The following is a 230,686-nucleotide window of genomic DNA, read 5'->3' on the forward strand; positions in this document are numbered from 1 at the left end:
TTGCTCGCTGATTCTATAAACCAAGGATGCTGGTCAGAAGAGTGGTTCATGACAAAGTCAATAATCACTTTGATGCCCCTGGCATGTGCCGCCGCCAGAAAAGCCTCAAAATCAGCCATGGAACCGTAGTCGGGCTCAGTGGCGTAATAGTTCGTGACATCATAGCCATGGTAGCTCGGTGATTCTTTCATGGGCATCAGCCAGATACCAGTTATACCCAAATCGGTGGTAGTAGCGGGGTCACCATCGTTCAGGTAATCCAGCTTTTGCATCATTCCCTTAAAATCTCCCTGGCCGTCTCCGTTACTGTCATAAAAACTGCGCACAAAGATCTGGTAAAACACAGCATCGTTCCACCAGTGGGTGGCATAGTCAGTAGTGGGAGGTTCTGGGGTACCACCCTCACAAGACCCAAAACCATTGGCCGGAGTGGTAGTGGTAGAGGAAATTGCGTTTACAGTCCGGTTAATATTACCGCTGCCGTCGTTCACCCCGCATTCCGCAGGTACTAATTCAGCGCCTGCCCAGCTGTTCCCATTAACGAATTTATATTGGAAAAGCCCGCCAGTGGGCAAGGAAACCGTCACCTCATAAATTTTGTCGCCGTCTGGATCCGTTAACTGAGTTGTTCCTGGATTCCAGTTGGACCCGTAACCAGCTAGGTTTTGGAAATTTCCAGCCACGTGCACTCCGTTGGATGACACCGTCTGCCCCCGCATGTCTACCTTAAACGTGAGCTGAACCTGTTGGGCAAACAGATGGCTATTGAAAATCAGTAATAAGAGAATAGGTAAGAAAAAACGAATCATGTACTCTGATAAATACTTAAATGGAAGGGCATTTTATATTGTCCGTTGTTTGTCCTCCTTTTTATTTTACAAACAATATTTTTTGAGGTCATTGAATTACACCTAAAGCTTCTTTCAATTTAAACCTCCCCTCAGCTTACATCAATATCTAGCTGAAGAGAGGAAGCAAAGCCAAGTGCTGCTGATATGCCGTTTAATGGTCTCTGGTAAATACCCTATTAAGAAAATGAGAAAGGGGAACCATTGCCGTTGCTGGGTTCTTTTGGCCTAACTTAAATAACCTAAAAGAGCTGATAAAATTGGTGTATTCGATATTTGCAAACAAACCCGGCTGTTTTGGCCGGGTTTGTTTGCAATAGTTAAGCAACTAAAACAAGTTACTGTTTTATAAACACATAGTTGCCGGTAAGATCATTAAACTGCACATTGTAAGTACCAGCCGTCATTTGAATGTTGGCTGAACCAAAGTTTCCTTTACCATACCTTTTGGCAGGATCTACCCCAGCTCCCCAGTTGGTATTCCAGTCTTGGTTTACTCTGAATTTTACCTCTGAGTCATTTGCCAAGGTCAGGGTGCCATACCAAATGTGTGGGTTAAAGGTAGAGTTGGTCATCATAACATCTGGGTTATTTCCCCAGTCACTGAAGGCTCCTACTATACCAATGGAGTTGTAGGTGGGCGCTGTTGCTCCCTGCGGATAAGGCTCTACCGTAATTGTGTTAGTTCTTAAACTAACTCTAATGGTATAATACCCTTCTGAAGGAACAAGTCCAGAGAAGTTTGGTACATCAGGAGCACTTTCTTCAGGACGGAATGCCAGGTTCACGCTACCGTCGCTGTTAGCAGCCCCCATACCCCAAGCTGTATTCCAGTTTCCACGAAAAGCAAGCAACTTGAAGTCACCCGGTCTTAAGCGCGTGGTCAGGGTATACACAAATGGGTCTTCTTCATCGCGGAAGAACGGAACTGCTCTTGAAGCATCCCAATCATTCTCAGATGCGGCACCAACCAAGAAGATTACAGGCCACTCCGGTTCTGCCAGGTAAGGTGTTACGGTTACCTCTAAAGGAGCTGAAACAACTGGTTCATAAAAGTCACTTACGCTGGCTTTCAACCTTACTTCCATTACACCTGGTTGAAAACCAGGCAATCCTAAATTGTCGGCTATGTTATTTAGTTCAGATACCTTAAAGGTTCTCACCAGAGCATTTTCAACGTTTACCACTACTGGCTCGGCAAACTCACTACCCGCTACACCAAATTCAAGGGAATAATTTGGGGCCGCATTGAATCCGAAATTAGGCCTTGTCCAGGTGAAGGTGATGGCATCTTTGTCTTTATCTTCCACCGTAAGCACCAAATTAGACTGTGAGGCAGAAAGAATGCCTGGCTCACCTTCCTTGATGATGATTCTGTCTTCATCTTTCTCACAAGAACTCAAAGCCAGTGCAACGACAAAGAGGGATAATATCCTGTTTAAATATGTTTTCATATACATGATTTTTTTGCCGATGATTAATAACCTGTGTTCTGCTTTAGGTTCGGATTGGCAGCCAAGTCAGAAGCCGGGATTGGATACAACCTACGGTAATCTGCTACACCTCTACCAGCTGGTACGCCCCCTTTCCAAGCCCATAAGTAGTTACTGCTGGTAAACAGTCCATACCGGATTAAGTCAGTACGGCGGTGTCCTTCCCAGTGCAGTTCTCTGGCTCTCTCGTTCAAGATAAAATTAAGGGTTAACTGCGCATCAGAAATGCTCCCGGCACCGTTGAAGGCTCTGTTTCTTAGCATGTTTACATAACCCAAAGCAGTAGCTCTATCTCCACCGGTTCCACCTCTCAACACTGCTTCGGCATACATTAAATAGGCGTCAGCCAAACGGAAAAGTGGAAAGTCTGTGTCTGGGAAGTTCAAGCCTGGGTCTGAACCTGGTGCACCGGTAGAAGTAATGTTGGTGTATTTGTTTAGAGGGTAACCGTTAGCAAAATTACTGATGGCTTCAATCTCTTTCGTATGACCTTCAGTATGGTAAATGGCGCGTTCGTCAGATGTGTTGAACAAATCAATCACCTCTGGTGTAGCCCTTAAACCGCCCCATCCTCCGTTCATACCAAAAGCAGCCGCATTATGCTCAGGCCCCAGTGAGGCATGAATCAGGAAAGTAGTTCCTCCCCATGAGGTGGTTCTTCTGCCGTCAAAGGCTACCGGTAAGATTATTTCCTGAGGTACGCCACCAGTTGTACGCGCATATCTGTCGTTATCAGCCATGAACAATTCTGGATATTCTGGCGCGAGTGTATACCCTGCGTCAATTACTTTTTTGGAATAGGTAATGGCATCTGTGTAGCGAGCCTGCCCCGTGTAAACCTCTGCATTCAGGTACAGTTTGGCCAATACCATCCAGGCAGCGGCTTTGTCAGCTCGTGGGTATTCGTTCTGGCGCGCCGGAACCAACTCAGCTTCCACTGCCAACAGCTCAGACTCCACCCATGCGAATAATTCGGCGCGGGAAATCTGGGGAGGATTAAAAAAACCTATTGGGTCTGTCTCTGTCACAAAAGGTACGTTTCCATACAGATCAAGCGCATGCCAATAGGTCATGGCTCTTAAGAAACGGGCTTCGGCACGGTAATTTCTTGCCTCTTCCAGGTTAGCACCGGTAATACCGTTCTCAGCTAGTCTAGCGTCTGTAGTATTCCGGATAAACTCATTGGTCAGAGCAACCTGGTAGAATATACGATCATACATCATACGCACAGCCTCTGTGCCAGAATTCCAATTCATGTTATGAATAGGAAACACATCACTCCAGGCAATGACGGCTTCATCGGTAGATAGCTCCTGTAACGTCCAGTAGGCTCTGATGTAATTTGATTTTCCCTCGTCAAAACCAGAAAGGTCTGGGGCTCCGTCTGTTTTAAGACCAGTCAAAGCATATCCGCCGTATATCTTCGCCAATACAGATTTGTAGTTCGCAAAGTCTTTGTAGAGACTGGCAGATGTCACCTCGTATTGAGGTGCTAGATTAAGGTCATCGGTACAAGCGGTCATCGATAAAGCGATTCCCCCTGCCACTACCATTTTCTTTATAATATTACTTGTCATTTCTCTCTCTTTAAATTTTAGAAATCAAGGTTAGCGCCTAAGGAAAACACTCTGGCTCTAGGGTAAAGATTGTTATCTATACCACCGCCCACTTCTGGATCAAGACCCTCATACTTTGTGATGACAAAGGCGTTTTGCACAGTACCTGACAAACGAAGATTTACTCTGTCTCTGGCTATTTTTCCAAAATTGTAAGACAGGGTGATATTATCCATCCGCAGGAAAGAAGCGTTTTGGATATAGTAGTCAGACAAGAGGCGTGGCTGCTCTGCGCTTAAACCGGTAAAGTTTGTCTCCAGCACATTTCTAGACATGTTCGTCAGGAAATCGGTGCGGTTAATGTTCTGGTAAGTGCCGTTATTGGAGAACACGTTGTTATAAACGTAGTTTCCTAGGTTAGCCCGTAGCACAAAGTTCAGATTCCAGTTTTTAACGGTAAGGTCATTGCTGAAACCTAAGTATACGGGTGACATAGGTGCCTTATAACGGTAGAGGTCATTCTGGTTAATGATACCATCGTTGTTCAAATCAGCATACACACCTTCTACAGGCTTGCCTTCTTCGTTATACACCTGTTTGTATACATAGAAAGCAAATGGGGTATATCCCACCGTATGCACCTGAACAGTATTACCTGTACCGCCAGAGATACCACCTTGAGGGCTTCCTACGCTGTTTGTTTCGTCCACATTAGTCAGGCGGGTAATGGTGACATCTGTATAAGTACCATTTACGCTAAAGTTCCAGTTGACATTTTCAAGGTTAATTGGGTTGAAGTTCAACGTTACCTCAACCCCTTCAGACTCCAAGCTTCCAACGTTAGTGAAGAGTCTGTTAGATAGGTTAGAACCAGCCGCTGGAATGATAGTACCCAACAGGTCTTTGGTTTCTTTACGGTAATAATCAATGGTACCAGTAAACTTATCGTTGAACAAGCCGAAGTCTAATCCTACGTTGTACTGCTTGGTTTCTTCCCACTTAATATTTCTGTCATATTCGGCAGGACGTAGTGTGTTGTAGTATTGGTTCCCGAAAGGATACATGGCTGTGTTCTCACTGAAAGTATAGCGAGCCAGGTAAGGATAGCTTTGACCAAAGTCCTGCTGACCAGTTAAGCCATAACCCAATCTCAGTTTCAAGTCAGTGATGGCAGTGGCATTTCTCAAGAAACTTTCCTGATTAATTCTCCAGGCAAAGGCCAACGCTGGGAAAGTACCCCAACGGGTGTCTGGCGAGAATCTTGAAGAACCGTCTCTGCGGATATTGGCAGTTAATACGTAGCGGTCGTTAAAGGTATAGTTCACACGCCCAAAGAAGCCGATCAGTGCATTTTCAACTTCAAAAGGAAAAGGAGCAGCTTGGGTTAACTCTACCGTACCCGCTTCATTGAAGGTGGCAAAAGAAGGGCTGTAGGTTTTAAAATACTGGTAAGAATAGCCTACAGTAGCATCAACACGGCTTTTAAGTGCTGTAATTTCTTTTGCATAGTTGAAGTAGAAATCCATTAAGCGGCTGTCTCTCTCCTGCTCGTATTGGCTACGGCTACCTGCTGTTGAGAAACCTGAAGCCAACGTTGGCGCCACTACCACCCCGCCTTCGCTTCTGGAAAGGTCATAACCCACATTCAGGTTAGCCCGCAGATCTGGCAGGAAATGGAAGCGGTAATCTAACTGCATGCTTCCTATGCTTCTGAATACCTCACCCTGATCACGTCTTTGCTCCAGCATGCTCAAAGGGTTTCTTGGAGACAGCAGAAGCGGTCCGTTTGCATTGGCCCACTCATAATAGCCTCCAAAACGGGAATCGTCTGAATAAACAGGTTGAGTAGGGTCAAACGCTACCGCTGAACCAATTGCTCCCTCATCTGCAAATCTGCTTTTAGAGAGCGTTCCTCTAACATTCAGGTTCACGCGCAGGTGATCATCTAAAAAGCTTGGCGTCAGGTTTATAGCCGCAGAACTCCTTTTCAAGTGTCCTGTTTTCAACGTGCCCTGTTGATCTAAATATCCTAATGACACCCGGTATGGCAGGCTTTTCACTGAGCCACTGAACACAAGGTTATTGTCAATACCAAAAGCGTCTCTAAAAATCTGATCTTGCCAATTGGTCCTGGCATCTCCTAACAATGCTTCCTGGCTTGGCCCTTTTTCACGAAGCACCGCCTCACGAAACTCATCGGCAGAAAGAACATCTACCTGATCAGTTAATCTATAGATAGAGGCAATGGTGTTAAAATTCACCTTGAAAGGTGCATCAGCCAAACCCTTTTTAGTAGTGATGATGATTACCCCGTTAGATGCTCTGGAACCATAAATAGCAGTAGCAGACGCATCTTTCAAAATATTGAAAGATTCAATATCATTAGGGTTGATAAGACTAAGAGGGTTAGGTGAACCGGAGATTGTTCCGTTGTCAACCGGGACACCGTCAATCACTATCAATGGATCATTGCTTGCTCCCAAAGAAGATCCACCTCTGATCCGGATTGTGCTACCGGAGCCGGGGGCGCCACCATTTGAAGTAATTTGCACACCTGCCACTCTACCGGTAATTAATTGGTCCGGTGTGGTTACCTGACCACGGTTGAAGTTTTCTTCTGTTACAGTAGCGACAGAACCTGTTACATCTTCGCGCCGCTGGGTACCATACCCCACCACAACAATTTCTTCCAATGCCTTTGCATCTGTGGCCAAGGTTACATTTACATTAGATTGATTTCCCACAGAAACTTCTTGTGTAACATAACCTATGTAAGAAAGCACCAAAGTGCCGCCGCTGCCTGACACTGGTAAAGAGAATTGTCCATTAGCATCAGTAGCAGTGGCGGTGGTCGTTCCTTTTAGGGCGACCGTTACTCCTATCAGAGGTGCTCCATCACTACCTGTCACTACTCCAGTAACAGTTCTTTGTTGAGCGAAAGCCTGACCGGAGCCTACTGCTAATAAAGCTATAAACAGCATAGTCAGGTAAGCCATCTTCCTGTGCTGCCATAGAGTAAACCAACTGTTTAATGTTGGCTGCACTTTTGGTAATATGTTTGTCATAAAAGAAGGGTTAGGATTTGAAACTATAGAATAAAGGTGTAATTGACAGTTACACAAAAAGCTGATTATCAATGGAATTGATTTTCCAACTCATTTAGGAAATCGATTTCCTTAGCGATTTAAGGATTTCTTTTCTTATCTCAAAGATTTTTGAACATAAAAATTTTCAGATTTTTAACAATTTTCTAAATAAACGACTCAAGGAAATAACTTTTTAAAATTTTTTATTCTTGAGAGGCCTGATATTATGAGATGAATAATTAGTTTTGTTTCACTTGAGATGCTTTTAGCAAGCGGGGGATTTGCGCCTTTTACGACTATTACAAAGAAATCGTTCTACTACAGGCGCTTTTTTATATTTTTTTCAACCATTCCGCTCACCTCCAGTTTTTTAACTTTATTTGCTGAAGAAATCGATAACCCACTATGGCGAGAATCACCATTCATGACATCGCAAAGGAGCTGAATACATCCCCTTCTACCGTTTCAAAGGCTTTAAATGACCATCCATCTATAAGTGTGGCTACAAAAGAGCTTATCAAGACGGCTGCACAAAATTTAAATTACAAACAGAACCGCCTGGCTTCTTCTCTCCGTTCAGGCAGAACCAATATTATAGGCATTGTTATTCCCAGTTCTGAAATTGGTTTTTTTGCCGCAGTAGTACATGGTATAGAAAGACTTGCCCGCACCAAAGGATACAATGTGTTATTGTTCCAGTCAACTGAAAACGGCGAATACGAGGTAGAGGGTATAGAAACACTGCTGCAAACCAGCGTAGATGGCATTATTGCTTCTATTGCCATGGAGACTACTAATTACGACCACTTTCTGGAAGTAAAGAAGCGGAAAGTACCGCTGGTACTTTTTGACCGGACCAAAGATGAACTCAAGGCCCCTTCTGTGGTAGTAGATGATTATAAAGGGGCATTTATGGCCACCGAGCATTTAATCCAGCAAGGCTATAACCGTATTGCCCATATTTCTGGTCCACAGCACATCAAAATTTTCAATGACCGCCTTTGCGGGTATGTTGATGCTTTGCGCTCGAATAACCTAACCGTAGACGATGATTTAATTCAGTACGGCAAAAACTCGGTAGAGTCAGGTAGAATGGGGGCTGAGTACTTATTCAATAGCTCTAAAAAACCAGATGCCATATTTGCCGCCGAAGATTTTACCGGTTTAGGAGCTCTGCAATATATAAAGAAGCAGGGTTATAAAATGCCTGAACAAATAGGAATGGTTGGTTTCGGAAATGAGTCGTTTAGCCCTTATGTTACCCCCAGCCTTTCTACCATTGACCAGCAGGCTCCCCAAATGGGCGAAGAAGCGTTCAACCTGTTTTTAGAGGCACTGGCTCAAAAAAACAATTCCACTGCTCCTACCCTGGAGTTGGAACAACCCAAGAAGATTGTGTTAGATCCGGTGTTGGTTGTGCGGGAGTCATCTGACCGCAAGAGGGAGAACCATTCATAGCCAGCAAGCAGTAGCATGACATGCACCTCTTCAGTTCAAGTTTCCCCAAGTGTCTTTAGATCACCTGTTGTTTTAGACCTGTTTTTGAAAAATCAGCTCTAAAACAACTTCTATTATTTATTGCTGTTCTTATGTGCTACTAAATGAGTTTTTTGAAACCACATGTATTTAACATATTAATTCAAATATTGTCTCATAAAATTAAATCCATATCTTCATTTTCCTGATGCACCTAAAACTACACCCGCCTCTAGAAAGGCTACGATACAGGAAAATTTTGAAATATTTATTACAAATGAGAAACCTACAAGAAATAGTAGATCTTTCAATTGTTTCTTTTTAAAGGGTAAAGGCTGAGTTATTTACCTATTCTAGAATCTTACAACTCTGGCACTGGAGTAGTAAATGCTGTAAGAGGTATTCAAAAATTACCCCCTGTTAGGCTTAATTGATGATTAATTTTTTTAGTTTAGAACCGATTTTGCAATTACTCAATCTGTTCTTATAACTAACACTTCAAATCTCTCTCTCATTAAACCATTTTATGGAGCAACAATCTAGTAAAAGCTACAGCTCGGCATTGTACACGCTGGCGATGGTATTTTTTTTCTGGGGCTTTCTGGCAGCCTCAAACGGAGTATTCATTCCCTTCTGTAAAACCCACTTTGATTTAACCCAATTTGAGTCGCAGTTGATTGACTCCGCCTTCTATGGGGCTTACTTTATTGGCTCACTGCTACTATACCTCTACTCTACCAGTGTAGGATTTGACTTCTTGAATAAAATTGGGTACAAAAAAGGAATAATTTACGGCTTGATCATCTCAGTGGTGGGCGCCCTCCTTATGCTGCCTGCGGTAGGTTCTGAGAATTATTGGTTTATCTTATTAGCCTTTTTCGTAATTGCCCTGGGCTTCTCGTTGCAGCAAACAGCCGCTAACCCTTTTGCCGTAGCGCTAGGCGACCCGGCTACGGGTATGCACCGCTTAAATCTTACTGGTGGGGTTAACTCGCTTGGTACTACTTTAGGACCAATTATTATTACGCTTGTTTTGTTTGGAGCCGTGGTTGCCTCTCCGGAGCAAATTGAGGCTGCTACTACCAGCTCTATTAACATGCTGTATCTTATCTTAGCTGGGGTATTCCTTTTGGTGGCTGGTATCTTCTCTATCCGTAAAATGCCACGCGTAACGTCAGACGAAGAACCGGAGCGCAGTAGCAAAGCAACCAAAGCATTGTTGGCCATTACTGGTGTTATCATTGCTTTGTCTTTAGTAGGAAAATTATTGCCAGAAAGTGACTCCACCACCCTTATTCTCTTAGTTCTGGCTCTCTTAAGCGTGATATTGATCTTGGTTTTATCTACCAAGGCTGCCCAAGGTAGTGGAGAAGGCTGGGGAGCTATGCGTTACCCGCAATTGACCCTAGGCATGATCGCTATCTTTGTGTATGTGGGGGTTGAGGTAACTATTCAAAGTAATTTGGGTGCTTTGTTGATGACTGAGGAATTTGGTGGTTACAATGAGGCCCAGATCTCTAGGTACATCTCTCTTTATTGGGGAAGCTTAATGATTGGCCGCTGGATGAGTGCCGTGACGATCTTCAATGTTTCTAAAAGCACCCGTACTATTCTGAGCGTGGTAGTGCCGTTCATTGCTTTTGCAGTAGTATTGATTGTAAACTACATCAGCGGAAACGCAGTGAATGACCTGTATGTGTATGCGGTTTGTATTGCTATCATGATAGCGGTTAACTTCTGGTCTCAAGGTAAGCCTGCCAAGTTGCTGATGGGCCTGGGTCTGTTAGGTGTGGTGGCTATGATTATTGGTCTTTATACAACCGGAAAAGTAGGTTTGTTCGCTTTCATAAGCGGAGGTTTGATCTGCTCTATTATGTGGTCCAGTATTTTTGCTTTAAGCATTACCGGTTTGGGTAAATATACAAGCCAAGGTTCTTCCCTGTTAATCATGATGATTTTGGGTGGTGCCATCATTCCGCCGCTTCAGGGCGGGTTAGCCGACATCATTGACATTCACTCTTCATATTGGGTAGCCGTGGTATGTTTCGGATACTTAGCCTTCTTTGCCTGGAGGGTTTCCGGAATCCTTAAAAAGCAAGGATATGATATTGAGAACTTAGGAGTAGAAGGCGGTCATTAACCGCTGACTTCATCTACAAAACAGGAAAGGCTGCCAAATGGCAGCCTTTCCTGTTTAGCCTTTATTAGGTAAAGTAAGCCTATAACAAGTCTACTCCTTCTAGTGCTAAATTTTTAACCTCAGCTCATTTGGATCTAACCTTTCATTTGTATCTGCTATAGCGTAGAAAGGCCTCACCGTTGTTTATACCAGTGAGGCCTTTAGCGCAGGCACTACAAATTTTAAACTGTTCCTGTTTTAGACTTAGTTTATCAAAAACAGGCTGAAAATAGGAGCTTTCTAGAGCAATTGTTACCTCGCGTATTTCCGTTTGCGGAACCAGAACTTAAGTACGCCGAAGAGCAGCAATAGCGCCAAAGGAACGCCTAAGTTGATTGCCTGCCACTTGCTTCTTTCCTCGCGAAGCTTTGCCTTATCTAGTGGACGCAGCTGAATTTCTTTCCCGCGAAGCTCAATCAAACCTTTTTCATCTAACAGAAAATCGACCACATTCTTCAGTAGCTCTTTGTTGGCGAAGCGGGTGCGGGTGAAGCGGTCAAAGCCAAGCTCCATAGGCCTACCACTTTTAGGATCCACTTCATTGGCTGCCAAATCTCCATCAGAGAAAATGACTAGCTGTGTAGGCTTACTTTCCGCTTGAAAAGGAATAAGCACGCCTTCCGGCACCGGACGATTATTGAAGGCTGATTTGAAGGTGCCTTCCAGCAGGTACCCCACCGGAATAGCGTTCTGGCTGAACTGACGCGGGTCACGGTCTACCCTTGGGTCGTTTAATGAAATGGAAACGGGAGCCTCCCGTCTGCGTGAATATTGGGAGGTCCACATTAGTGGCGTCTTTTTGATTCCTACCGCCTTTACCGTGTCAAGTGAGCTGACAAACTTAGTCTGTACGGCATCTAAATTGCGCGTCATGGGGAGCTTACTGAAATTAGTGAGCAGAGGGTAGTAGTTCCAAGGCACCAACTGCGTCTGGGGCTGGTTGCCCATATAACCTGTTACCATAGGTATGAAGCTGGCGTTCAGATCTTGCACCAAATCATGGTTTATTCTTATGCCGTATTTGAAAAGCAGGTCAGTGAGATTGAGGTCGTTCGGGAAAGCCACATTCACTCCTTCCCGCAAGCTGTCTAAAGAAGCGTTCACGCCATCTAACAGAAACAGCACCTTGCCCCCCCGCATGATGAACTGGTCTAGCTTGTATTTCTCTGCCTCGGTATAAGGTTGAGAGGGTCTGGCCATCACCACTAAGTTGAAATTATTCAGGTCCGGCACTTGAGTTAAATCAGCCCTATTTACGGTGTAGTATTCAGACAGCGTACCCAAGAAATCAGCTGCCTGCGGTACCCACAGCTCGCCATGCCCTTGCAACACACCAATTCGCCCGGAGCTAACCGATGATACCTTTCTTAGCGCCGATGCCAACTCATACTCCAGCCCCTCGATAGATTGATTTAATCGTTCCTCAGGCGTGGCAGCCTGGCTGCCTTTTAGCAAGGTTACTGCCGTTTCTTTTTGCCCCGCTGAGACTAAAGCCCCCGGAAATACGATCTTCTCTACCTTCTTGTCCCCCTCCTGGGCAAACAGATTGGTAGGCTGCAACCCCTTCTGCGCCAATTGGCCATAAAATTGGTTTCGCGCCTGCTCATTGGTGTTGGCACTAGGGTCAATAAACTGGTACTGTATTTTACCGTCCGAGTACAGGCGGAATTCTTCCAGCATCTCACGCGTGCTATTCTGCAGGCGCCGGAATCCGGCGGGAAATTCACCTTCTAAATATACCGTTATCTGTACCTGCTCTTGCAGATTTCCCAACAACTCTTTGGTTTGTTCAGAAATGGTATAACGTTTATCTTCGGTCAAATCTATCCGGAAGAAGTAGCGGCTAGCCACAAAGTTGAGTACCAACAGTAACCCAACAGCCACTAAAAAGAAGGTCCAGTCTTGACGGCGGCGGTTTTCTACCTCTGGTTGTGGAGGGGCGGTTTCGTTTGTCTCTTCTACCATTTTCTGCTCTCCAACACTAGTTTAGTACCCAATAACATAATTGAAATCACGCTCAGAAAGTACAGCACATCTCTTGAATCAATCAACCCTTTGCTGATGGAGCTGTAATGGTACGAAATACCTAGTTGTGCAATGTAATAAGAAGAAGTGCCCCAAGCATCAATGGAGGCCAAAAGATCAAAGCCGGTGTACACCAGGTAACACAGAAAGACTGCCAGAATAAAGGCCACTATTTGGTTTTCAGTAAGCGAAGAAGCAAAAACGCCCATAGCCACAAACACAGCCGCCAGGAATACCAGTCCCAGGTATGAACCTGCCACCGCCGCTGAGTCTATGTTACCCACCGGGTCACCCAACAAATACACACTCACGTAATACAGCAGCGTGGGTAGCAGCGCGAACAGGGCCAGCAGCAAACAGGCGAAAAACTTACCCAGTAAAAGCTGCGTGTCTGAAACGGGTTTAGTGAGCAGCAGTTCCATGGTTCCCCCTTTCCGCTCCTCGGCGAACGTACGCATGGTAATGGCCGGGATCAGAAACAGAAATAACCAGGGAGCCAGGGAAAAAACGCTCTGCAGATCGGCGTAGCCATAGTCTAGCACGCTGCTGTCAGGAAACACCCACATAAATAGCCCCGTGGCCACTAAGAACACCCCAATGACTATATAGCCAATAAGGGAATTGAGGTATGAATTAAACTCTTTGGAAAGTATGGCGAACATTGTTCGTTTATGTTGATTGTTAATTGTTGATGGCTGATTGCTTTTTAATTATTTGTTAACCTTTTGTATCCTTTTTTTTGCCTGTTTTTCAAATAATAAGCCTAAAACATTTTTAGTAGTCGCCCATGTAGGTGTAATAGGCAATGATTAATTTAAGCTTTAGAAGTTACTGGCCTCTTCTGGATCGGCAACTTTAGCTCTGCCGCATTCCAATCTGTTTCTTTCTCCAGCATTTCCGCAAAAGAATAAAGCCCTTTTAAATGTTGGTGAACGCCCACTTTGGTATTGTATACATCTGTTAACTTGATCAAGCCAGAGAAAGCATGAAACTGTACATGTTCAATTTCCTGCCAATTGACTTTTTTGACCTTTCCGAACACGCTTTTTACTTCAACTGTAGTTTCATCAAAGGTAACTCGATGGTTCTTGTACCACAGGAAACATGGTATGCCAGCTCCCCAGAAAATGCCTAACATTACGGCTGTAATGCCAATTGATTCACCAAGGCTCATGTCATCTACCATGACCATTGCCATCAGAAAAATTAAACCAATGCCAAAACCAACTATGCCTGCCACTGCGTAGAGCTTCGGCATTCTTAATTCGATAAATCCTTCCTCATTTTTATGTGTTTCTTTCCCAGTACTTCTTTTCAGAAGAAACATAGTTAAAGAAACTGCTACACCAATAATTAGGTAAACTAAAAAATCACTCATAAAACATGGGTAACGAACAAAGACGCAATTTCTGTTTTAAGCCTGTTTTTCTAATAACGTGTCAAAAACAGAGCTTTATTTGGCGGCTTTTGTTAAGTCCTGAAACAGTTTCTCCAAAGAATTCTCTTCCTGCTGCAATCCGATCAAGGGCCAGCCATGTTCACTTGCCAACCTGAATATTGCTGAGCGTAAATCAGTTCCGGGAACAGCAACAACACGGTACTTGTACAAACCAGCGGGCTCAATTCTTTGTACTCCTGGTAGAGATTGAAGCGGTGAAGGATTTACTTCGGCTTCAAATTCAGCTAATATTCTGATTTCTTTCCGACCCAGGTTCTGCAGTTCTGCCACTGGGCTGTCTGCCACCAGTTTTCCCTGGTTGATGATCAAGACCCTGTCACACAGAGCATTTACTTCTTGCATGATGTGGGTAGAGAAAAGAACCGTTTTAGCCTGCCCCACTTCTTTGATCAACTGCCGTATTTCTACAATCTGGTTGGGGTCTAAGCCAGTAGTGGGCTCATCTAGAATAAGCACCTGAGGATCATGGATCAACGCCTGCGCCAGGCCCACACGTTGGCGATACCCTTTTGACAACGCACCTATTTTCTTGTGCTTTTCACGGGTGAGGCCGCATAGCTGAATCATTTCCTCAGTGCGGGCTTTTACCTGACTACTGCCCATGCCATGAAGTTTTCCTACAAAATGCAGGTACTCGCGCACATACATGTCTAAATACAATGGGTTGTGTTCAGGCAGGTAACCAACTTGCCGGCGCACCTCCTTCGGCTCTTCCAGCACATTATGTCCGTTTACCAAAACGGTTCCACTGCTTGGGGGCAGGTAACAGGTGGCAATTTTCATGGTGGTAGATTTTCCGGCACCGTTTGGGCCTAAAAAACCTACAATCTCCCCAGAGTTTACCGTGAACGATACATGGTCTACGGCCGCCTGTGGGCCATACATTTTAGTTAAATATTTTACTTCAATTCCCATGCGTGTGGGTTAGGCTTTCTTTTGGTCAGGACGCCCCTTTGGCATCAGCGGACGCACCTCAATGTCCACGTGATGGTAGTTTGGCGGCGATTGCAGAACGTGCAAAATGGTGGAAGCAATATCTTCAGGCTGCATCATATTTTCAGGAGCGGTACCGGTACCCTCAAAGCCATCGAAGAAGTGAGTGGCGGTAGAACCCGGGTAAATGCACGTGACTTTAATTCCGAACGGGCGAACCTCTTTAAAGAGTGAGTGAGATATACCCCGCACGGCAAACTTGGTGGCGCAGTAGCCACTCATATTTTCAATACCAGTTAAGCCAGCGATAGAGGAAATATTGATGATATGCCCTTCCAGCTGCTTTTTCATTTGTGGCAATACAAGTCTGGTACAGTAGAAGATACCGTTCACATTGGTGTCCATCATGGTGTGCCAGTCGCGAGGATTCATAGTGTCTAAAGCACCTTGTATGCCCAGGCCGGCATTGTTGATCAGAACTGAAATGTTCTGCCGCAAACGTTCAACGGTTTGTTCATAGGCAGTCAGCACCGACTGTTCATGGCGCACGTCGCACCCAAAGAAATAAAAATCTGGGTGAGAAATCTTGGGACGGCTGCGGCTCCAGCTTACCACTGTGGCTCCTTGCTCTAACAATAATTTGGCGGCAGCCAAGCCAATTCCGCTGCTCGCGCCGGTGATCACCACTACTTTTCCTTCTATTTCCATAGATACAGGGTTCTGTTTAGGTCAAAATTAATAAACGAATTACAATGATTAATGAACAATGAGTAATGATTAATAAAGAGCTGTCAGTTCAATGTTAAAACGAAACAAAAATATTATTTAACTAAATCTAAAATTATACTTTACGCACCTCTTCTATTGATCATTCGTCATTACTCATTGTTCATTATATATCTCCCAGCTGCGGACGTAACAACAGTTCTTCTATGACAGTCTGTTTGGAGATACAATGCGCATTGAAAACGGCAGAGGCCACGTCTTCAGGCTTCATGAACCTGTCTTTTGGCAGGTCCACGCCCTCCCAACTGGCGGTAAAGGTTGCCCCCGGCAGTACAGCCGTTACTCTGATGTTATGCTCTTTCAATTCTTCGCGCAACACCCGTGTCATGCCGTAGAGAGCGTGCTTGGCAATGCAGTAAGAGCCTCCGTTGGTATAAGCGGTCACGCTGGCCGTGGAGCAAATGGTAAAAATATGGCCCTCGCGGCGCTTGATCATGTCTGTCACCAATCCTTTGGTGAGGTCATAGGCGCTGTAGAGGTTGGTGTTGATCATCTCGCGCAACACCGTCTCGCTTTCCTGATGTATCATGCCCGGAATGAAGAAACCGGCATTGTTTACCAGCACGTCTACCTTTACTTTCAAAGATTTGATGAAGGCAATGAAACGCTTCATCTCCCCTTCTTCACTTACATCGGTGGCCTGGTAAAACACTTTGCTGAAGGTGTACTTTTCCTCTAGCTCCAGCTTCAGTTTCTTCAGGTCGTTTTCGCTGCGGGCGCAGGTAATAATGTGGAATCCCTCGGCCGCGAAACGGTCTACAATAGCCCTGCCAATACCCTTCGTTCCGCCGGTTACCACTATATATTTTTGCATGAGGTTGATGTTTTTTCTTTTTTCAACGTAATATAGGCATTTGAAACCAAGATTGGCCTTTTAGCGCCTGCACCACCAGACACACCGGAAGCTTGGTACGTAAAATTGCATGAAAAACTTAGGTTCTTATCTTCTCTTTCTCTTCAGCCTTGTAAAAAGGTCAGAGTCGCCTGGCATATTGTTTAAACGGACAATTGACGAAGCCGTTTTAATTGGCATTGACTCTGTCTTTATTGTAGGGGTAGTATCTACTTTTATTGGAGCGGTTACTTGTGTTCAGATCTCCTATAACCTCACCAACGCCTTTATACCTAACTCCACCATTGGTTTTATGGTACGCGAAATGACCATTCTGGAATTAGCTCCTACCATTACCTCCATTGTTCTGGCTGGTAAAGTAGGTTCTAACATTGCCGGTGGCTTAGGCACCATGCGCATCACTGAGCAGGTAGACGCGCTGGAAGTAATGGGTATCAATTCGGCTTCTTACCTGGTGCTGCCCAAGATTCTGGCGTCGGTATTTGTGTTTCCAATGCTGGTGGTAATTGCCATGTTCCTTTCCATTTTGGGTGGATATTTAGCCGGAACGTTATCAGGCGCTTTGTCAGGTCAGGAGTATATTACTGGCTTACGCTCAGAATTTATTCCGTATAACATCACTTTTGCGCTAATCAAATCAGTGGTCTTCGCTTTTCTGATCTCCACCATTTCTTCTTATAAAGGATTTTTTACCACAGGCGGGGCGCTGGAAGTGGGAGAATCAAGCACCAAAGCTGTGACCAACAGCGTGATTGCAGTATTGATTGCAGATTATGTCTGCGCCCAAGTTTTACTTTAACACTAGTGCTTCGCCTTTAGAAATAAAATGAAGGGCATTGTAATAGTAAAGAAATTCAAAGCCGTAGTAGTTACTGGCAGAGCACGCGTTTAACTACAGCTTTCAGCTGATGACGAATGATAGAAATTCATAACATCCATAAAACCTTCGGCGATAAAAAAGTACTAGACGGCATAGACGGGGTCTTTGAGTCTGGTAAAATGAACATGCTGCTTGGTGCCAGCGGTACTGGTAAAAGTGTGCTGCTCAAGTGCATTGTGGGCCTGGTGAAACCTGATTTAGGCAGTATAACGTATGATGGCCGAATTTTCACGAATAACAAGCTAGACATACGGCAGGAAATACGCCGCAAGATTGGCATGCTCTTTCAGGGAAGTGCCTTGTTTGACTCCATGAATGTGAACGAAAACGTAGAGTTCCCATTAACCATGCTCACCGACATGAACCGTACCGAGCGCAAGAAGCGGGTTGAGTTTTGCCTGCAGCGGGTAGGACTGGAGAATGCCGGCAATTTAATGCCTTCAGAGCTTAGTGGCGGTATGAAGAAACGGGTTGGTATTGCCCGTGCCATTGCCCCACACTGTACCTATCTATTCTGCGATGAGCCCAATTCCGGATTAGATCCTTTGACTGCCATCACTATTGATGAACTCATCAAAGAGATCACCGAAGAATATGACATCACCACCATTGTGGTAACCCATGACATGAACTCTGTACTGGAATATGGTGACAATGTGATGTTTCTGTACAAAGGCAAAAAGCTTTGGGAAGGACACAGCTCCGGAATAATGGATACCCGCGTGAAAGAACTGAATGACTTCATTTTCTCTAACCGATTAATGCGTGATGCCAAGAAGATTGAGCAGATTGAAGAAAATGAGCAGCGGGATGAGGATATCCGAAACGGGGAAGTATAAGGCTTTCTTCTGGTTCTTGTATTAGAGCTACTTTTTGAAAAATAGCCTTAAACCATTCATAAGTAGAGAGGGAAATGTTGTTAGGCACAACCTAGTAACTAAAACTTAACTCTCCCTTTGAAGGGGGCGAAGGGGATGTTTACACCTGCCGGTCCACGCATTCCTGATCTTTCTCCTTTGCGGTCATCCCGAGCATCGCCGAGGGATCTAACGAAGACGCTATTCTTATACCAGCACTATAACTCCCACCACCGCTGTACCCTTTGCCGTTGTTGTGTGTTCTCACCAACAACTTAAAAAGCTTTTGCTCCCACAACCGCTATTCCTATATTTCTAGCTTCTTCTCTCCCTGCATGGGTTTGTTACTTTTCTCCTTGATGAGAAAAGTAACCAAAAGAATCAAGAAGCCCCTGACTCGCTGCCGCTCAGACAAAAGGGGCTTCATTAAATTTACCACTTGGCCAATGTGCGATGTTCCATAGCCACTGCGGCTACTGCTAATTTGAACCTATATCTCGTGCTCCCGCTAAGCGCCTCGGCGCCTTCGGCTTCTGCGTTGCCCGCTCTCGAAGGAGGCGCTAACGAGGGTGTGGTTAAATTTGCTACTTTTTTTGACTCAGGACTCAGAAGTGTGTATTTGCTTTTTAAGCTTTACAGCTCGAATAAAATACCGGCAATGGTGGCTGTCATCATGCAGGCGATGGAGGCGCCTAGAAGGGCTCTAAGGCCTAACTTAGAGAGGTTTCCTTGCTGGCTTGGTGCCATACCACCAATACCACCTATCTGAATGGCAATGGAGCTAAAGTTTGAGAAACCACACAGTGCATACGTGGCCAGAATGATTGACTTTTCAGATAGTGTGCCTTCCGCCTTCATGTTAGCCAGATCTAGATAAGCTACAAACTCATTCACAGCGGTTTTCTGACCCAAAAGGCTACCTACCTGCAACGTATCTTGCCAGGGGCTACCCATCAGAAAAGCAAATACTCTGAAGATCTGACCTAAGATGTACTGAAAATTCAAGCCTTCAAAACGCCCTTCAGTAGATGAAACTATAACCTCGTTCAAGCCAGTGGCGCCCCCAATGCTTAGTAAGATATAGTTAAGCAAAGCGATTACGGCAATAAAGGCCAATAACATACCACCCACGTTCAGGGCCAGACGCAAGCCATCGGCAGCGCCCGTTGACATGGCATCTATCACGTTCACCCCTAGTGACTCTTTGTTGACCTCAAGTTCTGTATTTATTTTTTCGGGCTCTGTCTCTGGCACCAAAATCTTAGCCAAGACAATTCCTGCCGGAGCATTCATGATGGAGGCAGTGAGTAAGTGAGCCGCAAAAATAGCTTGCTGTGCCGGGTCGTTACCGCCTAAGAAAGCTACATAGGCCGCTAACACGCCACCGGCCAAAGTGGCCATACCACCCGTCATCAAACTCATTAGCTCTGAACGGGTCATCTTTGGGATAAAGGGACGAACTAACAGTGGGGCCTCCGTTTGACCTAAAAATATATTACCCGCTGCCGAAAGGCTTTCAGCCCCAGATAAGCGCATGCCTTTTGACATTACCCAGGCAATGCCGTACACAATTTTCTGCAGTACACCCAGGTAGTAAAGACCGGCTGTTACCGTTGAAAAGAAAATGATAGTGGGCAGCACATTGAAAGCGAAGATATAACCCGTACCCGCCGCAGAACCCGGCTTGGCCAGCTCCCCGAATAAGAACTCAGCACCGGCGCTTGAAAAGCTCAGGAGCTTTACAAAGCCATTGCTGACCGCTTCAAAACCCGCCTTCACAAAACCTACCTCAGTTACCAGAAATCCGAATACAATTTGAAGCAAAACCCCTACCCCTACCAGCTTCCAGTTAATGGCCCTGCGGTTAGTTGAAAAAAGAATGGCAATTCCTATAAGAACAAAGTAGCCTATGAGGCCTTGGAGCAATAGCATAGAAGACAAATTTGTCAAAATTAAGCCAATTCTACGGAAAAAGAAAAAGTCTTGGGCGGGGCCCAAGACTTTCTTTCTACTTTATACAAATTAGCTTAACCTCTTTTATTTAGCTCGTCTCTTATTTTTGCCGCGCGTTCATAATCTTCCTTCTCCAGGGCCTCGTTCAGCATAGTGTTCAGTTCATCTACAGACACCTCTGAGATTTTACCTGACGACGCAGAAGATGACGATGCGCTGCTGCTGGAGGAAGACGAAGTAGGGATTTCATCAGTTTCTTCATCTTCTTCCTCTTCATCCATGTCACTTAAAATGATTCCGGCTTCAGAAAGAACAGACTCAACTGTGAAAATAGGAACCCCAAAGCGAAGACCTATGGCTATGGCATCAGAGGGTCTGGCATCTAGCTCAAACTCCTTCTCGCCGTCAGTGCACACAATCTTAGAGAAAAATACTCCTTCCTTTAGATCAGAAATCATGATTTCGCGCACGCTCACGTCCATTTGCTGGGCAAAAGATTTGAACAGATCATGGGTTAGCGGCCGCGTAGGGTTTATTTTCTCAATCTGGATGGCAATTGACTGCGCCTCAAACATACCTATAATGATAGGCAACCGCCTGCTTCCCTCCTTCTCACCCAACACAAGGGCAAAAGACCCAGACTGCGACTGGCTGGAGGATAAACCCAGAATCTCTAGCTCAATTTTCTTCACAATATCTCTTCTATTTGTCTATAAAGCCTTGGCGGCCTCTATCAATTTAGGAACAACTTCCATGGCATCGCCTACTATACCGTAATCGGCGGCTTTGAAGAAAGGCGCCTCTGGGTCTTTATTGATAACGACAATTACTTTAGAAGAGTTTACCCCTGCCAGGTGCTGAATAGCTCCGGAGATACCCACGGCTATGTATAAATTAGGGCTAACGGTGATACCGGTCTGGCCTACGTGCTCGTGGTGAGGTCTCCAGCCCACATCTGCCACTGGTTTAGAACAAGCGGTGGCGGCTCCTAAGGCCTTGGCTAAATCTTCAATCAGATGCCAGTTCTCTGGCCCTTTGAGTCCACGTCCACCTGAAACTACCAGGTCTGCCTCGGTTAACAGAATGTCACCGGACTGCTTGATGGTTTCTTTGGGAGCCGTGGCAAAATCAGCATCAGAAAGATCTGCTGAGAAATTTTCGACGGTGGCAGTACCCCCAGCGGCTTCTTCTATTTCTATTGCGTTTTTCTTAACTGCAATAATCTTTTTATCTGCAGTAAGCTCTACGTTTGAGAACGCCTTGCCAGAGAACACGCCGCGGCGCACAGTAAAGGTAGCTCCTGAGATTTCAGGCAGTGCCACTACATTAGTAGCTAAACTTGCGCCCAGCTGCACGGCCAAACGCGAACCAATGGCGGCGCCTATATTTGAATTAGACAGCACTATAACATTTGAGTTTTCCTGTGCAGCTGCCTTGGCAATAACTTTTACATAAGCCGAACCTACAAAATTATGCAAGCGGGTATCATTGTCTAAAAGCACTTTGGAAATTCCCTGGGCGCCTAAACCGGTAAGGGCACCGGGCTGAACATCCCCAATGGCCACTGCCGTGGCCGTGGTACCTAAAGTACTTGCTACTTTGCTCCCGTAAGAAGCTGCTTCCAGAGAAGACTTCTTCACTTCGCCGTTCGCGCATTCTATCACTACTAATACTGACATGCTTATAGAACTTTAGCTTCGTTACGTAATAATTTAATCAACTCACCGGCATTTTCGGCGTCAATCATTTTCACGCCCGACTTAGCCGGTGGCAGCTCATAGTGCTGTACGCTGGTTTTGGCCTCCTGCCCTACCGGCTCCACTACTTTTAGGGGTTTGGTACGTGCAGTCATGATTCCGCGCATGTTTGGTATGCGTGGCTCGGCCATAGGCTGCTGACAGCTGGCTACCAATGGCAAGGCTACATCTATGATTTCTTTACCACCTTCAATCTCACGCTCCAGGGTGGCGGTAGTGCCGTTTACCTCTAATTTTATGGCCGGCGCAACGGTAGGTATTCCCATTAGCTCCCCTACCATGCCGTGCACCTGAAAGCCGTTATAGTCAATTGACTCGCGCCCCATCAAGATCAGGTCATAGCCGCCTTCTTTGGCGTAGTGCGCAATTTGCTGCGAAACTAGAAAAGCATCGGTGGGTTTTATGTTTACTCTAATGGCATCATCGGCTCCAATGGCCAGCGCCTTGCGGATATTAGGTTCGGTGTCAGCTTCGCCAACGTTGAGTACGGTTACGCTTCCGCCCTGGGCTTCTTTCAGCTCAATGGCGCGGGTAAGGGCGTATTCATCATAGGGATTTATCACGAACTGCACGCCACTGGTGTTAAACTCCTTACCGTCTGGGGTGAAGGTAATTTTAGTGGTGGTATCGGGCACGTTGCTAATGCAAACTAAGATCTTCATTTGACTTAGGGTTAGCGGATTTGACTAAATTTGTGGGCAAGTTAAAGAATAATTATTCAAATGGAAACGCCCAACAGCAGATTGACCCAACTACTGGCCTTCTACGAAGAAGACCCCAATGACCCGTTCACGATGTACGCCATTGCTACGGAATACAGGCCTACGGACGTAGAAAAAGCCCGTTTTTTCTATGAAAAGCTGTTGAGCGAGCACCCCGACTATGTGGGCACCTACTATCATGTTGCCAGCCTTTACCTACAGCTGAATGAAACTGAGCTAGCCAAACAGGCTTACCAGAAAGGTATGCAGGTAAGCCGCCAGCAAGGCCAGATGCACGCCTTTTCTGAACTACAGGGAGCGTACAACAAGATAATGGGTTTAGATTACGAAGACGATTAGAAAAAGTTGGCATGCATACTATTCTGTTTTAGGGCCATTTTGGTGAAATCAGCCCTAAAACAGCAAATTACTTCATGGAACTTCCGTAGCCATAGTTCACCGTAAGCTAAACGTTTATAAACGTTTAGCTTACGGTTATATCCCTCCCTCTCCTGCCTTTCTTTCTGACAGTTTTTGCTTTCATTCAATAGAAGTCCTCTTCTTCAGCATTTAAAAGAGCCTTTTACAATTCTGTTGTAAATAAGCCGCCTTACGTGTATATTGAATTAGTAAAGGGAAAAGTCTCAAAAAAATAAACCGTAACATTACGGATAAGACAAACTACACATACAGTGCAGATAGTGGGAGTCCGACTCCTGCTAGCCGGTAGTTGGGTGTCATTGTGAGAACTTTTCACCAACTGGCACAGCAGAAAAATTTATCAGCAGGAGTAGCAGAAGCTGAATAAAATCTGCAGTAGTAGCAGAAGAAAACCAGCAGAAGAAGTAAATTACCTTAGCAAAAGTTGGGGAACGCCGCCCGACTTTGATCAGCAAGAGTAGCAAAAGTTGCAGAAGAGGAATTGACGTTGCGTTTGAGCAAGAATCGACGCAAAATGCGTGCAAAGGAATTTATCAGCAATGCGTGCACTCCGACTTCTGCAATGCGTTTTCAGCCTGATTTCGGGAAAACAAGCCAAAAACGCACAGAAGGAAAAAGTAAGACTCTCCGATTACCTGTTTTCAGGCTACTTTTCTGAAAACAGGGCAAAAACAGAAAAAAATCAGTGGGCGGCGCAAGAAAAACAACGTCACCCAACAAGGTGTAAACGCCAGCCTTCGGCCGACGGCCTCGCCCGCCGCTTACACTAGCCGTTGAGTGGTGTTATACATATGAATCAGCTTTACCTCATAAAAGAAAACAGAATAACCACCGACTTTGTAAAACTGGAGGCAGAGGGTAAGCTTTTATATATTTCTAAAGGAAAGGTTGGTAAAACGGTAGTAGCTAAAATTACCAGAGGCTGCGGCTCAGATGAAAAAGCATTAGCTGAATTGGAGCAAACCGCAGAGCAGTATTTAGGCAAGGGTTACAGAATAGGTAAGGAATCACCAAAAGACGTCAGGGAAACAGTTTCTTACGACAAAGCCAAATGGCACTTGGGTGGGGACTTCCCTGAGGGATTAGATGATTACCAAGCCTACGTCCACACAGGTCTATACATTAACTGGATTATCGACAACGACCTTTCAAGCAATTTGCTCCTGCAAGAGTATCCCGACGAGATAAGAAGGGTAAAGGAAAAAATCATTACTGGACAAGGTTCTACTTTGAGTACTTGGACGGAATTTTCTCGACAGATGAACTCAACGAGACTGGGGCAGACTTCACATCCGACTACTTCGACTTCGAGAAAGGCCAATACCTTTCTGATTTGGAGGCAACGCTTGCAGAGGAGCTGCCTTCACTTTATTATGTAAAGGACACGTGGGATAACTACGACATGATAAGAAAACGTATTGACCAGAGGTTTGAAGAATGGTCAGGTATATAGAAAAAATAACACCACTCAACATTATATAAAAATCATGCTACGGCTGACGGCCTTGCTCGTTGTTTATATGAGACCGTTGTAGGTCAAATAAAACATGAAGAAAGCTCTCCTAGTAATTCTCTTACTGAATTCCATTTTTGGTTATGGGCAAAGCTATAGCTCAATGGTAGCTGATTCAGAAATTGAACAATTTGTGCAGTGGGAGATTTTAAATACTCCAAAGTATACTGAAGATAGGAAACGTGGACTTAAGAAGATTTTCAAAAAATCCATTAGTTGGAAAGCAGCCATGATTCATGTGGGTGGCCCTTTTGAAGATACCTTATCTTTTGAGTCTAAATTCTATCACTTCCTAAAACAGGACACTATCTTCAGCAAGGAAGACATAGATTTTTTAAGTCAGCAATATGAATCAGAAGTGCAGGGAAACTGGGAAACTGATTTCAATGGTTCAAAAATGGTTAAATCCTCAGGAAATAATGTCCATCACATTACAATTCCATTGTTCTCCGTGGACAAGAGAAAGGTAATGTTCTGGAAATACTTTTATTGTGGAAGTGTCTGCGCCCATGCCTGCGTATTCATCTATGAAAAAGCTAATGAAAGCAGTTGGAAGTTAATTAATAAATATGGATGCTGGATAAGCTAAAAGAAATTCGTTCTACAACAAGAGCTAAACGCCAGCATCGGCCGACGGCCTCCACCGCCATTAAGCCAAACCGTTGATGGTAATGCAAATAGTTAAAATGAAAAATCTAGTTTCGCCCTGCTTCTTGCTGATTTTGGTAACAAGTTGTTTTTACAGCCCATATGCAGATGAATATCTGACAGAAGAACCAAGAATAGAGGATGTAGTGGGAGTTTATAGGTTTGATAAACAGACTGTAAACTATAATCTAGACAAAAATAAAATTAGAAGACGCCAACCCACGATTATCATCAAAGCAGATAAAACCTATGAGATAAAAGAAATACCTTTTTTCAGAGTTTCTGCCACAGGTGAATATAATTACTTGAATGGCGTCACTAGAAAAGGAGAATGGACCCTGGAAACGGTTGGAAGTGTGGACTATGGCTCAAGGGGAATAAAGAAGCACTGGGGAATATTACTAGATTCCGCGCCTGATGAAATGAATTATGCGGGACTACTAGGTGAAAACAAAGCCAACGGAATCATCTTTAACTATGGTGACCCAGATGAAGGTACTGTAATGATATTCAGGAAAGAAAAGAACTAAAAAAGCACTACCACCAACATTGGTAGCTGTTGCACAACTCTGGGCTAACAACGAGCGGCCAAATCAATATCTGGCTATTTCGGGATGACTTCCTGATCTCTGCGGTCCAAAACCGCCTGAAAAGCGCAGCCACAGAAGGCCTTGGCAGTGCCATGGCAGCGGTTTGGCTCTTTCTAGGTTTGTAAAGCAGCAGTTTTTTGAGGTTATAGGCCGCGGCAGCCAAGAGCATCACTTTGCGGGCCTGCTTGATCCCCCTGGTGTTGATCTTCCTCAGGCCCATGAAGTTGATGAGCGTGCCCAGCACCGGCTCCACGGTGGCCTGCCTGAGCCCCTTCATCCTCCGCCCGTAGCGGCTTTTGAGTCTGGCTATCGCCCGCTCGTACTCCTCCCGGTAATAGGTGATCTCCACCTTCTTCTCATGGCTCCTGCCGATGCAGCTTTCCCGAAGAGGGCAGCCCTTGCAGTCCCTGCGGGTGATAAAGTAGATTTTCTTCTTGATGTTGTTTTTCGGCTCCACCTTCACCTTCCTGAACGTGGCCCTCTTCCCCTGCGGGCAGACCCAGCAGTCCTCTTTTTTATCGTAGCTGAATCCCTCGGGCCCGCCTTTGTAGGTGCCGTGCGGCGGGATGAAGGCCGTAATGCTTTCCTGCTCAAGCAAGGCGTAGTTCTCGCCCGAGGAGTAGCCCGCATCCGTCAGAATATGGCTACAGCTCAGGTTTACCTGTTTCAGCCGCTGGGTAAGGACCTCGAGCAGCCGGGGCAGGCACTGGTTGTCTTTCCTGTCGGCAAGGTCCGCCTGCACGTGGGTGATGGTGTGGTGGGAGGTATCCACCGAGAGCTGGGCCAGGTAGCAGAGCTTGCGGGCCTTGCCCGGTTTGACGGCGATGCGCGCATCCGGGTCCACGGGGGAGTAGTGCGTCTTATTGGAGGTGTACTTGCTGCCTTTGTTGTGGGCTCCCGGCCTAAGGTCCTGCTCCAGGCTCCACTTCCGGTTGCGGGCCCTGATCTCCCGCAGCTCGTCGGCGCTGGCCGAGACGGACCGCTGCTGAGGAGTAGCTTTGTTGACCCTCGCTTTCCGGTCCCCGCGGCTGATGGCCCGGACTTGCGCCAGGTGGGCATCCAATGTATGCCGCGGCACCTTCAGCTCCAGCGAGTCCATGGAGGCGTTGGCCTTGATTAGGGCGGAGTCCACCGCCTGGGTGTGGCCCGCCACCATGCCCGCCTCCGCGCACAGGGAGAGCACGCGGGTGAAGACCTCCTCGAAGAGCGGCTCGGGCAGCAGTTGCCGGGTACGGGAGACGGTGGAGTGCCAGGGCAGCGGCTCGTCGAGCTGGTAGCCCAGGAAGTACAGGAGGTCCAGCCGGAGGCCGCAGTGCTCGATGAGCTTCCTGTCACTGGCGATGTTCTCCAGGTAGCCCACCAGGCAGAGCTTGAAGAACACCACCGGGTCGATGGACTGCTGGCCGCAGCGCCCGTAGCAGGAAGCGGTCAGCTCATAAAGGAACGAGAGGTCCAGCCTCTCCTTCAGCCGCCGGTAGAAGTTGTGCTCCGGCACGTGCGCCGAGAGCGAGAAGCGAAGCTCCCGCTCGTCCTCGAATTGCTTCCTGCCCTGCATGAGGTGAAAAGATTTGGTGCTACACCCTTTTACGTTTATCTTCAGCCAGTTGTGCAACAAGCACATTGTGCAAACATCACGCTTCGGCCGACGGCCTAGCTCGTTGTTTATATTAATCCGTTATGTCTTATTTTAATATGAGAAATATTATTAGAAATAAGGATGGGATAATAATAAATATTGAGAGGCAATGGTTAGTAGCCTTTGTTACAATTTCAATTTTATTATTTGTAGTTTGTTTAATTTTCAACCAATTTAATTTAGAAGCCACTACAATAGTCATAATCATTATTTGTTTTTTATATATAGGAGGTTTTATTAATTGGTTTGTAAATGCGAGCACACATATTGTCTTCAATTATGATAAGAGTATACTAATTAAAAATGGAAAGGATTTCTGTCAGTTTGAAGAGATAGATTAGATATCCCTAGAAAAATATCGGCACGAAAATGATTATGTAGATACTTACTATTTAGAGGTTCGAGTCCGAAGCAAGGGGAGTCTAGAATTATTATCTGGGCAAGAAGTTGAAATTATAGAGTTTGCAAAAGAATTATCTAGGTTAACCAAAAAAGATCTTAAATTAAGCTCTAGGTACAGTTAAAAAACTAGACATAACAACACCTAAACGCCAGCACCGGCCGACGGCCTCACCGCCGTTTATACTATCCGTTAGTGTATATCAACTTAAATAAATTATTTATTATGGGAGCATGGGGACCTGCATTATTTTCTGATGATCTTGCCTGTGACATACGGGATGATTTCAAAGAATTAATTGGTGAGGGAATGTCTCCTCAAAATGCCACTGAAGAATTAACGGCAGTGTATGAAGAAGAAATCAATGATATAGATGAAGGCTCTGTATTTTGGCTTTCTTTATCCTCAATACAATGGTCAACAGGTAGGCTTCTTGAAGAGGTAAAGCAAAAAGCTTTATCCATTATTGAGAATGGAGCTGATTTACATAGGTGGAGTGAGGACAAAAAGCTATTTGAGAAAAGAAAACAAGTATTAGAAAAACTTAAGTTTCAATTACTTTCACCTCAGCCTAAGTCCAAGAAGTTGCCAAAGATATATAAGGAGAATTCTCTATTTAATATTGGTGACTTATTTAGTTATAGGCACTCCACAGGAAATTATGCATTGCTAAGAGTTATTGGCATACATCAAGACAAAGGAGGACGCTCTGCAGTGTGTGAATTACTTGATTTCTTTGAAAGAGAAATAGATACTTTTAAAGATTTCTCCTCAACACCAATCAAAGCAATTGATAATCCGCATTCGCCGATAACAAAGTTTATGGTAGCTGAGGTAAGTGCTAAGTATGCTCCCAATCATGAAACATTCAAGTTAATTGCCGCAAATACTAAACCTGTTCAAATTTCTAGAGGGTATTCAGTACTGTTCTGGAGAGACATGGATAAGCATTTATCAACGGCCTTTGAGAACAAGAAATAATAACACCACTCAACATTGCGCTTAAACCGTGCCACGGCCTACGGCCTTGCTCGCCGTAAATGGCAGTAGACGTTGAGTAAGAAGACGGAACCAAAATAGGCTTTGAGGGAAGAATTACGAGAAAAATATCTAATACCTAACAACCAAAAGCACCTAATCTTAAAATCAACTATTCCTTCAAACTTCTATAAAACTTTGATATTATGTTTAAAAACTATCTGTTTCTATTGTTCCCCCTTTTTCTGTCAAACTATCTAGGGCAAACCAAAAGCCAAGAGGTTGTAGTGAAGCTAAACACTAAATTTGTCTTAAAACTTGATTCCACTGATTCAGACAATTACAGCTTCACACTAAAGAGTCAGGAAGCTTTTAATGAAGAGGTGCAAGTAAGTAGTGCGGCGGCATTATTTAGTAAAAAAGTAGCTGATGATGAAATTGAAGGCATATTTACCTACGGGAAATTCGGAGACAGGCAGAGCATTTTTTTGATTTTAAAAAGTGGGTTGAAGGTTCCAATAAATTATGACCTTAAAATCAAAACTGATAAAAACAAAGAATTGGTAAAGACATCGGTGGTAACCTTGTTTCCTAATGTACCTTCCAATGAGCTTTGGCCCTATCATATAGACCTTGTGTCTTTTTCAAACTTCAGAAAGTTATCTGAATAAAGTATATTCCATTTGATTTCTCACTTAGTCTAGAATTATTAATGAAGATAATATGAGAGGCTTGGGCAGTTGATCATATCTACATGATAGCTCCCCCTGTTTTTGGCCTCTATTTACTAAATCAGCCTCAAAACATAAAGCTTTCCGTCAGTTGTACCACTTTTACTTAACTTTGGCACATGAACATTCGCGCCATTTGCACTGATATTGACGGTACTTTATTGAACAGTGACCGGGAGCTTTCCGCTAGAACTATAGCAGCTGTTAAAGCTTTGAACAATAAGATTCCGTTTATTCTTGCCTCCAGCAGAATGCCCAGCGCTATGCGCCACCTGCAGCAGGAACTTGGCATACTCAACCAACCCATGATTTGCTTTAACGGCGGGTATGTTCTGCTTTTTGAGGAGGGTAGCCCCAACACACCTGTGGTCTTAGACACTGTGCAAATTCCAGCCAGCATCTGCCAAACCATTTTTGACCTGTCTAACGGTACTGACATTCACGTGAGTTTATATGTAAATGACGAATGGCATGCTCCTCAACAAGACCAATGGACTGAGCGGGAAATAAGAAATACTAAAGTAAACCCTACCATTTCTAAAATAGAGGAAATACTCAGCAGTTGGAAAAGCGCTGAGTCCGGAGCTCATAAGGTGATGTGTATGGGCTCAGAAGAAGCCATTGCCACCATGGCAGATGCGCTAGAGAAACAATTTGCAGAAGAAATTTATGTGTACCGGTCAAAATCTACTTATCTGGAAATTGCCCCACGCTCTATTTCAAAGGCTACCGCTCTTGAATTGCTTCTGAAGCACAGCTATGACATACCTATGGCTGAGGTAATGGCTTTCGGAGACAATTACAATGATATTGAAATGTTACAAGCCGTAAGCCACGGTATAGCGGTGGGCAACGCAAGAGAAGAGGTGAAAGCCGTGGCTAAGGAAGTGACCTTGCCCAGTATTCAAGACGGTGTGGCTGTAGCTATAGAGAAATACTTACTACAGGAGTAGAAACATAGGGTTGTGCTTACCCCAGCTTCTATGGTATACTCCATACCACAGCGTCATCACACCCCTCACAAGTAAACTGCTAACTCACGAACTACTGCTACGTTATTTGTCATGCCCATTATCAACCTGCAACTGGAAGTCAAAGCTCCTGTAGAAGTGTGTTTTGATTTGTCAAGAAGCATAGATGTACACATGCTCTCTACTGCCAAAACCCAAGAAAAAGCAGTGGCAGGCGTTGTGGCAGGACTGATAGACCTCCAAGAGACAGTTACCTGGCAAGCTGTTCACTTTGGAGTAAAGCAAAAGCTAACTTCAGTCATCACTCACTTTGAAAGACCCTATTATTTTGTAGATGAAATGGTAAGTGGCGCTTTCAAACGTTTCAAACATGAGCATAAGTTTACCGCTGTTTCTCCAACCACAACTTCCATTACCGAAAGCTTTGACTATACCTCTCCCCTAGGCCAACTTGGAAAAATAGCAGATTGGCTATTTCTGGAACGCTACATGCGGCAGTTGCTGCAAGACAGAAATGAGGTAATTAAGCAGGTAGCAGAGACAGACGAGTGGAAGAAGTACCTGCAAGTGGAAAAGGTAGTAGTAAATGCCGGCAGAGTTTAGTCATTACTCACTAAAATACGTCTCTTCTAAATAGGCATAAAAGCGTTAGCCCCGTTTCCGGCGTGTTTTTTAGAAAACACACCGGAAACGGGGCTAATAATCATATATAGTGTGTTACTACAGGAGCACCACGCGGTGTACGCTCAGCTCTCCGTTGATAACTAGTTTTAGAACGTATACCCCAGCTGATAAACGGCCTCTGCTCATCCGGATGGTCTGATCACCTTGTCCGAATTTTTTGCTCACCGTTTTCAGTTTGTTTTGCCCGTCCATTGAGAAAAGTTCAGCTCTTACAGTAGCTGCTTTTTTAAGGTGCAAGTCAATGTTGATTGGTCCGCTAGTAGGGTTAGGGTAAACTTTGATCTGATCTTCCTGCACCAGGTCAGAGATACCTGTTGGCCATACGTTTACAGAATAAACAGAAGACCAGTCGCTCCAGCTAAAAGAATTTCTCGATCTGATCCGGAAATAATAGGTAAGACCTGGATTCAAATTGAAGAATAATCTAGAAAGGGTGGCCGAAGACATAGAACTGTTTTCGTCTACAACAGTTGCAAAAGTTGGGCTGGTAGACCATTGGTAATGATACCCCTGTACAACTTCATTCGTAATCCATCTGAAGCGGATGCTGGATTCAGAAGTACTAGTTTGTTGCGTAGCAGGTGCGGTAACAATTGGTGCACTTGGGCCAACTTCTGTCTTGTTGATAGTAACTACATCGCTCAAGCCACTTAATCTGTTAGTAGGGCTAAGCTCGGCTACTACAAAATAATTATTTCCAGAAGGAAGATCAAAAGCCGGTAGCGCAGCCTCCTCTGTTGCCACTATGGCACGAACCGAGCCTTCAGGTAGTGCATCTACAGAAGTGGGGGCAGTTGCAGAGTTAAGCGCATACACCACGTACCGCTTAAACTCATGTGTATTGGCTGGGTTTCGGGTCCAGGTTATTACGTATTGTCCAGCCTGCTCATTTTTAGATGAAGTTATATTAGAAGGGGCAGCAGGCGCCTCTCCTGGTTTCCATTCCATCAATGGCGGTACAGCCGGATAACGGTACAGGTTGTTTTTCAGGTTTTCAAACAGATTAAGCTCGTTATTTGCTAACAAAGAAGATCTAAAAAACACACTACCTAAAGAGTTTTTACTTCTGTATTGCTGTTCACGCGTAATCAATATCTGGTTAGGCAACTCCTCATTTGAGAAGGTACTATTGAGAATGTGGCCTGAATATAAATGCCTGTCATTTTGGAAAGCTTGAGTAGACCACCAGTCAATCAATTTTCGGAAGTCTTGGCCCCCTCCAATTCTCCAGTAAAGCTGCGGTGTTAAATAATCAACATATCTGTTCTCGAGCCAGTTAACAGGGTCAGCGTAAATTACGTTATAGGCATCCATACCTGAGGTACCGCTGGGAACCCCGTTTTTCCATAAACCGAATGGGCTAATCCCAAACCTAACTTCAGGCTTACTGCCATTTATGGCATCGTTGATTTGCTTCATCAATTGGTTGACGTTGTTTCTGCGCCAGTTGGCTAAAGTCATGCCGCCGCCATATTGCTGGTATGTAGAGGCGTCTTGGTTGGTGATTTGGTCTGGCGGATACTGGTAGAAGTAATCATCAAAATGCACTCCATCTACATTATAATTATTTACAACCTCCATTACTACGCTGGTCACATAATCCCGTACGGCAGGTAAGCCAGGGTTGAGAATTTTTTTCCCATTTACATCTAATAGCCAATCTGGTTTAGAGTGAATCACGTGCATAGGATCATACTCTATAGTTGATGAAGTAGAATAGTTCACCCGGTACGGATTAAACCATGCATGCAGCTCTAATCCTCTTTTGTGAGCTTCCTCAATGGCGAAGGCAAGAGGATCGTACCCAGGATCCTGCCCCTGCTTTCCAGTTAAAAATCTAGACCACGGTTCTTTCGTAGAGCGGTAAAGAGCATCAGCCTCTGGCCTTACCTGAAAAAAAACAACGTTTAAATTAGCTTCTTTAATTTTGTCTAGTTGAGTACGAAGGGCTGTTTTTTGGCTTTCTGCGGTAGCGCCAGGTGAGGGCCAGTCCATGTTACCAACTGTGGCTATCCAAACACCTCTAAACTCGCGGTTGTATAGTTCTTGACTATTTGCGCTAAAGGTTTGAAGAGCCAGAAAGAAAAGGAGGAGTAAAAGTTTGTGTTTCATGTTACGTTTTAAGGTTAGGCCCGGTAGCTTGCCATATAAATAAAGAGTAAAAAGAAATATAACTTTCTGATTACAGCCTTTTTACCAAAGAAGCTCTTTCTTCTGCTAAGCTTCTTTAGTCCTATAAACTTAAGTAGAGACTACTGATTATTCAATTAAATAATTAATTTTTTTAAAAAGTTTTAAATATTTCTTGTTTAAAGTAAAAATACACTTGAATCAAACTTAGCAAAATACAACTTACAAATTCTCACTTCTCTGTTAAGTTGCAAGATCTAGATGACTAGAATCTGCTATACTTCTCTCATAATTGTATATTGGCGTGTCAGGAGCGTTTGCAAGCGTAAATAGCCTAGTGAATAAAAACTTTGTCTCTTGCACAAAACCTATGAACAACAGTAAGATCAAGAGTAAAATATACCATATTATCTACGGCACCGACACTTTAGCCGGTAAAACCTTTGACGTAGCCCTGATCGGATTTATTCTTCTGTCTATACTAGTCGTTTGTCTGGAAAGCGTGCCCAATTACCGCACTCATTTCCTCTTTTATTTTTTAGTTTTAGAGTGGATCTTAACCATTTGCTTTACCATAGAATATTTTCTCCGAATCTATTCCCACCCCAGGCCCCTCAGATACATAACCAGCTTCTATGGTTTGATAGATCTACTCTCCATACTGCCCACTTACCTAACTTTTTTTATTCCGGGGTTACATTACCTCATGACCGTTAGAATAGTGAGATTGCTCCGTATTTTCAGAATATTAAAACTCACCCATTTCATTCAAAATGCCCAGGCGCTAAAGTTGGCATTACAAGCTAGTTTTCATAAAATAACCGTTTTTATACTGGCAGTATTAAGTTTGGTATTGATAGTAGGCACAGTTATATATGTGGTTGAGGGGCCAGAAAACGGATTCACTAGCATTCCCCTTAGCATTTACTGGACTATTGTTACTATTACCACTGTTGGTTATGGAGACATTACCCCTCAGACTCCTTCTGGCCAAATCATTTCTTCCATTGTTATGTTAATGGGCTATGCCATCATAGCGGTACCCACGGGCATAGTCACAGTAGAATTGTCTAAGACTGCAGGCGCCCATAACTATGTTGATAGTGAATCATTCAACTGCAACCAATGCGGACAGAAGCTTAACCTTACTGCTAACTTTTGCAGCAACTGTGGTAAGAGAGTTAATGACCTTTCATAAATTTGGTCTTTATCTTACAAATGATATGAATATTGAAGAATTGAGGGCATTGTGTCTTTCTATGCCAGCCGTAACCGAAGACGTAAAATGGGATAATGACCTCTGCTTTTCTGTTGGCGGAAAGATGTTTTGTGTAGCCAGTTTGGAACCACCTTTTTCTTTCTCCTTCAAAGTAACAGATGCTGAATTTGATCGTCTGGTGGAACTTACTAACATAGTACCAGCACCTTACCTTGCCCGCTACAAATGGGTGATGGCAAAAAAGGGGCACCCCCTGACTTCTATTGAAATTGAAAAGATGCTATGGTCTTCTTACACCCTTATAAAATCAAAACTATCTAAGAAACAATGGCAAGCAGCTTTGCAAAATGCAGGCTAATGTTACTTCTTGTAATGTCTACCTAAGACTGTCAAAGCTATACTGTGCATTACTCCAAAATTCATCTAAGGCTATAATTCTGGGTTTGAAAAAGGTAATAAGAGCAGGCCAGTCTTCTTTATTAAACACATTCACTTTTGATATTTCTTTGTAAATCCGGCTTATTACTTCGCCATGCTCGTTGGTGGTGTGTAAATCCCACTCCCACTCTTCTTCCAGAGTGTCATGCAAATAAGATCTAAGCTCCAGAAACTGCTCAAAAAACATTTCCTGTAGCTCAGGGTCTGGGTGAGTTATTTCTATGGCAATGGAAGCTTGTTTCTTTTCGGCTTTCATTCTAAAATACACATGCTTGAGGCCAGTCTTATAATTCGGCCAATTAATTTTTAGTCCTTCTGCCGATGGAATGGGTGCCATATACTGCCCAAAAGTAGTCCAGAAAGCCTGCCTGAGTTGTGATGCCTGTTCTCTCGTGTACATTAGAAATGAAAAGAAGAGCTGCCTGCAAGTTAAGAAAGGCAGCTCTTCTTTTTAAGGGTTATTTATGTTTATTCTTTTACAACTTTTAAAGTAGATGCAATCCCTGGCCCAGACAATTTCACCAAATAAACACCTTGGGCCAGTTCATCTAATCTCTGTAAGGAGTATTGGGTAAAGCTTCTTTCTGCCTTGATAGTTTCTTTACGAAGGATTCTTCCATTTATATCAGTTAGAGTAAGCTGCACCAAAGAATTAGGTTGGGAATTGAAAGAAATGCTCGCTTCCTGCTGAAACGGATTAGGCCCAAACTTTACCAGATGCTTACTCAGCCCTTGCCCAATTTTAACACTAACCAGTTTTGAGTATTCATACTTTCCGCCAAAATCTACCTGTTTCAGCCTGTAATAGGAGTAGTTCGCTAACGGTTGGGCATCAATGGCTGAATAATTGTTCTCCACTACCGCATCACCGGCTCCCGCCACTACTGCCACTGTTTCAAAGTCTTTGCCGTTCTGGCTCCGTTGCACTTGAAATTCTTTGTTGTTCTTTTCAGCTGCGGTGGTCCAGGTTAATAGTACCTGATTATTTGGTTGCCAAGTAGCAGCAAAGTGTACTAAAGATACTGGCAAAGGTGCATCGGTTAGTGGGGCATTTAAATTATATAAATTACCGGTTTCCAATTGTTCTTTGGTATTCTGGTTCATTACTACAGTCCCTGTCTGCTCAGAAGAAGATGGCAAAAATTCAAGCTTGGTGGTTTTATCATGATCTAAAATCTTAAAACGCAACTTTAAAACTTTGGTCCATTCTGGCTCTTTTACTACTTGGCTCCCTGTTGCTCCCATAGATATAGCTCCGTTAACACTCACCCTGCTTCCACTATAGGTAAGTGTAATTTCACTGTAAGGGGCACTGTTGAAGTTGTACGTTTCAGCTAACACTGGGGCCCCTAAAGCTGAACTGTCATAGGTAAAGCGAATATTGAAACCGCCCTGCTCGTAAGCTTCAGAACCAGATATGTTCATGAAAACTTCAAAATTATCACCTATCACGCCTGATGAAGCATCAGTAGAAAATTGAAGATTAACGGTTTGTGCTTGTGCTACACTTGCAAAAGCACATAACAAAATTAAGATTAAGCACTGGTAATTTTTTTTCATAGTTAGGTTGTTTATAGGGGGGTAAAACTTAAATGGTGCAAAATCTTTGGGAATAGAATTCCCTACAGGCTTTTCTGCCTACACTGGTTAAAGCATAAATTTTGGAAGTTGATTAAAACATTCCAGTTACTTGTGCGCTATAACTGGGCCACCAAATAATATAACTATCCACATTGTCCGTTTCTCCATCCAAATTGAAATCAGAATTCAGATAACCTGAATGTCCATTGTCGCGCAACCAAAAAATGTCAACATCTATATCATCAATCAATCCGTCACTGTTAGCATCACCGCCATGTAGGCCATAGATGTTATTCCCTAAATGCCGGGCTACTCCGCCTAAATATTGGCTACTACCTTTTGTAAAATCATAGAGGGTTGAGTTGTCTGTTAAGTTGACAGGGTTTCCAGATATTGCTGGCAAGTGGTTTCTGTGGTAAACCATCAAATAATAGTAACCGCTTGGCACGCCTCTAAAGGAGGCTACGGCTGAACCGTCTGTGTCTAGTAATGTCCCATCGCTTTTCAAGAAACAGGCTTTTCTCACTAGAAGGGTATTTGTGCCTGTACCCGTACGAATTTCAAGAAGTACCCAATCCACTACATCGGGGTGGGCTGCAAAGAATGCTGAATTCACTTGCTCAGAACCTGAGTAATTAAATGGTGCCTCTGCAAATGGGTGAGACAATGGGATCAAACCTTTTACCCGCAACTGGTTTCTCATGGAACCAGTATTTCTATTGAACGGACCAGCCAGAAAAAGCTTAGCGTTAACCGTGGTTACGTTGGTTACTGCGTTATCTACCACTGTAAAAGGTGAGAAAGAGGTAACGGTTCGGGATTGGGTAAAGTAGTTTCCATCTGGCAGGGCCTCTACAAATGGTGCATTAAAGTCCCAAGTGCCATTGGTAAAATGCGCTACTGCACTATTTGTTCTTCTGAAACGGGCGCCTTCGTCATTGGCAGACCAGCTTAACATTACAGTTGCCAAAGAGCCTCCAGGCACCTCTTCTTCAATGAACCAGGTTTTATTTACTGTTAAACCTTCCATCACTACCCCATCAGTACCGCTTTCCCCTTCAGTGCCGTCTATAAATACCTCATCAATTACCCTCACTTTGAAGTTATCAATGGCTGACCCTGACTCCAACAATATCTTAGCCGGTGCATAAGAAGAAGCGGTTCCTACTGGAAACAAAGAAGGTACTCTATTTTTTGGAGACACTTGCCGCACCAGCCCTCCTCCTTGTAAAGAATTGCTTTGCGTTACGATGTACTTGACTGAATCTGCTCCTGAAATAGTAGCCATTGGTGAGAGGGTCAAATCAATATTGTTCAGGTGCAGTTTTCCATTTATAAATGTCAAGGCCTCCTCTACTTGTAAATCAGCTTCCAGGCTTACATCAGAAGCATGATTGATAATTAGTTGTTTCAAAAGTTGAACGGTAGATGGAACGGCCACATCAGTAAAGCTGCCTGCCAGCTCTAGTATAGAATTGCTGTTTGTAACAAGATTACTTTTTCCTGCTTGGGTGGCTGGCCCTCTCAAAACAAGCTTACCACTACCCACCACTATACTCCCTTCCGCATTTAATTCACCATTGATGTCTAAAACAGCACCGGGAGAAAGCACTACCGAAGCTGAGTTTTTGACTTCAATGTTGCGGCATATAGCATTATCAGGCACCTGCAGCTCACCAAGTGGAATTTTTACATCTGTTTGAACCGTTGGAACACCTCCACACCAGTTGTCGGCATTGCTCCAAGATCCATTGGAGGCTACCCAGGTGCCAGTTCCATTCACCTCTATAGAGACTACTTCAGAAATTACCTCAACGGGAGCGCAGGTACCACGCAATACACACCGGAATTGTTTCCCGCTCAAATGAAGGACAGCACTTGATAGGCCAAGTTGGGCAGTGGTGGCACCTACAAATGTGCTGTTGTCCTGTACATCAGCCCAAACTCCCTCTTCCAGCACTTGCCACTGGTATGTTAGTCCCGCTCCTCTTCCCTCTACACTAAAAGTAGCAGGTGTATTTTCACATACTTTATTGCTTAGCGGCTGCGTAACAAGTTGCAGAGGTTCAAGTACAGTTAGAATAGCCACTGTGGTGGGTGTTTCCAATCCTCCTCTGCCTTTCACGAGGCACCTGTAACGGTTCGTGTTCATCCCATACGTACTGCTAGCTAAAATAAGAGCAGGAGTAGCTGTTTGGGTATATATGCTATTATCAGTTAGGTTCACCCAAGTACTTCCGCCGTCGGTGCTTAACTGCCAGGCGTACTCCAGCTCTTTGCCTGTTACGTTTTCACTTATAGCTTCCACAGTAAAAGAGGCTTCACCAGGACAAATAGTAATACTAGTGGGTTGATTAACAATTACCGGATAAGTATTAACCTGTAGGTGTGCTACCGCTGAGGTATCAGTAGGACCGCATGCGCCTGACAAAATCAGTCGGTACCGATAGGAGTCCAAGTTAGCGGTGACCTTAGAAAGTGTAAGAGCTGGGGTGTTGATTCCTGAGTAAATACCGTCGGCGGTGACATTTGCCCAGCCTTCGCCTCTATTTACCTGCCATTGATAGGCAAGAAACTTTCCCTGTGCAGAGACAGAGAAAGTTGTATTATGATCAACCACAACCGCTATATTTTCAGGACTGGCTACCACTACAGGCATTGCCACTTGGCCTACCATTACATCACCGACGCCTGATATATTTTGTATTTTTAAAACAGAGGCACCCACAGGTTCAACGGTAGTATACTGCCAGCCGCCATTCAGTACAGCTGCACTCAGTTTATTTCGATCTGTGCCCGCATCAAGAGAACTTGGTTCATAACTAAAATCAGCATGGTAGAGTAACGGTTGAATGCCTGATGCGGCTATAGTCCAATATGCGTTGAGGCTTCTTTGCTCATCAAGGCATGATTCTACAATTTTTGGCTGTTCTCCTTCTTTATAAGTGATTGTTAAACTACCTCCCGAAGTGATAGACGGGAAAGTAATCACCACTGGTAAATAGGTGGTGGCGTTTCCAATTTCAAACCGAAGAGATACAGAACTGCCCGTTGAAAAATATCTTTCCAAGGTACCACTTACGTAACTAGAGGCAGAAGCTCCGGCTATAGTAGCCCCCTCTGCCACAACAAGCTTTTGTGCTCCAGTCACAATTCTTCCATCTACCAACGTTAAGCTTTTTTGGACTACTGGGTTTCCATTTGTGATAGTTTTGGTGCTGGCACCTGAAATAATAAGGTTTTGGTATGGAAATAAAGTTAGATTTTGAGGAGCGGTGCCGTTGTACTCAATGGTATGGTTCGTGGCGGAGTACTGATTTGTACCAGGTAAAAATGCACCTGCCACCTGTATTACGCCCGCATCAGACAATGTTCTTTGGCTACTACCACTAGAAGTTAAATTGAAATAATTAAAAGGTTGAATCGTTTGCGCGTTCACACCATTGTATAAAATGGTGTTGTTGGAGGTAATATAGTTGCCAGTAGAAAAAGTAGCACTGGGCAGGAATTCACCGGCTATGCTAACTGTGCCTGCAGGGTCAAACACAATATTGTTATTTCCCCGGTCTCCGGAAACTTGAAGGTTAAAATATTGAAAGGCTGGAATAGCTTGTGCAGCATTGCCCGTAAAATGAATCAAGCTACCATCCACCCTGTACCCCCCGTTTGTGAAAGAGGCAACAGGAGTAAAGGCACCCAATATTTTGATACTAACATCTAAGTTTTGGTATTGGGCGGCATTAGGAAAAATAACAGGTGCCCCTGCACGACTGCCACTAATTACAAGGTTACCGTAAGTTGTTGGAAAAATAGTTTGCTGCCCATCTGCTGAATACTCTACCGTACTGGCAGGGTCTAACAAAACCTCCTGAAATTGGAATGGGAAACCATTATAGTTGTTATTGATGGTCCCTAGATTCAACGTAGCCTCTGCAGCCACTGTTATTTTATTTGTACCGGTTCCTTCTAAACTATATGAACCTGTATATAAGATTCCGCTTTGTATGTGAAGGTCGCCATTTAGGTTAGATCTGTTCAGGTTTTGAGACAAATAAACACCTTTTAGGTTATTTAGGTACAAATCATGAAAAGTCACACCTCCACTTGGAAGTACCTGTTGTTTACTTCCCATAAAGTTGAAAGCAACGGTAGGCGTGGCAGTGATACTACCTTGCTTCATTAAAATATCACCGGCTATGTTAAGGGTAAAATCTGCAGGAGTACCGTTCTCACCAGGTTGTGTAAAGGTTAGTTTAGCACCATTTGTGATTTCAAAATCATTGAACCAAAACTGACCGGTTCCGCCCCATTTGGAGCTTTTATAAACATTGAAATGAGTTCTGTTTGAACCAGAGAAATCAACTGTACCATTATTGATTAAATCTTCCCCTTGGTCTGTTCCAAAATTTAGAAGAGAAGATCCGGTGCCATCACCTAGTAGAGTGGCATTTTCTTGTACAACAATGGTACCTATGGGGTATAAACTTCTTTTACCTTGTGTAGTGTTAATTCTTACATCTACTACAACTGTGGTGCCGGAGGTAATTACCGCATCATCACGGTTTGTACTCCCAGGCACCCTCCCATTACTCCAGACGCTAGGATCGCTCCATTTACCACTCTTAATGCTGTAGCATATTGCCGCTTTACTTTCTGTAGTTTGAATTAGAAGAAAGAGTAATACCAAAAAAGCACTCCACCCGATTTTTCTTATTACTGACTTCTCTACCCACTTCATTATTATGTACTGTGAAAAATCCCCCAAATATGATTCTATGCTTATCCCCTCTGAATTGTAATAGCATTTAATCTTGCTATGGATTTACGACACAGCACACCTAATGTTATAAAATAAATATAAAACCTTTTTATAGTTCTATTTGTTTATTTCTTTTTGCAACAAAATATGTTTTTATTTAATTTTTTCTCAGGATCAGAGCCTTTATGATTTCTATAGCATACGCTTGTATTTGCGCACACACAGGCTACTTTATCATAAATCTTATAAAATTTTAGACTTTATATTTAATATATCTTAAGATGTAACCAAACCTTTTAAATGATGCTATATATATTCTAAGATTTAATAATCAATATTTTTGGGTTTCAACATTTAAAGAAATTCTATGTAACAACAGAAATTATTTAATATAAATAATCTTATATTAACTATATATTAATTTTGAAATATATCTTCTTTTAAAGCTTTTTTCTGATGACAAATTTTTCATTTGCGGAGAACGAACGCTAAGACACCCCGAGAGAGAAGAGGAGTAAAAATATTGGTGTTACCATAGCCTAAAAGCAGCACATGATATTTACAAAAGGCAGGGGATAATGCTAAGAAGGCATTGCCACAAGTAAGCTTATGAACTAGCTATTGATCGAAAAGACCAATAAATACCTATTTTTAGGTATTTTATAATAGAACAGAAGATAAGACCTTTGTTTCACCTACTGGCAACTATGACACAGTTACCTCTGGTACAGGGTTTTTTGTTATTGTTTTTGTTTGTTTAAAAAGGGGGCCTCGGGGGAAGCCCCCTTTTTGTTTTCTCATGGAACACTGTCAGAAGCAAATTCTAAAAACTACTTACCATAGTGAATGTACTTCTGGTTTTATAAACTTGTCATACACTTGCTGTACCCCTTTCATTTGTTCAGCAGTTAACGCTGGCAGGTTAGCAACAGCTAAGTTTGACAATACCTGATCTGGCCGTGAGGCACCCGGAATAACCGTACTCACCTCAGGGAACATCAAAATCCAACGCAGAGCCCAGGCGGCCAAAGGTTCTTGACCGGGGAAAAGACGCTTTAATTCTTCCACCGCCTCAAGCCCTAACTGAAAATCTACTCCTGAAAATGTTTCTCCTTTATCGAATGCCTCTCCCTGCCTATTGAAGGTACGGTGGTCTTCTGGGCTAAAGGTTGTTTCCAAATTCATTTTACCCGTTAGCAGGCCACTGGCCAAAGGCACCCTGGCAATTAAACCAACATTATTTTCCTTAGCCTTACTGAAAAGCTGTTCACTTGGCTTTAGCCTGAACATGTTGAAAATAACCTGTATAGAAGCAACATTGGAATATTGCATAGCCATAAGCCCCTCCTCTACCAACTCTACACTTACCCCCAGGTTTCTTATTTTGCCTTGTTCCTTCAGTCTTTCAAAGGTCTCAAAAATTTCAGGTCTTTGGTACACTTCGGTAGGGGGACAATGCAGCTGAATCAGGTCTATGGTATCTAGCTGCATGTTTGAAAGGCTTTCCTCTACATATTTTGTCAGCCGCTCCGGTGTATAGCCTACGGCGGTATGGGGCTGTATTTGTCGGCCACACTTAGTAGCTATATACACCTCCTCTTTACGTGCCTTCACCACTCTAGCCACCGCTGCTTCACTTTGGCCATCGCTGTACACATCGGCGGTATCTATAAAATTGACACCGGCATCTATAGCTGTATTGATGATTTTGTCAGCATTCGCATTATTAAAAGGATCTCCCCAGCGCCCGCCCACTTGCCAGGTTCCTAGCGCTATTTCAGAAATGTTGAATCCTGTTTTACCTAAAGTTCTATAGTTCATAATATCTTAAAATAAAGTTTTATCCTTGATCCATGTGACAAGCGGCCAGCAGGCATTGCTTTGTTACCTGTTACCGGTGCTGTTCATACACCTGACCAGTAAGCACCTGCTTTAATTTTTCAAGGGCAGCGGAGCCTAATTCAACTTCGTGAGCAGCTTTTATAGCATGGTTTAGTTGCTGCTGTGTACGCACACCCAGTACAGCCGTTGCCACAGCCGGATGCTGAAGGACATACTTTATGGCAACTGACATATTATCTATAGACAAATTACCAGACACCTCTTCCAACACATTCACCATCTTTTTAACCTCTGCTTCAGAAAAGGACAAATAAGCCTTAGTTGGTTTACCGGCTAACAGCCCTTGTGCTATACTTCCCCTAGCCAGAACACTTATGTTATTTTGTGCCAAAACATCTAATATCTGTTCTTCGGGTCTACGGTCTAATAGACTGTACTGCATCATAACAGAGACAATAGAAGAGCGCTGCACATATTCTCTTATGACATTAGGCCTGATGGAGGAAATGCCGTAGTACCTGATCTTGCCAGCTTCTTTTAATATTTCGAATGCTTCAATGGTCTCATCGATAGGATCCTCTATTGTACCACCGTGCAACTGATACAAATCAATATAATCTGTTTGCAGACGCTGCAAACTTTTGTCAACTGCTTCTAAAATGTACTTTTTAGTAGGGTTCCAGTCCCAGCCACTTCCATATGGCCGCCACTGGTTCCCAACTTTAGTAGCCAGTACTATTTTGTTTCTGTTGTTTTTGAAGGCTTTTCCTACTGTTACTTCGTTTTCGCCTTTATCATACAGGTCGGCAGTATCAAAAAAGTTGATACCAGCCTCCAGCGCCTGCTGTAGAAGTACTGCATTCTCAGCGTGTGATCCACGCAAAGACATGCAGCCGAAGCTTACTTCACTCACCTGCAGATCAGATTTGCCCAGTTGGTTATATTTCATGTATAAGCTCTTAATTACTATTCCCTAAAAAAAGACATTGTGCTATTAAACTTAACTACTTCTTTTTTTAGCCTGTTTTTTGAAAAGTCGGCCTAAAACAGCAAAAGTTTTACCTTTTTAGTATGACTAACGCCCTAGAAGAATACCTAAATCCTACTTTGATTCTACGTAAAAGAAATACCCCTGCGAAATAAGGACAAGGAAAACCTGAAATAAGAGAGGTTTCCTGCAGGTAAGCTACAAGCGCACCCAGGGATTTTGGCCCTTCTTTTTGAGGTAGAAAAACAGTAGCAGAAAGTAAACTAAATCAAACACAAAAATGCCCGAATACAGCAGAATCAGAAGATAAGAATTTGGAAAATAGAGATAGAAAAGAACTGAAGGAAAGAGAGTGCCTATCATTTTGCTCAAAGCAATGTAAACAGACTGCCCCTGCGCATTTCCTCTTTTGAGAAACAGGCGCACAAACAGAACAGACATAAGTAAATTCTGCCCAAAAGCAGCATAAATACCAATGTATTCATCAAACTCAACAGACATGGCGGCAATTAAAAGAGCCGCAAAAAGCAGGGAAAACAGAAATGTAGGGTAAAAGAGTTTTTTAGGAAGACTATCAGGAAAATCACTGGCGCCGTAGCGCAGGTACTGCACCAAAATGCCTACATCAAACAACAGCCACAGGTAGTTAATAAACAGCTGGGGTTGAGGGTGCGGGAAAACGAAAGAAAATATAAACTCCCAGGAAAGGTTGGCGCAAAGAGCCACCATGGGCATACCGTAGGTTTTATCTAGTAACCCTCTTCTTATAATCAGGAGGTAAGTTAACGTCCAGAAAATACCGCTGCCAATCATTAAAGAATGGGCAACGGCAGCCTCAAGTTGTTCAGGATTCTGTAGCATACCCACAAAACTAATAATTGCACCCTGAGGTTTTAAGAAAGTAACTTGTTTGTAATCTTAACTATCTCTTTCGTTTTTCACCTCTCTTTCGAAAAACAGAGTTAAAACAACTTGAAACAGCTGTTGACTTTCACAGGCAGCACTGCATTTCAGAGGAGTGAGACTAACTCCTGCATTCGGTCAAAGTGTGAGCCTTTCCAATACACGTTTCCGCACCCCAGGCACTGGTAAAACTGATTAAAATACTGCTTTGTCTTTAGAGGCAACTGGTGCTCTACTTCAGCCTTTGGCACCTTTACTATTTGTGCGTTACAAGCTAAACAGCGGGAAAAAGGACGGAACTGGTTTTGCAAGGAATAACGCTTGATCACTTCCCGAAGCTGGGTTTCTGGTTGTTGCGAACGGAGCCAGTATCCCCACTTAATGATTTTGTGTTTTAATAAACCAATATCACGGGTTAGCACCACTCGGTCTTCAGCTTCTGCCAGTTTGGCTATAGCCGCATCTGCATAGGAATTGTCATAGAAACTATCAAACCCCAGCATGCGCAATAATCTGGCGAGCTTACCTAAGTGCACATCTAACACAAACCGAACCGGGACAGGTACCGGCGACCGCAACCAATAAGCCTCAGGAATGTCAGGTAGAAAGTCTGAGGAGTAAACATCAACCTTTACCTGGCCCTGTAAAAGAAAAGAAAAATTTACTGGCTGACCATCCACCAGTATGGCGGCTACCTCAGGGTGAGGCACACCTACGGCCTCTATAGCATCTTTTACCGCTGGCCACGAGGCATAAGAGCAGGAAACTGACTTTCCCTTCTGCTGCTTCGGCAGAAAATCCTGCAGCACTCCATGAAAATTAAAAACAGCAGTAAACTTCATCTACGGCCATACTTCATCCGTCTTTATTAGGTTTACTATTGCTCAGTTTTAGCGCTTGTTTTCATTCAGAAATAGCTTTAGCCAACTAAAGGAAAACACCAATACTTAGTATGTCCATCAGAAAACTACCGGGAAAGAACAAGTCTACCTGTATCACCGACTGCTTTACGCCTGCTACTTCCCTGCTGATGGATGTCAGCCCATGCTGATACCTCACCTCTAGGCCAAGGTCCGTTCTTTTAGCGAAGTGAATACCAGCCACGCCTATACCAGACCAGTCTGTTCTAGGAAAATCATTTTCATTGATGCGGTACATGGTGCCGTTTCTGGCAGTTATTCTACCGTCAAGTCTAATGCCTATCTGGGCCCCGCCACCAACATACACGTTGCGCATGTTAGGGAAAGGGAAATAACGCACAAATACAGGTATGTTAAGGTAGTTCAGACTGACTGATTCTGGGTCTTCAGGGGCAGCCACATTGGTGAATTTGAAACCTTGTTGAGAAAAACTAGCCTCGGCATTCACCCATGTATCTTCTCTGAAGTTGATGGCTTGTGAGTAGCCCACACCTACATTGAACCCCACCGTGCGTTTTAATTCAGCCTGACCAGGGTACCACCCTCTGGTACCGGCACTATTCACCCCTGCTCTACCGTATATGGCCCAGCTGCTATCAAAAAATGGTTCTTCCTGACTATATCCTGCGAAAGAACAAAGCTTAAACACAAGAAGTAGAAGTAGGTGCTTCATTAAATTTTAAAACAAATGAAGCACCTAAGATAGAAACCTTTACCGGAGTGAACAAACCCGACAGGTTAGGCAGAAAAGACATGTCTTTAGAAGATGTTAATTTGTAGCTACCAACCTGCTTTCAGCCTGTTTTTCAAAAAACAGGCTGAAAGCAGGCGGTGCATTTCTGCTGTGATGGCAGTGTAATAAAAGAACGGCTATACTATTCCATTACCTTTTGTGCATTAAATGACTTAAATCTCCGGCCCTGAACCATTTATAACCATATGCACCTAAAGTTATCTGATGGATTCCTTTTTCATTGGCCACGCTGGTGCTGTTCTTCATTAAGTCAATTAACTGTACCTCTTTCTCTTCCTGCAACTTCACTTCAATTTCATGTGCCCGCTCATCTAAGTTGTGAAAGATGATCAAAGAGCTGCCCTGCCAGCAATAGTGAATTCCTAATACTTGCGGACAACCGGTGTCTAAAATTTGCCAGTCGCCCCAGCCTATCTCGGTGCATTCGTGCCGCAAGCGGATAAGGGTAGTCATCCAGTTGAGAAGTGAGTCAGGCTCACGCCGCTGGGTTTCTACATTGATGTAGTCATAAGCGTAAGGACCTTCAGAAATCACAGGATGAATCAACTCCTCAGCCACAGAAAAACCTGCCTGATGATTAGCCGTCCACTGCATGGGTGTTCTGACAGCTGCGCGTTCTTTCAGTTTCAGGTTTTCACCCATGCCTATTTCATCGCCGTACCTGATGACGGGAGTTCCCGGCAGAGAAAACATCAAGCTGTAGGCCAGCTCACTCCGCTGACGAGAGCCCAACATGGAAGATAGTCTTCGGCGGATGCCTCTCTCATACAATTGCATGTTTTCATCAGGCCCGAAACTTTCAAATACTTTTTGCCGCTCTTCTTCCGTTAATCTACCTAAATCAAGCTCATCATGATTTCTCAGGAAATGCGCCCACTGTGAACCAGGAAACGTAACGCGAGTGGCTTCCAGCGCATCTGCCAAAGGTTTGGCTTCTCCGGTGGCCAGGCTGTAAAAAAGATACTGGTTTACATGGAAATTGAACATCAGGTGAATTCCGTCGCCTTTCTCCCCAAAATACTTTTGAGTTTCCTCTGGAGTAATGTTGGCTTCACCTAGCAAAATAGCATCGCCGCGGCGCCACTGCAGAAAACGGCGCATATCCTTCAGGAAATGAAATCTTTTTTCCCGCTTTGTGCTTTCCGGCTCTTGCGTTTCTAAGACAAACGGCACGGCGTCTACCCTAAAACCAGCTACCCCCAACGCCAACCAATACCCCATAATCCGGTGCATCTCTTCCCGAACTTCCACATTATCGACATTTAAATCTGGCTGAAAATTGTAGAACCGGTGAAAGTAGTACGCTTTGGCTTTTTTGTCGTACGTCCAGGTACTTTCCTGCACCCCCGGAAATACCATGCCCTTGTTCCAATCTGAGGGTTTCTTTTTAGACCAGACATACCAGTTGCGGTACTTGGCATTTTCGCTGGTGCGGGCATTCTGAAACCAGGGGTGCTCATCAGAGGTATGGTTCACCACTAAATCAATAATGACTTTGATGCCATTCTTAGTTGCCAGTTGCATAAACTCCACGAAATTGCCGCTTGAGCCATGCCTGGGGTCTACCCCGTAGTAGTCTTTAATATCATAGCCATTGTCGCGGTTTGGTGTAGGCTGAAAAGGAGCCAGCCATACGGTATCAACCCCCAACGCTTTCAAATAATCTAATCTACGTGTAAGCCCTTCAAAATCACCCACACCGTCTCCATTCAAATCCATAAATGTTTCAAGGTCCAGGCTGTAAATCACCGTGTTTTTATACCACAGGTCTTGTATCATACTTTTTTGGGTAAAAGATTTTTGTTACGGCTTTACGTAGAGCACCGCTACAAGATGGTTTAACTAGATTAAAATGTTTTAGGCTTCATTTTCAGAAAACAACCTGAAAACAGTTTCTACCGCTTGCTCCAATGCCTTTCCAGAAAACCGGAACGGCCCGAACCCACAAAGTAGCGGCCATAGTGGTTGGGGTTCTTGCGGTAATAGTCTTGGTGATATTCTTCGGCTCTGTAAAAAGGCTTGGCGGGTAAAATTGGGGTGACCACCGGCAGTTCAAAGGGGCCATTTTTATTGATCTCTTCCCTTGATTTCTCGGCTTGCTCCTTTTGCGTTTCTGAGTGATAGAAAATAGCGGTTTGGTAAGAGGAACCTCGGTCGCCAAACTGCCCACCGGCATCAGTAGGGTCAATGGACTGCCAAAAAATTTCCAGTATCTCTGGGTAAGAAATAACCTTAGAGTCAAAAGTTACCTGAACTGCTTCATAGTGGCCGGTTGTTTCAGAACACACCTGCTCATAAGTAGGGTTTGGAATATCCCCTCCGGTGTAGCCAGACACCACTTCCACCACTCCTTCATATTTATGGAATGGTTTTACCATACACCAGAAACAGCCGCCCGCAAAAGTGGCTACTTCAAATTCTGCTTTCGTATTTAGGGTATTGTCTTCCATGGTAGTAGAACTAAATCTTGCTTTTGCTTCTACAAAGGCTTGTGAGACGCTGTAAGGCTCTGACCTCTGTTAATTTTTCTATTAAACTAGTATATGGGGGTTTTGTTACCAAATGGCTTGTGGAAACATAGTTAAGGTATTTATTTAAAATAAGTTAACTACAACTGGCATTTATGAGTAAAAGCTATTTTCTAAAGGCTCAAAAAATCATCTTGTCTCTAAATCCTTTCATATGAAACTACTTTCAACCAAATTTTTCATGATGGTAGGCTGTTTATTACTACTGTCTTCCCCCCTCTTTGCACAAAACAGTGCCACCACCCAAGATACTGTACTTCTAACAGAAGAAGTAGACGTGGAAAAAGCCAAACGTAATTATAATCAAAAAGCGAAGCAAAGAGCGCAGGCCCGGGCAGATGCCAGAGCCGCAAAAGCAGCCGCCAAAGAAGCAAAATACCAAGAGATGGAAGCATTTGAAGCTGCCAAAATAGCGGAGAGAATGGCTAAATTAGAAGAGAAAGCCATAAGAAGAGAAGAAAGGAAAGCTGCCAGAAGGGCTCAACGGGCTGAGGCAACTGCAAAGTAAATAAATCAGAAAGGCCACCCAAATAGGTGGCCTTTCTGATTTAAGGAAATTGGCTCTAGTTATCCTTTTACAGGTTTAAGAGCCGAGGCTTTCCCGCTTTTCTCAATGGCTTGGTAAATAGCATCTTGAACACGTGCCCTTGTACGCAATGAGATTAACTTGTTAGAAACCTTTGGGTATACACGGTTTGACAGAAAGATGTACACCAAATTTTGGGCAGGGTCTACCCAAACGCACGTGCCGGTGTAGCCAGTATGGCCATAAGTGGAAGAAGAAGCCAGTTTAGAAGGGTAGCCATTTTTACTTTCAGGGTCGAACCCATCAAAACCTAATCCTCGGCGGCTTACGCTAGATTGTCTGGAGGTAAATAACTGCACCGTTTTGGGGCTTAAGTATTCAATCCCACCATAGGTACCTCCATTCAGTAGCATCTGGTATAAAATGGCTAAATCATTAGCAGTGGAAAATAAACCGGCGTGACCAGAAACCCCCCCCAACTTAGCGGCACCACCATCATGCACGTAGCCCTGTAAAAGGGTTTTCCTGAAATAGGTGTCATTTTCAGTAGGTACTATCCGGTCTTTTTCAAACCGGGCCAGGGGCAGGAAGCCAGCTGTTTGCATACCCAACGGAGCATAGAAATTCTGCAGAACAAAATCATTCAGAGGCTGCTCCGATTGCCGCTCCACCACTTCCTTCAGGAAATACATGGTCAGGTCTGAATACACATACTTTCCAGGAGCGGTTACCTTGGCATTCAGCATACGGGGCCATACTACTTCTTTGAAGTAATCTTTCCGAATGAAAACACTATCGGCGGCCGGTAGCGGGAATTCTTCTGAATAAGTTTTGCTAACGTAGTCTGCCGGAGTGGGCAAACCTACCCCCGCTGGCAAACCTGCCTGGTGCAGCAGAATGTCTTTGATTTTAAGTTCGGCTTTGGTAGAACCTAGGGTACTTGGTATATAGGTACCAACGGGCTTGTCTAGATTGATTTTCTGCTGTTCATAAAGCCCCATCACCGCCAAGGTAGTGGCCGACACTTTTGTAACCGAAGCCAAGTCAAAGATATCATCTATTCTGGTAGGGCGGGTATTGTCATAGGTATGAGCACCATAGGCTTTGTTGAAGATCACACTGCCGTCTTTCACCACCATCACTACCCCGCCAGGAGCCGCTTGCTCTTGTATCATCTCAGCCAATATAGAGTCTATTGGCTCGTGCAAATCTGCACTGTTGATACCCAATTCCTCGGGCAAACTATATTTAATACGAATGGCTGACGTTCTATACCCATCGCCTTTCTTGAATTTGGCGGAGTAAGTTCTTTCAAGCTTACCATTAGCAGGTACTCCCCCAAAGAGTAGCTGCGCCATATAATTAGCCGTTACCGGTGTCTCATTCTCTGACCAAACAATAGGAGCTGTAAAACCATCTAACTTCTCTAAAACAGAGGCATCGCCAGTTAAAGCCAGTATGACTTGCTTTTCTTTTTGTAAACTTTGAATAAAGGTTAAAGCAGCAACCTTTTGAAAGGCATTATAAGGGGCTTGTACTATAATAGTGCTGTAAAACTTTAAGTCATCGCTCAGGCTACGGAAGGCAGAATCAGAAGCCACCCCAACCGCTGAAAAGCTGCTTACGCTAGTATACTTATTTAACAAACTGTCAAATTCTGAAGAGTTGGCTGCACCTAGGTTAACACTTGCAATCTTTTGTTGTAAGTCTTTCAAAGGGACTAAACCAGATTGATTGTTTAGCAAAACCGTTGCGGCGGCAGCTTGTTTGTGTTGCTGTAACCACGTCAGTTTCTCTTTCTTGTTATTTTCATTGGGGGAGACCCCAGCAAATCCCAACAGCGTGATGAGGCATAGAAAGCTGAATTGCAGTAGTCTTGCTTTAAGTGAAAAAGTTATCATATAAAGGGTTATACAGGTGGGGTTGGCTTAGTCTAAAAGCAATTAAAATGCCATTATAGTTCATGATCAACCAGTAGGGTTCAATCAAGAAAACCAGTTAACAGCAAAGACTGTAAGCAACTCCAGAAATATACAAACACATTTTAAGGAATACCAATAGAGGATGGAATAGGCTGAACAGAAAATGAGAAAAGCTTAATACAGCGCCTTTTCATTCAATGAAGAGCTTAAAGCTTCATTGGTACTTCACGTGATAGAATAGGCTTATTGCTCTCCCCACCGAGTACTTAATCGTCTTAGTCTAACCCTGCTTCCTTAGCCAACAAAACCAAATCAGCTACATTTCCGGTGCCTAACCGTGCCTGTATATTTTTTCGATGGGTGTTCACCGTATGCACGCTCAGACAAAGTTCATCGGCAATATTTTTAGAACTTTTGCCTTTGCAAACTAATTGCAGCACTTCCTTTTCCCTTTTGCTTAGAGATTTAATAAGCAACCCGTTTTTCTTCTTCAGGTTTTCTTGCAGGGCGGTAACAAGTTGCTTTTCTGTTGTCATGCGTGGGCTCATGTCCACGTCTACACACAGTAATTTCTTTACTTCACCTTGACCATCTTTGATGAAAGGCTTTGCCCAACCAATAAACCAGCGGTACTCCTGCTCCAGTTTGTGTTTAGCCCTGAAAACCCCGCCATATTCGGCTCCGTCATAAGATTGGTAATGCACAATACTATCTTGCGGAATGTTCAGGTCATCCGGATGAACAATTTTTTCCATGTATTCCATGGCGCTCATCTGCCTGATTTCCTCTAGTGTGTACCCCAGGGTTTCTTCATTGGTTTGATTGCACCATACTACCCCTGTTTTTAAATCAGAAACATAGATATTAGCTGGAACCTCATTCACCACCCGTTCAAGAAAGGCACACTTTTCTTTCAACATTCCCACTTGCTGCCTCAGTGCCTCTATTTCTGCCACCTCAACTTCCGTTGACTCACTCATCATATTCTCCATTCCTACAAAATTGAGAAAAAAACAGCAAAACTAACTATACAGAAGGCTTTCAAAACCTATTACTAACCCTGTAGTAACTTAGGAATTCACCACATAAATTTTGCTTCGTGACTTTCTTTTTTTGAAAAAATCAGGATAGTATTTTAAAGATCAAAATGGCTTACCTCTCTTACCTCACCTGTAGCCATAGCACCTAGCAGAACATTTCCTATTCGTACTCTTATAAGCCGGAGGGTAGGAAAGCCTACTGCAGCGGTCATCTTTCTGACCTGCCTGTTCTTGCCCTCAGTTAGGATGATGGAGACCCAACTGGTGGGGCCATGACGATCGTCTCGTACCCTTCGGCTCCGCTCTGGGAAAATTGGGGCGGGGTCTAATTTGATGGCTTTACAAGAAAGAGTATGATACACTTGTTTTTCGTGGGTAATTTCTATGCCGCCGTGCCGCAATTGAGCAAGAGCTTCTTCAGTGATAACTCCATCTACCTGAGCGTAGTATTCCTTCTCCACTTTCCTCCCCCGCACATATTCACTCATTTTGCCGTCGGTTGTGAGAAAGAGCAAACCTTCGCTGTCTTGGTCAAGCCTGCCAATGGCCATAGTACCAGTTGGGAAATCATAAAGCTCCCCCAACAACTTTTTCTTTTTTGCGTCGGTTACAAATTGGCTCAGGTAACCAAAGGGCTTGTTTAATATAAAATGACGGTGCTGCTGTTGAGTTTCAGACAAGGGGATAATACGTTTTGGGGCTAATTTCTGTAAAACAGGCCAAAATCAGAAATGAAAAGATAAGTAGATTTCTAGCCACTAATAAATTGCCAGATAAATAATAATATGCAAAGACTACAAGAAGTAATTTAAACTCCCCCACCTTACCTTTGCGTCACCAAGCATTTATACCTGCTTTATACTCTGTTGGCTTAATTCAGCACAGGCTTTGGAACATACCACTACATTACTTTCATTTTAGTATCCAGCAAAGGCTACTGATTTTTAAAATAACTCATTGAATACCACTTCTCCCCCGTCCCCCGCTCCTCTTCTTACAAAAGCAACTTTGTGGCTCATGACCATTGGCGCGGGTCTGGTAGTCGCAAACATTTATTATAACCAGCCGCTTTTGGGTGACATTGCCCGCACGTTCAACACCACTGAAGCCAAAGCTGGTAGCATAGCCATGTACACGCAGGTGGGATATGCGCTGGGGCTGCTTCTGTTGGTGCCTATGGGAGATATGTTACAGCGCAAGCGGCTAATCATGTCTGATTTCGCTTTTATCATAGGGTCACTGCTGCTGGGCGCCTTTTCGCCCAATATTTACGTGCTTATGGGAGCAAGTTTATTAATTGGCATTAGCTCCGTAATACCGCAGCTGTTTATTCCGCTGGCAGCCCATTTAGCCAAACCAGAGGAACGCGGCAAAGTGGTGGGTACTGTCTTGAGTGGTCTTTTGATTGGCATTTTACTTTCCAGAACTCTCAGCGGATTTGTGGGAGCTCATTTGGGTTGGCGAGCCATGTTTTTAATTGCAGCGGGTTTAATGGCCTTGCTTTGGATTGCTTTGCTGCGTTTGCTTCCTGAAGTTCACCCCGACTACAAAGGTACCTACCGCAGCCTCATGGCTTCTCTGTGGCCATTGTTTCGGCAAGAGCCTTTGCTTAGGCTTTCCTCTATTAGAGGCGGCTTGCTATTTGGTAGTTTCAGTGCGTTTTGGTCTACCTTGGTTTTTCATTTGGAGGCTCCCCCCTTCAATGCAGGTAGCGACGTGGCCGGGGCCTTTGGGTTGATTGGTGCTGTGGGGGCTTTTGCCGCGCCAGTAGTAGGCCGTTTAAGCGATAAAGTAAATACAAAAAACCTGGTGACAGCCATGATCTCTTTGGTGGTTTTTTCATTTGTTTTATATGGGGTATTCAGCACCAGTATGTTTTGGCTTATTGCAGGCGTGATATTAATGGATTTGGGCTTGCAAGCTGCGCATACTTCAAACCAGACCACCATTTTCGCACTGAACCCACAGGCCCGCAACCGATTAAACACCGTGTACATGTTTACCTATTTTGTAGGCGGAGCATTGGGCACTTTTCTGGCAAGCCACGCCTGGGTGCGTTGGCAGTGGATGGGTGTAGTGGCTACCGGGTTACTGCTGTCAAGCTTGTCTTTGTTAGTGCACTTGTTCTTCTCAAGAAAGAAAAAGAATGTAAGTTAATTTATAGCCGGGCAAGTGCTCTGTTCAGCCAAAAGCTTAGTGCTACCTATCCTCTCAATGCAAAAAAAGACGTTAGTTTTTTATAATTAATACAATGGTGAAGAAGAGTTAACACTGGAGTGAACCCTGCTGTACATTTTTGCGTTACTAATTGTAACTATCTAAGCACCAGGCCATGAAAAAGTTTTCTACCATCTCCTCCTTGTTTATCATTGGCGCTTTAGGCATTTTAGCCTCATCGCTGCTTTCATCTAGTGAAGTTCAATTAGACCTATCAGATGAAGACATTCATATGTATTTATAAATCGAACACTAAAGCTATTGTTGAAACCCCGCTAAAGCGGGGTTTTGCATTCAAGGGCATCCCATTTTCCTGAATAACCGTACCTTTACTTTAAATTAAAACTTATGGAATTGAAAAACCTACAAGAGAAGATCTCTTACATTATTGGCCGTGACATGGCCGCCAATTTTAAAAAACAAGGAATTGACATTGAGCCTGAGGCATTGTTGGCTGGCTTGAAAGAAGCGATAAGCGGCACTCCCTCTAAGTTAAGCCAAGAGGAGGTGCAGTCAACCATGATGCAACTGCAAATGCAAATGCAGGAAAAACAGCAGGCTTCAGCCGGTGCATCTGGCGAACAAAATAAAGCAGAAGGAGAGGCTTTTCTTAAAGAAAACAAAGAGAAAGAAGGCGTAAATACATTGGCCAGTGGTCTTCAGTATCAGGTTTTAGAGAGTGGTTCAGGAAAAAGCCCTTCGGCTAGTTCTAATGTAACTACCCACTACCACGGCACTCTTATTGACGGCACCGTCTTTGACTCTTCTTATGAAAGAGGCCAACCCGCAACTTTCCCAGTGAATGGTGTTATAGCTGGTTGGACTGAAGCTTTACAAATGATGAAAGAAGGCGATAAGTGGCGTCTGTTTATTCCTAGCAATTTAGCCTACGGGTCTCGCGGAGCCGGAGCTGACATTGGACCTAACAGCACACTGATTTTTGATGTGGAACTTCTGAAAGTTCATTAACAAAAAAGGGAAACAGTTTAACTGTTTCCCTTTTTTTATGAGAGTGACATATCTTCATGAAGCAACCAATGCTTTGCCTCCTCCATATTAGTAAAATAATTAATACCTACCGGTAGCACAATGTGCCCTGCCTGCAGCAAAGAATAACTATTGATCTGCTGTTGGTATTTTTCTTCTGACATTACCAACGCTATCTGATGATCTTTTATATCTAGATGAGCTATTTCATTATTCAAAGTAGCAAGCACCCATTCATCAGACTCCGCATCCAGGTCTCCGCGGAGAGTGGAGTCTAAAATTGAACGCTTAACTTTACTTTGCTTTAAAAAATGTAAATACATTTTAAATCCATCTTTGTACTCCGGAAAATTTACTTTTCTCTTCCAATACAAGATGACCATTTTATCAGCATCATCTAATGATACTTTATAAAAATCTGTTTCAACTGGAAACAACATCATCAAAGCCTTATACTGTATTAAATTAAAATAATTCAATTAATATATTTAATACTGATAATTAATCGTCAAATTAACTCTTTTAGCCAATAATATAAAAATCATTAATCTAAAATATTACAACTCAAAATATTATACCGTATTTATACTGATCTCCCTTTTAAATTCAAATATCAGTTGATTTAGCTTTTCAGGCAAAGGTTAAAAAGTACTGATAAAAAAGTTATTATTAATCTATAGCTATTAATTTTGGCGCCGCTAATTGTCTTCTATACTTTAGTAGAGGCCAGAAGCAATCTACTAAGCTTTAACCTTACAGTTGGAGGCAGGGCTAGGGAAAAGGTTATTAAGCAATTACCCAATGAACAACAACCACCAAACACACCGTGTATCTGGTGCAGGTTTACTTATTGCCTTAGGCATTATTTACGGTGATATTGGTACTTCGCCGCTGTACGTAATGAAGGCCATTATGGGTGAAAGGGCTATTAGTGACACATTGGTGTACGGTGGCATTTCAAGTGTTGTCTGGACCTTAACGCTCCAAACCACCCTTAAATACGTGGTGCTCATTTTACGAGCTGACAACAACGGCGAAGGGGGTATCTTTTCTTTGTATGCCTTGGTTCGGCGTCATGCTAAATGGCTGACTGTACCCGCTATTATTGGTGGGAGCGCACTTCTGGCAGACGGTATCATTACCCCACCCATTTCTGTTTCATCAGCGGTAGAGGGCCTAGAACTTTTGTACCCCCACATCCCTACCCTTCCCATTGTCATTGCCATTCTTACGTTGCTATTCCTGATGCAAAGCTTCGGAACGCAAATTGTAGGCAAGGCTTTTGGTCCGGTCATGTTCTTGTGGTTTTCTATGCTGGGCACGCTGGGCATACTTTCCATACTGCAGCACCCAGAGATCTTGCAGGCCGTAAACCCCTATTACGCTTACCAGCTACTGTTTAACACTCCTGGTGGATTCTGGATTTTAGGGGCTGTTTTTCTTTGTACCACTGGTGCCGAGGCTCTTTACTCTGACCTTGGCCACTGCGGCAAAGAAAACATTCGGATCAGCTGGACTTTTGTTAAAACCTGTCTGCTTCTAAATTATTTTGGGCAAGGAGCTTGGCTTATGCAGCACCAGGGCAGCGTTCTGACTGAACTGACCATTGCCAATCCCTTTTATGCCATCATGCCGGACTGGTTCCTCATTTTCGGAATTGCCATAGCTACCATTGCAGCCATTATAGCAAGCCAAGCGTTAATTACCGGCTCCTTCACCCTCATCAGTGAGGCCATTCGTTTGAACCTATGGCCCAAGGTAAGGCTAATCTACCCTACCAATGTAAAGGGGCAAATTTATGTTCCCAGCATCAATAAATTACTTTGGGCCGGCTGTGTGGTGGTGGTGCTTATCTTTGAAAGATCAGCTGAAATGGAGGCTGCCTATGGCATGGCTATCACTATTACCATGCTAATGACCACTACCCTATTAAGTTACTACTTAATTACCAGGCGAGTGGCATCTTTTTGGGTATTTTCTTTTCTGGCGCTATACATTGCGGTAGAGGGCTCTTTCTTTCTTGCTAACCTGGTGAAGTTCACCGAAGGCGGTTGGTTCTCACTCACCGTAGGCGTTCTGGTAGTTACGCTTATGTACATTTGGCGTAAAGCATTCTTTATTAAGAAGCGCCTGACAGAGTATGTTCCTATTCAGGAATACATTCCCTTGCTCAAAGAACTGAGCGATGATGACACTATTCCGAAATACACCACTCACTTGGTATTTATGTCTAGCGCTGACCGTACTTCAGAAATAGAGTCTAAAGTCATTTATTCCATCTTTCAGAAGCGTCCTAAACGAGCAGATATTTATTGGTTTATTCACGTCAGCACCATGGATGAACCCTATACCATGGAATACAAGGTGAATGTACTTTCTCCGCAGGATGTAGTGCGAATTGACTTTAGGCTTGGGTTTAGGGTAGAACAGCGGATAAACCTCTTTTTCCGGAAGGTGGTGGAAGACATGGTAAAAAATGGCGAGGTAGATATTACCAGCCGCTACAGCTCCCTAAACAAGCAGAACCTCATTGGCGACTTCAGATTTGTGGTGCTGGAAAAATTCCTTAGCTATGAGAATGATTTGCCGTTTTGGGAAAACACCATCATGCAATCTTATTTCTATATAAAGCAATTCACCACCTCTGAGGGGAAATGGTTTGGCCTAGATACCAGTTCTGTAAAAGTGGAGAAAGTGCCCCTGATCATTAAGCCAGCCAGAGATCTGGAGCTGCAACGGATACAGTAGTGAGAGCGCTGACTAAGAAAGGAATAACTCTTGGCTGTTTTAGCCTTGATTTTACGAAATTAGCGCCAAAACAAGTTTCTTATAAGCATCTATACTGAGTTGCGTAGCGAAGGAATCAACTCTATCATTACATAAAAATAAAGGGAGCAGATGGGCTCCCTTTATTTTTATGTGCTACAATCAATTTCAAGACTAGTCAATATCCTGCCAATCTTGGTAATTCTTTCTTTGTTCAGCTGTAAGGGTAGCCTCTTTCTCGGCACGGTAACGAACCGTTTCGTTTTTATGAAGTTTAACCGGTATCACCATCAGTTGACCCGCGCGGCTAATCACCAGCTCCATCACATCTCCTACTTCATAAGCTGGTACAGACTTATTGATGTCATCTGTCACGCGGAAACCATTTACAGCAATTATTTCATCATTTACATTCAAACCAGCCTGCCAGGCGCTTCCGTTACGGGTAACGGTTGTAATAACTGGCTTTCCAGATGCAGTAGAGATACCCGCCCCCAGTAAAGGTTCGTTTGAGTTCTTGTTTGAGTCTACCAATTGCACCCCTACCGCTTTTAAGTAAGAATTGTAGTCAGGAGATTCTGTGCCGTAAATATATTTCTGAAAAAAGTCTTCCATAGAGCGGCCAACTAACTTCTCCACCCCTTGCTGAAACTCTTTCTCCGTATAGCCACGCTTCTGCTTTTTGTAATGCAGCTCATACAGGTAGCGCATCAGGTCATCCAGATCTTTGCTTCCGTTGGTGGCATTCCTGATCTCCATGTCTATCAATAAACCAATAATAGCACCTTTTGAATAGTAAGACAGATGCGTATTGTAAGAGTTTTCATCTGGTCGGTATTGTTTAATCCATGCGTTAAAGCTAGATTCAGCGGCCGACATTACTTTATTTCCCGGAGAATTCTCAACGCTAGTTATACTGCTACCTATAATGTCTAAATAATCCCGCTCAGACATAAGCCCCGCCCGGCGTACCAATAAATCGTCATAGTAGCTGGTGAATCCTTCAGACATCCACAGCATGCGGGTATAGTTTTCCTGATCGTAGTCAAACGGCCCAAGTTCTATTGGTCGCAAGCGTTTTACATTCCAAAGGTGGAAGTATTCATGCGCCACCAAGCTTAAAAAGCCACGGTAACCGCGCTCAGTTCCGTAATTTGTTCTGGTGGTTTGTAAGGTAGTGGAGTTCAGGTGCTCCAATCCGCCCCCGCCACTGTGCAGGTTGTGAACGATAAAGAGATAATAGTTTACAGGAAGCTCCCCGAATACCTTGGTAGACTGCTCCGTTATCTTTTTCATGTCGGCCATCAGGCGCTCAGGGTTGTAATTGCCTGGACCATACATGGCTACTTCGTGCAGAACACCGTTGCTGGTAAAAGAGTAAATCTCATGGTTTCCAATTTCAATAGGAGAATCGGCCAATACATCATAGTTTTCAGCGCGGTAGGTGAAGTTTTGACCTGCTACTTTGGGCAAACCAGTAGACACTTTGCTCCACTCCTCGTACGGCTGTACTGTTAAGGTAGAAGGCAGGTTCTTATAGCCTTCTGGGTACATAAACACACTGGTACCGTTCAAATAACCATGAGAAGCATCAATAAAACTGGTGCGCACGCTTATTTCATAAGCATATACTTTATATTTTATGGTTACGTCTTTGCCGCCATGGGCCACTCGCCAAGTGTTCTTATCTATTTTGTTTGAAGAAACTTTTTTACCGCCTACAAAAGCCTCAAACCCTTCTACATTTTTGGCAAACTCCCTGATCAGGTATGAACCCGGAGCCCAAACTGGCATGGTCAGGTCTAACGTTTTTTTATTGAAATCATTCAGCTTCATTTCCACCTCAAAGTAGTGTGTATGAGGCTCAGGCATTGACAAACGGTAAGAAATAGTAGGAGCTGCCGCTGCATTGGTAGTGGTGGCCAAGGCCAACAGCACCATAAAACAGAGCGCCCATGAACGGATTCTTCTTTGCATATGTTTAGGTTGTATGGTTAAGAAATAAACCGAATAATACGGCTAAAATGCTGTTTTTGCAAAATAGCCCCCTCTGCTGACTCGAGGAGCACAACTTATAAAACCTGATAATGAATAGACCTATGAAAAATGTTTGGATTGGATTTGGAGTTGTTTTATTATGCATGGTGCTGTACAAAGCTACTTTTGGCTCTGAGGAATCTTTTTCTCAGAACACCCAAACTAGCACCCTTACCCGCAACAACTATATACTTACCGCCGACTCTGTAGTATCAGAAACACTTGATGCAGAAGAAGACAGCTCCCCCGCTCAATTAGATGTTTTGGAAGGAAACTACAACGGCAAAGCCGATAGCCTCGTGGCTTATGCTTTGCAGCGCTACGGTACCCAGTATGTGTATGGAGGTGCCTCAGAAGAAGGTTTTGATTGCTCAGGATTTACCACGTATGTGTACAGCCGGTTCGGCATTGATATACCGCACGGGTCTACACTTCAGTCAGAAGTAGGGCAAAAAGTAGCATTATCTGCCGCAAAAAAAGGGGATCTTCTCATTTTCACCGGTACCAACCCCAATGACCGTACTCCTGGTCATGTAGGTATTGTCATTAATAATCCTCCTAAAGGAATTCAGTTTGTGCACTCCTCTTCAAATGGGGGAGTAAAGGTGAGTGAAGTAAAGGGCACCCTCTATGAAAAGCGTTTTTTAGAAGTACGCAGATTGATTGACTAAATTCTTAGCTTTAGCTAATGCAAGAGGCCGTTTTAGGGCTACTTTTAAAAAAGTAGCCCTAAAACGGCCTCTTGCATTTACGTCTTTTGCTTTAGGTAAATGAGGCAATTCTAAAAAAGTATAGGCAAAAAAAATACCCGGCCATTGCAGTAGCCGGGTACGGAATCCTTTGAAATGGTATCAAGCGACACAGGAAGGAACTGCCCCCCTCACGCGCCTAGCTACCTCATGCCGGATTCGCCAGTAGACCAAGGTCTGTTAGCAAGCTTCAACACGATTAACGGTTGACACATGAGCTAGGCTTGATACATTCTTACTGGGATTAGACACTTTTACCTCCTTTCTTTAAGTCCGACATAAACCCTTCTGGACTTCCAAGTAACTTATGGTTGTTTGTAGATGGGTCCGGAGCACTCGCTTCCGTTTTATAAAGTTAAAAGACGAAGAGTTAGTTCAAAAGGTTTGGGAAAAAAATTTAAGAAGTTTTTGTTCTTTGCTTTCGGGATTGGGTAAACAAAATCCACGCCCAAGCAAGTACCAGCAGAAACTCTACGGCGGCATCCAAGAGGTAAACATCCCTTATGACATCATGGGTAGCATAACGTACATCCATTGCTCCCAGACCCAAGGCACTGAACAAGCCCAACACTTCCATGCTTTTTTCTTCAGTCTTGCTTAGGGCTGAGGTAATAAAAGCAGCGCCCACGGCCAATACTAAAACTCCCACCACCTCTACCAGCCATACCTCATTTTTGGGTCCTGTTACAGCCAGAAAGCTTGGCATGTGCACTAATGGCCAAATACCCGTAAGAGCATAAAAAATTCCTTGAAACCACAGAACTGCTTTTCTCACTTTAATTACAGTTATTGAGCAATTTTAAATTGTACTGCCGCAAACATTCAATTGTTTAGGCACATTTGCTTTTTTGGACTACTATTTGCTTATATTTAAAAACGAAAGACAAATTATCAAACAAACTACCACAAGTATGAGAAAGCTTTTAATGCTTGCCCTGTTCCTGGGCATCACCACGTTTGGTTGGGCTCAAAAGAACTCTCCCATTGGCATATGGACCAATGAAGAAAAAGAAGCCCGTTTTGAGATTTACCAATGCGGCGACAAGCTGTGTGGTAAAATTATCTGGCTTAAAGAACCTAACCGTAACGGTAAACCCAAGCTTGACCAATTGAACCCTGACCCAAAGCTTCAGACCCGCACTATTATGAACATGGTGTTCTTAAAAGGCTTTGAACCAGAAGGAGATGGCAAATGGGATGACGGCACCATCTATGATCCTAAATCTGGTAAAACTTATTCTTCTTACATGAAGTTGCTCGGGAACGGAGATAAGCTGGAAGTGAAAGGCTACATTGGCATTTCTCTCATTGGTAGATCACAAATCTGGACAAGAGTAAATTAATAAACACTTAATAAAAAAGCGGGCTCTCTTACGGTAAGAGAGCCCGCTTTTTTGTTGTTACTACTTGTTTAAAAGATTTCTGTTTTAGGCTTGATTTCTGAAAAATAGCCTTAAAACAATTTTTAATATTTAGAGAGGTTGATGCTACAACACCTCTAGAATTTTTATTGATTTATCACGAAAAGTAAAGGTATCTCCTTTCCCTTTTTCAGCCATGGCCTGAAAAACCGGAGAAGCAGGCGAAATAGCGAAATATTTTTCTCCGTCAACAGTAATTTCACCCAGACTAACCGATATAAAATAGTTCTGGGCATCTGTGCGCACCACAGAACCCAAAGTAACGGTATCGTTCACTTTGTTACGTACAATCCGTTTCAAAATACTCAGCTTTCCAATGGCTTCGTCTAATTGCTTGGCAAACATATCACGCTGAATATGGCAGGCCTCCCTGAAAGACTCAAATTTATCTTCTATTGCTCCCTGACTTTCGTTAGCGCTTTCCTGAGCATCTTCCATGGCTATGCGTGCATTCTCCACAAAGTCAGTTTGTACTCTAATGCACTCGTCTAACAATTGGTTTTTAATTTCCAGATCAACGGTTGTATCGGTAGTCATTGTCATAGTCATAATTTTAAGTTACAGTTAGTTTGGTAAGCTTTGTCAGGGCTTATTAGAATGTTTTAGTATTAAGAAAATTCAAGGAAGTACCACTTCAGAATTGGCAGAAGCGTAGGCATTGCCAAAAATTTATCACCCGCCGCAAAGCTTTAAACTGATTTAATAAGATTTTGTTAGGTTAAAATAGAATAAAATTTTTAAATCCTCACGTTCACAACTTCACAAAGCGCACAATTTCAGTCTTACCAATAAACTCAGCTTTCAATATATATGACCCCGGACGTAAATGGGAAACATTATTATAAGGACCAGAAGGAACTAAGGTAAACACCTTACGCCCTATCATATCATACACCACCAGTTGCACAGGCAGCCCTTCTCCTCCCCTTAAGGTTAGAGACCCAACCGTAGGGTTAGGATAAATAGAGAATTCTTCTGGTGTATAGGAGTTCAAAGAAGGATCTTGGGTAGCGGGTGGGCTATTCTCCAGGAGCCACTGGTTAGGATCAACCGTTATAGAAAGCACCTGCCCTGACACTCTGAACTTATATTGTTTAGTAGGGCTATCATGTTGCAACAACACTACCGTATCTTTTAGTGTTGTGGTTATTTTATATTCAACTTCAGTTCTGAAAAACGGAGTAGCGGCGCTTGAGGTGGTTTGTACGCTTTTTAGATATAGGTTATTCTCCTCTTGGTTCCAGGTTACATTGAAAGAAGGGTAACCCTCTCCGTACACCCACTGGTCAAAAAAATAGCTCAAGGAACGCCCGGTCACCCACTCCGCTACCCGCTGAAAACCTCTGGTGGTAGCTACTTTATACCTAAACTCTTTACGGTATTCTTGCAGTACTTTAAAAAAGAGAGCATCTTCCTGTAAGGTGTGCCGCAACATGTGCAAGACAAACCCAGCCTTCATATAAGTTAATGGGTAGTAAAAGATACGGCTTACATTGGTACTGTCTTGAACAAACACCTGCCCCTTTGGTGGAATCAAGGCAAATTGACTCGCCCTGTTTAGCCATGTTTGTCTTTGGTCAGGCTGCAGCCGCTCTAGGGCAAGCAATTCTGAATAAGAGGCAAAACCTTCGTTTAGCCAGATATGGCTCCAATCTGCATTGGTCACCTCATCTCCCCACCACTGGTGCCCCAGTTCATGCGCCGTCAAGGTAAAGCCGAAATCTTGCTGAGTAGTCATGGTCTGGTGTTCCATGCCACCGCCCATGGGTGCCATGCTGTGTCCGTATTTTTCTTTGTAAAAAGGGTAAGGCCCAAACATCTCAGAGAAAATCTGGAGAAAATCAGCAGTTCGGTCAATTCCTGCTTTGTAAGTTGCCAATGCCTGCGGGTGGTCATATATATAATTCTGAACAAACACTGGCTGATTTACACCCGGAATGGGAACCTCAAAGGAATATTCCTGGTACTGGCTAACCGCCACTGAGATTAGGTAGTAGGCAATTGGATAAGTAGATTTCCACTCAAACCTATGCTTCTGGTTGGGCATGGGGGTGACCCGTTGCAGCACTCCATTTGAACCTACCTTGTTATTAACATCAGTGGTTACCCAAACCTCTACTGAATCAGCCTTATCTGCTAGCAGTTGCTTACACGGAAACCATTCATAAGCAGCAAAAGGCTCGCTCAAGCTCCATAAAACCTGCTTGCCCCAGGGCTGGGCTACAGCGGTATTCAAGCCGTTGCCAATGGCCGCACTGGCACCGGAGGGAGCCCTGCCGCTGTAAAAGATTTCCACCTTAACCTTTTGTTTATTGTTTTTGGCAGCCCTGAGCGTTGCAATTGCCTCACCACCGGTACGTATTACCTCGCTATTAACCCCATCAATGAGTACCTGTTGCAGCTGCATGTCTGGATGCAATTCAAACGCGAAGTTCACAAAGCCGTTGGCTAAGACAGTGGCACCAATGGTGACACTACCCCGCACGTCTAAGGAATTTCTTTCCAGCTCCAGGTTCAGCTTGTAGTAGTTGATGTCGTACTGCCGCATCAGGGCCCGGTGTGGCTCAGAAGTAATACCGTCGGCTAGCAACATGTGCCCTTTCCTGTTTTTAGCATCGGCACAGGTAAAGCCCCCTTTGTCGGGAGTTTGTGCCAGAGCCGCTGGTATAGTAAGACAAAGGCACCACAAGAACAGGTAGATCTTTTTCATGTAAGGCAGGGTTTGGGGCAGGTGCCGTTCTTCAGGTCTAAAATACGTAAAATACGTGTACTGGTCTAGCGCAAAAAAAGTAGGGCCCGACAATTTGCCGAGCCCTGCTTTAATGTGATATGAAAGAGAGAAAACTATTGTACCAGAACCTTCTCCGCCTGAATAGAATTACCTATCATCAGCTGTATCACAAAAACTCCGGCACCATATTTAGACAGATTAATTTCTTTGGCATACTGTCCTTGAAAAGACTCGCGCTCATCCTGTAAAACTGTTCTACCCTGACTATCCACTATTCTTACTTTAACATTGGCTTTCTTTTTCACGTCAAAAGAAAGATTTACCGTTCCGCTGGTAGGGTTAGGGTAAACTTTAACATCAAGCTGGGAGGCATTTGCTTTCTCTTTTTTCTTCGCTTTCTCACCTTCCTTCTTTTCATTTTTAACTTCTGTAGTTTTTGATGCCCTTAACACAATCACTTTCTCTTTGGTATCTGAATTTAGCTTCAGCACATCATATTCCCCTGTCTCCAGAGCATCACTTGTACCATCAGTGTGCATCCGGAAAATTTTTATCTCACCGGTCTGTCCGTCTTTCTCTATTTTTATTTTATCCCTGATCAAGAAGGAATCAGCCTTCAATTGAACTGTGCTGTCTAACCGGAAGAACACTTTCATTCTCATTAAAGAATCTTTGCCTATTGAGTGCCGGAGCATCAGTTGTTGACCGTTGATATTTATAGCTTTGTTCTCCAGAGGAGACATGCCCTCTACTGCCGCTCCTTTCACATAAAAGTGCCTGTCTCTGATTTTTGAAAAGAGAGAATCTGGTACAGAACTTCTCCACTTTACGGCTTTGACAGAGTCTGCGCCAAACGTCTTAAACAAAACGGTTCTGGCAGAGTCGGAGCCTAGATTGCGGAACAAAACTGCCCTTGCCGAATCTGGTCTAATACTTCTGAACATGACTGCTCTGGCGGAATCAGTTACTTTGGAGGGCAATACCCTTATGAAATCAATGTCCCCCACTCCTTTTATTTCTGAAGGAACAAAGGGTTTTGCCCCAAGCGCCTTCAGATCTTGCTCCTGCAGCTTCAACTGCTTCACGGCCGCTTCTACGCTTACTCCTTCTGCAAGCGTTAGGGTGGTATCAAGAAGCATGTATTCTCCATTTTCTTTTTGCAGAATTTTCACCTTTGCCTCTTTGGCGGAACCAGATTTAATGGTTTTAGCTTCTTGCGCAAAAGCAGCAGAATAAGAGATTAGGCACAAGAATGCAATGGCCATGCCGCACGCGTTAATTTGTTGTTTCTTTATCATAACAGTGGTACTTTAGAAGTGGCTATGTAACTGACTGCTACAATATTACTAGGTACTGCCTTGGGTGTGGGTTAAGGCTTAGTTAAAGTCTGTTAATGAAAAGTTAAAGTAAAAATTACCCCCGTCTTACTTCTTATATTTGTAGAGATGAGAAAGAAAACATTGCTATTGGTCATTTTGTTGATGAGCCTCTCTCTTGTAGGTCTAATAGGCTTCCAGGCGTACTGGATTCAACATGCTGTGCAGATGGAAGAAGAAGTATTTGACCGAAACGTTAATGATGCCTTACACCAGGTTGTCCGGCGGCTAGAAACCAATGAGGCGGTGCTTTTTCTGAAGGAAGAGGCGCCACAACTAAGAGCCGCCGCGCTCACCACCGTAGCCGAGCCTGTTACAGTTCTGCCAGACCCAGCTGAAACACCTGCTCCTACTCCCCTTCCCACGCCCAAACCTGTTAAATCCTCAGTAGCAAAAATTGAGACCGTAGCACCTGTACAGGAACAAGTGTTGTTTGTACCCAGCAAAAAAGTGGAGCCATTGCGTGCCGCTGAAACGATAGTATTACGTAGAAACGCCCCATTTGAAATCATTACTTCAAGACCGGTTACCCACTCTACTGCCACTACTATTGTTTCAGATAAAAGTGCCAAGGGTCGTGTTTACGCCAGGTCTTCCCGCCCTGACACTTCCAGAAGTACAGCAAGTAAAAACATTTTTGGCCATTCTAAGCTTGACTCTGTAGTCATCTGGAAAGTTTTGGCAGCCAACACTAAAATGGTTGATACCATAAAAGTTGCTGGTTTGTACAGGCAGAAGCGTGACTCTAATATGGTATTAAAGTATTCTTTTGACACGCTACAGTTGGTTCAGGGAGTTGATTTTATGCAACATTTACCTGTAAAGAACATCAGCAGTATAGATGTCAGAAAATCGAATAACGGCAACTATATTAATATTTACACTGACAGCATTTTAAAGCAGTTGCCGCGCCAAGCCTTTCAATACGAAATAGATACTCTCCGGAGAAACATGCTCAGGGTGGCGGCTCCCATAAGCACCAGGGCTATTGTCAAAAGCCTGAATAAAGAAAATGAACCTACACCCGTAAAAGCCCCCTCGCCTAAACCACAGGTGTATGCTGCTGCCAAAAAGCTGGTAGCACAAGAGCAAACCAATAGACAAAAAGCCGCAGCCAAAGCACAGCACCTGAACCAGGTAATGGAAAAAATGGCCGCCGAATATGTACGGAAGGAGAAACCTCTGAAGCAACGGTTAGATGAACTGGAATTAGAAAAGCTCCTGGCCACTGAACTCAAGAATCGTGACATCTGTACTCCGTATGAGTTACAGATAGAAACTGGGGAAGAGGACAATTTTGTTTTTGCCAACAACAGACCGGAACTACCCTCGGCTGCCGGAGTATATCAAGTGAGGCTGTTTCCGAATGATGTGCTAACCTCTCCCAGTTACCTGCGGCTCAATTTTCCCGAGCGGCATACAGCGGTATGGCAGAGCATATTGGCACCTACGCTTATCTCGTACCTGTTCACATTTATCATTATTCTTACGTTCTACTTCACCCTCTCCACCATTCTTCGGCAAAAGAAGATTTCTGAGATCAAGAACGACTTCATCAATAACATGACGCATGAGTTCAAGACACCCATTGCCACTATCTCGCTTGCTTTGGATGCCTTGGTTAACCCAAAAGTTCGCACTGACGAAGCAAGAGTAGACTATTACGCCCGCATCATCAAAGATGAAAACCGACGCATGCACCACCAGGTGGAGAAAGTGCTGCAAACAGCACAAATGGAGCGGAACAGAATACAACTGGCTTTTGAACAAGTAGACGTTCACCAACTGATCAAAAAGGCGACAGAACCCTTTCAACTACATATTGAGCAAAGAAAAGGCGTATTGGATTTGAAACTTGATGCCTCTACACCTACCGTTTGGGCTGATCCTGGTCATTTAGCCAACATGATAGCTAATTTATTAGACAATGCAATCAAATACTCCCCCAACACCCCCAACATTGTAGTGCAAACCTCTATGATTTCTAACGGAATGCATATTTCTGTAGAAGACCAGGGAGCGGGCATGTCAAGAGAGGCGCAGAAAAAGGTGTTTGAGAAATTTTACCGGGTACCAACCGGCAATGTGCATAATGTAAAGGGGTTTGGCTTAGGCTTGAGCTATGTGAAAACCATGGCCGAAGCGCATTCTGGCAGTATACATGTCAGAAGCGAATTAGGGCGCGGAAGCAAATTTACCCTTTGGCTGCCCTCGCAGAACCCTCAATCTTAATTTATTCTTTGTCACAAAACTCCTTCTAGCCATGACGTTGCAAACTACCACCCGCCTGCTTTTAGTAGAAGACGACCCAAACTTTGGGATGGTTTTAAAAGATTACCTGGAACTGCACGATTATGACGTGACCCTCTGCACCGATGGCCAGCAAGGTTTTAATATGTTTAAGAAAGAACACTTTGAGGCTTGTATTCTGGATGTGATGATGCCAATTAAAGACGGTTTTTCTTTGGCAACAGATATCAAAGGTATTGACCCTCACATGCCTGTTATTTTCTTAACCGCCAAGGCCATGAAAGCAGATATGTTGGAGGGCTTCCGGATTGGTGCTGATGATTACATTACCAAACCGTTTGATTCTGAAATTCTGCTCTGCAAGCTCAAAGCTATTTTACAAAGGCGCTTTGCGGCGGCTCCCGCAGAAAAAGAGCTAGTCTTTGAATACCAGTTGGGGCACTACCACTTTAACTTTAAAACGCGTTTGATTACCAGCGCCCAAGGTACCCAAAAACTTTCTCCCAAAGAGGCTGAACTGCTGCAGCTGCTGTGCCAGCACCTGAATGATGTGCTGCCGCGGGAGGTGGCGCTAAGCAAAATATGGAAAGATGACAACTACTTCACCGCCCGCAGCATGGATGTGTTTGTGACCAAGCTCCGTAAATACCTGAAAGGAGATCCTCAGGTAGAAATAGTGAATGTGCACGGTAACGGCTTCAGATTAATTGCTCCAGAGGTTGAACATCAATCTGCTTAAAAGTAATATCGAGCAGAGCCTTTTACTTTCAGTTAAGTTTATCTGAATCTTTTAAAAAACAGAATTAGCATCTGTACCAACTCTATTTTGGGCTTATTTTTCTAAAAACAGAGCTAAATCACAAACTTAAGCTTTCTACAAAAACAGCAGAATGAGCAATACGATGCGGTGGAGACAAATAAATTGGCCATCTTCACGCTTCTAACCTACTACTACCTTCTACTGCACATGAAACGAGTAGCTATCTTCCCCGGCTCATTTGATCCTTTTACCAAAGGCCACCATGATGTGGTACTACGTGGAGCAGAAATGTTTGACGAGCTAATTATTGCTATTGGCAACAATAGCAGCAAGAGCCGGTATTTTGGGGTAAACGAGATGGTGGAAGTAATGGAAAAACTCTTTCAGGAGAACCCAAAGGTAAAGGTGCAGTCGTTCAAAGGCCTCACCGCTGATTTTGCCAAAGAAGTAGGAGCCCAATTCTTACTAAGAGGACTGCGCAACACCACCGATTTTGAATACGAGAACACTATTGCACAAGCTAACCGGCTGGTGAACGCAGACTTGGAAACGGTTTTCTTAATTACTTCCCCCCGACTGGCTTTTATCAGCTCTTCTATTATAAGAGAGATACACAAATTCGGGGGTAATGTACAGGATTTTATTCCGTTTCCGCTTTCCGAGCTTCCCGCAAGTACTCGCGGATAACAAACTGAATAGACGCGTAAGATTCTGGCAATACCTCCAACACTTCGTTTGGTGTCATCCAGCGCACCTCTTCTATAAACTCCTCCGCTTGGGGTTTCATAAAAGTGTCATCAAGGCACTGCATGGTGTACCAACTCGTCTTTTTCAGAATTTTGTTGCCTTTGTAGGCATATGAGTGCCAGGTATTAGGCAATTCACCGGTAATGGCTACCTTGATATTGCATTCCTCCTCTACCTCGCGAAGTGCACCCAAACTGGTTTCTTCAGACTTTTTGATTTTGCCTTTAGGCAGATCCCACATTCCCAAGCGGTATATCATCAGAATCTTACCCTCTTTCAAGACCAAGCCACCGGCTGCCTTAATGATTTTGAACTGATCTTTCAGGTGCTCCATCAGCTTGGCTTTCTTATCGGCCACCAAAGTCAGGGAGTCTAACTTTTTGAGTTTTTTTACCTCCATCAGGCGCACCAAACGGTCAATCATAGCTGAGTTGGCACTGCGTATAAGCACGTTGCCCACTAAGTCTTTAGAGGTAAACTGGTCGTCTTTATCTAACACCAAATCATATTTGTGCTTAAAGATCTTATCACTGTTCTTTTTAATAATCAGTGGGATGTCGTTGATAAAGACATTCATGGGAAGTATTCGCTAATGTACGAAGCGTGACTGGTTACAAAATAAGAAAGAAAATTCAGAAGGCACAAGGCATTTTGTAGCGGAAAACATAATTGGTTTTGCGTATTTTCGCCCATGCCACATTCAGAAACCGCCGCCCAGATTGCGGCTTATCTCTTAGAGACCAAAGCTGTCCGCTTACGTCCGGACCAGCCATTCCAATGGAGCTCCGGCTGGAACTCCCCTATTTACTGCGATAACCGGGTAACGTTGTCTTTTCCGGAAATTCGCACCTACATTAAAAACGCTCTGGCGCAAGCCGTAAAGGAGCAGTATCCACAGGTGCAGGCCATTGCAGGCGTTGCCACGGCTGGTATTGCCCAAGGCGCACTGGTAGCAGATGCGCTAAACCTTCCGTTTCTTTATGTAAGGCCTGAGCCAAAAAGCCATGGCATGGGCAATCAGATAGAGGGAAGACTGGAAGCCGGTCAAAAAATAGTGTTGGTTGAAGACCTTATCTCAACCGGCGGAAGCTCTTTGAAAGCCGCCAAAGCCGTTACTGCCGCTGGGGCTGAGGTGATAGGCATGGCTGCTATTTTTACGTATGGTTTCCCGCAGGCCACCAAAAACTTTGAACAGGCACAAATTCCTCTTTTCTGCCTATCTGACTATGATTCCCTCATAAAAATAGCCGCCCAACAAAACTACGTCTCCCCTGACGCTTTAGAGACTCTTGGCCAATGGAGACAGGCTCCTGAGCAGTGGGGAGTATAAATGAACAATGAGTAATGAACAATGATTAATGATCAATCTTTAGGGGATACAATAACTATTCTTGAGTAGAAGTGTATTAATCTGTTTTAGGGCTGGTTTTCTAAAAATTGACCAAAAAAATTCTATTGATCATTAATCATTGTTCATTACTCATTAAAAAAAAATGAAAATAGGCCTTCTCTCAGACACTCACTCCTATCTTGATGACCGCATTCTGGCGCACCTGCAGGGCTGCGATGAGATTTGGCATGCGGGGGATTTCGGAACGGCGGCGGTGTCTGAGCGGCTGGCGGAGTTGGCGCCGGTGCGTGGAGTCTATGGAAATATTGATGCGGCTGATGTTCGGCACCTTCACCCCAAGAACCTGCGGTTTACTTGTGAGGGCTTAGATGTACTCATGACACACATTGGCGGCTATCCGGGAAAATATGCTCCTGACGTTCGGGCGCTCATCAAAGAAAATCCACCAAAACTTTTTATCTGCGGCCACTCCCATATTCTGAAGGTGATGACAGATGCCAAGCACGGAAACTTACTGCACCTAAACCCAGGCGCGGCCGGTAAACATGGCTTTCATAAGATCCGGACTATGATGCGGTTTGAGATCAACGAAGGCAAAATTCAGAACCTGCAGGCCATTGAGCTAGGCAAAAGGGCATAAAAAAAGTGTAGCCTTTGGGGCTACACTTTCTATTATCTTCAGAATAAATGTAATCGCGGTTGTTTGCCGGAAGGCAGTAGGCGAACGAAAAAACGCAGATTACTGAGCAGCTTCTGCCTTAGCAGCAGGTGCGTTGTTGAACTGAGCTTTCAGCGCTTCAACGTCTACATTCTTGATAACTGGGGTTGACAACAATTGCTTAATGATGCGTTGCTTGTTGTTCTGTCTAGCTTTATTCTTGCGATCTTTTCTTTTTAATCTAGTAACTGCCATCGGTCAATATTTAAAATTGAATCGCAAAAGTATGTTATTAATTTTACAATCTCAAATTTACCTCAATAAAAACTGATGATTCCAATAGACCTCCGCAGCGATACTGTCACCAAACCTACCCCTGCCATGCTGGATGCCATGTTCAGAGCCCCCGTAGGTGATGACGTGTACGGCGAAGACCCCACGGTGAATGAATTGCAAGCGTATGGTGCCAGTATGTTCGGAATGGAGGCAGGTCTCTTCTGCCCTTCCGGAACCATGACAAACCAAATCGCCATTAAACTGCACACCCAGCCGCTCTCTGAGGTTATCTGCGAGAAAAACAGCCATATATACTTGTATGAAGCAGGAGGCATAGCATTCAACTCAAGCGCATCGGTCAAACTGCTGGATGGCATACGCGGCAAAATTACAGCAAAACAGGTAGAGGCCGCCATTAACCCGGACAATGTTCATTACCCTGTAAGCAGTTTGGTGTCTCTGGAGAATACCTGCAACAAGGGCGGCGGCGCCTATTACACCTTAAAAGAAATTGCCGCTATCTCCAAAGTATGTAAAAAGCACCGTTTGCCCTTGCACCTAGACGGCGCCCGTGTATTTAATGCCTTAGCCGCATCTGGTGAAGAAGCCAAAGATTATAGCAAGTACTTTAACACCATTTCAGTTTGTCTTTCAAAAGGGCTGGGCGCCCCGGTGGGCTCTCTGTTGCTAGGGCCAAAACGAATGATTGAGCAGGCCAAGCGGGTAAGAAAAGCTTTAGGCGGTGGGTGGCGCCAAGCGGGCTATTTGGCCGCTGCCGGATTGTACGCGCTGCACCACCACATTGATCGTCTGCAAGAAGACCATCAAAAAGCGGCTCTGATTGGTAAGGCTCTGGAAAAAGCAGCCTATGTAGCCGAAGTAATGCCCGTAGAAACCAACATTGTCATCTGTCGCCTGGCTGCACACGTGACTACAAAACAGTTTCTGGAGTACTTAGGTGAAAGAGGTATTCTGGCTTCTGACTTTGGGCCGCAGCTTATCCGGTTTGTCACGCATCTTGATTTAACCGATGAAGCCGTGGAAATACTTGTCCCAACCATTGCGGCTTATAAAGCTTAACCTATATTTTGTGGCTATTTTTAGAAAAACAGCCACAAAACAGCCAAATCTAAACCCAAAGAATCAATACCATGAGCATAGAAAAAGTTAATCTTACAGAGAAGTTAGGTAAGTTCAATGACTACTGGAACCCAAGAATAGCCGGTGAATTGAATGGGCAGCAGGTCAAACTGGCTAAATTCCAAGGCGATTTTATCTGGCACAAACATGACCATGAAGACGAGCTGTTTCTGGTCATTTCCGGCGAGATGAAAATGGAACTCCGAGATAAAACAGTGTATGTGAAACCTGGGGAGTTTATCATCATTCCCAGAGGAGTAGAGCACAGACCTGGAGCCGATCAAGAGGCGCACGTACTGCTGTTTGAGCCAGCTAGTGTAGTGAACACCGGAGAAATCAAAAATGAGCTGACTAGGGAAAACCTAGAAAAAATTTAGTTTCAGGCTGCTCCCCTTGTCTGGCTTGAATTCATAAAAACTAAGCCAGAAACAAGGGGAGCAGCCTTTTTATTAAGAAGTTAACCAATATGCACAGAAGGCTTGCGCTTGTACTGGTATTGAACAGAACAATCATTATCTAAATGACATTAAGCCTGTTTACAAATCAACTACCCTTCTACGCCTAAACACTGCCGCGTTTTTAGCTTACTTTTTCAAAATCAGCCTGAAAACGCGAATCCCCAGAACCTGCAGACTCTAAAACCCTGCTCATCTAAACATTTTCCCTGCCGTTCTAATTATTTACCCTAACTTTGCAGTCCATAAGACAAACACTACTTATGGCTTCTGCTAAATATATTTTCGTTACCGGAGGGGTTACGTCCTCCCTCGGGAAAGGCATCATCTCGGCTTCATTGGCTAAACTACTGCAAGCGAGGGGCTTTTCGGTGACTATCCAAAAGTTCGATCCTTACATCAACATTGATCCGGGCACCCTCAACCCGTATGAACACGGGGAGTGTTTCGTGACCGATGACGGCGCCGAGACCGATCTGGATCTTGGGCATTACGAGCGTTTTCTGAACACCCCCACCTCTCAGGCGAATAATGTGACTACGGGCCGCATTTACAACCATGTCATTACGCAAGAGCGCCAGGGGGCTTATTTAGGTAAAACGGTTCAGGTTGTACCCCATATTACTGACGAAATCAAACGCCGCATGCTGCTTTTAGGGCAAACAGGAGAGTTTGATGTAGTCATCACCGAAATTGGTGGCTGCGTGGGCGACATTGAATCTTTGCCTTTCATAGAAGCTGTTCGTCAGTTGCGCTGGGAACTATCTCCCACAGATTCTATGGTCATACACCTGACGCTTCTTCCCTACCTGAAAGCCGCCGGTGAGCTTAAAACCAAGCCAACCCAACATTCTGTTAGAGCCCTGTCAGAAGCCGGAGTGCAGCCTGATGTATTGGTATGCCGCTCAGAATACCCTATTCCGGCTGAAATGCGCAAGAAAATTGCGTTGTTCTGTAACGTGGCTCCTAATGCCGTTATTGAGTCTCTAGACGCCGAGACGATTTATGACGTGCCGCTTCTCATGAAAAAAGAGAAGCTGGATGAGCGCGCCATGAAAAAGCTGAAATTGACCAGCCGCCAGGATATCAATCTAGATAGCTGGAAAGAGTTTCTGGGCCGCCTGAAAAACCCTACCGAAGAAGTTAAAATAGCTTTGGTGGGTAAGTACGTGGAGCTGCCAGATGCCTATAAATCTATTATAGAGGCATTTATTCACGCAGGCGCTTTCAATGAGTGCAAAGTACACCTCAAGTTTATTCAGTCAGAACAAATCTCTTTTGAGAACGTGTCTAGCCACTTACAGCACATGGACGGCGTATTGGTGGCGCCTGGCTTTGGTGAACGCGGATTTGAAGGCAAGTTAGAAGCCATTAGGTACGTGCGGGAAAGCGGCATTCCTTTCTTCGGCATCTGTTTGGGCATGCAATGCGCCGCCGTTGAATTTGCCCGCAATGTTTTGGGTTGGACCGATGCCGCTTCCACCGAAATGAACCCAACTACCTCATACCCTGTCATAGATATGATGGAGGAGCAGAAGCAAGTTACCCAGAAAGGCGGCACCATGCGCTTGGGCTCTTATGAATGTGATTTAAAACGAGGCTCTAAAGCGTATCAAGCATACGGTAAGGGCCATATACAAGAACGCCACCGTCACCGCTACGAGTTTAACAACAAGTACCTTGAGGCATTTCAGGAAGCCGGCATGATTGCTTCGGGCATAAACCCTACCACAGGTCTAGTGGAAGTAGTTGAGCTGCAAAACCACCCATGGTTTGTGGGGGCTCAGTATCACCCAGAACTGAAAAGTACTGTATTGAGCCCGCACCCGCTGTTTGTGCGCTTTATAAAGGCCGCCATTACACACACTAAAAATAGAAACAAATAACCTCTTATAATTACCTATGGATAAGAACCAAGCAATAGGTTTAGGCCTGATTGCCGTGTTGATTATGGTCTACAGCATGTTCTTTATGGACAAGCCGCAGCCACAGCCTACTAAACCCGCTATCACCACTATTACCGACACCGGTGCTGCAGATTCTTCTAACGCCGCGGCTACCCCTATCAATGACTCTCTGGCTCTTGCCCAGCAAGTATCCAGCTTAGGTGAGTTTGGTAACCTTGCTACTGGCCAGAGCCAGACAGCAGTATTGGAGAATGATGTTCTAAAAGTTTCATTAAACAGCAAAGGCGGTAAAATCTCTGAGGCTTTGCTGAAGCATTACAAGACCTATGACCAAAAGCCGTTGGTGTTGTTTGATGAGAAAAGCAGCCAGCAGGTGTTTACCTTCCAAACCAAGTCTGGTCGCACTATTCGATTAAATGATCTGTATTTCCAACCATCGGCTGTTAAAACCACTACTGTAGAAGGCCTGCCGGCGAAATCTATCACTTTCACGGCACAGGTAGCCCCAGGTCAGCAGATTGAACAGGTGTACACTCTCCGCGAAAAGGCCTATCAGGTAGAGTATCAGCTTAATTTTCAGGGCATGGAGCCACTGGTGGCCCAGCAGCCAATTATGCTTACCTGGTCAGATGAGCTAAAGCGCCTGGAGCAGGACATAAAGCAAAACCGCGCCCACTCCACCATCAACTATTATACCGCTGACGGTGGTTTCGACTACCTTTCTGCCAGCGCCACAGACCCTGAGACAGAGAAACTGGAGGAGCCAGTTAAATGGATAGCCAATAAGCAGAACTTCTTTACGGCAGCTATTATTGCCAATAATCTATTTGCCAGTGCCGAAGTACACAGTGAATTTAATGAAGCTGATACTACCCAGGTGAAGTTACTGCGTTCTACGGTTGCCATTCCGGTGCAAGATGTTCTGACAAACAAAGGCCATTTCACCTATTACTTCGGCCCTAACGAATATGACATCCTGAAAAACGTTGCACCTGACTTTGACCGGAACCTAGAGCTAGGTTGGGGCATTTTTGCGTGGGTTAACAAACTGCTCATCCTGCCTGCGTTTGACTTCTTAGAAGACTATATCGGCAACTACGGCATCATCATCATTTTACTTGTACTGTACATTAAATTGATTCTGAGCCCGCTTACCTACAAGTCATATATCTCTATGGCCAAGATGAAGGTGCTTAAGCCAGAGATTGACGCCATCAAAGAGAAGAATGACGGTGACATGCAGAAAACGCAGACGGAAACCATGGCGCTCTACTCTAAAATGGGCGTGAACCCTATGAGCGGCTGTATACCTATGCTGTTGCAGATCCCTATTCTGTTTGCCATGTTCAACTTCTTCCCGAACTCAATTGAACTGCGCCAGGAACCATTCCTGTGGGCACATGACCTGAGTACGTACGATGTATTTGCACGCCTGCCGTTCACCATACCGTTTTATGGTAGCCACGTGAGTATGTTCACCTTGCTCATGACAGCCTCTACCATTCTGTATACATGGTCTAACAACCAGGTAAGCACCATTCAGGGGCCTATGAAATTCTACTCTTACCTGATGCCTGTGATTTTCATGTTCGTATTGAACAGCTTTCCGGCAGGTTTGAGCTTCTACTACTTTGTGTCAAACATCGTTACCTTCGGGCAGCAAGCCATTATCCGCCGTTTTGTAGATGATGACAAAATCCGGAAGAACCTGGAAGAGTATCAAGAGAAAAACAAAGGCAAAGAGCCCAAAGGTGGCTTTCAGAAACGTTTACAGGACGCCATGAAAATGGCGGCTGAAAAAGAAGCCGAGCGCAAGAAGCGCACTAAATAATCTCGTTAGCAACCTAAAACAGAAAGCCCGCTCTAGATAGAGTGGGCTTTCTGTTTTAGGCCTGGTTTTATAAAAACATGGCCAAAACAGACTACATCTTGGTAGCTTCTGCAAAAGAAAAACAGCTTCTATACTAGGGCTTAGCATGAACACGTTTTACTATTGTTTGCTTCTACCTTACAATAGGGTAAAGCCGTGCCTTCTCTTTATGTTATTCTACCATTCAGCCCACACAAACATTTAATTTTTAAATCTTTACTTTCGCAGACACTGCATACAAATCTTAAAATACCTTTGGCAGAAATGGGGATAAATACCTTTAAAGTGTTGATAAATGGCGCTAAAAAGTGTATCTAAAAAGCGTTATCTTTGTCAAAGTTTTTTATAGAACTCAAACAAGTACCTTAAAAAGCGACAACTATGGAAATCACATACTACGGTCAATCCTGCTTTCTTTTAGACCTAGGGGGCACAAAGGTTCTGTTTGATCCTTTCATCTCTCCGAATCCCCTGGCTTCAGCAATTGAGCTGGATTCCATTGAATGTGACTATATTCTGCTTTCGCACGGGCACCAGGACCACGTAGCGGATGCTGAATATTTTCTAAAGAAAACCGGCGCCACCTTGGTAGCTAATTTTGAGATTGTGAGCTGGTACCAGAACAAAGGCGTGGAAAACGGACACCCCATGAACATTGGGGGCAAGGTTCACCTGCCCTTCGGAACGGTAAAAATGGTAAACGCCATTCACTCCAATGCTTTGCCAGATGGTACCTACGGAGGCGCCGCAGCCGGTTTTGTGGTGGAAAGTGGTGAGAAAACCTTCTATTTCGCTGGTGACACCGCCCTTACCCTTGACATGAAATTAATTGGCGAGCGCTATCGTCTGGACTTCGCATTCCTGCCTATTGGCGATAATTTCACCATGGATGTGGAAGATGCCTTGGTTGCCGCCAACTACGTGAATGTGAAGAAAATAATCGGGATGCATTATGACACCTTCCCGTACATTGAGATAGACCATGTAGAGGCGTTGGAGCTTGCCCGACGTCAGCAGAAGGAGTTGATTTTGATGGAGATTGGTCAAACTGTTGAACTGTAACCTGTAGAATGGGAAAAATAATTGCCGTTGCCAACCAAAAAGGCGGCGTGGGCAAAACCACGTCGGCCATTAACCTGGCAGCCAGCTTAGCCGCTTTAGAATTTAGAACCCTTTTGGTAGATGCTGACCCACAGGCCAACGCTACCTCGGGTATAGGGTTTGACCCGAACAATATTGAAAAAAGCATTTACCAGTGCATGGTAGATGGCACTGGCGTAGATGAGATTATTCTTACCTCCCCCATTGATTACCTCGACCTTATTCCGTCACATATTGACCTTGTAGGCGCTGAGGTAGAAATGATCAACCTGCCAAACCGCGAGGAGAAAATGAAACAGGTGTTAGCGCCCCTAAAGGAGAAGTACGATTTCATCATTATTGACTGCTCTCCTTCTTTGGGATTGATTACGGTAAACTCCCTTACCGCCGCTGACTCTGTCATTATTCCGGTGCAGTGCGAGTATTTCGCTTTAGAGGGATTAGGCAAACTGCTGAACACTATCAAAATCATTCAGTCCCGCCTAAACCCTGACCTGGAGATTGAAGGCCTGCTGCTGACCATGTATGATGTGCGTCTTCGCCTTTCAAACCAGGTGGTGGAGGAAGTGAAAACACACTTTCAGCAAATGGTGTTCGACACCATCATTCCCCGTAACGTGAAGTTGAGTGAGTCGCCAAGTTTTGGGGTGCCGGCAATATTGCACGACGCCGAAAGCAAAGGAGCTATTAGCTACCTGAACCTGGCCAGAGAGATTGTAGAGAAAAACGGGGTGGCCGTTGCCCAATAATTTTAGAAAGAGAAATTAAATGTCTGATAACTCAGCCAAGAAAAAAACCGGAGGCCTCGGCCGGGGCCTCAACGCCCTTATTACGGGCGGTTATGAACCTAAAACTGATTCTTCCACCCTTCATGCCGTTAATACTATCGCCGATATAAAGCTTTCCCTAATTGAGACCAACCCGTTTCAGCCCCGTACCCACTTTGACCAAGTGGCACTTGAGGAACTGGCGGAGTCTATTCGAGTGCAGGGCATTATTCAGCCTATCACGGTTCGGCAGCTTAGTGCTGATGCGTATCAATTAATCTCAGGTGAACGTCGTTTCCAAGCTGCCAAATTAGCCGGTCTTGACACTATTCCGGCCTATATCCGGAAAGCCGATGACCAGCAGATGCTGGAAATGGCCCTGATTGAGAACATTCAGCGCGAGAACCTAAACGCCATTGAAATTGCCCTCTCCTATCAGCGCCTGCTGAGTGAGTGTAATTTGAAGCAGGAGGAATTAGGAGACCGCGTGGGTAAGAAAAGAACCACCGTTACGAACTACTTGCGCCTGCTTAAGCTTCCGCCAGACATTCAGATTGGTATCCGCGATAACCTCATCTCTATGGGTCATGCCCGCGCCGTGATCAACATAGATGATGTGGAGAAGCAGTTGGAGGTATACCGTAAAATTGTAGCCGAGGAGCTTTCTGTACGTAAGGTGGAAGAACTGGTACGGAACCTGAATGCTCAAAACAAAAAACCAGACCCACAGACCAAATTAGATTTACATCCGTTGGAGAATGAAGTGAGGCGGGTTGAATCTAAATTATCTTCTTATTTCGGAACCCGTATTCATGTAAAGGCGTCGCCTGAGGGCAAAGGGGAAATCAAAATTCCTTTTGTGTCGGTTGATGAGCTAAACAGAATATTAGAGATACTTAACTACGCGTAACATGCGGGTAAAAGAAGTAATGGCATTTCTTATTTGTGCCTTTGCCTTGGCCTTAGGGTCTGAGGTAAAGGCACAAGTCGTTACGGCTACACCTGATTCGGTGCTGATTCCGACTCCTGAGGTAGAAACGGTGGAACGGAAAAGGTTTTTAAAAGATTGGTCTCCGCCAGCCAAGGCTGCTTTTTACTCTGCTGTGCTTCCGGGACTAGGGCAAGCCTACAATAGAAGCTACTGGAAAATACCTCTGATATACGCTACCGGCGCCGTGATAGGGTATTTTATTTACGACAACAACAAAAAGTATCAGGGATTTGCCAGGGCTCTGGAACTAAGAACAGATGGCGACCCAGAAACAGTTGATGCCTACGTCAATGACCCTAATTACGGGGTGGGGCTTTACCAGGACCACGGCACCAACAACCTTCGCCGCGGACGCGATTTTTTCCGGAAGTACCGCGACCTAGATATTATTCTTGCCTTTTTGGCGTATGGGCTTAACATTATGGAGGCGCACGTTCACGCCCACCTGAAAGCGTTTGATGTGAATGATGATTTGTCGTTGGAATTAAAGCCCAACCTGATTCCAATAGCCGCCACCAACAGTTATTCCCCTGCCCTTACTCTCCAATTTAACTTAAAGCGATAATGCGAATTCTTTTGATAGGCTATGGTAAAATGGGTCAGACCATTGAACGTTTGGCCAAAGCCAAAGGGCATGACATTGTAGGCACCCTAACAGTAGACGATGCCCACACGCTGTCTTCATATACTTCTGAACAGGTAGATGTAGCTATTGAATTCACCAGCCCCGATGCGGCCGTGGAGAACATCATTACCTGCTTTAAAAACAACATACCGGTAGTATGCGGTACCACCGGTTGGCTGCAGCACTTACCCTTGGTGAAAGAAAAGTGCCAGGAACTGAAAGGCTCATTGCTTTATGCCTCCAACTTTAGCGTAGGCGTAAATCTGTTCTTCCATTTCAATGAATATGTGGCCCAGAAAATGCAGCAACACCCAAATTATAACGTTGCGGTAAAGGAAATTCACCACGTGCATAAGCTAGACCAACCCAGTGGCACTGCCCTCTCTATTGCCGATGGCATTATAAAGCACTACCCCTCCAAGAAAGGCTGGATCAACGACAAAACCGAGGAACCTTCTATTTTAGGAGTAGAATCTGAGCGCGAGGGTGAAGTTGTAGGTACTCATATTGTGAAATACACCTCAGAAAACGATACCTTTGAGTTACACCATGTAGCACATACCAGAGAAGGCTTTGCCAGCGGCGCCATTTTGGCTGCCGAATGGATGCCTGGCCGACAAGGCGTCTTTGGCATGAATGATTTGCTACAACTTTAATTGAGATTAAATGAGCATCCGATTCTGGACCAAAAAAGACGCCAAGCCAAAGCAAAAGAAAGGCTTCATGCGTGAATGGGGAGACGCCATTCTTTTTGCCGTGGTAGCAGCCACGCTCATCAGATGGGCAACTTTTGAGGCGTATACTATTCCCACTCCTTCCATGGAGAAATCATTGCTGGTGGGTGATTACCTTTTTGTGAGTAAGCTGCATTACGGGGCACGTACCCCCATTACACCACTGCAGGTTCCGCTTACGCACCAAACAATTTGGGGCACCAACATCCCTTCCTATTCTGATGCCATTCAGCTGAACTCCTACCGCCTTCCTGGTTTTTCTTCCGTGAAAAACAATGACGTGGTGGTATTCAATGTTCCGTTTGAAGACCAGCACCCCGCTGACCTGAAAACAAACTACATTAAACGCTGCATAGGCATTGCCGGAGACACCATCCGGATGATAGACATGCAGGTGTACATTGATGGGAAAGAGTTACCTGACCCAGAGAAGGTGCAGTATTCCTATACCCTCTTTGCCCAAACGCCTATAAACCCTAAGTTTTTCAAAGAGCACGACATCACTGATGTTCAGGATTATCATGGTGGTGCTTTATTTGTGATAAACACTACCCCAGAAACGGCTGAAAAACTTTCAGGCTATGATTTTCTGAAAGAAGTAAGAATAAACAAAGACAGCATAGGCGTGGCCGACCCCAAGGTTTTTCCTTTCAAGCCCTCTATGTATCCGTTTAATAAAGACAACTTTGGCCCCTTTGTCATACCAGCCGAAGGTATGACGGTACCCATTAATGCCCAGACTATTCCTTTTTACAGCATGGCTATTGAGAAATACGAAGGCCTAGAAAACGTAGTCGTGACGGATTCAACAATTACCATTGACGGCAAGCAGATCACGGAGTATACCTTCACCCAAAACTATTACTGGATGATGGGCGACAACCGCCACGACTCCCTTGACTCCCGATTTTGGGGCTTTGTTCCAGAAAACCATATTGTGGGTAAAGCAGTGTTGATCTGGATGTCAGCTGACCCTACCGAAGGTTTACTAGATAAAATCCGCTGGAGCCGTATTTTCAGAGGAATTAACTAAACAGTTGTTTTAAACAGGCCTAAAAAAGAATTTTTATTCCCCCCTAAACTGTCGGTAACGTTGTTTAGGGGGGAATTTCTTTTTAATAAAATTTAAGAAAAGTATCTTAGGGTATATAACCCGCTACTATGAAAATTGCTTTACAATCTTTTACCCTACTGTTGTGTCTTTTGTCGTTTAAACTTCAGGCACAAGCTCCTACTCCCCAGGCATGGATTAGGGTGAATCAGTTAGGCTATTTACCCCATTCCGTGAAAGCTGCTGTTTGGGCGGGTAAAAAGAACGAAAAGATAAAGCACTTCACCCTACATGACGCTACAACTAACAAAGTTGTGTACAAAGGAAAGAGACCGCAGGATTATGGAGCATATGCTGCCTTTACCCAAACTTATCGCTTAGAGTTTAGCAGCTTTCAAAAGCCGGGTACCTACTATCTTCAGGCGGGCGGCACAAAATCTCCAGTCTTCAAGATTGAAGCCGAGGTGTATGATGGAACAGCTGATTTTGTGCTTCACTACATGCGGCAGCAACGGTGCGGGTTTAATCCGTTCCTGAAAGACTCCTGCCATACCAAAGATGGATTTATGGTGTTTCACCCCAATCCTTCGCTTGACTCTACCTATGTAAATGTGAAGGGTGGCTGGCACGATGCCTCTGATTACCTGCAGTATGTCACTACCTCGGCAAATGCCACGTTTCAATTGCTCTTTGCCTATGCTCAAAATCCGCAGGCTTTTAAAGACAACTACTTAGCTAATGGTTTGGAAGGCACAAATGGTATACCCGATATTCTAGACGAGGCAAAATGGGGGCTTGATTGGCTTCTGAAAATGTACCCGGAGGCTGACCTGATGTTCAACCAAATAGCCGATGACCGTGACCATGCGGGTTACCGCCTCCCGAACCATGATAAAGTAGACTACGGCAAAGGGCCTGGTCAGGAACGACCAGTGTACGTGATTACCGGTAAACCTCAAGGTTCTTTCCAACACAAAAACCGCTCTACCGGAGCAGCCTCTACGGCAGGCAAGTTTTCCTCTGCCTTTAGTTTAGGGGCTCAGCTGCTGAAACAATACTATCCGGCTTATGCCCAAGGACTACGAACAAAGGCTCAACAGGCGTATGCCTACGGCGCGGCTAGACCTGGAGTGGCCCAAACGGCACCAGGCAAAGCCCCCTACTTTTATGAAGAAGACAACTGGGTAGATGACATGGAGCTGGCTGCCGTGCAGCTGCATCAGTTAACTGGTGAAACAACCTATTTGCAGAAAGCAGCAGAATACGGCAGGCAAGAACCCCTTACTCCTTGGTTAGGTAAAGATACAGCCCGCCATTACCAGTGGTACCCTTTTATTAATCTCGGTCATTATTATTTAGGAGCTTCTAAAGATGAATCTATTAAGCAAGAATTCATTAGCAACTTGAAAAATGGGTTAGAAGCTGTGTACAGCCGTGGGAATGGAAACGCCTTTTTGATGGGGGTTCCGTTTATTTGGTGTTCTAACAATTTGGTGGCTGGTCTGGCCACACAAGCAATACTTTACAGGCAACTCACAGGTGACACCCGCTACGCCCAAATGGAAGCTTCATTGCGGGACTGGCTGTTTGGGGTGAATCCGTGGGGAACTAGCATGATCATAGGCCTGCCCTTCAGTAACGGTGATTACCCTGATAACCCGCATTCTTCTTTAGCATTATTGCACGGTTACAAATTGAGCGGAGGCTTAGTAGACGGACCTGTGTACAACAGCATTTTCGGCAACTTAAAAGGATTAAAGCTAGACGCTGAAGACGAATTTGCCCCTTTTCAGTCTGATTTGGTCGTTTACCACGATGACCACGGTGATTATTCCACCAATGAACCTACCATGGACGGTACCGCCAGTTTAAGCTTTTTGCTTTCTGCGCTTCAGATGGAGGGTAGCTCCACTTCTTCCGCTGTAAAAAAAAAGTAGATACTTTTCAGGGAGCCATCATTAGAGGCAACACGTCACAGAAAGAAGTGGCGCTGATTTTTACTGGCCATGAGTTTGCCGATGGCTACGCCACCATTAGGAAGGTATTGCGAGAACACCAGGCAAAAGCATCCTTTTTCCTGACTGGAGACTTTTACCGAAACCCGGCTTTCAAAAAAGTAATTAAAGGGCTGAAGAAAGACGGGCATTATTTAGGCGCACATTCTGATAAACATCTGCTATACGCAGATTGGGGCAATCGGGACTCATTGCTGGTTTCTAAAGGGCAGTTTGTAGTAGACCTTTACGCCAACTATGCTGAGATGGCTCGGTTTGGCATAACCCAGCAAGATGCCCCATTTTTCTTGCCGCCTTATGAATGGTATAACTCTACCATTGCTGACTGGACAGAAGAATTGGGTTTTACTCTCATAAATTACTCGCCAGGCACCCTCTCCCACGCCGACTACACTTATCCTAGCCTTGGTAAACAATACCGCAGTAGCAATGAAATTTTAGAATCAATTTTAAATAGAGAAAAGAAAGATGCCAAGGGGCTCAACGGTTATCTGCTCCTCTTGCACCTGGGTACCGACCCCGCCCGCACTGACAAATTGTATCACCACTTATACACGCTAATGCGGGAGTTAGAATCTAGAGGGTATCGTTTTGTCTCTATTGCCGAAGCCTTGGATTAGATTATCTTGTTTTAGGGCCAGTTTTCATAAAATAAGCCAAAAACAGTGTCTAACATTTACTTTTCTAATGAAAATTGATACTTTACAGGCAGCATTCGCTACTCTAATTTCTTACCTTAAATGTTACGGCCATGGCAATTCCTTTGTATGAAAAATCATCGATCAAAGAAATTGAGGAACGCTTTGATCAGGATGTAGAGAGATTTGCAAACCTGGAGACTGGACAGCTTTCTACCATTGACGCCCCACTTTGTTTAGAGCTGATCACAGAGGCCGCCCTCTATTCCACTCCACAGGCTCACCGTTTGCTGGACGTGGGCTGCGGCGCGGGAAACTTTACTTTGAAGATGCTCTCTAAAATACCAGATTTAGATTGCACGCTGCTCGATTTAAGCCAGCCAATGTTGGACAAAGCCAAAGAAAGGGTGCTGCCTAAAACCGCAGGAAAAGTAGGGACGCTGCGGGGAGATATCAGAGAGATCATATTTCCGGAGCACCAATATGACATTATTCTGGCTGGCGCTGTGCTACATCACCTTAGAGACGAAGAAGACTGGGAGTTTGTGTTTCAGAAGCTTTACAACGCCCTGCGCGAAGGCGGATCGCTTTGGATTTCTGATTTAGTGGTGCATGATTCGCCGGAGATAAACAAGATGTTCTGGCAACGATATGCAGACTATTTAACCAGTGTAGGCGGACCAGAGTACACTGATCTTGTGCTGGCTTATATTGAGAAAGAAGACTCGCCGCGGTCGGTGAGCTTTCAGCTGGAACTACTGCAGAAAGTTGGTTTCCGGCAAACGGAGCTATTACATAAAAATGGCTGTTTTGCCGCTTTCGGGGCTGTGAAATAATTCAGCTGTTTTGGGGCTGTTTTTTGAAAAACAGCCCAAAACAGCTCCTTACCATTCAACTTCTGGCTTTCCATGCTCGCGCAGGTAAGCATTGGTTTTGCTGAAGTGCCTAGTACCAAAGAATCCTTTATCCGCGGCAAACGGAGACGGATGAGCCGCTTTTAGCACCAAATGCTTTTTCTCGTCAATAATCTGACCTTTCTTTTGGGCATAGGCTCCCCACAGCAAGAACACCACGTTTTCTTTTAAATCTGATACTTTCTGAATGACGGCATCGGTGAACTCTTCCCAGCCCTTTTTCTGGTGAGACCCTGCCTGATGCGCCCTAACCGTTAGCGTTGCGTTCAGCAGAAGTACCCCCTGCTCTGCCCATCTTTCCAAATTTCCAGAGCGAGGTATTGGCTTGCCCAAATCAGACTCTATCTCTTTAAATATGTTAAGTAGCGAAGGTGGTGTACGCAATCCCTCAGATACTGAAAATGCCAAACCATTCGCTTGCCCTTTGCCATGGTAAGGGTCTTGCCCTAAGATTACTACCCGTACTTTATCAAAAGGACATTCTTCAAAGGCATGAAAGATCTGTTTCCCGGCCGGATATACTTCTGTGGTAGCATATTCTTCTTTAATGAATTGGACCAACTGCTTGAAATAGGGCTTCTCAAACTCCTCTTTCAGTACCTTTTGCCAACTGTCTTCAATTTTTACCTGCATATAAGATGTGCTTTTTTAAGATTTTAGCGTATTTTTAGGCAAGAATCCGGCTGGTTAAACTTATTTGCCAGATAGGCTGTTCCTCATATTACTTACATTAAGGTGCACATGGATACGAAAACAACACAAGGAGTAACCGTTCACGTAACGACGAACTACCTTCCGGACTATTCCAGCCCGGCCCAACAGCACTTTGTCTTCGCTTACAAGATTACCATTGAGAACAACAGCGAATTTACGGTAAAGTTATTACGCCGCCACTGGCATATATACGATTCTAATAACGAAGTACGAGAGGTAGAGGGAGAAGGTGTAGTTGGGCAGCAACCCGTTTTAGAACCTGGTGAAAGCCATCAGTACGTTTCTGGTTGTAATTTAAAGACCAGCATTGGCAAAATGGCTGGCTCTTACCTGATGGAACGCCTGGTAGATGGCAAACAGTTTAATGTGTCTATTCCGGAGTTTACGCTTATCATTCCTTACAAGCTTAATTAACCCAACCTCATTCTTTGCCGCCACTTGCTCTCTTTTACCGGTACGTTTCTTTCTGGATGCGCTCAGGGAACGCCCATGGCTTACATTCTCCCTTCGTTTTTAACCTCTACTGCTTTATTATACACCATGATGGGTATTTCCCGGCCTATGATACGGTAGAAGTACTTAGAGATGAACTTCTAGAGGACAAGACGGTGCTGGAGGTCACAGACTTTGGAGCTGGATCACACACCGGTAAAACCAAAAAGCGGAAAGTGTCAGACATTGTCCGTACAGCCGCAAAACCTCCTCGCCTAGGTAAGTTGCTCTTTAGGCTTGCGAATCATTTTAAACCGGCAACAATTCTTGAATTGGGCACTTCACTAGGCCTTACTACCAGCTACTTAGCTTCAGCCCGTAAAACCGCACAGGTCTATACGCTAGAAGGCTGCCCAGCCATAGCTGCGCAGGCTCGTGCTAATTTTGAGAAGCTAAGGTTACAGAATGTGCAACTGGTTGAAGGCAATATAAATACCACCTTGCCTCAGGTTTTGGAGAAAGTAGAGAGTTTAGATTTTGCTTTCTTTGACGGGAACCACAGATTAGAACCTACCCTCCGCTATTTTGAAGCTTGCCTCACGAAAGCGCATGAAGGCAGTGTTTTTATTTTTGACGATATCTATTGGTCTGGTGAAATGGTGGAGGCCTGGCAAAAAATAAAGCAGCACCCGCAGGTGCTGCTTACCGTTGATCTCTTCTATATAGGCCTTGTCTTCTTCAGAACAAATCAGCCCAAACAGCATTTCACGTTAAGATTTTAATCAATGATTAATGAACAATGAGTAATGACTAATGACTAATCATTGTTCATTAATCATTACTCATTAAAGTATTGCTTTTCTGATTTTCAGCAGCCTTTCCAGCAGGCCTTCCAGGTTAGACAGTTGTAGCATGTTGGCTCCGTCTGACTTGGCCGTTTGTGGGGTTGGGTGAGTTTCAATAAACAAACCATCCGCGCCCACGGCAATAGCGGCTTTGGCAATGGTTTCTATTAAGGCTGGCCTACCCCCGGTTACACCTGAAGATTGGTTTGGCTGCTGCAGTGAATGCGTTACATCCATTACCACAGGCACCTGGTTTTCGCGCATGGCTGGAATGTTTCGGAAGTCCACGACTAAATCTGAATAACCGAAGGAATTGCCCCTGTCAGTCAGAATAACATTGTTGTTCCCCGACTCCCGTATTTTCTCCACGGCAAACTTCATAGACTCACCAGACAAGAACTGTCCTTTCTTTACGTTCACTACCTTGCCTGTTTGGGCGGCGGCAATCAACAAATCTGTTTGGCGGCAAAGAAAAGCAGGAATCTGAAGCACATCTACATATTCGGCAGCTAAGGCCGCCTCATGGGTTTCATGTATGTCGGTAACGGTGGGTATGTCAAAAGTCTGACTTACCTTGGCCAGTATTTTCAACGCCTTCTCATCACCAATGCCCGTAAAAGAATCAAGCTTTGAACGGTTTGCTTTCCGGTAAGACCCTTTAAAAATAAGCGGTATCTGCAGACGGTCAGAAATACGCACAAGTTCTTCGGCTATTTCCAAGGCCATTTCCTCGCCTTCAATGGCACAGGGTCCAGCCATCAAAAAAAAGTTACCGGATTCAGTATGTTTTAATTTAGGAATATGATAGGTCATGTTATGTATCAGTAACAGTAGTCAATGGTCAGATTTCATACTTAAGATTTACAGTCCAGGCTGCTGTTTTGGCTTATTTTCATAAAAACGGAGCTAAAACAGACTTTATTAAGAAGCATGAAGCCCCTACTTTTCCCCTAACCGTTGCTCAAAAGTAAGCAAAATACAGCAAGACTACGCCATAAACTGCGGCCGCTCCTTTCTTTGCAATACCATAAAAATTTCTCTCCCCTGCCTAGGCTCAATAGAGTTATAACAGGGTTCAAAATGCCTGAAGTGAAAGTACGGCTCAAAGTATGCCTGATATTCAAAGGCTGATCCCCCGAACGGTGGCCCTTGTCTGTCAAATTCGGTAGAAAACAATACTCCTGCTAATTTCCCATTGGGTTTTAGCACCTGAAAGACTTGTCGGGCATAATTAGACCTCCAACCGCGGGGCAAAGCACAAAAAAAAGTTTGTTCTAAAACCAGATCATACTGTTCATTTTCCATGTCAAAGAAATCTTTCTGCAGAAGATGTTCTTTTGGGAAATCTGGCACTCTGGAGGCAAAATTTTGCAAAGGCTCGGAGGCAAAATCTAAGAGATGCACCTTTGAAAAGCCGTTCCGGTGCAAATATTCTGCTTCGTAGCCGTTTCCACCACCAGGTATTAATATTTTAATCTCCTTGTCTTCCAGCTGGTCTATGTAGCTTTTTAAAGGAGTGGTTACAGCACCGGCATCCCAGCCAGTTTGTCCGGACTGGTAGCGCGCTGACCAATATTCTGAGGTTAAGTTTAGTTCTTCTTGCATAGCTTCAAGCAAGTATTTTATTCGGTTATTTGCAAAGGATAGATAGAACCGTATTTTTGTAAGAATACGTATTGCTGGAAAAACAATTAACTACCCCGCACAGACCACGCCATGGCGACAGAGACAACAGAAAAGGATAGCAACCGCAAATTGTTAGTAGTAGGATTGATCATTGTGCTTTTAAGCATAAACGGCATCCTGATCTACATGCAGCAGCAAAAAACAAGAGAAAACGAGGAGCAGCAAGAAATCATAAAGGTGAAGAGCACAGAGCTTGAAAACCAAATTAAGGTTTACGAAGCTCTTAAAGCAGACTATGAACGTCAGAGTGAGGAATTAAGATCTATGGGTCTTTCCAATGATTCTTTGCAAACACGCATTGCTGCCATTACCGCTGATCTGAACCAACTGCGTTCTTTTAGAAATAGCTCCTTTACCTTGGCAGACCAGCAACGCTTTAAGCAGCAAGCAGAAAATCTGCGCTTGGCGTTACAGCGGAAAGATGAGGAAATGGCCAAGCTGCAGGACGCCAATGAAGAGTTATTTTCTGAAGTTACAGGTCTTAAAACTACTCAGAACAGGCTTTCAGACTCCATTAACAAAATTACCAGCACCAACCAGGAGCTAGAGCAAAAAGTAGCGCTAGCCTCTAAACTGGAGGCGCAGAACATACAGGTTACAATCATCAACTCCAGAGGCAAAGAAAAAGAAGACTCTGACGAAGAGTACAAAGCCAAACGCGTAGACAAAATAAAAGTAGCTTTCAAGCTAGGCAAAAATGAAGTGGCCCCAAAAGGAAGCAAAGAAATAATGATGCGTTTGATTGAACCAGACGGATCAGCTCTTTATAATCTGGCTACCGGCTCCGGTACCTTTGACTATGAAGGCAAAGAGCAGTTCTATACCGCTAAACGTGATATAGTATTTGATAACACACAGCAACAGGTTAGCTTTATCTATTCTAAAGGAGCTCCTTATAAACAAGGAAAACATACCATTGAACTATACTCAGATGGTTACCTCATAGGCACCTCTTCTTTTACATTGAAATAGTTGTTTTAGAACTGTATTACAAAAAAGAGCCCCAAAACGAAATCGTTTTGGGGCTCTTTTTTTGAAATGAGTGATTATGTGAAGGAATGAGTGAATGAATAATAGTTGTGGCTTTTAGTTAGAATTCGCAACAACGGAGAGAGTTTATGGCTTGTTCAGTAGGCGCTTAACCAAGTACCTGTTAACACAAGCGAATGCTTACACAAGAAGCTGTTCCTACCAAATTCATTCATAAATTCTCTCACCCACTCCTTCACTCATTCATCAGTCAAGCATTACTCTGCGGTCTTGAATTACTTTAAAGTTCTCAATCAGCTTAATGGCCTCCGTAATATCTTCAGAGAAAATAGTGATAAAGGAGTTTCTTTCAGCATGTTCCAGAGCATAAGCGATAGCACTCATTTCGCCACCTACTACTTTATAAGGTTTGTCTGGGTCTATTTGCTCAATTCCGCTGATCACCAGGTTATCTATTTCATCGGCAGTTCGCCCCCTTAAGTCTTTGTCATGCCGAATGATAACTTCATCAAACATTTCAGCAGCCATACGGCCTAACTGTACCAGATCTTCGTCTCTACGGTCTCCCACCCCAGCTACAATCCCTACTTTTTTACGGGCGTCTACATTGGCTAAAAACTCACCTACCCCCTTCATGCCTGCTGGGTTATGTGCGTAGTCAACCAGCACCTCAAAAGCAGGGAATTTAAAGAGATTCATACGACCTGGTGTCTTGGTTGGAGACGGCACAAAGGTGCGGAGCGCAGTCTTGATCTCACTTATTTCAAAATGCGACACATAGCCGGCCAAGGTAGCCGCTAACACGTTTTCAATATTGAATCTTGCCCGCCCCCCAAAGGTCAAAGGTATATCAGCGACACGGTCAACTCTTATTTTATAAGTGTTCTTAAAGATGGAAATGAAACCGTTCTCAAATACTGCGGCAAGTCCGCCTTTGGCCACATGTTTCAGAATGCGCGGGTTATTCTCGTCCATGCTGAAGAAGGCCACTTTTGAGTCTACGTCTTTGGCCATTTCATACACCAAGTCATCATCTGCGTTCAGAATGGAATAACCATCTTTTTTTACGCTGCGGGGTACTACTGCTTTTACTCGGGCCATGTCTTCCAAAGTGTAGATATCACGGAGACCTAAGTGATCCTCGGCCACGTTGGTGACTATGCCTACATCACACTGCTCAAAGCCCAGCCCTGAACGCAACATGCCGCCGCGTGCGCACTCTAACACCGCAAAGTTTACAGTAGGGTCACGTAATACAAATTCTGCGCTTCTGGCTCCGGTAGTATCTCCTTTTTCCAGCATCTTGTCCTGAATGTAAATACCATCGGTAGTGGTAAAACCTACTTTATAGCCCTTCGACTTCACCATGTGAGCGATTAATCGTGAGGTAGTAGTTTTACCATTGGTTCCCGTAACTGCTATAATTGGAATTCTGGATGGGCATCCGCGCGGGAACAGCATGTCTATAACAGGCTCCGCCACGTTACGGGGCAAACCTTCAGTGGGGGAAATGTGCATTCGGAAACCTGGTGCGGCGTTTACCTCTATAACAGCCCCACGGGCTTCTGGCAACGGAATGGCAATGTCAGAGGTAACCACATCAATGCCGCAAATGTCTAAACCAATTGTTCCGGCAATTCGCTCAGCCATTAAAATGTTGTAAGGGTCTACCAGATCGGTCACATCTGTGGCAGTACCTCCTGTAGACAAGTTAGCTGTGCTTTTCAGAAACAGCTCTTCTCCTTCTGCAATAACGGTTTTTAAATTGAACCCTTTCTTTTCTAATATGCCTTTTGTGTCTTTGTCTACGGTAATGCGGGTCAGCACTTTCTCGTGCCCTATACCACGGCGCGGATCTGCGTTTACTTTGTCTATCAACTGCTGAATAGTAGATACACCATCACCAACTACCATGGCAGGCGTTCTTTTGGCGGCAGCCACAAACTTTTTGTTGATGACCAGCATCCGGAAATCATGTCCTTCAATGAACTGCTCTACTATTACGGCATCAGAATATTTCTGAGCCATTTTAAAGCCCGCTATAGCCTCTGACAAAGATCTTAGGTTGATACCTGCTCCTTTGCCATGATTCCCGTCTAGAGGCTTGGTCACTACTGGAAAGCCTAAGAATTTGACTGCTTCCTTCAGTTCATCTACTGAGTACACAAGTTCACCTTCCGGTACTGGTACACCTGCTTCTCGCAGCATATCTTTTGTGGCGCTTTTATCACCGGCAATCTCAGTGGCGAAGGTGGCGGTACGGCAAGTCATGGTAGCCTGAATTCGCTTTTGGTGCACCCCATACCCTAATTGTATAAGAGAATTCTTGTTCAGACGTATATAGGGGATTCCTCTAGACACCGCTTCTGATACGATTGAGTACGTACTGGGGCCAATATGCTCATCTTCCCTAATTTCATGCAGTTCATGTACGTCTGGCTGTATGTCATATTCTTGGTTGCTTGCCAAAGCATTGACTACTCTAAGGGCAGCGTGAGCAGCATATTCTCCTGCTTTTTCCTCTTGGTATGAGAAAACTACATACTCAAAGCCTGCTTGTGGGGCCGGATAGGTTCTCCCGAAGCCTGACTCCATTCCTCCCAAAGTTTGTAACTCCAATGCCACATGCTCCACTACATTGCTGAGTGGCACGCCCACTTCCCGTACACGTTTCAAGTAACCGCCCTCCTGCCCTTCAGTGCTGCGGTGCTCTACCATGCCTGGAAACATTTTCTCCAGTCGGTCAGCAAAATCAGGAAGGTCAGTGGTTAATACTCCGGCGTGATTCGCCATGTCTAATTTGAGAACTACAATTTTCGGGTGAATAACAGACCAATAGTTTGGTCCGCGCATGATGCGTATTTCTGCAATTTTCATAAGTCCATCATCCTTGGGGGATGAGATTTTGGAGTTAATTTAAAAGATTTCTATGGTGTACGTATCTCCTTTGCCTAACAGGTGCACTTTCAAGTCTCTGATGGTAATCGGCACTCCCTCCTGTACTTTGTAAATGTTGGTTGACGTGCTGCTTCTGCCATCTACTATCATGACCAAACCACTTCCAATCACTTCTATTTCCCTACCCTTTTTTACCACAATACCGGTGTCTTCCTCCAGCCCTATGCCTATGAATGTGGGATTGGTGGCAATCATTTGAGCCATACGTACAATTCGGCCTCTGGATATAAAATGCGTGTCAATAGCGGCATCATTCAAAAGTTCGAGGCCAGCGGTAATACTTACAGCTCCTTTTATGAAGCCTTCTTCGCTGCGACCTTGGTAGATCATTTGGGTAGACATAGCCGCAGCCCCGGCGCTAGTACCTGCTATCACCAGTTTTTCTTTGAAGTACCTTTCCTTGATAAGCCGCATAATATCAGTACCACCGAAAATGGAGGTTAACCGCAATTGATCGCCGCCGGTGAACATAATGCCGTTCGCCTTCTTGATTAGGTCAAGGTGCTCTTCTTTGCAAGAATCTTCCCTAGACTGGATATCAAGCACCTCCACATTCTTTACTTTTAGTTGGTGGAAAACCTTTACATACGTTCGCCCTACCTCTTCCGGTATGGATGATGCCGTTGGAATTACCACAATGAGAGGATTCTTACCAGGTAGTTCATTAACAAAGCGTTCTAATATCTCATTCTTTACAAAGTTTAAGTTGTGACTATTACTGTCTTCTGCTGCCGGGTCATCTCCCTTGTTTTCACGCCCACCTATCGCGATCAGGGTACCGTTGGGCGTACGGTACTCAAAAGATGAATTAGACTTAGTTTTATGATCTGCTGGTTTTCCGCTCATGCAGTTCTACCTCTATATATGCTATTAATGGGAAAGCTCTTTCTGTTCTGTTAGCTAAATATTAATGAATTGTTAATTCCTTAGATGAAAGAATCTGGTTCATCAACACATTGGCAACAGATGTTCCCGTTACGTAGAATTTTACTAAAAGATTAAGCAGATTTTATTTATGAGAGTACCCGCAAAAAAGCTTGCGTGAATTACGTATTAGCTTGTTTTTCAGGAGGAGCCAATACAATGAAAAGCAGAAAGATAGGTAAGATCTAAAAACTGGTAAGAAAGCTGACGATAACTCAAGCTGACCAGTTGATACATAAAAAAACCCGCTTAAGAATTATCTTAGCGGGTTTTGATTCCATTTTGAGGTAACGAGCGGATTCGAACCGCTGTACGAGCTTTTGCAGAGCTCTGCCTAGCCACTCGGCCACGTTACCGTGATTGGGAGTGCAAATATAGATAGTTTCTTCTATTATCACAACGCAAAGCCACTTTTTTCGGCTTTAGATAAAAAAAAGAGCCCTGAAAAATCAGGGCTCTTTCTAAACTTCAGGCATTCACCCGTTTATAAATTACTCAGCAGACTCAGTGTCAGTTGACTCGGTTTCTGCATCGGTAGCATCAGAATCAGAAGATTTGCTAGCACGAGCTTTGGCAGCGGCGGCTAATTTTTTCTCTCCTGCTTCTTTCTCATTCTCCATCATTTGGTCTTTCAAAGCAGAAAGAGCATCCAGGTCACCTAAGGTAGAACGAACTTCGTCTTTCTTAGGGGCAGCAGGAGCGGCAGCTTTAGCGGCACCTCCGGCTGGAGCTTCTTTCTTCTCGAATTTCTTACGCTTCGCATCTTCTGGCTGGGCAGTGTGAACTGCCGTGTGCGACAAGATGATTTTGCGATCGTCTTTAGAGAACTCGGTTACTTTGAAGTCGATTTGCTCACCAGCTTCTACTTTAGAGCCATCTTCTTTGTCTAAACCTTTAGGGAAAGCGAAGCCTTCAATACCATAAGGTAACTCTAACGTAGCGCCGCGGTCAGATTTCTCTAACACGGTTGCTTTGTGTACAGAACCTACAGTGAATACAGAGGCGAAAGTATCCCAAGGGTTTTCTTCCAGTTGCTTATGGCCTAAGGCTAAACGACGAGAAGCGGCATCAAGCTCCAGAACTACTACGTCTAAGTTGTCACCAACTTTCACGAACTCAGATGGGTGCTTGATTTTCTTAGTCCAAGACAGGTCAGAAACGTGAACCAGACCATCAACTCCTTCTTCCAGCTCGATGAACAGACCGAAGTTAGTCAAGTTACGAACCACACCAGTGTGGGTAGTACCTACGGCATACTTCGTCAATACATCTTCTTTGGTCCAAGGATCTTCGGTCAGCTGCTTAATGCCAAGTGACATTTTGCGCTCGTTGCGGTCCATTGTCAACACAACTGCCTCAATTTCGTCACCTTGTTTGATGAAGTCTTGAGGGTTGCGCAGGTGCTGAGACCATGACATTTCTGATACGTGGATCAAGCCTTCTACGCCTGGCATCAATTCTAAGAACGCACCGTAGTCGGCTACGTTCACGATCTTGCCGCTCACGCGTGAACCAACTTCTACTTCGGCAGGCAGAGCATCCCAAGGGTGAGCAGTCAATTGCTTCATACCCAAAGAGATACGCTTCTTGTCGTCGTCGAAATCTAATACTACCACGTTTACTTTCTGGTCTAGCTCCAACACCTCTTGCGGGTGGTTGATGCGGCCCCATGAAATATCGGTGATGTGCAACAGACCATCCACGCCACCAAGGTCGATAAACACACCGAAGTTGGTCATGTTCTTGATCACACCTTCCAACACCTGTCCTTTTTCTAGGTTGTTGAGGATAGCGGCACGCTGCTGCTCCAGGTCTTTCTCGATCAAGACTTTGTGCGATACTACTACGTTGTCGAAAGCGGCGTTGATTTTCACAACTTTCACTTCCATTTTCTTACCCACGTACACATCGAAGTCGCGGATAGGCTTCACATCAATTTGTGAACCTGGTAAGAAGGCCTCTACGCCGTACAGGTCAGTGATTAAACCACCTTTGGTTCTACGCTTAACCACACCTTCCAGAATGGTATCATTCTCAAGAGCGCCATAGATTCTTTCCCAGGCTTTAACGATTTTGGCTTTCTTACGGGACAGGATCAATTGACCATTAGGGTCTTCCTGGTCTTCGATGAATACCTCCACCTCGTCGCCTACTTTCAGATCCGGAAGATCACGGAATTCTGAAACCGGCACCAAACCATCAGATTTAAATCCGATGTTCAGGATTACATCGCGATCAGTGATACCAACAACGGTACCAGTAATCACTTCCTCTTCCTGAACAGTGTTCAGGGTGTCGGCATACATTTGCTCCATTTCGGCACGCTCTTTTTCAGAGTAACCTCCACCGAAGCCCTGAGACTCAAACTTGCCCCAGTCAAAATCTTCTACATTTGCCATATTACTTAGCTGACTCACAAATTAACAACGCCCAGCCACAGAGTCACTTAGCCAAACGCCTTTCTTTTACATTAACCTGATCTAAAAATAATCCAGGTGCAACCACCTTGATTGCGGCGCAAAGGTACAAAATGTCTCCACAAAATCCTTGAGGCTCAGGCAATTTTAATAGCGGGATCTTTAGAGGCTTTTCCTTTGGGAATTTTGAAGTAAACAAAAGAAGCGTTTTAAGCCTGATTTTCAGAAAGCAGGCTTAAAACGCTTCTTACTATAGTTGCGTTATTTAGTCTTACAGCCTTTTCCGCTTGGCATCCTGCATTATTCTCAGAACTTCTGGCTCATATTCTTTTGTAAAGGTAAGCAGCACCACACCAAACTCTCCTTTATCGCCATAATCTACAAGTGCTTTTTCACCCGTGATAGATTCAGCCAAAACAACCCATGAAAGGTCAATCTCTTCTAAAACTTTCAGATCAATTTCTATGGTTTTATCTTCCAGCTTAAGCATATAAATCGCATCTGGATGCACCATTAGCTTTGTTTTACCCAGCTTAACCTTTTTTGGTTTGGCACTATTGTCTTGGGCTGTGGCTTCAAAAGTTAGCAATACGCCCAGCATCAGGAAAAGGAAGAATACATTTTTCATTTTCTTTATCAATTAAGGTTAGTAATCAAGCGCAAGTGGAAGGCCGTTTCTGACCTGTTTAAAAAAAAACAGACCAGAAACGTAAACTAATAAAGAAAGCTGGGTGCTGCTTAACTCCTGAAAAACGTCAGGAGTAACCGCATTGAGGGAAGAAAAACGCTAAGCTCTGATAAGTTTAAGATGATGAATGATTTATAAAAGCAACTGAATTAACTAAAAGGGGAAGGTTTATACTTTTACCCGCTCAGCTAAAAAAGGCATCCAGGCATGGTCAGTGTCTTTGATACTGTCTCTCAGAAAGGAAACAAGGCTTGGCTTATAAGGCTTCTGCTCTAACTTCAACTGCACTTCCTCTGGGGTACGGTCGCCTTTAAGGGAGTTACAGCGGGCACAGGCGGTAATGAGGTTGTACCAGGTACTTTGCCCCCCACGGCTGCGCGGCAGCAAGTGGTCTAAAGTGAGGTTACGGGTAGAGCCGCAGTATTGGCAACGGTTGCGGTCGCGCCGCATAATGTTCTGCCGAGTGAGGGAAATACCTTTGTACGGAACACGCACATATCTGAGGAGCCTCACCACCAGTGGGTATGGGAAAACCTGGCTTACTGTTTTGATTCCGTGTAATTGGTCCTGAGCCAGCAGCTCTGCTTTTTGCAGATACAACAGCACCAACGCTTTTTGCACACTACAAGTGGCAATGGCCGAATAATCTTGGTTCAATAACAGGACTTTCTCATTCATACATTTTCCTGCACAGGTTTGGCATGTGTAAGATACGTAAAATTATTTACGTTGTCTATTACACCCTTAGCAGAAAGAACTGTGAATGAGTAACCTTAGGTTAATATACGTTTTATAATGCGCAGTTTGTGGCTGTAGCGTTTGCGGTCACGGTTGTATATGCCGTGGTGGTCCAGATCGTCTATGCGCACTTCGCCGGAGGCATGAATGATTTTTTGGTCTTCCAGCACAATGCCCACGTGAGTAATACGCCCTTCCTCGTTGTCAAAAAAGGCTACATCACCGGGGCGGGTTTGGCTTACGAAATGCACCTCCTGCCCGTGCACTACTTGCTGATAGGCATCACGCCAGAGCTGGTACCCGCACAGGCCGTATACCTGTTGCACAAAGCCGGAGCAGTCAATTCCGAACACAGACTTGCCTCCCCACACATAAGGTGCCTTCATGAACTGCATAGCTATCTTCTGCAGGAAATTCTCGCGGTACGGCAGGTTAGGGTTAGTAGCGCGGCCGTTATACAGCATCCACTCCTCTCCTACTTTAATATTCATTCCGTCAAAGAACGGTAACACGCTACCTAAGCCTATGGGAATAACACAACCTGAGCCGCTTACCGTCTGCACCACGTCCATGGAACGGGCATGCTTTGTCTCTTTCCATTCCTGAAAATATACGTCAGTTACAGAGGTGTGCTGCTTTATGTCCATCCAGCCCTCGTAATCGTCGGTGGCGTTCTTTATCTGCTGCCACTTCTCCTGTGTCTGCAGAACCTCGTAGCACTCGCCAAACACCAGCTGCGAGATTTGCTCGCTTTTATCAGAGGGTTCTCGCCGCAAGGGCACCAGACTCAGTTTACAAATCCCGAAGTTCACCGCTTTGTAATTAAAAATTAGAAATTATGAATTAGAAATTGACTTGGAATTAAAGAAAAGGGCACTGCTAAACCAGAAGCGTCTTTTATAAGACTGCAATTTCTAATTTTTAATTCTTAATTTCTAATTAACGCTACGCTAGTAGCGTTCGCGGGCCATTTCACGCTTTATGTCGCGCTCTTTGATGTCTTCGCGCTTGTCGTAAAGTTTTTTACCCTTGGCCAGGGCTATATCTACTTTGGCGAAGCCGCGGTCAGAGATAAACAGCCGCGTGGGGATAAGGGTCACGCCTTGCTCCTGCATTTTGTCGCGGAGCTGCTTTAGCTCGCGCTTGTTCAGGAGCAGCTTCCGGTCGCGCGTGGGTTCGTGGTTGTAGTGGGTTCCTTCGGTATATTTGGAGATGGTAACCTGGTGCAGGAACAGTTCATTGCCATGGAAGGTGCAATAGCCATCGGTGAGGTTTACGTTACCTTCCCTAATGGATTTGATCTCGGTGCCCCGCAGCATAATGCCAGCGGTGTATTTTTCCAGAAACTGGTACTCGTAAGAAGCCCTCCGGTTACTTATGCTTACCGTTTTCTGCAGCCTGTCTTTGTCTTTTGGTTTCGCCATCTATGATCCCCTACTGTTCGTCAAAAGTCGTTCTATCTTCTCTTTTTTCAAAATTTTTTGCCCTGTTTGCCCCGTAGCTACCAGCCGTTCTCCTGCTTTTACGGTAATATCGCACAGCAGGAAGTTGCCTTTCAGCTCTTTAAACTCCGCCCTAATTTCCAGCTCCTCGCCCTCAAGCGCAGGCCCTACATGGTCAATATGTAGCATTGTGCCTATGCCCTCTTCATCAGGATCTTTCATTTCCAGCACAAATAGCCTTGACGCCCACTCCATGGCCTGCCCTAACGCAAAGGTAGAACAAACCGGATGCACCAGCCCACTTTCAAAACGGGCGAAGTCAGACTCCGTTACCGTTTTACGGTAAACTTTTACACAGCCAGGCGAGAAAGAATTCTTCATTTCAGGATACTTAGAACAGGAGCATTACTGAACTGGTGTGATATTAGCAAATTGTAATGTATTATGCGTTTACAACTATGCCAATCTTCGTACCTTCTATATAACGGCCCTACCCGCAAAGAGTGTATTCCGGAGAATATCCGCAACTTCAATAAGATTGGGCAAACATTCGGATGGCTCACCGACAACACCTACATAGTTGAGTTTGAGAACAACATAGAAATCATGCTCACTGGTGTAGTGCATCTAAGTACTTTCAATACTCCTAGCTCCTGCCGTATAAACAAAAAGGCGAAGCACCTTATTTTTTGGGTGCTTCGCCTTTTTCTATAAATAGGAAGAACTATCTGCTTCCGGTAGAGCTTCCGCTCACTTGTCCGCCATCTTCCACGCTAATGTTGCCTTTGCGGCCTCCACCATGTGGAGTAACGGCAGGGTTCCCGCGCAAGCCTTCCGGATTATCATCCACATCTTCAGACAAAGGAAGTTTCCCTACTGCCTTGGGGGTACGGCCCGGCTCTGCTTGGTTGCTAACGGTATTCTGTGAGTTTACAATGTTCTTATTTTTATCTTTTTCTTCAGCCATATCAATATCAGGTTAAGTTAAACTTCTGCTTCTTGATACGGAAAAAATTCAGAAACGGATACTTTGAGTTTTGATAGCTTCCTGCTGTTTTGCCTGATTTCTTGAAAACAGGCCCAAAACAGAAACACTAGGCAAAGAACAGGTAAGCCAGCAGAATAGCGGCAATCACACCGGCCAAGTCGGCTAGCAGACCGCAGGTAAGGGCATAGCGTGATTTGCGAACGCCCACCGAACCGAAGTATACGGCCAAAATATAGAACGTAGTTTCAGTTGAGCCCTGGATGGCAGAAGCCAGGCGGCCCACGAAAGAATCTACACCATAGGTGTTGATGGCTTCCACCATTAAACCTCGGGAACCGCTGCCACTCAATGGCTTCATAAAGGCTACGGGCAGAGCTTTCACAAACTCGGTGTCTATGCCTGTCAGGGCAAATAAATATCCAAGTCCATCCACAATCATATCCAGCGCACCGGAAACCCGGAAAACGCCAATGGCCACCAAAATAGCAACTAGGTAAGGAATAATGGTAATCGCCACTGAGAAGCCCTCTTTGGCCCCCTCAATAAATGCCTCGTACACGTTTACCTTTCTTACCAGCGCCAGCGCAATAAAAGAGACAATGATGCTGAACAGAATCACATTGCTGGCCACCTGTGAGATCACGCTGATCTGGTCCTGTGGAATTGTGGTGAAGTAATAGATAAGCCCGCCTATCAAGAGCAGCATGGAGCCCAGATACGCTAGAATAACTGGGTTGAACAGGTTAATGCGTTGGTAGATAGAAACGGTGATTAAGCCTACTATGGTGGAGAAAAAAGTAGCCAGCAAAATAGGTATGAAAATATCAGAGGGATCCGCCGCGCCTAACTGCGCCCGGAACACCATAATGCTGATAGGAATAATGGTAAGGCCGGAGGTGTTGAGCACCAGAAACATGATCTGCGCATTGGAGGCCGTTTCCTTGTCAGGGTTCAGCTCCTGCATCTCTTTCATGGCCTTAAGCCCCAACGGGGTAGCGGCGTTGTCCAGCCCCAGCATGTTGGCTGAGAAGTTCATGAGAATGGAACCGAACACCGGGTGGTTTTTCGGGATTTCAGGGAACAGGCGGTTAAAGAACGGCCCTACCAGCTTCGCGAAGATGGCAATTATGCCGCCCCGCTCCCCTACCCGCATCAGTCCCAGCCACAGCGTCATGACGCCAGTAAGGCCCAAGGAAATTTCGAAACCGGTCTTGGCGCTGTCAAAGGTGCTGGTGACCATTTTCTGAAAAATCTCCACATCCTGGAAAAAGACGAGCTTAAACAGAGCAATGCAGAAGGCAATTAGGAAGAACGCCGCCCACAAATAATTTAAAACCATGAAGAAAAGGGTTTGTGTCGTTTGGAATAAGTTGGGAAGATAAGAAAGACATAAGACTTAAGACACAAGATTTAAGACTTTAAATTCATGTGGCTCAGGAATGGATTAGCAGCCAGAAACGTAAACAAACCATGTTGCAGTTTTCATCTTCCGCAAGATGTCTTTAAACACGAAAAAATTTAATTTTTAGCTCCTAAAAGGTGCGTAATACATTTTAATGTAGGGATTTTCTCTGCCGGAAAAATGATCTCTAACTACTTCTTCTACTCTTTCAGGTGCCCATGCGCCACCAACATATAGTCCGTAACATTCTTCTTTCCTACAACCATACTTCACATGCCCATTCTCAATGATTTTAAATAAATCAGGGTTACCTATTTCTTCTATAAAGTATTTAGAGTTTTTTAAACTTTCTTCTAAAGGCACCACCTCCACAATTTGCCATCTTCCTCTTTTAACACCGCTATCGTTAACTACCCCTTTAAAAATAATAGGGAATTTGAGCAGCTCTTCAAATACAGTTAGTTCATCCTCTGCTAAGAAATCATAGATTGCCACATCGCCATGATTCAATATCCTACCATACACAGATTGTCCACTCCCTAATCCAATTTGTATTATTCCACCGGGAATTTCTTTTTGCTTCGCCATAATCATATTTATACAACATCAATCTAATAATTATGAGCTAATATTAATAAAACGGCTCAAAAACAAAAACCTGTGAGTTTTAGTAACCTCACAGGTTTTGTAGTAATTGTTTATCTAATGTCTAAATCTTATGTCTTGCGTCTTGTGTCTTAATTCTAACCTAAGCTAACTCTTTTATCCTCTCCACGCCCAGCCCAGCTTTGCCGTTGGGACGCATGATTCCGTTTTCAATGATGAATCCGCCGGAAACCACATCTTTAGCTAAGTCAAGGCTCCCGTCCAGGTCAATGTATTTGGTGTTGGCGCAGGAAAAAGCGGCGTGCAGGGCGGCAGTAATGCTCACGATGCTCTCGTCGTTGCAGCCCCACATCAGGTCTTGGCCGGCCATTTGCGCAATGGTGCCAATTTGTCGCCCGGCGTATACGCCCCCACACTTCATCAATTTAATGTTGAAGATCCCGCAGGCTCTGGGAGGTGAGGCCAGAATAAAAGCATCGTAAGGCGACAGCAAAGACTCATCTGCGGCCACCAGGTCTTTCACGCTGGCAGGCAGCTGGCGCAGGTCATCTACAATGCTTGCTTTCAGGGGTTGCTCAATCAGCTCTATGTTTAGGCTGGCCGAGCGGCGGCAGAACTCCTCCAGATCAGAGGCGGTGTAGCCCTGATTGGCGTCTATCCGGATGGCGATTTTATTCCCATAGACCTCGCGCAGCTTAACCAGTCGCTCCAGATCCTGCTCCACGGTTTCTCCGGTTTTGACTTTCAGGTGCGTGAAGCCGCGTCCCACGTACTCCTCCGCCTCCTCCAGCGTCTCCTCCACCGACTTTATGCCAATGGTGATGGACGTAGGCATGGACTTAATTTTCTGTCCTAGAAACGTCACCAGCGGCACGTCCAGATACTTGCTGAACAGGTCGTGCAGGGCAATGTCCAGAGCGGCGCGGGCGGCGGGATTTCTCGGGAGGCGCTGCGCTATTTCCTCGCACAGCAGTTGGAATTCCCTGATGTCACGGCCTTTGAGCCATTCCAGGTTCTCGGGTTGCAGGGCGGCCTGTGTATCAGCCAAGGCCTCGCCCACCACTTCCTTGCTGGGGTTGCCGGCGCCAATGCCGGTGAGGCCGTTTTCCGCTACCAGCTCCACCAGCACGTTCTCCACCGCGCTCACGGTTTTGAACGCAATGGTGTACGGTCGGGTCAGCTCCAGGTCGGCGGTCCAGACGTTGATTTCCTTTATCCTCATAGCGCCGCGCTTGCTTCTTTCTCCAGTACCTCTTTCACCAGATCAATGATCTGCCCTACGCCGTCTTCCAACGGAAGAATAACCGGCAAGCCCAGCTCCTGCTGGTACTGCTGCTGGTAGGCCTTAGCTTCTTCCAGCGAAAGTCCGGCGGTGTTCAGGGTTACGGCCAGTACTTCGGCACCGTAAAGCTCAATCAGCTGTATCTCGGTGGAAATGGGAGGAATCTTGAAGCCGAGGTCCTCGTTGTCGTCGAAGTATACGCGGGCGGGCGCATGCTGCAGCACCACGTATTTAATCTGGCCCGACACCAGGTACTCAGAGCCGCAGGGGCCACTGGGGTTGCGTAGAGCAGCCTGCCCCTCTACGAATATCACGTCGGGCTGGTGCTCCTCATAGCTGCTAACGATGGCGTGCTCTAGCTCTCCAGAAACGAAGTCGTTGTAGGTGGAGTCCAGAATGAAGCCTTTACCGCGTCCCTGCATCCAGCCGGTTTGGCCGGTGAAGATCATCTGCGCCTTCAGGCCGGCAGCCTCGGCGGCCTGGGTGAGCATGCGGGTGGTGGTACGCTTGCCCATGCGAACGTCGGTACCCAATACAGCCACGCGCGGGGCGGCAACGTCCAGAATACGGCCGGTCCAGAAATGCAGCTCGCTTTTTGGCTTGGGTTTGCGCACGTCCACGAGCTGCACATTATACTCATCCGCCAGTGAGGCCAGGTCAGGCATGTCGCTCAGGTACTCGTGCAGACCACTCACTATGTTTATTCCCTGTATAATAGCCTCTTTGATGGTTTTTTTCATGGCGGCAGGAAGTTTCCCCCCTTTCGGAGCTATTCCAACCAAACAGTAATCGGCCTTTTCCTCGCTGCTTTTCAGGAAGTCAGTCAGATCTGAATAGACTTTTATGCCGCGCGGCTTTCCGTCTACCACCTCGCCGGCGTCACTGCCCGCCGACACAGCGTCGATAACGCCTATAATATTGTACCGCTCAGTGCCCCTGATCAAGCCATGGGCAGTTTTTGCCGGATACTGGTTCAGCAGACCATCCGTGAGAATAATGGCATTTCCGTCCATTTCAAATAAAAGTTAAGTTTGTTGTTTAGATATTCTGAGGCTGTTTTCGCCTGTTTTCTTTAAAACAGGCCGAAAACATATATTCATTTCTACAGTACTACTCCATGCAGCAGAGATGGCTTTGCACCCTGCATATCATACACAAAACCGTTCACAATGGCGTAGCGCACTTTGCCATCTGCCGCGCGCAGAACAAAATTGGCGCCCCGGCCTAAACCTAAGGTGTGCGAGGCATTTCCATTTACCCTGATGATGTTCAGGGGAAGCTCCGTTGGATTTACCCCTGCTGAGAAATTCTCCAATCGAACAGTTGTGTAACCTTGCTGCAACAGGTCTTTTACCCGTTCTGGAGTTAGGTCGCGCAGCTGCTTTATAGGTTTATCCAAAATTTTGCCTGCCTCCAACGTAAGCCCTTCCCCGTTTACTTCTTCGTACCCATGGAACACGCTCATGTCACCTATCTCCTCAACCGTAGCTCTATGAAAAAAACCTTTAGGCGAGTTAATAGGAATTTCGCTTCTGTTCACGCCCACATCTAACAAAACAGGATGACCACTTTTGTCTTTGTGGTGAACCTTGCGAATTACTAAGTCATAGAGGTAACGCTCGTTCTGCGGAATCTTCACATAGTCCTCCAGCTTGTAATTAGTGTACTCTTTTGTAGCTATGAGGTGCAGGGCCGAAGTAATGGTTGCGAAGTTCAATTTCCGAATTTCCTGCTTCTCCTGATCGCCATTATAACCACCTGATTCAATTAAAATCACGCTGGTGCCCCACTTCTGAATGTTATCGCCGAAGGCGCGGGGCTCATGGTCATCAGAGTACTTTGCCACCTGCCCTGGAATAAGCGTCTGCAAACCCTCATTCATACCCACAATTGTGTGCATAGCGCGGCCACGCACTTCGTTTACTGTTTGGGCATAGTCAAAAGCCGGCGCCAGAAAAGAAATAGTAGCAGGCTTGTTGGTGGTACCCACGGTGTAAAGCCGGCTCTGGTCGTGTAGATTGAAGCCGAACTCTGGGTTCAGGCTATCGCGCAGGCTCTTGAGTAAGCGGGCTTCAGGGCTTTGCAGGCGCAGGGCGTCGCGGTTCAGGTCAATGTCGTAGGCATTGCGGCGTTTAAAAGCCTCCGCTCCGTCTGGGTTGAGCATGGGCACAAAGTAAAGCGTTGTGTTCTGCAAGATTTTTTTCTTTACTTCATCCAGCGCATCTGGCTTCTGCAAAAAGTTGAAGAAATCAAACAAAGCCATAGTAGCGGTTGACTCATCACCGTGCATTTGCGACCACAGCATCACCTTCGTTTTGCCGGTACCCGCTTTTATTAAATAGATATCGCGCCCCTCTATGCTCTGCCCCACCGTCTTCACCTGAAACATTGGGTTCTTTTTAAGCTCCTCTATGAGCGGGACTATATCTCTGTGTTTGAAACGGCGGTTTTTAATTACCGGCTCCTTGTATTGGGCATGCAGGTCAAAGGCGGCCTTGGCAATATTAGCCGCAGGCTTGTTCTGGCACTGAGATTCCAGAATGGTCATGAAAAGAAGTATGATTAGTATAAGTGGTCGCATTAGAAAAGCAAAAAAATGTTTGAAGTACACCCGAACCCGGGTTCTATCAGAGCAGCTTTCTTGCCCCCTTTTCAATTGTGTGGTTAATGTAAGGACGAAATTCGGCTAACAAAAAAGAAATTAAAAAATTTAATGAAGTAGAGGAAATATTCCTCCTATTTCTGCTCTTAAGCATTGAAGGAAGTAAGATTTACTACCATAAAAACCATTTGCCGTGGATGTCGTTGTTTGGATAAAAATGCAGCAATCATGGTTCCGCTACCCGTAAAACTTCGGCATTACCCTTTAGTTGATGGGCTCGTCAACGAAACAAGCCAAGACATTTCTTCCCATGGCAAGCAGAAAAAGGCTTTAGCCATCCTGCTCATGGAGAAACTAAAGAATCCGGCACCGCAATCTCCGGCTCTGGTGTCTTCGGCACACGGCCCTATTTTACAAATGCTGTTGCTGGTACCAGAATACGCCATAAAAGATCCAGAAGAAAACCCGGTGTGGCAGCGCATGCGGCATTTATTGTCTGTACTGCCTCAACACACATTTTTCTCTCTCCTTTCTCACCAGCGCTCTGCCAGCTGTTTGAAAGCCGAAGTAGAGAAATTGAAGCTAACCCACCGTTGCCAGGTGCTGGAAGTAGAGGATATCATTGATTTTACTATTTGGGCGCAAGATCCGGTGGCAGTGGTGCAGGATAGAGCTTCCGGTGAAACTATGATAATTGAACCTCACTCTTTTCTTCGCAGCGGAGACGCTTACATGGCTGATATATTGGGCTCATTATTAGGGTTCAGACAAACGCAAGCTCCTCTTTACTTTGAAGGAGGTAACATATTGATTGCCGATGACTTCTTCTTTATGGGGCCTGACTACCCAATAGAGTCATTGCTGCACATTGGAGACATGATCCCGCTTGCCTCTGGCGAATCTCCGGTTGCGGCGGTCAGGAGGCTGTATCACCAAACCCTGGACCAGCACCGTGAACTGATCATGCTGGGCAGCACTGCACCGGTACCCGAACAAAACAGCAGAAACTTTGAGCTAGATGGAGCAGAGTGGGTAGAACATTTTTATCTTAAAAATGAGGAAGGGTCAGTACAGCCCCTGTTCCACATAGACATGTTTGTGAGCTTAACGGGCCGAAACGCCGACGGCCAATACCAATTGCTGGTGGGTGACCCTAGGCTAGCCGCTCAGTTGTTGGATGAGGAAATTCATGATCATGCTATGGTCTCAGTTTTTGACAACGTTGCCAGAAATCTGGCTAATGCTGGTTTCAAAGTTTACCGTAACCCTCTCCCCCTCACCTATGTAGATGACCCTGAGCAAAAAGAACGGAAATGGTATTTCGCCACTGCCAACAATGCCTTGGTTGAAATTATTGATGAGGAGCACAAGACGGTTTGGCTGCCTGCTTACGGTATAGGTGCCTGGGAAAACCTAAAGATAACAGACCAGGCAAATAAAGGGGTCTGGGAATCGCTGGGGTTTAAAGTACACCTCTTACCGGACTTCCATATTTTTGCGGAAAACTCAGGAGCAGTACACTGTATCACCAAATACCTGAAACGCGGCTAGCTGTTTTAGGCTTGTTTTCTTAAAAACAAGCCTAAAACAACCTTTAGCAGGCATTACATTATACGCAGCCGAGGATCAGGACTCACGTACTGGTCAGTGAACTTGCCTGCCAAATATTTATAGTGAGCCGCAATGGCAATCATGGCAGCATTGTCGGTGCAGTATTCGAAAGCCGGAATGTACACGTTCCAGTTATATTTCTTGGCTCCTTCCTGCAATGCTGCCCTCAGCCCAGAATTAGCAGACACTCCACCTGCAATAGCTATATCCTTTACACCCAGTTCTTTGGCTGCCAACACCAGCTTCTTCAAAAGAGTCTGAATCAAAACATGCTGAATACTGGCACAAATGTCTGGTAAGTTATTCTTTACAAAATCAGGTTCAGCCGCTGTGTTTTTCTTTACAAAGTTCAGAATAGACGTTTTTATGCCACTAAAGGAGTAGTTATAGCCAGGCATATCGGAGATAGGGAATTGGAACTTGGTAGGGTTACCTGTTTGGGCCATTTTATCCAGCAGCGGTCCACCCGGGTAAGGCAAGCCCAGTAGCTTGGCAGATTTGTCAAAAGCCTCCCCCACGGCATCGTCGGTGGTTTGGCCTAATACCTCCATTTCAAGATGGCTGCGCACCAAAACTATCTGGGTGTGCCCACCGCTGGCGGTAAGGCACAGAAACGGAAAGTTTGGTTTGGGTTCATCAATAAAGTGCGCCAGAATATGGGCCTCCATGTGGTTTACTTCTATCAGGGGCAAGTCTAAGCCCATGGCAAATGATTTGGCGAAGGCAGAGCCTACTAAAAGGGCTCCCAACAGCCCCGGCCCTTTGGTGAAGGCTACCGCATCTAATTGAGTTTTTGCTATATTTGCTTTTTGCAGCGCCTGAGAAACTACGGGGATAATGTTCTGTTGGTGGGCCCTGGAGGCCAACTCCGGTACTACCCCGCCGTATTGTTCATGAATTGCCTGGGTGGCCACAATGTTGGAAAGCACCTGACCGTTCTGAATAACAGAGGCTGAGGTTTCATCACAGGACGATTCAATTGCCAAAATAGTAGGGTTCATATTCCGTTGGAGACGCAAAACCAAGAAGAGACGCAGGATAAAAAGAATAACAGACCCAAAGTTATAGTAAAAGCCTTTTTAAAAATAATTCTGGGGCTGCTAATCTTTGTGGTGGTGCTGATGGGCGTCTTGATGATAGCCTTGCGGTTTCCTGCTGTCCAGACCAAGGTAGCTCAAAAAGCGGCGAAAATCATCTCTGAAACTGTTGACCATCAGGTTTCCATAGGCCGAGTTGACATTGAGTTCTTCAAAAATATGGTGCTCGAGGATGTTCGGGTATTAGACCGCCAGGGCAACACCCTCTTTTACATAGGCAAAGCAGATGCCGAAATAGGTGTACTTAGCTTGTTTCAGACCAACCCAGCCTGGTTGCAGCTATGGCCCACTAGCAAAGGAATCTTGCTTTTCAGCAAGTCAAAGCCCAGGCAGTTGCACATTAATTCGCTTACTCTCCAAAACCCTGAAGCAAACCTGATCAAGCCAATTGATTCTGACACGTTGAACATGAGCGCATTCATTAGCTCACTGGCCAACCTCATCACCCAAGACACCACTTCCAAGCCTTTCAACTTCACAATAGATGAGGTAAATATTAAGAACGGACATTTCACCTACCACAACTACCATAGCGAACCTGTTGATTACCGTCTTGATTACCAGCACCTAGACCTACTCAACATAAACGGCAGCTTTTCAGAAATAGAAATCAAAGGTGATACCATTTACACGGTTGTTTCCAATCTTACCGCCCGAGACAGGCGCTCCGGCACGTTCCTTAAAAATCTGGATACACGCATGACCTATGCCCCCACTTTTTGGGAATGGGACAATCTGGATTTGCGCGTAAACGGCAGTCATGTAGCCAAATATGTTCGGTTTGACTACGAGCACTTTTTCAATTTTGTAGACTTCAATGACAGCGTTCATGTAACTGCTGATTTTGACAGCACCTACGTGAGGTCAGATGATGTTGCCTTGTTTAGTGAAGTATTGAAAGATTGGGATGAGGAGGTATTGTTGAGTGGTAAGGCAAAGGGTTGGGTCAATGATTTTGATGCACAGGACGTAGATATTACCTACGGAGCAAACACACGCATAACTGGTGACTTTAGTGCCGAGGGACTGCCCGATTTCAGAAACACCTTCGCCACGCTGGAGTTAGGCCCCAGCAGCGTTAACGCCCGTGATCTTCAACGCTATATTCCGAAAGACATTTATGTAGTGGCCGCCCGAGCCGGAACCATAAAATTTGAAGGTGCTTTCACAGGCTTTTACAATGACTTTGTTGCCAACGGTAACTTTAACACTGCATTGGGAAAACTAGAGTCAGACATAAACCTGAAGTTTGACAAACAGAACGCAAACCACTCGTCTTACAGAGGTTACCTTAAAACTACCAACTTTGATGTAGGCGGCTTAATTGGTGACAGAAGCGTTATCAAAACCATTACCATGAATGGCCGTGTGCAGGGCAGTGGTTTTTCGCTCTCGTCTGCTCGTTTGAACATGGATGCCACCGTGAACGCCATTCATGTAAATAACTATAACTACCGGAATATAGTCGTTGACGCTGATCTTAGCCGGGAAACATTTCAGGGCAACATCTCCATCAAAGATCCTAATCTGCAGCTTGACGCTACTGGCCAAATTAACCTGCAGAACAAACAACAGGTATTTGACCTCACCACACAGGTGGAGCGGGCAGATTTAAAAGCCTTAGGCCTGACAGACCGGAACCTGGTACTGCAAACAGTTGCTGAAGTTGATTTTACCGGCATTCAATTAGACGAAATAAGCGGAACAGCTAATTTCAAGAACACCACCCTGTGGTATGACGGAAACCAGGTTGAAATAGACTCACTGAACATATTGTCTCATTTTCATGACAACATACGGGAGCTGCATGTAGGGTCAGAGATTCTAGCTCTTCGGGCGGGAGGCAACTTTGAGTACAGCACCTTGTTTGAAGACCTGCAAACGCTTTACCACGAATACGAGCTGAATTTAGAAAATGATCCCGCTGCCATAGAACGGTATTATAGCCGAAAGCCAAATACTCCACCCCAGCCCTATGAAATTGAGCTGGATGTTCATTTAAGGCATATTAATCCTGTTCTGCATGTTTTTGCCCCCAATGTCTCCGTTTCTGACTTTTCAAGAATGGAAGGTACTTTTAGAAACGGCCCTACCACTATTTTATCTTTGGTGGGTTACCTTGACACGGTGGTCATTGGCAAAAATCAGCTTTATAAAAACGAGTTCGAAATCACTTCTTCAAAGCTCTGGAATAGCCCTGATGTTCTGGCGAATACTGTTTACACTTCTGAGCGACAGAAACTCATTGGAGCCGGTGACACTGAAAACCTATACGTTGAGGGTGTATGGAGTGACCGCCTAATTCGGTTCTCGAGCAATATTGCCCAGACCGGCACCACAAACCGCGCCAACATTAGCGGAAACGTTCTTTTTGAGCAAGATGACATTAAGATTGTCTTCAACCAATCAGCTATCAACATATTAGACAGGGCCTGGACCATCTCGCCCAACAACACCATTGTCTTTGATGATGGCACTATTTACTTTGACAACATTACGTTTTCTAATGGGCCACAGAGCATCAGCGTTTTTGGCCGCCTTTCTGAAAACCCGCAGGAAACCCTTACTGTAGACATATCTGATTTTCAGCTGGAGAACCTGAACCCGCTGTTAACAGACAAAATTGGAGGAAGATTAAATGCAGAGTTGCTGCTGCGCAATTTGTACAGTGAGGTAGCCCTATCTTCTACTCTGGCTGTTGACTCTTTTACTGTAAGTAACCAATACATCGGAAACATTGCCGGCACCACCACCTGGGACAATGCTCAGGACCACATGAAGGTGGACTTGGGCATAAGTCGTAGCAACCAAAAGGTGCTTTCACTAACCGGTTCTTATGACCCCAACGCCGAGAACCAACAACTCAACTTGTTGGCGGTAATGGACAATGCCCAACTGAAACTTGTTGAGCCGCTTGTAAAAGTAGTGATGACAGACCTAGGAGGAACCATGGACGGCAGAGTGAGAATTACTGGCAGGCTAACCGGTCCTATTTTACAAGGCTCTGTAATGGTGACCAATGGTTCTTTCGTGTTTGGCTATCTTAAAACCAAATACTCGTTCTCTGACCGTGTTTATTTCAATGAAGACGGCATCTCGTTCCAGAATGTACGCTTACGCGACATTTATAACAACACGGCAATAGTGAACGGTGGCATCTACCACAACGGTTTTTCAAATATGGTACTGGATCTTAGAGCGCGGTTTACCCGCTTTATGGTCTTGAACACCACCCGTGAAGATAACCCAATGTATTACGGAACAGCCTTTGCCACCGGTGAGGCATCTGCATTGGGTGCTCCTTCTAACTTACAAGTAAATATTACAGCCCGAAGCGAGCCTAACACCAATATTGCCATTCCGTTTGACAATACCACGTCTCTGGAGCGAAGCAACTTTATTACGTTTGTGAACACCAACGTAAATGACAGCGTAGGCACTCCCACCCCAGTGGTAAAGATTGAAGAGCAACAAAGCGTGGACTTATCTGGCATCAGGCTCAACTTCAATTTTGACATAGATGAGAATGCTTACATAGAATTGATTTTTGATGAACGCACCGGTGACATCATTCGGGGGCGTGGGCAAGGCAACATCAGAATGGTAATAGATACCCGTGGTGAATTCTCTATGTACGGCACCTATGAAATTTTGCAGGGCCGTTACAATTTTACCATGCTGGGCATCATTAACAAAGAATTCAACATTCGCCCTGGTGGTACGGTAACCTGGAACGGAGATCCTTTGGAAGGAATGCTGAATATTACGGCCGCCTATACCCAACGAGTGTCTTTGGCTCCAATTTTGGCTACCAGTGCGCTTTCTGAGCAACAGTTACAGTCTGCGGCTGCTCAAACAAGATATCCGGTTACTGCGGTAATGAAACTGGAGGGACCAATCATGACTCCTCAGATCAGTTTGAACATGGAGTTCAACGACACACCTAACCTGCTGCAAGATCAGATTACCGCCTACTTAAACAACATCAGAAATGATGAGCAGGAACTAAACAGGCAAGTGTTTTCGCTCTTGGCTTTTAAGCGCCTGTCAAACCAAAATGAAATACAGTTAGGCTTAGTTGGTGATTTGGGTAGCAGCGTAGGTGAACTGTTTTCTAACCAATTGAGCTATTGGTTATCACAAATAGATTCAAATTTAGAAGTAGACATAGGAGTAAGCGGCTACGGTGACCAGGTTCTGGACGATGTACAGCTAAGACTCAGTTACACCTTTATGGAAGGGCGGTTACGGGTTACCCGCGAAGGGAGTGTCAATAATAACCGCTATGGCAATGGACGAGCCAACGCAGCCGGGGACTGGTCAATTGAATACTACTTAAGCAAAGACGGACAGCTTAGGCTGAGAGCCACGTATGAAACCACCCCGCGTGATTTTGAGGCAGTGGCCGCTACGTCAAGAACCAAGGTAAGTGTGTTACACCAAGCCAACTTCGACCGTATTGGAGAATTATTCCGCCGCCGCCGCTTAAGCCGCCGGGCCAGACGGGCTGCCCAAAGAGTAGAAAACACCCGCATAGTAGATGACACTCCTACTCCGCCCAATCAATTGAAAATAGAAGATTAGATCTTGTATTCGTTGTCTGTTTTAGGCCTATTTTTCTTAAAACAGCTTAAAAACAGAACAGCTGCCGTTCTTCTACTAAATAATTCTTATTTTTGCCTTGATACTCTTCTATGGCTGCAAAACCAATAAAACATACCCGAAAGAAAAAGCTGGGCAATTACCCACATACCATGGTGATCTTTAGCATTACCATGGCACTTTTTGTCATTGGGCTGTTTGGGCTATTACTCATCCATGCCGGTAAGTTATCTAATCTGGTAAAGGAAAACATGGAGGTTCAGGTTTACCTGGAGCGGGAAATCTCGCCTATGGAGATAGAGAAATTGAACAAGACGTTAGGGCGCAAAGAATACATTGCCGTAACGGATGGCCAGCCTCAGGTAACCTTCTTGTCTAAAGAAGAAGGCGCACGTGAATTTATTCAGGAGACCGGAGAGGACTTTTTATCTTTTCTGGGGGAGAACCCATTACGTGATGCCTTTATACTACGCATCAATCCAGAGTTTGCCACGTCTGCCCAGCTGAAAAAGATTAAGCATGACCTGCAGACTACTACCGGTGTTTTTGAAGTGGAATATGTAGAAAGCCTGATAGACAACATTAACCAGAACCTGAAACGCCTCAGCATATTGCTCATAAGCTTCGCTGGTATTTTAGTGTTGGTGGTGATGATTCTTATCAATAACACTATCAAGCTTGCTCTTTTCTCACAACGCTTTCTTATTAGAAGCATGCAGCTGGTAGGCGCTACTTCCTTTTTCATTCAGCGCCCTTTCCTTAACAGAGCTACCCTGCAGGGCTTGATCAGCGGTATTTTGGCTTCCGCATTATTATTAGTGCTTCTGCAATATGCTTACTTTGAAATGAGTGAGCTGTACCTGCTTCGCGACGAAAAACAAATTATGATTTTATTGCTGGCACTGCTGGTACTGGGTGGGGCTTTAGGGTTCTTCAGCTCATTGCGCTCTGTCAGAAAATATCTCAGGGCCTCTTTAGACGATTTATATTAATCCTTTCATGGAAAACAAAAACCGTAACGTATTCTCCTTCGGGCGTAGGAACTACCAAATCATGTTGTTGGGCCTGTTGGTCATGGCTATTGGGTTTATCATCATGTCGCTTGACACTCAGCCTTACGGATACGGCGTATTGGGCTTAACGGTAGGCCCAATTATTTTGCTGATTGGCTTCATCATTCAGTTTTTCGCCATTTTGGCTAAACCCCGAAAAGACGCATAATGAGTATTTGGCAAGCCATAATACTGGCTATAGTAGAAGGTTTAACTGAGTTTCTACCCGTTTCCTCTACTGGGCATATGGTCATAGCTTCCAGTTTAATGGGCATCAGTGCTTTCGAGTTTACCAAGATGTTTACGGTTACCATTCAGTTTGGGGCTATTCTGAGCGTAGTGGTTTTATATTGGAAGCGTTTTATCAATTCCGTCAACTTCTACAAAAAGCTTTTTACGGCAGTAGTTCCAGCCTTGGCCATAGGCTTTGTGCTGAAAGATATGGTAGATGCCATGCTGGAGCGAGTGGAAGTAGTAGCCATTAGTTTACTACTAGGCGGCATTATCTTAATCTTCGTTGACCGCTGGTTTAAAGAAAAGGAGAATCCTGTGACTACGCCAAGCTACAAAAATGCCTTGGTGATTGGTTTTTTCCAGTGTCTGGCCATTATACCTGGGGTTTCACGCTCTGCTTCCACTATCATTGGGGGACTTACCCAAAAGATGACCCGCAAAGCCGCTGCTGAATTTTCATTTTTCATGGCAGTTCCAACCATGCTGGCAGCCGCTTCTTACTCCGTGTTAACAGACCTGTTGCATCTTGAAATCTCTGATGTACTAAGTTTTAAACTGGATAAGATTGAAGCTGGTTTTGCCGCTATCACCGCCCAGGAATGGCAGGCTTTGGCCATTGGTAATGTTGTGGCTTTTTTGGTGGCCATGGCCGCAATTAAGTTTTTTGTTGAGTTTTTGACCAAGTACGGCTTTAAGTTGTTTGGCTACTACCGTATTCTTGTGGGGCTGGTGCTCTTGATTTTATTAGCCATGGGCGTTGACTTACAAGTAGTATAATGCTAAAGCCTCCATACGATTTTGAAGCCGGAGCCATTCTGCTCATAGACAAACCCCTCACCTGGACCTCGTTTGACGTGGTCAAAAAAACCAAGTTTGCTCTGCGGATAAAGAAAATAGGCCACGCCGGTACCCTAGACCCATTGGCTTCTGGCTTACTGATTCTTTGCACCGGTAAGTTCACCAAACGAATAGAGGAAATTCAGGCGCAGGAAAAGGAATATACTGGTCATTTTACCCTTGGCCATACAACTCATTCTTTTGACCTTGAAACTGAAATTGATAGTACCTCTCCTACAGATCATATTACAGAAAATATGATTATAGCGGCGGCTCAATCTTTTGAAGGCGAGATTGAGCAGGTTCCGCCGATATACTCTGCAGTAAAGGTGAACGGTGAACGGGCTTATAAACTGGCACGTAAAGGACAAGACGCCGAAATCAAGGCAAAACGAATTACCATCAAGAAGTTTGAAATAACTGGTATTGAGGGAAACATAGTGTCTTTTAGAGTAGTATGCTCCAAAGGCACCTATATCCGCAGCTTAGCCCGCGATTTAGGAGAAAAGTTGGGTTGTGGCGCCTATCTTTCAAAACTGGTTCGCACCCGTATTGGAGATTACCACCTTGATCAGGCCATGAGCCTTGACCAGATTCAGGAACTGCGCGAAAAAATAATGGCCCACCATGAAGGTAATTCGGGAGCTTAATCAATTTCCTTCTCTTCCGCATGCGGTGGTCACTTCCGGCACCTTTGACGGTGTACACGTAGGGCACCAGCAGATCCTTTCACGCCTAACGGAGTCTGCCAGTCAAAACAATGGCCAGAGCGTTGTGATCACTTATTGGCCGCACCCGCGTACGGTACTTAATCCTGCTGATGATTCTCTGCGCCTGCTTTCTACCATAGAAGAACGCATTGAGGCGTTGGAGAAGTATGGTGTAGACTTTCTTCTCATACTTACTTTCACCAAAGAATTTGCCCAATGGAGCTCGGAGGACTATATTCAGAAGATTCTCATTGACACGCTGCGTACCAAAAAATTAGTGATTGGCTACGACCACCGTTTTGGCAAAAACCGCGAGGGCGGCTTTGACTATCTACAACAGAACGCCAACCGCTACGGATTTGAGGTGGAGGAAATTCCTCGGCAAGATGTAGATGCCGTGGGGGTTAGCTCCAGCAAAATAAGAACTGCTTTAGAAAACGGCGACTTAGAAACGGCTACCAAATACCTTGGCCGCCCCTACTCCCTTACCGGTACTGTAGTCAAAGGAAGACAGTTAGGCCGCACCATAGGCTTCCCGACTGCCAACATACAGGTAGCCGAAAAGCTGAAGCAGATTCCGGCACAGGGTGTGTACGCGGTACTGGTACAGACACCACAGGGGCAGCATAAAGGCATGCTGAACATAGGCACGAATCCTACAGTGGTAGAAGGCGGGGCTCAAACCATAGAAGTATATCTTTTCAACTTCTCAGGAGACCTGTATGACAAAGAAATTATGGTACAGTTTATTTCTTACATGCGGCCAGAGCTCAAGTTCAACAAGCTGGAGGACATGGTCCAGCAACTGTACCTGGATAAAGAGAAAGCCTTACAGTTGTTAGGATAAATTACCGAAATCCGTAACTTCACAACGGGCTTTCACGATAGAGAGAGGGGAAAGACAGCCCATGTAGTAGGATTGTCTCTAACACAAACCTTTCTCTATGTTCAAAAGCATACTTTCTGTTTTAGGTGGCATAGCCCTTGGGGTGTTCACCATTAGCATCGTGCAATTTTTGGGGCAGCTTTTATACCCCATGCCCGCTACTGTGAACCCAGAAGATCCGCAGGCCTTGGCATCTTATATTACCAATGCTCCCGTTGGCGCCCTTCTACTGGTTTTACTTGCCTATGCTATTGGGGCTTTTTTAGGCGGCAACCTGGCTGCTCGCTACGCTCCTGCCAAACCGGTAATACACGCGCTTATTGTTGGCACCGTTCTGCTCATTTTTGGCATTGTCAATTTTTGGCAGTTTGAACACCCACTATGGTTTGTAGTAGTGGCTGTCTTGTTGTTTGTGCCGATGTCCTTCTTTGGCGGCAACATGTCTGCTCGCCGAATTCCTTAATACGTTTTAGGGCTGTTTTATGAAAAATAGAGCCAAAACGCCATTTAAACTACTACACTAACTACTCTTTATTTATGATAAACAAAGTGGTGAAAGATGCGGCCGAGGCCTGCCATGACATTCCAGACGGTGCTACATTAATGCTTGGTGGTTTTGGATTGTGTGGCATACCAGAGAACGCCATCAATGAGCTCTTAAACAAAGGCATCAAAAACTTAACGTGTATTTCAAACAATGCCGGAGTAGATGATTTTGGCATTGGTTTACTGCTGCAAAAACGCCAGGTCAAGAAGATGATTTCCAGTTATGTGGGCGAAAATGCTGAGTTTGAACGTCAGCTGCTTTCTGGTGAATTGGAAGTAGAACTGATCCCGCAGGGAACTTTAGCTGAACGAATCAGGGCGGGCGGAGCTGGTATTCCGGCTTTTTTCACCCCTGCTGGTTATGGCACAGAAATAGGCGTAGGCAAAGAAAGCCGCGAGTTCAACGGGAAAATGTACCTGATGGAGTCATGGTTGAAAGCAGATTTCGCCTTAGTAAAAGCTTGGAAGGGTGACACCGCTGGCAACCTTATCTACAAAGGCACCGCCCGCAATTTCAACCCCATGATGGCCACCGCCGGAAAGATCACCATAGCCGAGGTAGAAGAGCTTGTTCCAGTTGGTGAACTAGACCCCAACATGATTCATACACCGGGTATTTATGTGCAGCGTATCTTCCAGGGCAAAGACTACGAGAAGCGCATTGAGCAGAGAACGGTTAGGTAATGTGCTAATTCCTGAATGATTTTATGTGCTATTCTTTTTCTGCATGATTTAATTTATTAATGGAACAAGAGCCAATCAAAAAACAGAATGCCATAGTAGCTAAGTCTTTTGATTTTGCTCTAACCATTATTGTGTACTCAGAAACTTTAGAGCAGCAGCGTAAATATGTAGTAGCCAACCAACTTCTTAAAAGCGGAACTTCCATTGGAGCTAACGTTTGGGAAGCACAACACGCAGAAAGTAGAGCTGACTTTATCCATAAACTTAAGATCGCGGCCAAAGAAGCCATTGAGACAGAATATTGGCTTCTTTTGTGCAAGCACAGTAAACATTACACAAGCATAGATGACAAACTTGAGAAATTATTAGAACTGCAAAAACTGCTTTCCAAGATAATTTCATCTACAAAAAACAACTAACACATTAGCACATTTATAATTAGCACATTATGCTCGATAAACATGGAATCGCGAAACGTATAGCTCAGGAATTACAGGATGGCTTTTATGTGAACTTGGGCATTGGAATACCTACCTTGGTGGCGAATTACATACCAGAGGGAATGGATGTGGTGCTGCAGAGTGAGAACGGTCTTTTAGGCATGGGCCCCTTCCCTACTGAGGCGGAGGTTGACCCTGACCTGATTAATGCGGGTAAGCAAACCGTCACCACTCTGCCTGGCTCTTCCATTTTCAGCTCCGCCGAAAGCTTTGCCATGATACGCGGAGAACACGTGCATCTTACCATTTTGGGTGCCATGGAGGTGTCTGAAAAAGGGGACATTGCCAACTGGAAAATCCCCGGCAAAATGGTCAAAGGCATGGGTGGCGCCATGGATTTGGTGGCATCGGCCAAAAACATCATTGTGGCTATGCAACATACCTCCAAAGACGGTCAGTCAAAACTCCTCCCGCAGTGTACCTTGCCAATTACCGGTGTGCAGTGCGTTAAAAAAATTGTAACAGATTTGGCGGTGCTGGAAGTTACCGGTAATGGATTCAGACTATTGGAAAGAGCACCTGGAGTAAGTGTGGAGCAAATAAAGAATGCTACTGCCGGAAAGCTGATAATAGAGGGAGACGTACCAGAAATTGCGGTTTAACAGAGGCTAGAACAAATGCTTTTTATAAATTAAGACTTTCCTGTTTTAGGCCTTATTTTAGAAAAATGGACCTAAAACAGGCCTACCCATACTTCTGTATAAGTTGCGTTCTGGAACTCCCTTGCTTACTTTTGAGTATAATATATAGTGGAAAAAGAATCCCTATATCCTTCATCTGAATTCCTCAGAGAAAAATCATTACAAACACATGTCTGAAAATACTGAACACAAATTAATATTACGCCAACTCACCACTTCTGACTATAAAGAAGTGAAACAAATAATGGAGCTGGTATACACGAACTTAGGTGGCTCCTGGACACAGAAAGAATTTAACTCACTGCTTAAGCGCTTCCCAGACGGCCAGCTTTGTATAGAAGACAAAGGAAAGGTGGTAGCGGCCGCTCTTAGCATTATTGTAAACTACGCCGAATACGGAGACAAACACAACTACGAACAGATAACCGGCGGCGGTAAATTTGACACCCATGATTCTGATGGGGATACTCTTTATGGCGTTGACGTATTCGTGCACCCAGAATACCGGAACCTTCGCCTAGGTCGCCGTTTGTACGATGCCCGTAAAGAACTCTGCGAAAACCTGAACTTGAGAGGAATTATCTTGGGCGGGCGTATACCTGGCTACAAGGAGCATTCAGATAAAATGACGCCGGGCAAGTACATTGAGCAGGTTCGTAATAAAGAAATATACGACCCTATCCTTACTTTCCAGCTTAGCAACGGTTTTCACGTCCGTAAAATCATTAAGGCCTACATGCCCCAAGACAAAGACTCCAAGGCCTATGCTTCTTTGCTGGAGTGGATAAACGTTTATTATGAAGAAAAAGAAACGCTGGTTGGGGGTACAAAAAAAGTAGTTCGTATTGGGGTCATTCAGTGGCAAATGCGCCAAATGAATTCACTGGAAGACTTTGAGCAGCAGATAGAATTCTTCATAGACACCGTTAGCTCATACAAAGCGGATATGGTCATGTTCCCAGAGTTCTTTAACGCTCCTCTGATGGCTCTTACAGATGAACGCACTCCTTCTGCCGCCATCCGTAAACTGGCTGATTATACAGAGGGCATAAGAGAGCGACTGATTCACCTGGCGTTGTCTTACAACATCAACATCATTGCGGGCAGTATGCCTGAGTACATTGATAACAAGCTACACAATGTGAGTTACCTGTGTAGACGCGATGGTACTTATGACAAACAATACAAACTACATGTTACGCCAGACGAAGCCCATTATTGGGGTATGCGTGGAGGGAACAAGCTAAGTGTTTTTGACACTGATTTCGGTAAAATAGGCATTCTGATCTGCTACGATGTCGAGTTTCCGGAATTGGCCCGTATGCTTTCAGACCAAGACATGAAGGTATTGTTTGTGCCTTACCAAACTGATACCAAGAATGCCTATCTGCGCGTACGACACTGTGCCCAAGCCCGAGCCATTGAAAACGAATGCTATGTGGCAATCACTGGCAGCGTGGGTAACTTGCCACGGGTAGAAAACATGGACATTCAATACTCTCAGTCTGCTGTATTCTCTCCTTCTGACGTAGCTTTTCCGCATGATGCCATCATAGCCGAAGCTACACCTAACACTGAGATGACCCTGATTGCCGACCTGGATTTAGATTTGCTCAAGGACCTTAATACTACCGGCAGCGTACGTAACTTACGTGACCGCCGGAAAGATTTATATAATCTGAGCTGGCTGCACCAGAAAGAGGATGATTTAACCGAGATTTAAGAAAAACAGCCGATAAACAGAAAAGGCAGGTGATTCACCTGCCTTTTCTGTTTATCGGCTGTTAAAGAAATGAAGGTTAAACTACGCAGCAGTATATTTTCTTGAGGCAGCAGTTGAAATTTCTTTTTTCTGCTCCATTGCAAATAAAATGCTTAAGCCTAGTAAATAAGTAAGTACGCCTCCAAAAAACATGTATTTTTTTAAACTAAGAGAGGCAGGCTTTAATCTATTGGTAAAACCAACCACCACTTGTATGTTATCCAGCTTTTTTAACTCAGCCTCTAACATGGTTCTTCGTTCAAAAAGAGAAATACCTTCTTTATACAAGTTGGTAGGGTCTGTAGCCTCCCCGTAAATAAAACCATTTACTGGTCCTTTAGGGTTAACAACAACTGTTTTGATGGAGTCTATTGAAGCTATTTCTGTTTTCAACTTAGACAACAAGCTTAAAACCTGCTGTTCTCTTATAGATTTATTTCTTGAGAAATAAGGGTTGTTCTCTAAATAATTGGCAAGAGCTGTTTCCATTTTAGAAAACAACTTGTTATCATAGAGTTTAAGTTCTATTCTGAAAGGAGAGCCTGTCAGCACACTGTCATTTTCAATTTTCTCCTCGTCAAGGTTAGCAAAACTCATCTCTTTTATTTGCTTCGCCTCTTCAACAGTAAAATCAAGGTTCTTTGCTATCTCCTCATAGTTCTCTTCTGAAACAAGCTCTGATAAGTTATGAAGATGGTCTTTTACAAAGTCATTCCGGATGTTAGACAACATCATTACCATTGAAGACTTGTAATAGGGCTTTGTTACTTTGTAAGCTAAATAACCCAAACCCAACCCTACTAGTACAAACGGAACCAAAAAAAGCCACCTTCTTAGGGTAAGCTTTATTGCGGAAATAATAATATTTAAGATACTCTTAAAGAAGGCCCCAATTTTGTCAAAGACAGTTTTTAGGTCAATCTCATCCCCCACGCTAGACTTAGCAGACTTGAACTCATTCATACAGCAAAGCTAAAAAAATTAAATAAACATTATAAATACTGTTTCTGTATATTTGGCGCTATAAATAGGCATAACTGCCAATTTGCTATAAATTTATATATCCTTGACTTGGCTAGCTTTATTTAAAAATCTACTTTGGTAGGTTTTGCCCTTTCTACGCACCTGTTCTACTACTTTATATATATAAACAACACAGTCTGCACTCTTTGCCTTTGCTTAAACCTGTAGATAACACTAAGCCTTAGTCTGAGCTTCTCCCCCAAGCTACCGGACTCACGAACAGTAACTATTAATTTTAAATAAAATTGTTTGACTCAAAAGGAGTCATCAAAAAAACGAAAAATTCTTATATAGAAATAAATCAATGAAGAGCAGTATTATCAAAATTAAAATCCTTTTAATCTCTGCCACAGCCTTATTCTCCTTCTCTGCCTTGGCACAAGAAGTACACGATAGTGAGATTTTGAAGTATGGTTTCAACTCTCCTCTAGTGAAAACCTTTGGTCTTATCAATAAGAAGGTTGAGACCATAGAAGAGCTTAGTGAACAAATGAAATCCTTCTACATTCCTGCTGAGAGCTTCTATGATGCTTATGATTCGCTTAAGCTAGTAAATCATGCACAAGTTAACGGCAACATCTTTAAGCTGACATATTCTTTGGCAGGCAAAGAGTATGATTCCTACTCTCTGACCAAATATTCTGAAGAAGCAAAATCATCTACCGCTATTTTAATTATACCAGGCTCAGGTGACAACCAAGCTACTGAGATATTTAATGGCGAAGGCTACCACCGAGACATAGTGGAGCAAGTAAAAGAATTTGGAGATGTATTTATTACTGTAAAACCCAATGATGATTTCCTGGCCATTCACAACGGCTGGAGTAAGCTAAACTATGCTTTTCTCACCCATTATCTTATCAACATGAATGGCTCCTATTCAGCGAGCTACCTTATTAATTCCATAGCAACTGTAAAATTATTAAAAGAGCAATACAAAAGGGTTATCATTGTTGGCTTGTCTCAGGGTGGTTCCGCGGCCTTATTGAATTCTTTACAGTCTTCGCCAGACGCCACCGTGGTTGCCTCTGGCTTTACCATAACCAGGGAAGATTTTGAATGGGCTTTTCAAGACCAGATTGTTATACCTGGGCTGGTTAGCAGGTATTCAAATTCATTTCTGCACGAGCGAATTGGCAGCCAGGCAACAAATTATTTCTTTAGCTGGGCTACCAATGAAATAGGAATTTATAAAATGGAAGCCCATAATGGGTATACTAGAGATTTTTTCAAAGATCTAACCAATATAGAGTACCTGTCGCACAACCAAGGCCATAACTACCCGGTACCGCAAACAAACCAGTTCCTTTCAAAAATACCTTTGGCAGAATTACAGTTTAGAACAATATCTACTGATGATTGTAATGACGAGTTTTATCTCAAGACCATTAATTTGAAGCCTCAAGACGATCTGAGTTTCTCCTGGTTTAGAGAGGAGAATCCGGAAGAATCCTCCACAGACTCACTGTCTGTTCTTCAAGGAGGCAACTACAAAGTAGTTGCTACAAACCAACATGGTAAAATATTTTCCAGATCGTTTGATATAGTTAATTCTAAGGTAACCAAATCTTTATCCTTTGCTCATAACACCTTGCATGCTCCCGATGGTTTTGAATACCAATGGGTGAAAGATGGCACATCTTTACCAGGTAGCTTTGCAAGTGAAATCTTAGTAGAACAACCTGGCGTATATTCAGTTTTTTTGAAAAATGAGCTTGGCTGTATTACTTCTGAAACCATCACCATTACTGACACTCAGCTTGCAAGCGTAGATAAATTAGCCGCTACAGTTTTACCCAACCCGAACAACGGGAAATTCAGCATCAGAATAGAGACTCCCTATAAAGAGCCCCTTCAAACTGAAATATATAACTCGGTTGGAGTGTTGGTATACCGTAAAACCGAAGGCATTCAAACTAATCAATCAGAAATAAAGGTAGAAGCAGAGCACTTGGCTCCAGGCTTTTATTATGTACATCTTTTTAACAGCCACAAAAAGGTAGTTAAAAAGATCATAGTGCACTAAGGCTGAACTATTACTTTGAGCAATCTTTCCTCCATATTTAAAAATTCCCCTTTTTTAAGGTACTTTCTTACAGTTTTCTCAGGAACTGCCTTGGCTCAAGCCATAACAGTAGCTGGTTCCCCCATACTATCCCGCCTTTATACTCCTGCAGATTTTGGCGATTTGACCCTTTTTATGGGCATTGTTTCTGTGGCAGCGGGCGTAGCGGCAGCTAAATTTGAAACGGCCATTGTGCTTCCAACCAAAAAGACCGATGCATTAGCGCTAGTCTTACTTGCTATGTACATAGCCGCGGGCACCTCTGTGGCTATCGCTATAGCAGTCTTCTTTTTCTCAGATTTCAGCCAAGGCCACTTCACCAACAACAGTGTTATCTATTATGCTCCGGCAACTATACTACTGCTGACACTGGTAAACATTTTAATTTACTGGCATAACCGAAACAAAAACTTCGTATTACTTTCTAAAGCTAAGGTACTTCAGTCTTCCGTCCTGCTTCTGGCGCAAATCATACTCATTACCGCTTTTGAATGGCACCAAGGGCTAGTAGTAGCATTCTTTATCAGCCAAGTCTTTTTCTTTCTGGCTACTGTCAAAGGCGTGGTCACCCCCTACTGGCGTTTGATTAAAGCAATTGAGTTTAAACGCTTAAAATCTAATTTCAAGTCGTATAAGAACTTCTTAGTCTATTACACGCCCACCGCCCTTTTAGATAACCTTTCGCTTCAGGCACCAGTTTTTTTTATTACTGAAGCTTATTCTCAAGAAACCTTAGGTTTATTCGGGCTTACCTTCAGAATTATAAACTTGCCTTTTGTTTTAATAAGCCAAGCCTTTAGCCAAGTCTTTTACCAACATATTACAGAAATCAGAAACAATGGCGGTGACGTGCACGCCTTCATCAGAAAGTGTCTAAAGAAACTGATCTATGTATCAATACCATTTACTGTTTTCTTTCTGGTGTTTAGCCCAAAAGTTTTTGGTTTTGTTTTCGGACAAGAATGGGATACATCTGGTGTCTATGCACAAATTTTGATTGTGCCATACGCCATACGTTTTATCACGTCACCTCTAAGCACGGCATTGATGGTGAACAATAAATTGAAAGTTGTATCTCTATGGCAAGTACTATACTTTGCCTCCACAGTTACCGTTCTGTACATAGGGTCCCACTACTCAGTATATACTTTATTATTGCTCTTTGGAGCCAATGACATACTCTTATATTTTATTTATCTTTACCTGATCTTAAAATACTCAAAAAACGATGTGTGGAATAGGGGGAATAGTACAGTTAACGAATGAAGAAATAGACCCTGATTTAATTCAAAAGTATCATACTGTCATATCACATAGAGGGCCCGATAGCCACGGCACCTATTCTTATCAACATTTAGCCTTACTTCACCGCCGGCTTTCCATTATAGATCTGTCACCAAATGGTCATCAGCCTATGCCTTATGGTGCTGATCTTTCTATTGTTTTTAATGGGGAAATATACAATTACCTTGAAATAAAGGAAGTTCTGATTAATGCAGGCTACACCTTCCATTCTGAATCTGACACCGAAGTTATCATGGCGGCCTATCTGCATTGGGGTGAGGCCTGCGTAGAGCAGTTCAACGGTATGTGGGCTTTTGCCCTGCTAGATAAGGCTAACCAGAAGCTATTCTGCAGCAGAGATAGATTTGGGGTTAAACCTTTTTACTACCGTCAGTCTAAAAGTTTCTTTGCCTTTGCTTCAGAAATAAAACAGTTTACTACCCTACCCGACTGGAAGGCAACCCTGCATCTGGAAAGAGCCATAGACTTTATAAACTACGGCATCTTTGATCACACTGATGAAACACTGTTCAAAGGGGTAAACCAACTAAAGCCCGGGAATAATCTGGTCTTCAACTTAAAGGATAATTCCTTCATTATTCATGAATGGTATAACCTCAGAAAAAGAGTAAAAAAATATGAGGCCTCTTTTGATCAAGCTAAAGAGGAATTCTACACCCTTTTTACTGATGCCGTTAAGTTAAGGCTCAGATCAGATGTTAAAGTTGGATCATGTCTTTCTGGAGGTATTGATAGTACCTCTATTGTATGCTCTATCAATCAGTTACTAAAGAAAGAAAACAAACAAGGAGTTCAAGAGACAGTTTCAGCTTGTTCAACTGTTAAAAAATATGATGAGCAGCAGTTTATTGATGCTGTCATTAAGAATACTGAAATAAAACCCCATAAGGTATACCCAAACCTTGATGGTCTTTTTGATTTGCTGGATGAGCTGATCTGGCACCAAGATGAGCCTTTTACTTCTACCAGCACCCTAGCTCAATGGAGTGTTTTCGCTGAAGCAAAAAAGAATGATATTACTGTTATGCTTGATGGGCAGGGTGCCGATGAATCACTGGCAGGATATCTTCCCTTCCATGATGCACATTTGATAGGAATGCTCAAAGCTGCCAACATTGGGGGCATTCTCTCTGAGGTGGGTGCGTTAAAAAAATTAAAAGGATATCCTGCCAAAAAGGCGTGGCAGTTTTTATTCAAGTTTCTCCTTCCCTCCAGCATCAGCTTGAAATTGAGAAGCCATACCTTACCCTTCCGGCTTAAAACGGATACAGAAAAGCAGTCTCTTTACAAACCACAGTTCTTTGGCAGTATTCAAGAAATGTCTTTTGACCAACTGCTTTGCTCCAATTTACCCATGCTTCTTCACTATGAAGACCGCAATTCTATGGCCCATTCTATAGAGTCTAGAGTTCCTTTTCTTGATTATAGATTGGTGGAATTTATTGTTGGGCTACCAGACAGCTATAAAATAAGAGACGGCCAGACAAAATACATCTTGAGAGAGGCCTTGGCGCATGAAATACCAGCGGAGATAAAAAATAGGCATGACAAAATGGGGTTCTTAACCTCTGAAGCTGTCTGGATACAAGAGCATCAAGAAGAATTCAGGTCGCACCTCTTAAAAGCGGTTAAGGAAATGGAATTTCTACTTGATCAGGAAGAAGTAATGGACTCTTTTGACAATCTTGTTTCTGGAGGAAAAGAAATTTCCATTGGTTCGGTTTATTTTAGAATTTTGACACTTCACCGTTGGATGAGGGTTTTTCAAGTGAATCCCTCATAAGAAATTGGCATGGTAAAAATTGTTACGATAGTAGGGGCTCGTCCCCAATTCATAAAAGCAGCAGCCGTAAGCAGGGCATTCTCCAAATCAGCAGAGATAACTGAAATTATAGTGCATACGGGGCAACACTTTGATGATAACATGTCAAAAGTGTTTTTTGATGAGCTAAACATACCCACTCCACATTATCACCTACACATTAATGGCGGCTCTCACGGAGCTATGACCGGTAAAATGCTGGAGAGCATTGAGGAAGTACTATTAAAAGAGCAACCTCACTTCGTGCTGGTGTACGGTGACACCAATTCTACTCTAGCCGGTGCTTTAGCTGCAAAGAAACTGCACATTAAAGTAATTCATGTAGAAGCCGGGTTGCGTAGCTTTAACATGAGAATGCCGGAAGAAGTAAATCGTATTCTAACAGATAGAATATCAGATCTCCTGTTCTGCCCTACTGACACTGCGGTAGCCAATCTACAAGCTGAAGGATTTGAAAACCTGCCAGTGAAGGTGATCAAAAACGGCGATGTGATGCAAGACGCCGCCCTTTACTATCAAAACAAGCTAGCAGAAACAAACGGAGATAAGACTATACCAACAGCAGGATCCTATATATTAGCAACAATACACAGGGCTGAAAATACAGACAATCCGGATAATTTACGCAGCATCATTGAAGCTTTCAATGAGATAAATACTACCACTCCAATTGTGCTGCCCTTGCACCCGCGCACCAGAAAGCTACTTCAGCAGCAGGGTATTTCCACAACTGTAAAATTGATTGAACCTATTGGCTATTTAGAGATGATTCAACTCATCATGAATGCCCAACTAATCATGACCGACAGCGGAGGACTCCAGAAAGAAGCCTTCTTCTTCAAGAAGCATTGTGTTACCTTGCGTGAACAAACTGAGTGGGTAGAATTAGTGCAAAACGGGGTAAATATTATAACAGGAACAGACAAGACTAAAATTATAGAGGCTGTAGAGACCCTGAGAAATAAAGAGTCTAATTTTGAAATAGATTTATACGGTTCAGGGAAAGCCAGTGAGAGAGTTGTACGTGAAATCTTGAGCTATTCAGCCGAATGAGAATTGCATATTTACTTTCTTGGGAGTTGGGGAAACAGGACGGGGTCACCAAAAAAGTACTTGCCCAAACCAGCGAATGGATAAAATTAGGCCATGAGGTTACAGTTTTCTGTGTATGTAAGAATGATTCCTTACCCAATACCTCTGTACCCATTATTCCTTTTAAAAGAGAACCAGCTTCTACAATTTTAAAAGAGTATTTTTCATTGAAGAAAGCCCATAAAAAGGTAAAAGCTGCGCTAGCTGCCTTCAAACCAGATATTATATACCACCGCGCCGAAATTCCACAGTCTGCCCTTGGTGAAATCATCGCAAAGTTTCCTACCGTTATGGAAATGAACACGAATGATATGTCTGAGTTAAGGGAACTTGCGAAGAAGAATCTGAAAGGTAAAGTAAGATTCCTTTATTACTCTCTTATCAGAGACAGATACTTGGGCAGAGCATCTGGCTTTTGCTGCGTTACAAATGAAATTGGTAACCTGAGCAGCATAAAGAAATATAAAAAGCCTATTGCAGTCATACCCAATACTATAAGAACTAGTAATTATGCACCGGCACCTACCCAAACAAAAGCCGAAGCTCCTAAATTGCTGTTCATGGGTTCACCTGATCAAAGCTGGCATGGTACAGATAAAATTTTAGAACTTGCCTCTAAAACTATCAATGATTTGCAGTTTGAACTGGTGGGGCCCAGCAAGCCTAACTACAAAACACCGCAGAATATAAATTTTCATGGTTTTCTGAAACAGGCAGAGTATGAAAACATTGTTAAATCCTGTGATGTAGGTATCTGCACCCTTGCCCTACATAGAAATAACATGCATGAGGCTTCACCCCTAAAAACACGCGAGTACCTGGCGTATGGTTTACCAATTATACTTGGGTATAAAGACACCGCTTTTATGGAGCAGTCTCCTGAATGGGTTCTTCAATTAGACAACACAGAAGACAATGTTGAGTCTAACCTTGAAGAAATCAAAGCTTTCTGTTTTAAAAATAAAGGAGTAAGATTAAAGAACGAACAGGTCAAAAAATACATTGACGTAAGCGTTTATGAAAAGAAAAGATTGGCTTTTTTAGAAAGTGTAGTTCTAAAAAAGAAATAGGTAGCCCTCTATGCAGATTTCAATAAGCAAGATCATTTTCTACTTGTTTCTCTTACTGCCGCTAAGCTTTAAAATAGAGCCTGTAGAGGGCGTTGCAGTTTATCCGCAGGAGTTATTGTTCCCGGTACTGATTGTCTTGTCAGTTATGGGAGGCTATAAAAAGATATTACCAGAGTCTAAGCCGTTTCAGTTTTACTTTGTAGCTTTTGCGGTGGTTTTGGTAGCTACCATACTCTCTCAGTTACACACTCCAGATCTAAGTGGATTACTTAAAGTAATTAAATACCTGCTTTATCTTACTTCCATTCTATTGCTCTCAAATTATAACTTTGAGAATTTCTTAAGCAAGTTCAACACCGTAGGTTTTCTCTGTATTGTAAGCTCTATCTTGCTGTACCTGTACAAGTTTCTCATTTTTGAGGGTACGGCCTCAGAATTTGTGGGATTAACCACTTGGAACACTGATTATACCCCTTCTGGTTATTCTAATTTAGTTTACCAAGTTTACTCTGGGGAGTTTGAAAGGACCACGGGTAATCATGGTATTTACGGCTCTTACCTGATTCTAATTTATATTCTTAATTTAGCCAAAGTACTGGAAGGAAAATCTAAACTGATAAATAAAAGTCTGGTGGTGCTGGCGCTATCTAACTTACTGCTCATTAACTCAAGAGAGGCATTAATGGTATTTATTATTGTTAATTTTCTCTATTTCACAAAGCCACTGCTAAAGCTTAAGTTAAAGATATCTTATATCATCATATTTGCCGTCATAATTTTAGGCATGGTAGCCTTGGTGATGTATGATGTTAATATAGGCATGGTGCAAAAGGTGCAATACACCATTGAATCTTTTAATGAAAAAGGGAGTGAAAACAATATTTCCTTGAGATTCAGGGTATGGCATCTTATTCTTCTTTCCTTTACCCTTTACCCGCTCAGCCTTTTATTTGGTACAGGCTATAACCTGCCAATTTTTGAGAAACATCTCACTAATACTAATGCACATTATCAATTGTACAACGATTTTGTGACAGTGCCAGAGAGTATGTTTCTATTTTTCTTGAGTTTTGGCGGTATCTTGGCATTTATCTTCATTTTGCTGTTCTTTTTATCTGCGGTAGTTGAAGTTTATAAATTGGAGAACAAATCTATTACCACCGAATTGTTTTTCATCACGTTTTTAGGGCTGATCTTAGCAAATAACACAGGCGGATCTCTCATGTCTGACCTGCTCTTGGCTCAGTTTTCGTTAGTTTACCTTTGGATAGTTAAGAAATATGGCACCAAAAAAGATCTTGCTCCTAACCGTTAGAGCGGACCATGGAGGAGGGCCAAAGCACCTAGATATTCTTCTAAACTATCTATCTGAAAGTTTCTCTTTATTCGTTGCTTGCCCTAAAGACAAGCCTTTCTTTCAGATCTGGCAAACTAACCCAGCGGTGAAGGCAATGATAGAAGTGCCTCATAGGAAATTCACTCTTTCCGCCCTTTTTAAATTACGGCAATTTATAATAGACCAAGAAATAGAAATAGTACATTCTCATGGCAAAGGAGCTGGTGTATACAGCAGGCTACTGAAAGCAACTTTACCTAGCTTAAAAGTGCTTCATACTTTTCATGGGGTTCATGTGCAAGAATATGGGGTTTTAAGCAAAGCCATGTACACATTCTATGAAAAGCTAGTAAAGCCGCTGACAAACAAATTTATCAACGTATCTGAGGGAGAGAAGAATGCCTGCCTTGCCCTTGGGCTGTTAGATCAAAAAAGACAGGTTACAGTTTATAATGGAATACCCGCAGCACCAGCACTTAAGGCTCCTACATCTAGGTTAAACCAAAAGTTTGTCATCATTTCTATCTCAAGATTTGATTACCAGAAGAACATGGGGTTACAATATGAAATTGCTAAAGCCATGGCTCCTTTTCAACATGTTCAGTTTTGGTGGGTGGGAGACGGACCTGAAAAAGAATTTTTAGAAAGAAAAGCAAAAGAAGAGAACCTAAACAATATTACCTTTCTAGGGTTTCAAAACAATCCTGGTCAGTTTTTACAGGAAGCACAAGTATACTTGTCTACCTCGAGGTGGGAAGGCCTTCCCTTGGCACTACTTGAAGCTGCCTCCTATGGCTTGCCAATAGTAGCCACCAACGTTACTGGAAATAATGAAGTGGTAGAGCACGAGGTAAATGGTTTTCTGTTCAATGAAGATGCCTTAACTTCAGTTACAGACTACCTCTTGCAGCTAGAATCAGACAGCGATCTGTATAAAAAAATGTCATTGAGTTCATTGGAGATTTTTGAACAAAAGTTCACAACCAACACCATGATACAAAAGACAGAGAAAGTATATTTATCACTGTAATGCAACCCACTATTTAAATTAAAATACAACACTATTTAAATTAAAATACAATAAGCTAGCAGGTTACATTACAGAGGCATAAAATCAGTTTGTTGTTGTTGTTGTTGTTGTTGTTGTTGTTGTTGTTGTTGACCCCAGGTAAAAGTTTGTTTCAAGACGCTGCTCAATTGGGTAGTTTAAGAACTCGCCTGAGTACGATTTCTCTTTCTCAATCAACAAGAAAATTGCCCACGCCATTTTAGGGAAAAGCTTGGCAAGAGGTTTTGCTACAGCAGGAGGAAAAGGATAAAAATTACTCCCCGCTGTCCGAACTATTTTGTATCCATCCGGGAAACCGGTGTTCACAAACCTTTTGATGTCCATGTGCGTGTACCCTCGCACGTGGGCACTGTTATTCTTAAGGCTAGAAGGCTGCTGACCCATTAGCAGAAGAACACGGTTATGAAAAGAGGCCAGGTTTGGAACACCCACTAAAAATTTGCCGCCCCGCTTCAACACCCGCGTTACTTCATGAAAAATCCAGAAAATCTCTTTTGTGTGCTCTAAAATCTGATTGGCAATCACTATATCAACAGACTCATCGGCAAAAGGCAGGCGGTCGCACTCTATATTGAGCTGGTGCACATTTATTTTTTTCCCCTTTAAGCTCTGTACATAAGGGGTATAACTTTCTACGGCATGTAATTCAGATGCTGGATTCACCTCTCTGGCAATTAACAAATCTGCGCCTTCTCCTGCACCTAAATCAAGAATTACTTTTGCTTCACGCTCAGAAGATATATATTCTTTTATAATGTTTCTTCCGTAGTTAAGGCTTCTGTCAATCATACTTTTTATTAAATTTATTCTTCCAATATTTAAAACCTTAACTCATGAAGCAAACAACAAGTGCTTCTTTGTAGAAAGGACCACTTATGTGAACTTTTGAGCTAGCCTGAGAGATGGGTACTCTATATTTCATCCCTCTTTCAGAATGAAATAATATGCAATATAAATAAGTTATTCTCTTCAGAAATAAAAAAAATCTAAATAGAAGGTACCAGTACATGTAGCCAAGAAATTTTGAGTTTTCAATTCTTCTGAAACTGCCCCCTGCCCCGGCAGTGCTCCAATAAAAAGAACAATTGTTTCAACAGCCCTATTTAAATACAGAAGACGGTCAGAACCTCGGGGAAAGATTATATCTTGCGGTTATCTTCAGATTTAAGTCTGTACAAAATATTGCCGTTGGGTGCGATATGGTGTTTGAGCAAATCTAGTTGCTCAGGCCATCACCAAAAAGACGGAAGCATTTATAAGCCTAATTGGGCTTCTTTGATTAATGAAAGCAAAATCAGAACTACAAACCTATTCTAATACCAAAACCGCCATTGTACATGAATGGCTATCTGTTATAGGAGGGTCAGAAAAAGTATTAGAAGACATTCATAAAGTTTTTGGCGGGCCCATCTATACTTTAGTGAAGAACGAAGAAGTAGTAAACAATAGCTATTTCAAAGACACTGAAATTCATACTTCATTCATTCATAATCTTCCGTTTGGTAAAACCGCATATAGAAATTACCTCCCCCTCTTCCCATTAGCCATAGAACAATTTGATCTGTCTGATTTTGAGATCATAATATCTTCCTCCCACTCCGTGGCAAAGGGGGTGCTTACCACCCCCAATCAGCTACATATTTGTTACTGCCATTCTCCTATGCGTTATGCCTGGGACTTATACCACCAATACCTGCGCGATGCGAATTTAGGCTTCGGTATCAAAGGATTGCTTGCCCGCAGTGTGTTGCATTATATTAGAACCTGGGATGTGTCGTCTGTGAACAGGGTTGACCACTTTATAGCCAACTCCAATTTTATAGCAAGAAGAATAAAAAAGATTTACAACCGCGAAGCGGTGGTGATATACCCACCGGTTGATCTAGACAAATTCACACTTGTTTCTGTCAAAGAAAACTATTACTTGGCTGCTTCCAGATTAGTGCCCTACAAAAGAATAGATTTAATAGTAGAGGCTTTCTCCAAAATGCCCGACAAAAAATTAGTTGTGATTGGTGATGGTCCGGACCTAAAACTGATAACAGAAAAAGCCAAAGGAAGCGCAAATGTGCAAATGCTAGGGTTTCAGAGCTCTGAGGTACTTATACAGTACATGCAAAAGGCCAAGGCCTTTGTTTTTGCGGCGGAAGAAGATTTTGGCATAATGCCAGTGGAGGCACAGGCATGCGGAACACCTGTTATTGCCTTAGGCAAAGGAGGCTCACTTGAGACAGTTACCGCTGAAACTGGTGTGTTCTTCAAAGAACAAACTGCTCAAAGTCTAATAGAGGCGGTACAAAACTTTGAATTGAACCAGAGCCGCTTTGACAGTGCCACTATCAGGCAAAATGCAGAGCGGTTCAGCAGACCAAGGTTTATCTCAGAAATCAAAGATTTTATACTTCAGAAACATGCTGAATTTAAATCATGAGCATAAAGCTGTAATATATTGGCAAACAGCATATTTAACACTAGTCTATTTATATGCGTTTACCCTTCCGCTTTCAGTTAAAATAAATGCCGTTGTTTTTATAGCACTAGCTGCCTATTGGCTTGTGTACTCCTTTAGGTTTAATTTTAAACTGAAAAAGTTTTTCACTTCCCCCTACGCTAAAGTACTTGCATTTTATTTAGTGCTGCTCTGCCTGTCCATCTTGGTGAGTGACAACAAAGGTAACAGCCTAAAGTACCTCACACTGCAGACGTCTATCTTTCTACTTCCGCTGGTATTTTATAAAAAACTGTCTCCTAACCAAACTAGGTTTTGCCTGAAGCTTTACGTATTGGGCTGCATTTTAATCTCTTTTTTTGCGCTCTACAAAAACTACACAGAAAACTTTAACTCCTTCGCCTTTACGGCAGAAAGCTTGGGACAAGTAGATTGGACGTACTTTTCGTACATGCTGCCCATTTCAGTGAAGTTTCATGCGCCTTACTTTAGCTTATACTGCTGTACAGCTCTCATCATTACTTTTTGGTTTTGCTTAACACACATACAGAAAAGAGAATTTTGGAAAGCTGGATTTTTGGGAATAGCATCAGGCTACTTATTTGCGTTTTCTGGTGTGTTGGCCTCCAGAAGTTCATTGGCTTTTACAATCATAGTTCTGACTGTTGCGCTGTTGGTGTGGGGGTTGAAAGAAAGAAGGTATGTTGCTGTGCTTGTTATTTTATCCTTAGCACCAATTCTCGCTTTCTATACCTATAAAAAGGTGCCATACCTAAAAAGCAAGCTGGAAAGCTCGGCAGGCTTAGATGAAAGGCTGACGCTATGGGAAAACGGATTAGAAGTTATCAAGAACAACCTGTTTTTGGGCACCGGAACAGGTGACACCCAGGATACACTCACCAATACATATAAGGAGAATGGTTTTGAGAACGGAGTAAAAGAAGAACTCAACATGCATAACCAGTATCTGGAGACTACTGTTGGGCTAGGAATTATAGGTCTCCTGACTCTGCTTTCTATGTACTTTTTAATTTTTAGAAGCGCTTTTGTTCAGAAAAAAATCATACTGATATGCTTTATAAGTGTTTTTAGCCTTTGCAGCTTGACAGAGTCTTTGCTAGACGGAAGAGCGGGCGTGCTGTTATTTTCTTTTATTGTCAGCTTAATGCTCTTAAACCCAATGCATTCAGAAACAGAATCACGTAGCATAGAAGAAGGTAGTTTATAATGTCTTTGCACCTAGTTTCTATGTTTTTAACCTACTTTTATAAAAAGAAGCCTAAAACAGCATATTAGTTCCTATACAGCTTTCGCTTTCATTCCTCCTCTATTCTAAAACCAGTTTTTGCTATCTTCGCGGGATTTCTTTTTCCTATGAGCAAAGACAAACCATCTATTCCCAAGGGCACCCGAGATTTTGGGCCGGCCACTGTGGTGAAACGTAATCATATATTTTCGGTCATCCGCCGTACGTTTGAGAAGTTCGGATTCCTGCCGCTGGAAACCCCGGCCATGGAAAACCTTTCGGTCTTGACCGGAAAGTACGGCGATGAGGGCGACCAGCTGATTTTCAAAATCCTGAATTCAGGTGATTACTTGGGTAAAGTAAAGCCTGAAGACCTGGAGAAAGGATATAAAGCCCTTACCCCCAGAATCTCAGAGAAAGCGCTGCGCTACGATTTAACGGTGCCTTTTGCCCGTTACGTGGTCATGAACCGCAATGACATTTCTTTCCCCTTCAAGCGGTACCAGATTCAGCCGGTGTGGCGGGCCGACCGTCCGCAGCGGGGCCGGTACCGGGAGTTCTACCAGTGTGATGCCGATGTGGTAGGCACCAACTCTCTGCTTTGCGAGGCGGAGATTATTCTGATGATGGACGAGGTACTGAGTTCTTTGGGCTTAGATGACTTCACCATCAAATTCAACCACCGCGGGCTGTTGGCTGGTATTGCGGAGGCCATTGGTGCTAACGGACGCGAGGCTGATTTATGTGTGGCCATTGACAAACTGGACAAGATTGGGCAGGAAGCTGTGAATGAGGAACTTCGGCAGAAAGCTTTTTCTGAGGAATCTATCACCAAACTAGCTCCCATCTTTGGCTTAACCGGTGAAATACAAGATCTGCTTCCGCAGTTAGATACCTTACTGGCTGATTCAGAGGAAGGCAAAAGAGGTTTGAAAGACATACGCCAGATGCTGGCGTTTTTAAGCTCTTTTTCTGTAAACAAGGCAAAACTGCAACTCGACGTGACGCTTGCCCGTGGCCTCTCCTACTACACAGGCTGCATCTTCGAGGTGAAGGTAAATAATGTGCAGATGGGCAGCATCAGTGGTGGCGGCAGGTACGACAACCTCACCGGCATGTTCGGTCTGCCAGGTGTTTCAGGAGTAGGATTCTCTTTTGGTGTAGACCGTATTTTTGACGTACTGGAAGAGCTGAAACTGTTTCCGGAAGACAGCCAGACTATCACCCAAGTGCTTATTGCCAATTTTGACGAGGCCTCTATGCAATATGCGCTGCCGGTGCTGCAGACACTCCGGAAAGCGGGCGTTGCCACTGAATTGTTTCCAGAATCGGCTAAGCTAAAAAAACAGATGGCCTACGCCGACCAGAAGAATATTCCGTATGTGCTGTTGATTGGCTCTGAGGAAATGGAGAGCGGCTTGTTGAACCTGCGCAACATGCGCACCGGCCTGCAGGAACGACTCACATTGGACAACATCCAGAAAGTTTTACAAAACAACCTGAACCTATAATGCCTGAGCAGCACCTGATTACATCTGCCCCCCTGTCGCTGGCTAAAATTGGTCAGGTGCTTCGTGGCAAAGAAACTTTAACACTTTCTGAGGAAGCCGAACAGCAGATTGAGCAATGCTTCAACTATCTGCACGCGCACCTTAAAAGCTCCACAGTACCTGTTTATGGCATAAACACGGGGTTCGGAGCACTTTGCAATACCTCCATCTCCACCGAGAACCTGGAAACCTTGCAACGTAATCTGGTGGTTTCTCATGCCTGCGGCACTGGCGACGAAGTACCGGCAGAGATTGTGAAACTGATGCTGTTCCTGAAAGTACAGTCCCTGGCTTACGGGCACAGTGGGGTACAGGTGGCTACGGCGCAACGGCTATTGGCCTTCTATAACCGCGACATTTATCCGGTGGTGTACCAGTTGGGCTCTTTGGGTGCCAGTGGCGATTTGGCGCCACTCGCTCATCTGTGCCTACCACTTTTAGGCGAAGGCGAAGTTCAATTCCAAGATTTCAAACTGAAAGGACAAGACGTACTGGATATTTTCTCCTGGCAGCCTATCAAATTACAAGCCAAGGAAGGATTGGCCCTGCTGAACGGTACGCAATTTATGACGGCCTACGGAGTTCTTACCTGCCTCAAAGCTCGCCAGATTGCCGCCGCCGCCGATGTGATTGCTGCTCTGTCGCTAGAGGCTTTTGACGGATTGGCCTCCCCTTTCTCCCCGTTGGTCCATCAGGTTAGGCCACACGCAGGGCAACGAACTTCGGCCGACAGAATTTTGCAGTTACTTCAGGGCAGCGAATTACAGGCTAAACCCAAGGCTCAGGTGCAGGATCCATATTCTTTCCGTTGCGTGCCGCAGGTACACGGGGCCAGTTTAGATGCCCTGGCCTACGCTGAACAGGTATTCACCACAGAAGTAAATTCGGTCACCGACAACCCAAACATTTTCCCGGAAGAGGATGTGATTATCTCAGGCGGCAATTTCCATGGGCAGCCGCTGGCGCTGGCGCTGGATTTCCTGAGTATAGCGTTGGCAGAGTGGGGCAGCATTTCGGAGCGGAGGACGTTTCAGCTGGTGTCGGGGCAGCGGTGTTTGCCACAGTTCCTGATTCAGGAGCCGGGGCTTAACTCGGGGTTCATGATTCCGCAATACACGGCCGCCTCCATCGTTAGTCAAAATAAGCAGCTTTGCACACCAGCCAGCGTTGACTCCATTGTTTCCTCTAACGGGCAGGAAGATCACGTAAGTATGGGCGCTAATGCCGCCACCAAGGCTTGGCAAGTAGTACAGAATGTGGAACGGATTTTGGCCATTGAGCTAATGACCGCTGTACAGGCTCTGGAGTTTCGCCGTCCGCTGCGTACCTCAGAGCCTCTAGAGATATTGGTGGCGGCTTTTCGGAAACAAGTGGCACCGTTGGAGCAGGACCGCGTGCTGCAACCAGACATAGACAAGAGCCTCACCTTTATAAGACAATTTCCTTTTGAAGAGTTGATGACGTGAGAAAAGGGATAACATTTCTGTTCGTTTGGCTAATTGCCTGTTTTGGAGCCTGGGCGCAATCGCCGTGCTTTCTGGCGTACAATGAACAGAACGTACCCGTGCAAACCTTCTGCGTAGGTGAGCGCATCACCTTCAAAGACAATTCCGGCCAAAGCAACGTAGTAGAGTTCTATGACTTTGACGACCGCAACGGCTTAGACTTTTCCAGTTCAGCCACTTCGCACACTTTTACCACCCCTGGCACATTTGTAATTACACAATTGGCCAATGGCTTTAACCAGTGCCAAAGAACCTTTCAGGTAAAGGCGCAGCGGCCTGATTCTCCGCCTGTGCTACAGTCGCTTTCCGTCACCACCAGTGGTCTACAGCTCAAGATTCAGTCCTCTGCCATCAATGATTTGGTATTGGAAAGAGCCGCCTCGCCCACAGGTACCTTCACCGCCGTGGAAACCTTTTCTGCCGTTCCTTCAGGCCAAAGCGACCGCACCGTAACCGTAGCTCAAACCGGCGGCTGTTTTCGGCTGCGCGTCACCAACGTGTGCACCGGTGAAGAAAACATTGTCTCTAACACCGTTTGCGTTCAGTCGATTTCCGTTACCGCAGGCGACCGGCAAAACCAACTCTTTTGGACCGCTAACACCAGCCCTGCCGCTTTAAGCAATTATCAAATAATAAGAGGCGGTCAACCGTACCAGACACTCCCTCCCAACCAAAATTCCTTCACCGATGCTCAAGTGGCGTGCGGACGGCAGTACACGTATTCTTTAGCAGCAGTTTTCACAGACGGCGCCCAAAGCACTTCGGCACCGGTGCAGGTAGAGACACAGGGCACCACGCCCCCGTCGGCCCCTATTCTTCTTGTGAGCTTCAACTTGCAGAACCAAATCGTTCTAGAGACTATAGTGCCGGAGCAGGAGACTTTTAAAGAACAAGCCCTGTTCCGCAGCCTAAACGGAGGTGCTTTTGACCTGATTTCTGAAAAACAGCCGCAAAACGCATTAGATACCACTCTTCCCGACCTCAGTCAGCGTCCCTGCTACCAAACCGCCTACACCGATTCCTGCAGCCTTGTATCTCCCCGCAGCAACACCGCCTGCCCTGCCCTTTTAGCGGCAACCTATAGAACAGAAAACGGTGCTGTTGCCTTGACCTGGAGCCCCTATGAAGGTTTTCCTAACGGAATTGAGAGCCAGACGCTGGAGTTGCTGGATGAGCAAGGAAACGTTTACTGGAGCACCACTGTCAGTGGACAAAGCTATGTACACCAGCAGTTACCACAAACGTACCAGCGACTCTCTTACCGTTTGCTCAGTAGTTCAGAAGCAGGCAATCTGCAGAGCGCCTCCAACACCGCCACCATTGACCAACCATTCCAGTTCTTCTTCCCCACCGCCTTCAGCCCCAACGGCGACGGGTTGAACGATGTGTTCAGAGCCGTAGGCCCTCCTTTCGCCTCTACTTTCAAGTTGCAGGTACTCAACCGCTGGGGGCAAATCATATTCGAATCAAACAGCCCCCAAAGCGGCTGGGATGGCACCTACAACAGTAAACCCGCCCCACCAGAAACGTATCTCTATCGTTTTGAAGCCACTGATGTGAACGGACAGCGCATCACCAAAAGCGGCAAAATTACGCTGGTGCGGTAAGAGCTTACGCGCTTAAAAAGAAACCTATATGTAGAGCTCTCATTCCAGATACTTCCCCCTGAAGGGTAGGGTCGTTGATTTTTAAAAGAATTAATCTGGTTCAAGTTTCTAACCTGGACCTACAACAGGCTGAAGTTTGAAACTTCAGTGAGGCGAGAGCCTCAAAATCTGCAGTAATAGCAGTGGTTTACCACTTTGACCAAAAAATTCAGGTAGAACTTAACGGCCATACCTTTTAAAGGGTGCTAAGGGGAGATGTATAAACGGGAGTATCCCTACATTAACGTTTTCAGCTTTTTTTTAAAAAACAGACTGAAAACACAAATCTTCAAAAATCCTTTGTCCATAATTTCAGACACTCTTTGACACCATTCCCGCAAATCCCTTACTTTTGGCACCGGAACAGGAAATCAGGCGAAGAAGCATCTGAAGCGCCGGTTTCCACGTTACTGTTGTACAACTAAACCAGAAAGGAGAAGCTTATGTTTGATATGATGGGCATGATGAACAAGGTAAAGGAGATGCAGGCCAAGATGAAGGAAGCCCAGGAAAAGCTGAAACACATTACGGTCACCTCTGAAGCCGGGGGCGGCATGGTCAAAGCCACAGCCAACGGTGAGCGCCGTCTGCTAAAGATTGAGTTTGATGAAACGCTCATGAACCCCAATGACAAAGAAATGTTGGCCGACCTGGTAGTGGCTGCCGTGAACAAAGCCATGGACGAAGCCGGTGAGCGCGGCCGCGAGGAAATGAAGAAAAACACGGAAGGCATGCTCCCTAACATCCCCGGACTAGACCTGAGCAACTTTGGACTCTAATTCTCCGAGCGTTGCCGTTGTTATCCTGAACTGGAACGGCCGACATTGGCTTGAGCAGTTTCTGCCCAATGTGCTGCAAAACAGCCCCGAGGCCGAGGTAATAGTGGCAGACAATGCCTCTACCGATGATTCTGTATCTTTCCTGCAGCAACAACTCCCGCAGGTACGCCTGATTCAGCTGTCTGAGAATTATGGCTTTTGCGAAGGCTACAACCAAACTCTAAAGCAGGTACAGGCGACGTATTATGTGTTGCTAAATTCAGACGTAGAGGTAACGCCGCATTGGCTCTCTCCCATGGTTCAGCTGCTGGAAGGAAACAGTTCCATTGCCGCCTGTCAGCCAAAAATAAAGTCTTTTCACCAGCGCACCCACTTTGAATATGCCGGCGCGGCGGGCGGGTTTCTAGATGCTTACGGCTACCCTTTCTGCCGGGGCAGGTTGTTTGGCACGCTGGAGGAAGACAAAGGGCAGTATGACGATGTGCTGCCGGTTTTCTGGGCCACAGGCGCCTGCCTTTTTGTGAGGTCAAATGCTTATTGGCAAGCGGGCGGGCTGGAGAAAAAGTTTTTCGCGCACATGGAAGAAATTGATTTGTGCTGGCGGTTGCAAAACCTGGGACTCCAGATTTACTACCAGGGCCGCAGCACCGTGTACCACGTGGGCGGCGGTACTTTGCCCAAAGCCAACCCCAGAAAAACGTTCCTGAACTTTAGAAACGGAGCCGCTTTGCTATACAAGAACCTGTCTGACCAAGAACTTAACAGAGTGCTTTACAAAAGGCTAGTTATAGACGGAATAGCAGCGGCGCAGTTCTTCTTCAAGGGAGATATAAAGCAGGTGCAGGCGGTATGGCAGGCGCACAGAGCGTTTTTCAGAATGAAGAAGTACCTGGACCAAAAAAGGAAAGAAGTGCCGCAGAAAAAACATACCACGCAATTGAGCGGCTGGTACCGCAAAAGCGTGGTGTGGCAGTATTTTGTGAAAGGTAAAAAAGAATTCGGGCAGCTAGACGTCCCAGACGGTGCTACGTTCACGCCGTAAGTGCTTGCGCACATTCAACCAAAAAGCCAGTACCAAATACACCAATACCGGTGAGCCAAACGTTAGAAACGAAAGGTAAATAAAATACAGCCGAATACTGCTGGTGGCAAAACCCAGCTTTTCACCTAATTTGGTGCACACCCCAAAGGCTTGGCTTTCCAGGAAATATTGCAGTTGTTTCATGTGCTTGAAAAGTTAGGAAGCCTAAGTTAACTAATTTTAAACTTATCTTGCGTACTGGTACACCCAAAAGAACTATTTTAGTTTGGTGGGCGGTATAGCAACCTGTCTATACGAAGATCTCTAAAAAATAGATATGCCTTTTGCACTAAATCGCCTGACTGGCTCTTTTTTAATCTTTTTACTTTTATCAATCACGTTTAGCACTGGCTGCACTTTCACCAGAATGGTGAAAAAAGCAGAAAAGGAGCAGAAATTAACAGTGACCCCAGAAGTGCTGATGGTGCGCGGAAACCAAGTGCCTTTTGAGATAGAGGCTCAATTGCCCCAAAACCTACTCAAAAAGAACTACAATTATAACATAAGAGTATTTTATAAAGCAGCTCAAGGTGTAGAGCAGCATGTAGGTTCCCTGCCTTTCGAGTTTGGCAACTATAATTTTGTAGGCGGCAAACCAACTATCAAAACCAGTTTTTCCTTTCCATATACCCCATCCAAGATTCAGGGTCAGCTGATGGCACAGGGAGTAGTAACCAATCCGAAAGGCAGAAAGAAATTCACAAAGGCCACGTTACTGGCTCCTGGAATCAGAACTACCCCGCACATGATTCAGGTTGTGCATGCTCCTTCTTATGTTGCAGATCAGGCCAAGGCACAAGTACCGGATTATCTTAAATTCACCATTTATTTTGATGAAGGATTAGCTACTCTTCGCAAAGGGTTAGGTACTAACTTTCAACAGCTTGATGAATTTATTCTGTCAAACCAAAAAACAAAGAGAATAGACATTCTGGCAACCCAATCGCCAAATACAGATGAGTATAAAACGCGTAATCTGGCCATGCGCCGGGCGGTGGCACTTGAGCAGTACATCAAAAAAAAGATAGATACTGAAACGTACGCCAACACCCTTTCCTCCATTAAGTTTGAAAAGAAAGTCATAACCAACAGCTGGAGCGCTTTCTTAGGCCGTATTCAGAATTCTGCTTTGCCTGAGGAGCAAATTCAGCAGATTTTAGATATAGTGAACGGCCCAGGTTCTTTCTCAGAGAAGGAAAACCAACTACAGGAGCTGCCTTCTTACGAATACATAGACATGTATGTGTACCCGGTGCTGCGTTATGCCGAGGTGACCGTAGACTACGTGCCTACCCCCCGGAAAGACTATGAGATATATCTTTTGGCCAAGAAAATAATGCAGAACAGAGCAAACGCAGACGCGCTTTCCGCCGATGATATGCAATACGCAGCCACTCTTACTCCTTTACTGGCTGAGAAAAAGAAAATATACGAAAGTGCGGTAGAGAATTATATGAGCTGGCAGGCCTTGAATAACCTGGGCATAGTGTATTTTGAGCAGGCGCAAAAAGAGCTGAACCCTAAGATCAAAAAGAACTTGCTGGAGAACGCTATTTTAAACTTACAGTACGCCGCACACAGAAACCCTACCGCTCAGCAGTTTTACAACCTGGCTGTAGCTCACCACCAAAACGGCAATGTGCTGGAAGCCATGCACAGCTATGATTATGCCATAAAGCAAGGTGGCGCAATTGCTTTACTGCAAAATATTTTCACAGACAAAGCTGCGCTTGAACTTAAACTGGGGCAGTATGATGATGCGGTCAGAAGTATCTCTTTCGCCGGCTCAGGTTATGCGGCACAGTTCAACAAAGCGCTCCTGTACTTCCTGAAAGAGAATTATGAAGGTGCCAGCGAATTAGCTGTAAAGCTACTTCAGGAGTTTCCAGAGGATGCCAGTACCCATTATCTTTTGGCAGTGATTGGTGCCCGTACCCAGCAGGAGTCCCTAATGGCTGAGCATCTACAGAAAGCAGTAGCCTTGCAGCCAACGTTAGCCGGCAAAGCCATTGAAGACTTAGAATTCGTGAATTACCATAAGTCGCAGGCTTTTTCATCGGCGTTGAAAAAGTAAACAGCTGCGTTTTAGGCTTCTTTTCCAAAAAATAGGCTTAAAACGTAGCTTTTCACCACTTCCGGAACCGGTACGGCAGATCAGTTTTTTTATTTGTGGCCTATGTCTTAATTTTACCGGTACTTAATAGAGAAGAATCTTATCCAGTAATAAAGCTAACATGCGAACCATACAATTCAGAGAGGCATTGCGCGAGGCAATGAGCGAGGAAATGCGCCGCGACCCAAAGGTATTCCTGATGGGCGAAGAAGTTGCCGAGTATAACGGTGCCTACAAAGTAAGCCAAGGAATGTTGGACGAGTTCGGTCCGGAGCGGGTGATTGACACCCCTATCGCCGAGCTGGGCTTTGCCGGTATTGGAGTGGGTGCCGCCATGAACGGGCTGCGTCCTATCATTGAGTTCATGACTTTCAACTTTTCGTTGGTAGCCATTGACCAGGTAATTAACTCGGCCGCCAAAATCATGTCCATGTCTGGTGGTCAATATTCGGCCCCAATGGTGTTCAGAGGTCCAACCGGTAACGCCGGTATGCTGTCTTCTCAGCACTCGCAGAACTTTGAGAATTGGTTTGCCAATACGCCTGGCTTGAAAGTGGTAGTTCCTTCTAACCCTTATGATGCCAAAGGCCTTTTGAAAACGGCCATCCGTGACAATGACCCAGTGATCTTTATGGAATCTGAGTTGATGTACGGCGACAAAGGTGAAGTTCCAGAGGAAGAATACCTGATTCCGATTGGCGTTGCCGACACCAAGCGCAAAGGCAATGATGTTACCATAGTTTCTTTTGGTAAAATGATGAAACTTGCCTTACAGGCTGCTGAGGAACTGGCCAAAGACGGAGTTGATGCTGAAGTAATTGACTTACGCTCTGTTAGACCAATAGACTACAATGCCATTGTAGAATCAGTTAAGCGCACCAACCGTTTGGTTGTGGTGGAAGAAGCATGGCCACTTGCCTCTATTTCTTCAGAAATAGCTTTCCATGTGCAGCACAACGCATTTGATTACCTGGATGCTCCGGTAAAACGTGTTACCTGCCGTGACGTTCCTTTACCGTACGCACCTACCTTGATTGAGGCTTCATTGCCAAACGTAAAGCGTATCATAGACGCGGTGAAGGATGTAACTTACGCCAAAGCATAATAGGTCTTTACACTATTTCACAAGAGCCGCCGTTTACAAAAGGCGGCTCTTGCTTTTTCTGGCGTTTTGTGCCTCATTTTAGAAAAGTAGCTCTAAAAGGGTTTATGAAGAAAAGTCTCTTAGTTTTTTTAGCAGTGTTCATTTGCCTAGGTATTAATGCCTGCAGTGAAAATTCTGATTTGGTGGAAGTAGAGGTACCTACTTCTGTGTCTGCTTTCAGAAACTTTCCTGAGGTGCCTGTGAAGGTAGATACAGCCCTTAATTTGCAGATACTTTTTCAGACGGAGAACGGGTGTGGCCGCTATTCAAGAGTAGACACAGCCACCGTAGGTAAAACCTTTAGACTACAGTATTTTGTGAAGTATCCGGTAGAAGGTTCTGACGTGGTTTGTTCAGAAGTGTCAAAACCTTTGGTTTTCACCAAACCGTTCCGCCCAGGAGAAGCGGGCACCTATAGGTTCCGCATCTGGAAAACAGGTGAAGAATATGAAGAAAAAACTATTGAGGTAGTAGAATAGTTAACAGCTGTTTTAGAGCTTATTTCTGAAAAGGAGGCAAAACAGTAACTAGTATAACTGTTTTTTTCTATTGAACTGCCAGTCGCGCTATATAGTGACCGTCTTCTTCATTCAATAGCAGTTCTGCCTGCAGCCCCTCATGGCTGGCATATTGTTGCAGCAAATCAAAATCTATAAACAGCCAGTCAAAAGGTTGAGTACGCTCATTTTTGTATTGCATTACATAGGTAAGCTCACCATAGTAAGGACCGTTCAAATCAAGTAAAACAGATCCGTCTTCCTCTTCATATAAGTAAATAATATCAGAAGACTCTAAAAGTATTTGCCCGTCTGGGGCTAACCAACGTTTACATGCCTGTAAAAATTCAGGTAATTTCTCCAAAGATCCTGCCAACCCAATGCCGTTCATCAGCAACAGCAAAGTGTCAAAAGGCTGAGGAGGCAACAAGAAAAAGTCACCTGCTATTATCTGCTTTACACCTCTTTGCTTTTGCACGTCTACGGCTCTTTCTGAAATTTCCAGAGCAGTGACGTCAACAGCACGTTCCTGCAGCGCCAGAGCATGAGACCCTGCTCCTGCTCCTACGTCTAACACTCTACCCACACAGTGTTCCAATGCAAACCGTTCTCTGTCAGGCATTTCTTTAAAGCCTCGGAACATATAGGCTGCCGGCAATTCATCAGGATCAGCTTGGTCAGTAAACACCTTGACGGTAGCCCGTTTGTTTCCGTTCCAATAATCTTGAATTGCAAGCCCCAGCGGGTCTGTACTATTAGTTGACATATGAGCAGCAGAATATTTCTACAAATATACTCACCCTCTCCGCATGCCTGAATATTTTTTGATGATTGCCGCCGCCACACCACAGATAAGGCAGTTGAACGCCGGGAACGCTGATTTCATCGAAAAGCGAATAATATCATCTTTGAAAAAGGCAAATTGCACTGTGTTTCATTTTTTGATTCACAAAATGACCTTTTATCCCCTGCTACACCCTATTTATGCAAAATGCTGCTAAAAGGCAATTACAGGAACAAAAAAATTAAACGCATTCTTCATTATAAGATAATAGACAATTAACCAGAAGACGGATATAGTGCAATTCTACGCTTTACACCATCAAATAAACAAAACTTTTCTCTACTAGCTGCTCTTATTCAATTTTGCAAAATGATTTCACTGGTGTATCAGAAGCATCTGCGATTTTAATTTCAGCACCTACCCTGTTGTACAGGAACTTAAAGGAGAACAAAGGCTGTAGGTTTTCCTTTTCCTGACCTAATTAAATTTAAGATTATATGCCAAATAACAGGCACACAAATTCTATCTTTGATATATTCCCCACTAAACTAATAGGGTTTCAGGCGATACTTTCCATGAAATTAATCACCAAAATTCACTTAGCCATTGGTTTTATCTTATTTACCTTTTGTGTTGTTACCATAGGATATATAAAGCAAACCAATGAAGTAAAAGAAAACGTGGAGGATGTACTGTACACTTCCGATGTCATCAAAGAAAGTGAGACAGCCCAGAAAATGATTCTGGATATGGAAACAGGTTTGCGGGGTTATTTACTAACCGGCAACAGAAACTTTCTCTCCCCTTTCTTTAACGGGCAGAAAGGTTTTGCCCGTTCTTTCGATCGTTTAGATTCTTTAACCGCCTCTGTGCCCCAATTAAACCTACTGGTACAACAAGTTAATAAAGACGTAGATGTTTGGCTCAACAGCTTTGCCAGACCATTGGTGCGCAGTAAATCTTCTGCACCTAACAGCCCCAGACATAAGGCTCATTATGATTCTTTGTTCGCCGCGACCGCACAAATTGGTTCAGGAAAAAAAATCATTGACATGTCCAGGCAAAGATTTGCGCAGATTCAGGAAGTGGAAGAAGCCTCAAGAAAAAGACGTTTGGCCGAAATGAACAGTTCTCTTCTGAACACAAACGATATAGCCATTGGCCTAACCTTATTTGCCATTGTAACGGGTATTATTACCGCTAATTTGTTGGGTAACACTATCAGAAAGCGCTTCATCAAAATGAATGCGCTTGCCAACAGCATTGCAAACGGAGACTACAGTGCTTCATTGAAAGATTACCGGCATGATGAAATAAGCACCTTAACTAACTCTCTGAACATTATGGCCAGTAAGCTAAAAGAGAGTTTCACGCACCTCACGAAGGTGAACCAGGAACTAGATCAGTTTGCCTACGTTGTGTCACATGACTTGAAGGCGCCTTTAAGAGCGATCAATAATTTGGCTGAGTGGATAGCCGAAGATTTAGAAACCCAAGACCCAGATATCATCCATAACATTAAAATATTGAGGGGCAGAGTACAACGGATGGAGAATCTTATCAACGGTATATTAGATTACTCTAAGGTTGGGCGCAAAAACCTTCCACAGGTTCCTTTCTCAGTAAGAGAGGTTATGCAGGAAACCATTGAAAACTTATCCCCTCCCGCCTCTTTTGTTTTCTCAGTGCCACAAGACTTACCTACCATTGTAGGTGAACGCACTCTTTTTTACCAGGTGTGCTCTAACTTGTTTAGTAACTCAGTTAAATACCACCACAAAACAGAAGGTCACATACAAATAAGATGTACGGAGTTAGAAGATTTTTACCAGTTTGAAGTACAAGACGATGGACCGGGCATACCCAAAGAATTCCACACCAAGGTCTTCGGCATTTTTCAAACCATGGAAGCCCGTGATGTAAAAGAAAGCACTGGTGTAGGGCTTGCCATTGTTAAAAAAATCATAGAAGAAAAAGGGGGCAGTATCTGGATTGATTCTGAACGCGGTGAAGGTTCAACTTTTGTTTTTACTTGGCCTAAAGTACCGGTTACTGCTACATTAAAGTTACAAGAGCATGAGTGAAGATAATTTTGAGAGTCTGAAACAAAAGTATGACGCTTTAAAAAGCGAGTATGAAGAGTTTGCCTATATCGTGTCACATGATTTAAAGGCTCCCTTGCGCGCTATCAACAACCTCTCTGGTTGGATCAAAGAAGACCTGGGCGAAAATCTAGATAAAGATGTGCAGCATAACATAAATTTACTGCAGAACCGAGCAGAGCGAATGGAACGCATGATCAACGGCATTTTGCAGTTTTCAAGAGTTGAGCGAATGGATATGGAGATAAAGGAAATCAACGTTCAGAACCTGGTTCAGGAAATTGTGGCGGGCACAGACACTCCTACTACTCTGCAGGTGCATACTTCTAACCTTCCTCAGTTCACCACCTATTCAAAGAAACTGGAAGAAGTTTTAAATCAACTCCTTCAGAACGCCGTATTATATAATGAGAATACCCACCCACAAATTACTGTTAGCTGTACCGAGGAGGGAGAATTTTATTTGTTCAGTATAAAAGACAACGGTATTGGCATACCGGCAGATGCACAGGAAAAAGTGTTTAAGTTGTTTTTTACAGTGCTGCCAAAAGATAAAAGCGACCATTTAGGGGCAGGACTCACTATAGCTCGTAAAATAGTAAAGTTTGTTGGCGGCGAAATTAAAATAGAATCTTCAGTTGGCAAAGGGTCTGAATTTTCCTTCACCTGGCCAAAATCGATTAAATAAAGATCAAGTATTTACTTTTAATCAAAATTATGGAAGAGAAAGTGGTAAACATATTGTTGGTTGAGGATGATGAAGTAGATATCATGAATGTACAGCGTGCCTTCAAAAAAAATAGCATTAATAATCCATTGCACATTGCCAATAACGGACTTGAAGCGTTAGAAATGCTGAGATCAGGATCTATACCAATGCCCCCCATCGTTATCTTAGACATCAACATGCCCAAGATGAATGGCATTGAGTTTTTGCAAGAACTCCGCAAAGATCCTGAATTGAACAGAATCAGTGTTTTTGTCATGACCACTTCTAATGAAGACAGCGATAAGATCAATGCCTATAACTTGAACGTAGCAGGGTACATTTTAAAACCGCTTTCATTCGAGAAGTTTATTGGTGCCGTTGCAACACTAGACCGCTACTGGAAATTGTGCGAAAGACCTTAAGGACTACCTCAGAATTTAACTCGAATTTGTTATAATATTCAAGAATTGAAGCCTGGCTGAGCAAGTATCTTTCAAAAACTAGAAATCACCCTCTATAATTTAAAACCACTGGCACAGGAATGTAAACATGCCAGTGGTTTTTAGTTTACTTTTTGAAAAAAAGGTCAAAAAAAGATTAGCTGCTCTTCATTCTGCTTTCTACTATTTTAACACTAAAAAGCTTCTAAGCATTAATTAATTCTTTTAGTTACTTTTCGGCAGTTATTATATTAAACACTTGAAAAACAAGCCAGCCCATATTTTACTGGTAGAAGACGACGAAGTAGACGTAGCTAACATTAAAAGAGCTTTTTCTACAAAAGGTCTTCCTTATACCTTGCATGTCGCTTCTACAGGAAGTGTAGCTCTCAGCATGCTAAAAGGCAATATCTTGCCTTTGATTAACCCTCTGCCAAAAATCATTTTGCTAGATCTTCACTTGCCCGACATGGGTGGTCTAGATTTTTTGAGATTGCTTAGAAGTGACCCACTACTGAAGGCCTGCAATGTGATTGTTATGACCACCTCCAGCACTGAAAAAGATATTTTAGAGGCGTATGACTTGAATGTAGCGGGCTATATTATAAAACCTATACAACACCATTCACTTTTAAGCATAGTAGACACCCTAGATTCTTACTGGAATCTAATAGAATTGCCACATTAAGGAATCAACCCCTCCCATGGAACCCGTTATAAAGCTTCTGATAGTAGATGATGATGAAGTGGACAGAATGATCATAAAAAGATCACTACGTTCTGCCAAACTAAATACTGAAATACATACGGCCATAACTGGGGCTGAAGCGCTGGAAGCTCTTCAGAAGCAAACGTATGACTTCATCTTCATAGATTTCATGCTACCAGACATGAATGGGCTGGAGTTGCTACAGAAAATCAGAGAAAGAGAGATTACCACGCCTGTTCAGATTGTCACCTCACAGGGCGATGAACGTTTGGCGGTAGAGGCTATTAAAACCGGCGCTTCAGATTATTTGCCTAAAACACTGCTAACGCCCGAAGGTATTTCCCAGAGCATAAGATCTGCCATTCGGCTTCACCAGATTGAGCAGGAACGGCGGCAAACCCAGCAACAACTAAAACATACACAGGAGCAGTTAGAGACGGTAATTACAGGTGCCCCTATAATCTTGTGGGCAATAGACACAAACGGAGTCATCACCATGAGTAGAGGCAAAGGCCTTTCACTTATTGGCAAAAAAGATGGCGACTCTCTTGGCCACTCTATTTATGACCTATACAAAGAGTATAACATTATCATTTCTTGTATACAAAGAACCCTTAAAGGAATCGAATCGAAATGCACCACTCAAATAAGTGATACGTGGTTTGATTGTTTGTTTCTGCCTACTTTCAATGAAAAAGGAGAGGTAACTGGGGTGATTGGGGTAAGTTATGACATAACTGAAAGAATAAAAACCGAGCAGGAACTTGAGAAAGCGAAAGACACTGCTCTTAAAATGGCTCAGGTAAAAGAGCAGTTTCTGGCCAACATGAGCCATGAAATACGCACCCCCATGAATGGAATTTTGGGTTTAACCGAGGTATTGGCTAAAACCAACTTGAACGACCACCAGAGAGATTATCTGAAAGCCATCAGCACGTCAGCTAACAACCTCATGATTATCATTAATGACTTGTTAGATTTCTCTAAAATTGAAGCCGGTAAAATCACGCTGGAAATTATTCCCTTTGAACTGCGTCAACTTTTAAAGCAGCTACTAGACATACTGGAAATAAGAGCCAAGGAAAGAAAGAACATTCTAAAGCTCATGCTGGATGATGATATTCCGCAGTATGTCATGGGTGATCCGTTCAGGTTAAGCCAAATACTGAACAACCTGGTGGGCAACGCCATAAAGTTCACTGAAAATGGATCCATTAGAGTAAGTGTTGAAGTGGTTTCTAAGGTAAAAGACCTATTTGATATTGAGTTTACTATCAAAGACTCGGGGATAGGCATTCCGCAGGAAAAGCTGGAAAGCATTTTTGATAAGTTTACCCAAGGAAGCAGTGACACCACCCGCAGATTTGGCGGTACAGGGTTGGGCCTGTCCATAGCCAAAGAACTGGTAGAGGTGCAGGGCGGACAAATTTCGGTTAAAAGTGAGGTGGGGAAAGGCAGCACTTTCAAATTTAATTTACCTTACCAGAAAATAGACAAGAAACCTGAATCAATAGCACCACCCCAAAGCTCCCCTGCTGAGCAGCAGTTCCACCATTTGCGCCATTTCAATGTTCTTTTAGCCGAAGACAACCCCATAAACCAGTTGTTGGTGAAAAAGGTATTAGGTGACCATGACATCAGACTACTGGTAGCCAACAACGGTAGAGAAGCCTTACATCTATTAGAAGAGCATGATTTTGATTTGGTTTTAATGGACATGCAAATGCCGGAGATAGACGGCTATGAAGCCATGGAAAACATAAGGCAGAAAGATTGCCCTAAAAAAGACATTCCTATTATTGCCTTAACCGCCCATGCCTCGGTGGGTGAAGCAAATAAATGCATAGCCTCTGGAGCCAATTCGTATGTCTCTAAACCCTTTCAAGCGGAAACCCTGCTAAAGGAAATTTCTAAATATCTTACTCCTGAAAAAGCGCATGAAACCACGCCAGCCAGTACTGCAGAAGAACCGCTTCATGTAGACTTAAGTTATTTAGAGCTGTTTGCCAACGGTAATATTGAATTCATGCTGGACATTCTGCAGATGTTCATTGACCAAACGCCAGGCCAGGTGCAGGAACTCACAAGAGCGGTATCTTTCTCTAACTGGGCCGAAACAAGAACCATTGCCCACAAAATAAAACCCTCTTTAGCTTTGGTGGGCATTCGGGAAATTGAGGAACTTAACTCTGAAATAGAACAAAGTGCCCTTCACCGCTCCAATACAGAACAAATACCATCACTAGTACAGAAAATGGTGGTGTTTGTAGACAGGGCAGTAAAAGTATTGGAACAGGAAATAAACCTACTAAAGAATAAACTTTAACCCAAAGCCTTACCAAAATCTGCCATTTTAGGCCTGATTTTTTTAAAAACAGGCCGAAACAAGTAGACACAAAAAGCCATGCACATTTCATTTCACCACCTGTTTCAGAAGTTAGAAAAGCAGCGGCAAGAGTATGTACGGTTGGCAAAAGAATTCCCCAATGAGGCTTTGCAAATAGCTCCTCGGGCAGATTCGTGGTCAACGGCACAGGTACTTTATCATTTGGAACAGGTAGATGCGCAGGTTTTAAAGTCTATTGAAAAGTCTCTGACAATTGTTCAGAAATTACCTTCTGCAAGTCTTAAAACAAACTTCAGGTCACTGTTGCTGAACGTGTTTTTGAGGCTTCCGCTCAAATTCAAAGCCCCTCCTGTTCTAGGAAATATGCCTTCTCATGTTGATTTGGAAGAGGTATTGAATAGCTGGGAAACCTCCAGAAGCAGATTGAAAGATTTACTTGATCAATTCCCACCTGAGCTAATGCACAAAAGCATGTTCAGGCACCCAATTTCCGGCATGCTTACCATGCGCCAGACGCTTACATTTCTGCATGCCCACGCTGCCCATCATTCAAAACAGTTTAAGGCTACGTTGCCAACTGTTTAAGCCAACGCTTCCAGCATACAGGACGTATGCCTATTTCATTATTACTATTTATATGAGTGACTTTTCAGATTCTAGAAATGCCTTCATGCGCGAAGCCATTAAGCTTTCTATTGATAAAATGAAGGAAGGCAAAGGTGGACCGTTTGGAGCCGTGGTGGTGAAAAACGGGGAAATAATTGCCAGAGGCTTCAACAATGTAACATCCAGCAACGACCCTACCGCCCATGCCGAGGTAGATGCTATTAGAAAAGCCTGCCAAGCTTTAGGTACTTTTCAATTAACTGGCTGTGAACTTTACACCAGCTGCGAGCCCTGCCCCATGTGCTTGGGCGCTATCTACTGGGCCCGCCCCGACAAAGTGTACTACGGCAACACAAAAGCAGACGCCGCTGCCATTGGCTTCGATGACGCTTTCATATACGAAGAACTCGAAAAGCCTCTCGATCAGCGTACCCTACCTCTACAGCAAATGTTAAGAGAAGAAGCTCTAGAAGGTTTCAGAGAGTGGGTAAAATTGGAGGGGAAAACGGAATATTGATTTTCAAGCAATATCAGAATAGTGTTTTCGGCTTAATTTCCAGAAAATAGGCCAAAAACAGAAAGACCCGCACCATATTGGTGCGGGTCTTTCTGTTTATCATTTTTATTATTCGAATTACTAAAATCTAAAACCCTAGCGTCTGCCCATCATGCTGCCTAATTTGGCTAGGCCGCCTTTGGTGCCAGCCATTTTGTTCATGCTGCGCATCATTTTACGCATGTCATTGAACTGCTTCATAAGGTTGTTAACCTGCTGAATAGTAGTTCCGGAACCCTTTGCAATACGGTTACGGCGGCTGCCGCTGATCATATCTGGGTTCTGGCGTTCTTCCTTGGTCATTGATTTAATGATGGCCTCAATGGGTTTAAAGGCACCCTCATCAATCTCCACGTCTTTCAGCATTTTGCTTACACCCGGTATCATCCCCACCAAATCTTTGATATCACCCATCCGCTTGATCTGCTCTAACTGAGACAGGAAGTCATCAAAGTTGAACTGGTTTTTGCGGATGTTCTTATTGATTCTTTTGGCTTCTTCTTCGTCAAAGGTTTGCTGCGCACGCTCTACCAGGGAGATTACGTCACCCATACCCAAAATACGCTGGGCCATACGGTCTGGGTAGAAGAGGTCAAGTGCTTCCATCTTCTCACCGGTAGAGATAAACTTGATTGGTTTCTCTACTACGGCTCTGATGGAAAGGGCTGCCCCACCGCGTGAGTCACCATCTAACTTTGTCAACACAACCCCATCAAAGTTGATGCGCTCGTTGAACGTTTTTGCGGTATTCACAGCGTCCTGACCAGTCATGGAGTCTACTACAAACAACGTCTCAGTAGGTTTAATGGCCTCTTTGATGTTGTAAATCTCCTTCATCATGGCCTCGTCTACTGCCAAACGACCGGCTGTATCTATGATGACAACTTTCTTACCAGTACGTTTTGCATGCTCAACGGCATTGCGGGCAATCTGTACCGGATCTTTAGAATCACGCTCAGCAAAGAACTCCACTCCTACCTGATCAGCCAATACATTCAGCTGGTCAATAGCGGCCGGACGGTACACATCGCAGGCTGCTACCATTACCCCTTTGCCCTGCTTCTTCAGGTAGCTGGCCAATTTACCGGTGAAGGTGGTTTTACCAGAACCCTGAAGACCAGCAATAAGCACAATGGCCGGAGAACCGTTTATATTGATGTCTTTCTTTTCGCCCCCCATCAATTCGGTGAGCTCTTCGTGCACAATCTTCACCATCAACTGCCCCGGTGACACGGCTATCAAAACATCGCGGCCCATGGCCTCGTCTTTGATTTTGTCAGTCACGGTTTTAGCCACCTTGTAGTTTACGTCGGCATCTACCAGCGCACGGCGAACTTCTTTAATGGTTTGGGCTACGTTTATTTCAGTGATGCTGCCCTGCCCCTTAAGGGTTTTGAAGGCACGGTCTAGCTTGGTACTTAAATTCTCAAACATGTTGTTTATATGGCTGAGTTAGATGAATTCAGAGAAAATTGTTCTATATAACAAATATAAAACAGATACAAAAATACAGAGAAATTACGGAAGTACACCATCTTTTAAGCAAGGCTATGTATATTCGAACTTAACAAAGCATGCTTGGCAGGTTCAGCTAAATTCCCCCTTCACGTAAGTTATATTAATGTAAATACTTACGTATTTTTACCATAGCTATAACCAATGCAAATCGTTTTTCGTTGCCTTAGTTGGTTTTTACGTTACTTACCATTGCGTTTTAAGCCTTGTTTTTCAAAAACAGCAGTAAAACGGCGTACGTTTTTCAAATTACCCAAACGAAATAAACTTTGAAGCCTACTGAACAACCTGATACCCTGAACGCACTATTCATTACTTATTACTGGCCTCCCTCTGGTGGGGCAGGCGTGCAGCGCTGTCTTAAATTTGTGAAGCACCTTCCTGAGTTTGGGGTGACTCCCACAGTGATTACTGTAGATGAAAACCAAGCCTCTTACCCTGTTCTTGACCAAACGCTTCAAGCGGAAGTACCAGATTCCATCACCGTTGTCCGGACGCCTACCCGTGAACCTTTTGAGTTCTACAAAAAGATTACCGGTAAAAAAGACATTCCGTTTGGCGGGTTTGCTAATACCGGCAAAGAGTCATTTTTGCAGAAGCTGTTAAAGTTTGTGCGCGGCAACCTCTTTATACCAGATCCGCGTATTGGCTGGAACAGCTACGCGCTCACCGCTGCGCATAAATGTATTCAGCGGCACGATGTTCAGGCGGTAGTTACCTCCAGTCCGCCTCACTCTACCCAATTAATCGGGTTAAAACTGAAGAAGAAATTTGGTCTGAAGTGGATAGCCGACATGCGAGACCCTTGGACAGACATCTATTATTACCAAGACTTGAACCACACGCTGGTAGCCCAAAAGCTAGACGAAAAGTATGAGCGTGAGGTGCTGGAAAATGCCGACGCCATACTGGTGGTAAGCAATGACATGAAACGCCTTTTCCTGAACAAGTCCACTACCCTGGATCCTGACAAGATCCACGTAATCCCGAACGGGTACGACGAGTCAGATTTCAAATACCCGTCAAACCCGTCAAAGGAAGAGTTTGTAATCACCTACACCGGTACCATTACCGAGGCTTATAACATTGAAGGCTTTTTGCAGGCTCTTTGTGATACCGTGACCCGAAATCCTTTTATCAGGTACAAATTACGTTTTGTTGGCAAAGTTTCAGCGGAGGTAAAGAGGCAGGTGGAAACAGCGGGTCTGTCTTTGATTACCGAGTACATTGACTATGTGCCTCATGACGAATCAATAAAATACTTGATGTCCAGCACGGTGCTGTTGATGGCAATACCAGACGTGCCAAACAACTTTGGTATACTAACCGGTAAATTATTTGAATATCTGGCAGCCAACAAGCCAATTATCTGTATTGGCCCTATTCAAGGCGATGCAGACAGAATTATTGATGAATGTGGAGCTGGACGTGTATTCCACTACTCAGGCTATGAGTTGATGCTAGATCATCTCATGCTCATCAGCAAGACCTGGAAGGTAAATCCAAACCTTGACTTGCCTATCATCAACTATACCCAATATTCAAGACGCGCTCTCACTGAAAAGTTAGCCGAACTGCTACTCAATTGATTTTCTGTTTTGGGGCTGGTTTTGGTAAAACAGCTCCAAAACAGAAATCTGGCTGGCTACAGAATTCAAAGAATTTTCTAGAACGTTTTGCTGCCACGGTTTAAGCCACTAATTTAGGTTTTCCCTTCTTCACCAGCCTTTACCATTTCTCTGTGCAGATTCTACTGGATTACGTGCTTTTTCACTTCAAACGGGTATATCATTTGCCAGAACCACTGGAATTTAGCTATGGCTTTGACGGATTTAGCCGAATTCAGATAAAGAAGACTAACAGCAATTTCTTTGAAAAAACAGAGCCGCAGCCAAAGCACATTCTCTGGAAAGATTGGCAAGACAAACCTCTACCCCTTTTTTTTGATGATAAAACTACACAAGAATGGCTGACGCAAGATGAGCAGGGGAACACGATAATCTCCTATGATCTAATTGCATCATCCTTCTACTTACTAAGCGGCTGGCAAGAGTATTATGGAAAAGAGCGTGATCAGTTTGACCGGTTCCCATACCAGGCGTCTGTACAGTCCATCTATTCTTTTGTGACAACCCCAGTAGTCAACTATTATTTTGATATACTTAGGGAAGCTGTACAAGCTGCCTATGGGCAGGAAGTGAAAATAAAGAATTGGAATGGTAAGCCCTTCGCTACCTGTCTCACCCATGATATAGACTACATACAAAGTGCCTGGAAAGTAGCGGGCAAACCAGCTTTGTTGAAAGGTAGCTTGCCTATTTTTCTAAAACTACTGTGGAAAAAATTGAGGGGCAAAGAAGCTTGGTTTAACATTTCTGAAGTAGCCAAAGAACTGGAAAAGCTAAACGCCAAGGGCACCTTTTACTTTCTGCCGGAACATGCCTCCCATCATGGCCACCCCAACAGTGATTATAAAATTGAAGACGCTTACATTCAGCAGGAAATAGAAAAATTAGCGGCGGCAGGCCACGAAATAGCTGTTCATGGAAGCCATGGTACTGGGGCAAACAAGGAAAAGTTGAAGGCAGAAATTCAGAAGCTAGAATTACCCATTTCAGGCAATAGGTTCCACTACCTCCGTTTTGATCCTGCGCACTCCACTGCTATTCTGGAGGAACTGAATTTACATTATGATTCCAGCTTAGGATTCTCTGAACATTTTGGGTTCCGGAACAGCTATTGTCAGCCGTTTAAGCTCTTCCATTTTCAGGATAGAAGAATGTCGTCTGTTTGGCAGCTCCCCTTGAACCTGATGGACATAACACTGCACCACCCACGCTATCTACAACTAAAACCAAGTGAGGTTATGCCTGCCATTACACCCATGCTGGAAGAAATCATCAGATTCAGCGGCGTGTTTACATTGCTCTGGCATAACGAGAATTTCAGCACGTATGGTTTGCCCAACGGATTGACTTTGTTCCAAGAAATCACTGCATTTTTGCAAAAACAGCAGACTGCATTTCTTACCGCTTCTGAGGCCTTGGATCAAGTTTCTTAAGAACAGCTGCTATTTCACCATAACATAGTAAAACCCACCGCAGAAGCTGCTATTTTTGTTTCTGGCTATAGCTGTTTTTCACCTGTTTTTCAAAAAACAGCTCCAAAAGCCCCTCTCACACTCATGGATGTTATCCGTAAACAAGGCTATTGGAATACCGTCATCTCCACAGTTGGAATGGTGATTGGGTATTTGAATACAGTTTTAGTTCTCCCCTATTTTCTGGCTGATCCTGACAAGGTTGGTTTAACCCGCTTTCTGCTTAGCGTATCACCAGTATTTGCACAGTTCGCGGCTTTAGGCTTTACAAACACAAGTGCCCGTTTTTTCCCTTACTTCCGAGACAGAGACAAACAGCACAACGGGTTTCTTTTCCTGATGCTCATAATTCCCACCATGGGGTTTGTTGTGGTTACCGTTCTTTTTTTGCTCCTAAAACCTGTTGTTTTTGATCTGTACAGAGTGACTTCCCCACTAGCGGTTGACTATTATTACTACATTATTCCGCTAAGCTTTTTCACACTGCTATTCCTGCTGTTAGATGCCTATCTAAGGTCTCTGTATAAAACCATTGTACAGACTTTTTTACAAGACTTTCTGGTACGCGTGCTTACTATGGTTTGTGCCGCCCTTTTTTATTGGGGTTACATAGATTTTCAATGGTTTGTGATCTTATTTATAGCGGCCAACTCTTGTACTGCCTTTATCTGCATTGTTTACTTGCTCTGGCTAAGGCAATTCTTTGTTTTGCCTGGTAAAAACATGTTCCAGATTGTGCCCATTGTTGAAGTGGTGCAATACGGTCTGTATGCCTTTCTGGGAAATATTTCCAGCACCATCATCACCTTTACAGATACCGCCATGATCATGGCCTACAGTGGCTTAGATGATGTGGCCTATTACACCACCGGCTATTTTATCACTAGTGCCATACTGGTCCCTTACCGGTCTATGAATAAAATTTTAAGTCCGCAAGTGGCAGACTTATTTAAGCAGCAAGATATGGGAGCCCTGGCAGCGCTTTATAAGCAAATGACAAGAGTAAACCTTCTCATTGGTTTGTTATTGTTTCTTGGCATTTGGTGCAATGTAGACAACATTTTTGCTCTTATGCCAGAGGAATACAGCGCCGGCCGATATGTGATTCTGTTCATGGGCATTGCCCGTATTTTCGAACTTGCCACCGGTTTGAATGCCATGATACTGGTTACCTCACACAAATACCGTTATGATCTCATCCTGAACATTCTCATGGTGATTCTGGTCATCATTACTAATTATTTACTCATACCTGTTTACGGTATCAGCGGCGCGGCTTTTGCCTCAATGCTGGTCTTTGTTTTAATCAATGTTTTTAGAGTTTCCTTTGTAGCCTTTTTCTTCAGAATGCAACCCTTTGGCTGGGACTCCTTCATGATTCTTATGATTGCAGGAATTGCATTTGGAGCGTCTTGGCTTTTACCTCAGTTGCCTCACCTTTTACTAGACATAGCAGTAAGATCTTTCTTGATTACGTTTGTTTATGCTGGCCTAATATTGCTCCTGAAAGTTGCCCCTGAATTTAATACCGGTTTAAGTAAACTGCTGAAGAAGCAAAACTTTTAGAAAAAGAAGCTTAACTTTCATAAAGTATAAAGTGCAAACAAGATTTATTTATAGTGTTTACTATATCTAATCTAACACCCATGAAATACAAGATCTTATACTTTATTTGTCTTTCTGTTCTTAATGTTATAAATCTCTCTGCCCAAACTACAACTGAGAGGCTGATAGCTCATTACCCATTTGACGGGAATGCCAGAGATGTAGCGGGCAATAACTACCATGCCACTGTAAATGGTGCTATCTTGACCACCAACCGATTCGGAACCCCAAACAGTGCCTACTATTTTGATGGAATCAATGACAACATTATTCTACCCAATAGTTTTGATTTTCTTCCAAAGACAATCAGTTTTTGGTTTAATGCGCACACCATAGACAATTCGTCAAGGGTTATGTATGTTTCTGACAACCCAAATCTAAACTATGGCTTAACCGCCATAGAAGTCAAACAAATTGCCGGTGTTCCTAAAATTGCCACTCATATTACCAGCTCAAGAGATACGGCAGATGTTTCACCCAACACTTGGTACCACTTTGCAATTACCATAAACAGTGACTCCACCCATTTCTATTTAAATGGCGTGAAACTTAAAAGCCGTAAGGTAACAGGCTATCCTAAATCAAACACAGGAGACACTAGAACATTTGTCGGCTCTCACCGGCAGGGCAATACCAACAGCATTTATTTCCATGGGAAAATAGACGATGTAAAAATTTACAACAGAGAATTAACTAAAAACGAAATAAACAAAGAGGCGAGCAGACCACTGCAAATTGACCGCGGGAATGAATTTTGTTTAAAAGAGGGTACAACCCAAATCTTGAAGGCACCAGGTTACGCTAGCTATAAATGGAGTAACGGCTCTACAGCTCCCACTATTGAAGTTAGCCAACCTGGCATTTACAGCTTAGAGGCAAAAGACCAAAGAGGCAACTCTTATTTTGGAGAAATCAATATTGAGGTTTGCCCTACGCCAGACTTCTCCTATACTTTTGATTGCAAAACAAATTCATTCCAGTTTCAGACCGAAATTGATTTTCCTTTTGATAGTTTTCAGTGGCAGATTGAAAACCTTACCATTCAAAATCAGCTGACTGTGTCACACAATTTTTCTCAGGAAGGTAGGCAGCTGGTAAGCCTACATGTGGTTAAGGATGGGATAGAGTTTACTGTTCAGAAGGAAATATTTTATATGCCCACTTCAGAGTCTGACTGCGCAGGTATTACCATCCCCAATATTTTCACACCGAATGGTGACGGTAACAATGACAAATTTGTGGTAAAAGGACTTTTCTGGTGGGGTAGCAGTGAACAGTCTACTTGGCGACTGATCGTGTATGATCGCTGGGGCAGGCAAGTATACCAATCGTCTGATTATAGGAATGACTGGGCAGGAGAAAACATATCAGAAGGCACCTATTATTACCACTTCTCAAATAAAGCTTTGAATCAAAACTACAAAGGCTGGGTTGAGATAGTAAGATAACAGCTTTATTTTCTTAAGGTATGCAGTAATTGCAATAGCGCCTGCTCTCTTTTAATTGCAGGAAAATGTGTGGCAATTCTTTCTCTACACTTTAGACCATCAATAGCCTTAGCATCTGCAATAGCTTTTTTTAGCAACTGCGCCAACAGCGTTGGGTCTTTTTTCGGCAGCACATATCCTGAGTCTCCCACTATGTCTGGCATACCGGCTACATGGCTTACAATTGGCACACAACCACAAAGCATGCTTTCGCTTAGTGCATTGGGAAAACCTTCAGATAGAGAAAGCTGCAGGTAAAAGAAATGTGCACTGTATACCGCCCGCAAATCAGCTAAAGGCATCAATGGTAGCAAAGTAAGATTTTCTGGTTGATCAGGAAATCTATATCCCTCTGGCGCCCCCACAATAGTGAAAACTGCGTCAGGCAATTGTCTGGCCGCTTCTAAAATAAGATCTATGCCTTTTAATTTTTGCGTGAAGCGCATGTGCAATCCAGCACACACCGTCAAAAATGACTTTGGCTTACGAGTTACACCAGAAGCTGGAAGCCAGGCAGTAGGGTTATAGCCATTGTAAACGACCGTATGCGGGGTCTTTAAGCCTGGGCAGTGGTAGCGAAATCCTTGGTAAGGATAATCATTTGGTTGATAAGTGTATTCCTGCCACACAAGCTTTTCATGCACGGGCGCTATGTGAGCCGCCAAGTGGTAAGACCATTTTGTGAAGGTGCCTAATACAGGTTTAGAGAAACAGCCGTAGTTAATGCTAGGGAAAGAAACACAGTCTGTACCACCGGCCATTATTAAAGTCGGTTTTTGGCCTGTTTTCCCAAAAAGAGCCGGAAAAAAGGAATGGTAGCCAGCAAACATGCAAACTAAAATGTCAGCTTCCCAAATATGACGGAGCAAGAAGAGTAGCTGCCCGAACCATGTAAAAGGAGTCTTCCATTTTTTTGATGGGAGAAAACCCATGTGCCGCACCTCATACTGCTGCTCCATCAGCTGCAAGTCTTTCACTACAAAAGAAGAAAGTCCCGGATAGAAATATAACAGTACAGGTTTACGCTCTGACATGCTTCATTACAAAACAGAATTTACAGCCACTTAGAATAAAGATCCTGTAACTTAAGTGACACTTTAGATTTTACCTTTACCTCTGTTGGAACTAACCGTGGCCTTAAAATTATCCATTGGTAATCAAAAGTGGTGGTAAACAGAGAGTAACTCTTCAGTTTTTCCAGATAGAAGCCAGCGGCATAGGTGTTCTGAAGCAATTCGTCTGTATGTATTGGTTGGTCTATCACTTGCAGCAACTCCGGCTGGTGTTCACGCACCCATGTTAGGTACAACGGGTGCGGTATATTGATAGCAACCGTAGAATTTTCATGAAGGTGCTGAGCAATTACCTTAAACAGATGCGGATGCTGCTCCAGTGGTATATGTTCTATGACATCAGGCAGCACTACAAAGTCAAACTTTTCTGGTCGGCTAAAGTCCGTCATGTCCGTAACGGCAAATTCTACATGGCTGAACTGCTGGTTGAATTTGCGAGCCATTTCTATACTTTTTGGGCTAATATCAACGGCTAAGACCTTGCCTTGTGGCGTGGCTTTAGCTATGAGGTGAGTAACCGTGCCTATGCCGCAGCCAATCTCTAATACTTTTGAATCAGCTTTCAGGCCTGCTTTTTTCAGGTTCTTCAGAATAGTCCGGTGCCTAATGTGAATTCCTTTCTTAAACTGCTGCTCGGTATATTCGTCGTAAAAATCTGAAACGGCCATTCTTTTTTTAATTAAAAATTATGAATTAAAAATTAGAAATTTAATGGAAGGAAAAGGGGGTTAAGTGCGAGTTTTAAATTGCAGGCGAAAAGGCAAATTTTCACATGCATTCTCTAACTTATTACCAGCAGATTTCCTCCAAAGTATATTTTTAGTTTCTAGTTTTTAATTGCTCCCGTAGGGAATAAATTCGCTCTATAATCTCCACTACCTTCAGACCTTCCAGTGCGTTGGTGGTGGCGAATGATTTTCCTTTAAGAGTGTCAATTACATTTTCAAAAATGTAATGGTGGTTGGCGGCGCTGCCTTTGTAATGACCATAGTCGTTGGCAGGGTTGCTAGGGGCCAACTCCGGCATTTCATAATCCTGCACATGGCAATACTCCACCTCATTCATGTACTGTCCACCCACTTTTATACTGCCTTTTTCGCCAATAATGGTGATGCTGCTTTCTAAGTTAGTGTCCCACACGGCAGTGGAGTAATTAAGGCAGCCGTTGCCCCCGTTCATAAACTCAAACTGAATGAGCCCGCTGTCTTCAAAATCAGTGAGGGTTTGGTGGGTGTAGTCCATAAACCGGCCACTGATGTTTTTGATGTCACCAAAGAGCCAGTACATGATATCAATAAAGTGACTGAACTGCGTAAACAAGGTTCCACCATCTAATTTCTGATCTCCTTTCCAAGTACCCGCTTTGTAGTAGCGCTCATCGCGGTTCCAGTAGCAGTTAATCTGTACCATAAAAATCTGCCCTAAACGGTTTTCAGAAATCATTTCCTTCAGCCAGAGAGAAGGCGGACTGTAGCGGTTCTGCATCACGCAAAACACCAACTTTGACGTCTGCAAAGATTTGTAGATGATCCGTTCACAGTCTGCCTTACTGAGCGCCATAGGTTTTTCACACACCACATGACAGCTATTCTCCAGCGCCATTATAGCTTGCTCAGCGTGATAGCCATTGGGAGTGCAGACACAGATGACATCAGCCTTGGGCCCCTCGGCAAAGAACTTTTCAGTGCTTTCAAAAAAGGGAACTCCAAAGGCCTCTACTTCCGCCCTACGTGCCGGGTCAGTATCTACCATAGCCACTAATTCACCTTCCGGATACCGCTGTGCCATGGTAGCATGGCGCTTGCCAATATGACCCGCCCCAATGACGGCAAACTTTATTTTGTCTGGCATAAAAAAATTATTGATTCTGTTTTAAGCCTGTTTTTAGAAAAACAGCTCAAAAAGAACTGTTCTATCTCCTGTAAGGAAAACTATAAAACTAATTTTTGAAGAATGCTAAAACGGCTTCTGCTATAAAAGTCTGTTGCTCCTGCGTTAACTCAGTATGCATTGGCAGCGAAATTACCTTTTGGCAAAGATCTTCAGAAACCGGAAAATCTCCTGCTTTGTGTCCTAAGAAGGAATAAGCCTCGTGCAGGTGCAGCGGAACTGGGTAATAGATCATGCTGGGTATTTCCTTCTCATGCAAATAAGCCTTCAAAGCATCCCGGTCTTCTGCGGGCACGCGTAATGTATATTGGTGGAAAACATGGCTGCTGTAAGGTGCTAAAGTGGGTATTTGTATTTGTTCTGCCTCTGCAAAAAATGAATCATAAAACGCAGCCGCTTTCTGCCTGCGCAAAATGAAATCATCTAGGTGCTGCAACTTCACGTCTAACAGGGCTGCCTGTAGCGTATCTAACCTTGAATTTACCCCTACCCTTGAGTAATGGTATTTCTTATGCTGGCCATGGTTGGCCGTTTGCTGTAGTACCAAAGCAATGTCTTCGTCTTGGGTAAAAATAGCCCCTCCATCTCCCATGCATCCTAAATTCTTAGACGGAAAGAATGAAGTTGTTCCCACATGCCCAATAGTGCCGGCAAATGAAGTTCCACCTTCGGCATCAACATATTCTGCACCTATGGCCTGGGCGTTGTCTTCAATGACAAAAAGCTCCTGCGCAATGGCCAGATCCATAATCTCTTCCATGGGCGCACACTGCCCAAAAAGATGAACCGGCATGATAGCTACAGTTTTCTCAGTTATTGCCTCCCTTACCTTGGCAGGGTCTATGCAAAAAGTATCTGGTAGCACATCTACAAACACTGGCTTCAACCCTAATAAGGCTATTACTTCAGCGGTGGCCACATAATTGAAAGCAGGCACAATTACTTCCCCCCCTTGCGGAAGGTCAAGAGCCATCAATGCAATTTGCAGGGCGTCGGTGCCGTTGGCACAAGGCACCACATGCGCCACCTGTAAATAGTTGGAAAGGTTTTGAGCAAAGGTTTTTACCTGAGGGCCATTGATGAAGGCGGTGCTGTCTATTACGGCTTGCATGGCCGCATCAATCTGTGGTTTCAGGCGTTGGTATTGACCTTTTAGGTCTACCATCTGCAATTGATTCATTCAATAAATATTAAGAAGCAAATATAATTAGGGGAAACCGGATGAGAACGGAATTGAACCTATTTATTATAATAATATTATCTTATCTCCAATAGCTTCATTCTACAAAAAGTATAATATTTCATAACTCGACCTCTCACGAAACATCCTAATTTTAAACTCGTTCAAGTCACTAAGAACTTTTAGTAAACACTAAAAAATTACTAAACTATGAAAATTATGAATTTATTTAAAAAACATAGCATAGTGTATTTGGCAGCTTTTCTTATGGCTTTTGGCCAAATAGCTTGTAGCCGCACTGAAACCGGTGAAACTGCCATGACCAGTGATCAGGCTTTTGAAGATTACAGAAGCCATGTTACCGCGTTTGAACAAGACGTGAACCGTGGCTGGGACTCAACCACTACAGACGCTAACGCTCAAATGGAGCAGTGGCGTACCGATTATGACACCAGACGTAATGCCGTAGCCCAGTATGAGGGTGAGTTCGATGAAAGACGCCGTCAGGAATATGAAGAACTGCAAACTAGATACAACAACGCCTGGAATACGCGTGAGCAACAGTACAACACTTGGCGTCAAAATAACCAAAGCGCCGGTATGTCTACTGTAGATATGTCTATGATGGATGAAACTAAAGTTTCATCCTTTAGTTCAGCCCGTGATATCAGAGAAGCTTACGAGGCATTTGTGGCACATGTAGAAGCCAATAAAAACAACTATACCAATGACGACTGGAAAGTTGTTGAGAACTACTGGAATGAGCTTGATGACCGCAAGAATGCATTGCAAAGCCAATTAACCGACAAAGACAAGTGGGAAATTGCAAAGGCTAAAACAAAATATATTACCATGAAGAACGCCAGCAAAGCCGGAAATACTGCCGGTAATGTAGGTTCTAATCTGAAGGAAACTGGTAAAGACGTGAAAGGCGGAGTGAAAGATGCCGGTAAAGCGGTAGGAAACTCTGCTGAGAAAGCAGGTAAAGCAGTAGGGAATACTGCTGAGAAAGCTGCTAATAAAGTAGAAAATGTCATTGATGATGACAAAAACTAATTCATTAACAGAGAAATGAATGTAATGCAAGAGCCTCACCTTTGGTGAGGCTCTTGCTGTTTTAGGCCTGTTTTATAAAAAGTAGCCCTATAACTCACTTCACATATTTTATAAGCAACAAAAGTTTGTACAGGTCAAACAAAAATAAGCTCGGGTTCTCTGATCTCAAATTTCTTCGTAACACCGGCAACAGCCAGTGCAACTGACTTTTCAGCCTTCCCACAAGACCCGTACTTTTTAGTTTGCAGTAAGTCTTGAACAGCATGCTTTCCTGCCCAAGCCCCTCTGTTTTTTGCAGATGCACCAAATTCTCTATCGCCTGTTCTGTTTTTGCCAGAAAAACGTCAGCCGATTCAAGGCCCAGGTGATAAACGTAATTATCAAGATGCTGAACGTCTACCTGTTCCAGTTTTAACCTATGGGCAAATAAAGAGTCTTCATGACCATACCCCTGCACGGCTATGCCGGCCATGGCTGTCAGGAAGACCTGTTTTTTTAACAACAGATTACTGAAGAAAACCCGATCATACGGCGTTTTTTGTCTGTTAAATGAACTTGCCTGCTCTCTGTTTTTACCGTACAACCACCGTAGTTTAGCTTCTCTAGGATATTTTTCTTGATAAGCCACGCCTCCCACCGCTACTGGTGCTTTGCTGTTTTGAATGTACTTAAGTAGAAAATCTTCCTTTGCGGGCAACACGTCATTATCCAAAAATAAAAGCCACTCATATTGGGCTTCCTGCGCCAGTAAATACCTGATTTTGGAGCGGCCAATATTCTCTGCGACTTCTTGGTAGACCACATTTGGCTGAGAAGAAAGACGTTGATTAACTGATTTTACTTCAGCAGATGAGCCATCGTCATACACCCTTATTTCATAAGGAACCGTTAGTGAGGAAGCCTGAAGTAGTAAAGCCTCCACCAGCGGAAGCACGTTTTGGTTATAAACCGGAATAAGAATGGAAATCTCAGAAACCATCTACCAGGTCAAAGGTCTCTTTGGCAGAATCGAGCACCCGCCCCCGCTCGCATTTTAAAATACGGCGCGGATATCGCTTCAGGATATGGTGGTTGTGTGTAGCCATAAGAATGGCGGTACCGCTGTTATTGATTTCCTGAAAGAGCTCCATAATGCCCTGGGTAACGTCTGGGTCAAGGTTTCCAGTAGGCTCGTCTGCGAATAAAATGACAGGTTCATTCAACAGGGCCCGGGCAATAACTACCCGCTGCTGCTCACCACCAGAAAGTTGGTGCGGCATTTTATTGGCGGCAGAGTCAAGCCCCACCCGCATCAGCACTTCAGAAATGCGGTTCTTGATTTTGGAATTATCTTTCCAGCCGGTGGCTTTCAACACAAACCTAAGGTTATCAGAAACGCTACGATCAAACAGTAACTGGAAATCCTGAAAGACTATACCAATTTTACGGCGCAGGTAGGGCACCTGGCTCCAATTGATGGCATGAATATTAAAACCTGCTACCTGCGCGGTTCCCACTTTCAGTGGCAAGTCTGCATACAGCGTTTTAAGCAAGGAGCTTTTCCCGCTTCCGGTACGCCCAACCAAATAAACAAATTCTCCTTTCTCAATGGCAAAGCTCACCTCTGCCAAAATGGTGTTTACCTCTTGGAAGATTGAAACTTTCTGTAACTGAACCACTGAATTAGATGAGAACTCCATAGCAATCTAACACCGGCACTTCTGGGTGCCTTCTTCAAACTTTCTTTAACAACGCAAGAGACAGGGCAGCTGGTGTAGCCCAAACAGAAAAACTAAATGTCCAGCTTCTGCAATTTGCCAAACTCCAGGCTTTCAATAAGGGCAGCCAAAGCTTCTTCTTTTCCGCCAAGTCCATAGCGGTCCATATTCTTCAGAGGCCGGTCTGCTCGAAAATAAGCGATCAGCACGAAGTTTTCATCGCGCAGCTGAATGTAATCCGGAATCTTGGCCTTGCCCTTTACTTTGATGATGTACACACCACTTCAATTATAAATGATTAATGAACAATGACTAATAATTTAATATTTAATCATTGTTCATTAATCATTACTCATTTAAGAATTCGCTTTCTTATGATCAGCCAAGAAGGTAGCTAAACCGCTGTCAGTCAACGGATGCTTCAGCAAGGAGGTGATTACGTTGAGTGGGCATGTCACTACGTCAGCACCAATTTCAGCGCACTGCACCAGGTGCATTACGTGACGCACAGAAGCAGCTAGTACCTCGGTTGGGTAGCCGTAGTTGCCGTAGATCTGCACAATCTGCTCAATTAAAGCTAAGCCATCGGTAGAGATATCATCTAAGCGACCTACAAACGGAGACACATACGTTGCTCCAGCTTTGGCGGCAAGCAAAGCCTGACCTGCCGAGAAAACAAGGGTACAGTTAGTCTTGATACCTTTGTCAGTGAAATACTTAATAGCTTTCACACCATCTTTAATCATGGGCACTTTCACCACAATATTCGGGTGCAGTTGGGCCAACTCCTCCCCTTCCTTGATCATGGTAGCATAATCAGTGGCAATCACTTCGGCACTGATGTCACCGTCCACAATTTCGCAGATGGCTTTGTAATGCTTCATGACATTGTCGTATCCAACAATACCTTCTTTGGCCATCAAAGAGGGGTTGGTGGTCACTCCGTCTAAAACTCCCAAATTATGGGCTTCGCGGATATCGTTTAGATTGGCGGTATCAATGAAAAATTTCATAGCTAATTAAGGTTGTGAAACACAAATCTAATTCAATCCGGTTTAAAACCGAATTGCTTACAAAAGTATTTTGCAAGAAGATAAACGAATAATGAGGATGCCCTAGAGATAGATACTAGGTCTGACGCTGTTTTAGTGCCATTTTTAAAAAAACAGGCTTAAAGCAGGCACTTAAAGAACTTGACTGGCTTGAGCAAAAAGGCAGAAGCCGTTGAGGTATGGGCAAAAAAAAGCGGCAAACCGAGTATCGCGCCGCTCAACCACCTACCCTTGCTCCCTTCCGGGCCTGGGGGAGTTCAGCAGGAGCTGGCCGTACCGATTTGCCGCTGCAAAGATACGAAGCCTTTTATTCAGTACAAGCTGTTTTTGGCTTATTTTTCTAAAAACAAACTTAAACCAGCCGTTCAGATGATTAATTACCTGATCATCAGCAATCCTTTATTTTAGGTTTTTTAACTTTAGAAATTGCTTTTCGGCAACCTCCCCTTTTAAAGCACCTGTTTTGCCACAAAGCATAGAAGCCGTTTAGTGGCTGATTTTTGTAAACCAACCTCTAAACGGCTTATTTCTATAACACGAAATTCTTTACCTTTCTTGGTAAGACTTTACATTCTGGAAAGAGATAGTAAGATTTCTATTCGAGCCGCTAGATTTGAAAACATTTCCCGCTCTATTTGGGAAGGCGTAGTCAGGCACGTAATATTCAAGGCCTAATTTAAGTTCTTTTACTTCACCGTTTAAAACATTGGTAGAGGCATTGAAATCCAAAGAAATTGTTCCGTCTAAAACAGAAAGACAACCAGGCGCTAAGGCAGCACTTCCATCTTTAAAACTCTGCCCATTCTGTACGCAAACTTGTGAGGCATCTTTTAAAGAAAGAGTAGCCGGCAAATTTTTTATAGTGCGGTTCTTGAAGTGAAAAGAAACCCATGACCGTTCTTGCACGCTGGAGGTATCTTTGAAAAACAAGGTCACTCCTCCATTTTCTTCATAATAATAGGCCTGCAGCTTATTTTGAGCCTCAACCTTATATGTTTTATCCTTGTAGGTTTGGTAAAGATCTGGGTTAGAGCTTTGAAAAAAAGCATCTACTTTAATACTATCTACTAACGTAAAGCTGGAGGTAGTGGTGCCTACCAACGGAGACGGTTCCAGAGAGTCTGTGTCTGCATCACAACTGGTCAGCATGAGAGCGCCACACAATAAGCTGAGGCTGGCGCGCAAAGGGAAGCGTAAATATTTTAACATAAAGGGTAGAGTAGTGGCTATAACATTTGAGATATTTTCTCAGATAAGTTTCTTACAAAATACGTGCCTGAATTAAAGCACTCACTAATTAATTTTGATAAATAGATAATGAAGGATTTAGTCTTTGCTTTGGCTATGCTCCACTATAGACAAACAATACCTCCATCTCCCCTATTCTGCCTGTTTTTTGATTTTCATGTTTCAACTCCCCCACTTACCTTTGCACATGCCAGAAAAGATACTCATCCTCGATTTCGGGTCACAGTATACCCAGCTGATTGCCCGTCGCGTTCGCGAGCTCAACGTTTACTGCGAAATTCATCCTTACAATAATATTCCTGACATCACCCCTGATATAAAAGGCCTAATTCTCTCCGGTAGCCCTTGCTCAGTGCGTGATGCGGATTACCCAAACCCAGATTTGTCTGCTTTTTTGGGTGAAATGCCTGTTTTGGGCGTTTGTTACGGAGCGCAACTCATGGCGCAAGAGGGCGGCGGTGAAGTAATTCCCTCCACCATCAGAGAATATGGCCGAGCCAAACTGCAGCAGGTAGACCAGCACAACCGCTTGTTCAAAGAGATTCCGGTTGGTTCACAAGTCTGGATGAGCCACGGCGACACCATCAAGCAAATAGCCGATAACTTTGAGATTATTGCCAGCACAGAGTCAGTGCAGGTGGCGGCGTACAAAGTCAAAGATCAAGAAACCTACGGTATTCAGTTCCACCCAGAGGTAACCCACTCTACAGAGGGCAAGCGTCTGCTCCGGAACTTTGTAGTGCATATCTGCGGCTGCTCCCAAGACTGGACTCCGGACATGTTCATTGAAAACACGGTGGCGGAACTGCGTGAGAAGATTGGCAATGACAAAGTTATATTGGGCTTATCGGGCGGAGTAGACTCAAGCGTGGCCGCCATGCTTATTCACCAGGCCATCGGTAAGAACTTGTACTGCATATTCGTAGACAACGGCCTGCTACGCAAGAATGAGTTTGAAGACGTGCTTCATTCTTACAAAGACATGGGTCTCAACGTGAAAGGCGTAGATGCCAAAGAGCAATTCTACAGCGCCCTTTCCGGACTAACTGACCCTGAAGCCAAGCGTAAGGCTATTGGCAGGGTTTTTATAGAAGTGTTTGACCAGGAGTCGCACCAGGTGGAAGATGCCAAGTGGCTGGGCCAAGGCACTATATACCCAGATGTAATTGAGTCTGTGTCAGTAAAAGGCCCATCGGCTACTATTAAATCGCACCACAACGTTGGCGGTTTGCCAGACTTCATGAAACTGAAAGTAGTGGAGCCGCTAAATACTTTGTTTAAAGACGAAGTGAGAATTGTGGGCAAGACATTGGGCATTGATGATACCATCATTGGTCGCCATCCTTTCCCTGGCCCGGGCTTGGCAATTCGTATTTTAGGTGATATCACTCCGGAGAAAGTGGCTATACTGCAAGAGGTAGACCACATCTTCATTTCTTCGTTAAAGAAGACCGGTTTATATGACCAGGTATGGCAGGCCGGAGCTATGCTGTTGCCTATCCAGAGCGTAGGAGTAATGGGCGATGAGCGTACCTATGAGCGCGTGGTGGCGCTGCGGGCTGTGACCAGCGTTGACGGCATGACCGCCGACTGGTGCCATTTGCCGTATGAATTTCTGGCAGATGTCTCCAATGAAATAATCAATAAAGTACGCGGCGTGAACCGCGTAGTGTATGACATCAGCTCCAAACCACCGGCCACTATTGAGTGGGAATAGTGTTTTAGACCTATTTTTCAAAAAACGATGAGAAAACGAATTGTTCTTGCCGCAGCTGTTTTTGCTTTTAGTCTGAACCTACAGGCCCAAAGCAACGCTGAACAAAATACGCGTCTGCAAAACGGAAAGCTCTTGGTAGACCAGCAAAAGTACCAGCTGGCTATGACTGAATTGTTGCCATTAACCACTGGCACCTCTTCTGATGCCCTTGCCGCCGATGCCGCTTATTTGTACAGCGTTGCCGCGTCTAAGCAAAAAAATTGGGCCGAAGCCGACCGCATGCTCAATCAGCTCATCACGCAGTACCCCACCTGGGCAAACATTAATGACGCCCGTTACCTTCTGGGGCAGGTACTTTTTGAGAAAAAGGAATATCTGCGGGCGCTAAATGCGCTTCAGACTATCACCAGTGCTGAGTTACAGGATGAGGTGGCAGCCATGAAACGGCATTACATGATGCTGCTCACTGACAAAAACACCTTCCAATACCTGTTGCGCCAGTTTTCTGATGATGCCACCCTTGCCCGTGCGTATGCCGATAAGTTGGTAAGCGGCTGGTATACCTCCGCAGACAAAACTCAGCTGGAAGATTTGGTTCGAAAGTTCAACTTAAACCGCAGTTATCTGCAACGCACTGCCGCCATCAAAAAAAATGAGTACAACGTGGCGGTTATGCTTCCGTTCAACGTGACGGAACAGGGCGTGCAGGTAGATAAGCGAAATTTGTTTGTCACCGACTTCTATGCCGGTATTCTGTCAGCGCAAGATTCATTGCAGAAGCAAGGAGCCCGCATCAATCTGTTCCCATATGACACCAGCAATGATACGGCTCAGGTACGCCAGGTAATGGAATTACCGGAATTAGCCTCAATGGATTTGATCATTGGCCCTGTGTTTAAAGTGAATAGTGCCTTTGCCTCCAAAATTGCCAAAGAACGGAACCTGAATATGGTCAACCCTTTCTCAGACGATTTGGACATTACCTTCGGCAATCCCTTCATGTACATGATGGAGACCTCTCTGGCTACCCAAGGCAAACGGGCAGCGGCTTATGCTTACCAAGCCTTCCCTAATAAAACGGCCGTAGTGGTTTTTGACAGCACGCCAAATGATACCACTTTCGCCGGTAATTTCCGGAGAGCCTACATTGCTTTAGGCGGGAAAGTGGTGGCTTACCAGAAAATAAATTCTAAAAGCGGGGCCAACATGAGCAGTGCACTGGGCAACGTAAACCTGAAGGATTTAGGGGTGCTGGTAGTGCAGTCCTCGGCTGCCAATGTTTCTAACAGTACCGTCAGCTTTTTAGAACAGCGGGCATCTAAAGTTCCCGTTCTGGTTCCCTCAGCCTGGTTAGAGATGAACCAAATAAGTTTATCACAGTTAGACTTTCTGGAAATGTATTTCCATTACCCAAAATACATTGATCCTGAAAACTCAAATGTACAGCAGTTTAAACGTGCCTATGCCAGAAAATACAACCTGCCGCCATCTAATTTTACTTACTCAGGCTTCGAGTTAATGAATTACTATGGCAAACAGCTGCAGGAAAAAGGCTACAGTGCTCCTTTGAAGCTAAGTCCTGTTCAGCCCGGAGTGTTTTACCAAGGCATTGGCTACTTTAACAGCAGCACCGGCCAGCAGATGCAAGACAACCAATACCTCCCCATCCTGAAACTGGAGAATGGCAGGCTTTTGGTTATGAATCCAGCTTTTTAATTTTTAGACGCAAGAAACAAGACATAAGATTTAAGATTATAAATTTCTTGTGTCTTACGTCTTGTGTCTTAATTCCCTAAACTATGTCACTTACACATACTACCAGTCAAGAACTTTTTCAACGGGCGCAGCAGTCTATTCCCGGAGGCGTGAATTCGCCGGTGCGGGCGTTTAGGGCGGTGGGCGGCCAGCCGCTTTTCCTGAAATCTGCCAAAGGTGCTTTTTTGTATGACGAAGACGGCAATCAGTACCTTGACATGATTAACTCATGGGGCCCTATGATTTTGGGGCACGCACATGAGATTATAGAAAAGGCTGTGCGTGATGCGTTGCCTGGCTCACTTTCTTTTGGGGCGCCCACTAAACGCGAGGTGGAAATGGCTGAGTTGATCATCAGCATGATTCCGAGCGTGGAAAAGGTACGGATGGTAAATTCCGGTACAGAGGCCACCATGAGCGCCATTCGGGTTGCCAGAGGCTATACTAACCGTGATAAGATTATCAAATTTGAAGGCTGCTACCACGGTCACGGCGACTCCTTCTTAATTGCTGCCGGTAGCGGAGCGGTTACGTTAGGTGTGCCAGATAGCCCAGGCGTGACAAAAGGCGTGGCAAACGATACTCTTACTGCCCCATACAATGACCTGGCTGCTGTTCAAACCTTGATTGACGCAAATCCCGCACAAATTGCCGCCATTATCTTGGAGCCAGTTGTAGGCAACATGGGCTTAGTACCTCCTGCCGAAGGTTTCCTGCAAGGTCTCCGCGACTTGTGTACCAAAGAAGGCATCGTTTTTATTTTTGACGAAGTAATGACAGGTTTTAGGTTGGCCAGAGGTGGCGCCCAAGAACTGTTCGGTGTTACCCCAGATTTGACCACCTTGGGTAAAATTATTGGCGGAGGCATGCCCGTAGGTGCTTACGGCGGAAAAAAGGAAATTATGAACGCGGTGGCTCCTGCCGGTCCTGTTTATCAGGCTGGTACTCTTTCTGGCAACCCAATTGCCATGTCTGCTGGTTTGGCGGCTTTAACATATTTGAATGAGCACGTTGAGGTGTATACGCAATTACAGCAGATCTCTGACAAACTGGTGACCGGCACCAAAAAGAACATGCAAGAGTTGGGGATGAATTATACGCTGAACCAGGTGGGCTCTATGTTCAGTCTGTTTTTCACAGAGCAGCCGGTAACAGATTTCGCTTCGGCTAAGACTTCTGACTTGCAGCTATTTGGTAAGTATTTCCATGAGATGCTGCAGCGAGGCATTTATCTGGCTCCGTCGCAATTTGAAACGCTTTTTGTTTCCGCCGCAGTTACCGATGAGTTGGCTGAACAATATTTGACTGCTAACAGAGAAGCAATTCAGGCAATAAAGGCTTAGGTTAAATCAACTAAGAGTACAGAAAGGCGCTGGAGAAATTCAGCGCTTTTCTGTTTTTGACCTGTTTTCAGAAAATCATGTCGAAAACAGACTGATAGTGGTATAGAAAGTACAACTTGCTTATCTTAGTTCATCATCAATGACTCTTCTATGTCCGCTACCCCCCACCCCAACGCCTTCAACATCAACATTTACATTACCGAAGCCGACATTGATGCTTTAGGCCACGTAAACAACGTGGTGTACCTGCGTTGGGTACAGGAGGTCTCGGCGGCACACTGGGCTACTGTAGCCCCACCCGAAATGCAGGAGAAATATCTGTGGGTGGTGCTTCGGCACGAAATAGATTTCTATAAACCCGCTCTTTTGCAAGATACTGTCTCTGGCTTCACGTGGGTGGGTAATCACCATGGAGCAAAGTTTGAGCGTTACGTGAGCCTGTACAAAGCAGGAACTGAAACCTTGCTGGCAGCTGCTAAGACTACCTGGTGCCTTTTAGACGCGCAAACCATGCGCCCAAAACGTATTGAATCAGATGTTCTTTCGGTATTGTAGTTACCATTTTATTCTACTAACTAAAATTCCAAACTTCACCCACTTAGCTGCTTTTGTATTCCCTTTGATGTTCATTTAAAGATCACATGAATTTAAGAAAACTTACTCTAGCCCTTTTGCTGCTCATTTGCTCGTTGCAGCCTCAGCACAGTTTGTGAAAAAGCATGGTGCTTTACAGGTAGACGGAACACAGCTGAAAGATCAGCATGGGCAACCTATTGTGCTCAGAGGCATGAGCTTTGGCTGGCATAACTTCTGGCCTAGGTTCTATACTCCAGAAACAGTGAGCTGGCTTAAGAAAGACTGGAAGATAAATGTGATCAGAGCCGCCATGGGCATTGAGCCGAAAGACGGTTACCTGCAAAAGCCGGAATGGTCAAAAGAAAAAATAAAGATGGTGGTAGACGCCGCCATCAAAGAAGACATATACGTGATCATTGACTGGCACAGCCACGGCATCCAACTAGAAGAGGCAAAAGCTTTTTTTAAAGAAATGGCGCAAACCTATGGAAAGCACCCCCACGTTATCTATGAAATCTTCAATGAGCCAGACCAGGAAACTTGGCCTGAGGTAAAGGCATATTCAAAAGAAGTCATTTCTATCATTAGAGCCATTGATCCTGATAACATCATTTTAGTAGGCACTCCGCACTGGGACCAGGACGTACATTTAGCCGCCGACGACCCTATCAAGGGAATAAACAACCTCATGTACACCCTCCATTTTTATGCGGCAACCCACAAAGAGGAGTTGCGCAAGCGCGGTGACTATGCCCTTAGCAAGGGGCTTCCACTGTTTATTTCAGAGTCTGCGGGAATGGAGGCCTCTGGTGATGGCCCCTTAAACGAAAAAGAGTGGCAGCGCTGGATTGACTGGGCCGAGAAAAACAAGATCAGCTGGGTTACCTGGTCTGTCTCAGATAAAGACGAAACCTGCTCCGTGTTACTTCCCTCGGCCTCTTCTACCGGCAACTGGAAAGACAGTGATTTGAAACCTTCTGGCCTGAAGACAAGGGCTCTTCTCAGAAAGTATAACAAATAAAGTTCCTGTCACATAGTTAAAGCTCTCAGACCTGCCCCAGAGATTAATTGAGAAATGTCTTTGGGGCTTTTTTGTGCTCCTTTTCCAAAAACTGAGGTAAAACGTTGGAACCCACTGCAGCCTTGGCAAGTCCGGGAAATTCAGTGTACCTTGCAAGGTAAAATAGCAATACTCCGCATGATACTCACCGACCTTCAGATACTGGAAGAAATTGAAAAAGGCACCATTTTAATTGAGCCTTATGACCGCAGCTTTTTAGGCACCAACTCTTATGATGTGCATTTAGGAAAGTATTTGGCCTCTTATAAAGATGAAGTGCTGGATGCTCGCAAACACAATGAAATAGATGTGTTTGAAATACCTGAGGAAGGCTTTGTGTTAGAACCTGGAAGACTTTATTTAGGTGTTACCGAAGAGTATACTGAAACGCATGCACATGTGCCTTTTCTGGAAGGAAAGTCTAGCGTGGGCAGGCTAGGGATTGATATACATGCCACTGCTGGTAAAGGGGACGTGGGCTTCTGCAACCACTGGACTTTAGAGATTTCAGTAAGCCAGAAAGTACGGGTGTATCACAACATGCCTATTGGCCAATTAATTTACTTTGAAGTGAAAGGTGGTATTGAAAACTACTACAACAAGAAGAGCAACGCAAAGTATAACCAGCGGTCGGTGTACCCGGTTGAGTCCATGATGTGGAAGAACAAGTTTTAACTCTCTCGGCATAGGTAACAAGGCTACAGTTGCAGCATTTTAAGAAGCGGATTGTAATACAAGAAGAACTTTAGAGCTACTGCTCATTTTTGAGGCGCTGGATAGAACTAACTGCCCTTGGTCACGTTTATTTTTTAGAGGAAAAGCCAACTATTTCGCCTTCGGTTTTGTTATAAAATAGATGGCACGAGAATTGTGTTATAACTCTCAAAACTGAAAGACTATGAAAAATTTTGTGTATACCTTGGCCCTAGTTTTATTTGTTTGTGTGGGTGCATTCGCTCAAAACACACAAACAGCTGAACAGCGTGCCAGAAACCTATCTGATAAAATGATCCGTGACTTGCAGCTGAATAACTACCAGTCAAAGAAGTTGCGGGCAATTAATCTGGACAAAGCCAAAAAGATGGCTGAGTTTGAAAGAATGTACGCTGGAAACCCAGCTGAACTGGAGAAGTGTTACAAAGGTCTTTGTAAAGAACGCGACAAAGAGCTAGAGGATTTTTTGAGCACCGCTCAGTATTCACAGTACTATAGCACTCGTAAATCTTTCAACTCGTATGACCAAGAATATGCTCTTAAGCTGAAAAAAGAAAATGCCAAAGTTGCCAAAACATTGGTAGCTGAAGACAGCAAAGACGCTAAACGAACCTTCCCTCAACCGGAAGTAGCGGTAATTAAAGAAGGGACAGCTAAAAACTAATTAGCTTGAACAGTAACAAAAAAGCCACCTTAAGGTGGCCTTTTTTGTTACTGAGGGTTTTGGGCAGCATTACGTTTTTGCTGCTCCTCTACGTGCTTCATAAGTTCCTGGCACAGGCTGCGCATTTTCTCGGCCATCAGCTTATCATTGGTAGCCGCCTCTAAACTTTGGGCCATGGCGCCAAGGGTATCAATGTAGAAGTACTTCATTTCATCTACTGGCATGTCCTTCGTCCAAAGGTCAATTTTCATGGTTCCGGTGTCATTGCGGTCCCAAAGGGCAATGTTGATGGCTTTAGCGAAATGGATATCTTCGCCAGCATCAGTGGCTCTCCAGCTGATGGCTTCTGGTACACGTTGATCGTCTAAGGCTATGCTGAAGTGTATTTCTGATTTCTTCATTTGTTTCATGGTATTAGCGCTGCCGCGCCGGTTACTAAACTGCAAAGGTAAAATGTTTTTCGCAGTTATGGCAGGCTTAATTCTTTTGAGTTCACCTTCTGTTTCAGGCATACTTTTAGAAAAACAGGCTAAAAACAGAAGTTGCCCCCATAAATTAAACAAGAAGGCCTCCTGAAGAAATATCAGGAGGCCTTCTTGTTTAATTTATTATTCTATGTACTAAACGTAGTTATTCAGCATTACCGGCATTACCAGCATCAAGATGTTTTCATCTTCATCGTTGGTGGCAGGCATTAACAAACCAGCCCGGTTAGGGGTAGAAAGCTCTAAAGTGATTTCATCTGAATCCATGTTGTTCAGCATCTCGGTCAGGAATTTAGCATTGAATCCTATTTCCATGTCTTCGCCGTCATACTGGCAAGTTAAGCGCTCACTGGCTTCGTTAGAGAAATCAAGATCCTCGGCTGAAATCTGCAACTCACTGCCGGTGATGCGAAGGCGAACCTGGTGCGTAGTCTTGTTTGAATAGATAGAGATACGCTTCACTGAGCTAAGGAAATCATAGCGGTCAATGCTCAGTTTGTTCGGGTTCTGCACCGGAATCACGTTCTCGTAATCTGGGTAACGCTCATCAATCAGGCGGCAAATCATCCGGATGTTGTCAAAGCTGAAGAACGCGTTAGAGGTGTTAAATTCTACTCTCACAGCCGTAGCCTCACTTGGCAAGGTAGACTTAAGCAGGTTGAACGCTTTTTTTGGAATGATGATAGAGGTGGTGTTCTCGCTGCTAACATCGTTGCGGCGGTAACGCAACAAACGGTGACCATCTGTGGCTACAAACGTGATGTTTCCGCTGTTCAACTGCACAAAAATACCCGTCATGGCCGGACGAAGCTCATCGTTGCTTACCGCAAAAATGGTTTTGTTGATAGCCCGGCTCAACACGTTAGATGGAATCTCTATGGCATTGCCCCCACGCACCACCGGCACTTTAGGGAAGTCGGTGGCGTTTTCGCCAGACAGTTTATAACGACCGTTAGAAGAACTGATCTCAATGGTGTACGTTTCCTCGTCAATGGTGAAAGTTACCGGTTGGTCTGGCAGGTTCTTTAGCGTATCAATCAAGATACGGGCTGGTGCGGCAATACGACCGTTCTCACGAGCTTCTACATGTATCTCCGTCATCATGGAGGTTTCCAGGTCACTGGCCGTAATAGTCAAAACACCATCGTTGATTTCGAACAGGAAGTTCTCCAGAATAGGCACCACCGGATTGTTGGCTACTACTCCGTTAATGCTGGTGAGCTGCTTTAGCAGCGCCGTAGAAGATACAATGAATTTCATGCTTTATAGTCGTTTAGCGAAAGGTCTATTATCGAGCAAAGTTAGCCAAAAATGCATTTTTTCCTACCCCTAGCTATTGGTTTGTTTTCAACTATTCTGTTTTAGAGCTGAATTTTCTAAAACAGGCCTAAAACGCAAAAGCGTTGTGCGGCACCCTTTACAAATAGTGCCGCACAACGCTTAATAAAGGGTTTTCTATGTTCCCTCTTTTCTAGGTATGAAGATCTAATTCTTCTTAAGTTTTTTAAAAGAAGCTCTTTGGGTAGATGTTTCTACATCAATGGGATTCAAAAAATAGATAAAGTTTGGTTCTGCGCCAGCCACAAATGCTTTGCTGTTAAATAAAGTGGTTAATTCAAGAGCGTTACCAGTAGAATTTTTATCGGCGCTTACTACATGCATTTCATCAGACAAAGAAAACACGACAGCGGCATTTGTTTCTTTCAGCAATGCATTAAATTGTTCTTGACTCGTACCTTCCTCTAACGCCACAATGAATTCATTTGTAAGGCCAATCCATTGATAAGTGCCGGCATCTTGAGGTGTCGGGTTAAAGGCAGGGTTGGCAAACAAAACACTTTCATGCTTCTCCAATTCTTTCAAGGTTTTCCAGGCTTCAAAGCAGGTAGCATCAGAAATCAATTTGACTCTGGTAATTATGCCTGAATCCATGGTTACTTCTCCGTCTATCTCATTGGTAAACGGAAATAAGCGAATGATTTGCTGCCTTTCCTCCAGCGTTAAATTTGGTTTGAAGCCTACTAAAATAACGTCGCCACGGGCTGTGCCTAAATCAATGGTTTCGGCGTCTTTGGTAGTGTATGAGTGAGAGTCACAACTGGCAATGCGTGACTCATACGGAAGTACCATAGCCGTAACGGATGAATTATCCATACCACCTATCTGGCAGGAAGACAACAGCGGAACCAACAGGGCAGAATAGGAAAGGTACAATATTCGTTTCATAGTAAGCTAACATTTCAAAATTTACAATCCTCTCTTACGGGAATATTTAAAGGAAAGATTGTGTTTTTTCAAAATATTTTCTTACTTGCAGGTTTTACTTAAAATAAGAATATTAATATATAATACTCTTTATATTTTTCGCAAAACTCTCCCACTCCTTTCAGGAGCGTATTTTCCTGCCTCTGCAGCTGCTTTTCCATTTATAAAAATGAAGTCAAAGCCTCTAGCTAACTGAAAAGGATTTTCATAAGTGGCGGTGGTTTTCACTTCTTTTGGATCAAAAATTAATAAGTCCGCTTTCATAGCCACAGCAACTCTACCACGATCTGTTAAACCCAAAGTTTTTGCCGGGAGCCATGTCATCTTGTAAACTGCCTGCTCTAACGGTAGTAAATTCTTCTGCACCACATACTCTTCAATTATCTTAGAAAAAGAACCGTAGCCCCGAGGGTGCCGCATTTCAGGTCCGCCGTCTGAGGAAATCATGGTAGTAGAATCAATGATCAAACGAGATTGCAAGTCCTCATCCATCACAAAATAAGCTGCCGATGCCCTGCCTGGTTTTATGTCATCTATCAAGACATCTTCAAAGGGTTTGTTTTTCTCCTGCGCTAGCTGCGCCAGCGTTTTACCCGCGAACGGGGCGGTGCCAATAAGTGTGGCTTCGGGTCCGTTCCGTTTGTTTACCCGCTCCCGCAAATAGGTAGCTAACTCTTTTCGACGGGTTTTTACTACTTGCTCATAATTGTGAGGGGGCAGCGCCCAGTCCGGAAACAGAAGGCTTATTCCTGTAAAGCTGGCGGTGTACGGATATACATCGGCAGTCACCTTGACACCTTCTTTCCTTGCACGCTCCAGCAGCGCCAGTATCTCTTCTGCCCGCTGCTCACCACTTCCATAAACTACCTTTAAATGCGACACATGCACAGAACAGTGTTTGCCTTGCAAAAACAATTCTTTTATAGAAGCTTCCACTGCATTGTCATCTTCGTTCCGGATGTGGCTGGTAATTAATTTCCCCTTCTCCCCAACTACCTTAGCCAGATACTCCAGTTCATAGGCGGGTGCATACAACCCGGGCAGATACTCTAATCCAGTGGAAAGACCTATAGCACCAGCCTCTAACTGCTCGCGCAGTAACTGCCCCATGCGCTCCAGCTGTTGCTGAGAAGGCAACGAATCATATTGAATGCCAGAGGCTATTCTAATAGTGCCGTGCCCTACAAACAGCGCCACGTTCACATCTGGCTTATGATCCTCCACCTTTTGCATCCACTCCTGCAAGTTGTCCGGACTGGAGCCATCGTTACCTAACGTTACTGTGGTAGCCCCCATCGCCAAGAAATTCCTGAATCCGTTTTTGCCCCTTGGCTCACCGTGTGCGTGGGTGTCAATGAAACCGGGGCTTACAATTTTACCGGACGCGTTAATTATTTTTCTCACTTGTACAAGCGCCGTGTCCACCTCGCCTACATATACAATGGAATCTCCAGCAACTAACACATCTGCCTTAAAGGCTGCTTTACCTGTACCATCTATTACCTGCCCGTTGAAGATAAGCAAATCAAATACTTTGCTAGGCTGCTGCCCCAGAAACTGTTGGAAGCTGGAGGATTTAGGGGTGCAGGCAAAAATAAAGAGGAGTGAAAACAGGAATAGAATGTATAGAAGTCGCACGGCAGAGGCTGTTGGTGAATGATTCGGAAAAATAGCAATTGGTAACGGTCAAAAAAAGTATGAACCATAACACTTAAACCTTATCCTAATACTAAAGCGCTCACTCTTGTTTTAAGCCTCTTTTAGAAAAACAGCCTAAAAACACTACAGCAACGCCATGCCTCCACGCCGGTCAATTTTACCAGTGGCCGTTTCAGGTAAGCGGGGCAGGTAACCGAATTGCTTCGGTATTTCATATTTGCCCAAGGTCTCGCTGAGTTTGCCTTTCAGGTTTTCCTCTTCCAGATCGGTGAGTGGTTGTCCCTCCAGCACCGCAATCAGGCGCTCACCCAGCGCCTCATCGGGCAAGGCGGAAGCAAAACACCTGCGGTTCATTCCCATCTCCCTCAGCGCCTGCTCCAATGTCCGCTCTACTTTTTCTAACTGTATTTTCACTCCGCCGGAGTTGATGGTATAATCTGCGCGGCCCAACCACCGGAATGTCTGCGCATCCAGCAGTTCAACTTTATCATTGGTTACCAGTGTTTCATGATTTGTGACGTCAGCGGAAATGGTAAGGCAGCCGCGCTCATCCTGCCCCAGTGTCACTCCTTCGGACGCACGGTAGAAATCAGTTTTTTCAGGTCCGTTTAGCCGCCTCACTGCCACATGTGAAACGGTTTCGGTCATACCGTAGCTTTGGTACACGGGCACCTGCAACTGCTGCACCAGCTCTTCCTGGTATTTTGACAAGGGAGCACCACCTAACAATAGCGCTTTCATCTTGTTCAGGATACTGACCTTCTCCGGGGTCTGTTCCAGTACAGTCTGTAGCTGAAGCGGCACCATGGCAGCAAAAGCGAACGCAGCATCTGCTTCCACTCCAGCCAATGGATTCCCTGCGGGTTCAACAATAGTCATGTGAAGTTGTCCCACGAACCCACGCACCAGCATCATCATACCGGCAATGTATTCCGTGTTCAGGCAAACCAATACCTTGTCCCCGGAAAGTAAGTCAAAAATCTGCAGGGTTCTTTTAGCGCTGGCTTCCATGGCCTCCCTTTTCAGCGCGAGCAGTTTTGGGGTTCCGGTGCTGCCCGATGTCTGCACCGGAAACTCCTGCACCCCCAGAAGCCAATTCTTGCAGAACTCTAACGTCTTAGCTTCATACCCATTGATGGGAATACTCTCGCGGAACGAGTAGTGCTGAATTTCATCTAGAAAGAATTTCTTACCGTTGAGTAGCAGATGGTCAGGCATGGACGTAGTGTTTTAGCATTGGACGTAAGACACAAGACATAAGATTCAAGACTTAGAAATAATCATAAAGTTGATCTTATATGAAGCAAAAGAGCAGCTTGAAAAAAGCTGCTCTTTATTATTTCTATAGAAATTTTTGTCTCACGTCCTGTGTCTTGAATCTAGTGTCTATCAAGGAAACTTAGGATACTTAGAGAAATCTGGCTTGCGCTTTTCCAGGAAAGCATTCTTCCCTTCTTTAGCTTCGTCTGACAGGTAGTAGAGCAAGGTAGCGTCACCGGCTAACTGTTGCACTCCGGCTTGACCGTCTAGTTCGGCGTTGAAAGAGGCTTTTAGCATGCGTAGGGCCAAGGGGCTCTTTTCTAAAATTTTCTGGCACCACTCTACCGTAGTTTCCTCCAACTGCTCCAGCGGCACCACTTTGTTCACCAAACCCATGTCTAAAGCTTCCTGGGCATTGTATTGGTCACAGAGGTACCAGATTTCGCGGGCTTTCTTTTGGCCAACAATGCGGGCAAGGTATGACGCCCCGAAACCACCATCAAAAGAACCTACTTTTGGACCAGTCTGGCCGAAGCGGGCGTTTTCAGCAGCAATACTCAAATCGCACACCACGTGAAGCACGTGACCACCACCAATGGCCCAACCAGCTACCATGGCTATTACAGGCTTCGGAATCCGGCGAATCTGCATTTGCAGGTCCAGCACGTTCAGGCGCGGAACGGTGTCTTCGCCAATGTAACCGCCGTGGCCGCGTACACTTTGGTCACCGCCTGAACAGAAAGCTTTTCCGCCTTCGCCTGTGAAAATAATAACGCCAATGTCTGAATTATCGCGGCAGATGTTCATGGCATCAATCATTTCAGACACGGTAAGTGGCGTAAACGCATTGTGCACCTGCGGACGGTTAATGCTGATCTTGGCTATGCCGTTGTAGAACTGAAAAAGTATCTCCTTATATTCTTTTAGAGTACTCCAGTTGTATTTGCTTTCCATAGTGGGTAAATTAGGTAAAACGTATTCTTCAGTATCTGAAGAACTGGCAGAAGTCTGAATTGTAAACGTAAAGCCCTGCCTCAAAGATTTGCTGCAAAGGTATTCAGGCTTGGTTAAAATTAAAATTCCGAAACCTTTATGGCGCAAGCGTCCGCTGGTGTCCGTGAGCAATCATGATAAATTACTTGGTGCTTTCGCTTTTAACTCTGCCGTTGTTGCGTGCTTTCACCAACAACCAAAACTGCAGCGGGTAGCACAAGTGCACGCACAAGGGATTGCACCTACATCTGGAATATACGCGGACACATGCGGACGCTTGCGCCATGATATACCAACTGAAGCTTAAGGCCTCACCTGTTTTAGGCCTACTTTCACAAAAACTGGCCTAAAACAGCATCTACAGTTTTATTTCCTGCACTGCTTTCCGGTACTGGTCAAAGATGGCGTAATTCTCCGGGCTACTAGTTTCAACCTCTAACAACTGCGGACCGGCAGATACGTCAAAGAAAGTATTTAAAGCTTCAGCCAAACCTGCTGCATCAGTTACTTTCAAATAGTTCAAGCCCATGTCCTCTGCTGTTTTCTGCGCCGTCTGACGCTGCTCCGTTTCGAAGAAGGGCCTAAGTTCCGGCTGGTTTCTGGGGCCTTCAATCATTCTGAAGATGCCGCCGCCGTGGTTGTTCAATACCACAACGCGGAAGTTCTGGGGCAGGTAATTGTGCCAGAGCGCGTTTCGGTCGTACAGAAATGCCATGTCACCGGTGAGCAGAGTCACCAGATTATCAGTGCTGAGAGCGGCACCAACGGCTGTGCTGGTGCTGCCGTCAATACCGCTGGTGCCACGGTTAGCGAATACCTCCACGTTTTCTTTATCGGCTACGCCGATGAGGTTGGCATAGCGCACACTCATGCTGTTGGCCAGGTGCAGGAGGCTGTTGTCCGGCAAATTACGGAGCACTGTATGACAAGCTTGAAACTCTGAAAATGGGCTGTTTTTCTGAAATTGCTCTAAAATTGACTTCCCCTTAAAATTCAAAGAATGCCAACTCTGCGTAAATGCTGGTTTCACCTGAGGACTTGTTTCTCCTTGATTAAGCTTCAAAAAGAAATCTTTGGGCTCAGTTCTGATGATGCGGGTAAGGAACTGAAAAGTGTCGGCCACGAACCCAGCGGGCTGCACGTGCCAGTGCTGGAGCCCCTGCTGCTTTCGAAGGAACAGTTTCATGTTTTTTGATATCAATGACTGATGAAACGTGATGAGCAAATCTGGTTGAAGAGCAGCCTCTGCGTGCAGATGTTTGGCACCTAAAAAAACATCATGGTAATTGATTGTCTCGCCCTCTATCTGCAGGTTACTGATAACATCGGTCACAAACACTGCCCCCGAAGCACGGCAAAACAATTGCACTGCTTCATAAGTGTTCGGGCACTTCTGCCCCTGACCTGCTACCACTAAGATTCTAGAGAATTTTGATAATTCCGCCCTAAGATTCTGCCATGCTTCTTCTGGCAATCCGTAGGCAGAAGGCATTTCTTCAATGACTCTTACCTTATCGTTAAACTTTATTTCCTCGTCGGGCTCTGGGTAAAAAGGCTCCCGCAGCGGGATGTTCAGGTGGACTGGTCCCTGCGGAAAAGCAAGCGCCTCGTTCAATGCTTCGTTCACCAAGCGGTTGGCGTGCCACTGGGCATCCGGGTGTGTCGTATCTACCGGAAAATCTAGGCTGCTTTTGACGTGCTTCCCGTAAATGTGGCTCTGCCGAATGGTTTGTCCGTCAAGCTGGTCAATCCACTCGGGCGGGCGGTCAGCAGTTAGTACCAGCAGCGGAATGTTCTGGTAAAAAGCCTCGGCCACAGCGGGGGCATAATTATAGGCGGCGGTGCCGGAAGTACACACCAACACCACTGGCCGTCTTGTTTGCTGAGCTAGGCCCAACCCAATAAAGGCCGCGCTCCGTTCATCGGGCACGGTGCGCACCCTCAGTTTCGGGTGCCGCGCAAACGCAATGGTTAAGGGCGCGCAGCGGGAGCCCGGTGAAAGCACCACATCTTGCACGCCTTTGCGGGCGCAGATTTCCACCAAGTCAACTATAGGTTGTAAAATCATGATTCAGACGCTTGAAACAGCCGCAGCACGGTCTGCATTTTCAGTTCAGTTTCCTGCCACTCTCTGGCGGGTATGGAATCAGCGGTCATACCAGCACCGGCATAGGCCGTAACGGTGTCTTTGCCTAACTCTACGCAACGCAAATTTACATACAGACTTGTCTCCTGCCCCAGCTGCACCGGCCCTAAATAGCCACTGTAATAGCGGCGGTCGTGCGGTTCCAGCTCCTTTATCATTTTTAACGCTGATGCTTTAGGCATTCCTCCCACCGCTGAAGTTGGGTGTAACAACTCCAACATTTGGGTACCTAAGTGAGGAAACCCTACTTCTTCCATGGCAGCGCTATAATCTGTTTTAAGGTGCAGCAGGTTTCCGGCAGCTACAGTTCTCGGGCCTACTTCAACGTAGTCACGTAGCCTGATGTGCTTAAAACAGCTGATGATGTAACGCTGCACCAGCGCCTGCTCCTCTATTTCTTTCTGCCGCCAAATGGCATCGGCAGAAGTCAAGCCCTCCGTCAGAGGTTGTGTACCAGCCAATGCCACCGTTCTGAATACTTTGTGCTTGTCTATCTGCACCAGCAGCTCAGGGGTAGCTCCCAACCAAGTTCCCAACCCAGGCACCGCCACCAAAGAAACAAAGGCAGTGGGGTACAGTTGCGTTAGTTGGGTAAAAGTGTTCAGCAGGTTAAAGCCTTCATAAAGAGGCAACGTCTTCGTACGGGACAGCACCACTTTCTCTAGGCAACCCGCCTGCATGGCCTCCACAGCGTTGGCTACACTTTTTTCAAAAGCATCGCGGGCAAGAAATTTAGCTGTTCCGTCAGGGTGGGTTGGCCAAGTCAGGTCTGATGGCTGTTTTTGGGCTGTTTTTTTAAAAACTGCCCAAAAACGCTCAGGCAGCTCCTGCTCTCCGGTTTCTAAACTTTCTTTTATTTTGCTGCAGAAATACAAAACGGCAGGCAAAAACACTTTTGGCGCAGCCTCAGAAAGCTGGAACGGACAAAAAGCAAAACCTTTCTGGCCGCCTTCTAACTGCGGCAACTCATTTTGGCGCTCACCCGAAACCAGAACCTGTATGTCTTGAGAATTAGGTAATCGCCAAAGCGCCGCTGGTAACTCAGCCTGTAAAGCAGCAGTGAATAAATGGTAAGCAATTTCTTCTGGAGAGGCATCAACTGAAGAAATCAGATTTTGAATGTGTGAGGTTGTATGGGGCATGAAATAATTATCTGTCCAAAACGGCCATGGTGATGCGGCTTATGCAAACTAAATCACCGGCCTCTGAGGTAATACGGATTTCCCAGACCTGGGTGCGGCGGCCCACATGAAGCGCAGTAGCTTTTCCATACACATACCCGCTGCGCACGCTCTTAATGTGGTTAGCGTTAATCTCCAGCCCCACGCAATACTGCTTACCCAAGTCTAAGAACATGGTGGCACCAACACTTCCTAAAGTTTCAGCTAGCGCTACAGATGCCCCCCCATGCAAAAGACCCATGGGCTGGTGCGTGCGGTGGTCTACCGGCATACGCCCCACAAGGTAATCATCGCCAATTTCGGTATACTCTATACCAATGTGTTCGCCCATTGTATTTTTGTTCCAGCTATTTAGCTGCTCCAACGAGACATCCGCGCGTCTTTTCATCCGTAGTATTCGTATTTATGCCCTACCTTTAGGGTCTGCAAATTAGCGTAAAAATTGAGCCTCAAAAAAATATACCTCATCCGCCACGGCCAAACTGACCTTAACCTACAGGGTATAGTGCAGGGAAGCGGCGTAGACAGTTCCCTCAATGATACCGGCCGCTGGCAGGCAGATAAATTCTTCGACGCCTACCAACATGTTCCTTTTGACAAAATCTATACGTCGGCGCTGCAGCGCAGTGTGCAGAGCGTGCAAAAGTTCATTGATTTAGGCATACCCCATGAGCGGCACGCCGGGCTAAACGAGATAAGCTGGGGCCACCGTGAGGGCACCAGAATAACCCCAGAGGAAGATGCCTATTATTATGAGATGCTGGAGCGCTGGAACCAGGGAGAGACGGATGTGCCCATTGAGGGCGGTGAAAGCCCCCAGCAAGTAGCTGACCGCCAAAAACCGGTGCTGGACCTGATACTCTCCCGCCCCGAGGAAGAAACTATACTGGTTTGCATGCACGGCCGAGCCATGCGGGTACTGCTGGCTCAAATTCTGAACTACCCCCTGCACCAGATGGACCGCTTTGTGCACCAGAACCTTTGCCTGTATCTTCTGAACCATACTGGTTCTATGTATTGGGTTGAACGCTTTGCCGATGTATCACATTTGGCCTGAAAATGAAAGTGAACTTTACTGTTTTAGACCTGTTTTTTTGAAAATAGCTCAAAAACGCCTGCATATTCTCTTTAAACCTTATTTGTATTAGAGCATTTTTGCCTCTATTTTTGAGGCAATAAAACTGAGCGACAACTATGGCCGAAATCATACGAATGCCCAAGATGAGTGACACCATGACCGAGGGGGTCATTGCCTCATGGTTAAAGAAAGTTGGTGATTCTGTGAAATCTGGGGACATTCTTGCTGAAGTGGAAACCGACAAGGCGACCATGGAACTGGAGTCTTACGAAGACGGGACTTTACTATACATTGGTCCAAAAGACGGTGAATCTGTACCTGTAGATGGTGTTTTGGCCATCATAGGGAAACAAGGAGAAGATATTTCAGGCCTTTTGGCCGAAGCAAACGGCGGCAGCGCCCCTGCCAAAACCGAAGAGCCTAAACAAGCCGAGGCCCCTAAGGCCGAAGCCAAACAAGAGGCTGCACCAGCTGCCTCTGCCCCTGCCGCCAATGTGAACGCTGAAGTGGTGCGTATGCCCAAAATGAGCGACACCATGCAGGAAGGCACTATTGTAGCCTGGCATAAAAGAGTAGGCGACAAAGTTAAGTCTGGCGACCTTTTGGCTGAGGTAGAAACCGACAAGGCCACCATGGAGCTAGAGTCTTATGAAGACGGTACTCTCCTTTACATAGGTGTAGAGGCCGGTAACGCAGTTGAAGTAGACGGTATCTTAGCCATTATAGGTGAAGAAGGAGCTGATTACAAGTCCTTACTGAACGGTGGTGGAGGTGCTCCAAACACAGTCACTGGCTCACAGGAAGAAGTAAGCCGCGCTGAAAACCATAAAACCGACGCACAGACCCAATCTGGTGACGGTGTAAATCAGGCAGCCAACGCTCCTGTACCTGGCCAAGGCACATCTGCCTCTTCCGGTACAGGCAACGGTGGCCGTATTTTGGCTTCTCCGCTAGCTAAGAAAATTGCCCAGGAAAAAGGCATTAACCTTTCCGACGTGAAAGGTTCTGGTGAGAACGGACGTATTGTGCAACGTGACGTGGAGAGCTTCACTCCTAGCGCGGCTGCTCCAAAAGCTCAACCACAAGCCGCTTCGGCTGCTGCCCCTGTGGCCGCACCAGGTGAGGCTTATACTGAGGTTCCGGTATCGCAGATGCGTAAGGTGATTGCCCGCCGTCTTTCAGAGAGCTTGTTCACTGCGCCGCACTTCTACCTGACCATGGAAATTGACATGGACAAAGCCATGGAAGCGCGTACGGCCATGAACGAAGTATCTCCGGTGAAAGTATCATTTAATGACATGGTGATCAAAGCCGCTGCCGCTGCCCTTAAAAAGCACCCAGCCGTGAACTCTTCTTGGTTAGGCGACAAAATACGCTACAACAACGTGGTGAACATTGGCGTGGCCGTAGCCGTGGAAGAAGGATTGTTAGTACCTGTTGTTCGTAACGCTGACCAAAAGTCACTTTCTTCTATCTCTGCCGAAGTAAAAGATTTAGGTGGAAAAGCCAAGTCTAAGAAACTTCAGCCTAGCGATTGGGAAGGCAGCACGTTCACTATCTCTAACTTGGGTATGTTTGGCATTGAAGAATTCACTGCCATTATCAACCCGCCAGATGCTTGTATCTTGGCTGTGGGTGGTATTAAACAAACGCCAGTGGTGAAAAAAGGTCAGATTCAGATTGGCAACGTGATGAAAGTTACCTTGTCATGCGATCACCGAGTAGTAGATGGAGCCGTTGGGTCTGCTTTCCTTCAAACGCTGAAAGCATTCCTGGAGAACCCAGTAACCATGCTAGTTTAATTATAGAAAGTTTGAATTAGTTATTCGTTATTAGACGGATAACTTTAAAAAAGGAGCCGCTGGAGAAATCTAGCGGCTCTTTTGTTTTGGGACTGTTTTTGAGAAAGTAAGCCGAAAACGAATGGCACGAGTGTAGAGACTAGGCACTGCCTCGTCTCCATCGCATTTCAAAACAGGTTGTTATTTTGCTGTGAGTTGAGTTTGCATCAGCACGCTTCGCACCGCCAGATAGCTAATCTCTCGAATGGCGTTGCTGTGTCAGAAGATTAAAAAATTTCTGCAGAGGCTATTGGCACAGACACTCGCAGGTCTTGAAGACACTGCGAGATCTTTTGTGTTGGCGTTTTTGGCCTCTTTTCCAGAAATTAGGCCAAAAACGAAAAGAAAATTCATAAAAAAAGCCGCTCCAGTTTCCTGAAGCGGCTTTTTTATCTTTAGGCTTTCTATTAGTATTTGAAACGTACAAAGGCCTCCATGGCTTCATAATCAGCCAAGCCAAGTTTGTCGTAGCGGCGGGCGGTATCGCGGTTACGCTCTTGGGCACGTACCCAGAACTCACGTTCGTCGTCGCCTGGGAACACAGGACGGTCTTTTTGGCTTTGGTGCTTGAAAATGGCATTTTTCTTCCGCTCTACTTCCTGAGGAGAAAGCGGTACAGCCATTTCAATTTCATGAGTCTCAAACTCGTGCCAGGCTCCGCGGTACATCCACAGCCAGCAATCGGCTACCCAAGATTCCCCGGCATCGCGCAGCCTTCTCAGCGCCTCAACAATGATATTAAAACACACGATGTGAGTACCATGGGGATCTTCAAAGTCACCGGCGGCAAACACCTGATGTGGTTTAATGCTCTGTAGCAACTGCATGGTCAGCTCAATGTCTCTGTCAGTTACCGGATTCTTCTTTGTCTTACCGCTCTCATAGAAAGGCAAAGCCTGGAAATGGATATGATCATCTTCAAGTCCAGCATAGCGTGCGCCTGCAATTGCCTCGCTTTTTCTGATAAAGGCTTTTACATTTTGAATTTCAGGGGTATCCACTTCATTGGGCTGCTTCTGCTCAATAAATGAACGCATATTCTCATAAATACCCTTCAATTTGCTGTTGTCATCGCCAATACTAGCTTTGAAATCAATAGCAAACTCCATGTAGCGCAATACGTCATCATCCCAAACAGCAGTGTTTCCGGAGGTTTGGTACGCCACATGTACATCATGCCCCTGATCTACTAACCGAATGAAGGTACCACCCATAGAGATTACGTCATCATCAGGGTGCGGGGAGAAAACAATAGACCGCTTTTTAGCAGGCTCTGCACGCTCAGGACGGCGTGAATCATCAGCGTTAGGTTTACCACCGGGCCAACCCGTAATGGTTTGCTGAAGTTTATTAAAAATATCAATATTGATGTTGTACACAGGCCCACGGTCTACGGCTAACTGCGCCATGCCGTGGCTGTTATAGTCTTCTTCAGTAAGCTTCAGAATTGGTTTCTCTACCTCACAAGAAAGCCAAATAACTGCTTTCTTCGTCAGTTGTTCGTCCCACACGCAGTCTCTGGTCAACCAAGGCGTGTCAAATCGGGTAAGTTCAGATGCTGCATCCTGATCCAACACAAATTCTACGTTGTCAGACAACTGCAGGTATGTAGCCGGAACTTCCCCTGAAATCTCGCCTTCTACCGCTTTCTTTATGATGGAAGCTTTCTTGCCGTTCCATGCCATCAAAACGATTTCACGGGCTTTGAAGATGGTTCCGATACCCATGGTGATGGCCTTCGTGGGCACATTCTCTTTACCACCGAAATCACGTGAGGCATCACGGCGGGTAAGGTCATCTAAAGTAACTAAGCGAGTACCTGAGTTAGGCGCAGAACCCGGTTCGTTAAAACCTATGTGACCAGTACGACCAATACCCAGCACTTGCAAATCTAAGCCACCTAGTTCTTCTATCTTCCGCTCGTATTCTAAGCAGAACGCAGGAATTTCTTCTAATGGCAGAGTACCATCTGGAATATTAATGTTAGCCCGCTCTATGTCTATATGATCAAACAGGTTCTCATTCATGAACGTCACATAGCTCTGCTTGGCGGTTGGCTGCATAGGGTAATACTCGTCCAGATTGAACGTGACCACATCCCGGAAGCTCAGCCCCTCTTCTTTGTGCAGGCGCACTAACTCGGCATAAACTCCTACAGGAGTAGCTCCAGTGGCCAAACCTAATACGGTTTTCTCGCCTTTGGCTTGTTTGGCTTTGATCAGTTCCGCAATTCTGCGGGACACAGTTTTAGAGGCAATATGCTGATCTGGATAAACGGTTACTGGGAGTTTCTCAAAACGGGTTTCTTCTAGCAGGTTTAAACGGCTCATAGTAGGGTTTCAGGTTTTTGCACACGTGGAATCTGCAAAGGTAAAAAGTCTAGTGAATGGTCAAAGGGTAAGGATGAAACTTTTTCATTTTTTTTACTAAGTCAGAAGCTTTCTTCTATTTTTATTTCTTTTTGCTTACTCTACAGAAATACTATATAGTTAGTTAAATCATATAAAATGAGACGGGCTTTCCCGTCCATTGCTACGCGGTTTCTCCTTTAAAAAAGTTTGTCGTAGCTTCGCACCACAACCTTACATTAGTAAGTGTGGTTTTAAAAGGAAAAAGAAATGGTGAAAATAAGATCTACAACCGTAGTTGGCATTTACCACAATGGCGAGGTCGCACTTGGCGCTGATGGTCAGGCTACTATGGATAAATATATTGCCAAGAGCAACGTACGCAAGGTTAGAAAGCTGCAAGATGGTAAAATAGTAACTGGTTTTGCTGGTTCTACCGCCGATGCCTTTACCCTGCTGGAACGCTTTGAGGAAAAGTTGAACGCCTACAGCAACAACATGAAGCGAGCCGCCATTGAACTGGCCAAAGACTGGCGCAAAGACCAGTACCTGCGCAAGCTGGAGGCAATGATGGTAGTAGCTAACAAAGAGGAACTCCTGATTATTTCTGGCACCGGCGATGTTCTGGAACCAGACCACCAGATTGCCGCTATCGGTTCAGGTAGCACCTATGCCCAGGCCGCAGCCCTGGCACTGAAAAAGCACGCTCCACATCTAACGGCTGAAGAAATGGTACGCGAAGCCCTTACCATCGCCGCCGATATCTGTATCTACACCAACCATAATCTTATAATAGAAAAACCGAACTAAGACGGTAGTGATAGTGTTTGCTTTTTGAACCTCAAAAAAGGATAAACCTACAGGTTCTGAAGCTATTTTTAACAAGCATAATAAAACTAGAAGAAACAGAATGAAAGTAACGCAGTTCCTGAAAGACCATTACAAGCATTTTAATGCCGCAGCCTTAGTAGACGCAGCTGAGGGCTATAAAACACACTTGAACAATGGCGGCAAAATGATGATTACCTTGGCTGGCGCCATGAGTACCGCCGAATTAGGAATCATCTTGGCTGAAATGATCCGTCAGGACAAAGTGCAGGCCATTACCTGTACAGGTGCCAACTTGGAAGAAGATATCTTCAACTTAGTGGCCCACGATTTTTATGAGCGTATCCCGAACTACCGGGACCTTACTCCGCAGGACGAGCAAGACCTGTTAGACCGACACCTGAACCGCGTTACCGATACCTGTATTCCAGAGGAAGAGGCTATGCGACGATTGGAGCACACAGTGTTGAAGTATTGGCAAAAGGCTGATCAGGCCGGTGAGGCATATTTCCCGCACCAGTTCTTCTACCAGATCTTGTTATCAGGTGATTTGGAGCAATATTACCAGATTGACCCTAAAAACAGCTGGATGTTGGAAGCAGCTAAAAAGAACCTGCCTATCTTCGTTCCGGGCTGGGAAGATTCTACTTTAGGTAACATTTATACTGGCCACGTGATCAGCGGTGATATCAAAAATGTTCATACCATGAGAACTGGTATTCAGTACATGATGGAGCTGGCTGAGTGGTATACCCAAACTGCTACTGAAGAGTCTACCATTGGATTCTTTCAGATTGGCGGTGGTATTGCCGGTGACTTCCCTATTTGTGTGGTTCCTATGCTGCATCAAGACTTACAACGCACAGGTGTTCCACTATGGGGATACTTTGCTCAAATCTCTGACTCTACCACCAGTTACGGTTCTTATTCAGGTGCAGTGCCTAATGAGAAGATCACATGGGGTAAGTTAGGAATAGATACCCCAAAGTTTGTGATAGAATCAGATGCTACTATTGTGGCACCACTTGTATTCGCCATAGTACTTGATTATTAATACAAAGCCGTTTTAGGCATATATTTCAAAAAGCGGGGCTTAAACGTCCCGCTTTTTTTTTGCCTATACCTATAAAATCTCTATTAATCGACTGGTACTAAAAGTTGGCAGAGCATCTCATAGCCACTTAAGCTATAGCCATGATGGCTTCTAAAATCATGAATTGATACTCTATATACCGTTTTACCTGCCATTAAAAATAATTATCACATTTTCAGTAGATTATGTTAAAAACTACTACCTTTAATATGTATTAAAAATTTAAGAAAAACATTATAAGATTCTAATAAAAAAATAAAACCTTAATTCATCAAGGCATCGTAAGTAACGGAAACACAAGTTCTTAATGAGGATCAAAAAGATGAAGAAAAGCTACACATTATTCAAGCTGGCAATTTTGCTAATGGCTTGTGGCCTCAGCAGCTGCTTGGGGTTTGGCAACCGTAAATTTGGATCAGATTATAGCTATAAGGGAGCCTTCCATAAGTATAAAACCTTTAACTTCATTACCCATGCTTCTGCAGAAGACAGTGCTACCATACAACAATATCAGGTCCTTAAGAAATTCATAAGGGAAAGGCTGGAGATTCAGGGGTACGAATACTCTGAAAAGAAGCCAGATCTTCTAGTGAGTTACTACCTCTATTACAATGACCTTAAAATGAAAGGTTATGAGCAAGAGGAATTTGACATTTGGCTTACTAAAAATGAGGAACCGTCTGAGGAGCACGAACCCTACCGTCCTGTGAAAATGTACATGAGCCAAGGTACTTTACTGGTGACGCTTCTAGATCATAAAAAGCAGAATGCCGTGTGGCAAGGTTATACCTCAGGTGTGTTAGCCGACCGGTCATCAGAAAATACCGCGTACCTGAACAGAGCTGTCAGAACAATTTTTGATCAATACAGAGTGTTCCGCAAAGGGTATCTACGGGAAACATCTCACGCAAATTAAGAACTCAGAAAGCATTAATAATTGTATTTCCTCTCATTCTTCTTTAAGAACAGCGTTGCCATATTTAAATATGAGGTAACGCTGTTTTTATTTTAATTACTGCTTAACTGCACAAAACCAAATTCTCTTATAGCACATACCTATAATCTTCTTTACTTTTATACATGCTGCTTTTGTATCTTAGCACTTAAAGAACCTCTAATGTCCCTAAATGAAATTGATTCCCTTCTTAACTTATTAGAACAGCAGGCAAGCGTACTTGAGCCAGATCTATTTCAAAGGCAGCAAGTACAGTCAGAAGTGGAACAATATGTTCAAACATTCCTCTCCCAATTACCTCAACGACCTTCCTTTGTTGTTACCCCAGACAAGGGAATTAAGATGTTGGACAGTCCAATTTCTGAGAATTCTATATCAATTCAGGAGGCACTGCAACTTCTAAACGATAATGTAGACACACCAGGTTTGAATCCTGCCTCTCCTCGGCACATGGGTTATATTCCGGGCGGCGGACTTTATTACTCTGGCTTAGGTGATTACTTGGCAGCGGTGACGAATAAATATGCCGGACTGTTCTACTCAGCACCCGGAGCTGTTCGAATGGAGAACATGCTGTTGCGTTGGATGGCGGGAATAATAGGCTTTCCTGAGGATGCGGCTGGAAATCTTGCCTCAGGGGGTAGCATTGCTACTCTCATTGCATTGGCTACCGCCCGCGATGCCATGGGTGTAAAGGCTCGCCAGATTCCAGATTCAGTTGTTTATATGTCTGCACAGGCGCACCATTGCCTGGAGAAGGCGTTACGGATAGCAGGTTTAGGTGAATGCCCTGTGCGGATCTTGCCCATGGATGCTCAATACCGGTTGCAACCTGAAGCTCTAGAGCATGCCATTACAGCTGATCAAAAAGCTGGCTTACGGCCTTGGCTCTTAATTGCCACCGCCGGCACCACTGATGTAGGTGCCATTGACCCTCTTCTTGCTTTAAGTTCCATTGCCAAAAAGCATGGGCTATGGTACCACGTGGATGCTGCCTACGGCGGATTTTTCGCGCTAGCTCCTTCTGGCAAAGAGAAACTCTCAGGCATTGAGCAGGCAGACTCAGTAGTGCTGGACCCGCACAAAGGATTATTTGTACCCTTTGGTCTTGGGGCAGTACTAATAAAAAACAAGGCGCAGATGGCGCAGACGCACCACTACCAGGCCAATTATATGCAAGACACGCTCAGTGCCACTGAAGAAGCCTCCCCAGCTGACTTGTCTCCGGAGCTGACCAAACACTTCCGTGGCCTTAGGCTTTGGTTACCCCTGAAGTTGCACGGGGTGGCGCCTTTCCGTAGTGCCTTAGAAGAAAAACTACTGTTGGCTCAGTATGTGTACCAACGGCTGTGCCACATGCCTAATGTGGAAGTGCCCGTAGAGCCCGAATTATCAGTGGTAGTGTTTCGGGTGATTCCTTCTTCAGGAGCAGATATAAATACTTTTAACCAAAAATTAAGTTTGGCAGTACAGCAAGACGGAAGGGTATTTTTGTCTTCTACTAAATTGCAAGACAGCTTCATGCTTCGATTTGCTATTCTTTCCTTCAGAACCCATAAGGAAACACTGGATTTAGCCTTACAAATTTTACAGGAAAAAGCCGCTGAATTGGAAGCAAACTGGCAGGCCTAAGCTTTACTTAAGGGAAGATAGCTTTAGGGCTGACGGCTCCCGCGAATCAAGGAGTGGAAACTCTCCGTCTTTCAAATAGTGGTCCCCATTCTTGGTGAGCAGTGTTAGATTAGTTAGCTCCATTTGCCAGCAATAGCTCTCTCTATTCAGGTAAAGCATCGCCTGCGCTACCAGTTCTGGTGTAGTGTCACCTAAGGCTAAAGAAAGGTGCGGCATCCAAAACTCAGGGTGATAGTAAGCCCCTGTTTCTTGACTGATGTTACTGATGGCATTGTGCAACTGATGGTGAAATCTGTTAAGTGCATAAGTGCGCAGAACAGGAATATACAAAACAGGATTTACTCCTGGGAAAACACCCAATCCAGTAGTTCTAACCATGAAACGGCAGCAAATCCCTGCTGCTTGTCCCAGCGCTGCCTTAATTTCGTCTATGCTCCCGTCGTTAGCAGTAAGCCAGGTGATGTGCGGATATGGAGTTGCTTGTACCCCTTTCAACCCAAACTCCCGTTCAAGCTCATAAATCAGACTGTTCACCTTGTCTGAGTACTCGGCATCTAACAAAGAGACAATAGCAACCATATTAAGGGGTTTAAATGTGTTTTGGTGCCAATTTTCAAAAAACAGGGCAAAAACAACTTTCCTTTGAAACGATTATTTTAAGCTATAGTTAAGTACCAACCCATATAGAAAACTATAAAATGAATTGTTCTACTATAGAAACTAACTCAGCACTTCTAAAAAAATAATCTGGTTTTTAGAGCTGAAAAAAGTACACAATTGTAAGTAAATCAAAATCTGTTTCTAATCCACTTTCAGAAAAGCTGAATGAAACGCCAACTGTTTTTCTTCACTACAAAGAAGAGTTTTCAGTCAATTTAGGCTCACGCTTCAGCAGTTCCACAGCTAAACTATCGGCTAAGACTGCGTGAAAAGCAGCGGTGTAATGCACTTTATCTACATAAAGATACTCCTCACGGTTCTGCTGTATGTCGGCCAGCCAGATCAAATTCTTCCCTTCCCCCTTCTTCTGCCAAATCTGTCGCATCTGCTCATAACCACAATCAGGATAACAGTTCTGCCTTTCAGCTTCAGTCATGAATATAGGTTCTTTCGGTGAATAGCCATAACAGGAAATTGGCTGCCACACAAAATACACCGGTATATTCAGTTGATTAGCCACCGCAGCAATCATCTGCTGGTTCAGCCAATACCGTTCATGTATAGTATTTACATCTGTTGCCTCGCAACTAATGTTAACTTCTTCTTCTGACTCCGGCGAAACACCCAACAACCGGTATCTAAATGACTGTACCATGCGGGACAAAGACAGGTTTTGCAGCCAGTAAGAAAACAAGGTGCTTGGCTTTTGCTCAAACAGCAATTTAGTCTCCTCTGTAAACTCTGGTTCTGGCTGGAAATATTCATTCAGCCCATCCACAAAAACTACCACATCAGGCTTAGCTCCTTCTAAAAGCAGCTTTTGAAAAAGTGCTCGCTCCTGCTCTGAATAATAAAACCCCCTGCCAAAGTTGTAGACCCTCACCTTCTTATTCACCTGTTGCAACGACTTCTGTAACTTAGAAGGCAGGGTTTCAGAATCTGCCACACCATAGCCGAAGGTTGTTGAACCGCCGAACATGAAAACGTTTACCAACTGAGTATCTAGCGGCCAAGGGCCTTGATTCAGACCTATGCGAAACCCGGCAACGTGCACGTTTAAGTATTTACCCTTAAACGGCGCCTCTTTGAAGCCTGTGAAACTCTCATATTGCTGCTTCCGTGTCCAGGTTTCAGTAAGCAACTCATCAAGCTCCTCTTTAGAATAGCCGGGGTAGACTTTCTGAAGCGCCTCGTAGCCGTACTTTTGGGCAATGGGGTTGGTTTGCTTTAGCTGACGGTCTTTGTACTGGTAAAACACAGACAGCAACCCATTGAGCAACAGCAGCAACAGAACCAGCACCAGAAACTGCACTGCCACGAATTGAAACCCTCGCACCCATTTGTTGATCATAAACTCTATATTACAGCTGCAATTTCAAAAAATTCAGAGAATTTAGCGCATGACCGATTTTGTACTGGGTATTTCCGCTTACTACCATGATTCAGCAGCGTGTCTGGTGGGTGAAGGAAAAATCATTGCGGCAGCCCAGGAAGAGCGATTCAGCCGGAAAAAGTTTGACGAGGCATTTCCAGAGCAGGTCATCCGCTACTGTCTCTCTGAGGCAGGAATTTCTTTAGCTCAGGTAAAGGCAGTAGTCTTCTATGATAAACCCATGCTCAAGTTTGAGCGACTGCTGGAGACGTATTACCACCATGCCCCCCGTGGCTTCACCTCATTTCAGGCTTCTATGCCCATTTGGCTAAAAGACAAGCTATTTCTAAGAACCACCTTACAAAAAGCTCTAAAAGAAATAGACGCTGATGTTGAGTGTCCGCTCTACTTTTCTGAACACCATCTCTCCCACGCCGCCAGCGCCTTTTACCCTACTGCCTTTGAAGAGGCTGCCATTCTTACTATAGACGGAGTGGGCGAATGGGCTACCGCTGGCATACATCATGGGAAAGGTACCCAAATTGCCACGCTTTCTGAAATGAAATATCCCGACAGTGTAGGACTTCTGTACACGGCCTTCACCTATTTTTTAGGTTTCAGAGTAAACAGTGGCGAATATAAACTGATGGGACTTGCCCCCTACGGCAGACCGGAACAGGCGGCTACATTGCGGCAGAAGCTTGAAAAGGAATTAGTTACCCTTTACCCCGACGGTTCTCTTTCGCTAAACCAAGATTACTTCCAGTACTCCACCAGTCTGAAGATGATTAAGGAGCGGAAGTGGCAGCAGTTATGGGGCTTTGGAACCCGTCAAACTTCAGAGCCTATTGCTCAGCACCACGCAGACTTAGCCTTGGCTATTCAACAGTTTACTGAAGAAGTGGTCATTAGAATGGCAAAGACGGCTAAAGAACTCACCAACAGCCGCAATTTATGTTTGGCCGGCGGAGTTGCATTGAATTGTGTGGCCACGGGCAAATTAGAAAACTTAGGTCTCTTTGACCACATCTATACCCAACCTGCCAGCGGAGATGCCGGTGGTGCTATGGGAGCAGCCTTGGCTTTTTACCACCTGTACCTACAAAAACCTCGTCTGCTCACCAATGGTTATGATGCCTTACACGGCTCCTACTTGGGGCCATCGTTCTCAGAACAGGAGCTGGAGCGGGTCGTGCGGAGAAGCGGCCTGCCCTACCAGTATTTTCCTGAGTTCAGCCAACTTACTTCTGCCGTAGCTGATCATCTGGTTGAGGGGAAAGTAGTAGGCTGGTTCCAAGGCCGAATGGAGTGGGGCCCCAGAGCCTTGGGCAACCGCAGCATTTTAGCAGACCCTAGAAATCTGGAGATGCAGTCGGTGCTCAACCTCAAGACCAAAATGCGTGAAGATTTCCGCCCCTTTGCCCCAGCGGTACCTCAGGAAAGTAAAAGCCGATACTTTGAAAGCGAACGCCCCTCACCCTATATGACCACTACCTGCCTCGTAAAGCCGGAGCATAGAAGTGCGGTAGTTCCAAATTTTGCCGAGGCTGACATCACTATTAAGCTAAAAACAACCAAGAGCAGTTTACCCGCCGTTACCCACGCTGATTTCTCGGCTAGAGTTCAAACGGTAACAGAAGAGACGAACAGTCGCTTTTACCAGCTGTTAAAGTCATTTGAAGCTAAAACAGGCTGCCCAGTACTTATCAATACCAGTTTCAATGTGAATGAAGAACCCATTGTGGCCTCCCCGTCTGATGCCCTGCGTTGTTTTTTGAGCACCCAAATAGATTTGCTTGTATTAGGTAACTTTGTACTGACCAAACCTTAGAATAGAAGAAATGAACTCATTTAAAGAGCTGTGGCGGTACCTACGGGCACGGAAGAAGTGGTGGCTCACGCCTATTATTCTGCTTTTGTTTCTTTTGGGCCTGATGGTAGTAGTAGGTGGACCGGCGGCCTCATTTATATACGCTCTCTTTTAATTGATGCAATCTTCCAGAAGACAAACATTAGAGGCCACTGCCTCCCTCAGCCTGCTGCTGCTGATACTGTACCTGCTGTGGTTTCCTATTAGGGAGTTGGTCATTAGCTCGGCGGCAGTATTATTACTGGGTCTATTTTCGGTCCCTCCTATTCCGTGGCTACTCAGGCAATGGATGCGCCTGCTGCACCTATTAGGAATCATCAACACCAAAATACTGCTGGCCCTCATCTTCTTTGTGGTACTAACGCCCCTGGCTTGGATTTACCGGCTCTTCAATAAAGAAAAACCCAAAGAAAATACCAATTTCACTCCTCGTCACCACACCTTCTCCGCCTCAGATTTCGAAAACCCGTTTTAGGGTTGTTTTCCGAAAAACAGGTCTAAAACGTCCAGTCTCCCCAGCATCTGGTGGCCAGAGTAAGGTTTCTTTAATTTGCGTACCTTTGCGGTTTCAGAAGCTTTACTCCATGATTTCCATAAATAACCTCACGTTCCATTTCGGGAGCCGCACCCTGTACGAAGACGCCAACCTGCACATCAAGCCCAAAGACAAAATAGGCTTGGTGGGCTTGAACGGAACCGGAAAGTCAACCTTGTTGCGCTTGCTCGTGGGCGAATACAAACCAGATGGCGGCAGCATTCAAATGAGCCGCGACACTACATTGGGTTTCCTGAACCAGGATTTGCTTTCTTATGACACCCATGAGAGCATCTTGAAAGTGGCTATGCAGGCGTTTGAGGAGGCCCTACAGCTGCAAAAGCAGATAGACGAGGTGCTGCACGAGATGGAAACCAATTACCAGGACGAGCACATTGACAAACTAGCCAAACTACAGGAGCAGTTTGAGGCGCTGGATGGCTACAACATTCAGGTAAAGGCCGAGGAAATTTTAGAAGGCTTAGGCTTCACTACTGAAGAATTACAGCAGCCCCTGAAAACTTTCTCCGGAGGGTGGCGCATGCGGGTGATGCTGGCCAAGATATTACTGCAGAAGCCTTCCCTCCTGCTCCTAGATGAGCCTACCAACCACTTGGACTTACCCTCCATCAAATGGATAGAAACCTACCTGAGTGCGTATGAAGGCGCGCTGGTGATAGTTTCTCACGATAGAGAGTTTCTGGATAAAACCACCAATACCACCGTAGAGGTGTCTGGGCAGAAGCTGAACGTGTACGCAGGTAACTACAGCTTCTATCTGGAGGAAAAAGAGCTACGGAACGAGATACAAAAAGGTGCTTACGAGAACCAGCAGCAGCAAATAAAGCAAGCCGAGCAGTTCATCGCCCGTTTCAAGGCCAAAGCTACCAAAGCCAAACAGGCCCAGAGCCGTATGAAGGCGCTGGAGAAAATGGACCGCATTGAAGATGTGGCCGCTGATGCTCCCGTGGTCAATTTCAAGTTCCAGTTCAATGTGCAGCCGGGCCGCAACATTCTGCGCCTGGAGAACATGAGTAAGAGCTACGGCGACAAACTCATCTTCCAGAACACGCACGTGAACATTGAACGTGGAGATAAAATCGCTCTTATAGGTGCCAACGGAAAAGGTAAATCTACGCTCATGCGCATCATTGCCGGTGATGAACCCATTAAAGGTGACCGCCAGCTGGGCCACAACGTCATCATGGCATTCTATGCGCAACACCAGCTGGAGAGTCTGAACGTGGAGAACGAGATTCTGCAGGAGATGGTGCAGGCCGGCAGCAAACGTACCGAAATGGAATTGCGCGGCGTGCTAGGCTCCTTCCTGTTCACCGGCGATACTGTGTTCAAGAAAATCAAAGTCCTTTCTGGAGGAGAGAAAAGCCGTGTGGCTCTGGCTAAAACTCTAATCTCAGAGGCCAACTTCCTGCTACTAGATGAACCCACCAACCACCTGGACATGCAGAGTGTGAATATTCTAATTCAAGCACTGGAGCAATACGAGGGTACGTTTGTAGTCATCTCCCACGACCGTTATTTCGTGGAGAGTGTGGCGAACAAAATCTGGTACATTGAGAACCACGAGCTGAAAGAATATCCTGGCACCTACCACGAGTATGAATATTGGATGGAGCAGCGCGAGAAAGACGCCAAGCGTTCAGGTCAGCAGCAACAGGCAAGCGCCGCAGCTAAAGCACAGGCCAAACCAAAGCCAACGCCAAGCCAGCAGCAGGAGCTGAAGCAGGAGTTGAAAAAAGCGAACCAAAAGCTGAAGCAGGTAGAGGGTTTGGTAAATGAACTGGAAGTGAAATTAAAAAACTGCGAAAACAAATTAGCCCTTCCCAGCACCTACGCCGATCCAAATGCCCTGCACGAGGCCACCCAGCAATTCAATAAAGTGAAAGCCCAACTGGACAAAGAACAGGCAGCATGGGAACAACTGATGGAGCAGGTAGACGAATTAGAAAACCAGCTGAAATAGCTGAACAAACCTCACTGGACTTGGTTGTCTAGTGAGGTTTTGCGTTTTCGGCCTATTTTCTGGAAAATAGGCCGAAAACGGCTAATTTGTTAAATACGTTAGAAACTCATGGCAACTCAATGGCGCAAGCATCCGCTTGTGTCCGCACGCATTCTAAATGTAGGGTAATAGGGCAACCGCGGTTCTGGTTGTTGGTGAAAACACGCAACAACGGCGGGAGAATAAATTGTATTTCTCAATACCTGCGGACACGAGTGGACGCTTGCGCCATGGACAGATTCACTTCCAGATTCTTCCGTAGCGTTACAATACTTACTATCTTAGAACCATGAATTGGAAAAAAGGAATAATTGCCTTCGCCCTCGCCGCTTTTTCACTGCATGGTTGCGTACCTGTAGAATCAACGGGATATGGCGCCGGCGCAACTGGCACGGGAAATACCCTGCAGTACAACGATGTGAACTATACCTCCGATGTACGGTCGGTACAGCTCTACACCCAAAGCCGCAACGTAGGCGATGTGCTGGCTCCCCCGCTTCTATCCATGAACCAGTCTAACCCGCTTATTCTGGAGTTTGACCGTATGTCTGCCCCGCGCGGAAGAGCCGTTGTAAAACTCCACCACTGCGATATAAACTGGAAGCCATCTCAGCTTACCTCCATGCAGTTTGTAGCTGACTTCAATGAGTTCTTCATCAATGAAGTGGAAGCCTCTACCGCCACTAAAATTCCATACTGGCACTATTTCTTTCAGGTACCAAGGGTAAAACTTAGTGGCAACTACTTGATTGAAGTTTCTGAGGAGGGAGGGAATTTGCTCTTGAGCCGCCGGTTTGTTGTATTTGAGGAACTGGTGCAGGTAGGTATAAAGCCGATGGCCACACCCGGCGCCGGAGACCGCTTCGCTCGCCAGCAGATGGACCTGAATGTGTTTTATGCCCAATATCCACTAGTAAACCCGGCGCAGGAAATAAAGGTGGTGTTACGCCAGAACCACCGCTGGGACAATGCCAAATTCATCCTCCGCCCCACCTTCACCCATGAAGCGCAGCGCCGTCTGGAGTACCAGCTGTTTGACACTGATTATTCCTTCTTGGGCCTAAATGAGTTTAGAGCACTGGACACCCGCAGCGAACGCTTCAGCGGCATAGGCGTGGAGCGCCGTGACATTACTACTTCTCCTGATCAAGTGTTCGCCACTGTGGGCAGAACCAGGGCAGATCAAGTATACAGCACCCAACCAGATGCCAACGGCAAGTATCTTTTCGGGAGCCGCGAGTACGGTCGAGCCGCCCTCAACGCCGATTACCAACGGGTGTTCTTCCGGTTATATTCCCCTGAACCTGCTCCCGGTCCTGTGTATGTTTTCGGAGGATTGACCGACTGGCAGATGGCAGAACCATTCCGGCTCACCTATAATGCAGAAAACCAATTATACACTGGTTCTGCGCTTCTTAAGCAGGGGTACTACAACTATTACTTTGTGGTCAAAGGCGCCAACGGCCAGTCGAACGCGCAATACTATGAGGGTAGCCACTTCGCCACTGAAAATGTGTATGACGCCCTAGTTTATTACCGCCCGCCAGGAACCAGAGCAGATTTAATCATCGGGTATTCTACCATTCAATTCAATCCGCAGCGATAAACAGCTAAAAAACAATCAACTATAGCTTTTCAATTCAACATGTCTTTTTGGCTTATTTTTCAGAAAGCAGGTCGAAAACGAAAAAGCCTGTGAAGCCTTGTTGGCTTCACAGGCTTTTTTTAAAGTTTAACAGCTACTTAGTCTGCAAATATTTACCTGTTGTGAGTAGAATTAGCACCAGCGCTCTTAGCACAATAGATTAGCCAACCTCCCAATAAACATTACTTTTAACAAGTAGGGTGTGCAAGAGTTCTGGGGCGGGTACAGCATTTATTTGGCTGAGGTAATTGGCACAGACACTCGCAGGTCTTCAAGACACTGCGAGGTCATTTGAACAGGCTCTATTTCTGTTTTAGGCTGTTTTTCAGAAAGCAGCCCTAAAACAGAAATCAGAATTCCCTTTATTATTGGTGAAAAATTTGGACTAATCCTGTCTCGTCCGCAAATATTCTTTCAATTTGGTCACCAATACCTTATTTATCCGTACATAAGATTCCTGCGTCCACCCCGCAATGTGGGGCGTCATTATGACGCGTGGGTGTTGGTGCAGATAAACCAAACGCTCCTGTTGCTCTGGGGTTAAGGTGGAAAGCTTTTCATTCTCGTATACATCCAAAGCGGCTCCTTTCACCTGACCCAATTTCAGCCCATCCACTAAGGCGGTATGGTCTAACACCTCGCCACGGGCAGTGTTTAAAACCCACAGCTTATTCTTAAAGCCCGTAAGCAAGTCAGCATCAACAAACCTCTGATTATCTTTGGTGTATGGTATGTGTATGCTCAAAATTTGAGCATGTTCTTGCAGTTCTTCCAATGCTGTCATTCGCACGTGCGGGTACGGATTCTCCAACTCCTGCTTGTCATACGCCAGCACCTCACAGTCAAACCCCGCCAATCGTTTGGCAAAGGCTTTGCCCATGTGGCCGTACCCAATTAGTCCAATGGTTTTGCCGCCAATCTCTTCTCCGCGGTTTCCCTCCCGTAGCCACTGCCCCTCTCTTATTTGCCGGTCACCCTGGGTGATTTTCCGGAACAGCGCCAGCAGCAGACCTAAGGTGTGGTCGCCCACGGCATCTCGGTTCCCTTCGGGGGCATTTAGTAAGGTGATGTTTCTCGCTTCCAGAACACCCTCGTCAATGTTGTCTACCCCTGCTCCGGCACGCGCTACTACTTCCAGATTGGGTGCGTGAGATAAGAGCTCCGCCGTTATCCGCATCTTACTACGGACCACCAGCATGTGGTAGTCTGGCAACAAAGCAGGCACCTCCTCCTTCTTCACTTCGGGTAAGTAAGTATACGCCACCCCTAGCGCCTCCAGCATAGGCAGCAGGCTTTCATGCATGAGGTCAATGATGAGGCAGCGGAAAGGTTTGACAGAATTTATCATATTATGTTAAAGACTTAACAGTACATGAGCCACTAGAAAATATACCGCCAACCCCAGCAAGTCGTTGGCGGTTGTAATAAAAGGGCCGGCTGCAACAGCAGGGTTCACCCCATATTTGTCTAGAATCATAGGCGTAACCGTTCCCATGAAAGAGGCCAGCAGCACCACACTGAACAAGGCCACCGCTACTACTAAAGACAGCTCAAACTGCACCCCGAATAAGATGTTAAAGCCCATCACCAGCCCTGACATTACCAATCCGTTTATCACCGCCACCAGCAGCACCTTAATTAACCTGGTGCCAAAATTATCGAACATGATGGTCTTGTTGGCCAAGGTTTGGATGATGATGGAGGAGGATTGAATACCCACGTTTCCGCCGGTGGCGGTAATAAGCGGCGTAAACATGGCCAAGGCCGGAATGATGGCTATGTCGCCCTCAAAAAGACCAATAAAGCGGGCACCTAGCAAACCACCCACCATACCCACCATTAGCCAGGGCAAACGAGCGCGGGAAAGGCGGAATACGCTGTCATCTTCCTCAATGTTCTCGGTGATACCTGTCATGAGCTGGCGGCTCAATTCGGCCTGCTCCTGAATCACGTCAATCACGTCGTCAATGGTAATACGCCCCAGCAGGCGACCTTGTATGTTTACGACCGGAATGGCATCCAAGTCATATTTCTGCATCACGGCGGCCACTTCCTGCTCGTCTTTAAATGACTCTATGGAAATGACATCAGGGTCGTAGAGTTCAGAGATAGGCGTTTGGTCTGTAGAGAGGATGAGCGTTTTCATGCCTAGGCGGCCAACCAGCTTATCACGGTCATCTACCACGTAAATGGCGTAGACTTTTTCCACGTCCTCGGCCTGACGCCTGATTTCCTCTATGCACTGCCCCACCCGCCAATGGATGTTCACCTTAATCAATTCCTTAGCCATGAGACCACCAGCGCAATCCTCGTCGTAATGCAGCAGGTCGATGATGTAAGCCACATGCTCCCGGTCTTCCAGCAGGGCTATGATTTCCTCTTTGCGCTGCACGGGCTGCTCGTTGAGCAAATCCACGGCGTCGTCAGAGTCCATCTCGCCTATGTAGCGGGCAATTTCCTCGTTCGTGAAGTTCTTCAGGAAATTGATGCGTATGTCACGGTCCAGATCGCTGAGGATTTCTGCACCCAATTCAGCGGGTAGCAGGTCTACGACGTACTTGCTCTGCTCGGTGTTCAGCTCATAGAGAACAGTGATAATATCAGCCGGGTACATATCCTCCATGTTGGAGAGAATGAACTCGGTATCGCGGCGCTCTACGGCGTCCTCAATCTGGTCAATAAACTCGCGGGTGATTTCAGACTGCATTTTGTCCCTGTATCTGGAGCGTGAGCTGGATAAATTCGTCTACGGAGAGCTGCTCGGCCCGTTTATCAAACAGGGGCTGTTGCATAAACTCAGGGGGCAAATTGAATGGCTTCAAACAGTTCCGGAGGGTTTTGCGGCGCGTGGCGAAGCTGGCTTTCACTACTTTTATGAATAGTTTCTCGTCGCAGGGTAACTGCGCCACTTCATTACGCGTCAGCCGCACCACCGCAGATTTCACTTTGGGCGGCGGATTAAATACATGCTCATGCACCGTGAACAGATATTCAATATTATAAAACGCCTGCAGCAGCACGCTCATAATTCCGTAGGTTTTGGAGCCGTGCGGGGCGGCAATGCGCTCAGCTACTTCTTTCTGAATCATGCCCACCACTTCGGGCACTTGGTCGCGGTGGTCCAGCACCTTGAAGAAAATCTGGCTGGAGATATTATAAGGGAAATTGCCTATCACCGCGAAGTTGCCGGAGAAAAGCGTTTTCAGGTCAGTTTTCAGAAAATCGGCGAAAAGTACGCGTCCTTCCAGTTGCGGGAAATGCTCGTTGAGCCATGCAATGGACTCCCGGTCTATGTCTACAATGGTGGTTTTATACTCGGGGTGCTGCACCAGATACTGCGTAAGCACACCCATGCCAGGGCCTACTTCCAGCACCTCCTGCACCCCATTGGGCAGCCGAAGCGCCTCCACAATCTTCTGGGCAATGTTGAGGTCGGTGAGGAAATGCTGACCGAGGTGTTTCTTGGGCTGGACGGGCTTCACAGGTTTTCGGTTTCCGTTTGTTAGGGCTATATTGCAGGCCAAAGATACACATCTTATGCGCACAGAACTGACATATACCGCAACATTACCCGAACAAACCAACACGGTGGTGCTGGTTTCGGGCCGCGACCAACTCCCCCAAGAGCGATTCACTGCGGATGAACTGGATTATATCAACCGCCAGCTGGACCTGAAAAGCCCGTTGATATCCATCAACAAACTGTCGCACCAGCTGTACCTGCTCCACACTGAGCCTAAGCAAACGCAGGCTCAAACGAACGAGGCTCTACGTAAAGCCGGGCACGCTCTCCATCAGCGCCTACTTGCAGATAAAGTGTCTGAAGTAACTTTAGTTGACGCGAACAATGGCGAGTCTGCATTGTACGTAGCTGAGGGGCTTGTATTGAGCAACTATTCATTCCTGAAGTTAAAAACCGAAAAAGCCACCCCACCCTGCCTGCAAAAGGTAACGGTGAGTGGCAAGGCCGTGGGCGAAAAACAGGTTACGGAGCTGTCCAACCTGCTGGAGGCCGTGTACCGCACCCGCGACTTAGTGAACACGCCCTATAACATGCAAACCGCCACCTTGCTCAGCGAGCAGGTAAAAAAGTTGGTAGAAGAAGCCGGCGTGCAGGTAGAGGTGCTGGACGAGGTGCAGATTCAAAGCCTGAAAATGGGCGGCCTCTTATCCGTAAACCAAGCCAGCGACGAGCAGCCTACCTTTACCATTCTGGAGTGGAAGCCTGAGAACGCCACCAACTCCCAGCCAATCGTGTTAGTAGGCAAAGGCGTGGTATACGATACCGGCGGGCTTAGCATTAAGCCCACTCCTAACTCCATGGACCAAATGAAATCTGACATGAGCGGTGCGGCAGCCGTGGCTGGTACTTTTTATGCGCTGGCTAAGAATAAAGTTCCGCTGCACGTGATCGGATTGATACCTGCTACAGATAATCTGGTCAGCGGCAAAGCCTATGCCCCCGGCGATGTGATTACCATGTACAGCCGCCACACCGTTGAAGTGCTGAACACTGACGCTGAGGGTCGTTTGATTTTGGCTGATGCGCTGCATTTCGCGAAGAAGTATAATCCTTCTTTAGTGATTGATATCGCTACCTTGACCGGTGCCGCCGCCAGAGCCATTGGCCGCGAGGGCATTGTAATGATGGGTACCGCTGATGATTTAGTAAAAACCGATTTGAAAGTAGCCGGGGACATATGCCACGAGCGACTGGTGGAGTTCCCGCTGTGGGATGAATACCAGGACCACCTGAAGTCAGAGATTGCGGACCTCAAAAATATAGGTGGAGCCGAAGCGGGGGCTATTTCGGCGGGCAAGTTCCTGCAGTTCTTCACTAATTACCCGTGGGTACACCTAGACATTGCCGGAACCGCTTTTTTAACCGGTCCCGACTCTTACCGTGGCAAGCAAGGCACCGGCTCCAGCGTCCGGTTACTGTACCATTTCTTAACCTCACAAGCCACCGCCTAACCCATGGAGCAAAAAAATAAGCCCCGGATAGGAATCACTATTGGAGACATCAGCGGCATTGGCCCTGAAGTAATTTTAAAAACCCTTGCAGACAACCGCGTGCTGCACTACTGCCAGCCCATCATCTACGGCATGGGTTCCGTGGTGAACCGCTACCGCAAAATGCTGGGCCTAGAGAACTTCGGGTTTCAGCAAATTCAAGGATTTGACCAGCTCCACCCTAAAAAGGTGAGCGTGGTGAATTGCTTAGAAGAGGATGTGGAGTTTACTCCCGGCACTCCCTCTCCTGCCACTGGCAACCTAGCCCGCACTGCCTTACTCAGAGCCGCACAGGATCTAAAAGAGGGGCATATTCAGGCGATAGTCACGGCACCCATTGACAAAGACAATACCCAAGGCGAGGGCTTTCAATTCCCAGGCCATACCGAGTTCTTCACTACCTACTTTGACGCTCCTGAGAGCCTGATGTTCTTAGTGTCTAATGACCTCAGAGTCGCTACAGCCACTGGGCATATTCCGCTTAAAGAAGTAGTGAACCATATCACGCCAGAACTGCTCATCCGGAAGCTTACCATTTTGGATAAATCGTTGCGCCAGGACTTCGGTATTCAGAAACCTAAAATTGCCGTTCTGGGCCTCAACCCTCATGCCGGCGAAAACGGCCTGCTCGGGAAAGAGGAAGAAGAAATTATTCGACCTATGATTGAGCAGTTAAAGGAAAAAGGGAATCTCGTGTTCGGCCCTTTCCCCGCCGATGGATTCTTCGGAACCCGCAGCTATAAAAAGTTTGATGCCACCCTTGCCCTGTACCACGACCAAGGATTGATTCCTTTCAAAACGTTAGCATTTGAAACTGGGGTAAACTTTACTGCTGGACTTCCCATCGTGCGCACCTCCCCAGACCACGGAACCGCCTATGACATTGCCGGACAGAACAAAGCAGACGAGACTTCTTTCAGAGAGGCTTTGTTTGCCGCGGTTGATATTCTACGGACACGGGCTGGGGTTTAGCCTTGTTTGAAACTGACAAAAGCGTTTTGGGGCTGGTTTTCAAAAAACGGCTCCGAAACGCTTTACAATTTCAAAGACACTTATCTCCCTCATTATGAACTAGTCTTGTTTTCCGCCTGTTTTCCCAAAAGCAAAGCGAAAACATTATTGTTCAACCCGTCGCAAAAAAGGCATTTGTATTTTACTATTCGAATATTCTTGCTAATTTTGCGACTTGCAAAAAAAGAGGCAACGTGAAGGAGATTAAGAAATACGACATCAATCTCGTGAAGCTTGGCAACAAGAGCCACGTCTATGAGTTTGATTTAGATAACCGCTTCTTTGAGTTGTTTGACCAGGAGTTAATCCAGGGCGGCAATTTAAAGGCGGACGTAACGCTGGATAAGTCGGAGCTTCTTTTGCAGTTTAACTTCCATATCAAAGGCAACGTCACTCTGAACTGTGACCGCAGCCTGGAGGATTTTGACTATCCGATGGATGTTTACCAAACGCTGCTCGTTCGCTACGGCCAGGAAGACTTGGAACTGGATGTGAACGTGCTGCAGATAGTACCGGAGACGCAGTATATCAATGTGGCCCAACACCTGTATGATTATATAGGTCTGGCAGTACCCATGAAAAAACTGCACCCCCGGTTTGTAGAAGAAGACAAGGAGCTAGAAGAGGACCCAGAGGCCGAAGGCCTTTTGATTTACTCTACCGGCCCAGTTGATGAAGATGAGGACGACGATGATGAAGACGGGCCTGTTGACCCCAGATTCGCCGCCCTTAAGAATTTAAAATAAGTTTCTAAACCAATTTGTAATAATTACCCGAGATGGCACATCCAAAGCGAAAAATCTCCAAAACCAGAAGAGATAAGAGAAGAACGCACTACAAGCTTACTGAGAAAACTATTGCCACTTGCCCAACCACTGGCGAGGTGCATCAGTACCACAGAGCGTATGTAGTAGACGGCGACTTATACCACAACGGTAAAGTGGCTATTAAAAATTATGCCTCTGTTGCTTAATAAAGCTTGCTGTTTCAGGCTTTATTTTAGTTACTTGTAGGATAATTTACGAAAATACGATTACATGAAAATAGCTCTGGATGCAATGGGAGGCGATTTCGCCCCCGAGGCAGTTGTAGAAGGCGCACTTTTGGCGGCTGAGACTTTGACGAATGATGTACAGATTTTCCTTATTGGAGATGAAGACACAGTTAAAAACCTCCTGCAAAAGCACGGCTATACCGGTTCCAGAGTACAGGTTGTTCACGCATCTCAAGTCATTGGGATGGGTGAACACCCTACCAAAGCCCTCACCCAAAAGCCAGATTCAAGCATAGCTGTGGGCTATGGAATGCTGGCCACCAAGAAAGTAGATGCCTTTTGCAGTGCCGGCAACACCGGTGCCATGCTGGTAGGTGCTATTTTTAGCGTAAAGCAGGTGGAGGGTATTTTAAGGCCTGCGCTAGCCAGCTTCATACCTAAACTATCGGGAGGGTATGGCGTTTTGTTAGATGTGGGTGCCATTGCCGACTGTAAACCAGAAGTACTGGAGCAGTTTGGAGAAATCGGCTCCATCTGTGCTGAGAACCTGCTGGATATAAAAAAACCACGGGTAGGTCTTATGAACTTGGGCGAAGAAGAAGGCAAAGGCACCATGGTGACCCAGCCAGCCCACAAGCTTCTCAAGGAAAACAAATCCATCAACTTTATCGGCAACATTGAAGGACGCGACCTGTTTAACGACAAGGCCGACGTAATTGTGTGTGACGGCTTTACCGGTAATGTCATTTTGAAAATGGCGGAGTCTATCTATGACATCCTCCGCGAAAAAAACATCACTGACCCTTTCTTTGACCGCTTCAACTATGAGGCAGTAGGCGGTAGCCCTGTATTAGGCGTGAACGGTAATGCCGTGATTGGTCACGGCGTGTCCAGCCCAACAGCTATCTGCAACATGGTGCACCTGGCTCATAAAATGGCAGAGTCGCACATTTCAGAGAAATTCAGAAAATACTTTAGCGCCTAATTGGCCCCACACAACCCATCAAACTGATATGAGTAAGATTACCGCCGCTATCACTGGGGTGAGCGGATATGCCCCTGACTATGTCTTAACAAACCAAGAGTTGGAGACTTATGTTGAAACCAACGACGAATGGATTGTTAGCCGGACAGGTATCAAAGAAAGGCGTATTCTAAAAGGTGAAAACCAAGGCACCTCAGCCATTGCTATTCCGGCGGTGCTTGACTTGCTCAAAAAAACCAACACCAAGCCCGAAGAGGTGGATATGCTCATTTGCGCCACTACCACTCCAGACATGGTGTTCCCTGCTACTGCCAACATTATCTGCGCCGAAGTAGGTGCGGTGAATGCTTTTGGCTATGACCTGCAGGCAGCTTGCTCAGGTTTCTTGTTTGCTCTTTCTACCGGTGCACAGTTCATTGAAACTGGCAAATACAAAAAAGTAATTGTGGTAGGTGCCGATAAAATGTCGGCCATTGTAGATTATACAGACCGCGCTACCTGTATCATCTTCGGAGATGGGGGCGGATGCGTGATGCTAGAGCCGAATACCGAAGGCTTAGGCGTACAAGACAGTATTTTAAAGTCAGACGGTACTGGAGCTCAATTCCTGCACATGAAAGCCGGCGGAAGCCGCAGACCTGCCACCGCTGAAACCGTTGCCAACCGAGAGCACTTCGCTTTTCAGGAAGGGCAACAGGTATTTAAGTTCGCTGTGAAAGGCATGGCCGATGTTTCTGCCGAGGTTATGGAACGCAACAACCTTACCCATGAAGACATAGCCTGGTTGGTGCCACACCAAGCCAACAAGCGTATCATAGACGCCACCGCTAACCGTATGGGTGTGGGTCCTGAGAAAGTAATGCTAAACATTGAACGTTACGGCAACACCACCAGCGGTACTATTCCGCTGTGCCTCTGGGAGTATGAAAACCAACTAAAAAAAGGCGATAACTTGATTTTGGCTGCCTTTGGCGGCGGCTTTACCTGGGGTGCTATTTATTTGAAGTGGGCTTACGACCCTAAATAAGCCCTTCCCTTTTTCAGCTTCAGTTAAGAATCTATCAGAAAATTCGGCTATCTTTGGCCGAATTTTTTTATGTTATCAAAGAGGCATATCCTCCGCAACATTTTAAACGACTCTAAAAAAACGCTATGGCAACTACCGCTGATTTCCGCAACGGGCTATGCATTGAATTTAACGGCGACTTATGGATCATATCTGAGTTTCAGCACGTGAAACCAGGCAAAGGACCAGCTTTCGTTCGTACAAAATTAAAAAACATTAAAACCGGTAAAGTAGTAGACAATACCTTTACTGCAGGTGTAAAAGTAACTACTGCCCGGGTGGAGCAGCGCCCTCACCAGTTTATCTACAAAGACGACTACGGCTACAACTTCATGGATATGGAGTCTTTTGAGCAAGTGGTCCTGGAAGAGAAAATGGTGCCGTTTGCGGATCTCATGAAAGAGGGTCAGGAAGTAACGATCTTGTTCCACGCTGAAACCGAGACACCGCTTACCGCTGAGTTGCCTACTTATGTTGAGTTAACCATTACCTATACTGAGCCAGGCATAAAAGGTGACACCGCCACCAACGCCTCAAAGCCAGCCACAGTAGAAACAGGCGCTACTATTTCAGTGCCTCTGTTTATTGGCCAGGATGAGAAAATTAAAGTAGATACGCGTACCTACACATATGCTGAACGAGTAAAATAAGACTATGAAAGCAAAAGAAATTCAAGAACTGATTGATTTCATCGCGAAATCAGGCCTGAACAAAGTAGACATTGAGACTGAAGAGTTCAAGATCTCAGTTCAACGTGAAGCGAGCCAAAAGGTAAAATATTCAGCGGCTCCAGCCCAGCAGGCAGCACCAGCACCTGTAGCGGCTCCTCAGGCGGCAGCACCACAGCCACCAGCTGCTCCTGCCACTCCATCGGCCCCTGCTCAACCTGCCGCCGATGACACCAGCAAATACATAACCATCAAAGCTCCTATGATAGGTACCTTGTACCGCTCTGCCAGTCCTGATAAACCTGTTTTTGTAAACGTAGGTGACGAAGTGAAAAAAGGACAGGTAATCTGTATTATTGAGGCTATGAAACTGTTCAATGAAATTGAATCTGAGGTTTCAGGTAAAATTGTGAAAGTGTTGGTAGACAACGCCTCACCGGTAGAGTATGACCAGCCTTTATTCTTGGTAGACCCAAGCTAACTAATTATGAATTAAAAATTAAGAATTATGAAGGGGGGTATCTCTTCATAATTTTTGTTTCAAGTGAACCTGTTAAGGCTCCTTCCTAACCTAGTGAGATTAATATTTAATTGGGTTGTTCCATTTTAGGCATAATTTTCTGAAAACAAGCCTAAAACAAAAATTCAGGAGCCGTTGGCTAGCTACTTTTAACATAAAAGGTAAGAGTACTGAGCAAGCAAGTGAGACAGGTTCTTCAATTTTTAATTCTTAATTTCTAATTTTTAATTAAAAAAGAAGTGTTCAAAAAAATACTTATAGCCAACCGTGGCGAAATTGCACTAAGGATTATCCGGACGTGCAAAGAGATGGGAATCAAAACGGTAGCGGTTTATTCCACGGCAGACAAAGAAAGCTTGCACGTACGTTTTGCAGATGAGGCTGTTTGCATTGGTCCCGCCCCTAGCGCCAAATCTTACTTGAACATCCCAAACCTGATTGCCGCCGCTGAAATAACCAACGCCGATGCCATTCACCCTGGTTACGGTTTCTTGTCTGAAAATGCTGAGTTTTCAAGAATTTGCACCGAAAACGGTATTAAGTTTATTGGCGCCTCACCGGAGATGATCAACTCCATGGGTGACAAGGCCTCGGCCAAGGACACCATGAAAAAAGCCGGGGTGCCTACCATTCCGGGTTCAGATGGCTTGTTGACTTCAGCTGAGCAGGGTAAGAAAATAGCCGCCAAAATAAAATATCCGGTTATCATCAAAGCCACAGCGGGTGGCGGTGGACGCGGTATGCGGATTATCAAATCTGCCGAGGAATTTGACAAGGCCTGGAACGATGCCCGTCAGGAAGCCAAAGCTGCTTTCGGAAACGATGGCATGTACCTGGAGAAGTTCGTAGAGGAGCCTCGCCACATAGAGATTCAGATTGTGGGCGACCAAAATGGCAGAGTGTGCCACTTGTCTGAGCGCGACTGCAGCATTCAGCGCCGTCACCAGAAATTAATTGAAGAGACTCCTTCACCGTTTATTGATGACGACCTGCGGGAGCGCATGGGCCAGGCTGCCATTGCCGGTGCCGCCGCCATCAACTACGAAGGTGTGGGGACTATTGAGTTCCTGGTAGACAAGCACAAAGATTTCTACTTCATGGAAATGAACACCCGTATTCAGGTGGAGCATCCTATTACGGAGGAAGTAGTGAACTATGACCTGATCAAGGAGCAGATCAAAGTAGCGGCTGGCATACCTATCTCTGGTAAGAACTACTACCCGCAGATGCACGCCATTGAGTGCCGTATCAACGCTGAAGATCCAAAGGCTGGTTTTAGACCGAGTCCTGGAAAAATCAACGTACTGCACATACCTGGTGGTCACGGGGTACGGGTAGATACGCACGTATATGCGGGCTACACCATTCCGGCCAACTATGATTCTATGATTGCCAAGCTGATTGTGAGTGCCCAAACTCGCGAAGAAGCCATTGTAAAAATGAAACGTGCTTTGAGCGAATTTGTGATCGAAGGCATCAAAACCACCATACCTTTCCATTTGGCTATGATGGATGATGAGGGCTTTAAATCAGGAAACTTCACCACTAGCTACTTAGACAGCTACGATTTCAGCAAAGTCTAATTTTTTCAGGTGATAACTAAAAACAGCAAGGGCAGCTCAATGGCTGCCCTTGCTGTTTTTAGTTATTTATGTTTAAAAAGCCACTGTTTTCAGCCTATTTTCCAGAAAACTAGCCAAAAACAACTTAAGAATTTATACAAATAAGAAAGTCTATTTAGCAATAGCCTCGTTAGACACCATTTCATCCAACTCTTGAAACCAGGCTTCACCGTACTTGCGGATCAAAGGCTCACGCAGGAATTTGTAAACAGGCACTCCTAACTCTTGGCCGAAGGCACAGGCAGGGCTACAGATTTCCCAACGGTCATAGTTCAAGGCCTCAAAGCCATCGTACTTGGTGATCCGGATAGGGTATAAATGACACGAGATAGGTTTCTTCCAGTTAATCTTACCGTCTAAATAGGCTTGTTCAATGGCGCATTTCAAGGTAAGGTTCTCATCATAAATAGCATAGGCGCACTCACGGTTGCCAATTGTGGTGGTGCAGAACTCGCCTTCCCAATCCTCCACATACAGCCCTTGCTCCTCTACTGCCTTCACTCCTTCCGGCATCATATACGGCTTAACCTGCTCATACACCTCTGCTAGAATAGACAGCTCATCTTTATCTAACGGAGCGCCCATATCTCCTTCCACACAGCATGCTCCTTTGCACTTCTCCAAATTGCAGACAAAAAATTTGTCTTTGAGGTCATCAGAGAGTACGGTATTCTGTAAAACTATCATGTAGGTTTATCCTAAAATCAGAAGACAAAAGTACCGCTATTTAAGTTCGGCAACAAATTGTGAACTGTCACTGCTTCTAATTAAAAACAGAAGCGCCCATCTTGCAAAGCAAAATGGGCGCCTTTATACAGTTGATTTATTCGTTATGCCTCCTCGCTCATGACCCATTCATAGGCATTTTGTTCATCTGGGAAAAAATGAGTCACAAACTTTATGACGTCATTGCTCCGGGCAACAAGATTCTCAACAGCCATTTTATTGAAGATATCTTTTGCTACCACTACGGCCATTTTGCGCACTTTTCCCTCTCTTGAAAAAACCGGCGCCCACTCACGGGCTGTCCATTCTTGATCAGCCGGTCGAATGGCTTTAGCATCTGTATTGTTTCCTATCCAACGCACCACGTCCTTTTCACGAACCAACTGCAGATAAATTCCCAATATTTCGCGGTATTCTTCGCTGTTGGCAAACCCATGCCACTTTGTACGGGCCAGCTTTTTATCCTCATCGTACTCAATAGTAATGAGGTTACTTTTAAAATATTCCATAGTAACAACAGGTAGCTCAGTAAAAGCAGCCAAACAGGTACAAAAAAACCTTGTACTGCTTATTAGGCACTTTTTCTAAATGAAACAGATGCAACTTGAACTTCCCCTATTCAAGTTCATTTCTATCCAAATCTATCAAAAATTTACTGATTTCTGTGCGGACGCTTCAAAGTATTAATGTCTTATCTCTTTATAAAAGTGCAGTACCTGCTTACTGCCTCCAGCTTTCGGTTGAATTTTCGTCAGCTTTTTTCTTTTGTGCCGCAAATTAGTTGTTCTCGCCCCTACCCATTCCTTTGTTGAGCAATCACTGAATGTCTAATATTATTTAACAGCAATAATTGCTTCTTCATTTTTTATCTAAATAAAATATAATAACTTGAGAGGGCATAACCCTTTATTTAACAGTACCTCTCAATGCTACATAAGCCGGAAGCCAAAGTCATTCTGTTGGCTACCATCTCTCTATTTATAGTGACTAACGTGTTTGCTCAACATAATGCAGCAGACACTCTCTCTTCACAAAAATTACTTTCCTACCCGGTTAGTCTCTTCCATAAGGCAACAGAAAGTCAGTCTCACCTTTTCAATGGGCCTCAGTACGTTGATTACAGAAAGCAGAATAGAGACGGTCATCAATATTTCTTTCATGACGAAGTAGCTACAGGCAAGGTGCTATATGACGGTGTGGTTTACGCCAACGTTCCCATGCTTTATGATGTGGTACGAGATGAGGTTGTAATTGAAATGAATGGCTTTCTGAAGCAAAAGCTAGTAAGCGAAAAGATTTCAGAATTTAATTTACATAACCGCTATTTCAGAAGGGTTATAGCACAGGATTCTACTTCTCTGTCAACTGGTTTTTATGATGTGCTGCACAACGGAAATGCAACTGATTTACTTGCCAAAAGACGAAAAGTGATCGAATACGTGATAGAAGACAATAAAGAACTAGAGAAGTTCATCTCTAAAGACAAATTCTACATCGGAAAAAATAAAAAGTTCTATCTGGTCAACAGTAAATCATCGGTACTTAAAGTTTTCAGTGATAAAAAGAAGGAGCTGAAAAAATTTGCAAGAGCCAATAAGCTGCAGTTCAGGAAAGCACGCGAAGCCGCCATTCTGGCGCTTGTTCAACACTATGATTCTTTAACAAATTAGTCAGGGCAAACACCGGCACAGCCTAACCTTTCAAAAATGCCTCACTTCTACAGATACTTATTCCTGCTGGCTTCGCTATTAACAGGAATTAACCTGCTGGGCCACGCTCAGACAGCGCAAGAACGACTTATTACCTTGTCCTTACAAGATGCGCCATTTGAAACCTTCGTAAAGGAGGTGGAGGCGCAAAGCAACTTTCATTTTTACTATAACCCTGCAGCGGTAGATAGTTTTTCGGTAACCATACAAGTAAACCAGCAGCCACTACAGCTAGTTTTGAATCAGGTATTCAAAGACAGTGATTACAGGTATGCGTTCACCCCACAAGGGTATGTTTTTATCACCAAGGGGAAAGATTTCCATGCTCAACTACCAAATAATTTCTTTCAGCGAAATACCAACACCTCTGACAGTCCTGCTTTGGCAGAAGGCATAGTTGATAAACCTTACATTGCTGGAGAACAAAGTAAAAAGCCTACTACCTCAGAAGCCAAGTTGCATGTATTTGGGGTAAAAAGAGAGGGGGTCACTGGCAATGCTAATTTAGCGGGCCACTTGCGCGACGCCAAAACAGGTGAGCCCATTATTGGTGCTACAGTTTACATACAGTCACCTCTTCTGGCTACAAATTCAGATCAATACGGCTATTATTCTATTACACTACCGGTTGGGGAACATGAATTATTGATAAGGGGCATAGGTGTTAAGAACTCAAAACGCCGCATTGCCTTGTACACCTCAGGTAAGCTAGACATTGAAGTAGAAGAAGATGTTCGTTCTTTGAAAGAGGTGCTGGTTGAGGCTGAAAAAGACAGAAATGTGGCGGGTATGCAAATGGGCTTAGAGCGCTTAGACATAAGAGCAATTAAACAGGTACCTACTGCTTTTGGAGAAACTGATGTGTTGCGGGTGGTGTTAACCTTGCCGGGAGTAAAATCAGTGGGCGAAGGAAGCACTGGTATGAACGTGCGCGGCGGATCCACTGATCAAAACCTTATCCTCTTCAATGATGCTACTATATACAATCCCTCACATTTGTTTGGTTTTTTCTCGGCCTTCAACCCAGATATAGTAAAATCAGTTGAATTACATAAAAGTAATATTCCCGCCAGATACGGCGGCAGGCTTTCCTCTGTATTGGAAGTAACCACTAAAGATGGAAACAAAAAGAAGTTTGCGGGATCAGGCGGCTTAGGGCTTTTAACCAGCCGCCTCACCCTAGAGGGGCCTATCATGAAAGATAAAACCTCTTTCTTAGTAGCAGGAAGAACCACCTACTCCAATTGGCTTCTCAAGCAGCTGCCGCAGGAAACTTTCAGAAAGAGTTCTGCATCATTCTATGACTTGAATGCCCAAATCAATCATGAACTTAACAGCAAGAACACCCTGTATGTATCTGGGTATTTCAGCAAAGACAACTTTCGGTTAGGGGCAGATTCACTTTATAATTTTACAAACCGCAATGCCAGTGTAAAGTGGAAGCACATTTTTCATAACCAGCTGTATGGAGTTCTGACCGGCGCCTACAGCCATTATGGCTACGGAGTGCAATCTGACAAGAACCCTGTAAGTGCTTCAGACATGAGCTTTGACATGAACCAAGCTAACCTTCAGGCTGACTTCAACTATTTCCTGAATTCAAAACATACCGTTGACTTTGGGGCCATCTCTATACTCTACAACGTTTCGCCGGGCAGCCTTACTCCAATTGGCTCAGAATCTCTGGTGATACCTGACGTGCTTCAGCGTGAAAAAGCAGTAGAAAGTGCTTTGTATGTGTCAGATCAAATTGATGTTTCAGCTCGCCTGTCAGTATACATTGGGTTGCGCTATTCTTTTTTCAATTCCATAGGGCCAAGAGAAGTGTATACCTATGCACCCAATGCCCCAAAAACATTAAGCACCCTTATAGATACTGTTGCTTATTCTTCTGGGCAGAACATTGCCTTTTACCATGGGCCTGAGTACCGGTTCTCTGCCAGATACGGGCTTACCGACAATTCTTCGGTTAAAATGAGCTACAACCGTATGCGCCAGTACATACACATGCTCTCCAATACTGCGTCTATGTCTCCTACTGATACCTGGAAACTATCCGACGGCAACATCAGACCACAAGTGGGCGATCAGGTGGCTTTGGGATATTACCGCAACTTCCGCTCAAACACTATTGAGCTTTCAGTTGAAGGTTACTACAAGAAGATGCAAGATTTTCTGGATTACCGCAATGGGGCCGACATCATTTTGAACCACCACATAGAAACAGAAGTAGCCAACGCGGAAGGCAAAGCATATGGTGTTGAAGTAATGGTGAAGAAACTAACTGGTAAAGTGAATGGCTGGGTTAGTTACACCTACTCCCGCACTTTAGCCAGACTTAATAACCCCGCGGTGTCTGAAGTAATCAATAACGGTGAGTGGTACCCAAGTAATTACGATAAGCCCCATGACTTTACTTTAATCAGTAATTATCGCTTTAGCCAACGCTTTAGTACCTCTTTAAACTTTACGTACAGTACCGGCAGGCCTATTACGCTACCCATTGCCAAGTACCAAGATGGTAATGCTCAGCGCATTTTCTACTCATCCCGGAATCAGTACAGGGTGCCCGACTATTACCGAGTTGATTTCGCCATGAACATTGAAGGCAACCACAAAATAAAGAAGTTGGCGCACAGCTCCTGGACCTTAGCTGTCTATAACCTCACCGGCCGCAGAAACCCTTACTCAGTCTATTTCAGGTCTGAAGACGGAAAAATAAACGGTTATCAACTTTCTATTTTTGGGCAACCAATCCCTACCATTACTTATAATTTTAAGTTTTAATGAATATTCATTTCTTATACCGGAAAGGTTCACTTTATCTGCTTCTGGCGCTTTTTCTCTCATCGTGTGAAGAACCATACTCACCAGAGGTACTAGAGGCGTCAAATAACTTTTTAGTAGTGAGTGGCTTCATTAACAGTAACGGCCCTACCACCATTAAACTTTCCCGCACGCAAAACCTGTCAGACAACTCCGCTCCCGCATTTGTGACAGATGCAGAGGTGAAGGTAGAAGCAGACAATGGGGCAGCATTTTTATTGCAGGAAACGTCAGATGGTACCTACACCAGCGGCACCCTACCTATTAATGTAAATCAACAGTACCGGCTTACCATCAACATAAACGGGAAAAGATATGCCTCAGACTATGTAGCGGTTAAACAGACTCCTGCTATTGATGAAGTCAGTTGGCAATTGGTAGATGACAAGGTTCTGTTTCAGGTCACCACTCATGATGCTCAAAATGACACCCGGTACTACAGATGGGAGTTTGAGGAAACATGGGAGTACAATGCCTACTTTTTTTCTGTCATAGAATTTGTAGACGGAGAACTAGTAACCAGACCTGAGGAAAACAACATTTACCTTTGCTGGCGCAACAATAACTCCAGCAATATCAACATCAGCAACACCATTAAACTTAGTCAAGATGTGGTAAGCAAGTTCCCGTTGTATTCTATTCCGCTCAATTCAGAAAAATTCGCCAGAAAATACAGCGTGCTGGTTAAACAGTATGCACAAACAAAAGAGTCATACCAGTATTGGGAAAGCCTGAAGAAAAACACAGAAAGCATAGGAACTCTATTTGACCCACTTCCTACTCAGCTTACCGGCAACATACGTAACACGACCGATCCGTCAGAACCGGTAATCGGCTACATTCACGTTTCTTCCGTTTCTGAAAAAAGGATCTTCCTTAAGCAAACGGAACTGCCTTATGTTTATCGCGCGCCTAGTGTTTCATGTACACTCGATACCGTTGCTGTAGAAGAAGTACCTGAGTATTTTTCAGGGGGATCAAATTTACCAGTTGGCCCCATATATACAGAAAGCGGTACATTGATAGGATACTCTGGAGCCTGGAGATCTTGTGTAGATTGCAGAATTTTTGGCACCACCACCAGACCAAGTTATTGGCAGTAAAAGCAGGTAAAAATGAGAGATAACAATTCTATTAATCAGCCTGCCCTACTATATTTCTACTGGTCTTTCATCCTCCAAAAGCTTGTGAAGGCAAACAGTGTTAAAGTAATGTTAGGGCTGATGCTGGCTTACTTTACTGCAGGCCATGCAGCTGCTCAAAACGGATCATTACCCAATGTTTTGGCTGAATTCAAAGAATTCAGCAAGCAAGCTGTATCAGAAAAAATCTTCTTGCACCTAGACCGGCCTTCCTACGTCTGCGGTGACGTTATGTGGTTCAAAGTGTATAATGTAGATGGTACCTATCACCACCCCTTTGATCTCAGCAAAGTTGCTTATGTTGAAGTGCTAGACGCTGATAACATACCGGTTCAGCAAGCAAAAGTAGCACTCAAGAATGGGTCGGGCAGTGGCTCTTTTGTACTACCTGTCAGCTTGAAGTCTGGTAATTACAAAGTGAGAGCGTACACCAACTGGATGAAGAACTTTAGCCCAAACTTCTACTTTGAGCAGCCTGTCACGGTTATCAACACTTTCCAGAAATTAGGCCTAAAGCCTTTAGATGATACTGCAGCATATGCCATTCAGTTTTTCCCGGAAGGTGGTAGTTTGATCAATGGCATACCTGCTAAGGTTGCTTTCAAAGCTACCAATACAAAAACAGGGAAAGGAGTTGGCTTTCAAGGTAAGCTAATTGATAAAGCTGGTAATGAAATCACCAGTTTTTCGCCTACCATGCTTGGCATTGGAAACTTCGTCTTCACTCCTAGCGCCACTGAAGAGTATACGGCAATACTTCAATATGCCGGCGGTAAAGTGACGCGCCAAAAGCTTCCTGCTATACAAGGGGATGGGTATAGCGTGCAATTTACAGAGTCTAAACCAGGCGAATTATTGATTACTGCCCAAGCCACTTACCAACAGCCAGAACAAATTTTCCTGTTGGGACACACCCGCCAGCAGGTAACTGTTGCGGCAACGGCTATCATGGCCAATGGTAAAGCATTTTTCTCTGTCCAAAAAGACTCACTTCCGGCAGGAATAACCCACTTCACGGTTTTCAATGGCGTTAGAAAACCAGTAAGCGAACGCCTGTACTTTACCCGCCCTAAACAACAACTAGAAATTGAAGCAACTCTTTCTAACACCCAGTTTGGTGCCAGAGAAAAAGTAATAGCCAGCTTGTCTGCTGAAGTAACAGCAGGCACGGCGGTAGCAGCCAACCTATCTATGGCTGTTTTCAGGGCCGACAGTTTGGAAGCTACTGACTTAGCAGATATTAAATCTTACTTATGGCTCAACTCTGATTTAAAAGGAACCGTTGAAAACGCGGCCTCTTATTTTAACCTAACAGACCCACAGGCAGAAGAGGCATTTGATAACTTAATGCTTACCCACGGCTGGAGCAGGTTTAAATGGGATGATGTTCTTTCCTCTGAACCCTTGAAGCTGCCTCACCTTCCTGAATTCAACGGGCATTTGATCTACGGAAAAGTGACCCATAAAAATACAGGTAGGCCTGCAGTGGGCATAAGAACATATCTTTCTTCGCCAAGTAGAAGCATTCGTTTTTACAACAGTATTAGCACTGAAAGCGGATCTGTTCTTTTTGATGTAAAAGACTTTTATGGCACAAAGGAAGTGGTAGTACAAACTAATTTTCTCAGAGACAGCACTTACCATCTGCAACTGTTAAGTCCTTTTTCTGAAAAATACACTGCTGTGCAGCTGCCTTTCTTCAATTTATCTGAAACATTAGGAAATGCAGTTTCTCATCGACATTTAGATGTTCAGGCGCAGAATATTTACTTTGAATCTTACTTGAATCGTTTCAATGCTCCTGTCACTGACACTATACCTTTTTATGGCAGGCCAAACCAGCAGTATTTTCAAGATGACTATATCCGGTTCAAAACCATGGAGGAAGTGATGAGGGAATATGTTTCTGGGGTAATGGTGAGAGCCCGGCGTGATGGTTTCCATTTTAGGGTAATGAACAGACAGCACGATTTATTTTTCGAGGACAATCCGCTGGTGCTGCTAGATGGCGTACCTGTTTTTGATATTAACAAAATCATGGGGTTTGATCCCTTGAAAATTCAAAAACTGGATGTAATGACTAGTAATTACTACACGGGCACAATGGCTTCAAACGGCGTGGTGAGTTATACCACTTACAAAGGAGATTTAGCAGGTTTTCAGATAGATACCCGAGCTTTGCTACAGGAATACGAGGGGCTACAGTTACAGCGTGAATTTTATGCCCCTATCTATGAAACAGAAGCTCAGAGACTCAGCAGGCTGCCTGACCTGCGGAATCTTCTTTACTGGAATTCTACGCTGCATACAGACAAAGACGGAAAAACGAGTGTGGAGTTCTTTACGGCAGATTTACCGGGAACTTTCACCGTTGTGGTACAAGGATTAACTAAGAATGGTCTACCCGGCAGCAAAACCTTTACGTTTCAAGTAAAAAAACCTCTATAGTACCAACCAATAGTTTAATGCTTCAGAAAAGCCCTTAAAAACTAATTATAATGGCGTTTTCTTTTAACTGTTTTCCCTTCAATAGACTTAAATAATGTAAAATACACTCCTTCAGAAATTATACAATGTTAATACAGGTCAACAGCCGCTCAGGCTTCTAAGAATTCGGGCATAATTGCTTAATTTTGTAATCCCTCTGTAGAAAGAACCTTAGTGCGCATGGATTACCTGAAACTTCTGAATGAATCACAGCGAGCAGCTGTTTTAAATACTGAAGGCCCCTGCATGATCATTGCGGGTGCCGGCTCGGGAAAGACCCGGGTGCTGACCTACCGTATCGCCCACTTGCTGGAGAAAGGGGTTGATCCGTTCAACATCCTCTCCCTCACCTTTACAAACAAAGCCGCCAAAGAAATGCGCGGCCGTATTGAAAAAGTAGTGGGCGCTGAGGCTAAGAATCTTTGGATGGGTACCTTCCACTCTGTTTTCTCCCGCATATTACGTGCCGAGGCCCAAAAAATTGGGTACCCCAGCCACTTTACAATCTATGATTCCGACGACTCTAAGACCTTGATCCGGAATATTGTGAAGGAAATGAACCTGGACGATAAGCTATACAAGGCAAACTTGGTTTTAGGTCGCATCTCTGCTGCAAAAAACAAATTGATCTCTGTGGCTCAATACTTACGAGACCCTGCTATTCAGGCAGATGACGAGGCGGCACTGCGGCCAAAAATCGGGCAGATATTTAAAGTATATGCCGAACGCTGTTTTAAAGCTGGCGCCATGGATTTTGATGATTTGTTGTTTAATACCAATGTCTTGTTCCGCGACCATGTAGATGTGCTGAATAAATACCAGCACATTTTCAAGTACGTAATGGTTGATGAGTACCAGGATACGAACTACAGCCAGT

Annotated in this window: 201 protein-coding genes, 1 tRNA gene, 1 other RNA gene and 1 pseudogene (2 of these 204 only partly in view); 115 read left to right on the forward strand and 89 right to left on the reverse strand. The window is 44.7% G+C overall.

Annotated elements, in window-relative coordinates:
- The 4 genes from A8O23_RS02130 to A8O23_RS02145 form a co-directional block, all read right to left on the reverse strand.
- On the reverse strand, positions 1–809 hold the 5' end (the start) of the coding sequence (locus A8O23_RS02130; RefSeq protein WP_066615982.1) for an alpha-amylase family glycosyl hydrolase. 1,438 nt of this gene lie to the left of the window's left edge; the window shows 809 of its 2,247 coding nt (coding positions 1–809); it begins with the start codon at positions 807–809; its stop codon lies beyond the left edge, outside the window.
- A 377-nt stretch (positions 810–1,186) separates the two neighbouring features.
- The gene (locus tag A8O23_RS02135; protein WP_074988295.1) at positions 1,187–2,302 is read right to left on the reverse strand and encodes a SusE domain-containing protein; all 1,116 of its coding nucleotides are present in this window, start codon (positions 2,300–2,302) and stop codon (positions 1,187–1,189) included.
- A 23-nt stretch (positions 2,303–2,325) separates the two neighbouring features.
- Positions 2,326–3,918, reverse strand: a complete 1,593-nt coding sequence (locus tag A8O23_RS02140) for a RagB/SusD family nutrient uptake outer membrane protein (RefSeq protein ID WP_066615984.1) — start codon at positions 3,916–3,918, stop codon at positions 2,326–2,328.
- A 17-nt stretch (positions 3,919–3,935) separates the two neighbouring features.
- Positions 3,936–6,962, reverse strand: a complete 3,027-nt coding sequence (locus tag A8O23_RS02145) for a SusC/RagA family TonB-linked outer membrane protein (RefSeq protein WP_082882861.1) — start codon at positions 6,960–6,962, stop codon at positions 3,936–3,938.
- A gap of 426 nt (positions 6,963–7,388) precedes the next feature.
- Between A8O23_RS02145 and A8O23_RS02150 the strand changes: the two genes are divergently transcribed.
- A complete protein-coding gene (locus A8O23_RS02150) occupies positions 7,389–8,441 on the forward strand; it encodes a LacI family DNA-binding transcriptional regulator (protein WP_066615986.1) in 1,053 nt (350 codons plus the stop codon).
- Positions 8,442–8,985: 544 nt separating this feature from the next.
- Complete coding sequence (locus tag A8O23_RS02155) at positions 8,986–10,599, forward strand: MFS transporter (protein WP_066615990.1); 1,614 nt, start codon at positions 8,986–8,988, stop codon at positions 10,597–10,599.
- A 291-nt stretch (positions 10,600–10,890) separates the two neighbouring features.
- On the opposite strand, the gene gldG is transcribed toward A8O23_RS02155, so the two are convergent.
- From gldG to A8O23_RS02185, 6 genes are all read right to left on the reverse strand, one after another.
- Entirely contained in the window at positions 10,891–12,603 is a 1,713-nt protein-coding gene (gene gldG / locus A8O23_RS02160) for a gliding motility-associated ABC transporter substrate-binding protein GldG (protein ID WP_066615992.1), read from the reverse strand.
- The gene (gene gldF, locus A8O23_RS02165; RefSeq protein ID WP_066615994.1) at positions 12,597–13,325 is read right to left on the reverse strand and encodes a gliding motility-associated ABC transporter permease subunit GldF; all 729 of its coding nucleotides are present in this window, start codon (positions 13,323–13,325) and stop codon (positions 12,597–12,599) included. The genes gldG and gldF overlap by 7 nt, the downstream gene beginning before the upstream one ends.
- Before the next feature lie 152 nt (positions 13,326–13,477).
- Positions 13,478–14,041 carry a hypothetical protein gene (locus tag A8O23_RS02170; RefSeq protein WP_066615996.1) on the reverse strand — a complete coding sequence of 188 codons (564 nt, stop codon included), beginning with the start codon at positions 14,039–14,041 and terminating at the stop codon, positions 13,478–13,480.
- Between the two features lie 75 nt (positions 14,042–14,116).
- Complete coding sequence (gene gldA, locus A8O23_RS02175; RefSeq protein WP_066615998.1) at positions 14,117–15,037, reverse strand: gliding motility-associated ABC transporter ATP-binding subunit GldA; 921 nt, start codon at positions 15,035–15,037, stop codon at positions 14,117–14,119.
- A gap of 9 nt (positions 15,038–15,046) precedes the next feature.
- Entirely contained in the window at positions 15,047–15,763 is a 717-nt protein-coding gene (locus tag A8O23_RS02180; protein WP_066616000.1) for an SDR family oxidoreductase, read from the reverse strand.
- 184 nt (positions 15,764–15,947) lie between these two features.
- Positions 15,948–16,655, reverse strand: coding sequence for an SDR family NAD(P)-dependent oxidoreductase (locus A8O23_RS02185; RefSeq protein WP_066616002.1), 708 nt, complete (start codon positions 16,653–16,655; stop codon positions 15,948–15,950).
- Between the two features lie 109 nt (positions 16,656–16,764).
- Here A8O23_RS02185 and A8O23_RS02190 point away from each other — a divergent pair, with 109 nt between their 5' ends.
- Together A8O23_RS02190 and A8O23_RS02195 are read left to right on the forward strand one after the other, a co-directional pair.
- Positions 16,765–17,493: an MlaE family ABC transporter permease gene (locus tag A8O23_RS02190; protein WP_066616004.1), complete on the forward strand. Its 729-nt coding sequence runs from the start codon at positions 16,765–16,767 to the stop codon at positions 17,491–17,493.
- 116 nt (positions 17,494–17,609) lie between these two features.
- On the forward strand, positions 17,610–18,413 hold the full coding sequence (locus tag A8O23_RS02195; protein WP_066616005.1) for an ABC transporter ATP-binding protein: 804 nt from the start codon (positions 17,610–17,612) through the stop codon (positions 18,411–18,413).
- 139 nt (positions 18,414–18,552) lie between these two features.
- On the opposite strand, the gene A8O23_RS21535 is transcribed toward A8O23_RS02195, so the two are convergent.
- The 5 genes from A8O23_RS21535 to A8O23_RS02215 form a co-directional block, all read right to left on the reverse strand.
- A complete protein-coding gene (locus A8O23_RS21535; protein ID WP_161486682.1) occupies positions 18,553–18,699 on the reverse strand; it encodes a hypothetical protein in 147 nt (48 codons plus the stop codon).
- Positions 18,700–19,064: 365 nt separating this feature from the next.
- Positions 19,065–20,363 carry a NupC/NupG family nucleoside CNT transporter gene (locus A8O23_RS02200; protein ID WP_066616907.1) on the reverse strand — a complete coding sequence of 433 codons (1,299 nt, stop codon included), beginning with the start codon at positions 20,361–20,363 and terminating at the stop codon, positions 19,065–19,067.
- 95 nt (positions 20,364–20,458) lie between these two features.
- On the reverse strand, positions 20,459–21,076 hold the full coding sequence (locus tag A8O23_RS02205) for a bifunctional nuclease family protein (protein WP_066616007.1): 618 nt from the start codon (positions 21,074–21,076) through the stop codon (positions 20,459–20,461).
- An 18-nt stretch (positions 21,077–21,094) separates the two neighbouring features.
- Entirely contained in the window at positions 21,095–22,063 is a 969-nt protein-coding gene (locus A8O23_RS02210) for an electron transfer flavoprotein subunit alpha/FixB family protein (protein WP_066616009.1), read from the reverse strand.
- 2 nt (positions 22,064–22,065) lie between these two features.
- Complete coding sequence (locus tag A8O23_RS02215) at positions 22,066–22,803, reverse strand: electron transfer flavoprotein subunit beta/FixA family protein (RefSeq protein WP_066616010.1); 738 nt, start codon at positions 22,801–22,803, stop codon at positions 22,066–22,068.
- Positions 22,804–22,863: 60 nt separating this feature from the next.
- Between A8O23_RS02215 and A8O23_RS02220 the strand changes: the two genes are divergently transcribed.
- From A8O23_RS02220 to A8O23_RS02245, 4 genes and pseudogenes are all read left to right on the forward strand, one after another.
- Positions 22,864–23,202, forward strand: coding sequence for a tetratricopeptide repeat protein (locus A8O23_RS02220; RefSeq protein ID WP_066616011.1), 339 nt, complete (start codon positions 22,864–22,866; stop codon positions 23,200–23,202).
- Between the two features lie 872 nt (positions 23,203–24,074).
- Positions 24,075–24,736: pseudogene (locus A8O23_RS02235) on the forward strand (DUF7832 domain-containing protein).
- Positions 24,737–24,830: 94 nt separating this feature from the next.
- A complete protein-coding gene (locus A8O23_RS02240; RefSeq protein ID WP_066616015.1) occupies positions 24,831–25,385 on the forward strand; it encodes a hypothetical protein in 555 nt (184 codons plus the stop codon).
- A gap of 82 nt (positions 25,386–25,467) precedes the next feature.
- Positions 25,468–25,974 (forward strand): hypothetical protein, encoded by a 507-nt coding sequence (locus A8O23_RS02245; protein WP_066616017.1) that lies wholly within the window; start codon positions 25,468–25,470, stop codon positions 25,972–25,974.
- A gap of 7 nt (positions 25,975–25,981) precedes the next feature.
- Here the strand turns inward: A8O23_RS02245 and A8O23_RS02250 are convergent, their stop codons facing one another.
- On the reverse strand, positions 25,982–27,589 hold the full coding sequence (locus tag A8O23_RS02250) for an IS1182 family transposase (RefSeq protein ID WP_161486683.1): 1,608 nt from the start codon (positions 27,587–27,589) through the stop codon (positions 25,982–25,984).
- 706 nt (positions 27,590–28,295) lie between these two features.
- On the opposite strand from A8O23_RS02250, the gene A8O23_RS02260 reads away from it, so the two are divergent.
- The 4 genes from A8O23_RS02260 (at position 28,296) to A8O23_RS02275 (ending at position 31,353) form a co-directional block, all read left to right on the forward strand.
- Complete coding sequence (locus A8O23_RS02260) at positions 28,296–29,051, forward strand: hypothetical protein (RefSeq protein WP_066616024.1); 756 nt, start codon at positions 28,296–28,298, stop codon at positions 29,049–29,051.
- Positions 29,052–29,335: 284 nt separating this feature from the next.
- Entirely contained in the window at positions 29,336–29,719 is a 384-nt protein-coding gene (locus A8O23_RS02265; protein ID WP_153042048.1) for a hypothetical protein, read from the forward strand.
- A gap of 179 nt (positions 29,720–29,898) precedes the next feature.
- Complete coding sequence (locus A8O23_RS02270) at positions 29,899–30,732, forward strand: Cof-type HAD-IIB family hydrolase (RefSeq protein ID WP_066616028.1); 834 nt, start codon at positions 29,899–29,901, stop codon at positions 30,730–30,732.
- 111 nt (positions 30,733–30,843) lie between these two features.
- Positions 30,844–31,353, forward strand: coding sequence for an SRPBCC family protein (locus tag A8O23_RS02275; RefSeq protein ID WP_066616029.1), 510 nt, complete (start codon positions 30,844–30,846; stop codon positions 31,351–31,353).
- Positions 31,354–31,470: 117 nt separating this feature from the next.
- Here the strand turns inward: A8O23_RS02275 and A8O23_RS02280 are convergent, their stop codons facing one another.
- Complete coding sequence (locus tag A8O23_RS02280; protein WP_066616030.1) at positions 31,471–33,546, reverse strand: family 10 glycosylhydrolase; 2,076 nt, start codon at positions 33,544–33,546, stop codon at positions 31,471–31,473.
- 388 nt (positions 33,547–33,934) lie between these two features.
- Here A8O23_RS02280 and A8O23_RS02285 point away from each other — a divergent pair, with 388 nt between their 5' ends.
- A complete protein-coding gene (locus tag A8O23_RS02285; RefSeq protein WP_066616031.1) occupies positions 33,935–34,762 on the forward strand; it encodes an ion transporter in 828 nt (275 codons plus the stop codon).
- Between the two features lie 25 nt (positions 34,763–34,787).
- Complete coding sequence (locus tag A8O23_RS02290) at positions 34,788–35,141, forward strand: MmcQ/YjbR family DNA-binding protein (RefSeq protein ID WP_082882898.1); 354 nt, start codon at positions 34,788–34,790, stop codon at positions 35,139–35,141.
- A gap of 18 nt (positions 35,142–35,159) precedes the next feature.
- Here the strand turns inward: A8O23_RS02290 and A8O23_RS02295 are convergent, their stop codons facing one another.
- The 10 genes from A8O23_RS02295 to msrA form a co-directional block, all read right to left on the reverse strand.
- A complete protein-coding gene (locus A8O23_RS02295; RefSeq protein ID WP_066616035.1) occupies positions 35,160–35,621 on the reverse strand; it encodes a DUF4268 domain-containing protein in 462 nt (153 codons plus the stop codon).
- Between the two features lie 68 nt (positions 35,622–35,689).
- On the reverse strand, positions 35,690–36,781 hold the full coding sequence (locus A8O23_RS02300) for a T9SS type A sorting domain-containing protein (RefSeq protein WP_066616037.1): 1,092 nt from the start codon (positions 36,779–36,781) through the stop codon (positions 35,690–35,692).
- A 112-nt stretch (positions 36,782–36,893) separates the two neighbouring features.
- Positions 36,894–41,540, reverse strand: coding sequence for a hypothetical protein (locus A8O23_RS02305; protein WP_066616039.1), 4,647 nt, complete (start codon positions 41,538–41,540; stop codon positions 36,894–36,896).
- Positions 41,541–42,395: 855 nt separating this feature from the next.
- Positions 42,396–43,382 carry an aldo/keto reductase gene (locus tag A8O23_RS02310; protein ID WP_066616041.1) on the reverse strand — a complete coding sequence of 329 codons (987 nt, stop codon included), beginning with the start codon at positions 43,380–43,382 and terminating at the stop codon, positions 42,396–42,398.
- A gap of 70 nt (positions 43,383–43,452) precedes the next feature.
- Positions 43,453–44,352, reverse strand: coding sequence for an aldo/keto reductase (locus A8O23_RS02315; RefSeq protein WP_066616043.1), 900 nt, complete (start codon positions 44,350–44,352; stop codon positions 43,453–43,455).
- Between the two features lie 237 nt (positions 44,353–44,589).
- The gene (locus tag A8O23_RS02320; protein ID WP_082882863.1) at positions 44,590–45,252 is read right to left on the reverse strand and encodes a transmembrane-type terpene cyclase; all 663 of its coding nucleotides are present in this window, start codon (positions 45,250–45,252) and stop codon (positions 44,590–44,592) included.
- 149 nt (positions 45,253–45,401) lie between these two features.
- Positions 45,402–46,136, reverse strand: a complete 735-nt coding sequence (locus A8O23_RS02325; RefSeq protein ID WP_066616045.1) for a Mut7-C RNAse domain-containing protein — start codon at positions 46,134–46,136, stop codon at positions 45,402–45,404.
- A gap of 85 nt (positions 46,137–46,221) precedes the next feature.
- Positions 46,222–46,887 (reverse strand): porin family protein, encoded by a 666-nt coding sequence (locus tag A8O23_RS02330; RefSeq protein ID WP_066616048.1) that lies wholly within the window; start codon positions 46,885–46,887, stop codon positions 46,222–46,224.
- Between the two features lie 210 nt (positions 46,888–47,097).
- Complete coding sequence (locus A8O23_RS02335) at positions 47,098–48,747, reverse strand: alpha-amylase family protein (RefSeq protein ID WP_066616053.1); 1,650 nt, start codon at positions 48,745–48,747, stop codon at positions 47,098–47,100.
- A 116-nt stretch (positions 48,748–48,863) separates the two neighbouring features.
- A complete protein-coding gene (gene msrA / locus A8O23_RS02340) occupies positions 48,864–49,418 on the reverse strand; it encodes a peptide-methionine (S)-S-oxide reductase MsrA (protein WP_066616054.1) in 555 nt (184 codons plus the stop codon).
- Positions 49,419–49,650: 232 nt separating this feature from the next.
- Between msrA and A8O23_RS02345 the strand changes: the two genes are divergently transcribed.
- Positions 49,651–50,004 carry a hypothetical protein gene (locus A8O23_RS02345; protein ID WP_066616055.1) on the forward strand — a complete coding sequence of 118 codons (354 nt, stop codon included), beginning with the start codon at positions 49,651–49,653 and terminating at the stop codon, positions 50,002–50,004.
- Between the two features lie 59 nt (positions 50,005–50,063).
- On the opposite strand, the gene A8O23_RS02350 is transcribed toward A8O23_RS02345, so the two are convergent.
- The 3 genes from A8O23_RS02350 to A8O23_RS02360 form a co-directional block, all read right to left on the reverse strand.
- The gene (locus A8O23_RS02350; protein ID WP_074988297.1) at positions 50,064–51,923 is read right to left on the reverse strand and encodes a serine hydrolase domain-containing protein; all 1,860 of its coding nucleotides are present in this window, start codon (positions 51,921–51,923) and stop codon (positions 50,064–50,066) included.
- A 296-nt stretch (positions 51,924–52,219) separates the two neighbouring features.
- On the reverse strand, positions 52,220–52,936 hold the full coding sequence (locus A8O23_RS02355; protein WP_239693312.1) for a LuxR C-terminal-related transcriptional regulator: 717 nt from the start codon (positions 52,934–52,936) through the stop codon (positions 52,220–52,222).
- A gap of 143 nt (positions 52,937–53,079) precedes the next feature.
- Positions 53,080–53,664, reverse strand: coding sequence for a pseudouridine synthase (locus tag A8O23_RS02360; protein ID WP_066616056.1), 585 nt, complete (start codon positions 53,662–53,664; stop codon positions 53,080–53,082).
- A gap of 337 nt (positions 53,665–54,001) precedes the next feature.
- Here A8O23_RS02360 and A8O23_RS02365 point away from each other — a divergent pair, with 337 nt between their 5' ends.
- Positions 54,002–55,141, forward strand: a complete 1,140-nt coding sequence (locus A8O23_RS02365) for an MFS transporter (RefSeq protein ID WP_066616058.1) — start codon at positions 54,002–54,004, stop codon at positions 55,139–55,141.
- A gap of 408 nt (positions 55,142–55,549) precedes the next feature.
- Complete coding sequence (locus A8O23_RS02370; RefSeq protein WP_066616059.1) at positions 55,550–56,170, forward strand: FKBP-type peptidyl-prolyl cis-trans isomerase; 621 nt, start codon at positions 55,550–55,552, stop codon at positions 56,168–56,170.
- A 35-nt stretch (positions 56,171–56,205) separates the two neighbouring features.
- Here A8O23_RS02370 and A8O23_RS02375 read toward each other — a convergent pair whose 3' ends face one another.
- Positions 56,206–56,631: a hypothetical protein gene (locus A8O23_RS02375; RefSeq protein ID WP_153042049.1), complete on the reverse strand. Its 426-nt coding sequence runs from the start codon at positions 56,629–56,631 to the stop codon at positions 56,206–56,208.
- Between the two features lie 358 nt (positions 56,632–56,989).
- On the opposite strand from A8O23_RS02375, the gene A8O23_RS02380 reads away from it, so the two are divergent.
- The gene (locus A8O23_RS02380; protein ID WP_066616063.1) at positions 56,990–58,936 is read left to right on the forward strand and encodes a KUP/HAK/KT family potassium transporter; all 1,947 of its coding nucleotides are present in this window, start codon (positions 56,990–56,992) and stop codon (positions 58,934–58,936) included.
- A 192-nt stretch (positions 58,937–59,128) separates the two neighbouring features.
- Here A8O23_RS02380 and A8O23_RS02385 read toward each other — a convergent pair whose 3' ends face one another.
- Positions 59,129–60,931, reverse strand: a complete 1,803-nt coding sequence (locus A8O23_RS02385; RefSeq protein WP_239693313.1) for a M61 family metallopeptidase — start codon at positions 60,929–60,931, stop codon at positions 59,129–59,131.
- Between the two features lie 122 nt (positions 60,932–61,053).
- Between A8O23_RS02385 and A8O23_RS02390 the strand changes: the two genes are divergently transcribed.
- On the forward strand, positions 61,054–61,662 hold the full coding sequence (locus A8O23_RS02390) for a C40 family peptidase (protein ID WP_066616921.1): 609 nt from the start codon (positions 61,054–61,056) through the stop codon (positions 61,660–61,662).
- 475 nt (positions 61,663–62,137) lie between these two features.
- Here the strand turns inward: A8O23_RS02390 and A8O23_RS02395 are convergent, their stop codons facing one another.
- Positions 62,138–62,515: a hypothetical protein gene (locus tag A8O23_RS02395; RefSeq protein WP_066616065.1), complete on the reverse strand. Its 378-nt coding sequence runs from the start codon at positions 62,513–62,515 to the stop codon at positions 62,138–62,140.
- Between the two features lie 136 nt (positions 62,516–62,651).
- Between A8O23_RS02395 and A8O23_RS02400 the strand changes: the two genes are divergently transcribed.
- Entirely contained in the window at positions 62,652–63,083 is a 432-nt protein-coding gene (locus A8O23_RS02400) for a DUF2147 domain-containing protein (protein ID WP_066616923.1), read from the forward strand.
- A gap of 144 nt (positions 63,084–63,227) precedes the next feature.
- Here the strand turns inward: A8O23_RS02400 and A8O23_RS02405 are convergent, their stop codons facing one another.
- The 3 genes from A8O23_RS02405 to A8O23_RS02415 form a co-directional block, all read right to left on the reverse strand.
- Positions 63,228–63,698, reverse strand: a complete 471-nt coding sequence (locus A8O23_RS02405) for a hypothetical protein (protein ID WP_153042050.1) — start codon at positions 63,696–63,698, stop codon at positions 63,228–63,230.
- Between the two features lie 214 nt (positions 63,699–63,912).
- Positions 63,913–65,871 carry a M1 family aminopeptidase gene (locus tag A8O23_RS02410; RefSeq protein ID WP_153042051.1) on the reverse strand — a complete coding sequence of 653 codons (1,959 nt, stop codon included), beginning with the start codon at positions 65,869–65,871 and terminating at the stop codon, positions 63,913–63,915.
- A gap of 134 nt (positions 65,872–66,005) precedes the next feature.
- Positions 66,006–67,190 carry a T9SS type A sorting domain-containing protein gene (locus A8O23_RS02415; protein ID WP_066616072.1) on the reverse strand — a complete coding sequence of 395 codons (1,185 nt, stop codon included), beginning with the start codon at positions 67,188–67,190 and terminating at the stop codon, positions 66,006–66,008.
- A gap of 147 nt (positions 67,191–67,337) precedes the next feature.
- Between A8O23_RS02415 and A8O23_RS02420 the strand changes: the two genes are divergently transcribed.
- From A8O23_RS02420 to coaD, 3 genes are all read left to right on the forward strand, one after another.
- Positions 67,338–69,500 carry a sensor histidine kinase gene (locus A8O23_RS02420; protein ID WP_082882866.1) on the forward strand — a complete coding sequence of 721 codons (2,163 nt, stop codon included), beginning with the start codon at positions 67,338–67,340 and terminating at the stop codon, positions 69,498–69,500.
- Positions 69,501–69,531: 31 nt separating this feature from the next.
- Positions 69,532–70,257, forward strand: coding sequence for a response regulator transcription factor (locus A8O23_RS02425; protein WP_204377668.1), 726 nt, complete (start codon positions 69,532–69,534; stop codon positions 70,255–70,257).
- Between the two features lie 228 nt (positions 70,258–70,485).
- Positions 70,486–70,965 (forward strand): pantetheine-phosphate adenylyltransferase, encoded by a 480-nt coding sequence (gene coaD, locus A8O23_RS02430; protein ID WP_066616934.1) that lies wholly within the window; start codon positions 70,486–70,488, stop codon positions 70,963–70,965.
- On the opposite strand, the gene A8O23_RS02435 is transcribed toward coaD, so the two are convergent.
- Positions 70,919–71,602 (reverse strand): NUDIX hydrolase, encoded by a 684-nt coding sequence (locus A8O23_RS02435; protein WP_066616078.1) that lies wholly within the window; start codon positions 71,600–71,602, stop codon positions 70,919–70,921. The two genes, coaD and A8O23_RS02435, sit on opposite strands and share 47 nt — an antisense overlap.
- A 114-nt stretch (positions 71,603–71,716) precedes the next feature.
- Between A8O23_RS02435 and pyrE the strand changes: the two genes are divergently transcribed.
- Both pyrE and A8O23_RS02445 read left to right on the forward strand, forming a co-directional pair.
- Complete coding sequence (gene pyrE / locus A8O23_RS02440; protein WP_066616080.1) at positions 71,717–72,355, forward strand: orotate phosphoribosyltransferase; 639 nt, start codon at positions 71,717–71,719, stop codon at positions 72,353–72,355.
- Positions 72,356–72,518: 163 nt separating this feature from the next.
- On the forward strand, positions 72,519–73,016 hold the full coding sequence (locus tag A8O23_RS02445) for a metallophosphoesterase family protein (protein WP_066616082.1): 498 nt from the start codon (positions 72,519–72,521) through the stop codon (positions 73,014–73,016).
- 99 nt (positions 73,017–73,115) lie between these two features.
- On the opposite strand, the gene A8O23_RS21675 is transcribed toward A8O23_RS02445, so the two are convergent.
- Positions 73,116–73,289 (reverse strand): hypothetical protein, encoded by a 174-nt coding sequence (locus tag A8O23_RS21675; RefSeq protein ID WP_192849029.1) that lies wholly within the window; start codon positions 73,287–73,289, stop codon positions 73,116–73,118.
- A gap of 75 nt (positions 73,290–73,364) precedes the next feature.
- On the opposite strand from A8O23_RS21675, the gene A8O23_RS02450 reads away from it, so the two are divergent.
- From A8O23_RS02450 to A8O23_RS02510, 13 genes are all read left to right on the forward strand, one after another.
- Positions 73,365–74,390: a threonine aldolase family protein gene (locus A8O23_RS02450; protein ID WP_082882867.1), complete on the forward strand. Its 1,026-nt coding sequence runs from the start codon at positions 73,365–73,367 to the stop codon at positions 74,388–74,390.
- 71 nt (positions 74,391–74,461) lie between these two features.
- On the forward strand, positions 74,462–74,827 hold the full coding sequence (locus tag A8O23_RS02455; RefSeq protein ID WP_074988299.1) for a cupin domain-containing protein: 366 nt from the start codon (positions 74,462–74,464) through the stop codon (positions 74,825–74,827).
- Between the two features lie 341 nt (positions 74,828–75,168).
- The gene (locus A8O23_RS02460; RefSeq protein ID WP_066616084.1) at positions 75,169–76,791 is read left to right on the forward strand and encodes a CTP synthase; all 1,623 of its coding nucleotides are present in this window, start codon (positions 75,169–75,171) and stop codon (positions 76,789–76,791) included.
- A gap of 16 nt (positions 76,792–76,807) precedes the next feature.
- A complete protein-coding gene (gene yidC / locus A8O23_RS02465; protein ID WP_066616086.1) occupies positions 76,808–78,643 on the forward strand; it encodes a membrane protein insertase YidC in 1,836 nt (611 codons plus the stop codon).
- A gap of 420 nt (positions 78,644–79,063) precedes the next feature.
- Positions 79,064–79,744, forward strand: coding sequence for a metal-dependent hydrolase (locus A8O23_RS02470; RefSeq protein ID WP_066616088.1), 681 nt, complete (start codon positions 79,064–79,066; stop codon positions 79,742–79,744).
- A gap of 8 nt (positions 79,745–79,752) precedes the next feature.
- A complete protein-coding gene (locus A8O23_RS02475) occupies positions 79,753–80,532 on the forward strand; it encodes a ParA family protein (RefSeq protein ID WP_066616090.1) in 780 nt (259 codons plus the stop codon).
- Positions 80,533–80,551: 19 nt separating this feature from the next.
- Positions 80,552–81,460: a ParB/RepB/Spo0J family partition protein gene (locus A8O23_RS02480; protein ID WP_066616092.1), complete on the forward strand. Its 909-nt coding sequence runs from the start codon at positions 80,552–80,554 to the stop codon at positions 81,458–81,460.
- A gap of 19 nt (positions 81,461–81,479) precedes the next feature.
- Positions 81,480–82,106: a DUF5683 domain-containing protein gene (locus A8O23_RS02485; RefSeq protein WP_153042052.1), complete on the forward strand. Its 627-nt coding sequence runs from the start codon at positions 81,480–81,482 to the stop codon at positions 82,104–82,106.
- Positions 82,106–82,822, forward strand: coding sequence for a 4-hydroxy-tetrahydrodipicolinate reductase (gene dapB / locus A8O23_RS02490; RefSeq protein WP_066616097.1), 717 nt, complete (start codon positions 82,106–82,108; stop codon positions 82,820–82,822). Before A8O23_RS02485 ends, dapB begins: the two co-directional genes overlap by 1 nt.
- A gap of 10 nt (positions 82,823–82,832) precedes the next feature.
- On the forward strand, positions 82,833–83,933 hold the full coding sequence (gene lepB / locus A8O23_RS02495; protein ID WP_066616099.1) for a signal peptidase I: 1,101 nt from the start codon (positions 82,833–82,835) through the stop codon (positions 83,931–83,933).
- 128 nt (positions 83,934–84,061) lie between these two features.
- Positions 84,062–85,888 (forward strand): glycoside hydrolase family 9 protein, encoded by a 1,827-nt coding sequence (locus tag A8O23_RS02500; RefSeq protein ID WP_066616102.1) that lies wholly within the window; start codon positions 84,062–84,064, stop codon positions 85,886–85,888.
- Between the two features lie 47 nt (positions 85,889–85,935).
- Positions 85,936–86,586 carry a polysaccharide deacetylase family protein gene (locus A8O23_RS21830; protein ID WP_239693314.1) on the forward strand — a complete coding sequence of 217 codons (651 nt, stop codon included), beginning with the start codon at positions 85,936–85,938 and terminating at the stop codon, positions 86,584–86,586.
- 131 nt (positions 86,587–86,717) lie between these two features.
- A complete protein-coding gene (locus tag A8O23_RS02510; protein WP_066616107.1) occupies positions 86,718–87,440 on the forward strand; it encodes a class I SAM-dependent methyltransferase in 723 nt (240 codons plus the stop codon).
- A gap of 48 nt (positions 87,441–87,488) precedes the next feature.
- On the opposite strand, the gene ung is transcribed toward A8O23_RS02510, so the two are convergent.
- Complete coding sequence (gene ung / locus A8O23_RS02515) at positions 87,489–88,151, reverse strand: uracil-DNA glycosylase (protein WP_066616109.1); 663 nt, start codon at positions 88,149–88,151, stop codon at positions 87,489–87,491.
- Positions 88,152–88,259: 108 nt separating this feature from the next.
- Here ung and apaG point away from each other — a divergent pair, with 108 nt between their 5' ends.
- Positions 88,260–88,646: a Co2+/Mg2+ efflux protein ApaG gene (gene apaG, locus A8O23_RS02520; protein ID WP_066616941.1), complete on the forward strand. Its 387-nt coding sequence runs from the start codon at positions 88,260–88,262 to the stop codon at positions 88,644–88,646.
- A gap of 14 nt (positions 88,647–88,660) precedes the next feature.
- Positions 88,661–89,446: an O-methyltransferase gene (locus tag A8O23_RS02525; protein ID WP_239693315.1), complete on the forward strand. Its 786-nt coding sequence runs from the start codon at positions 88,661–88,663 to the stop codon at positions 89,444–89,446.
- A 63-nt stretch (positions 89,447–89,509) separates the two neighbouring features.
- On the opposite strand, the gene kdsA is transcribed toward A8O23_RS02525, so the two are convergent.
- On the reverse strand, positions 89,510–90,322 hold the full coding sequence (gene kdsA, locus A8O23_RS02530) for a 3-deoxy-8-phosphooctulonate synthase (RefSeq protein WP_066616113.1): 813 nt from the start codon (positions 90,320–90,322) through the stop codon (positions 89,510–89,512).
- Between the two features lie 174 nt (positions 90,323–90,496).
- Positions 90,497–91,114 (reverse strand): methyltransferase domain-containing protein, encoded by a 618-nt coding sequence (locus A8O23_RS02535; RefSeq protein WP_066616115.1) that lies wholly within the window; start codon positions 91,112–91,114, stop codon positions 90,497–90,499.
- Between the two features lie 111 nt (positions 91,115–91,225).
- Here A8O23_RS02535 and A8O23_RS02540 point away from each other — a divergent pair, with 111 nt between their 5' ends.
- Entirely contained in the window at positions 91,226–92,167 is a 942-nt protein-coding gene (locus tag A8O23_RS02540) for a hypothetical protein (protein ID WP_066616117.1), read from the forward strand.
- Between the two features lie 264 nt (positions 92,168–92,431).
- Here A8O23_RS02540 and cphA read toward each other — a convergent pair whose 3' ends face one another.
- The 9 genes from cphA to A8O23_RS02585 form a co-directional block, all read right to left on the reverse strand.
- Positions 92,432–95,062 (reverse strand): cyanophycin synthetase, encoded by a 2,631-nt coding sequence (gene cphA, locus A8O23_RS02545; RefSeq protein ID WP_066616119.1) that lies wholly within the window; start codon positions 95,060–95,062, stop codon positions 92,432–92,434.
- 39 nt (positions 95,063–95,101) lie between these two features.
- A complete protein-coding gene (locus tag A8O23_RS02550) occupies positions 95,102–95,989 on the reverse strand; it encodes a cyanophycinase (RefSeq protein WP_066616120.1) in 888 nt (295 codons plus the stop codon).
- A 363-nt stretch (positions 95,990–96,352) separates the two neighbouring features.
- Positions 96,353–96,423: transfer RNA gene (locus tag A8O23_RS02555), tRNA-Cys, on the reverse strand.
- Between the two features lie 135 nt (positions 96,424–96,558).
- Positions 96,559–98,466 carry a 30S ribosomal protein S1 gene (gene rpsA / locus A8O23_RS02560; protein ID WP_066616121.1) on the reverse strand — a complete coding sequence of 636 codons (1,908 nt, stop codon included), beginning with the start codon at positions 98,464–98,466 and terminating at the stop codon, positions 96,559–96,561.
- A gap of 289 nt (positions 98,467–98,755) precedes the next feature.
- Positions 98,756–99,112 carry a hypothetical protein gene (locus tag A8O23_RS02565; RefSeq protein WP_066616125.1) on the reverse strand — a complete coding sequence of 119 codons (357 nt, stop codon included), beginning with the start codon at positions 99,110–99,112 and terminating at the stop codon, positions 98,756–98,758.
- 228 nt (positions 99,113–99,340) lie between these two features.
- Positions 99,341–99,850, reverse strand: a complete 510-nt coding sequence (locus A8O23_RS02570; RefSeq protein WP_066616126.1) for an HNH endonuclease — start codon at positions 99,848–99,850, stop codon at positions 99,341–99,343.
- 95 nt (positions 99,851–99,945) lie between these two features.
- Positions 99,946–100,722, reverse strand: coding sequence for a C40 family peptidase (locus A8O23_RS02575; protein WP_066616129.1), 777 nt, complete (start codon positions 100,720–100,722; stop codon positions 99,946–99,948).
- Positions 100,723–100,860: 138 nt separating this feature from the next.
- Positions 100,861–101,334 carry an SsrA-binding protein SmpB gene (smpB, locus tag A8O23_RS02580; RefSeq protein ID WP_066616130.1) on the reverse strand — a complete coding sequence of 158 codons (474 nt, stop codon included), beginning with the start codon at positions 101,332–101,334 and terminating at the stop codon, positions 100,861–100,863.
- Entirely contained in the window at positions 101,335–101,733 is a 399-nt protein-coding gene (locus A8O23_RS02585; protein WP_066616132.1) for a thioesterase family protein, read from the reverse strand. It lies immediately after the preceding gene.
- A 63-nt stretch (positions 101,734–101,796) separates the two neighbouring features.
- On the opposite strand from A8O23_RS02585, the gene A8O23_RS02590 reads away from it, so the two are divergent.
- Positions 101,797–102,066, forward strand: coding sequence for a hypothetical protein (locus A8O23_RS02590; RefSeq protein WP_066616134.1), 270 nt, complete (start codon positions 101,797–101,799; stop codon positions 102,064–102,066).
- 10 nt (positions 102,067–102,076) lie between these two features.
- On the opposite strand, the gene A8O23_RS02595 is transcribed toward A8O23_RS02590, so the two are convergent.
- From A8O23_RS02595 to A8O23_RS02620, 6 genes are all read right to left on the reverse strand, one after another.
- The gene (locus A8O23_RS02595; protein WP_082882869.1) at positions 102,077–102,319 is read right to left on the reverse strand and encodes a hypothetical protein; all 243 of its coding nucleotides are present in this window, start codon (positions 102,317–102,319) and stop codon (positions 102,077–102,079) included.
- Between the two features lie 127 nt (positions 102,320–102,446).
- Positions 102,447–103,679, reverse strand: a complete 1,233-nt coding sequence (locus A8O23_RS02600) for a nucleoside recognition domain-containing protein (protein ID WP_066616138.1) — start codon at positions 103,677–103,679, stop codon at positions 102,447–102,449.
- A 186-nt stretch (positions 103,680–103,865) separates the two neighbouring features.
- The gene (locus A8O23_RS02605; RefSeq protein WP_161486684.1) at positions 103,866–104,330 is read right to left on the reverse strand and encodes an Imm26 family immunity protein; all 465 of its coding nucleotides are present in this window, start codon (positions 104,328–104,330) and stop codon (positions 103,866–103,868) included.
- Between the two features lie 160 nt (positions 104,331–104,490).
- The gene (locus A8O23_RS02610) at positions 104,491–105,570 is read right to left on the reverse strand and encodes a mandelate racemase/muconate lactonizing enzyme family protein (RefSeq protein ID WP_066616146.1); all 1,080 of its coding nucleotides are present in this window, start codon (positions 105,568–105,570) and stop codon (positions 104,491–104,493) included.
- A complete protein-coding gene (locus A8O23_RS02615; RefSeq protein WP_066616147.1) occupies positions 105,567–106,643 on the reverse strand; it encodes a DUF1611 domain-containing protein in 1,077 nt (358 codons plus the stop codon). The genes A8O23_RS02610 and A8O23_RS02615 overlap by 4 nt, the downstream gene beginning before the upstream one ends.
- A gap of 89 nt (positions 106,644–106,732) precedes the next feature.
- On the reverse strand, positions 106,733–108,211 hold the full coding sequence (locus tag A8O23_RS02620; RefSeq protein ID WP_066616148.1) for a M14 family zinc carboxypeptidase: 1,479 nt from the start codon (positions 108,209–108,211) through the stop codon (positions 106,733–106,735).
- 249 nt (positions 108,212–108,460) lie between these two features.
- Between A8O23_RS02620 and A8O23_RS02625 the strand changes: the two genes are divergently transcribed.
- The gene (locus A8O23_RS02625; protein ID WP_074988314.1) at positions 108,461–109,783 is read left to right on the forward strand and encodes a hypothetical protein; all 1,323 of its coding nucleotides are present in this window, start codon (positions 108,461–108,463) and stop codon (positions 109,781–109,783) included.
- Positions 109,784–109,836: 53 nt separating this feature from the next.
- Here A8O23_RS02625 and tsaD read toward each other — a convergent pair whose 3' ends face one another.
- Positions 109,837–110,844, reverse strand: coding sequence for a tRNA (adenosine(37)-N6)-threonylcarbamoyltransferase complex transferase subunit TsaD (tsaD, locus tag A8O23_RS02630; RefSeq protein ID WP_066616152.1), 1,008 nt, complete (start codon positions 110,842–110,844; stop codon positions 109,837–109,839).
- Positions 110,845–110,850: 6 nt separating this feature from the next.
- On the opposite strand from tsaD, the gene A8O23_RS02635 reads away from it, so the two are divergent.
- From A8O23_RS02635 to A8O23_RS02685, 11 genes are all read left to right on the forward strand, one after another.
- Positions 110,851–115,524 carry a translocation/assembly module TamB domain-containing protein gene (locus tag A8O23_RS02635; protein WP_066616156.1) on the forward strand — a complete coding sequence of 1,558 codons (4,674 nt, stop codon included), beginning with the start codon at positions 110,851–110,853 and terminating at the stop codon, positions 115,522–115,524.
- A gap of 110 nt (positions 115,525–115,634) precedes the next feature.
- Entirely contained in the window at positions 115,635–116,534 is a 900-nt protein-coding gene (locus tag A8O23_RS02640; protein ID WP_066616157.1) for a cell division protein FtsX, read from the forward strand.
- A gap of 7 nt (positions 116,535–116,541) precedes the next feature.
- Positions 116,542–116,763: a DUF3098 domain-containing protein gene (locus A8O23_RS02645; RefSeq protein ID WP_066616159.1), complete on the forward strand. Its 222-nt coding sequence runs from the start codon at positions 116,542–116,544 to the stop codon at positions 116,761–116,763.
- Positions 116,763–117,605 carry an undecaprenyl-diphosphate phosphatase gene (locus A8O23_RS02650; RefSeq protein ID WP_066616161.1) on the forward strand — a complete coding sequence of 281 codons (843 nt, stop codon included), beginning with the start codon at positions 116,763–116,765 and terminating at the stop codon, positions 117,603–117,605. Before A8O23_RS02645 ends, A8O23_RS02650 begins: the two co-directional genes overlap by 1 nt.
- Positions 117,605–118,315, forward strand: a complete 711-nt coding sequence (gene truB, locus A8O23_RS02655; RefSeq protein WP_066616163.1) for a tRNA pseudouridine(55) synthase TruB — start codon at positions 117,605–117,607, stop codon at positions 118,313–118,315. The genes A8O23_RS02650 and truB overlap by 1 nt, the downstream gene beginning before the upstream one ends.
- Positions 118,293–119,222: a bifunctional riboflavin kinase/FAD synthetase gene (locus A8O23_RS02660; protein WP_066616165.1), complete on the forward strand. Its 930-nt coding sequence runs from the start codon at positions 118,293–118,295 to the stop codon at positions 119,220–119,222. The genes truB and A8O23_RS02660 overlap by 23 nt, the downstream gene beginning before the upstream one ends.
- Positions 119,223–119,319: 97 nt before the next feature.
- Positions 119,320–119,724: a hypothetical protein gene (locus tag A8O23_RS02665; RefSeq protein ID WP_066616167.1), complete on the forward strand. Its 405-nt coding sequence runs from the start codon at positions 119,320–119,322 to the stop codon at positions 119,722–119,724.
- Between the two features lie 74 nt (positions 119,725–119,798).
- On the forward strand, positions 119,799–120,491 hold the full coding sequence (locus A8O23_RS02670) for a CoA transferase subunit A (protein WP_066616169.1): 693 nt from the start codon (positions 119,799–119,801) through the stop codon (positions 120,489–120,491).
- Positions 120,492–120,550: 59 nt separating this feature from the next.
- Positions 120,551–120,910 carry a four helix bundle protein gene (locus A8O23_RS02675; protein WP_066616170.1) on the forward strand — a complete coding sequence of 120 codons (360 nt, stop codon included), beginning with the start codon at positions 120,551–120,553 and terminating at the stop codon, positions 120,908–120,910.
- A gap of 26 nt (positions 120,911–120,936) precedes the next feature.
- Positions 120,937–121,593 (forward strand): 3-oxoacid CoA-transferase subunit B, encoded by a 657-nt coding sequence (locus A8O23_RS02680; protein WP_317039516.1) that lies wholly within the window; start codon positions 120,937–120,939, stop codon positions 121,591–121,593.
- 208 nt (positions 121,594–121,801) lie between these two features.
- Entirely contained in the window at positions 121,802–123,355 is a 1,554-nt protein-coding gene (locus A8O23_RS02685) for a bifunctional GNAT family N-acetyltransferase/carbon-nitrogen hydrolase family protein (protein ID WP_066616175.1), read from the forward strand.
- Between the two features lie 81 nt (positions 123,356–123,436).
- On the opposite strand, the gene A8O23_RS02690 is transcribed toward A8O23_RS02685, so the two are convergent.
- Positions 123,437–124,357 carry a hypothetical protein gene (locus A8O23_RS02690; RefSeq protein WP_066616177.1) on the reverse strand — a complete coding sequence of 307 codons (921 nt, stop codon included), beginning with the start codon at positions 124,355–124,357 and terminating at the stop codon, positions 123,437–123,439.
- A gap of 364 nt (positions 124,358–124,721) precedes the next feature.
- Here A8O23_RS02690 and A8O23_RS02695 point away from each other — a divergent pair, with 364 nt between their 5' ends.
- The 7 genes from A8O23_RS02695 to A8O23_RS02725 all read left to right on the forward strand — a co-directional run bounded on the left by A8O23_RS02695 (position 124,722) and on the right by A8O23_RS02725 (position 134,137).
- Positions 124,722–126,443 (forward strand): T9SS type A sorting domain-containing protein, encoded by a 1,722-nt coding sequence (locus A8O23_RS02695; protein ID WP_066616179.1) that lies wholly within the window; start codon positions 124,722–124,724, stop codon positions 126,441–126,443.
- Positions 126,444–126,533: 90 nt separating this feature from the next.
- A complete protein-coding gene (locus A8O23_RS02700) occupies positions 126,534–127,748 on the forward strand; it encodes an oligosaccharide flippase family protein (protein ID WP_074988301.1) in 1,215 nt (404 codons plus the stop codon).
- Positions 127,711–129,570, forward strand: a complete 1,860-nt coding sequence (gene asnB, locus A8O23_RS02705) for an asparagine synthase (glutamine-hydrolyzing) (RefSeq protein WP_074988303.1) — start codon at positions 127,711–127,713, stop codon at positions 129,568–129,570. The genes A8O23_RS02700 and asnB overlap by 38 nt, the downstream gene beginning before the upstream one ends.
- A gap of 9 nt (positions 129,571–129,579) precedes the next feature.
- The gene (gene wecB, locus A8O23_RS02710) at positions 129,580–130,662 is read left to right on the forward strand and encodes a non-hydrolyzing UDP-N-acetylglucosamine 2-epimerase (RefSeq protein WP_066616185.1); all 1,083 of its coding nucleotides are present in this window, start codon (positions 129,580–129,582) and stop codon (positions 130,660–130,662) included.
- Positions 130,659–131,771, forward strand: a complete 1,113-nt coding sequence (locus A8O23_RS02715; RefSeq protein ID WP_066616186.1) for a glycosyltransferase — start codon at positions 130,659–130,661, stop codon at positions 131,769–131,771. Before wecB ends, A8O23_RS02715 begins: the two co-directional genes overlap by 4 nt.
- 10 nt (positions 131,772–131,781) lie before the next feature.
- A complete protein-coding gene (locus A8O23_RS02720; protein WP_066616191.1) occupies positions 131,782–133,086 on the forward strand; it encodes an O-antigen ligase family protein in 1,305 nt (434 codons plus the stop codon).
- Positions 133,052–134,137 (forward strand): glycosyltransferase, encoded by a 1,086-nt coding sequence (locus tag A8O23_RS02725; RefSeq protein WP_066616192.1) that lies wholly within the window; start codon positions 133,052–133,054, stop codon positions 134,135–134,137. Before A8O23_RS02720 ends, A8O23_RS02725 begins: the two co-directional genes overlap by 35 nt.
- An 84-nt stretch (positions 134,138–134,221) precedes the next feature.
- On the opposite strand, the gene A8O23_RS02730 is transcribed toward A8O23_RS02725, so the two are convergent.
- Entirely contained in the window at positions 134,222–134,965 is a 744-nt protein-coding gene (locus A8O23_RS02730; RefSeq protein WP_066616193.1) for a class I SAM-dependent methyltransferase, read from the reverse strand.
- Between the two features lie 493 nt (positions 134,966–135,458).
- Here A8O23_RS02730 and A8O23_RS02735 point away from each other — a divergent pair, with 493 nt between their 5' ends.
- From A8O23_RS02735 to A8O23_RS02765, 7 genes are all read left to right on the forward strand, one after another.
- On the forward strand, positions 135,459–136,607 hold the full coding sequence (locus tag A8O23_RS02735; RefSeq protein ID WP_066616194.1) for a glycosyltransferase family 4 protein: 1,149 nt from the start codon (positions 135,459–135,461) through the stop codon (positions 136,605–136,607).
- 469 nt (positions 136,608–137,076) lie between these two features.
- Positions 137,077–137,853 carry an O-antigen ligase family protein gene (locus A8O23_RS21540; RefSeq protein ID WP_239693337.1) on the forward strand — a complete coding sequence of 259 codons (777 nt, stop codon included), beginning with the start codon at positions 137,077–137,079 and terminating at the stop codon, positions 137,851–137,853.
- Positions 137,854–137,999: 146 nt separating this feature from the next.
- Positions 138,000–139,382, forward strand: coding sequence for a histidine--tRNA ligase (gene hisS, locus A8O23_RS02745; RefSeq protein ID WP_066616201.1), 1,383 nt, complete (start codon positions 138,000–138,002; stop codon positions 139,380–139,382).
- Complete coding sequence (gene hutH, locus A8O23_RS02750) at positions 139,382–140,887, forward strand: histidine ammonia-lyase (RefSeq protein WP_066616204.1); 1,506 nt, start codon at positions 139,382–139,384, stop codon at positions 140,885–140,887. The genes hisS and hutH overlap by 1 nt, the downstream gene beginning before the upstream one ends.
- Positions 140,884–142,533, forward strand: coding sequence for a T9SS type B sorting domain-containing protein (locus tag A8O23_RS02755; protein WP_066616207.1), 1,650 nt, complete (start codon positions 140,884–140,886; stop codon positions 142,531–142,533). The genes hutH and A8O23_RS02755 overlap by 4 nt, the downstream gene beginning before the upstream one ends.
- Before the next feature lie 482 nt (positions 142,534–143,015).
- On the forward strand, positions 143,016–143,351 hold the full coding sequence (locus A8O23_RS02760; protein WP_066616210.1) for a YbaB/EbfC family nucleoid-associated protein: 336 nt from the start codon (positions 143,016–143,018) through the stop codon (positions 143,349–143,351).
- Entirely contained in the window at positions 143,341–144,393 is a 1,053-nt protein-coding gene (locus tag A8O23_RS02765; RefSeq protein ID WP_066616212.1) for a glycosyltransferase family 2 protein, read from the forward strand. The genes A8O23_RS02760 and A8O23_RS02765 overlap by 11 nt, the downstream gene beginning before the upstream one ends.
- On the opposite strand, the gene A8O23_RS02770 is transcribed toward A8O23_RS02765, so the two are convergent.
- Positions 144,358–144,576 carry a PspC domain-containing protein gene (locus A8O23_RS02770; RefSeq protein ID WP_066616215.1) on the reverse strand — a complete coding sequence of 73 codons (219 nt, stop codon included), beginning with the start codon at positions 144,574–144,576 and terminating at the stop codon, positions 144,358–144,360. The two genes, A8O23_RS02765 and A8O23_RS02770, sit on opposite strands and share 36 nt — an antisense overlap.
- Positions 144,577–144,709: 133 nt before the next feature.
- Between A8O23_RS02770 and A8O23_RS02775 the strand changes: the two genes are divergently transcribed.
- From A8O23_RS02775 to A8O23_RS02785, 3 genes are all read left to right on the forward strand, one after another.
- Positions 144,710–146,506, forward strand: a complete 1,797-nt coding sequence (locus A8O23_RS02775; RefSeq protein ID WP_153042055.1) for a tetratricopeptide repeat protein — start codon at positions 144,710–144,712, stop codon at positions 146,504–146,506.
- Between the two features lie 160 nt (positions 146,507–146,666).
- Positions 146,667–147,650, forward strand: coding sequence for a pyruvate dehydrogenase complex E1 component subunit beta (locus tag A8O23_RS02780; protein ID WP_066616221.1), 984 nt, complete (start codon positions 146,667–146,669; stop codon positions 147,648–147,650).
- A 104-nt stretch (positions 147,651–147,754) separates the two neighbouring features.
- Positions 147,755–148,168, forward strand: coding sequence for a hotdog family protein (locus tag A8O23_RS02785; protein WP_066616224.1), 414 nt, complete (start codon positions 147,755–147,757; stop codon positions 148,166–148,168).
- A 67-nt stretch (positions 148,169–148,235) separates the two neighbouring features.
- Here the strand turns inward: A8O23_RS02785 and A8O23_RS02790 are convergent, their stop codons facing one another.
- A complete protein-coding gene (locus A8O23_RS02790) occupies positions 148,236–148,952 on the reverse strand; it encodes a class I SAM-dependent methyltransferase (RefSeq protein WP_066616227.1) in 717 nt (238 codons plus the stop codon).
- Positions 148,953–149,545: 593 nt separating this feature from the next.
- On the opposite strand from A8O23_RS02790, the gene A8O23_RS02795 reads away from it, so the two are divergent.
- The 7 genes from A8O23_RS02795 to A8O23_RS02825 all read left to right on the forward strand — a co-directional run bounded on the left by A8O23_RS02795 (position 149,546) and on the right by A8O23_RS02825 (position 156,400).
- The gene (locus tag A8O23_RS02795; RefSeq protein ID WP_066616232.1) at positions 149,546–151,054 is read left to right on the forward strand and encodes a sensor histidine kinase; all 1,509 of its coding nucleotides are present in this window, start codon (positions 149,546–149,548) and stop codon (positions 151,052–151,054) included.
- Positions 151,047–151,760: a sensor histidine kinase gene (locus A8O23_RS02800; protein WP_066616234.1), complete on the forward strand. Its 714-nt coding sequence runs from the start codon at positions 151,047–151,049 to the stop codon at positions 151,758–151,760. The genes A8O23_RS02795 and A8O23_RS02800 overlap by 8 nt, the downstream gene beginning before the upstream one ends.
- A 41-nt stretch (positions 151,761–151,801) precedes the next feature.
- On the forward strand, positions 151,802–152,203 hold the full coding sequence (locus tag A8O23_RS02805) for a response regulator (protein WP_317039513.1): 402 nt from the start codon (positions 151,802–151,804) through the stop codon (positions 152,201–152,203).
- A 277-nt stretch (positions 152,204–152,480) separates the two neighbouring features.
- Positions 152,481–152,909 (forward strand): response regulator, encoded by a 429-nt coding sequence (locus tag A8O23_RS02810; protein ID WP_066616239.1) that lies wholly within the window; start codon positions 152,481–152,483, stop codon positions 152,907–152,909.
- A gap of 16 nt (positions 152,910–152,925) precedes the next feature.
- On the forward strand, positions 152,926–155,256 hold the full coding sequence (locus tag A8O23_RS02815) for a hybrid sensor histidine kinase/response regulator (RefSeq protein ID WP_066616242.1): 2,331 nt from the start codon (positions 152,926–152,928) through the stop codon (positions 155,254–155,256).
- 78 nt (positions 155,257–155,334) lie between these two features.
- Positions 155,335–155,862, forward strand: a complete 528-nt coding sequence (locus tag A8O23_RS02820; RefSeq protein WP_066616245.1) for a DinB family protein — start codon at positions 155,335–155,337, stop codon at positions 155,860–155,862.
- Between the two features lie 52 nt (positions 155,863–155,914).
- Positions 155,915–156,400 carry a nucleoside deaminase gene (locus A8O23_RS02825; protein ID WP_066616247.1) on the forward strand — a complete coding sequence of 162 codons (486 nt, stop codon included), beginning with the start codon at positions 155,915–155,917 and terminating at the stop codon, positions 156,398–156,400.
- Between the two features lie 135 nt (positions 156,401–156,535).
- On the opposite strand, the gene ffh is transcribed toward A8O23_RS02825, so the two are convergent.
- Positions 156,536–157,873, reverse strand: a complete 1,338-nt coding sequence (gene ffh / locus A8O23_RS02830) for a signal recognition particle protein (RefSeq protein WP_066616249.1) — start codon at positions 157,871–157,873, stop codon at positions 156,536–156,538.
- Between the two features lie 350 nt (positions 157,874–158,223).
- Here ffh and A8O23_RS02835 point away from each other — a divergent pair, with 350 nt between their 5' ends.
- The 4 genes from A8O23_RS02835 to A8O23_RS02850 all read left to right on the forward strand — a co-directional run bounded on the left by A8O23_RS02835 (position 158,224) and on the right by A8O23_RS02850 (position 164,107).
- On the forward strand, positions 158,224–159,543 hold the full coding sequence (locus A8O23_RS02835) for a glycosyltransferase family 4 protein (protein WP_239693316.1): 1,320 nt from the start codon (positions 158,224–158,226) through the stop codon (positions 159,541–159,543).
- 152 nt (positions 159,544–159,695) lie between these two features.
- Entirely contained in the window at positions 159,696–161,015 is a 1,320-nt protein-coding gene (locus tag A8O23_RS02840; protein WP_066616251.1) for a DUF7033 domain-containing protein, read from the forward strand.
- A 123-nt stretch (positions 161,016–161,138) separates the two neighbouring features.
- Positions 161,139–162,620 (forward strand): lipopolysaccharide biosynthesis protein, encoded by a 1,482-nt coding sequence (locus A8O23_RS02845; protein ID WP_066616253.1) that lies wholly within the window; start codon positions 161,139–161,141, stop codon positions 162,618–162,620.
- Between the two features lie 80 nt (positions 162,621–162,700).
- Positions 162,701–164,107 carry a LamG-like jellyroll fold domain-containing protein gene (locus A8O23_RS02850; RefSeq protein WP_066616255.1) on the forward strand — a complete coding sequence of 469 codons (1,407 nt, stop codon included), beginning with the start codon at positions 162,701–162,703 and terminating at the stop codon, positions 164,105–164,107.
- 5 nt (positions 164,108–164,112) lie between these two features.
- Here A8O23_RS02850 and A8O23_RS02855 read toward each other — a convergent pair whose 3' ends face one another.
- The 4 genes from A8O23_RS02855 to A8O23_RS02870 all read right to left on the reverse strand — a co-directional run bounded on the left by A8O23_RS02855 (position 164,113) and on the right by A8O23_RS02870 (position 168,289).
- On the reverse strand, positions 164,113–165,180 hold the full coding sequence (locus tag A8O23_RS02855) for a glycosyltransferase family 4 protein (protein ID WP_082882874.1): 1,068 nt from the start codon (positions 165,178–165,180) through the stop codon (positions 164,113–164,115).
- Positions 165,181–165,200: 20 nt separating this feature from the next.
- Complete coding sequence (locus tag A8O23_RS02860) at positions 165,201–165,887, reverse strand: class I SAM-dependent methyltransferase (RefSeq protein WP_066616257.1); 687 nt, start codon at positions 165,885–165,887, stop codon at positions 165,201–165,203.
- A 151-nt stretch (positions 165,888–166,038) separates the two neighbouring features.
- Positions 166,039–167,070 (reverse strand): Gfo/Idh/MocA family protein, encoded by a 1,032-nt coding sequence (locus A8O23_RS02865; protein WP_066616260.1) that lies wholly within the window; start codon positions 167,068–167,070, stop codon positions 166,039–166,041.
- An 88-nt stretch (positions 167,071–167,158) separates the two neighbouring features.
- The gene (locus A8O23_RS02870; RefSeq protein WP_066616262.1) at positions 167,159–168,289 is read right to left on the reverse strand and encodes a DegT/DnrJ/EryC1/StrS family aminotransferase; all 1,131 of its coding nucleotides are present in this window, start codon (positions 168,287–168,289) and stop codon (positions 167,159–167,161) included.
- A 219-nt stretch (positions 168,290–168,508) separates the two neighbouring features.
- On the opposite strand from A8O23_RS02870, the gene A8O23_RS02875 reads away from it, so the two are divergent.
- Entirely contained in the window at positions 168,509–169,345 is an 837-nt protein-coding gene (locus tag A8O23_RS02875) for a DUF6565 domain-containing protein (RefSeq protein ID WP_153042056.1), read from the forward strand.
- Between the two features lie 94 nt (positions 169,346–169,439).
- Here A8O23_RS02875 and A8O23_RS02880 read toward each other — a convergent pair whose 3' ends face one another.
- The 6 genes from A8O23_RS02880 to A8O23_RS02905 form a co-directional block, all read right to left on the reverse strand.
- Positions 169,440–170,324, reverse strand: a complete 885-nt coding sequence (locus A8O23_RS02880) for a glycosyltransferase family 2 protein (protein ID WP_066616267.1) — start codon at positions 170,322–170,324, stop codon at positions 169,440–169,442.
- Positions 170,314–171,024, reverse strand: a complete 711-nt coding sequence (locus tag A8O23_RS02885; protein WP_066616270.1) for a cell division ATP-binding protein FtsE — start codon at positions 171,022–171,024, stop codon at positions 170,314–170,316. Before A8O23_RS02885 ends, A8O23_RS02880 begins: the two co-directional genes overlap by 11 nt.
- A gap of 92 nt (positions 171,025–171,116) precedes the next feature.
- Positions 171,117–171,320, reverse strand: coding sequence for a fructose-6-phosphate aldolase (locus A8O23_RS02890; protein ID WP_066616273.1), 204 nt, complete (start codon positions 171,318–171,320; stop codon positions 171,117–171,119).
- A gap of 78 nt (positions 171,321–171,398) precedes the next feature.
- A complete protein-coding gene (fsa, locus tag A8O23_RS02895; RefSeq protein WP_066616276.1) occupies positions 171,399–172,055 on the reverse strand; it encodes a fructose-6-phosphate aldolase in 657 nt (218 codons plus the stop codon).
- A gap of 228 nt (positions 172,056–172,283) precedes the next feature.
- Positions 172,284–172,383: signal recognition particle sRNA small type (ffs, locus tag A8O23_RS02900), an RNA gene on the reverse strand.
- Between the two features lie 257 nt (positions 172,384–172,640).
- The gene (locus A8O23_RS02905) at positions 172,641–173,303 is read right to left on the reverse strand and encodes a hypothetical protein (protein WP_153042057.1); all 663 of its coding nucleotides are present in this window, start codon (positions 173,301–173,303) and stop codon (positions 172,641–172,643) included.
- A 226-nt stretch (positions 173,304–173,529) separates the two neighbouring features.
- Here A8O23_RS02905 and guaA point away from each other — a divergent pair, with 226 nt between their 5' ends.
- The 7 genes from guaA to A8O23_RS02940 all read left to right on the forward strand — a co-directional run bounded on the left by guaA (position 173,530) and on the right by A8O23_RS02940 (position 181,171).
- Complete coding sequence (gene guaA / locus A8O23_RS02910) at positions 173,530–175,059, forward strand: glutamine-hydrolyzing GMP synthase (protein WP_066616282.1); 1,530 nt, start codon at positions 173,530–173,532, stop codon at positions 175,057–175,059.
- A 27-nt stretch (positions 175,060–175,086) separates the two neighbouring features.
- On the forward strand, positions 175,087–176,775 hold the full coding sequence (locus A8O23_RS02915) for an ABC transporter substrate-binding protein (RefSeq protein ID WP_066616290.1): 1,689 nt from the start codon (positions 175,087–175,089) through the stop codon (positions 176,773–176,775).
- An 83-nt stretch (positions 176,776–176,858) separates the two neighbouring features.
- Positions 176,859–178,157: a glutamate-1-semialdehyde 2,1-aminomutase gene (gene hemL, locus A8O23_RS02920; RefSeq protein WP_066616293.1), complete on the forward strand. Its 1,299-nt coding sequence runs from the start codon at positions 176,859–176,861 to the stop codon at positions 178,155–178,157.
- A gap of 150 nt (positions 178,158–178,307) precedes the next feature.
- Positions 178,308–178,712, forward strand: coding sequence for an acyl-CoA thioesterase (locus tag A8O23_RS02925; RefSeq protein ID WP_066616296.1), 405 nt, complete (start codon positions 178,308–178,310; stop codon positions 178,710–178,712).
- A gap of 154 nt (positions 178,713–178,866) precedes the next feature.
- A complete protein-coding gene (locus tag A8O23_RS02930) occupies positions 178,867–179,754 on the forward strand; it encodes a glycoside hydrolase family 5 protein (RefSeq protein ID WP_239693317.1) in 888 nt (295 codons plus the stop codon).
- 177 nt (positions 179,755–179,931) lie between these two features.
- Positions 179,932–180,468 carry a dCTP deaminase gene (gene dcd / locus A8O23_RS02935; RefSeq protein ID WP_066616951.1) on the forward strand — a complete coding sequence of 179 codons (537 nt, stop codon included), beginning with the start codon at positions 179,932–179,934 and terminating at the stop codon, positions 180,466–180,468.
- A 223-nt stretch (positions 180,469–180,691) separates the two neighbouring features.
- On the forward strand, positions 180,692–181,171 hold the full coding sequence (locus A8O23_RS02940) for a hypothetical protein (RefSeq protein WP_066616303.1): 480 nt from the start codon (positions 180,692–180,694) through the stop codon (positions 181,169–181,171).
- Positions 181,172–181,218: 47 nt separating this feature from the next.
- Here A8O23_RS02940 and gldC read toward each other — a convergent pair whose 3' ends face one another.
- The 9 genes from gldC to A8O23_RS02985 all read right to left on the reverse strand — a co-directional run bounded on the left by gldC (position 181,219) and on the right by A8O23_RS02985 (position 191,548).
- On the reverse strand, positions 181,219–181,572 hold the full coding sequence (gene gldC / locus A8O23_RS02945; protein ID WP_066616954.1) for a gliding motility protein GldC: 354 nt from the start codon (positions 181,570–181,572) through the stop codon (positions 181,219–181,221).
- Between the two features lie 219 nt (positions 181,573–181,791).
- Positions 181,792–182,916 carry a DNA polymerase III subunit beta gene (dnaN, locus tag A8O23_RS02950; protein WP_066616306.1) on the reverse strand — a complete coding sequence of 375 codons (1,125 nt, stop codon included), beginning with the start codon at positions 182,914–182,916 and terminating at the stop codon, positions 181,792–181,794.
- Between the two features lie 225 nt (positions 182,917–183,141).
- Positions 183,142–183,882: a hypothetical protein gene (locus A8O23_RS02955; protein WP_066616308.1), complete on the reverse strand. Its 741-nt coding sequence runs from the start codon at positions 183,880–183,882 to the stop codon at positions 183,142–183,144.
- Between the two features lie 129 nt (positions 183,883–184,011).
- Entirely contained in the window at positions 184,012–185,559 is a 1,548-nt protein-coding gene (locus tag A8O23_RS02960) for an N-acyl-D-amino-acid deacylase family protein (RefSeq protein ID WP_066616310.1), read from the reverse strand.
- A 144-nt stretch (positions 185,560–185,703) separates the two neighbouring features.
- Positions 185,704–186,798 carry an AMP-binding protein gene (locus tag A8O23_RS02965; RefSeq protein ID WP_082882875.1) on the reverse strand — a complete coding sequence of 365 codons (1,095 nt, stop codon included), beginning with the start codon at positions 186,796–186,798 and terminating at the stop codon, positions 185,704–185,706.
- 171 nt (positions 186,799–186,969) lie between these two features.
- A complete protein-coding gene (gene menB / locus A8O23_RS02970; RefSeq protein WP_066616957.1) occupies positions 186,970–187,794 on the reverse strand; it encodes a 1,4-dihydroxy-2-naphthoyl-CoA synthase in 825 nt (274 codons plus the stop codon).
- A gap of 397 nt (positions 187,795–188,191) precedes the next feature.
- A complete protein-coding gene (gene menD, locus A8O23_RS02975) occupies positions 188,192–189,901 on the reverse strand; it encodes a 2-succinyl-5-enolpyruvyl-6-hydroxy-3-cyclohexene-1-carboxylic-acid synthase (protein ID WP_066616312.1) in 1,710 nt (569 codons plus the stop codon).
- On the reverse strand, positions 189,898–191,121 hold the full coding sequence (locus A8O23_RS02980; RefSeq protein WP_082882876.1) for a chorismate-binding protein: 1,224 nt from the start codon (positions 191,119–191,121) through the stop codon (positions 189,898–189,900). Before A8O23_RS02980 ends, menD begins: the two co-directional genes overlap by 4 nt.
- 7 nt (positions 191,122–191,128) lie before the next feature.
- Positions 191,129–191,548, reverse strand: a complete 420-nt coding sequence (locus A8O23_RS02985; RefSeq protein WP_066616314.1) for a hotdog fold thioesterase — start codon at positions 191,546–191,548, stop codon at positions 191,129–191,131.
- A 54-nt stretch (positions 191,549–191,602) separates the two neighbouring features.
- Here A8O23_RS02985 and A8O23_RS02990 point away from each other — a divergent pair, with 54 nt between their 5' ends.
- Positions 191,603–192,217, forward strand: a complete 615-nt coding sequence (locus A8O23_RS02990) for a histidine phosphatase family protein (protein WP_066616317.1) — start codon at positions 191,603–191,605, stop codon at positions 192,215–192,217.
- Between the two features lie 137 nt (positions 192,218–192,354).
- A complete protein-coding gene (locus A8O23_RS02995; protein ID WP_066616319.1) occupies positions 192,355–194,040 on the forward strand; it encodes a pyruvate dehydrogenase complex dihydrolipoamide acetyltransferase in 1,686 nt (561 codons plus the stop codon).
- A gap of 446 nt (positions 194,041–194,486) precedes the next feature.
- Here A8O23_RS02995 and nagB read toward each other — a convergent pair whose 3' ends face one another.
- Complete coding sequence (nagB, locus tag A8O23_RS03000; RefSeq protein WP_066616322.1) at positions 194,487–196,409, reverse strand: glucosamine-6-phosphate deaminase; 1,923 nt, start codon at positions 196,407–196,409, stop codon at positions 194,487–194,489.
- Positions 196,410–196,697: 288 nt separating this feature from the next.
- Here nagB and hslV point away from each other — a divergent pair, with 288 nt between their 5' ends.
- The 4 genes from hslV to A8O23_RS03020 all read left to right on the forward strand — a co-directional run bounded on the left by hslV (position 196,698) and on the right by A8O23_RS03020 (position 200,935).
- Positions 196,698–197,237, forward strand: coding sequence for an ATP-dependent protease subunit HslV (gene hslV, locus A8O23_RS03005; protein ID WP_066616325.1), 540 nt, complete (start codon positions 196,698–196,700; stop codon positions 197,235–197,237).
- A 100-nt stretch (positions 197,238–197,337) separates the two neighbouring features.
- Positions 197,338–198,309, forward strand: coding sequence for a deoxyhypusine synthase family protein (locus A8O23_RS03010; protein WP_066616329.1), 972 nt, complete (start codon positions 197,338–197,340; stop codon positions 198,307–198,309).
- A gap of 361 nt (positions 198,310–198,670) precedes the next feature.
- The gene (locus tag A8O23_RS03015; protein WP_066616332.1) at positions 198,671–199,264 is read left to right on the forward strand and encodes a DUF4136 domain-containing protein; all 594 of its coding nucleotides are present in this window, start codon (positions 198,671–198,673) and stop codon (positions 199,262–199,264) included.
- Between the two features lie 201 nt (positions 199,265–199,465).
- Complete coding sequence (locus tag A8O23_RS03020) at positions 199,466–200,935, forward strand: pyridoxal phosphate-dependent decarboxylase family protein (protein WP_153042058.1); 1,470 nt, start codon at positions 199,466–199,468, stop codon at positions 200,933–200,935.
- 3 nt (positions 200,936–200,938) lie between these two features.
- On the opposite strand, the gene A8O23_RS03025 is transcribed toward A8O23_RS03020, so the two are convergent.
- A complete protein-coding gene (locus tag A8O23_RS03025) occupies positions 200,939–201,514 on the reverse strand; it encodes a 2'-5' RNA ligase family protein (protein ID WP_066616335.1) in 576 nt (191 codons plus the stop codon).
- A 271-nt stretch (positions 201,515–201,785) separates the two neighbouring features.
- Positions 201,786–202,946, reverse strand: a complete 1,161-nt coding sequence (locus A8O23_RS03030) for an SGNH/GDSL hydrolase family protein (RefSeq protein WP_066616338.1) — start codon at positions 202,944–202,946, stop codon at positions 201,786–201,788.
- Positions 202,947–202,995: 49 nt separating this feature from the next.
- On the opposite strand from A8O23_RS03030, the gene A8O23_RS03035 reads away from it, so the two are divergent.
- From A8O23_RS03035 to A8O23_RS03050, 5 genes are all read left to right on the forward strand, one after another.
- Positions 202,996–204,798 (forward strand): carbamoyltransferase family protein, encoded by a 1,803-nt coding sequence (locus A8O23_RS03035; RefSeq protein ID WP_066616340.1) that lies wholly within the window; start codon positions 202,996–202,998, stop codon positions 204,796–204,798.
- A 10-nt stretch (positions 204,799–204,808) separates the two neighbouring features.
- Positions 204,809–204,952 carry a DUF5989 family protein gene (locus A8O23_RS21680; protein WP_192849030.1) on the forward strand — a complete coding sequence of 48 codons (144 nt, stop codon included), beginning with the start codon at positions 204,809–204,811 and terminating at the stop codon, positions 204,950–204,952.
- A gap of 3 nt (positions 204,953–204,955) precedes the next feature.
- Entirely contained in the window at positions 204,956–205,312 is a 357-nt protein-coding gene (locus tag A8O23_RS03040) for an SxtJ family membrane protein (RefSeq protein WP_066616342.1), read from the forward strand.
- 109 nt (positions 205,313–205,421) lie between these two features.
- Positions 205,422–207,356: a ribosomal protection-like ABC-F family protein gene (gene abc-f, locus A8O23_RS03045; RefSeq protein ID WP_066616351.1), complete on the forward strand. Its 1,935-nt coding sequence runs from the start codon at positions 205,422–205,424 to the stop codon at positions 207,354–207,356.
- 328 nt (positions 207,357–207,684) lie between these two features.
- Positions 207,685–209,001 (forward strand): type IX secretion system plug protein, encoded by a 1,317-nt coding sequence (locus tag A8O23_RS03050; RefSeq protein WP_066616366.1) that lies wholly within the window; start codon positions 207,685–207,687, stop codon positions 208,999–209,001.
- Between the two features lie 424 nt (positions 209,002–209,425).
- On the opposite strand, the gene A8O23_RS03055 is transcribed toward A8O23_RS03050, so the two are convergent.
- Genes A8O23_RS03055 through rsmA form a run of 3 tightly spaced genes read right to left on the reverse strand, consistent with a single transcriptional unit; the run spans position 209,426 to position 212,522 of the window.
- The gene (locus tag A8O23_RS03055) at positions 209,426–210,388 is read right to left on the reverse strand and encodes an NAD(P)-dependent oxidoreductase (protein ID WP_066616368.1); all 963 of its coding nucleotides are present in this window, start codon (positions 210,386–210,388) and stop codon (positions 209,426–209,428) included.
- 6 nt (positions 210,389–210,394) lie between these two features.
- Positions 210,395–211,747, reverse strand: a complete 1,353-nt coding sequence (gene mgtE, locus A8O23_RS03060) for a magnesium transporter (protein ID WP_066616370.1) — start codon at positions 211,745–211,747, stop codon at positions 210,395–210,397.
- Positions 211,737–212,522: a 16S rRNA (adenine(1518)-N(6)/adenine(1519)-N(6))-dimethyltransferase RsmA gene (gene rsmA / locus A8O23_RS03065; RefSeq protein ID WP_066616966.1), complete on the reverse strand. Its 786-nt coding sequence runs from the start codon at positions 212,520–212,522 to the stop codon at positions 211,737–211,739. Before rsmA ends, mgtE begins: the two co-directional genes overlap by 11 nt.
- A 55-nt stretch (positions 212,523–212,577) precedes the next feature.
- On the opposite strand from rsmA, the gene A8O23_RS03070 reads away from it, so the two are divergent.
- From A8O23_RS03070 to accC, 9 genes are all read left to right on the forward strand, one after another.
- Positions 212,578–214,014: a leucyl aminopeptidase family protein gene (locus A8O23_RS03070; protein WP_066616969.1), complete on the forward strand. Its 1,437-nt coding sequence runs from the start codon at positions 212,578–212,580 to the stop codon at positions 214,012–214,014.
- Between the two features lie 3 nt (positions 214,015–214,017).
- Positions 214,018–215,025: a 4-hydroxythreonine-4-phosphate dehydrogenase PdxA gene (gene pdxA, locus A8O23_RS03075; protein WP_066616372.1), complete on the forward strand. Its 1,008-nt coding sequence runs from the start codon at positions 214,018–214,020 to the stop codon at positions 215,023–215,025.
- Positions 215,026–215,258: 233 nt separating this feature from the next.
- Positions 215,259–215,810 (forward strand): YceD family protein, encoded by a 552-nt coding sequence (locus tag A8O23_RS03080; RefSeq protein WP_066616375.1) that lies wholly within the window; start codon positions 215,259–215,261, stop codon positions 215,808–215,810.
- Between the two features lie 32 nt (positions 215,811–215,842).
- Complete coding sequence (rpmF, locus tag A8O23_RS03085; RefSeq protein WP_066616378.1) at positions 215,843–216,037, forward strand: 50S ribosomal protein L32; 195 nt, start codon at positions 215,843–215,845, stop codon at positions 216,035–216,037.
- A 64-nt stretch (positions 216,038–216,101) separates the two neighbouring features.
- Positions 216,102–217,043, forward strand: a complete 942-nt coding sequence (gene plsX / locus A8O23_RS03090) for a phosphate acyltransferase PlsX (protein ID WP_066616381.1) — start codon at positions 216,102–216,104, stop codon at positions 217,041–217,043.
- A gap of 28 nt (positions 217,044–217,071) precedes the next feature.
- The gene (locus A8O23_RS03095; protein ID WP_066616383.1) at positions 217,072–218,070 is read left to right on the forward strand and encodes a beta-ketoacyl-ACP synthase III; all 999 of its coding nucleotides are present in this window, start codon (positions 217,072–217,074) and stop codon (positions 218,068–218,070) included.
- A 125-nt stretch (positions 218,071–218,195) separates the two neighbouring features.
- Positions 218,196–218,759: an elongation factor P gene (gene efp, locus A8O23_RS03100; RefSeq protein ID WP_066616386.1), complete on the forward strand. Its 564-nt coding sequence runs from the start codon at positions 218,196–218,198 to the stop codon at positions 218,757–218,759.
- Positions 218,760–218,763: 4 nt separating this feature from the next.
- The gene (gene accB, locus A8O23_RS03105) at positions 218,764–219,258 is read left to right on the forward strand and encodes an acetyl-CoA carboxylase biotin carboxyl carrier protein (protein ID WP_066616389.1); all 495 of its coding nucleotides are present in this window, start codon (positions 218,764–218,766) and stop codon (positions 219,256–219,258) included.
- A 278-nt stretch (positions 219,259–219,536) separates the two neighbouring features.
- Positions 219,537–220,880: an acetyl-CoA carboxylase biotin carboxylase subunit gene (accC, locus tag A8O23_RS03110; protein ID WP_066616394.1), complete on the forward strand. Its 1,344-nt coding sequence runs from the start codon at positions 219,537–219,539 to the stop codon at positions 220,878–220,880.
- Positions 220,881–221,030: 150 nt separating this feature from the next.
- On the opposite strand, the gene A8O23_RS03115 is transcribed toward accC, so the two are convergent.
- Both A8O23_RS03115 and A8O23_RS03120 read right to left on the reverse strand, forming a co-directional pair.
- Positions 221,031–221,606, reverse strand: a complete 576-nt coding sequence (locus A8O23_RS03115; RefSeq protein WP_066616397.1) for a DUF3109 family protein — start codon at positions 221,604–221,606, stop codon at positions 221,031–221,033.
- A gap of 143 nt (positions 221,607–221,749) precedes the next feature.
- Complete coding sequence (locus A8O23_RS03120) at positions 221,750–222,154, reverse strand: hypothetical protein (protein ID WP_066616400.1); 405 nt, start codon at positions 222,152–222,154, stop codon at positions 221,750–221,752.
- A 417-nt stretch (positions 222,155–222,571) separates the two neighbouring features.
- Between A8O23_RS03120 and A8O23_RS03125 the strand changes: the two genes are divergently transcribed.
- The 5 genes from A8O23_RS03125 to A8O23_RS03145 all read left to right on the forward strand — a co-directional run.
- On the forward strand, positions 222,572–223,315 hold the full coding sequence (locus A8O23_RS03125; protein ID WP_066616404.1) for a hypothetical protein: 744 nt from the start codon (positions 222,572–222,574) through the stop codon (positions 223,313–223,315).
- A gap of 36 nt (positions 223,316–223,351) precedes the next feature.
- On the forward strand, positions 223,352–226,141 hold the full coding sequence (locus A8O23_RS03130) for a TonB-dependent receptor (protein ID WP_066616407.1): 2,790 nt from the start codon (positions 223,352–223,354) through the stop codon (positions 226,139–226,141).
- Positions 226,141–227,283, forward strand: a complete 1,143-nt coding sequence (locus A8O23_RS03135; protein WP_066616410.1) for a DUF4249 domain-containing protein — start codon at positions 226,141–226,143, stop codon at positions 227,281–227,283. The genes A8O23_RS03130 and A8O23_RS03135 overlap by 1 nt, the downstream gene beginning before the upstream one ends.
- 12 nt (positions 227,284–227,295) lie before the next feature.
- On the forward strand, positions 227,296–229,770 hold the full coding sequence (locus A8O23_RS03140) for a hypothetical protein (protein ID WP_082882878.1): 2,475 nt from the start codon (positions 227,296–227,298) through the stop codon (positions 229,768–229,770).
- Between the two features lie 219 nt (positions 229,771–229,989).
- Positions 229,990–230,686, forward strand: partial view of an ATP-dependent helicase gene (locus tag A8O23_RS03145; protein WP_066616413.1) — the 5' end (the start) only. Its footprint extends 1,541 nt past the window's final position; 697 of the gene's 2,238 nt are visible here — the first part of the coding sequence; it begins with the start codon at positions 229,990–229,992; its stop codon lies beyond the right edge, outside the window.

Source organism: Rufibacter roseus (genome assembly GCF_001647285.1).
GTDB lineage: Bacteria > Bacteroidota > Bacteroidia > Cytophagales > Hymenobacteraceae > Nibribacter > Nibribacter roseus.

Excerpts from the sequence above, each read along its gene's own strand:
- A8O23_RS02180 (WP_066616000.1), bottom strand. The coding sequence starts at position 15,763 with ATGGAAATAGAAGGAAAAGTAGTGGTGATCACCGGCGCGAGCAGCGGA.
- wecB (WP_066616185.1), top strand. The coding sequence starts at position 129,580 with ATGGTAAAAATTGTTACGATAGTAGGGGCTCGTCCCCAATTCATAAAA.
- smpB (WP_066616130.1), bottom strand. The coding sequence starts at position 101,334 with ATGGCGAAACCAAAAGACAAAGACAGGCTGCAGAAAACGGTAAGCATA.
- A8O23_RS02915 (WP_066616290.1), top strand. The coding sequence starts at position 175,087 with ATGAGAAAACGAATTGTTCTTGCCGCAGCTGTTTTTGCTTTTAGTCTG.
- rpsA (WP_066616121.1), bottom strand. The coding sequence starts at position 98,466 with ATGGCAAATGTAGAAGATTTTGACTGGGGCAAGTTTGAGTCTCAGGGC.
- gldG (WP_066615992.1), bottom strand. The coding sequence starts at position 12,603 with ATGGTAGAAGAGACAAACGAAACCGCCCCTCCACAACCAGAGGTAGAA.
- A8O23_RS02300 (WP_066616037.1), bottom strand. The coding sequence starts at position 36,781 with ATGAAAAAAAATTACCAGTGCTTAATCTTAATTTTGTTATGTGCTTTT.
- A8O23_RS02800 (WP_066616234.1), top strand. The coding sequence starts at position 151,047 with ATGAGTGAAGATAATTTTGAGAGTCTGAAACAAAAGTATGACGCTTTA.
- A8O23_RS02565 (WP_066616125.1), bottom strand. The coding sequence starts at position 99,112 with ATGAAAAATGTATTCTTCCTTTTCCTGATGCTGGGCGTATTGCTAACT.
- A8O23_RS02200 (WP_066616907.1), bottom strand. The coding sequence starts at position 20,363 with ATGCTATTGCTCCAAGGCCTCATAGGCTACTTTGTTCTTATAGGAATT.
- A8O23_RS03070 (WP_066616969.1), top strand. The coding sequence starts at position 212,578 with ATGCGCACAGAACTGACATATACCGCAACATTACCCGAACAAACCAAC.
- A8O23_RS02985 (WP_066616314.1), bottom strand. The coding sequence starts at position 191,548 with ATGAAAAGACGCGCGGATGTCTCGTTGGAGCAGCTAAATAGCTGGAAC.
- A8O23_RS02145 (WP_082882861.1), bottom strand. The coding sequence starts at position 6,962 with ATGACAAACATATTACCAAAAGTGCAGCCAACATTAAACAGTTGGTTT.
- A8O23_RS02335 (WP_066616053.1), bottom strand. The coding sequence starts at position 48,747 with ATGATACAAGACCTGTGGTATAAAAACACGGTGATTTACAGCCTGGAC.
- A8O23_RS02650 (WP_066616161.1), top strand. The coding sequence starts at position 116,763 with ATGAGTATTTGGCAAGCCATAATACTGGCTATAGTAGAAGGTTTAACT.
- dnaN (WP_066616306.1), bottom strand. The coding sequence starts at position 182,916 with ATGAAATTCATTGTATCTTCTACGGCGCTGCTAAAGCAGCTCACCAGC.
- A8O23_RS02220 (WP_066616011.1), top strand. The coding sequence starts at position 22,864 with ATGGAAACGCCCAACAGCAGATTGACCCAACTACTGGCCTTCTACGAA.
- mgtE (WP_066616370.1), bottom strand. The coding sequence starts at position 211,747 with ATGCAGTCTGAAATCACCCGCGAGTTTATTGACCAGATTGAGGACGCC.
- A8O23_RS02355 (WP_239693312.1), bottom strand. The coding sequence starts at position 52,936 with ATGGAGAATATGATGAGTGAGTCAACGGAAGTTGAGGTGGCAGAAATA.
- A8O23_RS02400 (WP_066616923.1), top strand. The coding sequence starts at position 62,652 with ATGAGAAAGCTTTTAATGCTTGCCCTGTTCCTGGGCATCACCACGTTT.
- A8O23_RS02535 (WP_066616115.1), bottom strand. The coding sequence starts at position 91,114 with ATGCAAGAAGAACTAAACTTAACCTCAGAATATTGGTCAGCGCGCTAC.
- A8O23_RS02470 (WP_066616088.1), top strand. The coding sequence starts at position 79,064 with ATGGAAATCACATACTACGGTCAATCCTGCTTTCTTTTAGACCTAGGG.
- A8O23_RS02330 (WP_066616048.1), bottom strand. The coding sequence starts at position 46,887 with ATGAAGCACCTACTTCTACTTCTTGTGTTTAAGCTTTGTTCTTTCGCA.
- A8O23_RS02365 (WP_066616058.1), top strand. The coding sequence starts at position 54,002 with ATGACCATTGGCGCGGGTCTGGTAGTCGCAAACATTTATTATAACCAG.
- fsa (WP_066616276.1), bottom strand. The coding sequence starts at position 172,055 with ATGAAATTTTTCATTGATACCGCCAATCTAAACGATATCCGCGAAGCC.
- A8O23_RS02390 (WP_066616921.1), top strand. The coding sequence starts at position 61,054 with ATGAAAAATGTTTGGATTGGATTTGGAGTTGTTTTATTATGCATGGTG.
- A8O23_RS02860 (WP_066616257.1), bottom strand. The coding sequence starts at position 165,887 with ATGGCCGTTTCAGATTTTTACGACGAATATACCGAGCAGCAGTTTAAG.
- guaA (WP_066616282.1), top strand. The coding sequence starts at position 173,530 with ATGCCAGAAAAGATACTCATCCTCGATTTCGGGTCACAGTATACCCAG.
- menB (WP_066616957.1), bottom strand. The coding sequence starts at position 187,794 with ATGGAAAGCAAATACAACTGGAGTACTCTAAAAGAATATAAGGAGATA.
- ffh (WP_066616249.1), bottom strand. The coding sequence starts at position 157,873 with ATGTTTGAGAATTTAAGTACCAAGCTAGACCGTGCCTTCAAAACCCTT.
- A8O23_RS02850 (WP_066616255.1), top strand. The coding sequence starts at position 162,701 with ATGAAATACAAGATCTTATACTTTATTTGTCTTTCTGTTCTTAATGTT.
- A8O23_RS02615 (WP_066616147.1), bottom strand. The coding sequence starts at position 106,643 with ATGGACGGAAATGCCATTATTCTCACGGATGGTCTGCTGAACCAGTAT.
- A8O23_RS02410 (WP_153042051.1), bottom strand. The coding sequence starts at position 65,871 with ATGAAAAAGATCTACCTGTTCTTGTGGTGCCTTTGTCTTACTATACCA.
- hisS (WP_066616201.1), top strand. The coding sequence starts at position 138,000 with ATGAGCAAAGACAAACCATCTATTCCCAAGGGCACCCGAGATTTTGGG.
- A8O23_RS02695 (WP_066616179.1), top strand. The coding sequence starts at position 124,722 with ATGAAGAGCAGTATTATCAAAATTAAAATCCTTTTAATCTCTGCCACA.
- A8O23_RS02825 (WP_066616247.1), top strand. The coding sequence starts at position 155,915 with ATGAGTGACTTTTCAGATTCTAGAAATGCCTTCATGCGCGAAGCCATT.
- A8O23_RS02595 (WP_082882869.1), bottom strand. The coding sequence starts at position 102,319 with ATGGCTGAAGAAAAAGATAAAAATAAGAACATTGTAAACTCACAGAAT.
- A8O23_RS02375 (WP_153042049.1), bottom strand. The coding sequence starts at position 56,631 with ATGATGTTGTTTCCAGTTGAAACAGATTTTTATAAAGTATCATTAGAT.
- A8O23_RS02315 (WP_066616043.1), bottom strand. The coding sequence starts at position 44,352 with ATGAAATATAACCAACTGGGCAAATCTGATCTGCAGGTGAGTGAAGTA.
- abc-f (WP_066616351.1), top strand. The coding sequence starts at position 205,422 with ATGATTTCCATAAATAACCTCACGTTCCATTTCGGGAGCCGCACCCTG.
- A8O23_RS02585 (WP_066616132.1), bottom strand. The coding sequence starts at position 101,733 with ATGAAGAATTCTTTCTCGCCTGGCTGTGTAAAAGTTTACCGTAAAACG.
- A8O23_RS02965 (WP_082882875.1), bottom strand. The coding sequence starts at position 186,798 with ATGCCTGACCATCTGCTACTCAACGGTAAGAAATTCTTTCTAGATGAA.
- A8O23_RS02675 (WP_066616170.1), top strand. The coding sequence starts at position 120,551 with ATGGAACAAGAGCCAATCAAAAAACAGAATGCCATAGTAGCTAAGTCT.
- A8O23_RS02270 (WP_066616028.1), top strand. The coding sequence starts at position 29,899 with ATGAACATTCGCGCCATTTGCACTGATATTGACGGTACTTTATTGAAC.
- coaD (WP_066616934.1), top strand. The coding sequence starts at position 70,486 with ATGAAACGAGTAGCTATCTTCCCCGGCTCATTTGATCCTTTTACCAAA.
- A8O23_RS02715 (WP_066616186.1), top strand. The coding sequence starts at position 130,659 with ATGAGAATTGCATATTTACTTTCTTGGGAGTTGGGGAAACAGGACGGG.
- A8O23_RS02285 (WP_066616031.1), top strand. The coding sequence starts at position 33,935 with ATGAACAACAGTAAGATCAAGAGTAAAATATACCATATTATCTACGGC.
- A8O23_RS02790 (WP_066616227.1), bottom strand. The coding sequence starts at position 148,952 with ATGTCAACTAATAGTACAGACCCGCTGGGGCTTGCAATTCAAGATTAT.
- A8O23_RS02280 (WP_066616030.1), bottom strand. The coding sequence starts at position 33,546 with ATGAAACACAAACTTTTACTCCTCCTTTTCTTTCTGGCTCTTCAAACC.
- A8O23_RS02290 (WP_082882898.1), top strand. The coding sequence starts at position 34,788 with ATGAATATTGAAGAATTGAGGGCATTGTGTCTTTCTATGCCAGCCGTA.
- A8O23_RS02215 (WP_066616010.1), bottom strand. The coding sequence starts at position 22,803 with ATGAAGATCTTAGTTTGCATTAGCAACGTGCCCGATACCACCACTAAA.
- A8O23_RS02880 (WP_066616267.1), bottom strand. The coding sequence starts at position 170,324 with ATGGTTTCTGAGATTTCCATTCTTATTCCGGTTTATAACCAAAACGTG.
- A8O23_RS03115 (WP_066616397.1), bottom strand. The coding sequence starts at position 221,606 with ATGATAGTTTTACAGAATACCGTACTCTCTGATGACCTCAAAGACAAA.
- gldA (WP_066615998.1), bottom strand. The coding sequence starts at position 15,037 with ATGGGAATTGAAGTAAAATATTTAACTAAAATGTATGGCCCACAGGCG.
- tsaD (WP_066616152.1), bottom strand. The coding sequence starts at position 110,844 with ATGAACCCTACTATTTTGGCAATTGAATCGTCCTGTGATGAAACCTCA.
- hslV (WP_066616325.1), top strand. The coding sequence starts at position 196,698 with ATGGTGAAAATAAGATCTACAACCGTAGTTGGCATTTACCACAATGGC.
- A8O23_RS03025 (WP_066616335.1), bottom strand. The coding sequence starts at position 201,514 with ATGGTTGCTATTGTCTCTTTGTTAGATGCCGAGTACTCAGACAAGGTG.
- kdsA (WP_066616113.1), bottom strand. The coding sequence starts at position 90,322 with ATGACCTATCATATTCCTAAATTAAAACATACTGAATCCGGTAACTTT.
- A8O23_RS02275 (WP_066616029.1), top strand. The coding sequence starts at position 30,844 with ATGCCCATTATCAACCTGCAACTGGAAGTCAAAGCTCCTGTAGAAGTG.
- A8O23_RS02295 (WP_066616035.1), bottom strand. The coding sequence starts at position 35,621 with ATGTACACGAGAGAACAGGCATCACAACTCAGGCAGGCTTTCTGGACT.
- nagB (WP_066616322.1), bottom strand. The coding sequence starts at position 196,409 with ATGAGCCGTTTAAACCTGCTAGAAGAAACCCGTTTTGAGAAACTCCCA.
- A8O23_RS03020 (WP_153042058.1), top strand. The coding sequence starts at position 199,466 with ATGTCCCTAAATGAAATTGATTCCCTTCTTAACTTATTAGAACAGCAG.
- yidC (WP_066616086.1), top strand. The coding sequence starts at position 76,808 with ATGGATAAGAACCAAGCAATAGGTTTAGGCCTGATTGCCGTGTTGATT.
- A8O23_RS02845 (WP_066616253.1), top strand. The coding sequence starts at position 161,139 with ATGGATGTTATCCGTAAACAAGGCTATTGGAATACCGTCATCTCCACA.
- A8O23_RS02310 (WP_066616041.1), bottom strand. The coding sequence starts at position 43,382 with ATGAACTATAGAACTTTAGGTAAAACAGGATTCAACATTTCTGAAATA.
- A8O23_RS02600 (WP_066616138.1), bottom strand. The coding sequence starts at position 103,679 with ATGGTTTTAAATTATTTGTGGGCGGCGTTCTTCCTAATTGCCTTCTGC.
- msrA (WP_066616054.1), bottom strand. The coding sequence starts at position 49,418 with ATGGAAGACAATACCCTAAATACGAAAGCAGAATTTGAAGTAGCCACT.
- A8O23_RS02660 (WP_066616165.1), top strand. The coding sequence starts at position 118,293 with ATGAAGGTAATTCGGGAGCTTAATCAATTTCCTTCTCTTCCGCATGCG.
- A8O23_RS02155 (WP_066615990.1), top strand. The coding sequence starts at position 8,986 with ATGGAGCAACAATCTAGTAAAAGCTACAGCTCGGCATTGTACACGCTG.
- A8O23_RS03035 (WP_066616340.1), top strand. The coding sequence starts at position 202,996 with ATGACCGATTTTGTACTGGGTATTTCCGCTTACTACCATGATTCAGCA.
- A8O23_RS03125 (WP_066616404.1), top strand. The coding sequence starts at position 222,572 with ATGCTACATAAGCCGGAAGCCAAAGTCATTCTGTTGGCTACCATCTCT.
- A8O23_RS02640 (WP_066616157.1), top strand. The coding sequence starts at position 115,635 with ATGGCTGCAAAACCAATAAAACATACCCGAAAGAAAAAGCTGGGCAAT.
- A8O23_RS02510 (WP_066616107.1), top strand. The coding sequence starts at position 86,718 with ATGGCAATTCCTTTGTATGAAAAATCATCGATCAAAGAAATTGAGGAA.
- A8O23_RS02190 (WP_066616004.1), top strand. The coding sequence starts at position 16,765 with ATGAAAAACTTAGGTTCTTATCTTCTCTTTCTCTTCAGCCTTGTAAAA.
- A8O23_RS02775 (WP_153042055.1), top strand. The coding sequence starts at position 144,710 with ATGCCTTTTGCACTAAATCGCCTGACTGGCTCTTTTTTAATCTTTTTA.
- A8O23_RS02820 (WP_066616245.1), top strand. The coding sequence starts at position 155,335 with ATGCACATTTCATTTCACCACCTGTTTCAGAAGTTAGAAAAGCAGCGG.
- A8O23_RS02260 (WP_066616024.1), top strand. The coding sequence starts at position 28,296 with ATGGGAGCATGGGGACCTGCATTATTTTCTGATGATCTTGCCTGTGAC.
- A8O23_RS02605 (WP_161486684.1), bottom strand. The coding sequence starts at position 104,330 with ATGGCGAAGCAAAAAGAAATTCCCGGTGGAATAATACAAATTGGATTA.
- A8O23_RS21540 (WP_239693337.1), top strand. The coding sequence starts at position 137,077 with ATGCTGCCCATTTCAGTGAAGTTTCATGCGCCTTACTTTAGCTTATAC.
- A8O23_RS02450 (WP_082882867.1), top strand. The coding sequence starts at position 73,365 with ATGATTCCAATAGACCTCCGCAGCGATACTGTCACCAAACCTACCCCT.
- A8O23_RS02865 (WP_066616260.1), bottom strand. The coding sequence starts at position 167,070 with ATGCCAGACAAAATAAAGTTTGCCGTCATTGGGGCGGGTCATATTGGC.
- lepB (WP_066616099.1), top strand. The coding sequence starts at position 82,833 with ATGAGCATCCGATTCTGGACCAAAAAAGACGCCAAGCCAAAGCAAAAG.
- A8O23_RS02770 (WP_066616215.1), bottom strand. The coding sequence starts at position 144,576 with ATGAAACAACTGCAATATTTCCTGGAAAGCCAAGCCTTTGGGGTGTGC.
- A8O23_RS02720 (WP_066616191.1), top strand. The coding sequence starts at position 131,782 with ATGCAGATTTCAATAAGCAAGATCATTTTCTACTTGTTTCTCTTACTG.
- A8O23_RS02425 (WP_204377668.1), top strand. The coding sequence starts at position 69,532 with ATGACGTTGCAAACTACCACCCGCCTGCTTTTAGTAGAAGACGACCCA.
- A8O23_RS02760 (WP_066616210.1), top strand. The coding sequence starts at position 143,016 with ATGTTTGATATGATGGGCATGATGAACAAGGTAAAGGAGATGCAGGCC.
- A8O23_RS02140 (WP_066615984.1), bottom strand. The coding sequence starts at position 3,918 with ATGACAAGTAATATTATAAAGAAAATGGTAGTGGCAGGGGGAATCGCT.
- A8O23_RS02550 (WP_066616120.1), bottom strand. The coding sequence starts at position 95,989 with ATGAGCGGAAAACCAGCAGATCATAAAACTAAGTCTAATTCATCTTTT.
- A8O23_RS02485 (WP_153042052.1), top strand. The coding sequence starts at position 81,480 with ATGGCATTTCTTATTTGTGCCTTTGCCTTGGCCTTAGGGTCTGAGGTA.
- A8O23_RS02905 (WP_153042057.1), bottom strand. The coding sequence starts at position 173,303 with ATGTTAAAATATTTACGCTTCCCTTTGCGCGCCAGCCTCAGCTTATTG.
- A8O23_RS02185 (WP_066616002.1), bottom strand. The coding sequence starts at position 16,655 with ATGCAAAAATATATAGTGGTAACCGGCGGAACGAAGGGTATTGGCAGG.
- pyrE (WP_066616080.1), top strand. The coding sequence starts at position 71,717 with ATGCCACATTCAGAAACCGCCGCCCAGATTGCGGCTTATCTCTTAGAG.
- A8O23_RS02150 (WP_066615986.1), top strand. The coding sequence starts at position 7,389 with ATGGCGAGAATCACCATTCATGACATCGCAAAGGAGCTGAATACATCC.
- truB (WP_066616163.1), top strand. The coding sequence starts at position 117,605 with ATGCTAAAGCCTCCATACGATTTTGAAGCCGGAGCCATTCTGCTCATA.
- A8O23_RS02925 (WP_066616296.1), top strand. The coding sequence starts at position 178,308 with ATGTCCGCTACCCCCCACCCCAACGCCTTCAACATCAACATTTACATT.
- A8O23_RS02385 (WP_239693313.1), bottom strand. The coding sequence starts at position 60,931 with ATGCAAAGAAGAATCCGTTCATGGGCGCTCTGTTTTATGGTGCTGTTG.
- A8O23_RS02305 (WP_066616039.1), bottom strand. The coding sequence starts at position 41,540 with ATGAAGTGGGTAGAGAAGTCAGTAATAAGAAAAATCGGGTGGAGTGCT.
- A8O23_RS02780 (WP_066616221.1), top strand. The coding sequence starts at position 146,667 with ATGCGAACCATACAATTCAGAGAGGCATTGCGCGAGGCAATGAGCGAG.
- A8O23_RS02455 (WP_074988299.1), top strand. The coding sequence starts at position 74,462 with ATGAGCATAGAAAAAGTTAATCTTACAGAGAAGTTAGGTAAGTTCAAT.
- A8O23_RS02320 (WP_082882863.1), bottom strand. The coding sequence starts at position 45,252 with ATGCTACAGAATCCTGAACAACTTGAGGCTGCCGTTGCCCATTCTTTA.
- A8O23_RS03120 (WP_066616400.1), bottom strand. The coding sequence starts at position 222,154 with ATGGAATATTTTAAAAGTAACCTCATTACTATTGAGTACGATGAGGAT.
- A8O23_RS02995 (WP_066616319.1), top strand. The coding sequence starts at position 192,355 with ATGGCCGAAATCATACGAATGCCCAAGATGAGTGACACCATGACCGAG.
- A8O23_RS03010 (WP_066616329.1), top strand. The coding sequence starts at position 197,338 with ATGAAAGTAACGCAGTTCCTGAAAGACCATTACAAGCATTTTAATGCC.
- A8O23_RS02195 (WP_066616005.1), top strand. The coding sequence starts at position 17,610 with ATGATAGAAATTCATAACATCCATAAAACCTTCGGCGATAAAAAAGTA.
- A8O23_RS03040 (WP_066616342.1), top strand. The coding sequence starts at position 204,956 with ATGCAATCTTCCAGAAGACAAACATTAGAGGCCACTGCCTCCCTCAGC.
- gldF (WP_066615994.1), bottom strand. The coding sequence starts at position 13,325 with ATGTTCGCCATACTTTCCAAAGAGTTTAATTCATACCTCAATTCCCTT.
- A8O23_RS03030 (WP_066616338.1), bottom strand. The coding sequence starts at position 202,946 with ATGATCAACAAATGGGTGCGAGGGTTTCAATTCGTGGCAGTGCAGTTT.
- A8O23_RS03050 (WP_066616366.1), top strand. The coding sequence starts at position 207,685 with ATGAATTGGAAAAAAGGAATAATTGCCTTCGCCCTCGCCGCTTTTTCA.
- A8O23_RS02480 (WP_066616092.1), top strand. The coding sequence starts at position 80,552 with ATGTCTGATAACTCAGCCAAGAAAAAAACCGGAGGCCTCGGCCGGGGC.
- A8O23_RS02645 (WP_066616159.1), top strand. The coding sequence starts at position 116,542 with ATGGAAAACAAAAACCGTAACGTATTCTCCTTCGGGCGTAGGAACTAC.
- A8O23_RS02785 (WP_066616224.1), top strand. The coding sequence starts at position 147,755 with ATGAAGAAAAGTCTCTTAGTTTTTTTAGCAGTGTTCATTTGCCTAGGT.
- A8O23_RS02855 (WP_082882874.1), bottom strand. The coding sequence starts at position 165,180 with ATGTCAGAGCGTAAACCTGTACTGTTATATTTCTATCCGGGACTTTCT.
- hutH (WP_066616204.1), top strand. The coding sequence starts at position 139,382 with ATGCCTGAGCAGCACCTGATTACATCTGCCCCCCTGTCGCTGGCTAAA.
- A8O23_RS21680 (WP_192849030.1), top strand. The coding sequence starts at position 204,809 with ATGAACTCATTTAAAGAGCTGTGGCGGTACCTACGGGCACGGAAGAAG.
- A8O23_RS02415 (WP_066616072.1), bottom strand. The coding sequence starts at position 67,190 with ATGATAAAGAAACAACAAATTAACGCGTGCGGCATGGCCATTGCATTC.
- asnB (WP_074988303.1), top strand. The coding sequence starts at position 127,711 with ATGTGTGGAATAGGGGGAATAGTACAGTTAACGAATGAAGAAATAGAC.
- A8O23_RS02620 (WP_066616148.1), bottom strand. The coding sequence starts at position 108,211 with ATGCGACCACTTATACTAATCATACTTCTTTTCATGACCATTCTGGAA.
- A8O23_RS02665 (WP_066616167.1), top strand. The coding sequence starts at position 119,320 with ATGTTCAAAAGCATACTTTCTGTTTTAGGTGGCATAGCCCTTGGGGTG.
- A8O23_RS02405 (WP_153042050.1), bottom strand. The coding sequence starts at position 63,698 with ATGACTACCGATACAACCGTTGATCTGGAAATTAAAAACCAATTGTTA.
- A8O23_RS02735 (WP_066616194.1), top strand. The coding sequence starts at position 135,459 with ATGAAAGCAAAATCAGAACTACAAACCTATTCTAATACCAAAACCGCC.
- A8O23_RS03135 (WP_066616410.1), top strand. The coding sequence starts at position 226,141 with ATGAATATTCATTTCTTATACCGGAAAGGTTCACTTTATCTGCTTCTG.
- A8O23_RS02170 (WP_066615996.1), bottom strand. The coding sequence starts at position 14,041 with ATGAGTGATTTTTTAGTTTACCTAATTATTGGTGTAGCAGTTTCTTTA.
- A8O23_RS02460 (WP_066616084.1), top strand. The coding sequence starts at position 75,169 with ATGGCTTCTGCTAAATATATTTTCGTTACCGGAGGGGTTACGTCCTCC.
- dapB (WP_066616097.1), top strand. The coding sequence starts at position 82,106 with ATGCGAATTCTTTTGATAGGCTATGGTAAAATGGGTCAGACCATTGAA.
- A8O23_RS03140 (WP_082882878.1), top strand. The coding sequence starts at position 227,296 with ATGAGAGATAACAATTCTATTAATCAGCCTGCCCTACTATATTTCTAC.
- A8O23_RS02590 (WP_066616134.1), top strand. The coding sequence starts at position 101,797 with ATGCGTTTACAACTATGCCAATCTTCGTACCTTCTATATAACGGCCCT.
- A8O23_RS02685 (WP_066616175.1), top strand. The coding sequence starts at position 121,802 with ATGTCTGAAAATACTGAACACAAATTAATATTACGCCAACTCACCACT.
- A8O23_RS02445 (WP_066616082.1), top strand. The coding sequence starts at position 72,519 with ATGAAAATAGGCCTTCTCTCAGACACTCACTCCTATCTTGATGACCGC.
- A8O23_RS02940 (WP_066616303.1), top strand. The coding sequence starts at position 180,692 with ATGAAAAATTTTGTGTATACCTTGGCCCTAGTTTTATTTGTTTGTGTG.
- A8O23_RS02350 (WP_074988297.1), bottom strand. The coding sequence starts at position 51,923 with ATGATAACTTTTTCACTTAAAGCAAGACTACTGCAATTCAGCTTTCTA.
- apaG (WP_066616941.1), top strand. The coding sequence starts at position 88,260 with ATGGATACGAAAACAACACAAGGAGTAACCGTTCACGTAACGACGAAC.
- A8O23_RS03130 (WP_066616407.1), top strand. The coding sequence starts at position 223,352 with ATGCCTCACTTCTACAGATACTTATTCCTGCTGGCTTCGCTATTAACA.
- A8O23_RS02435 (WP_066616078.1), bottom strand. The coding sequence starts at position 71,602 with ATGAATGTCTTTATCAACGACATCCCACTGATTATTAAAAAGAACAGT.
- A8O23_RS02570 (WP_066616126.1), bottom strand. The coding sequence starts at position 99,850 with ATGAATGAGAAAGTCCTGTTATTGAACCAAGATTATTCGGCCATTGCC.
- A8O23_RS02245 (WP_066616017.1), top strand. The coding sequence starts at position 25,468 with ATGCAAATAGTTAAAATGAAAAATCTAGTTTCGCCCTGCTTCTTGCTG.
- A8O23_RS02725 (WP_066616192.1), top strand. The coding sequence starts at position 133,052 with ATGGCACCAAAAAAGATCTTGCTCCTAACCGTTAGAGCGGACCATGGA.
- A8O23_RS02380 (WP_066616063.1), top strand. The coding sequence starts at position 56,990 with ATGAACAACAACCACCAAACACACCGTGTATCTGGTGCAGGTTTACTT.
- ung (WP_066616109.1), bottom strand. The coding sequence starts at position 88,151 with ATGCAGGTAAAAATTGAAGACAGTTGGCAAAAGGTACTGAAAGAGGAG.
- A8O23_RS02670 (WP_066616169.1), top strand. The coding sequence starts at position 119,799 with ATGATAAACAAAGTGGTGAAAGATGCGGCCGAGGCCTGCCATGACATT.
- A8O23_RS02500 (WP_066616102.1), top strand. The coding sequence starts at position 84,062 with ATGAAAATTGCTTTACAATCTTTTACCCTACTGTTGTGTCTTTTGTCG.
- A8O23_RS02325 (WP_066616045.1), bottom strand. The coding sequence starts at position 46,136 with ATGAAGTTTACTGCTGTTTTTAATTTTCATGGAGTGCTGCAGGATTTT.
- accB (WP_066616389.1), top strand. The coding sequence starts at position 218,764 with ATGAAAGCAAAAGAAATTCAAGAACTGATTGATTTCATCGCGAAATCA.
- A8O23_RS02875 (WP_153042056.1), top strand. The coding sequence starts at position 168,509 with ATGAATTTATTTAAAAAACATAGCATAGTGTATTTGGCAGCTTTTCTT.
- A8O23_RS02345 (WP_066616055.1), top strand. The coding sequence starts at position 49,651 with ATGAAACTACTTTCAACCAAATTTTTCATGATGGTAGGCTGTTTATTA.
- A8O23_RS03015 (WP_066616332.1), top strand. The coding sequence starts at position 198,671 with ATGAAGAAAAGCTACACATTATTCAAGCTGGCAATTTTGCTAATGGCT.
- A8O23_RS02955 (WP_066616308.1), bottom strand. The coding sequence starts at position 183,882 with ATGAAACGAATATTGTACCTTTCCTATTCTGCCCTGTTGGTTCCGCTG.
- A8O23_RS03095 (WP_066616383.1), top strand. The coding sequence starts at position 217,072 with ATGAGTAAGATTACCGCCGCTATCACTGGGGTGAGCGGATATGCCCCT.
- A8O23_RS02885 (WP_066616270.1), bottom strand. The coding sequence starts at position 171,024 with ATGGAGTTCTCATCTAATTCAGTGGTTCAGTTACAGAAAGTTTCAATC.
- menD (WP_066616312.1), bottom strand. The coding sequence starts at position 189,901 with ATGATTTTACAACCTATAGTTGACTTGGTGGAAATCTGCGCCCGCAAA.
- efp (WP_066616386.1), top strand. The coding sequence starts at position 218,196 with ATGGCAACTACCGCTGATTTCCGCAACGGGCTATGCATTGAATTTAAC.
- A8O23_RS02795 (WP_066616232.1), top strand. The coding sequence starts at position 149,546 with ATGAAATTAATCACCAAAATTCACTTAGCCATTGGTTTTATCTTATTT.
- A8O23_RS21675 (WP_192849029.1), bottom strand. The coding sequence starts at position 73,289 with ATGGCAGTTACTAGATTAAAAAGAAAAGATCGCAAGAATAAAGCTAGA.
- cphA (WP_066616119.1), bottom strand. The coding sequence starts at position 95,062 with ATGAAAATTGCAGAAATACGCATCATGCGCGGACCAAACTATTGGTCT.
- pdxA (WP_066616372.1), top strand. The coding sequence starts at position 214,018 with ATGGAGCAAAAAAATAAGCCCCGGATAGGAATCACTATTGGAGACATC.
- A8O23_RS02870 (WP_066616262.1), bottom strand. The coding sequence starts at position 168,289 with ATGAATCAATTGCAGATGGTAGACCTAAAAGGTCAATACCAACGCCTG.
- A8O23_RS02980 (WP_082882876.1), bottom strand. The coding sequence starts at position 191,121 with ATGCCCCATACAACCTCACACATTCAAAATCTGATTTCTTCAGTTGAT.
- A8O23_RS02475 (WP_066616090.1), top strand. The coding sequence starts at position 79,753 with ATGGGAAAAATAATTGCCGTTGCCAACCAAAAAGGCGGCGTGGGCAAA.
- A8O23_RS02730 (WP_066616193.1), bottom strand. The coding sequence starts at position 134,965 with ATGATTGACAGAAGCCTTAACTACGGAAGAAACATTATAAAAGAATAT.
- rpmF (WP_066616378.1), top strand. The coding sequence starts at position 215,843 with ATGGCACATCCAAAGCGAAAAATCTCCAAAACCAGAAGAGATAAGAGA.
- A8O23_RS02250 (WP_161486683.1), bottom strand. The coding sequence starts at position 27,589 with ATGCAGGGCAGGAAGCAATTCGAGGACGAGCGGGAGCTTCGCTTCTCG.
- plsX (WP_066616381.1), top strand. The coding sequence starts at position 216,102 with ATGAAAATAGCTCTGGATGCAATGGGAGGCGATTTCGCCCCCGAGGCA.
- A8O23_RS02420 (WP_082882866.1), top strand. The coding sequence starts at position 67,338 with ATGAGAAAGAAAACATTGCTATTGGTCATTTTGTTGATGAGCCTCTCT.
- A8O23_RS02240 (WP_066616015.1), top strand. The coding sequence starts at position 24,831 with ATGAAGAAAGCTCTCCTAGTAATTCTCTTACTGAATTCCATTTTTGGT.
- A8O23_RS02135 (WP_074988295.1), bottom strand. The coding sequence starts at position 2,302 with ATGAAAACATATTTAAACAGGATATTATCCCTCTTTGTCGTTGCACTG.
- A8O23_RS02625 (WP_074988314.1), top strand. The coding sequence starts at position 108,461 with ATGGTTCCGCTACCCGTAAAACTTCGGCATTACCCTTTAGTTGATGGG.
- A8O23_RS02370 (WP_066616059.1), top strand. The coding sequence starts at position 55,550 with ATGGAATTGAAAAACCTACAAGAGAAGATCTCTTACATTATTGGCCGT.
- A8O23_RS02610 (WP_066616146.1), bottom strand. The coding sequence starts at position 105,570 with ATGAGGATAAAGGAAATCAACGTCTGGACCGCCGACCTGGAGCTGACC.
- A8O23_RS02210 (WP_066616009.1), bottom strand. The coding sequence starts at position 22,063 with ATGTCAGTATTAGTAGTGATAGAATGCGCGAACGGCGAAGTGAAGAAG.
- A8O23_RS02540 (WP_066616117.1), top strand. The coding sequence starts at position 91,226 with ATGGCGACAGAGACAACAGAAAAGGATAGCAACCGCAAATTGTTAGTA.
- hemL (WP_066616293.1), top strand. The coding sequence starts at position 176,859 with ATGTCACTTACACATACTACCAGTCAAGAACTTTTTCAACGGGCGCAG.
- A8O23_RS03055 (WP_066616368.1), bottom strand. The coding sequence starts at position 210,388 with ATGATAAATTCTGTCAAACCTTTCCGCTGCCTCATCATTGACCTCATG.
- dcd (WP_066616951.1), top strand. The coding sequence starts at position 179,932 with ATGATACTCACCGACCTTCAGATACTGGAAGAAATTGAAAAAGGCACC.
- A8O23_RS02690 (WP_066616177.1), bottom strand. The coding sequence starts at position 124,357 with ATGAATGAGTTCAAGTCTGCTAAGTCTAGCGTGGGGGATGAGATTGAC.
- A8O23_RS02815 (WP_066616242.1), top strand. The coding sequence starts at position 152,926 with ATGGAACCCGTTATAAAGCTTCTGATAGTAGATGATGATGAAGTGGAC.
- gldC (WP_066616954.1), bottom strand. The coding sequence starts at position 181,572 with ATGAAGAAATCAGAAATACACTTCAGCATAGCCTTAGACGATCAACGT.